Annotated in this window: 210 protein-coding genes and 1 pseudogene (2 of these 211 cut by a window edge); 87 read left to right on the top strand and 124 right to left on the bottom strand. The window is 72.7% G+C overall.

Annotation, left to right across the window (positions count from 1 at the left end; translation table 11 throughout):
• Together NYO98_RS19315 and NYO98_RS19310 are read left to right on the top strand one after the other, a co-directional pair.
• Positions 1-160 carry the 3' portion of a hypothetical protein gene (locus NYO98_RS19315; RefSeq protein WP_268113438.1) on the top strand. Its footprint begins 953 nt before the window's first position, so only the last 160 of its 1113 coding nucleotides appear in the window; its start codon lies beyond the left edge, outside the window; it ends in the stop codon at positions 158-160.
• Position 161: 1 nt separating this feature from the next.
• Positions 162-800 (top strand): DUF2461 domain-containing protein, encoded by a 639-nt coding sequence (locus tag NYO98_RS19310; RefSeq protein WP_268113437.1) that lies wholly within the window; start codon positions 162-164, stop codon positions 798-800.
• Between the two features lie 9 nt (positions 801-809).
• On the opposite strand, the gene NYO98_RS19305 is transcribed toward NYO98_RS19310, so the two are convergent.
• A complete protein-coding gene (locus NYO98_RS19305) occupies positions 810-1586 on the bottom strand; it encodes a hypothetical protein (RefSeq protein ID WP_268113436.1) in 777 nt (258 codons plus the stop codon).
• Between the two features lie 8 nt (positions 1587-1594).
• A complete protein-coding gene (locus NYO98_RS19300) occupies positions 1595-2101 on the bottom strand; it encodes a SigE family RNA polymerase sigma factor (protein ID WP_268113435.1) in 507 nt (168 codons plus the stop codon).
• A 155-nt stretch (positions 2102-2256) separates the two neighbouring features.
• Here NYO98_RS19300 and NYO98_RS19295 point away from each other — a divergent pair, with 155 nt between their 5' ends.
• The gene (locus NYO98_RS19295) at positions 2257-2790 is read left to right on the top strand and encodes a hypothetical protein (RefSeq protein ID WP_268113434.1); all 534 of its coding nucleotides are present in this window, start codon (positions 2257-2259) and stop codon (positions 2788-2790) included.
• 10 nt (positions 2791-2800) lie between these two features.
• Here NYO98_RS19295 and NYO98_RS19290 read toward each other — a convergent pair whose 3' ends face one another.
• Positions 2801-3259 (bottom strand): RrF2 family transcriptional regulator, encoded by a 459-nt coding sequence (locus NYO98_RS19290; RefSeq protein WP_268113433.1) that lies wholly within the window; start codon positions 3257-3259, stop codon positions 2801-2803.
• Between the two features lie 121 nt (positions 3260-3380).
• Positions 3381-4283: a sulfite exporter TauE/SafE family protein gene (locus tag NYO98_RS19285; protein WP_268113432.1), complete on the bottom strand. Its 903-nt coding sequence runs from the start codon at positions 4281-4283 to the stop codon at positions 3381-3383.
• A gap of 259 nt (positions 4284-4542) precedes the next feature.
• Here NYO98_RS19285 and NYO98_RS19280 point away from each other — a divergent pair, with 259 nt between their 5' ends.
• From NYO98_RS19280 to NYO98_RS19260, 5 genes are all read left to right on the top strand, one after another.
• On the top strand, positions 4543-6417 hold the full coding sequence (locus tag NYO98_RS19280) for an acyl-CoA dehydrogenase (protein ID WP_268113431.1): 1875 nt from the start codon (positions 4543-4545) through the stop codon (positions 6415-6417).
• Between the two features lie 186 nt (positions 6418-6603).
• Entirely contained in the window at positions 6604-7482 is an 879-nt protein-coding gene (locus NYO98_RS19275; RefSeq protein ID WP_268113429.1) for an ABC transporter ATP-binding protein, read from the top strand.
• Positions 7479-8300, top strand: a complete 822-nt coding sequence (locus NYO98_RS19270) for an ABC transporter permease (protein ID WP_268113428.1) — start codon at positions 7479-7481, stop codon at positions 8298-8300. Before NYO98_RS19275 ends, NYO98_RS19270 begins: the two co-directional genes overlap by 4 nt.
• Positions 8237-9355 carry a sensor histidine kinase gene (locus NYO98_RS19265; protein ID WP_268113427.1) on the top strand — a complete coding sequence of 373 codons (1119 nt, stop codon included), beginning with the start codon at positions 8237-8239 and terminating at the stop codon, positions 9353-9355. The genes NYO98_RS19270 and NYO98_RS19265 overlap by 64 nt, the downstream gene beginning before the upstream one ends.
• The gene (locus tag NYO98_RS19260; protein ID WP_268113426.1) at positions 9352-9957 is read left to right on the top strand and encodes a response regulator transcription factor; all 606 of its coding nucleotides are present in this window, start codon (positions 9352-9354) and stop codon (positions 9955-9957) included. Before NYO98_RS19265 ends, NYO98_RS19260 begins: the two co-directional genes overlap by 4 nt.
• Positions 9958-10005: 48 nt before the next feature.
• Here NYO98_RS19260 and NYO98_RS19255 read toward each other — a convergent pair whose 3' ends face one another.
• Positions 10006-10218 carry a DUF6458 family protein gene (locus NYO98_RS19255; RefSeq protein WP_268113424.1) on the bottom strand — a complete coding sequence of 71 codons (213 nt, stop codon included), beginning with the start codon at positions 10216-10218 and terminating at the stop codon, positions 10006-10008.
• A 128-nt stretch (positions 10219-10346) separates the two neighbouring features.
• Here NYO98_RS19255 and NYO98_RS19250 point away from each other — a divergent pair, with 128 nt between their 5' ends.
• Both NYO98_RS19250 and NYO98_RS19245 read left to right on the top strand, forming a co-directional pair.
• On the top strand, positions 10347-11210 hold the full coding sequence (locus NYO98_RS19250) for a maleylpyruvate isomerase family mycothiol-dependent enzyme (RefSeq protein WP_268113422.1): 864 nt from the start codon (positions 10347-10349) through the stop codon (positions 11208-11210).
• Complete coding sequence (locus tag NYO98_RS19245) at positions 11207-12142, top strand: oxidoreductase (protein WP_268113420.1); 936 nt, start codon at positions 11207-11209, stop codon at positions 12140-12142. The genes NYO98_RS19250 and NYO98_RS19245 overlap by 4 nt, the downstream gene beginning before the upstream one ends.
• Here the strand turns inward: NYO98_RS19245 and NYO98_RS19240 are convergent.
• From NYO98_RS19240 to NYO98_RS19220, 5 genes are all read right to left on the bottom strand, one after another.
• Positions 12139-13635 (bottom strand): hypothetical protein, encoded by a 1497-nt coding sequence (locus tag NYO98_RS19240; protein WP_268113419.1) that lies wholly within the window; start codon positions 13633-13635, stop codon positions 12139-12141. The genes NYO98_RS19245 and NYO98_RS19240 overlap by 4 nt on opposite strands.
• 75 nt (positions 13636-13710) lie before the next feature.
• Positions 13711-13974, bottom strand: coding sequence for a hypothetical protein (locus NYO98_RS19235; RefSeq protein WP_268113418.1), 264 nt, complete (start codon positions 13972-13974; stop codon positions 13711-13713).
• Between the two features lie 706 nt (positions 13975-14680).
• Positions 14681-16792: a carboxypeptidase-like regulatory domain-containing protein gene (locus tag NYO98_RS19230; protein ID WP_268113417.1), complete on the bottom strand. Its 2112-nt coding sequence runs from the start codon at positions 16790-16792 to the stop codon at positions 14681-14683.
• 279 nt (positions 16793-17071) lie between these two features.
• Positions 17072-18304, bottom strand: a complete 1233-nt coding sequence (locus tag NYO98_RS19225) for a fatty acid desaturase family protein (RefSeq protein WP_268113416.1) — start codon at positions 18302-18304, stop codon at positions 17072-17074.
• A 72-nt stretch (positions 18305-18376) separates the two neighbouring features.
• Positions 18377-19507: a ferredoxin reductase gene (locus NYO98_RS19220; protein WP_268113415.1), complete on the bottom strand. Its 1131-nt coding sequence runs from the start codon at positions 19505-19507 to the stop codon at positions 18377-18379.
• 104 nt (positions 19508-19611) lie between these two features.
• Between NYO98_RS19220 and NYO98_RS19215 the strand changes: the two genes are divergently transcribed.
• On the top strand, positions 19612-20796 hold the full coding sequence (locus NYO98_RS19215) for a helix-turn-helix domain-containing protein (protein WP_268113414.1): 1185 nt from the start codon (positions 19612-19614) through the stop codon (positions 20794-20796).
• 116 nt (positions 20797-20912) lie between these two features.
• On the opposite strand, the gene NYO98_RS19210 is transcribed toward NYO98_RS19215, so the two are convergent.
• Together NYO98_RS19210 and NYO98_RS19205 are read right to left on the bottom strand one after the other, a co-directional pair.
• Positions 20913-22397, bottom strand: a complete 1485-nt coding sequence (locus NYO98_RS19210; protein WP_268113413.1) for an amidohydrolase — start codon at positions 22395-22397, stop codon at positions 20913-20915.
• Positions 22398-22420: 23 nt separating this feature from the next.
• Positions 22421-23650 (bottom strand): amidohydrolase family protein, encoded by a 1230-nt coding sequence (locus NYO98_RS19205; protein ID WP_268113412.1) that lies wholly within the window; start codon positions 23648-23650, stop codon positions 22421-22423.
• A gap of 85 nt (positions 23651-23735) precedes the next feature.
• Between NYO98_RS19205 and NYO98_RS19200 the strand changes: the two genes are divergently transcribed.
• A complete protein-coding gene (locus NYO98_RS19200) occupies positions 23736-24389 on the top strand; it encodes a hypothetical protein (protein WP_268113411.1) in 654 nt (217 codons plus the stop codon).
• A gap of 29 nt (positions 24390-24418) precedes the next feature.
• A complete protein-coding gene (locus NYO98_RS19195; RefSeq protein ID WP_268113410.1) occupies positions 24419-25048 on the top strand; it encodes a hypothetical protein in 630 nt (209 codons plus the stop codon).
• Positions 25049-25069: 21 nt separating this feature from the next.
• Here NYO98_RS19195 and NYO98_RS19190 read toward each other — a convergent pair whose 3' ends face one another.
• Complete coding sequence (locus NYO98_RS19190; RefSeq protein WP_268113409.1) at positions 25070-26557, bottom strand: serine/threonine-protein kinase; 1488 nt, start codon at positions 26555-26557, stop codon at positions 25070-25072.
• 20 nt (positions 26558-26577) lie between these two features.
• Here NYO98_RS19190 and NYO98_RS19185 point away from each other — a divergent pair, with 20 nt between their 5' ends.
• Both NYO98_RS19185 and NYO98_RS19180 read left to right on the top strand, forming a co-directional pair.
• Positions 26578-27156 (top strand): RNA polymerase sigma factor, encoded by a 579-nt coding sequence (locus NYO98_RS19185; RefSeq protein ID WP_268113408.1) that lies wholly within the window; start codon positions 26578-26580, stop codon positions 27154-27156.
• A complete protein-coding gene (locus NYO98_RS19180) occupies positions 27153-28706 on the top strand; it encodes a M1 family metallopeptidase (RefSeq protein ID WP_268113407.1) in 1554 nt (517 codons plus the stop codon). Before NYO98_RS19185 ends, NYO98_RS19180 begins: the two co-directional genes overlap by 4 nt.
• Before the next feature lie 12 nt (positions 28707-28718).
• Here NYO98_RS19180 and NYO98_RS19175 read toward each other — a convergent pair whose 3' ends face one another.
• The gene (locus tag NYO98_RS19175; protein WP_268113406.1) at positions 28719-34799 is read right to left on the bottom strand and encodes a carboxypeptidase regulatory-like domain-containing protein; all 6081 of its coding nucleotides are present in this window, start codon (positions 34797-34799) and stop codon (positions 28719-28721) included.
• Positions 34800-34979: 180 nt separating this feature from the next.
• Here NYO98_RS19175 and NYO98_RS19170 point away from each other — a divergent pair, with 180 nt between their 5' ends.
• Positions 34980-36455 (top strand): carboxyl transferase domain-containing protein, encoded by a 1476-nt coding sequence (locus NYO98_RS19170; RefSeq protein ID WP_268113405.1) that lies wholly within the window; start codon positions 34980-34982, stop codon positions 36453-36455.
• A gap of 61 nt (positions 36456-36516) precedes the next feature.
• On the opposite strand, the gene NYO98_RS19165 is transcribed toward NYO98_RS19170, so the two are convergent.
• The gene (locus tag NYO98_RS19165; protein ID WP_268113404.1) at positions 36517-37554 is read right to left on the bottom strand and encodes a hypothetical protein; all 1038 of its coding nucleotides are present in this window, start codon (positions 37552-37554) and stop codon (positions 36517-36519) included.
• On the bottom strand, positions 37547-39013 hold the full coding sequence (locus NYO98_RS19160; protein WP_268113403.1) for a hypothetical protein: 1467 nt from the start codon (positions 39011-39013) through the stop codon (positions 37547-37549). The genes NYO98_RS19165 and NYO98_RS19160 overlap by 8 nt, the downstream gene beginning before the upstream one ends.
• Positions 39014-39150: 137 nt before the next feature.
• Here NYO98_RS19160 and NYO98_RS19155 point away from each other — a divergent pair, with 137 nt between their 5' ends.
• Positions 39151-40101, top strand: coding sequence for an NAD-dependent epimerase/dehydratase family protein (locus NYO98_RS19155; RefSeq protein WP_268113402.1), 951 nt, complete (start codon positions 39151-39153; stop codon positions 40099-40101).
• A gap of 117 nt (positions 40102-40218) precedes the next feature.
• Here the strand turns inward: NYO98_RS19155 and NYO98_RS19150 are convergent, their stop codons facing one another.
• From NYO98_RS19150 to NYO98_RS19130, 5 genes are all read right to left on the bottom strand, one after another.
• A complete protein-coding gene (locus NYO98_RS19150) occupies positions 40219-41775 on the bottom strand; it encodes a dihydrolipoamide acetyltransferase family protein (RefSeq protein WP_268113400.1) in 1557 nt (518 codons plus the stop codon).
• Positions 41776-41841: 66 nt separating this feature from the next.
• Complete coding sequence (locus tag NYO98_RS19145; RefSeq protein WP_268113399.1) at positions 41842-42825, bottom strand: alpha-ketoacid dehydrogenase subunit beta; 984 nt, start codon at positions 42823-42825, stop codon at positions 41842-41844.
• The gene (gene pdhA, locus NYO98_RS19140; RefSeq protein ID WP_268113398.1) at positions 42825-43982 is read right to left on the bottom strand and encodes a pyruvate dehydrogenase (acetyl-transferring) E1 component subunit alpha; all 1158 of its coding nucleotides are present in this window, start codon (positions 43980-43982) and stop codon (positions 42825-42827) included. The genes NYO98_RS19145 and pdhA overlap by 1 nt, the downstream gene beginning before the upstream one ends.
• 290 nt (positions 43983-44272) lie before the next feature.
• Positions 44273-48670, bottom strand: coding sequence for a prealbumin-like fold domain-containing protein (locus NYO98_RS19135; protein WP_268113397.1), 4398 nt, complete (start codon positions 48668-48670; stop codon positions 44273-44275).
• A 337-nt stretch (positions 48671-49007) separates the two neighbouring features.
• On the bottom strand, positions 49008-49997 hold the full coding sequence (locus tag NYO98_RS19130; RefSeq protein ID WP_268113396.1) for a glutathione S-transferase family protein: 990 nt from the start codon (positions 49995-49997) through the stop codon (positions 49008-49010).
• A gap of 44 nt (positions 49998-50041) precedes the next feature.
• Between NYO98_RS19130 and NYO98_RS19125 the strand changes: the two genes are divergently transcribed.
• Positions 50042-50827 carry a metallophosphoesterase gene (locus NYO98_RS19125; protein ID WP_268113395.1) on the top strand — a complete coding sequence of 262 codons (786 nt, stop codon included), beginning with the start codon at positions 50042-50044 and terminating at the stop codon, positions 50825-50827.
• A 47-nt stretch (positions 50828-50874) separates the two neighbouring features.
• Here the strand turns inward: NYO98_RS19125 and hisC are convergent, their stop codons facing one another.
• Complete coding sequence (gene hisC / locus NYO98_RS19120; protein ID WP_268113393.1) at positions 50875-51963, bottom strand: histidinol-phosphate transaminase; 1089 nt, start codon at positions 51961-51963, stop codon at positions 50875-50877.
• 9 nt (positions 51964-51972) lie between these two features.
• On the bottom strand, positions 51973-52548 hold the full coding sequence (locus NYO98_RS19115; RefSeq protein WP_268113391.1) for a VanZ family protein: 576 nt from the start codon (positions 52546-52548) through the stop codon (positions 51973-51975).
• Between the two features lie 58 nt (positions 52549-52606).
• On the opposite strand from NYO98_RS19115, the gene NYO98_RS19110 reads away from it, so the two are divergent.
• Genes NYO98_RS19110 through NYO98_RS19100 form a run of 3 tightly spaced genes read left to right on the top strand, consistent with a single transcriptional unit; the run spans position 52607 to position 54398 of the window.
• Positions 52607-52996: a phage holin family protein gene (locus NYO98_RS19110; protein WP_268113390.1), complete on the top strand. Its 390-nt coding sequence runs from the start codon at positions 52607-52609 to the stop codon at positions 52994-52996.
• On the top strand, positions 52996-53535 hold the full coding sequence (locus tag NYO98_RS19105) for a low molecular weight protein-tyrosine-phosphatase (RefSeq protein WP_268113389.1): 540 nt from the start codon (positions 52996-52998) through the stop codon (positions 53533-53535). Before NYO98_RS19110 ends, NYO98_RS19105 begins: the two co-directional genes overlap by 1 nt.
• Positions 53535-54398 carry a fructosamine kinase family protein gene (locus NYO98_RS19100; protein ID WP_268113388.1) on the top strand — a complete coding sequence of 288 codons (864 nt, stop codon included), beginning with the start codon at positions 53535-53537 and terminating at the stop codon, positions 54396-54398. The genes NYO98_RS19105 and NYO98_RS19100 overlap by 1 nt, the downstream gene beginning before the upstream one ends.
• A gap of 7 nt (positions 54399-54405) precedes the next feature.
• On the opposite strand, the gene NYO98_RS19095 is transcribed toward NYO98_RS19100, so the two are convergent.
• The 3 genes from NYO98_RS19095 to NYO98_RS19085 all read right to left on the bottom strand — a co-directional run bounded on the left by NYO98_RS19095 (position 54406) and on the right by NYO98_RS19085 (position 56727).
• Entirely contained in the window at positions 54406-55122 is a 717-nt protein-coding gene (locus NYO98_RS19095; RefSeq protein WP_268113387.1) for a hypothetical protein, read from the bottom strand.
• A 314-nt stretch (positions 55123-55436) separates the two neighbouring features.
• Positions 55437-56564, bottom strand: coding sequence for a hypothetical protein (locus NYO98_RS19090; RefSeq protein WP_268113386.1), 1128 nt, complete (start codon positions 56562-56564; stop codon positions 55437-55439).
• Positions 56565-56571: 7 nt separating this feature from the next.
• Entirely contained in the window at positions 56572-56727 is a 156-nt protein-coding gene (locus NYO98_RS19085; RefSeq protein ID WP_268113385.1) for a hypothetical protein, read from the bottom strand.
• Between the two features lie 95 nt (positions 56728-56822).
• Between NYO98_RS19085 and NYO98_RS19080 the strand changes: the two genes are divergently transcribed.
• Positions 56823-57518, top strand: a complete 696-nt coding sequence (locus tag NYO98_RS19080) for a response regulator transcription factor (RefSeq protein WP_268113384.1) — start codon at positions 56823-56825, stop codon at positions 57516-57518.
• 7 nt (positions 57519-57525) lie between these two features.
• Complete coding sequence (locus tag NYO98_RS19075; protein ID WP_268113382.1) at positions 57526-58932, top strand: HAMP domain-containing sensor histidine kinase; 1407 nt, start codon at positions 57526-57528, stop codon at positions 58930-58932.
• A gap of 58 nt (positions 58933-58990) precedes the next feature.
• On the opposite strand, the gene pabB is transcribed toward NYO98_RS19075, so the two are convergent.
• The 5 genes from pabB to NYO98_RS19050 form a co-directional block, all read right to left on the bottom strand.
• Positions 58991-60250, bottom strand: coding sequence for an aminodeoxychorismate synthase component I (gene pabB / locus NYO98_RS19070; RefSeq protein WP_268113381.1), 1260 nt, complete (start codon positions 60248-60250; stop codon positions 58991-58993).
• On the bottom strand, positions 60247-60807 hold the full coding sequence (locus tag NYO98_RS19065; protein ID WP_268113380.1) for an anthranilate synthase component II: 561 nt from the start codon (positions 60805-60807) through the stop codon (positions 60247-60249). The genes pabB and NYO98_RS19065 overlap by 4 nt, the downstream gene beginning before the upstream one ends.
• A gap of 25 nt (positions 60808-60832) precedes the next feature.
• Entirely contained in the window at positions 60833-62536 is a 1704-nt protein-coding gene (locus NYO98_RS19060; protein WP_268113379.1) for a sulfatase-like hydrolase/transferase, read from the bottom strand.
• Between the two features lie 112 nt (positions 62537-62648).
• Positions 62649-64541, bottom strand: coding sequence for an anthranilate synthase family protein (locus NYO98_RS19055; RefSeq protein ID WP_268113378.1), 1893 nt, complete (start codon positions 64539-64541; stop codon positions 62649-62651).
• Between the two features lie 44 nt (positions 64542-64585).
• Positions 64586-65662, bottom strand: coding sequence for an NAD-dependent epimerase/dehydratase family protein (locus tag NYO98_RS19050; protein ID WP_268113377.1), 1077 nt, complete (start codon positions 65660-65662; stop codon positions 64586-64588).
• A 317-nt stretch (positions 65663-65979) separates the two neighbouring features.
• Between NYO98_RS19050 and NYO98_RS19045 the strand changes: the two genes are divergently transcribed.
• Together NYO98_RS19045 and NYO98_RS19040 are read left to right on the top strand one after the other, a co-directional pair.
• The gene (locus NYO98_RS19045; RefSeq protein WP_268113375.1) at positions 65980-66543 is read left to right on the top strand and encodes a class I SAM-dependent methyltransferase; all 564 of its coding nucleotides are present in this window, start codon (positions 65980-65982) and stop codon (positions 66541-66543) included.
• Between the two features lie 44 nt (positions 66544-66587).
• Positions 66588-67709 carry a glycosyltransferase family 2 protein gene (locus tag NYO98_RS19040; RefSeq protein WP_268113374.1) on the top strand — a complete coding sequence of 374 codons (1122 nt, stop codon included), beginning with the start codon at positions 66588-66590 and terminating at the stop codon, positions 67707-67709.
• Here the strand turns inward: NYO98_RS19040 and NYO98_RS19035 are convergent.
• Both NYO98_RS19035 and NYO98_RS19030 read right to left on the bottom strand, forming a co-directional pair.
• Complete coding sequence (locus tag NYO98_RS19035) at positions 67672-68466, bottom strand: hypothetical protein (protein WP_268113373.1); 795 nt, start codon at positions 68464-68466, stop codon at positions 67672-67674. The two genes, NYO98_RS19040 and NYO98_RS19035, sit on opposite strands and share 38 nt — an antisense overlap.
• A 298-nt stretch (positions 68467-68764) precedes the next feature.
• Complete coding sequence (locus tag NYO98_RS19030) at positions 68765-70942, bottom strand: HelD family protein (RefSeq protein WP_268113372.1); 2178 nt, start codon at positions 70940-70942, stop codon at positions 68765-68767.
• Between the two features lie 155 nt (positions 70943-71097).
• Here NYO98_RS19030 and NYO98_RS19025 point away from each other — a divergent pair, with 155 nt between their 5' ends.
• A complete protein-coding gene (locus tag NYO98_RS19025) occupies positions 71098-72069 on the top strand; it encodes a hypothetical protein (RefSeq protein WP_268113371.1) in 972 nt (323 codons plus the stop codon).
• Positions 72070-72071: 2 nt separating this feature from the next.
• On the opposite strand, the gene NYO98_RS19020 is transcribed toward NYO98_RS19025, so the two are convergent.
• From NYO98_RS19020 to NYO98_RS19005, 4 genes are all read right to left on the bottom strand, one after another.
• The gene (locus NYO98_RS19020) at positions 72072-72494 is read right to left on the bottom strand and encodes a DUF1772 domain-containing protein (protein WP_268113370.1); all 423 of its coding nucleotides are present in this window, start codon (positions 72492-72494) and stop codon (positions 72072-72074) included.
• Entirely contained in the window at positions 72491-73189 is a 699-nt protein-coding gene (locus NYO98_RS19015; protein WP_268113369.1) for an SDR family NAD(P)-dependent oxidoreductase, read from the bottom strand. The genes NYO98_RS19020 and NYO98_RS19015 overlap by 4 nt, the downstream gene beginning before the upstream one ends.
• Entirely contained in the window at positions 73186-73902 is a 717-nt protein-coding gene (locus tag NYO98_RS19010; RefSeq protein WP_268113368.1) for an SDR family NAD(P)-dependent oxidoreductase, read from the bottom strand. Before NYO98_RS19010 ends, NYO98_RS19015 begins: the two co-directional genes overlap by 4 nt.
• A 68-nt stretch (positions 73903-73970) precedes the next feature.
• On the bottom strand, positions 73971-74729 hold the full coding sequence (locus tag NYO98_RS19005) for an enoyl-CoA hydratase-related protein (RefSeq protein ID WP_268113367.1): 759 nt from the start codon (positions 74727-74729) through the stop codon (positions 73971-73973).
• Positions 74730-74795: 66 nt separating this feature from the next.
• Between NYO98_RS19005 and NYO98_RS19000 the strand changes: the two genes are divergently transcribed.
• The 14 genes from NYO98_RS19000 (at position 74796) to NYO98_RS18935 (ending at position 87955) form a co-directional block, all read left to right on the top strand.
• Complete coding sequence (locus NYO98_RS19000; protein ID WP_268113366.1) at positions 74796-76337, top strand: molybdopterin-dependent oxidoreductase; 1542 nt, start codon at positions 74796-74798, stop codon at positions 76335-76337.
• 137 nt (positions 76338-76474) lie between these two features.
• On the top strand, positions 76475-77137 hold the full coding sequence (locus NYO98_RS18995) for a fasciclin domain-containing protein (RefSeq protein ID WP_268113365.1): 663 nt from the start codon (positions 76475-76477) through the stop codon (positions 77135-77137).
• A 35-nt stretch (positions 77138-77172) separates the two neighbouring features.
• Entirely contained in the window at positions 77173-77778 is a 606-nt protein-coding gene (gene sigK / locus NYO98_RS18990; protein WP_268113364.1) for an ECF RNA polymerase sigma factor SigK, read from the top strand.
• The gene (locus NYO98_RS18985) at positions 77775-78512 is read left to right on the top strand and encodes an anti-sigma factor (RefSeq protein ID WP_268113363.1); all 738 of its coding nucleotides are present in this window, start codon (positions 77775-77777) and stop codon (positions 78510-78512) included. The genes sigK and NYO98_RS18985 overlap by 4 nt, the downstream gene beginning before the upstream one ends.
• Positions 78509-80542, top strand: coding sequence for an FAD-dependent oxidoreductase (locus NYO98_RS18980; protein ID WP_268113362.1), 2034 nt, complete (start codon positions 78509-78511; stop codon positions 80540-80542). Before NYO98_RS18985 ends, NYO98_RS18980 begins: the two co-directional genes overlap by 4 nt.
• Positions 80539-81888, top strand: coding sequence for a class I SAM-dependent methyltransferase (locus NYO98_RS18975; protein WP_268113361.1), 1350 nt, complete (start codon positions 80539-80541; stop codon positions 81886-81888). The genes NYO98_RS18980 and NYO98_RS18975 overlap by 4 nt, the downstream gene beginning before the upstream one ends.
• 5 nt (positions 81889-81893) lie before the next feature.
• Complete coding sequence (locus NYO98_RS18970) at positions 81894-83210, top strand: SAM-dependent methyltransferase (protein ID WP_268113360.1); 1317 nt, start codon at positions 81894-81896, stop codon at positions 83208-83210.
• The gene (locus tag NYO98_RS18965; protein WP_268113359.1) at positions 83207-83980 is read left to right on the top strand and encodes a DUF1295 domain-containing protein; all 774 of its coding nucleotides are present in this window, start codon (positions 83207-83209) and stop codon (positions 83978-83980) included. The genes NYO98_RS18970 and NYO98_RS18965 overlap by 4 nt, the downstream gene beginning before the upstream one ends.
• Before the next feature lie 73 nt (positions 83981-84053).
• Entirely contained in the window at positions 84054-84605 is a 552-nt protein-coding gene (locus NYO98_RS18960; protein ID WP_268113358.1) for an RNA polymerase sigma factor, read from the top strand.
• 34 nt (positions 84606-84639) lie between these two features.
• Positions 84640-85728, top strand: coding sequence for a hypothetical protein (locus NYO98_RS18955; protein ID WP_268113357.1), 1089 nt, complete (start codon positions 84640-84642; stop codon positions 85726-85728).
• Between the two features lie 202 nt (positions 85729-85930).
• Positions 85931-86398, top strand: a complete 468-nt coding sequence (locus NYO98_RS18950; RefSeq protein ID WP_268113356.1) for a helix-turn-helix domain-containing protein — start codon at positions 85931-85933, stop codon at positions 86396-86398.
• Positions 86399-86408: 10 nt separating this feature from the next.
• Positions 86409-86873 (top strand): VOC family protein, encoded by a 465-nt coding sequence (locus NYO98_RS18945; protein ID WP_268113355.1) that lies wholly within the window; start codon positions 86409-86411, stop codon positions 86871-86873.
• A 40-nt stretch (positions 86874-86913) separates the two neighbouring features.
• Positions 86914-87393 (top strand): cupin domain-containing protein, encoded by a 480-nt coding sequence (locus NYO98_RS18940; RefSeq protein ID WP_268113354.1) that lies wholly within the window; start codon positions 86914-86916, stop codon positions 87391-87393.
• A gap of 10 nt (positions 87394-87403) precedes the next feature.
• Positions 87404-87955 carry a protein-L-isoaspartate O-methyltransferase family protein gene (locus tag NYO98_RS18935; protein ID WP_268113353.1) on the top strand — a complete coding sequence of 184 codons (552 nt, stop codon included), beginning with the start codon at positions 87404-87406 and terminating at the stop codon, positions 87953-87955.
• Here the strand turns inward: NYO98_RS18935 and NYO98_RS18930 are convergent.
• The 13 genes from NYO98_RS18930 to NYO98_RS18870 form a co-directional block, all read right to left on the bottom strand.
• Entirely contained in the window at positions 87931-89061 is a 1131-nt protein-coding gene (locus NYO98_RS18930; RefSeq protein ID WP_268113351.1) for a heparan-alpha-glucosaminide N-acetyltransferase domain-containing protein, read from the bottom strand. The two genes, NYO98_RS18935 and NYO98_RS18930, sit on opposite strands and share 25 nt — an antisense overlap.
• A gap of 41 nt (positions 89062-89102) precedes the next feature.
• Positions 89103-89480: an MmcQ/YjbR family DNA-binding protein gene (locus NYO98_RS18925; RefSeq protein WP_268113350.1), complete on the bottom strand. Its 378-nt coding sequence runs from the start codon at positions 89478-89480 to the stop codon at positions 89103-89105.
• A gap of 133 nt (positions 89481-89613) precedes the next feature.
• Positions 89614-90129, bottom strand: coding sequence for a hypothetical protein (locus NYO98_RS18920; protein WP_268113349.1), 516 nt, complete (start codon positions 90127-90129; stop codon positions 89614-89616).
• Between the two features lie 40 nt (positions 90130-90169).
• On the bottom strand, positions 90170-91345 hold the full coding sequence (locus NYO98_RS18915; protein WP_268113348.1) for an acyl-CoA dehydrogenase family protein: 1176 nt from the start codon (positions 91343-91345) through the stop codon (positions 90170-90172).
• Complete coding sequence (locus NYO98_RS18910; RefSeq protein ID WP_268113347.1) at positions 91342-93294, bottom strand: acetyl/propionyl/methylcrotonyl-CoA carboxylase subunit alpha; 1953 nt, start codon at positions 93292-93294, stop codon at positions 91342-91344. Before NYO98_RS18910 ends, NYO98_RS18915 begins: the two co-directional genes overlap by 4 nt.
• 86 nt (positions 93295-93380) lie before the next feature.
• Complete coding sequence (locus tag NYO98_RS18905; RefSeq protein WP_268113345.1) at positions 93381-95024, bottom strand: acyl-CoA carboxylase subunit beta; 1644 nt, start codon at positions 95022-95024, stop codon at positions 93381-93383.
• Positions 95025-95088: 64 nt separating this feature from the next.
• Entirely contained in the window at positions 95089-95583 is a 495-nt protein-coding gene (locus tag NYO98_RS18900) for an SRPBCC family protein (RefSeq protein ID WP_268113343.1), read from the bottom strand.
• Positions 95580-96725 carry an acyl-CoA dehydrogenase family protein gene (locus tag NYO98_RS18895; protein WP_268113342.1) on the bottom strand — a complete coding sequence of 382 codons (1146 nt, stop codon included), beginning with the start codon at positions 96723-96725 and terminating at the stop codon, positions 95580-95582. Before NYO98_RS18895 ends, NYO98_RS18900 begins: the two co-directional genes overlap by 4 nt.
• Positions 96722-98473 carry an acyclic terpene utilization AtuA family protein gene (locus NYO98_RS18890; protein WP_268113341.1) on the bottom strand — a complete coding sequence of 584 codons (1752 nt, stop codon included), beginning with the start codon at positions 98471-98473 and terminating at the stop codon, positions 96722-96724. The genes NYO98_RS18895 and NYO98_RS18890 overlap by 4 nt, the downstream gene beginning before the upstream one ends.
• Positions 98470-99249, bottom strand: a complete 780-nt coding sequence (locus NYO98_RS18885) for a TIGR03084 family metal-binding protein (protein WP_268113340.1) — start codon at positions 99247-99249, stop codon at positions 98470-98472. The genes NYO98_RS18890 and NYO98_RS18885 overlap by 4 nt, the downstream gene beginning before the upstream one ends.
• A complete protein-coding gene (locus NYO98_RS18880; protein WP_326494463.1) occupies positions 99246-99881 on the bottom strand; it encodes a TetR/AcrR family transcriptional regulator in 636 nt (211 codons plus the stop codon). The genes NYO98_RS18885 and NYO98_RS18880 overlap by 4 nt, the downstream gene beginning before the upstream one ends.
• 64 nt (positions 99882-99945) lie before the next feature.
• Positions 99946-101493 carry an Ig-like domain-containing protein gene (locus tag NYO98_RS18875; protein WP_268113339.1) on the bottom strand — a complete coding sequence of 516 codons (1548 nt, stop codon included), beginning with the start codon at positions 101491-101493 and terminating at the stop codon, positions 99946-99948.
• 11 nt (positions 101494-101504) lie between these two features.
• Entirely contained in the window at positions 101505-103247 is a 1743-nt protein-coding gene (locus NYO98_RS18870) for an AfsR/SARP family transcriptional regulator (protein WP_268113338.1), read from the bottom strand.
• A 264-nt stretch (positions 103248-103511) separates the two neighbouring features.
• On the opposite strand from NYO98_RS18870, the gene NYO98_RS18865 reads away from it, so the two are divergent.
• The 4 genes from NYO98_RS18865 to NYO98_RS18850 all read left to right on the top strand — a co-directional run bounded on the left by NYO98_RS18865 (position 103512) and on the right by NYO98_RS18850 (position 107108).
• Positions 103512-103706, top strand: a complete 195-nt coding sequence (locus tag NYO98_RS18865; protein ID WP_268113337.1) for a hypothetical protein — start codon at positions 103512-103514, stop codon at positions 103704-103706.
• Between the two features lie 96 nt (positions 103707-103802).
• Positions 103803-104018, top strand: a complete 216-nt coding sequence (locus tag NYO98_RS18860; protein ID WP_268113336.1) for a hypothetical protein — start codon at positions 103803-103805, stop codon at positions 104016-104018.
• 118 nt (positions 104019-104136) lie between these two features.
• Positions 104137-106416 (top strand): MinD/ParA family ATP-binding protein, encoded by a 2280-nt coding sequence (locus tag NYO98_RS18855; protein ID WP_268113335.1) that lies wholly within the window; start codon positions 104137-104139, stop codon positions 106414-106416.
• A complete protein-coding gene (locus tag NYO98_RS18850) occupies positions 106413-107108 on the top strand; it encodes a hypothetical protein (protein ID WP_268113334.1) in 696 nt (231 codons plus the stop codon). The genes NYO98_RS18855 and NYO98_RS18850 overlap by 4 nt, the downstream gene beginning before the upstream one ends.
• Here NYO98_RS18850 and NYO98_RS18845 read toward each other — a convergent pair whose 3' ends face one another.
• The 7 genes from NYO98_RS18845 to NYO98_RS18815 form a co-directional block, all read right to left on the bottom strand.
• Positions 107109-109766: an ABC transporter permease gene (locus tag NYO98_RS18845; RefSeq protein WP_268113333.1), complete on the bottom strand. Its 2658-nt coding sequence runs from the start codon at positions 109764-109766 to the stop codon at positions 107109-107111.
• Positions 109763-110479 carry an ABC transporter ATP-binding protein gene (locus NYO98_RS18840; protein WP_268113331.1) on the bottom strand — a complete coding sequence of 239 codons (717 nt, stop codon included), beginning with the start codon at positions 110477-110479 and terminating at the stop codon, positions 109763-109765. Before NYO98_RS18840 ends, NYO98_RS18845 begins: the two co-directional genes overlap by 4 nt.
• Entirely contained in the window at positions 110476-111108 is a 633-nt protein-coding gene (locus NYO98_RS18835; RefSeq protein ID WP_268113330.1) for a PadR family transcriptional regulator, read from the bottom strand. The genes NYO98_RS18840 and NYO98_RS18835 overlap by 4 nt, the downstream gene beginning before the upstream one ends.
• 196 nt (positions 111109-111304) lie before the next feature.
• Positions 111305-112861, bottom strand: coding sequence for a hypothetical protein (locus NYO98_RS18830; RefSeq protein ID WP_268113329.1), 1557 nt, complete (start codon positions 112859-112861; stop codon positions 111305-111307).
• The gene (locus NYO98_RS18825; RefSeq protein WP_268113328.1) at positions 112845-113543 is read right to left on the bottom strand and encodes an ABC transporter ATP-binding protein; all 699 of its coding nucleotides are present in this window, start codon (positions 113541-113543) and stop codon (positions 112845-112847) included. Before NYO98_RS18825 ends, NYO98_RS18830 begins: the two co-directional genes overlap by 17 nt.
• A 144-nt stretch (positions 113544-113687) precedes the next feature.
• Positions 113688-115910 carry a 3-hydroxyacyl-CoA dehydrogenase NAD-binding domain-containing protein gene (locus NYO98_RS18820; protein WP_268113327.1) on the bottom strand — a complete coding sequence of 741 codons (2223 nt, stop codon included), beginning with the start codon at positions 115908-115910 and terminating at the stop codon, positions 113688-113690.
• Between the two features lie 179 nt (positions 115911-116089).
• Positions 116090-117301 (bottom strand): acetyl-CoA C-acetyltransferase, encoded by a 1212-nt coding sequence (locus NYO98_RS18815; RefSeq protein ID WP_268113326.1) that lies wholly within the window; start codon positions 117299-117301, stop codon positions 116090-116092.
• Between the two features lie 106 nt (positions 117302-117407).
• On the opposite strand from NYO98_RS18815, the gene NYO98_RS18810 reads away from it, so the two are divergent.
• From NYO98_RS18810 to NYO98_RS18800, 3 genes are read left to right on the top strand one after another with little or no spacing between them, the layout of a single operon-like run.
• Entirely contained in the window at positions 117408-118016 is a 609-nt protein-coding gene (locus NYO98_RS18810) for a helix-turn-helix domain-containing protein (RefSeq protein ID WP_268113325.1), read from the top strand.
• Complete coding sequence (locus NYO98_RS18805) at positions 118013-119347, top strand: cation:proton antiporter domain-containing protein (RefSeq protein WP_268113324.1); 1335 nt, start codon at positions 118013-118015, stop codon at positions 119345-119347. The genes NYO98_RS18810 and NYO98_RS18805 overlap by 4 nt, the downstream gene beginning before the upstream one ends.
• Positions 119348-119382: 35 nt before the next feature.
• Positions 119383-120279 (top strand): NAD(P)H-binding protein, encoded by an 897-nt coding sequence (locus tag NYO98_RS18800; RefSeq protein WP_268113323.1) that lies wholly within the window; start codon positions 119383-119385, stop codon positions 120277-120279.
• Between the two features lie 2 nt (positions 120280-120281).
• Here the strand turns inward: NYO98_RS18800 and NYO98_RS18795 are convergent, their stop codons facing one another.
• The 4 genes from NYO98_RS18795 to NYO98_RS18780 form a co-directional block, all read right to left on the bottom strand.
• On the bottom strand, positions 120282-120971 hold the full coding sequence (locus NYO98_RS18795) for a CPBP family intramembrane glutamic endopeptidase (protein WP_268113322.1): 690 nt from the start codon (positions 120969-120971) through the stop codon (positions 120282-120284).
• Between the two features lie 38 nt (positions 120972-121009).
• A complete protein-coding gene (locus NYO98_RS18790) occupies positions 121010-122071 on the bottom strand; it encodes an LLM class flavin-dependent oxidoreductase (RefSeq protein ID WP_268113321.1) in 1062 nt (353 codons plus the stop codon).
• Positions 122072-122249: 178 nt separating this feature from the next.
• Complete coding sequence (locus NYO98_RS18785; RefSeq protein WP_268113320.1) at positions 122250-123752, bottom strand: DEAD/DEAH box helicase; 1503 nt, start codon at positions 123750-123752, stop codon at positions 122250-122252.
• 245 nt (positions 123753-123997) lie between these two features.
• Positions 123998-124429, bottom strand: a complete 432-nt coding sequence (locus tag NYO98_RS18780) for an ArsI/CadI family heavy metal resistance metalloenzyme (RefSeq protein ID WP_268113319.1) — start codon at positions 124427-124429, stop codon at positions 123998-124000.
• Positions 124430-124506: 77 nt separating this feature from the next.
• On the opposite strand from NYO98_RS18780, the gene NYO98_RS18775 reads away from it, so the two are divergent.
• From NYO98_RS18775 to NYO98_RS18765, 3 genes are read left to right on the top strand one after another with little or no spacing between them, the layout of a single operon-like run.
• Positions 124507-124863: an ArsR/SmtB family transcription factor gene (locus NYO98_RS18775; RefSeq protein WP_268113318.1), complete on the top strand. Its 357-nt coding sequence runs from the start codon at positions 124507-124509 to the stop codon at positions 124861-124863.
• Positions 124860-125951, top strand: coding sequence for an ACR3 family arsenite efflux transporter (gene arsB, locus NYO98_RS18770; protein WP_268113317.1), 1092 nt, complete (start codon positions 124860-124862; stop codon positions 125949-125951). The genes NYO98_RS18775 and arsB overlap by 4 nt, the downstream gene beginning before the upstream one ends.
• Positions 125948-126352 (top strand): arsenate reductase ArsC, encoded by a 405-nt coding sequence (locus tag NYO98_RS18765; RefSeq protein ID WP_268113316.1) that lies wholly within the window; start codon positions 125948-125950, stop codon positions 126350-126352. The genes arsB and NYO98_RS18765 overlap by 4 nt, the downstream gene beginning before the upstream one ends.
• Positions 126353-126386: 34 nt before the next feature.
• Here the strand turns inward: NYO98_RS18765 and NYO98_RS18760 are convergent, their stop codons facing one another.
• The 8 genes from NYO98_RS18760 to NYO98_RS18725 all read right to left on the bottom strand — a co-directional run bounded on the left by NYO98_RS18760 (position 126387) and on the right by NYO98_RS18725 (position 135603).
• Entirely contained in the window at positions 126387-127418 is a 1032-nt protein-coding gene (locus tag NYO98_RS18760) for a LacI family DNA-binding transcriptional regulator (RefSeq protein ID WP_268113315.1), read from the bottom strand.
• Between the two features lie 10 nt (positions 127419-127428).
• A complete protein-coding gene (locus NYO98_RS18755) occupies positions 127429-128895 on the bottom strand; it encodes a GH1 family beta-glucosidase (RefSeq protein WP_268113314.1) in 1467 nt (488 codons plus the stop codon).
• Positions 128892-129710: a carbohydrate ABC transporter permease gene (locus NYO98_RS18750; RefSeq protein WP_268113313.1), complete on the bottom strand. Its 819-nt coding sequence runs from the start codon at positions 129708-129710 to the stop codon at positions 128892-128894. The genes NYO98_RS18755 and NYO98_RS18750 overlap by 4 nt, the downstream gene beginning before the upstream one ends.
• The gene (locus NYO98_RS18745; protein ID WP_268113312.1) at positions 129707-130726 is read right to left on the bottom strand and encodes a carbohydrate ABC transporter permease; all 1020 of its coding nucleotides are present in this window, start codon (positions 130724-130726) and stop codon (positions 129707-129709) included. The genes NYO98_RS18750 and NYO98_RS18745 overlap by 4 nt, the downstream gene beginning before the upstream one ends.
• A 19-nt stretch (positions 130727-130745) precedes the next feature.
• Positions 130746-132032, bottom strand: coding sequence for an ABC transporter substrate-binding protein (locus tag NYO98_RS18740; RefSeq protein WP_268113311.1), 1287 nt, complete (start codon positions 132030-132032; stop codon positions 130746-130748).
• A 178-nt stretch (positions 132033-132210) separates the two neighbouring features.
• Positions 132211-133662: a flavin-containing monooxygenase gene (locus NYO98_RS18735; protein ID WP_268113310.1), complete on the bottom strand. Its 1452-nt coding sequence runs from the start codon at positions 133660-133662 to the stop codon at positions 132211-132213.
• Between the two features lie 53 nt (positions 133663-133715).
• Positions 133716-134450: a glutamine amidotransferase gene (locus NYO98_RS18730; protein ID WP_268113309.1), complete on the bottom strand. Its 735-nt coding sequence runs from the start codon at positions 134448-134450 to the stop codon at positions 133716-133718.
• Positions 134451-134454: 4 nt separating this feature from the next.
• Entirely contained in the window at positions 134455-135603 is a 1149-nt protein-coding gene (locus NYO98_RS18725) for a CaiB/BaiF CoA transferase family protein (protein WP_268113308.1), read from the bottom strand.
• Between the two features lie 199 nt (positions 135604-135802).
• On the opposite strand from NYO98_RS18725, the gene NYO98_RS18720 reads away from it, so the two are divergent.
• Together NYO98_RS18720 and NYO98_RS18715 are read left to right on the top strand one after the other, a co-directional pair.
• Positions 135803-136339, top strand: a complete 537-nt coding sequence (locus NYO98_RS18720) for a PadR family transcriptional regulator (RefSeq protein WP_268113307.1) — start codon at positions 135803-135805, stop codon at positions 136337-136339.
• Position 136340: 1 nt separating this feature from the next.
• Positions 136341-138353, top strand: coding sequence for an NADPH-dependent 2,4-dienoyl-CoA reductase (locus NYO98_RS18715; RefSeq protein WP_268113306.1), 2013 nt, complete (start codon positions 136341-136343; stop codon positions 138351-138353).
• A 9-nt stretch (positions 138354-138362) separates the two neighbouring features.
• Here NYO98_RS18715 and NYO98_RS18710 read toward each other — a convergent pair whose 3' ends face one another.
• On the bottom strand, positions 138363-138809 hold the full coding sequence (locus NYO98_RS18710) for a CBS domain-containing protein (RefSeq protein ID WP_268113304.1): 447 nt from the start codon (positions 138807-138809) through the stop codon (positions 138363-138365).
• A 195-nt stretch (positions 138810-139004) separates the two neighbouring features.
• Between NYO98_RS18710 and NYO98_RS18705 the strand changes: the two genes are divergently transcribed.
• The 3 genes from NYO98_RS18705 (at position 139005) to NYO98_RS18695 (ending at position 142113) form a co-directional block, all read left to right on the top strand.
• The gene (locus NYO98_RS18705; protein ID WP_268113303.1) at positions 139005-140702 is read left to right on the top strand and encodes a long-chain-fatty-acid--CoA ligase; all 1698 of its coding nucleotides are present in this window, start codon (positions 139005-139007) and stop codon (positions 140700-140702) included.
• 37 nt (positions 140703-140739) lie between these two features.
• A complete protein-coding gene (ddaH, locus tag NYO98_RS18700) occupies positions 140740-141504 on the top strand; it encodes a dimethylargininase (RefSeq protein ID WP_268113302.1) in 765 nt (254 codons plus the stop codon).
• 87 nt (positions 141505-141591) lie between these two features.
• Positions 141592-142113, top strand: a complete 522-nt coding sequence (locus NYO98_RS18695; RefSeq protein ID WP_268113301.1) for a nucleotidyltransferase domain-containing protein — start codon at positions 141592-141594, stop codon at positions 142111-142113.
• A 191-nt stretch (positions 142114-142304) separates the two neighbouring features.
• Here the strand turns inward: NYO98_RS18695 and NYO98_RS18690 are convergent, their stop codons facing one another.
• The 5 genes from NYO98_RS18690 to NYO98_RS18670 form a co-directional block, all read right to left on the bottom strand.
• Positions 142305-142829: an SOUL family heme-binding protein gene (locus tag NYO98_RS18690; protein WP_268113299.1), complete on the bottom strand. Its 525-nt coding sequence runs from the start codon at positions 142827-142829 to the stop codon at positions 142305-142307.
• A 99-nt stretch (positions 142830-142928) separates the two neighbouring features.
• Complete coding sequence (locus NYO98_RS18685; RefSeq protein WP_268113297.1) at positions 142929-144191, bottom strand: HNH endonuclease signature motif containing protein; 1263 nt, start codon at positions 144189-144191, stop codon at positions 142929-142931.
• Positions 144192-144360: 169 nt separating this feature from the next.
• On the bottom strand, positions 144361-144756 hold the full coding sequence (locus NYO98_RS18680) for a hypothetical protein (protein ID WP_268113296.1): 396 nt from the start codon (positions 144754-144756) through the stop codon (positions 144361-144363).
• Between the two features lie 257 nt (positions 144757-145013).
• A complete protein-coding gene (locus NYO98_RS18675) occupies positions 145014-145631 on the bottom strand; it encodes a hypothetical protein (protein WP_268113295.1) in 618 nt (205 codons plus the stop codon).
• 421 nt (positions 145632-146052) lie between these two features.
• Entirely contained in the window at positions 146053-147144 is a 1092-nt protein-coding gene (locus NYO98_RS18670) for a hypothetical protein (protein ID WP_268113294.1), read from the bottom strand.
• 389 nt (positions 147145-147533) lie between these two features.
• Between NYO98_RS18670 and NYO98_RS18665 the strand changes: the two genes are divergently transcribed.
• Both NYO98_RS18665 and NYO98_RS18660 read left to right on the top strand, forming a co-directional pair.
• Positions 147534-148028, top strand: coding sequence for a hypothetical protein (locus tag NYO98_RS18665; protein ID WP_268113293.1), 495 nt, complete (start codon positions 147534-147536; stop codon positions 148026-148028).
• A gap of 280 nt (positions 148029-148308) precedes the next feature.
• Entirely contained in the window at positions 148309-148587 is a 279-nt protein-coding gene (locus tag NYO98_RS18660; protein WP_268113292.1) for a hypothetical protein, read from the top strand.
• Positions 148588-148700: 113 nt separating this feature from the next.
• On the opposite strand, the gene NYO98_RS18655 is transcribed toward NYO98_RS18660, so the two are convergent.
• The 3 genes from NYO98_RS18655 to NYO98_RS18645 all read right to left on the bottom strand — a co-directional run bounded on the left by NYO98_RS18655 (position 148701) and on the right by NYO98_RS18645 (position 151535).
• On the bottom strand, positions 148701-149411 hold the full coding sequence (locus NYO98_RS18655; RefSeq protein WP_268113291.1) for a DinB family protein: 711 nt from the start codon (positions 149409-149411) through the stop codon (positions 148701-148703).
• A gap of 510 nt (positions 149412-149921) precedes the next feature.
• On the bottom strand, positions 149922-150491 hold the full coding sequence (locus NYO98_RS18650; RefSeq protein WP_268113290.1) for a hypothetical protein: 570 nt from the start codon (positions 150489-150491) through the stop codon (positions 149922-149924).
• 60 nt (positions 150492-150551) lie between these two features.
• The gene (locus tag NYO98_RS18645) at positions 150552-151535 is read right to left on the bottom strand and encodes a hypothetical protein (protein WP_268113288.1); all 984 of its coding nucleotides are present in this window, start codon (positions 151533-151535) and stop codon (positions 150552-150554) included.
• A gap of 193 nt (positions 151536-151728) precedes the next feature.
• Between NYO98_RS18645 and NYO98_RS18640 the strand changes: the two genes are divergently transcribed.
• Positions 151729-152397, top strand: a complete 669-nt coding sequence (locus tag NYO98_RS18640) for a hemerythrin domain-containing protein (RefSeq protein ID WP_268113287.1) — start codon at positions 151729-151731, stop codon at positions 152395-152397.
• Here NYO98_RS18640 and NYO98_RS18635 read toward each other — a convergent pair.
• The gene (locus tag NYO98_RS18635) at positions 152375-154618 is read right to left on the bottom strand and encodes an ATP-binding protein (RefSeq protein WP_268113286.1); all 2244 of its coding nucleotides are present in this window, start codon (positions 154616-154618) and stop codon (positions 152375-152377) included. The two genes, NYO98_RS18640 and NYO98_RS18635, sit on opposite strands and share 23 nt — an antisense overlap.
• Positions 154619-154721: 103 nt before the next feature.
• Here NYO98_RS18635 and NYO98_RS18630 point away from each other — a divergent pair, with 103 nt between their 5' ends.
• Together NYO98_RS18630 and NYO98_RS18625 are read left to right on the top strand one after the other, a co-directional pair.
• A complete protein-coding gene (locus tag NYO98_RS18630; protein ID WP_268113285.1) occupies positions 154722-155159 on the top strand; it encodes a hypothetical protein in 438 nt (145 codons plus the stop codon).
• Positions 155160-155193: 34 nt separating this feature from the next.
• The gene (locus NYO98_RS18625; protein ID WP_268113284.1) at positions 155194-156021 is read left to right on the top strand and encodes an alpha/beta fold hydrolase; all 828 of its coding nucleotides are present in this window, start codon (positions 155194-155196) and stop codon (positions 156019-156021) included.
• On the opposite strand, the gene NYO98_RS18620 is transcribed toward NYO98_RS18625, so the two are convergent.
• The 5 genes from NYO98_RS18620 to NYO98_RS18600 form a co-directional block, all read right to left on the bottom strand.
• Complete coding sequence (locus NYO98_RS18620) at positions 155999-157006, bottom strand: beta-ketoacyl-ACP synthase III (RefSeq protein ID WP_268113283.1); 1008 nt, start codon at positions 157004-157006, stop codon at positions 155999-156001. The genes NYO98_RS18625 and NYO98_RS18620 overlap by 23 nt on opposite strands.
• Positions 157007-157037: 31 nt before the next feature.
• Positions 157038-157172 (bottom strand): hypothetical protein, encoded by a 135-nt coding sequence (locus NYO98_RS18615; RefSeq protein WP_268113282.1) that lies wholly within the window; start codon positions 157170-157172, stop codon positions 157038-157040.
• Between the two features lie 91 nt (positions 157173-157263).
• Positions 157264-157680: a DUF1810 domain-containing protein gene (locus tag NYO98_RS18610; protein WP_268113281.1), complete on the bottom strand. Its 417-nt coding sequence runs from the start codon at positions 157678-157680 to the stop codon at positions 157264-157266.
• A gap of 67 nt (positions 157681-157747) precedes the next feature.
• On the bottom strand, positions 157748-158401 hold the full coding sequence (locus NYO98_RS18605) for a hypothetical protein (RefSeq protein WP_268113280.1): 654 nt from the start codon (positions 158399-158401) through the stop codon (positions 157748-157750).
• 121 nt (positions 158402-158522) lie between these two features.
• The gene (locus NYO98_RS18600; protein ID WP_268113279.1) at positions 158523-158660 is read right to left on the bottom strand and encodes a hypothetical protein; all 138 of its coding nucleotides are present in this window, start codon (positions 158658-158660) and stop codon (positions 158523-158525) included.
• A gap of 150 nt (positions 158661-158810) precedes the next feature.
• Here NYO98_RS18600 and NYO98_RS18595 point away from each other — a divergent pair, with 150 nt between their 5' ends.
• Genes NYO98_RS18595 through NYO98_RS18585 form a run of 3 tightly spaced genes read left to right on the top strand, consistent with a single transcriptional unit; the run spans position 158811 to position 161423 of the window.
• Entirely contained in the window at positions 158811-159500 is a 690-nt protein-coding gene (locus NYO98_RS18595; RefSeq protein WP_268113278.1) for a hypothetical protein, read from the top strand.
• Positions 159501-159532: 32 nt separating this feature from the next.
• Positions 159533-160246, top strand: coding sequence for a hypothetical protein (locus tag NYO98_RS18590; protein WP_268113277.1), 714 nt, complete (start codon positions 159533-159535; stop codon positions 160244-160246).
• Between the two features lie 46 nt (positions 160247-160292).
• Entirely contained in the window at positions 160293-161423 is a 1131-nt protein-coding gene (locus tag NYO98_RS18585) for a nucleotide sugar dehydrogenase (protein ID WP_407673958.1), read from the top strand.
• 142 nt (positions 161424-161565) lie between these two features.
• On the opposite strand, the gene NYO98_RS18580 is transcribed toward NYO98_RS18585, so the two are convergent.
• The 12 genes from NYO98_RS18580 to NYO98_RS18525 all read right to left on the bottom strand — a co-directional run bounded on the left by NYO98_RS18580 (position 161566) and on the right by NYO98_RS18525 (position 175318).
• Positions 161566-162801, bottom strand: a complete 1236-nt coding sequence (locus tag NYO98_RS18580; protein WP_268113274.1) for a M20/M25/M40 family metallo-hydrolase — start codon at positions 162799-162801, stop codon at positions 161566-161568.
• Positions 162801-163592 (bottom strand): amino acid ABC transporter ATP-binding protein, encoded by a 792-nt coding sequence (locus NYO98_RS18575; RefSeq protein WP_326494462.1) that lies wholly within the window; start codon positions 163590-163592, stop codon positions 162801-162803. Before NYO98_RS18575 ends, NYO98_RS18580 begins: the two co-directional genes overlap by 1 nt.
• Positions 163589-164521, bottom strand: coding sequence for an amino acid ABC transporter permease (locus NYO98_RS18570; RefSeq protein WP_268113272.1), 933 nt, complete (start codon positions 164519-164521; stop codon positions 163589-163591). The genes NYO98_RS18575 and NYO98_RS18570 overlap by 4 nt, the downstream gene beginning before the upstream one ends.
• A gap of 56 nt (positions 164522-164577) precedes the next feature.
• A complete protein-coding gene (locus tag NYO98_RS18565; RefSeq protein ID WP_268113271.1) occupies positions 164578-165549 on the bottom strand; it encodes an ABC transporter substrate-binding protein in 972 nt (323 codons plus the stop codon).
• A gap of 118 nt (positions 165550-165667) precedes the next feature.
• The gene (locus NYO98_RS18560; protein WP_268113269.1) at positions 165668-166516 is read right to left on the bottom strand and encodes a MurR/RpiR family transcriptional regulator; all 849 of its coding nucleotides are present in this window, start codon (positions 166514-166516) and stop codon (positions 165668-165670) included.
• A gap of 79 nt (positions 166517-166595) precedes the next feature.
• Positions 166596-167903 carry a cyanophycinase gene (locus NYO98_RS18555; RefSeq protein ID WP_268113268.1) on the bottom strand — a complete coding sequence of 436 codons (1308 nt, stop codon included), beginning with the start codon at positions 167901-167903 and terminating at the stop codon, positions 166596-166598.
• Positions 167904-168048: 145 nt separating this feature from the next.
• On the bottom strand, positions 168049-169623 hold the full coding sequence (locus NYO98_RS18550; RefSeq protein WP_268113266.1) for a glycosyltransferase family 2 protein: 1575 nt from the start codon (positions 169621-169623) through the stop codon (positions 168049-168051).
• A gap of 3 nt (positions 169624-169626) precedes the next feature.
• Positions 169627-171393, bottom strand: coding sequence for a glycosyltransferase family A protein (locus NYO98_RS18545; RefSeq protein WP_268113265.1), 1767 nt, complete (start codon positions 171391-171393; stop codon positions 169627-169629).
• Positions 171390-172328, bottom strand: coding sequence for a glycosyltransferase family 2 protein (locus NYO98_RS18540; RefSeq protein WP_268113264.1), 939 nt, complete (start codon positions 172326-172328; stop codon positions 171390-171392). Before NYO98_RS18540 ends, NYO98_RS18545 begins: the two co-directional genes overlap by 4 nt.
• Entirely contained in the window at positions 172328-173380 is a 1053-nt protein-coding gene (locus NYO98_RS18535; RefSeq protein WP_268113262.1) for a sulfotransferase family protein, read from the bottom strand. The genes NYO98_RS18540 and NYO98_RS18535 overlap by 1 nt, the downstream gene beginning before the upstream one ends.
• 9 nt (positions 173381-173389) lie before the next feature.
• Entirely contained in the window at positions 173390-173884 is a 495-nt protein-coding gene (locus NYO98_RS18530; RefSeq protein ID WP_268113261.1) for a hypothetical protein, read from the bottom strand.
• A 69-nt stretch (positions 173885-173953) separates the two neighbouring features.
• Positions 173954-175318, bottom strand: coding sequence for a GH1 family beta-glucosidase (locus tag NYO98_RS18525; protein ID WP_268113260.1), 1365 nt, complete (start codon positions 175316-175318; stop codon positions 173954-173956).
• An 18-nt stretch (positions 175319-175336) separates the two neighbouring features.
• Between NYO98_RS18525 and NYO98_RS18520 the strand changes: the two genes are divergently transcribed.
• Positions 175337-176029: a pirin family protein gene (locus NYO98_RS18520; protein ID WP_268113259.1), complete on the top strand. Its 693-nt coding sequence runs from the start codon at positions 175337-175339 to the stop codon at positions 176027-176029.
• Positions 176030-176161: 132 nt separating this feature from the next.
• Here the strand turns inward: NYO98_RS18520 and NYO98_RS18515 are convergent, their stop codons facing one another.
• Positions 176162-177745, bottom strand: a complete 1584-nt coding sequence (locus NYO98_RS18515) for an FAD-binding oxidoreductase (RefSeq protein WP_268113258.1) — start codon at positions 177743-177745, stop codon at positions 176162-176164.
• A 17-nt stretch (positions 177746-177762) separates the two neighbouring features.
• Between NYO98_RS18515 and NYO98_RS18510 the strand changes: the two genes are divergently transcribed.
• Positions 177763-178365, top strand: a complete 603-nt coding sequence (locus NYO98_RS18510; protein WP_268113257.1) for a TetR/AcrR family transcriptional regulator — start codon at positions 177763-177765, stop codon at positions 178363-178365.
• Complete coding sequence (locus NYO98_RS18505) at positions 178365-179912, top strand: glycerol-3-phosphate dehydrogenase/oxidase (RefSeq protein ID WP_268113256.1); 1548 nt, start codon at positions 178365-178367, stop codon at positions 179910-179912. Before NYO98_RS18510 ends, NYO98_RS18505 begins: the two co-directional genes overlap by 1 nt.
• Positions 179913-180092: 180 nt before the next feature.
• Here the strand turns inward: NYO98_RS18505 and glmS are convergent, their stop codons facing one another.
• A complete protein-coding gene (gene glmS, locus NYO98_RS18500; RefSeq protein ID WP_268113254.1) occupies positions 180093-181916 on the bottom strand; it encodes a glutamine--fructose-6-phosphate transaminase (isomerizing) in 1824 nt (607 codons plus the stop codon).
• A gap of 11 nt (positions 181917-181927) precedes the next feature.
• Positions 181928-182188, bottom strand: a complete 261-nt coding sequence (locus tag NYO98_RS18495) for a hypothetical protein (RefSeq protein ID WP_268113253.1) — start codon at positions 182186-182188, stop codon at positions 181928-181930.
• Positions 182189-182435: 247 nt separating this feature from the next.
• On the opposite strand from NYO98_RS18495, the gene NYO98_RS18490 reads away from it, so the two are divergent.
• Positions 182436-182561, top strand: coding sequence for a hypothetical protein (locus tag NYO98_RS18490; protein ID WP_268113252.1), 126 nt, complete (start codon positions 182436-182438; stop codon positions 182559-182561).
• Positions 182562-182722: 161 nt separating this feature from the next.
• Positions 182723-183292 (top strand): YceI family protein, encoded by a 570-nt coding sequence (locus NYO98_RS18485; RefSeq protein ID WP_268113250.1) that lies wholly within the window; start codon positions 182723-182725, stop codon positions 183290-183292.
• A gap of 276 nt (positions 183293-183568) precedes the next feature.
• On the opposite strand, the gene NYO98_RS18480 is transcribed toward NYO98_RS18485, so the two are convergent.
• Positions 183569-185308 carry a DEAD/DEAH box helicase gene (locus NYO98_RS18480; RefSeq protein ID WP_268113249.1) on the bottom strand — a complete coding sequence of 580 codons (1740 nt, stop codon included), beginning with the start codon at positions 185306-185308 and terminating at the stop codon, positions 183569-183571.
• A 94-nt stretch (positions 185309-185402) separates the two neighbouring features.
• Here NYO98_RS18480 and NYO98_RS18475 point away from each other — a divergent pair, with 94 nt between their 5' ends.
• From NYO98_RS18475 to NYO98_RS18450, 6 genes are all read left to right on the top strand, one after another.
• Positions 185403-186320 (top strand): GNAT family N-acetyltransferase, encoded by a 918-nt coding sequence (locus NYO98_RS18475; protein WP_268113248.1) that lies wholly within the window; start codon positions 185403-185405, stop codon positions 186318-186320.
• Positions 186321-186512: 192 nt separating this feature from the next.
• Positions 186513-187346, top strand: a complete 834-nt coding sequence (locus tag NYO98_RS18470; protein ID WP_268113246.1) for a response regulator transcription factor — start codon at positions 186513-186515, stop codon at positions 187344-187346.
• 162 nt (positions 187347-187508) lie between these two features.
• Positions 187509-188258 carry a response regulator transcription factor gene (locus tag NYO98_RS18465; protein WP_268113244.1) on the top strand — a complete coding sequence of 250 codons (750 nt, stop codon included), beginning with the start codon at positions 187509-187511 and terminating at the stop codon, positions 188256-188258.
• A gap of 121 nt (positions 188259-188379) precedes the next feature.
• Entirely contained in the window at positions 188380-189030 is a 651-nt protein-coding gene (locus tag NYO98_RS18460; RefSeq protein WP_268113242.1) for a response regulator transcription factor, read from the top strand.
• A gap of 129 nt (positions 189031-189159) precedes the next feature.
• Positions 189160-190701: an SDR family NAD(P)-dependent oxidoreductase gene (locus NYO98_RS18455; RefSeq protein WP_268113240.1), complete on the top strand. Its 1542-nt coding sequence runs from the start codon at positions 189160-189162 to the stop codon at positions 190699-190701.
• A 19-nt stretch (positions 190702-190720) separates the two neighbouring features.
• Positions 190721-191368 carry a hypothetical protein gene (locus tag NYO98_RS18450; protein WP_268113239.1) on the top strand — a complete coding sequence of 216 codons (648 nt, stop codon included), beginning with the start codon at positions 190721-190723 and terminating at the stop codon, positions 191366-191368.
• A gap of 158 nt (positions 191369-191526) precedes the next feature.
• On the opposite strand, the gene NYO98_RS18445 is transcribed toward NYO98_RS18450, so the two are convergent.
• From NYO98_RS18445 to NYO98_RS18405, 9 genes are all read right to left on the bottom strand, one after another.
• Positions 191527-191784, bottom strand: a complete 258-nt coding sequence (locus NYO98_RS18445) for a hypothetical protein (RefSeq protein ID WP_268113238.1) — start codon at positions 191782-191784, stop codon at positions 191527-191529.
• 124 nt (positions 191785-191908) lie between these two features.
• Complete coding sequence (locus NYO98_RS18440; protein ID WP_268113236.1) at positions 191909-193099, bottom strand: VWA domain-containing protein; 1191 nt, start codon at positions 193097-193099, stop codon at positions 191909-191911.
• Positions 193083-195398: a DUF5682 family protein gene (locus tag NYO98_RS18435; protein ID WP_268113235.1), complete on the bottom strand. Its 2316-nt coding sequence runs from the start codon at positions 195396-195398 to the stop codon at positions 193083-193085. Before NYO98_RS18435 ends, NYO98_RS18440 begins: the two co-directional genes overlap by 17 nt.
• Positions 195399-195408: 10 nt before the next feature.
• Positions 195409-196506: an ATP-binding protein gene (locus tag NYO98_RS18430; protein WP_268113234.1), complete on the bottom strand. Its 1098-nt coding sequence runs from the start codon at positions 196504-196506 to the stop codon at positions 195409-195411.
• On the bottom strand, positions 196503-197996 hold the full coding sequence (locus tag NYO98_RS18425; RefSeq protein WP_268113233.1) for a DUF5691 domain-containing protein: 1494 nt from the start codon (positions 197994-197996) through the stop codon (positions 196503-196505). The genes NYO98_RS18430 and NYO98_RS18425 overlap by 4 nt, the downstream gene beginning before the upstream one ends.
• Positions 197993-199291 (bottom strand): SWIM zinc finger family protein, encoded by a 1299-nt coding sequence (locus tag NYO98_RS18420; RefSeq protein WP_268113232.1) that lies wholly within the window; start codon positions 199289-199291, stop codon positions 197993-197995. The genes NYO98_RS18425 and NYO98_RS18420 overlap by 4 nt, the downstream gene beginning before the upstream one ends.
• A 129-nt stretch (positions 199292-199420) precedes the next feature.
• Positions 199421-199780, bottom strand: a complete 360-nt coding sequence (locus NYO98_RS18415; protein WP_268113231.1) for a ribosome maturation factor RimM — start codon at positions 199778-199780, stop codon at positions 199421-199423.
• A gap of 84 nt (positions 199781-199864) precedes the next feature.
• Positions 199865-200527, bottom strand: coding sequence for an FMN reductase (locus NYO98_RS18410; RefSeq protein WP_268113230.1), 663 nt, complete (start codon positions 200525-200527; stop codon positions 199865-199867).
• Positions 200524-201687, bottom strand: coding sequence for an LLM class flavin-dependent oxidoreductase (locus NYO98_RS18405; protein ID WP_268113229.1), 1164 nt, complete (start codon positions 201685-201687; stop codon positions 200524-200526). The genes NYO98_RS18410 and NYO98_RS18405 overlap by 4 nt, the downstream gene beginning before the upstream one ends.
• A 203-nt stretch (positions 201688-201890) precedes the next feature.
• On the opposite strand from NYO98_RS18405, the gene NYO98_RS18400 reads away from it, so the two are divergent.
• On the top strand, positions 201891-202277 hold the full coding sequence (locus tag NYO98_RS18400; RefSeq protein ID WP_268113228.1) for a tetratricopeptide repeat protein: 387 nt from the start codon (positions 201891-201893) through the stop codon (positions 202275-202277).
• A 134-nt stretch (positions 202278-202411) separates the two neighbouring features.
• Positions 202412-203248 (top strand): glycerophosphodiester phosphodiesterase family protein, encoded by an 837-nt coding sequence (locus NYO98_RS18395; RefSeq protein WP_268113227.1) that lies wholly within the window; start codon positions 202412-202414, stop codon positions 203246-203248.
• A gap of 18 nt (positions 203249-203266) precedes the next feature.
• On the opposite strand, the gene NYO98_RS18390 is transcribed toward NYO98_RS18395, so the two are convergent.
• Positions 203267-203893, bottom strand: a complete 627-nt coding sequence (locus NYO98_RS18390; protein WP_268113226.1) for a helix-turn-helix transcriptional regulator — start codon at positions 203891-203893, stop codon at positions 203267-203269.
• Between the two features lie 188 nt (positions 203894-204081).
• On the opposite strand from NYO98_RS18390, the gene NYO98_RS18385 reads away from it, so the two are divergent.
• Genes NYO98_RS18385 through NYO98_RS18365 form a run of 5 tightly spaced genes read left to right on the top strand, consistent with a single transcriptional unit; the run spans position 204082 to position 208579 of the window.
• Positions 204082-204384 (top strand): metal-sensitive transcriptional regulator, encoded by a 303-nt coding sequence (locus tag NYO98_RS18385; RefSeq protein ID WP_268113225.1) that lies wholly within the window; start codon positions 204082-204084, stop codon positions 204382-204384.
• A 34-nt stretch (positions 204385-204418) separates the two neighbouring features.
• Positions 204419-204625 (top strand): heavy-metal-associated domain-containing protein, encoded by a 207-nt coding sequence (locus tag NYO98_RS18380; RefSeq protein ID WP_268113224.1) that lies wholly within the window; start codon positions 204419-204421, stop codon positions 204623-204625.
• A 31-nt stretch (positions 204626-204656) separates the two neighbouring features.
• Positions 204657-205601, top strand: coding sequence for a hypothetical protein (locus NYO98_RS18375; protein WP_268113223.1), 945 nt, complete (start codon positions 204657-204659; stop codon positions 205599-205601).
• Positions 205591-207834 carry a heavy metal translocating P-type ATPase gene (locus tag NYO98_RS18370; RefSeq protein ID WP_268113222.1) on the top strand — a complete coding sequence of 748 codons (2244 nt, stop codon included), beginning with the start codon at positions 205591-205593 and terminating at the stop codon, positions 207832-207834. Before NYO98_RS18375 ends, NYO98_RS18370 begins: the two co-directional genes overlap by 11 nt.
• Positions 207835-207877: 43 nt before the next feature.
• Entirely contained in the window at positions 207878-208579 is a 702-nt protein-coding gene (locus tag NYO98_RS18365; protein ID WP_268113221.1) for an EcsC family protein, read from the top strand.
• Here the strand turns inward: NYO98_RS18365 and NYO98_RS18360 are convergent.
• The 4 genes and pseudogenes from NYO98_RS18360 to NYO98_RS18345 all read right to left on the bottom strand — a co-directional run bounded on the left by NYO98_RS18360 (position 208527) and on the right by NYO98_RS18345 (position 212519).
• Positions 208527-209455 (bottom strand): annotated as a pseudogene (locus NYO98_RS18360) (glycosyltransferase 87 family protein). The gene NYO98_RS18365 and the pseudogene NYO98_RS18360 sit on opposite strands and share 53 nt — an antisense overlap.
• A 396-nt stretch (positions 209456-209851) precedes the next feature.
• Positions 209852-211156 carry a CotH kinase family protein gene (locus NYO98_RS18355; RefSeq protein WP_268113220.1) on the bottom strand — a complete coding sequence of 435 codons (1305 nt, stop codon included), beginning with the start codon at positions 211154-211156 and terminating at the stop codon, positions 209852-209854.
• On the bottom strand, positions 211153-211923 hold the full coding sequence (locus NYO98_RS18350) for a VTC domain-containing protein (RefSeq protein ID WP_268113219.1): 771 nt from the start codon (positions 211921-211923) through the stop codon (positions 211153-211155). Before NYO98_RS18350 ends, NYO98_RS18355 begins: the two co-directional genes overlap by 4 nt.
• Positions 211920-212519 (bottom strand): DUF4956 domain-containing protein, encoded by a 600-nt coding sequence (locus NYO98_RS18345; RefSeq protein ID WP_268113218.1) that lies wholly within the window; start codon positions 212517-212519, stop codon positions 211920-211922. Before NYO98_RS18345 ends, NYO98_RS18350 begins: the two co-directional genes overlap by 4 nt.
• 139 nt (positions 212520-212658) lie before the next feature.
• Here NYO98_RS18345 and NYO98_RS18340 point away from each other — a divergent pair, with 139 nt between their 5' ends.
• Positions 212659-213018, top strand: a complete 360-nt coding sequence (locus NYO98_RS18340; protein WP_268113217.1) for a hypothetical protein — start codon at positions 212659-212661, stop codon at positions 213016-213018.
• Positions 213015-213419 (top strand): hypothetical protein, encoded by a 405-nt coding sequence (locus NYO98_RS18335; RefSeq protein ID WP_268113215.1) that lies wholly within the window; start codon positions 213015-213017, stop codon positions 213417-213419. The genes NYO98_RS18340 and NYO98_RS18335 overlap by 4 nt, the downstream gene beginning before the upstream one ends.
• A gap of 16 nt (positions 213420-213435) precedes the next feature.
• Here NYO98_RS18335 and NYO98_RS18330 read toward each other — a convergent pair whose 3' ends face one another.
• The 7 genes from NYO98_RS18330 to NYO98_RS18300 all read right to left on the bottom strand — a co-directional run bounded on the left by NYO98_RS18330 (position 213436) and on the right by NYO98_RS18300 (position 219346).
• Positions 213436-213795 (bottom strand): hypothetical protein, encoded by a 360-nt coding sequence (locus NYO98_RS18330; protein WP_268113213.1) that lies wholly within the window; start codon positions 213793-213795, stop codon positions 213436-213438.
• 18 nt (positions 213796-213813) lie between these two features.
• On the bottom strand, positions 213814-215136 hold the full coding sequence (locus tag NYO98_RS18325) for a wax ester/triacylglycerol synthase domain-containing protein (RefSeq protein ID WP_268113212.1): 1323 nt from the start codon (positions 215134-215136) through the stop codon (positions 213814-213816).
• A 289-nt stretch (positions 215137-215425) separates the two neighbouring features.
• Positions 215426-216619, bottom strand: a complete 1194-nt coding sequence (gene serA, locus NYO98_RS18320; protein ID WP_268113211.1) for a phosphoglycerate dehydrogenase — start codon at positions 216617-216619, stop codon at positions 215426-215428.
• 259 nt (positions 216620-216878) lie between these two features.
• Positions 216879-217871 (bottom strand): DUF389 domain-containing protein, encoded by a 993-nt coding sequence (locus tag NYO98_RS18315; protein WP_268113210.1) that lies wholly within the window; start codon positions 217869-217871, stop codon positions 216879-216881.
• Positions 217872-217974: 103 nt separating this feature from the next.
• Positions 217975-218295 carry a hypothetical protein gene (locus NYO98_RS18310; protein WP_268113203.1) on the bottom strand — a complete coding sequence of 107 codons (321 nt, stop codon included), beginning with the start codon at positions 218293-218295 and terminating at the stop codon, positions 217975-217977.
• A gap of 13 nt (positions 218296-218308) precedes the next feature.
• Entirely contained in the window at positions 218309-218533 is a 225-nt protein-coding gene (locus NYO98_RS18305) for a hypothetical protein (RefSeq protein ID WP_268113202.1), read from the bottom strand.
• 156 nt (positions 218534-218689) lie between these two features.
• Positions 218690-219346: a DUF4386 domain-containing protein gene (locus tag NYO98_RS18300; protein WP_268113200.1), complete on the bottom strand. Its 657-nt coding sequence runs from the start codon at positions 219344-219346 to the stop codon at positions 218690-218692.
• Positions 219347-219496: 150 nt separating this feature from the next.
• Here NYO98_RS18300 and NYO98_RS18295 point away from each other — a divergent pair, with 150 nt between their 5' ends.
• On the top strand, positions 219497-220120 hold the full coding sequence (locus NYO98_RS18295) for a TetR/AcrR family transcriptional regulator (RefSeq protein WP_268113199.1): 624 nt from the start codon (positions 219497-219499) through the stop codon (positions 220118-220120).
• Between the two features lie 6 nt (positions 220121-220126).
• Here the strand turns inward: NYO98_RS18295 and NYO98_RS18290 are convergent, their stop codons facing one another.
• Positions 220127-220480 carry an iron chaperone gene (locus NYO98_RS18290; protein ID WP_268113197.1) on the bottom strand — a complete coding sequence of 118 codons (354 nt, stop codon included), beginning with the start codon at positions 220478-220480 and terminating at the stop codon, positions 220127-220129.
• A 381-nt stretch (positions 220481-220861) separates the two neighbouring features.
• Between NYO98_RS18290 and NYO98_RS18285 the strand changes: the two genes are divergently transcribed.
• Positions 220862-222166 carry a hypothetical protein gene (locus tag NYO98_RS18285; RefSeq protein ID WP_268113196.1) on the top strand — a complete coding sequence of 435 codons (1305 nt, stop codon included), beginning with the start codon at positions 220862-220864 and terminating at the stop codon, positions 222164-222166.
• 421 nt (positions 222167-222587) lie between these two features.
• Here NYO98_RS18285 and NYO98_RS18280 read toward each other — a convergent pair whose 3' ends face one another.
• Together NYO98_RS18280 and NYO98_RS18275 are read right to left on the bottom strand one after the other, a co-directional pair.
• Complete coding sequence (locus tag NYO98_RS18280; RefSeq protein WP_268113195.1) at positions 222588-223772, bottom strand: hypothetical protein; 1185 nt, start codon at positions 223770-223772, stop codon at positions 222588-222590.
• A 530-nt stretch (positions 223773-224302) separates the two neighbouring features.
• Complete coding sequence (locus NYO98_RS18275) at positions 224303-224731, bottom strand: nuclear transport factor 2 family protein (RefSeq protein WP_268113194.1); 429 nt, start codon at positions 224729-224731, stop codon at positions 224303-224305.
• A gap of 240 nt (positions 224732-224971) precedes the next feature.
• On the opposite strand from NYO98_RS18275, the gene NYO98_RS18270 reads away from it, so the two are divergent.
• Together NYO98_RS18270 and NYO98_RS18265 are read left to right on the top strand one after the other, a co-directional pair.
• Positions 224972-226000, top strand: coding sequence for a PASTA domain-containing protein (locus NYO98_RS18270; protein ID WP_268113193.1), 1029 nt, complete (start codon positions 224972-224974; stop codon positions 225998-226000).
• A gap of 150 nt (positions 226001-226150) precedes the next feature.
• A protein-coding gene (locus NYO98_RS18265; protein ID WP_268113192.1) for a hypothetical protein crosses the window boundary here: on the top strand, positions 226151-226761 show its 5' portion. Its footprint extends 649 nt past the window's final position; the window shows 611 of its 1260 coding nt (coding positions 1-611); its start codon is at positions 226151-226153; its stop codon lies beyond the right edge, outside the window.

Genomic DNA, 226761 nt, shown 5'->3' with positions numbered 1-226761 from the left:
GCTGTTGCGCTGGACGTCCGAGCGCAGGCTGGAGGTCGCCTACGAGTCCTCCTCGACTGGCAACGCCTTCCTCGGCGAGCCGGTCTGCGGAGGGGGCGTGCTCACGCTCGCGTCGTACGGCGAGAAGGGCGACGAGCACGTCTGGGCTAGCGTCTCCTGACGTGAGCTTCACCGGATTCCCCGTCGCCGCGCTCGACTTCTACGACGACCTCGAGATGGACAACACGAAGTCGTTCTGGGAGGCCCACAAGCACGTCTGGAAGGAGTCGGTCGAGGCGCCGATGAAGGCGCTGATGGCCGAGCTCGAGCCGGAGTTCGGGACGGCCAAGGTGTTCCGGCCCTACCGCGACGTCCGCTTCGCCAAGGACAAGACGCCCTACAAGACCCACCAGGGGGCGTTCGTCGCCGCGGGTCCCCGCACCGGCTGGTACTTCGAGATCTCGCCGCGCGGCACGCGGGTCGGGGCCGGCTTCTACGACGCCGACGGGCCCACCCTCGCCGCGATCCGCGACGCGATGGCCGACGACACGACCGGCGCCGCCCTCGACCGGCTCCTGAAGCGGCTCGAGAAGGACGGCTTCGAGGTCGGCGGCGAGCAGCTGAAGACGTCCCCGCGCGGGTACGACACCGACCACCCGCGCATCCACCTGCTGCGGCGCAAGCAGCTCTTCGTCGGCCGGTCGTACGGCTTCGAGGCCGATGCGATCGACGCCGGCCTCGTGGACCGGGTGCGCGCCGACTGGAAGGCGCTGCGGCCCCTGGTCAGCTGGCTGCGCGCCGTCCCGGTCGAGGCCTCCTGACGGACCGGCTCACTCGAACCACACGTCACTCAGGACGATCCTCTCGAGCAGCCCGATCTCGATCGGAGGCTCGGCGGCGAGGGCCGGTGAGTCCTTGGCCTCGACCGCGTTGCAGGACGTCGCCCACACGACGTACCCGTGGCGGTACGCGCTCGCACCCTGGCAGGTGACGCCGTCGGCGAGGGTCGGGCCCCACACCTGCTCGACCGTCCCATCGGTGAGCCGGACGCACGCCCCGTCGATCCCCGCGGCCTCCTCCTGGCACCCGGCCAGGCTGGGCTCGAGCACGCTGTTCATCCCCACGCTCGTGTTCATCCCGTCGTAGAGGAAGACCGCGAACTTCTCGTCCGGCTCGTCCACGACCGGGTCGGTCGACCGGACCCCTGCTGCTCGCGCCGTGGCGAGGACCTCGTCGACGATCGCCGGGATCCGGTCCGCGCGGAACGGCGCGAGGTCGCGCGGGACCGAGGCGTCGGGCGTCGGCGTCTCGGTCGGCGTCTCCGTCGGCGTCTCCGTCGGCGTCTCGACGGCTGTGGCGCTCGGGCCGTCGCTGGCGACGCCGAGGTCGCGCGCGCTGTCGCCCCCGCCGGCGCGGGGTACGACGGCCGCCAGCCCGCCGACGACGCCGATCACGGCGAGCGTGGCGACCGTCGTACCGATCCGGGCGCGGCGCCGGCGCCGGCGTCCGCGGGCGATGCCGCCGCTGACGAGGCGGTCGACGTCGGGGGTGAGGTCGTCACTGGCACGGCGGAGGAGCTCGGTGACGCCGGTGTCGTCGGTGGACATGGGTTCTCCTAGATCTCGAGCAGGTCGCGGAGGGACGGACCCAGCACGGCACGGAGACGGTAGAGGGCGCGGAGCGTGCGGTTGCGCACGGCACCCGGACTGACCCCGAGGGCGTCCGCGGTGTCGGCGACCGACACGTCCTCGAGGAAGCGCATCACCAGGACCGCGCGGTCCAGTGGTGCCAGCTGGGCGAGGGCGGCTCGGAGGGTGAGCGTGGTGGCGGCGTCCCCACCCTGCTCGACCCGCTCGGGCAGGTCGTCGACCGGCGTCTCGTGGGTGCTGCGACGGCGCTGGGCGCTGATGTAGGTGCGCGTCAACGTCGTGTGTGCGTAGGCGACCGGGTGCTCGATCGGTCCGCCCAGGCGGCGGTGCCACCGGACGTAGACCTTGGCCAGCGTCTCCTGGACGAGGTCCTCGGCCCGGTGGGCGTCACCACACATCAGCCACGCGGCTCGGTAGAGCTGGGGGGTCCGCGCGACCGCGAACTCCTCGAACTCCTCCTGCGTGCGGGGCATGTCTCTCCTTGGGTTGTTCGGCGTCACCCCTTCAGACGCACGGGAGCCCCGTCGCGTCACACCACCGTAGGCACCGATTCGGGCGACGTGCGGAGTTCGGGCGCCCGTGGCGCGCTGTTCACACGGGTGACGGGTACGCCGACGAGGCTGGCGCCATGGCCAAGAGACTGTTCCTGCTCCACCTCGGCCCCGACGCGGTCGACGTGTCGGCGATGGCCGAGGCGCTCGCGGTCGGCGGCGTCGGGGTTCCTGCCGTCGACGCCGACGTGACCACCCGCGCCGAGGTCGAGATCCTGCGCTCGCACCGCGCGGCCGGGTTCCGCCGCAAGGAGGTCGAGGGCGCGTGGGCCCGCGTGTGCCGCCGGGCCCGGAAGACCGGCACGGACTGCTTCGTCAGCATGCCGGGGTGGTCCGCGGCGACGCCGGAGCAGGCCGCGCTGGCGCTCGACGGGCTCGCCGACTTCCGCGTCGTGCTGGTGGCGACGAGCGGGTTCGCGGAGCCGCCCCGCGCGTGGCTGTCCCGTGTGAAGGAGGGCCGGTCGCACGTGCTGCCAGCCCACCTCGGCGAGGAGCAGCTCGCCGCCCAGGTCGCCCGGATCGCGCTGATGGAGGAGGAGGCCCGCCTCGACCGGCGCCTCGCCAGGGTGTCCCGGCGACGACGGCTGCTCGACCGCAGGACGGCCGCCTGACGCGTCCGCGTCAGTGGGGCTGCCAGGCGTCGTCGTCCTCGGTGAGGGCGGCGACCGCCTGCGGCAGGGTGCCGTCGGCGAGCTGCTGGATGGTGACCTGCTCGAAGACCATGCGGAGCGAGTGGCGTGCGGCGATCCAGACGTGCTGCAGCACCTGCGCGCTGTCGTCGTACTCGACCGCCTCGGGACGCAGGCCGTAGACCGACACGAGCGGCCCGTCGACCGCGCGGATCACGTCGGCGACCGTGACGGACTCGGGCTTGCGCGCGAAGCGCCAGCCGCCGGACTGGCCGCGCTGCGACACCACGATGTCGGCGCGTCGCAGGTCGGCGAGGATCGCCTGGAGGAAGCCGTGCGGGATGCCCTGCGCCTTGCCGAGCTGCTCGGCGCTGACCGCGGTCCCGTCGGTGCGCACCGCGATCTCGATCAGGGCCCGCAGGGCGTAGTCGGCTTTGGCGGAGACGCGCATATGGCCAGTTTGTCAGATATGTCGGCAGAGACAGTGCTCTTGGTCGACACGGACCCGCGCACGGCCGTACGCCGACGCCCGCGGGTGCGGTGCGTCGGCGTACGTCGAAGGGGTCCGGGCGTCAGGCGGTGGCGGTCTCCAGCTCGGGCTCGTCGGCGCGCGAGGCCTTGGACAGGCGCTCCTGCTTGACCGCCCACACGATGGCGGAGATCCAGAGGACGAAGACGACCGCCGCGGTGACGGCGACACCGACGCCCGGGACGCCGACGGCCTCGAGCAGCGTCTTGGAGTTGGTGAGGATGATCAGGCCGCCGGCCGCGGTGCCGAGGACGCGGGCCGCGAGGTGCTTGACCAGCCAGGCGGCGATCGGGGCGGCGATCACGCCGCCGGCGAGCAGCGCACCGGCGTAGCCCCAGTTGATGCCGGCCGCACCGAGGCCGAAGAGGAAGCCGAGCGAGCCACCGACGGCGACGACGAACTCGGAGGTGTCGATCGAGCCGACGACCTTGCGGGGCTCGAGGCGACCGCTCGACAGGAGCGAGGTGGTGCCCACGGGGCCCCAGCCACCGCCGCCGACGGCGTCGAGCGTGCCGGCGACGAGGCCCATCGGGGCGAGGAAGGCGGCGGAGGGGTGGCCCTTGAAGGTCGGGCGGGCGCCGCCGAGGCGCAGGAAGCGGTAGACGACGTAGAAGCCGAGGCTCAGCAGGATGACCGCCACCACCGGCTTGGCGACCGCGGCGTCCATGTTGGAGAGCAGGGTGGCGCCGAGGAAGGCGCCGACGAAGCCCGGCAGCGCCAGGATCGACACGGTGCGCCAGTCGACATTGCCGAGCTTGTGGTGGGAGGCACCGGAGACGAGCGAGGTGCCGATCTCGGAGAAGTGGACCGCAGCCGAGGCGGCTGCGGGGGCGACACCTGCAGCCAGCAGGAGCGTCGAGGAGGTCACGCCGTAGGCCATGCCCAGGGAACCGTCGATCAGCTGGGCGATGAGGCCCACCACGCCGAGAACGATGAGCTTGCGCATGGTGCGGGGTCCTTCCGGGACGAAGAGGGAGCGGTAGTCGTTCGACTTGCGTATGTCAGGTGAAAGAGTAGACATACTTTGGGTGATAGACAAAACCGATCTACCCCACGGCGTGTCCGTGCACCGCGGTCGCGGGCCGATGTGGGCGTTCGTGTTGCGCGAGCGCCGATCGCGAGGCATCCTTTAGTTACCGGCGAGTAGAACTGTTCGGTAACGCTCGCCCGAGACCGCAGACCCGCACACGGAACAGGTGGAAGCTGTGAGCCACTACAAGACCAACCTCCGCGACATCGAGTTCAACCTCTTCGAGGTGCTGGGCCGCGACGCCGTGCTCGGCACCGGGCCCTTCGGCGAGGTCGACGGCGAGAGCGCGCGCGAGATCCTCCGCGAGGTCGAGCGCCTCTCCCGCGAGGGCCTGGCCGCCTCCTACGAGGACAGCGACCGCAACCCGCCCGTCTTCGACCCGGCCACCCACACCGCCCCGGTGCCGGAGTCGTTCAAGCAGAGCTACCAGGCTTGGATGGACGCCGAGTTCTGGCGCCTCCAGGTCTTCGAGGAGATGGGCGGCACCCCCGCCCCGTCCTCGCTGATCTGGGCGATCGGGGAGATGGTGCTCGGCGCCAACGCCCCCGTGTGGATGTACGCCGCCGGCCCGGCCTTCGCCAACGTGGTCCACCGCAACGGCAACGAGCGCGACAAGGCCGTCGCCCAACACATGGTCGACCGCCAGTGGGGCTGCACCATGGTCCTCACCGAGCCCGACGCCGGCTCCGACGTCGGCGCCGGCCGCGCGAAGGCCGTCCCCAACGAGGACGGCTCGTGGAACATCACCGGCGTCAAGCGCTTCATCACCAGCGCGACGCACGACATGAGCGAGAACATCATGCACCTCGTCCTCGCGCGCCCCGAGGGCGTCGAGGGTGCCGGCGGCCCGGGCACCAAGGGCCTCTCGCTCTTCTGGATGCCCGAGCACCACTTCGACCTCGAGACCGGCGAGCTGACCGGCGAGCGCAACGGCGTCTACGTCACCAACGTCGAGCACAAGATGGGCATCAAGGTCTCCAACACCTGCGAGCTCACCTTCGGCGACCCGCAGGTCGGCGGCGGCGAGCCCGCCAAGGGCTGGCTGCTCGGCGAGGTGCACAACGGCATCGCCCAGATGTTCCAGGTCATCGAGAACGCCCGCATGATGGTCGGCACCAAGGCCATCGCCACCCTCTCGACCGGCTACCTCAACGCGCTCGACTACGCCAAGGAGCGGGTCCAGGGCGCCGACCTCACGCAGGCCGCCGACAAGACCGCGCCCCGAGTGACGATCACGCACCACCCCGACGTCCGTCGCTCGCTGATGACCCAGAAGGCCTTCGCCGAGGCGATGCGCGCGCTGGTGCTCTACACCGCCACCTGGCAGGACCAGGTGATGATCGCCGAGCACGAGGGCACCGCCGACTCCGACGAGGCCCGCCTCGCCGCTGCCGTCAACGACCTGCTGCTCCCGATCGTCAAGGGCTACGGCTCGGAGCGCTCCTGGGTGCTGCTGGGCACCGAGTCGCTGCAGACCTTCGGCGGCTCCGGCTTCCTGCAGGAGTACCCGATCGAGCAGTACGTCCGCGACGCCAAGATCGACACCCTCTACGAGGGCACCACCGCGATCCAGGGCCAGGACTTCTTCTTCCGCAAGATCGTCAAGGACCAGGGCCGCGCGCTCGGCCACCTCGCCAAAGAGATCGAGGGCTTCATCGCCTCCGAGGCCGGCAACGGTCGCCTGAAGAACGAGCGCGCGCTGCTCGCCACCGCCCTCGAGGACGCCAACGCCGTCGTCGGCCACATGATCAACGACCTCATGTCGTCGGCCGAGGAGCTCCGCAACATCTACAAGGTGGGCCTCAACACCTCCCGCCTGCTGATGGTGCTCGGTGACGTCGTGTGCGCCTGGCTGCTCCTGCGCCAGGCCGAGGTCGCGCTCGACAAGCTGGCCGGCGACGTGTCGGAGAAGGACAAGGCGTTCTACGAGGGCAAGGTCCTCGCCGCCCAGTTCTTCGCCCAGACCAACCTGCCGAAGATCAGCGCCGAGCGCGCCATCGCCGAGGCGACCACCCTCGACCTGATGGACCTCGACGAGACGTCCTTCTGACGCCTCGATCTGGTCGGCGTGCAGCTGTAACGCCGGGTTAGTACGACTACCCACCCTGATATATCCCAGTGGGTACAGCACCTAACCCGGCGTTACAGCGTGTCCGGCCGGCGGATGACAGGTGTCACGGGGAGGTCGTGACAGTTCGGTCAGGACCGCGACGGCGTACGACGACACGCTGGGGGCATGACACCAGCTGACGTGCCCGCGATCCGGGCCACCGGGCTCCGCAAGGCCTTCCGATCCACCGACGGCAGCCCCGTGGTCGCCGTCGACGACGTCGACCTGACCGTGCACCCGGGCGAGATCGTCGCGTTCCTCGGCCCGAACGGCGCCGGCAAGACCACGACGGTCGACATGCTGCTGGGCCTCACGACGCCCGACGCGGGGACGATCGAGGTCTACGGCACCTCGCCGGCGCAGGCCGTAGGGCAGGGGAGGGTGTCCGCCGTCATGCAGACCGGCGGCCTGCTCAACGACTTCACCGTCGGCGAGACCGTGCGTGCGATCGCCGCCCTGCACGGCCGCTCCGACCGCGTCGAGGTGGTGCTCGACCGGGCCCGCCTCACCGACCTGGCGGGTCGCCGGGTCGAGGCCTGCTCGGGCGGCGAGCAGCAGCGGCTGAAGTTCGCGCTGGCCCTGCTGCCGGACCCCGACCTGGTCGTCCTCGACGAGCCGACGACCGGCATGGACGTCGGTGCGCGGCAGGAGTTCTGGCGGGCGATGCGCGAGGACGCCGCCCTCGGCCGCACCATCGTCTTCGCCACCCACTACCTCGCCGAGGCCGATGAGTTCGCCGAGCGCACCGTCCTGATGAACCACGGCCGCATCGTCCACGACGCGGCGACGACCGACGTGCGGGCGGCGTACGGCGGCCGCACCCTCACCTTCCGGCCACCCGCCGAGGTGGTCGACGCGGACGGCATCGACGCCGACTGGCTCGCGCGCGTGCGGGGTGCCCTCGAGCCCCTCGGCGTCAGCGACGTCGACGTCTCCGCCGCGAGCCTCGAGGCCGCCTTCCTCGCCCTCACCGCTGACACCGAACCGATCGGAGCCGCACGATGACCGCCACCGCCGGGACCACCGCGGGGACCACCGCCACGACCGCCCGTCCCTCGACTCGCGCGCGCACCTCGCCCCGACCGGACATGCCCGCCTACGCGCGCCTCGACCTGCGGCGCCAGCTGCGCGACCGCATCGGGATGTTCTTCGTCGTCGGCCTGCCGACCTTCATGTACCTCGTGTTCGGCATCGGCTCCGACGACCCGGTCGGCACCGGCAACGTCGCGATGTACGTGATGATCTCGATGGCCGCGTACGGCGCCGTCACCGCGACCACGAGCGTCGCCGGGAGCGCCGCGACCGAGCAGGTGATGGGCTGGGGCCGCCAGCTGGGGCTCACGCCGATGCGACCGGTCGCCTTCGTGGCGACCAAGGCGGCCGTCGCGATGTCCGTGGCGGCGGTGCCCGTCGTGGCTATCTTCGCCATCGGTGCCGCCACCGGCGCCCGGGGCGACTGGTCGGACTGGGTGCTGTCCGGCGCCCTGGTGTGGCTGGGCTCCGCGCTCTTCGCGGTCTACGGCCTCGCGGTCTGCCTGGTCCTCCGCGGCAGCAACGCCGCCGGCATCGCCTCGGGGATGATCGTGGTGCTGGCGTTCCTCGGCAACGTGTTCACGCCGATGAGCGGCTTCATGCTCGACCTCGGCCGGTTCACGCCCCTGTACGGCTACGTCGCGCTCGCCCGCTTCCCGCTCACCGACGGGTGGCTTCCCGTGGGTGGCCGCGACCCGCTCTGGCTGCCGATCGCTAACGTGCTCGCGTGGACGGTGATCTTCGGGCTGGTGGCGCTGTGGGGCGTACGCCGGAGCCGGGCGCGCACGTGACGGCCGCCGGGGGCCGTCAGCCCCTGCCCGACAACCCCTGGGAGAAGTGGGGGTGGGCCTTCGCCGCCATCTGGCTGGTCTTCCTCGCCTTCCCCGTCATCGCGGTGGCCGACTCCGACGCGGGTGCGCCGGCGAAGGTGCTCGCGCTGCTCTGCATCGCCGGCTTCGCCGTGGCCAACGTGCTGGGCTACTCCTCCCGCCTCAGCCCGTGGTGGGCGCTCGGCGCCATGCTCGTCCTGGCCCTGGCCACCGTGCCGATGATCGGGATCGGGGTCATCTCCTTCACGCCGTACCTCGCGATCCTCTCGGCCCTCGAGCTGCCCGCGCCGTGGTGGAAGTGGGCCGTGGGTGTGTGGGCGGCCTTCCCGCTGCTGTCGCTGCTCGACGTCGACGGCTTCCCGACCTTCTTCTTCCTCATGCTCTGGCCGGTGATGATCGGCGGCGTGATGCTGCGGCTCTTCGGCGAGCGCGAGTACCTCGCCAACGCCGCGCTCCGCGAGCACGCGGTGGTCATCGAGCGCGAGCGGGTGGCCCGCGACGTGCACGACGTCCTCGGGCACTCGCTCACCGCGCTGTCGGTCAAGGCCGAGCTGGCGGCGCGGCTCATCGACATCGACCCCGCCCGGGCCAAGGAGGAGCTGGAGTCCATCCAGGCCACGGCGCGCCAGGCACTGGCCGAGGTGCGGGCGACGGTCGGTGGCCTGCGGGCCGGCAACCTCGAGGCCGAGCTCGCCGCCGCGCCGCGCGTGCTGGCGGACGCCGGCATCACCACGAGGGTCGAGGGCTCCGTCGCCGACACCGACCCGCGGCACCGGGCGCTGCTGGCCTGGGTGCTGCGCGAGTCGGTCACCAACGTCGTACGCCACGCGCGGGCGCGGTCGGTCGTCATCGCGCTCGGCCCCGGTGGCATCGTCGTGACCGACGACGGCACGGGCTGCGACGGCGCCGAGGGCAACGGACTGCGCGGCATGCGTGAGCGCGTCGCCGGCGCCGGCGGCACCCTCAGCGTCGGCCCGGCCGCCCCCGGCACCCGGGTGGAGGTGGTGCTGCCGTGATCAGGTTGCTGCTCGCCGACGACCAGGCACTCGTGCGGGGTGCGCTCGCCGCGCTGCTCGACCTCGAGTCCGACCTCGAGGTCGTCGCGCAGGTCGGTCGTGGCGACGAGGTGGTCGAGGCCGCCCGCGCGTCGGGGGCCGAGGTGTGCCTGCTCGACATCGAGATGCCCGGGATGAACGGCATCGACGCCGCCGCGGCCGTGCGCCGAGAGCTCCCGGGCGTGCGGTCGCTGGTCGTCACGACCTTCGGCCGTCCCGGCTACGTCCGCCGCGCGATCGAGGCCGGGGCCTCGGGGTTCGTCGTGAAGGACACCCCCGCGCGCCAGCTCGCCGACGCCGTACGACGCGTCCACGCCGGCCTCCGCGTCATCGACCCCGACCTCGCCGCGGAGTCCCTGATCGACGGGCCTAGCCCGCTCACCGGGCGCGAGCGTGAGCTGCTGACCCACGCCCTCGACGGCTCACCGGTGTCCGCCATCGCCGCGCGGGTGCACCTGTCGGAGGGCACGGTGCGCAACCACCTGTCGGCCGCGATCGGCAAGACCGGTGCCGCCACCCGCAGCGAGGCGGCGCGCATCGCGCAGGAGCGCGGCTGGCTGTAGGTCGGTCTCGCGTGGGCGGGAGGGGCTCCTACCCGGGGTCCGTCCGGGTCAGACGTCGCGCCGCTCCTCCACGTGGGTGGTCCTCGACCGCTGGTTGTTCATCACGAGGCCGAGCACCAGCGCGAGGACGCCGGCGATCACGAGGATCCAGCCCACGGTGGTCGGGTCGACGACCTCCTGGAGGGAGTCGGGGAACTCCTTGACCGCGAACAGGAGGATCAAGCCGATGACGAGCAGGAGGATGCCGAGTCCGATTCCCATGACGACTCCTTCGTGAGGGGGCGGCCGCCGGTTCCCGACGTCCTCCCGCAGCGTAGGGCCGGACGGCGTCGTGCACGGGGACCCCGCTCCCCCGGGGTGCGTCAGACCGGTCCCCTACCCTCTCCCCCATGACCGATCCCGCGGCTGGCGCTGCGCCAGCACCCGCCACCGGTGCGGCGGACGACCAGGAGCGGCTCGCCGCCCTCATCGCGCTCTGGTGGGGTGCCGTCGACTCCTTCACGCGCGTGCTCGAGCACGTCGCCGACGACCAGTGGTCGGCCCCGACCGACCTGCCCGGCTGGGACGTCCGGGCCGTCGCCGCCCACACCGCCCACCTCGAGGCGCTGCTGGCCGGACGCCCGCACGAGGACGTCGAGATCGGTGACGCGCCCCACGCGCGCGGGACGATGGGCCGGTTCACCGAGCAGGGCGTGCTCGCCCGCCGCGACGAGACCCCCGACGACCTCATCACCGAGATCCGCGAGTCGACGACCGCCCGCCACACCCAGCTGCTGGCCGACCCGCCCACCGACGCCTCGGCGCCCGCACCCGGCGCCTTCGGGGCGATCGGGTGGACGACCGGGCTGCTGCTGCGCAACCGGCCGCTCGACGTGTGGATGCACGAGCAGGACGTGCGCCGCGCGCTCGCGATGCCCGGCAACCTCGACTCGGCGGCCGCGGTCCACACCGCCGACTACCTCATGGAGAGCCTGCCCTACGTCGTCGGCAAGCGGGCGCAGGCGCCCGTCGGCTCCGTCGTACGCCTCGAGGTGGCCGGCCACGCGCCGGTGACCGTCGCCGTCGGCGAGGACGGGCGTGGCCGTCGCGCGACGTCGGACGACGGCGAGCCGACCGTCACCCTCGCCATGGAGCGCGAGACGTTCGTGCTGCTGGCCGGCGGTCGCCGCGCGGCCGCCGCGGACGACGTACGCATCACGGGCGACGCCGCGCTCGGCGAGCGCGTGGTCGCCTCCCTCGGTGTGACGCCGTGAGCCCGACCTGGTCGACCGCCGACATCGGCGACCTCACCGGTCGCACCGCCGTCGTCACCGGACCGACGCTCGGCGGGCTGGGCTTCCACACCGCGCTCGAGCTGGCGCGCCACGGCGCCCGCGTGGTGCTCGCCGGGCGGACACCCGACAAGATCGCGGCTGCGGCCGAGGCGATCGCCGCCGAGGTGCCGGCCGCCTCGACCGAGGCGCTGGTGGTCGACCTGTCCGACCTGGCGTCGGTCCGGGCCGCCGGGGCGGCTGCCGCGGCGATCGGGCCGCTGCACCTGCTCGTCAACAACGCCGGCATCATGGCGCCGCCGCTGCGCCGCACGGCCGACGGGCTGGAGTCGCAGATGGCGACGAACCACTTCGGCCCGTTCCTCCTCACCGGGCTGCTGCTCGACCAGCTGGCCGCGTCGGGTGACGGCCGCGTCGTGACGCTGTCGTCGCAGATGCACCGCGTCGCGCGGTCCGCGCCCGTGGGCGACCCGCGGGTCCGGCGCCGCTACAGCCGGTGGCACGTCTACGGCCAGACCAAGCTGGCCAACCTGCTCTTCACCTTCGAGCTCGACCGCCGGCTGCGGCGGGCCGGGGCGCCGGTGCGCGCGCTCGCCGCGCACCCCGGGCTCGCCGGCACGCACCTGGCCGTCAACGGACACCTCGGGACCACGCGCGGGCGGCGGGCGGCGATCCTCGACGGCGCGGTCAAGCTGGTCTCGCAGTCCGCCGCGGCGGGCGCGCTGCCGACGCTGATGGCGGCCACCGCCGACCTCCCGGGTGCGACCTACGTCGGGCCGAGCGGCCCCGGCGAGGCATCCGGTCCGCCGCAGGTCGTCGGCACCGCGCGACTCGCCCGGGACGAGGTGGCGCAGCGACGGCTGTGGGAGACCAGCGAGGCGACGGTCGGGCTCGCCTGGCCGACGGTGCCCTAGCGGCGGTCGCGCACCCGGACCAGCCCGGACCTGGTGCCGACGTACGCCGCGCCGTCGCGGCCGAGCACGACCGTCGACCCGCCGCTCCCGGCGAGCAGCCCGGTGCCGGTGCGCACCTCCCAGCGCCGGCGACCGGAGTCGGCATCGATCGCGGTGAGGTACCACGCGCTGACGCCGGTCAGCGACGGGCGCTTGGTCCAGGCGTAGAGGAGGCCGTTGGGCCGGCTGACGACCGCACCGGACGCCGGCGAGACGGACTCGGTGCTCCACGTGACCCCGCACCCGTCGTCGGTGAGGTCGACCCGCGCGACTCCCGAGCCGGCGGTGAAGCCCAGCAGCGCGAGGCGCGACGACGCGTAGCCACCGTCGTTGGACACGACCACCCCGGCACCGAGGTCGGCGAGGGTGCTGCGGGTCGCCCCCTGCTCGAAGACGGACTGCCGGCAGACCGTCCGGCCGTCGTCGCGCGCGAGGAACCGCACGCCCATCCGGTCCTCGACCTCGTCGGTGATGGCGACGGTCCCCCGGTCGACCAGCACCGGCGCGGAGCCGCTGACGCCTTCGTACTCGCTCCGCCAGGTCTCCTGCGGGGTGCCGTCGCCGCCGACGACCAGGCGGTGCACGGCCTCGTCGGTCACGACGTACGCGGCAGCGGCGTCGACGGCGACGTCGTGCCGGACGTCCTCACCGAGGTCGACGACGCCCACCTGGCCGGTGGCCGGGTCGACCGTCCCGACGAGCCCGGCATGGGAGGCCCACCAGATGCGGCCCGACCAGTCCGGCGCGACGGAGACCAGGCAGTCGCCGTACGGCACGTAGGGCTTGAGGTCCCAGGTGGCGTCGGTCGCGAGGCCGGGCTCACCCTCGCTGGACGTGCGTACGGCGATGACCTGGCGTTCGCCCGTGCCGAGGACGGCCCGCTCGGCGTCGTCGAGGTAGAAGGACTCGCCGTCGCAGGGCGCGCCCTCCGGCAGGGCGGGCAGGTCCTGCGACGCCACCGGCCGCAGGGTCTGGGGGTCGACGACGCGGAGGGCGCGGTCGTCGCCCGCCGCGCAGAGGGCGACGAGGAGGCCGTTCGCGGTCTGCTCGAGCCGGCCGCACCGCTGGAGGCCGAACCACGCCGTGTCGACCTCGGGCTGGTGGCCGAGCGGCCCCGGCCTGTCGGCCGGCTCACCGGCGAGGCGATGGGGGTTCGGCGGGACCTCCTCGGCCGGCACCGGGTGGGGCGAGGCCGGGCGGCCGACGTACGACGGACCGGCCCAGGCGCCCGGGGCCGGCGGGATCGGCAGCCAGCCGTCCGGGACGACCACGACCCCGAGGCCGACGATCGCGGCGGAAGCTGCGGTCCAGGTCACGACGCGGCGACTGATGCGGGCTCGGTCCTGGACCCACCAGCGGACCCGCGGGACGGCGAGCAGCGCGGCGGCGAGGACCAGCACGACAGGTCCCTGCACGACCCACAGCAGCAGCAGCGCGCCGACCAGCCAGACCACCGGGCGACTCTAGGTGAGTCCCACCCGTCACACCGGGAGGCGCATCGGCGACGCCCCGACGCGTGCGTCACACGGTCAGTCGGCGGACCCGCGCGGCAGGGGCGCGGTCACGGTGAGGTCGGCGAACGAGCCATGGCCGCTCCCGCTGCGGAGGAAGACGCGCGATCGTCGGGGCAGCGGCACGCGCGAGCGCGGCGCCTCGTGGATCGGGATGACGTCGGCGTCGGGGCCGTCGGTCGGTCCGGCCTGTGGCCGGGCGACCAGCGAGCCGGTGAACTGCTCGAGCGACTTGATGCGGCCGGTGAGATCGATCCCCTGGGTGTCTCGGTCGTGCTTCATCGGCGGACTCCTTCTTTCTCCACCTGACGGCCCCCCACGGACCGTCTGCCGAGGACACTAGGAGCGGCGCCGTCGGACTTCCTTTACTCGTGGAAGTCTGGGAGAACCCTTCGGGAGACGGTCCAGACCAGGCGGGCCGAGACCCGTGGAACCTTGACCGCCGCTCCGGTCCGGTCGATATCGAGCACCCTGCAGGCAGTTCGCGCGTCGATCTACGGACTCCACGCTCGGCCGCGCGCCTCGGCGCGCGAACTGCCTGCATGGTGTCGGCGCCTGCCCGCTCCCTGGACGCACGAAGGCCGGAGATCCCACGACTCTCGTCGTGCGACCTCCGGCCCTGACCGGCAATCCCCTGTGCTGTCGGTCTCGCGTTGTCAGGCGACCGGCTGGCGAACCGTGGATCCCCCGTCCACGGTGGCTCGCGGCCGCGGCACCGACGGCCGCGCCTCAGCGCTGACGTCGGACCCGGGCTCCCCCACGGAGCCGATGCGGATCATCGGGCCACGCCCGACGTGCTGGTCACCCTGGTGGTGCTCGTGGTCATCTCGTTCTCCCCGTTTCGAGTGCTCACGACAAGAAGGATGCTCCTGAGGCCGTTCTGATACATCAGTGTTTCTACCGAGGTCCAGACCAGGTTGACCGGCACGCGAAAGGGGTGGCCCCGCGGCAGCCCCGCCGCGCGACCACCCCTCCTCGTGTTGGGACGTCAGACGACCTTGCCGACCTTCAGCGTGACGACCTTCGTCGCACCGCTCGCCGACAGGGTGACCTTCACCTTGAGGACCTTGCCCTTCAACGCCTTGGTCACCTTGAGCTTGGACGTCGTCGCCTTCTTGATCTTCGCGCTGCCGGCGTACCACTGGAACCGGTAGGCGATCGTCGTCCGCATCTGGGAGAGGAGGTTGGCGACCTTGATCGTCCTGCCCACCTTCGGCTTGCCCGCGACCTCGAGGTCCTCGGCCACCTGCGTCAGCTGCGACGCGACGCTCGGAGCGGGGGCCGGGGCCGGGGCCGGGGCGGGGGCCGGGGCCGGGGCCGGGGCGGGGGTCGGCGTGGGCGTGGGCGTCGGGGCAGGCGCCGCTTCGACCTCGCCCACGTAGACGTAGTAGGAGTAGCCGGGCGCAGCCTCGCCCACGGCCGTCACCCACACGCCGACGTCCTTGCCCACGTCGCCCACGCGCGGCGTGAAGGTGTCGCCCGTGACGTCCTGGAGCGTCCCGCTCCCGACCTCCCAGAGGTACTCGAACGACGCTCCGGAAGGCGTCCACACGCCGGGCGACACGGTCAGCGGCTTGCCCACCTGGGGCGTCCCGCTCACCGTCGGAGCCACCACGTTCTTGTAGCGCTCGGTCGGAAGCACAGCATCGATGTCCGACACGGTCGTGTCGACCGGAACCAAGATGTCATTCGCCTGTTCGACGCGCGGCTTGTCTGTCCAGCACTCGTCTACGTTGAACTCCGGCTTGCGGTATGAGAAGCACACTCGGTACGTGTTGGCACGAAGCTCACGCAGGGCGTACTGGCCCTGGGAGTTGGTGGCCTCTCCCCTTGCGTACGTCCAATTCCCAGTAGCCGCGTCCTTGGTATACGCGGTTACGTAAGCACTCGCCAGAGGCGTCCCGGCCTTGTCAGTCACAGTCCCGGTGATCGCCGAGTACCGAGCAATGACCGCGTTCCGGCCGGACACGTTGGCACCGTCAGCGACGACGATGTCATCCGCGAGGTCGACCGTGGGCTTGTCGTTCCAGCACTCTCCCACGTACGCGAGGTTGTACTGCGTGAAGCAGATCCGGTAGATGCCCGGAAGCAGGCCGCGGAACTCGTAGGTACCCTCGGTGTCGGTGCCGGTACTGCCGGCGTAGACCCAGGCGGGAGACCCGGCACCCTTGCGGTGCAACGTGACGTTCAGCGCTGCGAGCCGGAGCCCGTCCTTGTCGGTGAGCGTGCCGGAGATCCGCCCCGAACGAGCGAGCACAGCATCCTTATCCGCAACCCGGACACCTTCGGTCACGACTATGTTCACGGCGTCGTTGACCGTCGCTGCGTCGTCCCAGCACTCCGAGAGGAACTGCATCGATTGGTCTTGGAAGCACACGCGGTAGGTTCCGGCTGCCAAGCCTCCAATGTCGTAGCGGCCCGAGGAATCTGTCTGTCCGCTGCGCGGGATGCTCCACGAACTGCCGCCACTCGTCCTCTGATAGACGTGCACCGCGAGGTTCGCTACGCCAGCACCTGCGATGTCGACCGCCCGCCCAGCGATGCGACCCTCCTTCGCCATCACGCCATCGATGGCCTCGGTCGTTTGCCCCTCCTGGACGGTGACGTCGCTGGCTTGCTCGACCGTGGGCGCATCATCCCAGCACTCCGACACGTACGTCGACCCATAGTCGGAGTAGCAGACCCGGTAGATGCCCGGCTTGAGACCCGCCACCTCGAAGTACCCGTCCTGGACGGTCCGCGCGGAGCCGGCGTAGTCAAAGTAGCTGCCGTTGGGAGCCTTGCGCCGCACCGTGACGTCCATGTAAGCGAGTCCCGTACCAGCAGAGTTCGTCACGCGTCCCGCGATCCGGCCAGCCACCGTGAGAGTTGCACTGACCATCGACACAGCCTGACCGTTCGACACCTCGATGTCCGCAGACTCCGTCACCGACGAACGGTCGTCCCAACACTCGTAGAGGTGGTCATTGGAGGGATCCCGGAAGCAGACCCTGTAGCGCGCGTCCGCGAGCCCGCCGAACTCGTAGACACCGCCGCCCGAAGTGGTCACTGACGTCCGCGCCTGCCAGCCGTACGGGACCTCGTACGCGTACAGGGTCACCTCGATCCCGACTAGGCCGGCGCCACCCTGCCCGGTCACCAAACCGCTGATCGCACCTGCTCCACTGGCGTGGGCGGGCATCAGAGAGGTGCCAGAAGTGACGACCAGCAACATACCGACAGACATCAGCAGCGACCGGCATAGAGCGCGCAAGAATGACCCCCAGATAGGCAGCCCCCACGGCTGCGTCAAGGCATACCTTACGAACGAACGACGTCATGGGAGGTCGCAAATCGGAAAGACCCCCCGTACGGGGGGTCTTCCGAGCGATCGAGTGGGTCAGGCGGCTGCCCGCGCCTCGCTCTCGAGCTTGCGGCCGAGCAGGCGGCGGGTGCGGCGGTCGCCGGTGGCCATCTTGTAGAGGACGGCGAGCTGCTGGGGCGCGTTCTTCGTGTTCGTCGTCGCGAGCCAGCCGTTGGGCAGCGACAGACGGATGACCTTGTGCCAGGCCGACGCGACCTGGGGGACCATCGGGCGCGCGCAGTAGGTGAGGTCGTACTTGTCGAAGAGGGCCTTCACCTTGGGCGCGATCTCGGCGTAGCGGTTGGACGGCAGGTCCGGGAAGAGGTGGTGCTCGATCTGGTGCGACAGGTTGCCGGTCATCAGGTGGAGGAACTTCGAGCCGGAGATGTTGGCGCTGCCGAGCATCTGCCGGACGTACCACTCGCCCTTGGTCTCACCCTCGATCGAGCGCTTCTCGAAGGTCTCGACGCCCTCGGGGAAGTGGCCGCAGAGGATCACGGAGTTGGACCAGAGGTTGCGCACGACGTTGGCGGTGAAGTTGGCCGCGAGGGTCGGGAGGAAGGAGCCGGTCGGGATCGACAGCGCCGGGTGGACGACGTAGTCCTTGGTGGCCTGCTTGCGGATCTTGCCCAGCACCTGCTTGGCACGACGGCGGAAGTCGGGGTCCTTGGTCTGCTTCTTCTTGATCACCGAGCCGAGCTCGAGGTCGTAGGCGGCGATGCCGTACTCGAAGAAGACCGCGTTGATGAAGCAGAAGAGCGGCTGCGCGAGGGAGGCCGGGGTCCAGGTCTGGTCCTCGTCGACGCGCATGATGCCGTAGCCGAGGTCGTTGTCCTTGCCGATGACGTTGGTGTAGGTGTGGTGGAGCTCGTTGTGGCTGTGCTTCCACTGCTCGGCGGGCGAGGCCATGTCCCACTCCCAGGTCGAGGAGTGGATCTTGGGGTCACGCATCCAGTCCCACTGGCCGTGGAGGATGTTGTGGCCGATCTCCATGTTGTCGAGGATCTTGGAGATGCTCAGGCCGGCGGTGCCGAGGATCCACGCCGGCGGGAACGCGCTGAACAGCAGCACCGCGCGCGAGCCGAGCTCGATCTTGCGCTGGGTGTCGATGACCCGTCGGATGTACGCCGCGTCGCTGGCGCCGCGGTCGTCGAGGACGTCCTGGCGGATGGCATCGAGCTCGATGCCGATCTGCTCGATGTCGGCATCGGTGAGGTGGGCGATCGGGCTGGTCTGGCCGAGGACGGCCTTCTTCTGGATCGTGGTCATCGGGGTTCCTTCCGTTGCGCTGGTCGAGGAGGTCGCTCTGCGACCGTCACGAGACCGGGTCGGGGGTGGGCGTCAGTGGTCGATGTGGCAGGGGCCGGCTGCGGCGTTGATGCAGGTCTGCACCTTGATGTCGCCGGTCTCACCGGGGACGGCGGTGGTGATCGCGCCGTTGCGGAGGTCGCGCACGCTGCCTTCACGCAGCGGGATGACGCAGCCCATGCAGATCCCCATCCGGCAGCCGCTCGGCATCAGCATCCCGGCGTCCTCGGCGGCGTCGAGGATGGGCGTCGCACCGTCGAGGTCGAGCGTGGTGCCGGAGCTGAAGGTGACGGTGCCGCCGTCGCCGGGCTCGACGCGGGCGGTGCGGAACTGCTCGGTGGTCAGGCTCAGGCCCGCTGCGTCGTGGTGCGCGGCCAAGGCGTCGAGGAGGCCGGCCGGTCCGCAGGCGAGGGTCTGGCGCTCGGCGAGGTCGGGGACGAGGTCGGTCAGGTGGTCCACGTCGAGGACGCCGTGCTCGTCGTCGTAGCGAGCGACGAGGCGGATCACACCGGCGGCGTCGAGCGCCTCGAGGTCGCGGATGAAGATCGAGTGGGGGTGGCTCGGCGCGACGTGGACGACCACGATGTCGTGGTCGGCGCTGCGGGTCGGCCGGAGGACGCCCTCGTCGGTGCTCGGGAAGAGGTTGCGGAGCATCCCGATCACCGGCGTGATGCCCGATCCGGCGGTGACCATCAGGAACTTGCCGCCCGCGGGCGGGAGCACGAACTCGCCGGCGGCCTGCTCGAGGTGGACCAGGGTGCCCGGTCGCGCCTCGTGGACGAGGTGGTTGCTGACCAGGCCGTCGGGGACGGCCTTGACCGTGATGGAGATGCGCCCGTCGCGGCGCGGGCCGTGCGTGAGCGAGTAGGCGCGCCACTGGCGTACGCCGTCGACGTCGATGCCGATACGGAGGTACTGGCCGGGCACGTGGCCGGCCCAGTCGGCGCCGGGGCGGATGACGATGGTCGCGGCGTCCGCGGTCTCGGGGTGCACCGACTCGATGCGTCCGCGCAGGTCGGCGCCGGAGCGCAGGGGCGCGAAGAGGTCCATGAAGTCGGACGGCAGGTAGGGCGTGGTGGCCGCCTCGGCGACGCGCACGAGCTGGTCGGCCAGTCGACGGCTCCGGGCGCTGCCGCTGGTGGGCGGCTCGAGAGTCGTGGTCATGACACTCAATCTCCCCGATCAGCGGCGGATCTTCCTGCTCTGGGCACGTGAATCGGGACTAGACTCTTGTTCGTCGCGAACAAAACAACCCCCCAGGAGCCGCGATGTCTGGCCGAGACGTGCGCCCCGCCACACAAATGGAGACCGTGGTCGGTCTCGACCCGACCGTGGCCGAGGCGCTGCGCTCGCGGCTCGCCGAGGTCGCGGACCGGGTCGTCCTCACCATCATCGACGAGGTCCCCAGCTATGCCGGCGCGTTCAGCGGGCGGATGGGCGAGGTGATCCGCAACGCGGTCCAGCTCGCGCTCGGCGGCTTCCTGACCCTGGCGACCCGGGAGGTCGGCAAGGCGCCCCCGAAGGCCCCCGCGATCGAGGGCGCCTACCAGCTCGGCCGGGGCGAGGCCCGCAGCGGACGCACGGTCGAGGCGCTGCTCGCGGCCTACCGCGTCGGCGCCCGCACCTCCTGGCGCGACATGGCCGACGCGGCGGTGGAGGCCGGGATCGAGGCCGAGCAGCTCGCCCGCTTCGCGGAGCTGGTCTTCGCCTACATCGACGAGCTGTCGGCCGCCTCGGTCGCCGGGCACACCGACGAGCTCGAGAGCAGCGGCCGCGTCCGCCAGCGCAACCTCGAGCGCCTCGCCCGCGCCCTGCTCACCGGCGCCCCGGCCGACGCCGTCAGCGCCGCGGCCGAGCGCGCCGACTGGGAGCCGCCCGCCGTGCTGACGGCGGTGGTGCTGCCCGAGTCGCAGGTCTCGCACGCCCTGACCGCGCTCGACCCGCGCACGCTCCAGCCCACCGACGACGTGGCCGGCCTGCCCGAGGGCCACGCCCTCCTTCTCTTCCCCAGCACCGGGTCGGCGACCGCGCGGCGCACGCTGCTGCAGTCCCTGCGCGGCACGGACGCCGTCGTCGGCCCCGGCGTGACCTGGCTGGAGGCGCTGGCGTCGTACCGCCGGGCGCTGCGCTGTGCCGCCCTGGGTGTCGAGGGCCTCGTCGACTCCGAGGAGCACCTCGCCGCGCTCGTGCTGGCCGCCGACCCCTCCGCCCGCGACGACCTGCGCGCACGCGTGCTCGCCCCGCTCGCCGAGCTGCGTCCGTCGACCGCCGAGAAGCTGACCGACACGCTCCGCAGCTGGCTCCTCAACCACGGCCGCCGCGACGCGGTCGCCGAGGAGCTGTTCGTCCACGCCCAGACCGTGCGCTACCGCGTGGGCCAGCTCCGGGAGATCTACGGCGACCGGCTCGAGGACCCGGCCTTCGTGCTCGACGCGACGCTCGCGCTCGCCTGAAGCTCCGCCCGCGGCCCTTGTAACGCCGGGTTACGGGTGGTACCCACGGTGGAGCACCCCCGTGGGTACCCGCAGTAACCCGGCGTTACCGCCGGACAGCCGGGCAGCCCGGGCATTCAGGAGCGGGAGTACGCCGTCGCGCCGGCGACCCAGGTCTCGACCACGTGGTCGGCGAAGGACCTCAGGCGCGTGGCGTGCTCGCGGTCCGACGCCCCGTCGAGGGGGTCGGCGTCGAGGAGCACCAGGTCGGCCGGGTGCCCGGCCGCGACGGTGCCCCAGCCGTCGGTCGAGGCCACGAGGGCCTCCCGGGCGGTGATCGACTGCTCAGGGTGCCACGGCTCGCGGTCGTCGCCGGAGCGGTGGACCGCGCTGGCGATGGCCAGCCACGGGTCCAGCGGCGAGACCGGGGCGTCGGAGCCGAGGACGACGTCGACACCGTCGTCGAGCATCCACCGCAGGGGGAAGCAGCGCTCCGCGCGGCCGGGCCAGAGCCGCTCGGTGACGTCGCGGTCGTCGAGCAGGTGCGCGGGCTGCACGCTCGCGCGGACGCCGAGGCGCGCCATGCGGCGTACGTCGTCGCGGGTCGTGAGCTGCACGTGCTCGATGCCGCCGCGGGCGCCGGTGTCCTCGAAGGCGGCGAGCGCCTCGGTGACCGCGCGGTCGCCGATGGCGTGCACCGCGACCTCGAGCCCACCGGCCGCGGCGCGGGCCAGCAGCCCCCGGAGCTCGTCCGGGCTCTGGTTGGGCTGCCCCTCCTCGAAGCCGGGGACGGCCTTCTCCGCGTAGGGCTCGCAGCACCAGGCGGTGCGGGTGTTGAGCGAGCCGTCGCTGATGATCTTGAGCGGCCCCATCGTCAGGCGCGGGTCGTCGGCGAGCGGGTCACCGGAGCGCAGGCCGCGGGCCAGGACGTCGTCCAGACCGTCGGCGTAGCACGCGTGCCGGATCCGCAGCAGGTCGGCGCCGCCGCCCCACCGCTCGACCCAGTCGGCGACGCCGCCGCTGAACTCGAGGTCGACGAGCCCCACCACGCCCTGCGCGGCCGCGGCCTCCATCGAGCGCCGGTAGGCGTCGGGGCCGGTGCCGTCCTGGCCGAGCACGGACGCCAGCCGGCCGTAGGCCATGAACCACTCGGCCTCGCTGACCACGCTGTCGCGGATCGGCAGGGCGAGCGCGTGGAGCGCGACGGTGTTGAGCCAGCCGTGGTGCCCGTCGCCGGCGATCAGGACGATCGGCTGGTCGGAGCCGATGGCGTCGAGGTCCGAGACCGTGGGATTGTCCGGCCACGCGGTCGGGCGGTGCCCCCACCCGATGACGGGCAGGTCGGGCCACTCCTCGAGCCTCTGCCGCACGAGCGCGACGGCCTCGGCGCTGGACCGGGCGGGGCCGAGGTCGAGGCGCGCGGACGCGAGCGTCCACTGGCCGAGGTGGACGTGCTGGTCCCAGAGCCCGGGCGCCAGCCAGCGCCCGCCGGCGTCGTACGACGTCTCCTCGCCGCGCAGGGACGCACCGACCTCGACCACGCGACCGCCGTCGAGGCGTACGTCGACGAGTCCCGGGACGGCCTCAGTGACGGCGACGAGGCGGGCGTTGCGGATGAGCACGAGGCCACCGTAGGAGGTGGGGCTCACCGCTCGGCGGCGACCCCGCCCACCCACACCGCCGTGGGCCGCGAGAGCGCGGTGACGTCGGCGGAGACGTCGCCGTCGACGACGAGCAGGTCGGCGAGCCGACCGGTCGCGAGGCGGCCGGCGTCGACGCCGCAGTCCTCGGCGGCGACGGAGGTGGCGGTCGCCAGGGCCTCGTCGACCGGCCAGCCCCCGACCACGAGCTCGCCGATCGAGCGCCACAGGTGCCCGTGCGGCTTGGCGGGCATCGCTCCTGCGTCGAGCCCGGAGACGACGCGGATGCCGTGGGCGCGCAGCACACCGGCGTTGCGCGCCACCTGCGCGAAGTGCTCGTCGCGATCGGTGATGCCGAGGCGCGCGAGCATCTCGAGGATGTGCGGCGGCATCGCCGACACCGGCGGGAACCGGGAGGGGTCGTTGCCCAGGGTCGGGCACACGGTGGCCCCGGCGGCCGCGACCCGGGCCAGGAGCTCGGGCGACGCCCCGGCCCCGCCCTCGTCGAGGCAGGTGAAGTGCTCGATCCCGTCGGCGCCGGCCGCGAGCGCGACCTCCGCACCGGCGACGGAGTGGGTGTGGGCGACGACCCGGAGCCCGGCTGCGTGGGCGGCGTCGACCATCGTGCGCAGCGGCGCGACGTCGAACTGGGCGCCGAGCTGGTCGCTACCCGGCGTCAGGAAGCCCCCGCTCGCCATCACCTTCACCAGGTCGACACCCCGCTCGACCCGCTGCGCGATCGCGCCGTGCAGCGCCGCGGGGTCGTCGGTGTCGATGTCGCCGCCGAGGAAGTGGCAGTGCCCCAGCGGGATCGTGATCGGCGGGCCCGCGGCCACCACCCGCGGCAGCCCCTCACCCTCCCGGCCCCGGTGGTGGAGCACGCGGTAGTCGACGTCGCCGAGGTCGCGGACGGTGGTCACCCCCGCCGCGACCTGCGCGCGCAGGCTGGCCGTCACCACCCCGTCCACCGCCTCGGGCGCGGCCGTGCCAGCCCACTCCAGGCTCCCGGGTGTCCCGGGGAAGGCCCCCGACGCGACGAGGTGGACGTGGCAGTCGACGAGGCCGGGCAGGAGGGTGCCGTCGACGTCGGTGACCGGTACGTCGTCCGGCGGGCGGAAGCCGCCCGGCTCCACGCCGACGATGCGGTCACCCTCCACGAGCACCGTCGCGCCGCCCGGCAGGAACCGCTCCCCGTCGAACGCCCGTCCTGCCCGCAACGCCCACCGCGTGACCATCTCCCGATGGTGCGCCCGGGCGGCCGACGGCGCACCGGCGCGGCTCGCTGGACCAGACCACCCGCCCGGCTGACATGATGAGGGGGTGGAGTGGCGGGGGCCTGCGGTACTGGTCGTGCTCCTGGCGATCGGAGCCGGGGGCGGCTACGCCGCGTCCGCGCAGAGCCGCGAGGGCTCCATCGGCTCGGGCGTGGCCGCGCCGGTGCCCGCTCGGGCACCGGAGATGCCGGTCGAGGCACCCAAGCCGCCCGTCCCCGACCCGACCGACCCGCCCCTCGAGCCCGGCATCGCGATGGCGCCGCAGAAGGTCGGCACCGGCAAGTTCGAGATCACCTTCCCCGCGCCCGCCGGGTGGAGCACCAACGCCAACGCCAGCAACGAGTGGAAGTGGAAGCGGCCCGGCACGTCCAACAACACCTACGTGATGCGGATCGAGCAGATCAACAGCCAGGACATCACCATCGAGGACGCCATCAACATCCGCATCGAGCGGCTGCGCGACGAGCAGGACGACGTCGTGATCGTCGACCGCGGCGCCGAGACGCTCGAGTACACCTACCGCAGCAACGAGGGCAACGCCCGGCACAGCTTCATGCGCTGGCTCGACCTCGACGCCAGCGGCCAGGCCGACGTCGAGATCGTGGTCCACGGCCGCGAGCGCGACGTCCCGGGGACGCGCGACCTGATCCGCAGGGTGGCCGAGGGGATGCAGGGCTCGGGCGGCGGGCCCGTCGGTTGAGCCCACCTCCCCCGGGCTAGGTTGTCGCCGTGAACTGGCGGGGGACGGCAGTGCTCGCGCTGCTGCTCGCCATCGGGGTCGCGGCGGGGTTCGGCGCGTCCTGGGTGCTCGGCGAGAACCCGACCGGCGACGGCACGGCCGTGCCGGTGCCCGCCTCGCCCAGCCTGCCCGTCGACCCCGTTCCCGAGCTGCTGCCCGATCCCCGCACCCCGGCGCTCGCGGAGGGGATACCCCTGGAGCCGCAGACGGTCGGTGCGGGCGACTTCCGCATGACGCTGCCGGTGCCGAAGGGCTGGTCGTTCTCCGAGAACTCGCTCAACGAGTGGCAGTGGCGACCGCCCGACCAGCCCGACTTCGGCTACGTCCTGCGGGTCGAGCAGGTGCTGAGCAACCGCCGCTCGATCGAGTGGACGCTCGACCGCCGCGTGGACGAGCTCCGTGAGGACGAGAGCAACGTCGAGGTGCTCGGGCAGACCAGGGACAGCCTGCACTTCTCCTTCGTCACCTCCAACCACCTGCGCCACGGCCACCTGCGGTGGCTCGACCTGACCGGCGGCGACAACGCCCAGGTCGAGATCGCGGTCACCGGCCGCGAGGCCGACGACCCGGGCATGGCCAGCCTCATCGCCCGGGTGGGGTCGGGCATCCGGCTCGGCTGACCGGACTGGTTGCGGCGCGCCTCAGAGGCCCGAGGCCCGCACGGAGTCGAGCACCCGCCTGGCGGTGGGGCTGTCATCGGCGCGGATCTGGATCCAGAGCAGCTGGTTCTGGTTGACCCGGACGATGCGCTCGACCATGAAGTCGACGCCGGGGCAGCCGCTGAAGAAGACGGTCATGAACTGGTCGCCCTCCTTCTCGTCGAAGTAGGGCCCGCGCTGGATCGGGCACGCGGCGTGGCCCGGCACGCGCGAGGGCAGCTTGTCGCCCGGGAGGACGCCGACGAAGACGCCCTCGCCGGGCTCGTCGTCGGAGTTCCAGCCCGACCGGGTGCCGGCCGCGATGGACGCCTGCTCGGGCCGGTCCTCGAAGGGGACCCACTGCTCGGGGTCGACCTGCCTGGTCCAGGAATCGGGCACGGTCACGAAGATCGCGCCGGTCACGTCCTTGACCGTGCGCTCGGAGGTCCCGGTGCGCTCGAGCGCCCACCCGGCGCCGGTCCCCGTGAGCAGGGCCAGGACGGCCGCCGCGACCCACGGCCACCGGCGATGGCGCCGCTGCGACCGGACCGGGCCACCGGCCGTCCCGGTCCTCGCGCCGGTCGACGGGCCGGTCGACGGGCCCAGCGTCTCGGTGCCGGCGGCCGCGCGCGTCAGCTCGGGGTCGGGCGGGATCCAGGCCGGCGGCGCCGCGTCCGCGGGCTCGCCGACGGCCTCCACGAGGGCCGCCGTGAACGCCGCGACGTCGGGGAACCGGTCGTCGCGGTCCTTGGCGAGGCCGCGGAGGACGACCTCCTCGACGGCGGGATCGTCGATCTCCATCGGCGGGGGCGGAGCAGGGTCCTCGGCGGCCGCGAGGCTGGCGTGGGCGTAGGGCTGCCGCCCGGTCAGCAGGTGGTAGCTCAGGGCGGCGAGCGAGAACTGGTCGGCGCGCGCGTCCAGCCCCTCGCCGAGGGCCTGCTCGGGCGCGACGTAGGAGGGCGTGCCGCCAGCCATCGTGAGCCGTGAGGACATGTCCATCGCCTTGCCCAGGCCGAGGTCGCCGAGCATCGCCACGATGTGCGCGCCCCGCCCGTTCTCCACGGTGCGGAACAGCACGTTGGCGGGCTTGACGTCGCGGTGCAGCACCCCGCGGTCGTGGAGGGCGGTCAGCCCGCGACCGACCTGGGTGATCACCGACACCGCCTGCGGGCGCGTCAGGGGCGAGAGCTCGATGAGGTCGGCCAGCGTGCCCTGGTCGGCGTACGCCATCACGAGGTAGGGGCGCTCGTCCTCCAGCTCGCCTGCGTCGTAGACGGTCACGACGTGCGGCGACTCGACCTTGCGGAGGAAGCGGCCCTCCTCCAGGAAGCGCTGGCGGATGTGGTGGTCGCCGCTCCAGTTGTCCGCCAGGACCTTGATCGCGACGGCGCTGTCGAGGTGCTCGTCGTAGGCCAGCCACACGGTCGCGAACGCTCCCGAGCCGATGCGGCGGCGCACCGGGTAACGACCGAGGCGGGAGGGAGCGGACACCCGGGCATTATCGTGCAGGCGTGGACTATTCGGGGGACCCGGGCGACGCGTTGGCGCCGGACGACATCGACGACCTCGCGCGACGCGCCCAGGACGGCGACCGTGACGCGCTCGAGCTGCTGCTCGCCGCGGTGCGGCCGCGGGTGCTCAACATCTGCCGCGGGGTGCTCCCGTACTCCGGGGACGCCGAGGACGCCTGCCAGGAGGCGCTGCTCAACGTCGCCACCAAGATCGCCTCGTGGGGCGGCCGCGGCCGGTTCACCACCTGGCTGCACATCGTGTCGGTCAACAGCGCCCGCACGACGTACCGCCGGCTGAAGAACCTCGCCACCCCGACCGACTTCGAGGACGGCACGCACGACCGTCCCGACCCGCGCACCACCAGCGTCATCGCCGGCACGCGGCTCGACCTGCTCGAGGCGATGGACACCATCGAGAAGGACCACCCGCAGTACGTCGAGCCGCTGCTGCTGCGCGACGTCTACGGCCTGCCCTACGACGAGATCGCCGTGCTGGTCGACGCACCGCTCGGCACCGTCAAGGCCCAGATCCACCACGGCCGCAAGCTCGCCCGGCCGCTGCTGCGCGGTGAGCCGTGACGCCCCGCCGCCTGCGCGGCGCGGTGGCGACGGTCCTGTCGCTCTCCGTCCTGGCCGGGTGCTCGGACGGGGCTGCTCCCGACGAGCCCGCGGACACGCCGTCCGCGGCCGCGTCGTCGGACGGGACGGCACCGGAGAGCCCGGCTCCCGGCAGCGAGTCACCCGCCGCAGGAGGCCCCGACGACCCGTCCGGTCCGGTGGTGGGCGAGCCGGTCGAGCCCGACCTCGATCTCGCCGTGTCGACCCCGCGGGAGGACAGCGTCTACCCCGCGGTCGGCGACCCCCGGGTGGACGCGCTCCACTACGGACTCGACCTCACCTGGGACCCCGACGCCGAGCGGCTGCGGGGCGAGGCGGTCGTCACCTTCCGTGCGGCCCGCACCGCGCGGCGCTTCCAGCTCGACCTCGGGGCGCCCCTCACCGTCGGCAGGGTCGCGCTCGACGGCGAGCCGATCCGCTTCGCCAGGGTCGGCAAGGACCTCGTGCTGAGGGCACCGATCGAGGAGGACCAGCGCTACGAGCTCAGCCTCGACTACGTCGGCACGCCCGAGCCCGCTCCGGCCCCGACCACGCGCGCCGACTTCAGCACGACCGGCTTCACCGTGACCCCGGACGGGGAGGTGTGGACGATGCAGGAGCCCTACGGCGCCTACACCTGGTACCCCGTCAACGACCAGCCGTCCGACAAGGCGCTCTACGACATCACCGTCCACGCCCCGCGGCGGTGGACCGGCATCTCCAACGGCGAGCTCACGGAGCTCACGAGCGACGCGCGGGGCACGACGACCTCCTGGCAGCTCGACGAGCCGGCGTCGTCGTACCTCGTCACGCTCGCGATCGGCCGCTACGAGCACAGCAGCAACACCTCCGACAGCGGCCTGCGGGTGGACTACTGGACGCCGCGCGATCTCAGGCGACCGCTCGACTCGATCCGGACCGCCGCCGCCAGCGTGGACTGGATCGAGGCACGGCTCGGCGACTACCCGTTCGACTCCCTGGGCCTGGTCGTCACCGACTCGCAGAGCGCGATGGAGACCCAGGCGATGGTCACGCTCGGCACCAACGACTACGTCTTCTCGCCGCAGGTGGTCGCCCACGAGCTCGTGCACCAGTGGTACGGCGACCAGGTCTCGCCGTCCGACTGGCGCGACGTGTGGCTCAACGAGGGCATGACGATGCTGCTGCAGTGGGTCTACGAGGACGAGCACGACATCCGGCCGCTCCGCCAGAGCCTGCGCAGCGCCCGCGCCGTCGACCAGCAGCTCCGCGACGCGTACGGGCCGCCCGGCGCCTACGACCCGCGCCAGTTCGGCAGCTCGAACATCTACTACACGCCGGCGCTCATGTGGAACGAGCTGCGCGAGGACCTCGGCGACGACGAGTTCTACGCCCTCGCCCGCTCCTGGCTGGCCGACAACGACAACACCTCGGTCTCCCGCGAGCAGATCTACGACCACTGGGAGGCGGAGACCGGGCGCGAGCTCTCGGCGTTCTTCGACCGGTGGATCATGGGCCGACGCACGCCCGCGCCCGGGGTGCCGCAGGGCTGAGGCCTCCGCGGGTCAGGTCACCTTCTTCCCCGCCGAGGTCTTGACCACCGTCGCCAGCCCCGCCTTCGCGTAGGTCACCTTCACGCTGACCTTCCTGCCCTTGTCGGCCGCCGTGAGCTTGTACGTCGCCTTGGTCGCGGCCTTGATCTTCTTGCCGTTGCGCAGCCACTGGTACGTCACCGTGACGCCTGCCGGCGAGACGGTGCCGATGACGGCCTTGAGCTTCTTGCCGACCTTGAAGGTGCCGCTCGCCTTGGGCGTCGGGCACGTGATCACCGCAGGCGCAGGTGCCGGCGGGGGCGGCGGGACCGGCGTCGGCGTCGGGGTGGGGGTCGGCGTCGGCGTCGGCGTCGGGGTGGGCGTCGGGGTAGGCGTCGGCGTCGGCGTCGGCGTCGGCGTCGGGACCACAGCAGCCACGGCGGACGTCTGTGCCGAGGTCGCAGCGGCACTCGTCCACCCGGACTTCGAGGCCATGACCCGCACCGACAGCTTCTTGCCCACGTCGCCGGCCACCGGCGTGTAGCCACTGGACGTCGCCCCCGCGATCGCGGTGCCGTCGGCCAGCCACTGGAACGCGAACGTGGCGTCCGAGGGGTTCCACGTGCCACTGGTCGCGGTCAGCGCCTGGCCCACGTCGGGTGTGGTGTCGCTGATGGCCGGCAGGGCGGTGTTGAAGATCGACGGCAGCACCACCGCAGACGTCTGCGCCGAGGTCACACTGGCACTCGTCCACCCGGACTTCGACGCCGTGACCCGCACCGAGAGCTTCTTCCCCACGTCACCGGCCGCCGGCGTGTAGCCGCTGGTCGTCGCACCCGCGATCGCGGTGCCGTCGGCCAGCCACTGGTAGGTGAACGTGGCGTCGGCCGGCGTCCAGGCGCCGGACGTGGCCGTCAGTGGCTCGCCCACCGTCGGCGTGGGGTCGCTGATGGATGGGGCGACGGTGTTGTAGATCGTCGTGGTCTCCACCACCGCAGCGGTCTCGGCCGAGGTCGCGGAGCCGGGCAGGTGCTCGGCCTTCGACCCGGTGACCCGGACGGACAGCTTCTTGCCGAGCTGCCCCGCCGGGACCTGGTAGGTCTTCGAGGTGGCCCCCGCGATGTCGGTCCCGTCCGAGCGCCACTGGTAGGCGAAGGTGAGGCCGTCGGGGGTCCAGGTGCCGTCGGTGGCCGTGAGCACCTGGCCGACCTCGGGGGTCGGGTTGCTGATCGTCGGCAGCGCGGTGTTGGTCACCTGTGGTTGCGGTCCGACGGCCGACGTGGCGGCCGAGGTGGCGCTCGCGGTCACGAAGCCGGCCTTCGAGGCCGTCACCCGCACCGCCAGCACCTTGCCGAGGTCTCCGGCAGCGACCGTGTACGCCGCCGTGGTGGCGCCCGCGATGGGCGTGCCGTCGGCGAGCCACTGGTAGGCGTAGCTGCCGTCGGAGGGGTTCCACGTGCCCGGGGTCGCGGTGAGCGACTGCGCCACTGCGGGCGTGGTGTCACTGATGGTCGGCGGTGCCGTGCTCGTCATGGTGGGCGGCACAGGCACTGCCGCGGTGGCCGCCGACGTGGCGCTCGCGCTGGTGAAGCCGGCCCTGGACGCGGTCACCCGCACCGCGATCGTCTTCCCGACGTCGCCTGCGACCACGGTGTAGCTGCTCGTCGTCGCGCCAGGGACGGGGCTGCCACCGGCGAGCCACTGGTAGGCGTAGCTGCCGTCGGACGGCGTCCAGGTGCCGGCGGTGGCGGTGAGCGTCTGGCCCACGTCGGGGGTGGCGTCGCTGATCGTCGGCAGCGTGTTGTTGACCATCGGCGGCGCGTCGGGCGGGCCGACGACGAGGTCGTTGGGCACGGCCGTGCTCGTCGCGCGGGTCGCCGACACCCCGACGGCGCTCCCCGCCGACGGCGAGAGCGTGCCTGCGCCGTCGTACCACGACGTGGTGTCGCCGCAGCCGCCCCCGACGACCCGGAGCAGGTAGCTGCCCGTGGTGAGGCCGGGGACGACGAAGGTGCCATCGGCGCCGGAGGGGCGCGAGTCGCGCGTGACCCGGGACCCGTCGCTGCTGTAGGCCGTCACGACGCAGCCGGCGACGGGGTTCAACGACGTGTCCCGCACCCGGCCGGTGAACCGCCCGCCCTCGACCAGGACGGCGCTGACGCCCGGCTGGGTGGCGGCGGCCGCGAGGGTGAACGTCTGCGAGGTGCCCACGCCAAGGTGCTCCGCCTTGCCGTTGTAGAACTGCGCCTCCGCGACGTCGTAGCCCGGGTCGCGGGCGAACTCGGCACGGTAGGTGCCGGGGACCAGGTTGCTGACCGAGTAGGCGTTGGTGTGGGCGTTCACCGCGGCGCTGCCCGCGAACGCGCCGGTCGTGGCGTCGCGGACGACGACCCGGCTGTCCCAGCCGGAGAGCCGCTGCGGGAAGGTCACCGTGCCCGTGACGGTGGCGCCGTCGTCGAGGACGGCGTCTATCCCCGTCACGTCGGTGGCGGTGCCGAGGACGACCGTGCCGGCTGCTGCCTGCGTGGCCGCGTTGTTCCACCACTCCGAGACGCGGTTGTCGTACGCCGAGATGCTCACCTTGTAGGTGCCGGAGGGCAGGTGGGCTCGGTAGACCCCGTCGGCGTCGGTGCTGTCGGAGTCGACGAAGGCGTAGCCACCGCCCAGCTGCAGCTGGTAGAAGGACACGCTCGCGGTGTCGATGGCTCCACCCACGCCGGTGACCGTGCCCGTGATCGCCCGGCCCCTCGCCAGGGTCGCGTCCACCGTCAGGGGCGCGGCGTTCGACAGCGTGACCGGGGTGGCGGACGCCAGGTCGGGCTTGTCGAGGTGGAACTCCGGGATCAGTCGGTACGACTCGAAGCGGACCTTGTAGCTGCCCGCGGGCAGGGTGTCGATGACGTAGTCACCGTCGGAGCCGGTGAAGTCGCTGGCCAGGACCTGCGCCGACGCGAGGTCGGTGGCAGCCGCCGGGTAGACACGCACCTGTGCCGAGACAGGTCCGTCCGGTCCGGACACCCGTCCCCTGAGGACCGCGGCGGCAGCCAGCTGGGCGTTGATCGATCCCACGTCGGAGGCGGAGACCACCACGGCCTGGGCGGCGCCGGCGGTGGCGGCGTCGTTCCACCACTCCGCGAGGTACCCGCTGTGCTGGAACTCGATCCGGTAGGTGCCGGGACGGACGTAGGCCGTCCACGTGCCCGTGGCGGTGGTGGTCGCGTCGGTGTAGTAGTCCCAGTAGAAGCCGCCTTCGCCGTCGTCGTACCTGGCCTCGACGGTGACGTCGGCGCCGGACAGGGGCGAGCCGGTAGGTCCGGTGACCGCGCCGGAGATCGTCCGGGCCGCGGCCAGGGTGGCGTCGGCGGTCACCGTGCTGCCGGTCCCGACGACGATGCGGTCCGCGGTCGCGAGGGAGGGCTTGTCGTTCCAGTACTCCGTCACGAACCGGTCGGCGCCGATCTCGACGACGTAGGTGCCGGGCAGCAGGGAGTCGACGGACCACGCGCCGGTCGGGCTCGAGGAGGCGTAGTCCACGTCCTCGAAGTCGCCGGGGGCGACCTCGCGGTAGACGGTGACGTAGGCGTCGTCGAGGGGTCCCGACGGCCCGCTGACCGTGCCGCTGATCGTGCCGGCCCGCACCAGCGCGGCGTTCAGGCCCGTGCGGTTGCTGCCGTTCACGACCACAGGCGTGGCCGCAGCCTCGGTCGTGGCGCCCGAGTACCACTGGCCGAGGTAGCCGCTCCGTGAGAAGCGGACCCGGTAGGTGCCGTCGGGCACGCTGGCGCTCCACGTCCCGTCGGCCGGCGTGGTCAGGTCGGCCACGGAGCGCCACCTGACGTCGTCCTGCGTCTGCACCCGGCGCTCCACCTCGACGTCGACGCCACCGAGCGCCGCACCGCCGGCCGCGGCGGTGACGGTGCCGGACATCGTGCGCTGGTTGGAGGCGAGGGTGGCGTTGACGGTGGCGGTGCCGTTCAGCGCCACCGCGACGTCGTCGGCGAGCTCGACGTCGGCCTTGTCGAGGTTGAACTCCGGCGTCGTCCCGGTGGCCGTGAAGCCGGCGCGATAGTTGCCGGGGTTGAGGCCGGTGAGCGTGTACGCACCGCCGGCGGTCGTCAGCACCGAGCCGACTGGGACGAAGCTCGGGTTGGACCAGCGGTAGAGCCGGACGGTGGCCCCGGTGATGGCTCCCGAAGGTCCGCTCACGGTGCCGCTCACCCGGCCGTACCGGTCCAGGGCGATGTCCTTGCCGGTCTGGTCGGCACCGGCAGCGACGACGATCCTGGCCGGCCGGGTCGGGTTCGCCGGATCCGTGAACCAGCCGGACCGGTGCTCGTTGGCGGTGGCGGACACCCGGTAGGTGCCGGGTGCCACGTCCACCGAGTACGCACCGCCCGCCCCAGGTGTCGCGGAGCTGGAGAACGACCAGAAGGCACCGTCCGGACCGGTGAGCTTGCGGTAGACCGACACCGACGGACTGGCGAGGACGGCACCGGCGCGCGAGCTCACCGTGCCGGTGATCTTGCGTGCCGCCGCCAGCGCGAAGCTCGCGGTCGTGGTGCTGTTCTTCGCCGCCGTGATCGTGTCGGCCAGGAACACCTCGGGCTTGTCGTTCCAGCACTCCGGTGCGAGACCCGCAGCCGAGTCCACGCACACCCGGTACGGGCCGGGGGCCAGGCCGTCGAAGGCGTAGGCGCCACCGGCCGTGGTGCTCGTCGAGTCGTTCCAGCCCCAGCCCGAGGACGAGAAGCGGCTCGGCGTGTAGAGGACGACGCTCGCGCCGACGACGGCGCCCGAGGGCCCCGTGACGTTGCCGGAGATCTTGCCGCCGAGGTCGAGGGTCGCGTTGGCCGTGGCCGTCGCGCCCTGGGTGACGGCGATGTCGGTGGCGGTCTCGAGGGTGTCCTTGTCCTGGTAGTACTCGGGGAGGTAGCCACCGTTGCCGGAGGTCGAGAACTGCAGCCGGTAGGTGCCGGTGCGCAGCCCGTCGACGGCGTACGCGCCGGAGCTGTCGGAGAAGCCGCTCCCGGACATCTGCCAGGTGCCACCCACGAGGCGGTACGCCGTCACCGACACGCTGGGGATCCCGGTGCTGCCGGCGTTGCGGACGAGTCCGGAGATCTTGCCGCCCGTGGTGAGCGCGGCGTTGATGTTCGTGACCGCGGACTGCGCGACCTGGAGCTGCTGCGCGTTGTCGGCGTCGAGGGCGTCGTTGTAGTACTCGGTGAGGTAGCCCGTCGCCGCGAAGCGAATGCGGGTCAGGCCGGCCGGCACGCGGAGCGTGTACGTGCCGTCCGCTGCGGTGGAGGCGAAGTCGACCTCGTCCCAGAAGGTGTCACCGAACTGGGTGACCTGCTGCTCGGCGGTCACGCTGGCGTTGGCGAGGTTGGCGCCGCCGGTGCCCGTCACGCGGCCTGAGACGGGTGTCAGCGCGGCGAGCGTGGCGTCGACCTGCTGGACGGCCCCGGCGACCACGGTGACGTCGTCCGCGGTCGAGACCGAGGTCTTGTTGTTCCAGAACTCCGCCGTGTGGCCGACCGCGCTGAAGCGCAGGCGGTAGGCCTTCGGCGCGAGACCGGCGAACGTGTAGTGACCGGTCGCGTCCGTGCTGGCGAAGGCCGTCGAGAACCAGAAGTCGTCCTCCGCGTCGTACTCGTAGGCGGTGACGTCGGCGCCCTCGAGCGGTCCTCCCGGGCCGCTCACCGTGCCGGCGATGACGGGTGGCGCCACCAGCTGGAGGTCGGCGAACTCCCCGAAGTCCGGGTCGACCACGATCGCGTCGGCGGCGGAGAGGCTGGTCGCGCCGTCGTAGAACACCGTGCCCACGCCGGCCTTGGTGGCGCCCACGTAGTACGTGCCGTCGAGGCCGTCGAACTCGTAGGTCCCGTCGGCACCGGTGACCTGCGGGCTGCCCACCGCGACCTTCGACGCGTTGTAGAGCGTGACCGTCGCACCGGAGGCCTCGACGAAGTCGGGGTCGAAGACGGTGCCGGTGATGGTCCCCGCATCCCCGGGCGCCGCATGGGCCGCGGAGAGCGGCGACACCACGACCGCCAGGACGAGGAGGACGAGGCCGACGAGGCCTCCTGCACGGTGTGACTCTCGAGCGACCACAGCGATCTCCGAACAGGCGTGGCCCGAGCCTGGTGGACAGCGGATTGAACCGTGGACCAGCGCAGGCGCCGTCAGGAATCCCTTGATGGGGAATTACCCACCGTGGTGTACCCGCTTCCTACCCCTGCCGGTGACCTGCGCGCGACCCGACCGTCGCAACGCATGGCCTAACCTCGCTCAATGAGCGAACGGTTGAGTGCCCACGACCTCATCGACCTCGTCCTCGACGAGGGCTCGTGGTCCTCCTGGGACACCCCGCCGTCGCGTGACGGCGTCAGCGAGGAGTACGCCGCCGAGCTGGCCGCCGCGGCCGAGAAGTCCGGCGTCGACGAGTCGGTCCTGACCGGCGAGGCGCAGATGCACGGGCGACGCATCGCCGTGCTGGTGGGCGAGTTCGGCTTCCTGGCCGGGTCGATCGGGCGGGCTGCGGCCGACCGGATCGTTGCGGGCATCGAGCGCGCGACCCGCGAGGGCCTGCCGCTCGTCGCCGCACCCGTGAGCGGCGGCACCCGCATGCAGGAAGGCACGCCGGCGTTCGTGCAGATGGTGCGGATCTCGGCCGCCGTCGCCGCCCACCGCACCGCCGGCCTGCCCTACCTCGTCTACCTCCGCCACCCCACCACCGGCGGCGTGATGGCGTCGTGGGGCTCGCTCGGCCACGTCACCGTCGCCGAGCCGGGCGCGCTCGTCGGCTTCCTCGGCCCTCGGGTCTACGAGGCGCTCTACGAGCGTCCCTTCCCCGAGGGCGTGCAGACCTCGGAGAACCTCTACGCCCGCGGCATCATCGACGCCGTCCTGCCGCCCGAGGAGATCAAGGAGATCCTCGACCGCGCGCTCAGCATCCTCATGGCCGCCCGCGAGGGGGTGGCCCCGGTCGCCGACCCGGGACAGGAGGACGTGCCGGACGTCGACACGTGGGACTGCGTGACCCGGTCGCGGCGCCCGGACCGGCCGGGCGTACGACGGCTGCTGCGCTACGCCGCCAGCGACGTCGTACCCCTCAACGGGACCGGGCAGGGCGAGCGCGACCCGGGGCTGCTGATCGCGCTCGCGCGCTTCGGCGAGGCGCCGTGCGTCTTCCTCGGCCAGGACCGCCGCGGCCAGACGACCGACCACCCGATGGGGCCGGAGGCGCTCCGCGAGGCGAGGCGCGGGATGCGGCTGGCCTCCGAGCTCGGGCTGCCGCTCGTGACCGTCATCGACACCCAGGGCGCGGCCCTGTCCGCCGACGCCGAGAACGGCGGGCTCGCCGGGGAGATCGCGCGCTCCCTGGCCGACCTCGTCACGCTCGACGCACCCACGCTGTGCCTGATGCTCGGCGAGGGCAACGGCGGCGGGGCACTCGCGCTTCTGCCCGCCGACCGGGTCGTGGCGGCGCAGCACGCGTGGCTGTCACCGCTGCCGCCCGAGGGCGCCTCCGCGATCGTGCACCGCGACCTCGACCACGCCGCCGAGATGGCGCGGGCCCAGCAGGTGCGGGCCATCGACCTCCACCGCCTGGGCGTGGTCGACCGGATCGTCACCGAGCACCCCGACGCGGCGGACGAGCCCGAGGACTTCTGCCGGCGCGTCGGCGCGGTGCTCGAGCACGAGCTCACCGCGCTCCTGGCCTCCGGCCCCGGCTCGGCCGAGGACCGGGCGCGGCGCTACGCCTGAGGCGTCGTCGTCCGCTGGGCGGTGTGTGAGCCACCTTCCGCGCGTGCGGAACGTGGCTGGCTCACCGCTCCTCGGCGTCCTCCGGCGTGTCGTCCGGCGCGTCGTCCTGCTGCTCCTCCGAGGCCTCGGCCGGCGTGTGCGACTCCGCGCGCGCGGCGTCCGCGACGGGGTCGCCGTGCGGGGAGGTGGCCGAGGCGTCCGGCGCGTCGGGCAGGGCCACGCCCGGCACGGTGCCGGTGAGCGTCGCGAGCATCTGCCGGACGTTGGACAGCTGGGCGTTGATGCTGTCGCGGCGCTGGGCCGCGGCGGCGAGCTCGCGCTCGGACTCGGCGCGCACGCGGTCGGCGGAGGCCCGGGCCTCCGAGACCATCGTCGTCGAGCGCTCCTCGGCGTCGGCCAGCATCCGGGCGATGCGCTCCTCGGCCTCGACGCGGTTGCGCTCGAGGGTGGCCTCGGTGTCCTTGTTGCGCGCGGCCATCGCGTCGAGCTCGGCCTGGATGGCGGCCTGCTGGGCCTGGAACTCGGCCGTGGCCTTCTGGCGGCGCTCGGCCAGCGTGGTCTCGAAGTCGGCGGCGGCCTGCGCGGCCTTGGCGCGCTGGTCCTCGTAGAGGGCCTCGGCCTCGGCACGGCGCGCGGACGCGTCGCGCTCGGCTGCGTCACGCTCCCCGTCGGCGGCCTTGCGGGCGTCGGCGAGCACGCGGGCGCCCTCGGCGTCGGCGTCGCGGCGGGTGTCCTCGGCGTAGCGGTCGGCGTCGGCCCGGAGCGCACCGACCTCCTGCTCGGCCTCCTTGCGCATCGTCTCGACCTCCCCGAGGACCCGGTCGCGGATCTCGGCGGCCTCGGCCTCGGCGAGGGCGAGGATCTGCCCGACGCGCTCACCGAGGTGTGCGTACGTCGGCGCCTCCGGCTGCTGCGACTCCCGGGCGACGAGCGCCTCGCGGGACGCCGCGGCCTCGTTGCGTGCCTTCTCGGCAGCCGCCTCGGCCGCCTCGAGCCGGCTGCGGAGGTCGGCGACCTCCGCCTGCGCCTGGCCCACGGCGCGCTCGACCTCGGCGGGGTCGTAGCCGCGGCGAACGGTCGTGAACATCTCTTCAGGCATCGGGGGTCTCCTGGCTGGGCGGGGTTGAGTGGGGTGGCGTGGGGTCGTGCGGGGCATCGGTGCCCGCGGGGTCGGCCTGCCCGCGCTCGGGCACGGAGAGTGCCGCGATGACGCCGGACAGCTGGCCGAGCTCGGCCGCGATGGTGTCGCGCTGCTCCTTGAGCTGGGCGATCTCGGCCCGGGCGCGCTCGAGCGCGCGGCGGGCGCTCTCCCGCAGCTGGTCGGCCTCGGCGCGGCCCTCGGCGACGAGCGCGACGGACTCCTCGCGCGCACGCCGGCGATCCTCGGCCGCATCGGCCCTGCTGCGGGTGACCTCCTCGGCGACGAGCGCACGGAGGCTGGCGGCACCGGTCTCGGCCTCGGCCCGGCGGCGCTCGAGGCGCTCGACCGCCCGCTCGGACTCGTCGGTGGCGTCGGCGACGATGCGGGCGGCCTCGGCCTCGGCCCGCTCGAGCGCGGCCCGGGCCTCGGCCTTGCGTTCGGCCGCCATCGTGCTGGCGTCCTGGGTGATCTCGTCAGCCCGTTGCTTGGCCTCCGCGAGCTCGAGCGCCATCCGGCCGTTGACCGCGGCGATGACGCCGTGGGCGCGCTGCCGGGCGAGCCGCGCGTGGTCGCCGGCCTCGGCGTGGGCGGCCTTCCGGATCGAGTCGGCCTCGGTGGCCGCACCGGCGAGCACCGACTCCACGGTCTGCGTGGCCCAAGCGGTCTGCTCCGCGGCGTGGCGCAGCTTCTCCTCGCTCTCGGCACGCGCGGCAGCCAGCACCTCCTCCGCTGCCCGCCGCATCTGGTCGACCTCCGCGCCCGTCGTACGGCGCAGCTCCTCGACGTGCAGCGCGGCCTCGTCGCGCATCCGGGCGGACTCCGTGGACGCACTGGCACGCAGCGACTCGGCCTCAGCGGTGGCGGAGTCGAGGTGCTGCTGGCCGGTGGTGCGCGCCTCCTCGACGAGACGGGCGGCCGCTTCCTGCGCACCGGCGAGCGTGGCCTCGGCCTCCGCCCGCGCGGCTTCCAGCAGCTCGGCCTTCTCGCCGGCCGCGGTGTCGCGCAGCTCCTGCGCCTCGGCCCGCAGCGCGGCCGCGTCGTCCCTGGCCTGCGCGCGGAGCTTGGCGCTCTCGGTCCTGGCGGCCTCGACCTGCTGGTCGCGGGCACCCTCGGCGGACCTCATCAGGAGCGCGGACTGCTCGTTGGCGTCCACGACGATGGTGGCGGCCTCCTGGGACGCGCCGGCGAGCACCTCCTCGGCCTGCTTGCGGGCCCGGCCGGCCTCCGCACGGTCGCGCTCGGCCTCGACCTTGAGCAGGCGGGCCTGCTCGCGCAGGGTGGCGAGGTCGCCCGTGAGGCGCTCGGCCTCCTCCCGCGCCTCCCGCACCAGCTGGTCGGCCACCTGCTGCGCGCGTGCCAGGAGGGCAGCAGTGGTGGGGGGCTCGCCGGAAGCAGCCGTGGCGGCGTCCTGAGCCATCCGCACACTCCTCTTCTCACCCTTACGGAGGGGCCAGTGTCTCAGCCCGCACCTCGTGGTGACAAAGGGAGGCCCCCGTTTGCGCCCACAGCGAACCGCCCTTGTCGCACGCTGCACCGAGGCGGTGGAGTGCACGCATGAAGCTCCTCGTGCTCGGCGGCACCCGGTTCCTGTCCCGCGAGGTCGCGACGCAGGCGGTGGCACGCGGCTGGGACGTCACCTGCGCCTGCCGCGGCGCGTCCGGACCCGTGCCGGAGGGCGCCACCCACCTGCCGTGGGACCGCGCCGATGCGCCGCCGGCCGCGGTGGCCGACGGCGGGTGGGACGCCGTGGTCGACGTGACGCGACTGCCGTCCCAGGCCCGCAGCGCGGTCGCCGCGACGTCGTACGCCCACTGGGTCTTCGTGTCCACCGTCAGCGTCTACGCCGACAACTCCTCGCCCGCGATGGAGCCGCTGCTCGAGCCGATCACGGACGACGTGGACCTGGCGGTGGACCCCGAGGCGTACGGCGGGATGAAGGTGGCCTGCGAGCAGGCCGTGCGGTCGGGGGCGTCCTCGTCGGTGGTCGCGCGTCCCGGCCTCATCGTGGGCCCCGGTGATCCCACCGGCCGCTTCGCCTACTGGCCGCAGCGCCTGGCCCGGGGCGGCGAGGTGCTCGCGCCCGGACGCCCCGAGGACGTCGTGCAGGTCATCGACGTGCGCGACCTCGCCGCGTGGCTGCTCGTGCTGGCCGAGTCGCGGACGACGGGGACGTACGACGCCGTGGGCGAGCCCATGGCGCTCGGCGACCTGCTGGCGCAGGTGGCGGCCGGTGTCGGCGATGCGGACCCGCGGCTGACCTGGGTCGACAGCGCCTTCCTGGAGGGCCAGGGGGTGGCGCCCTGGGCCGGCGAGGACTCGCTGCCCCTGTGGCTGCCGCGACCGGAGTACGACGGCATGCTCGCGCACGACCCCGGTCCGGCCGTCTCGGCCGGGCTGCGGCTCCGGCCCGTGGCGGAGACCGCCCCGGGGTGCCTCGACTCCCCCGTCACCGCGCTCACGCCCGAGCGTGAGGCCGAGGTGCTGGCGGCCTGGCACGCCCGCTGACCACGCGCCGACCGGGCACTTCCTCGCGCTGACACGCGCCGACCGGGCACTTCCTCGCGCTGTACCGCGAGGAAGTGCCCGGTCGGCGTTGTCTACCGCGAGGAAGTGCCCGGTCGGTCAGAAGAGCAGGGCCGTGCCCGGGTCCTGCAGCATCCCGGCCACGTCGGCGAGGAAGCGCGAGCCCTTCTCGCCATCGATGTGGCGGTGGTCGAACGACAGCGCCAGCGTGGTGACGTCGCGGACGACGATCTCGCCGGTCTCCTCGTCGACCCACGGACGCTTGTTGATCGCGCCGAAGCAGAGGATCGCGGACTCGCCCGGGTTGATGATCGGCGTGCCGGCGTCGACGCCGAAGACGCCGACGTTGGTGATCGTGAAGGTGCCGCCCGCCATCTCCGCCGGCTGCGTCTTGCCGTCGCGCGCGGTGGCGGTGAGCTCGCCGAGCGCCTGCGCGAGCTCGGTCATCGAGAGCGAGTCGGCGTCCTTGACGTTGGGCACCACCAGGCCGCGCGGCGTGGCGGCCGCGATGCCGAGGTTGACGTAGTGCTTGTAGACGACCTCCTGCGCCTGCTCGTCCCAGTAGGAGTTGATCTCCGGGGTGCGCTTCATCGCCAGGATGACGGCGCGGGCGAGGACGAGCAGCGGGCTGACCCGGGTGTCGCGGAACTCGGGGCGCTTCTTCAGCCGCGCGACGAGCTGCATCGCTGCGGTGACGTCGACGGTGATCCACTCGGTGACGTGCGGGCTGGTGAACGCCGACTGGCTCATCGCCGTCGCCATCATCTTGCGCACGCCCTTGATCGGCTCGCGGGTCTCGCGCTCGCGCGGTGCGTCATACGAAGGCGCACCAGTGGGTGCGGGAACGGATGACGCAGCGGCGGCCGCCGAGCCGGACGCCGAGCCGTTGGCCGCGGACTGGACGTCGTCCCGCGTGATCGAGCCCGACGGGCCGGAGCCGGTGAGGGTCGTCAGGTCGACGCCGAGGTCCTTGGCGAGCTTGCGCACCGGCGGCTTCGCCAGGGCGCGTACGACACCGGGCTCCTGCGCCGCGGCCGGGACGAGCGCCTCAGCCGGCGCGGGCTGCGCCGCCCGCTGGTCGGTGGCCGGCACGGGGGGCTCGTCGGCGGGCATGACCTCGTCGGACTGGGCGCCGCCGGGGGCGAAGGCCCCCTGCACCTGCATCTGGGTCTGCGCACCGGCGACCGTGCTCGGCGAGGCAGAGCCGCGGCGGGCGCGGCGCATCGGCCCACGCTCGGCCTTGATCCGGCCGACGAGGGACGCGCCCTCCATCGATCCGGACGCGGCCGGGTTGGACAGGTCGATCTCGGCCGGGTCGACCTGGGCGGCCGCCTCGGCGGCACCGGCCTTCTCGGCCATGCCGAGGTAGGGGTCGGACTCGGTCTGCTCGGTCGGCGCGGTCGGAGCCGACGGCTCCTCACCGGGAGCGCCGATCGAGATGATCGGGGTGCCGACGGGGACGGTCTCGCCCTCGGGGACGAGCAGCGCGAGGACGGTGCCCTCGAAGGGTGACGGCAGCTCGACGAGCGACTTGGCGGTCTCGATCTCGACGATCACGTCGTTGATCTCGATCGTGTCGCCGACCTTGACCTTCCAGGCGACGATCTCGGCCTCGGTCAGGCCCTCGCCGACGTCGGGAAGAAGGAACTCAGACATCAGGATCCTTTCGGAGCCGGGTCTCGTGACGGTCGCTGCGCGACGTCCTCGACCGACGGCGGTGTGTCAGTAGGCGAAGGTGCGGTCGACGGCGTCCAGGACCCGGTCGAGGTCGGGGAGGTACTCCTCCTCGATCCGCGAGGGCGGGTAGGGCGTGTCGAACGCGCCGACGCGCAGGACCGGGGCCTCGAGGGAGTAGAAGCACTCCTCGGTGACCCGGGCGGCGAGCTCGGCACCCATGCCGAGGTTGACGTGGGCCTCGTGGGTCACGACGCAGCGGCCGGTGCGGCGTACGGACTCGTAGACCGGGGCCATGTCGAGCGGCGAGAGGGTGCGCAGGTCGATGACCTCGAGGCTGCGGCCCTCGGACTCGGCGGCCTCGGCGCACTTGAGCGCGGTCTTCACGGTCGGGCCGTAGGCCAGCACGGTGGCGTCGCTGCCGGCGCGCACCACGCGCGAGGTGAAGAGCGGCTCGGGCGTGGCCGTCTCGTCGAGCTCGGCCTTGTCGGCGTGGTACTGCCGCTTGGGCTCGAGGAAGATGACCGGGTCGTCGTGGGCGATCGCCTGCTGGATCATCCAGTAGCCGTCGACCGGGTTGGAGCAGGCCACCACCTTGAGGCCCGGCGTGTGCGCGAACTGCGCCTCCGGGCTCTCGGAGTGGTGCTCGACCGCGCCGATGCCACCGCCGAAGGGGATGCGGATGACGATCGGCATCTTCACCTTGCCCTGCGAGCGGTAGGTGTACTTCGCGACCTGGCACACGATCTGGTCGTAGGCGGGGTAGACGAAGCCGTCGAACTGGATCTCCACGACGGGGCGGTAGCCGCGCAGCGCCATGCCGACCGCGGTGCCGACGATGCCGGACTCCGCGAGCGGGCTGTCGATGACGCGGTCCTCGCCGAAGTCCTTCTGCAGGCCGTCGGTGATGCGGAAGACGCCGCCGAGCTTGCCGACGTCCTCGCCCATGAGCAGGACCTTGTCGTCGTCCTCCATCGCCTTGCGCAGGCCCATGTTGAGGCCCTTGGCGAGGGTGATCTTCTGCGTGCTCATCAGGAGTGGCTCCCCTCGAACGAAGCGAGGTAGGCGGCGAACTCGTCGCGCTGGGCGGCGATCTCGTCGGTCATCTCGCTGAAGACGTAGCCGAACTGGTCGAGCGGCTTGGGGTCGGGCAGCGCCTTGCAGCCCTCGCGGAGGTGGTGGCCCAGCTCCTTGGCCTCGGCGTCGAGGTCGTCGAAGAACTCCTGGTCGACGAGGCCGTTGCGGCGCAGGTAGACCTTGAGCCGCTCGATCGGGTCCTTGAGCTTCCAGTGCTCGAGCTCGTCGTTGAGGCGGTAGCGGGTCGGGTCGTCGGTCGTGGTGTGCGCGCCCATCCGGTAGGTGTAGGCCTCGACGAACGACGGACCGTTGCCCTCGCGCGCCCGCTGCAGCGCAGCCTTGGTGACGGCGTACGTCGCCAGCACGTCGTTGCCGTCGACGCGGATGCCCGGGAAGCCGAAGCCCAGCGCGCGCTGGTAGAGCGGGATGCGGGTCTGGCGCTCGATCGGCTCGGAGATGGCCCACTGGTTGTTCTGGCAGAAGAACACGACGGGGGCGTTGTAGGAGGCGGCGAAGATGAACGCCTCGTTGACGTCGCCCTGCGAGGACGCGCCGTCGCCGAAGTGGGCGATCACGGCCGCGTCGCGCTCCGGGTCGCCGGTCCCGACGACGCCGTCACGCTGCATGCCCATGGCGTAGCCGGTGGCGTGGAGGGTCTGCGCCCCGATGACGATCGTGTAGAGGCCGAAGTTGTTCTCGTTGGGGTCCCAGCCGCCCTGGTCGACGCCGCGGAACAGGCCGAGCAGCCGCAGCGGGTCGACGCCCTTGCAGTAGGCGACCCCGTGCTCGCGGTAGGTCGGGAAGACGTAGTCCTGGGGACGCAGGGCGCGGCCGGCGCCGATCTGCGCGGCCTCCTGGCCGAGCAGCTGGGCCCAGATGCCGAGCTCGCCGTGGCGCTGGAGCGCCGTGGCCTCGACGTCGATGCGCCGGGTGAGGACCATGTCGCGGTAGAGCCCGCGCAGCTCCTCGGCCGAGAAGTCGTGGTCGAACTCGGGGTGGTGCACGCGCTCGCCCTCGGGCGTGAGCAGCTGGACGAGGTCGGGTCCACCGTCGGACTGGGACGGTCCGAAGACGTCCGCCAGGTCGGGGCCGAAACTCACAGGATCGGACAACGCACTCTCCTCACAATCAGGCAGCGGCAGTCACGGGATCGCCGGACGCCGAGGCTTGCACACGTGGTCGTCGGCGTGTGTGACCCCGACCACAGGATGAGGCTCAAGGTATCGGCCGGAGCCTGACAGCACCAATCTGGGTGGGGTCCTCCGGCTCCGCCCGTACGGCGCCCCGGAGCACGCAGATGGGCCGGCGCCGACAGGCTCGTGGGCGACCTGTCGACGCCGGCCCGCCTCCATGGGGGCTGGAGGCGCGGGCAGCAGCTGCTACCCCGTGATGAAGGCGGGCTTCACCCGCTCGTGGCCCGCAGGCCGGTGTCGGGCAGGACCTCGGGGGCCGCGCACAACGCCGGGATGCGGAGCTTGTCGAGCCGGGTGGAGCCGACCTTCAACGTGACCCTCGCGCGGGGACGTCCGTGGGTCACGAACTTCCTCGACGTCTGGGACTTGACCGAGATCCGGTGGACCTTCGTGCCCACGCGGAGCGTGTAGACGACCTTCTCACCGCTGCGGTTGGCCAGCCGGGCGCGCACCGTGCCCTGGCAGCTCGCCTTGACCGAGCCCACGGCCTTGCCGAACGCCTGCTCCGGCAGCACCTCGGGCGGCGGGACCACGACCGGCGGGGGCGGGGTCGCCGGGGTGCAGACCAGCACGGCAGCGCTCGCCGTCGGGTCCGTCCCGACGGGCTGGTCGACCGTCGCGGTGTTGGTCCAGCTGCGGCAGGCGCCCGGGGCGCCACCGGCCAGGGTGAGCGCGTACGTGTAGCTCCTCACCAGTCCGGCCTCCCAGGTCAGCGCCGGGTCGAGGACGACGCGCTGGCCGGTGACCGTCTTGTCGTCGACGACCTGGACCGTCTTGTTGGTCTCCGACCGGACACCGAAGGTGATCGGCTGCGTCGTCGCGGTGACCGACGTCGAGGTCGCCGGACCCGGCGGGTCCCACGTCGCGGTCACGCTGAGCGTGCCCGAGGCCGCCGGCCGCGAGGCGAAGGTGCAGGCCACCGGCAGGGTGGTCGTGCTGTCCTCGGCGACGGCGACGTCCGAGCCGCCGGTCACGGTGCAGACCGCACCGCCACCGAGGTCGGTCGAGGCCGTGACGTCGGCGACGACGTCACCCGCGGCGTACTGGTTGGGGTTGGTGATCGCCACCTCGCCCTGCAGCCGCCACCCGGACTCGGTCCTCGCGCCGGCCCGGGCCGTCACCGTGTAGGTGAACGTCGCGTTGCCGTTGGCGTCGGCCGTGCGCTGGGTGGCGTCGGCGACCTTGCTGATCGACCAGGCGTGGTCGACCGCGAGGTCGGCCCTGCCCGTGGGCGCGAGCTCCAGCGGCTTCTCCACGCACACCTCCACCGTCTCGGTGTCGGAGTCGGCGTCCTTCGAGTCCGTGGCGACGACCTTCGCGGTGTTGTCGTACGTCGTGCACTCGCCCGGCACCCCGTCGAAGGCCTTGGTGTAGGTGAACGTCCTCGGACCGTCGACCGCCTTGACCACCACGCCGTCCGGCGCGGTGCCGTCGAGGTCGACCTGCGTGTCGGTCACCGTCGCGGTCGCGTCGGTCACCGTCGGCTTCGCGTCGGCGAAGTCGAACCCGGCCGTGCCCGAGGCCGTGCCGCTCGTGCCGTAGTAGGCGGCCTTGTCCCACGACACGGTCGCGGTGTTCGTGCCCGTCGTGGCGGCCGTCGCGTTCGGCAGGACGCACGAGTAGTCGTACGTCGACGTGCCCTTCGGCACCGACACCGCACCCGCCGGCTTGTCGATCGTGCAGGTCCCACCCGGCAGCGAGTCGGCCAGCTGCACCCCGGAGATCGTCGTCTGGTTGGGGTTCGTGACCGAGATCTTGCCCGTCACCACGAACTGCCCGTCACCACTGACCGACGGCGTCACCACCACGTCGTAGTCGAACGACGCCGGCGTGCCCTCCTCGACCGTCTGCGACGAGGCGCCCTTCACCGACTTCTCGATCGTCCAGTCGTAGTCCCGAGCGAAGGCCGGCTTCGCCGTCTTCGTGACCACCAGGTCGTCGAGGTCGACGCACACCTCCACCGTCTCGGTGTCGGTGTCGGAGTCCTTCGAGTCCGTCGCCACCACCTTCGCGGTGTTGTCGTACGTCGTGCACTTCCCCGGCACCCCGTCGAAGGACTTCGTGTAGGTGAACGTCCGCGGCCCGTCGACCGCCTTGACCACCACGCCGTCCGGCGCGGTGCCGTCGAGGTCGACCTGCGTGTCGGTGACCGTCGCGGTCGCGTCGGTCACCGTCGGCTTCGCGTCCGCGAAGTCGAAGCCGGCCGTGCCCGAGGCCGTGCCGCTGGTGCCGTAGTAGGCGGCCTTGTCCCACGACACGGTCGCGGTGTTGGTGCCCGTCGTGGCCGCGGTAGCGTTCGGCAGGACGCACGAGTAGTCGTACGTCGACGTGCCCTTCGGCACCGACACCGCACCCGCCGGCTTGTCGATCGTGCAGGTCCCACCCGGCAGCGAGTCGGCCAGCTGCACCCCGGAGATCGTCGTCTGGTTGGGGTTCGTGACCGAGATCTTGCCCGTCACCACGAACTGCCCGTCACCACTGACCGACGGCGTCACCACCACGACGTAGTCGAACGACGCCGGCGTGCCCTCCTCGACCGTCTGCGACGAGGCGCCCTTCACCGACTTCTCGATCGTCCAGTCGTAGTCCCGAGCGAAGGCCGGCTTCGCGGTCTTCGTGACGACGAGGTCGTCGAGGTCGACGCACACCTCCACCGTCTGTCCGGAGGTGTCGAAGTCGTCGGTGTCGCTCTCGTCGACCCGCGCCACGTTGTCGTAGTCGCGGCAGGCGCCCGGGGTCCCGCCCACGGCGGGGCTGGAGTAGGTGGCCACGACGACGCGGTGGTCCGGCGCGTTCCAGACGTCGGTCCACGCGTACGCCGGCAGGCCGATCTGCACCGGGGCGCCGCCGCCGAACGAGTCGGTCACCGTGGCGTGCTCGTCGATCCTGGGCTGCACCGTGATGGCGTACGCCGCCTGGGCCTGCGCGGTGCCCGGGTGCGCGTCCTTCTGCGGGTAGGTCCCCTGGTCCCAGCTGACGGTCGCGGTCGTCGTACCGCCGACGAGCGCGCCCGCGCCCGGGTCGCACGCGTAGTCGTAGGACGTGGTGCCGGCGGCGACGTCGACCTGGACCCCCGTGGTGCCCGGGTCGACGTCGACGGCGGCGTTGCTCGGCAGGAAGTGGCACGCGAGGTCGCCCGCGATGCCGATCGTGGCGCGCATGCTCGGGTGCGTGGCTGCCGGGTTCGGGTTGGTGACGGTGACCTTGCCGTGGACCTCCTTGCCCGTGGGCGGTCCCTCGGGCAGGGCCTCGAGCTCGACCTGGTAGCCGAAGGTGGTGGTCGTGCCCTCCTCGATCGTCTTCGACGCGTCGCCGACGACGGTCTTGTGGACGCGCCAGTCGTAGGCGACGCCGTAGGACCCGGACGCCTGGTTGGCCACGGCGAGGGGCTTGAAGAACAGCTTGTTGGTGAACTCCACGGTGGCGACGCTCGTCCCGGAGCTCCCGACGACCACCCCGGTGTGGACGGTCGTGTCGGGCGCGTAGCCGGCCGGGGTGGCGATCTCCTCGACCGTGTAGGTGCCGGGCTTGGCCGGGTCGATGGTCACGATGCCGTCGGCGACGGTGTCGATCCCGGGGGCCGCGCCGTCCTTGACGACGAGCTCGGCGGCCGCTCCACCCGTGGAGCCGGGGATCGCGTTGGGAGTGATGCGGAAGGTCGCGCCGGGGACGAGACGCTGGAACTGGTCGCGCTTCTCGATGACGAGCTTGCCGCAGGTGGGCGGCACGGAGATGCCGATGCCGCCGACGAAGTCGAGCAGCGACGAGCTCTCGGAGTCACCCGCGAACGAGCGGACGTTCATCACGCCGTAGGCGCCGCGGCAGTCGGCGACGTTGTCGAAGGAGCTGAGGTTGACCGCGCCCTCGGCGAAGAGCTTGCCCTCGCCGGTCGCGCCGTCGAAGCCGGCACCGGTGGTCGCGGTCGGGCAGTACGCCGACGGCGTCGCGTAGCCGGGGACGGGGAAGCAGCCCGTGGCGAAGGTGCCGCTCGCCGACTGGGTCCACTTGTAGGCGTCGGTGAGCGCGAAGGCGCCGTTGCCGTCCTGCTCGAACCGCAGGAGGAGGTCGTTGACGCTGCGGTCGGGGCGGAACTGCACCGAGTCGCCGACCTCCTTGGGGAGGTTGGCCTTCTGGTTGAACTCCACCATGAACGTCATCGTGCCGCTCTCCGCGATGCGCCTGAAGCCGAGGAACGCCCACGTCGAGGACCCGGTGACGAAGTGCGAGTAGACGTCGGAGATGTCGCCCTGGTTGGTCGACGTGCCGGTGCCCTCCTTCCAGTCGCTCGGGTTCTGGAACTCCTTCGAGCCACCGGTGAAGTTGCTGTCGTCGGCCGTCTTCACGGGGTCCTGCGTCGGCGCCGGGATGCCCGGGCTCGTCCAGTCGATCCCGCCGCCGTCCACGGAGGTGTTGCCGTCGACCTCGAAGCCGGCGGTGACACCCGCCCCCGCGGACGTCGTGGTCGCGGCCTGCACCGCGACGGTCGGGACGAGGAGGAGGAGGGCGACCAGCCTCCGCAGTCGTCCGAGGCTGCCCTGTCGCTCGGCGGCGTGGGCCCCCCTGGCCCGCCGTCCCCGGTGTGTGTTCGTCGTTCGTGCGCGTTGCATTGCCGCCCCCTGGCGCGAGTAGTCCCCACTGAAGCTCTTCGGTGACCGACGCCCCCCAGCGCTGCCGACCGTGGTGGCCGCGCAGCCCCAAGTGGCACGGCCCGTGTGTCAGGGCAGAAGACTGGCGTCAGGGGAGCACGACGGGAATCCACCGCGAGGAGGCACCGGACTACCTGCGGAGGCGCTTGACCCGATGTTGGTAAAGCGGTCGGGATAGGGGCCCGTCCGGACCAGACCACGTACCCACTTCAGGACAGGTCCGGGGACGACGAACCGGCGCCGACGGGACCCGGGGGGTACCCGCCGACGCCGGCTCGGTGTCGTACGTCGTGCGGCGTCAGCCGCGGCCGTGCGGGGTCTGCCAGCCGGACTCGTCGGGGCCGACCGGGACGATCTGCGTCGGGTTGATGTCGGTGTGGACGACGTAGTAGTGCTTCTTGATCTGGTCGAAGTCCACCTCGTCGGCGAAGCCCGGGGTCTGGAAGAGGTCGCGCGCGTAGCCCCAGAGGTTCGGCATCTCGGTGAGCTTGTTGCGGTTGCACTTGAAGTGCCCGTGGTAAACCGCGTCGAAGCGCACCAGCGTGGTGAAGAGCCGGACGTCGGCCTCGGTGATCGCGTCGCCCATCAGGTAGCGGCGGTCCGCGAGCCGGTCCTCGAGCCAGTCGAGCGTCGTGAACAGCCGGTCGTACGCGTCCTCGTAGGCCTCCTGCGAGCCGGCGAAGCCGCAGCGGTAGACGCCGTTGTTGACCTCGGTGAAGACGCGCTTCATCACCGACTCCATCTCCTCGCGGACGTCGGCCGGCCACAGGTCCGGGGCGTCGGGGCGCTGGTGCGCGCGCCACTCGAAGGAGAGGTCGTGGGTGATCTGCGGGAAGTCGTTGGTCACGACCTTGCCCGAGGCGACCTCGACGATCGCCGGCACCGTGATGCCGCGCGGGTAGTCGGGCTGGCGGGCGAAGTAGGCCTCCTGCAGCCGCTCGATGCCGAGCACCGGGTCGCGACCGCCCTCGTCGAGGTCGAAGGTCCAGCTGCGGGCGTCGTGCGTCGGGCCGGGCGCGCCCCACGAGATGACGTCCTCGAGGCCGAGGAGCGTGCGGACGATGATGGAGCGGTGCGCCCACGGGCAGGCACGGGCGGCGACCAGGCGGTAGCGGCCCGGCTCGGCCCTCCACACCGGCACGTCGCGCGGGCTGTCCTTCGACCCGCTCGGGAACCGGTCGTCCAGCGGGTCCGCGGACCGCTCGCCCGCCAGGACCCGGTCGGGGATGTAGGACATGTCGCGCTCGAAGGGCTTGCCCTTGGTCGTGTACGTCGCCGTGTCGTTCACACTTCAACCATACCCGCGTGGGCACGAGGACATACCTTCGTGACGTGAGCGCCACCTTCGCGACCAGCGACCCCCACGGCCACCTGTCCGAGCTGACCGGCGCGCTGCAGGAGGCCGGCCTCGTGGACGAGGACTCCCACTGGTGCGGCGGCGGCGCGCGGCTGTGGGTCCTCGGCGACCTCCTCGACCGGGGCCCGGACGGGCTCGGCGTGATCGCGCTCGTACGCCGCCTCGTCGACGAGGCCGCGGCAGCCGGCGGCTCGGTCGAGCCGCTGCTGGGCAACCACGAGGTCATCGCGCTGGGCACCCGGCTGTTCGGCGACTCCGAGGTGGTGCACCGCGGGGTGGTGCGGACCTTCGCGTCGATCTGGGCCCGCAACGGCGGGCTCACCTCCGACCAGGACGGCCTCGACGAGGAGCTCTTCGCCTGGCTGGCGGGGCTGCCGGCGGTCGGTCGCGACGGCGACCACCTCCTCATGCACTCCGACACCCTCGCCTACCTCGAGTGGGGCGACACCGTCGACGACGTCAACCGCGCCGTGCGCGAGGTCCTCGCCGGGGACGACCCGGTGGCGTGGTTCGACCTGCTGCTCGCCCTCGGCCGGCGCCACGACTACGCCGGGTCGTCCGGTCCCGCGGCCGCACGGACGCTCCTCGACGCCCTCGGAGGAGAGCGCATCGTCCACGGCCACAGCATCATCGGCGACCTGTTCGGCGAACCCGTCGACTCCTACTCCGAGCCGCGCCTCTACGCCGATGGCCTCGCGCTCGACGTCGACGGCGGGATCTACGAGGGCGGTCCGTGCCTGGTCGCCCGCCTGTCCGAGTAGGCCGCGCGGGTGGGTGGCGTACATCGGCCGTCCACGTGCAGGGGTTGTCAGGCTCTCCCTGAGCTTGTCGGCCCGAAGCGGGCAGCCACCTCGACGACGCGGTCGAAGGCCTCGGTCTCGCCGATGCTCACGCGCACGCCGTCGCCGGCGAACGGGCGCACCGAGATCCCCACCTCGCCGCAGGCGGCGGCGAAGTCGAGCGCGCGGTCGCCGAGCGGGAACCACACGAAGTTGCCCTGCGCGTCGGGCAGTTCCCAGCCGACCTCGCGCAGCCGCGCGACCAGGTCGGCGCGGCGGGTGACGAGGTCCTCGACCCGGACGAACAGCTCGGCCTGCGCCTCGAGGGAGGCGATGGCCGCGGCCTGGGCGACGTGGCTGACGCCGAACGGCAGCGAGACGGCGCGCAGGGCGGCCGCGAGCGGGGCGGGAGCGACGGCGTACCCGACACGGAAGCCGGCGAGGCCGTAGGCCTTGGAGAAGGTGCGCGTCAGCACGACGTTGTCGTGGCGCCGGTAGGTGGCGATCCCGTCGATGGCGTCGTCCATCCGCACGAACTCGAGGTAGGCCTCGTCGACGACGACCACCACGTGCGGGGGCACCTTCGCGATGAACGCGTCGAGCTCGGCCTGCGTGACGGCCGGGCCGGTCGGGTTGTTGGGCGTGCAGACGATGACCACCTTGGTGCGGTCGGTGACCGCCGCGGCCATCGCGTCGAGGTCGTGGCGCCCGTCCGCCGTGACCGGGACCTGCACGCTGCGCGCGCCGCCCGCGGTGACCGCGATCGGGTAGGCCTCGAAGGAGCGCCAGGCGTAGACGACCTCGTCGCCCGGCTCGCAGAAGGCGTTGACGAGCTGGTAGATCAGCGCCACCGACCCCGTCGCGGCGGCGAGGTCCTCGACCGGGACGCCCATCGCCTCGGCGAGGGCGGCGTAGAGCGCGGCGCTGCCCATGTCGGGGTAGCGGTTCATCTCCGCCGCGGCCTCGCGCGCGGCCTCGAGCACGCCCGGCAGCGGCGGGTAGGGGTTCTCGTTGGACGAGAGCTTGTACGACGTCAGCCCGGGTCGGGCGACGGGCGGCTTGCCGGCGACGTACGCAGGGATGGCGAGCACGTTGGGCCGGGGCTGGGGAGAGCTCATGCCCGCACCCTAGTGAGCGACCAGCTGCTCCGGCTTCCGCCGGCCCCGCCAGGGCCGCACGACCGGGAGCAGGACCACGCCGATCACGAAGCCGAGGCCGGCACCGAGGATGTTGTCGACCATGTCGGTGACGTCGCAGGCACGGTCGATGCGCGCGAGCTGGAGCTGCGTGAGCTCGATCGCGAGGCTGTACGCCGCCAGCCCGAGGAGGCCGAGGGGCGCCAGCACGAGGCCCGACCACCAGCGTCCGACCGCCAGGACGAGGAACATGCCCGCCGGCACGAAGAGCAGCACGTTGAGGGTCCGCTGGTCGAAGCCGAGCACCTCGAACGCCGCGCCCGACGGGCCGCCGTAGTCCCAGGAGCACGCCTCGCTGCGGCTCTCGGCCGGCACGATCCCGACGTCCGACCGGGTGGGCACGAGGGTGACGAGCGCGATCGCGACGAGCGACCACAGGAGCCCGGCGACCGAGACCGCGGACGCCGTGCCGAGCCGGGGACGCAGGGCCGTGACGAGGAGCGCGGCGACGCCGGCAGCCACGAGGCCGCCGAGCACCATCACGCCCGTCCCGCCGATCGACACCATCCGGGGAGGGTAGTCGCCGCCCCGGAACGACTTCGTCGCGCCCGGCTAGGGTCACGGCATGAGGTTCCTGATGTGGCTGCTGACCTACGCCGCCGGCCTGTCGGTCGCGGCCTGGCTGCTGGACGGCATCTGGTTCGAGGGGGCGAAGAACGGGCAGGCGGAGCTGCAGGACAAGATCGTGCCGCTTCTGGTCGTCGCGCTGATCCTGGGCCTGGTGTCGACCTTCGTCGAGCCGGTGATCAAGCTGATCTCGTTGCCGTTCATCATCCTCACGCTGGGCTTCCTGCTGCTGGTGATCAACGCGCTGATGCTGCTGCTGACCGCCCGGCTGGCGGACGCCTTCGACCTCGGCTTCCACGTCGACGGCTTCTGGAACGCGCTCCTGGGCTCGATCATCGTCACGATCGTCGGCTGGGGCGTCCGCGTCGCCATCCCCTACCGCGGCTGATGCCGGCCGTCCCCGCACAGCACACCGCGGGTCCCTACCGGATCGCGCTCGTCTGCCTGGGCAACATCTGCCGCTCGCCCACGGCCCACGTCGTCCTGGAGAGCCGCCTCGCCGACGCCGGCCTCGCCGGCCGCGTGGAGGTCGCCTCCGCCGGCACCGGCGGCTGGCACCTCGGCAATCCGATGGACCCGCGTGCCGCGGCCACGCTGACCGCCGCCGGCTACGACGCCAGCCGGCACCGCGCCCAGCAGTACGACGCGAGCTGGCCCGAGGCGTACGACCTGGTGCTCGTGATGGACGAGGCCAACCTGGCCGACGTCGGCGGGCGACAGCCGCGCGTCGGCATGTTCCGCGACTTCGATCCGGTGGATCCGGGCGGCGCGGTCCCGGACCCGTACTACGGTGGGGACGACGGCTTCGAGGAGGTGCTGGCGATGGTCGAGCGCACGAGCGACGCGCTCGTGGTGGCCCTGACGGCCTCGCTGGGGGCCGACGTGGGCGACCGCACGAGCGACCGGACGGGCGGGGGCCGGGCCTGATGGCTCGCCAGCCACTGGTCGCCAAGCGTGCCGAGGAGCTCCTCGGCACGGCCGTCGTGGCGACCTCGCCCGTGGCCGGCGGTGACATCGCCACGGCCACCCGGCTGCGGCTCTCGAGCGGGCAGACCGCGCTGATGAAGACGTTGCCCCACGCACCCGACGGCTTCTTCGAGGCGGAGGCCGCCGGCCTGCGCTGGCTCGCCGAGGTCGACGGTGGCGTCCCCGTGCCCGAGGTGCTCGCCGCCGCCAGCGACTGCGTCGTCCTGGCCTGGGTCGAGCAGAGCCCGAAGACGCCGGTCGAGGCCGCCGTCACGTTCGGCCACCAGCTCGCCACCACCCACGCCGCCGGCGCGGACGGGTGGGGGCTCGACCACGACGGCTTCATCGGGCGGCTGCCGCTGCCCAACAAGCCCGCCGACTCGTGGCCGGAGTTCTACGCCGTGCGCCGCGTCCTGCCCTACCTCAAGCTGGCCCGCGACCGCGGTGCGATCTCCGAGTCCGACGCGGCGGCGGTCGAGGCGGTGGTCGGCAAGCTGACCGGCCTGCTCCCCGACGAGGCGCCCGCCCGGCTCCACGGCGACCTCTGGAACGGCAACTGCCTCTGGGGCCAGGACCTCGCCATCCACGTCATCGACCCGGCCGCCCACGGCGGACACCGCGAGCTCGACCTGGCGATGCTCCACCTGTTCGGCCTCACGCACCTGCCGCGGGTGATGGCGGCGTACGACGAGGCGCAGCCGCTCGCCGAGGGCTGGGAGGACCGGCTCGGCGTCCACCAGCTCTTCCCGCTCCTGGTGCACGCGTGCATGTTCGGCGGCGGCTACGGCGACCGCGCGGGGACCGTCGCGGCGCGCTACGCCTGAGCCGGGCTCAGCGCGGCAGCACCCGCAGGTCCACCAGCAGCGCGACCGGGAGCGGTCCCCGGCCGCGACCGAGCAGCACCTCGTAGCCGCCCGGCCCGTCGCCGGGATCGAAGAGCACGGCGGCCACCCGGCCGTCGACGTGCACCGGCACGAGCCCGTCGGTGCTCGTCGTCGGAGCCAGGTCGGGCGCGACGTCGGCCACCCGCGACAGGTCGTTGCGCACGACGAAGGCGCCACAGCCCTGGTCGACCTGGACGCGGGTGCCCGGCATCGGGAAGTCGATCCACGACGTCACCGCCGACGGGTCCCCGACGACCGCCGCCGCACCCTGCAGGACGTCGCCCCGCGGCGTCGTACGCCGGAGGACGGCGAGCTCGACCGGCAGCAGGTCGCCCTTGAGGTCGAGCTCGAGCGGCTGCCCGAGCCACTCCAGGGACACCGGGTCGCAGACCGCGATCCCACCGCCGGAGGCCTCGAGCGGACCGGCGGTCAGCCGCTCCACCTGGAGGTCCTGGCCGTCCGCGGTGCGCACGACCCGGCCGTAGGGCAGGAGCTCGGCCGTGGACATCCCGGCGCGCAGCCGGGGCGGCCTGGGGGCGTCCTCCGCCTCCTCCTCCGGGCTCAGCGGGCTGGGTGTCGTGCCCCAGCCCGACGGCAGCCCGGCGGCCTCCTTGGAGTGCCGCATGACCTCCCTCAGGAAGGCGAGGTTGTCGTCGTCGGTCATGGCGTCGTTCCTACCACGGGACGTTGAGGCTGCTGATCGCTCCGGCCGGCCCGCCGTACTTGGAAGAACAGGGACATCTCGCGCGAGACGCCGCTGGCCCCCGGGTTGGCCCTCGGCTCGGCCAGCCGACGGGGTCCACCCACTGCTCGGTACCGCCTGCGGTGTTGCGGTCTTCAGACAGGCCTCCGCCCCGGTCGCCCGACCAGGCCGTCGAGGGGTCAGTAGTAGTGGGCTCCCTCTGCCCACGCCGCGCCGTAGAGGCGCCCGCGCGGGGACCGTCGCCGCGCGCTACGCCTGAGCCGGGGGGCGCGACCTCACCCGAAGTCGCCTCGCAGGCCCTTGCTCCGGATGTCGAGGAGCGCCTCGAGGTCGACGTAGTCGTCATGCACGTCGAGGAGCCACGCGAGGAGGGCGAGCTCCTCGGCCAGCGGCAGGTGCACCCCGTCCTCCGCCTGACCGACGACGACGTTGAGGTGCGCGCCCACGGGCTCGGTGCCCTCGCCCCGGTCGAGCATCTCGACGACGCTCTTGACGTACTCGTCGATCCGCCCGAGGCGCAGCGGCCCGACCGGCACCCCGCGGTCGACCAGCCACCGGAGCGCGCGTCCCGACATCACCCACGGCCGCTCACCGGCCTCACCGGCCGCGAGGGGGTCGAGCAGGCCGCGGCGCCGGGCGGACCACCCCGCCGACGTGCGCGAGAGCGCCTCGGCGGACTGGACGAGCTGGTCGAGGGACAACGGCGGGTCCACGACGGCGTCGTCTGGCCCCTCGAAGGGCAGGAGGTCGGAGACGGGCACCTCGCACAGCCGGGCGGCGGCCGCGCCGACCCGCTCGTCCCGCAGGCTCAGCCGCAGCTCCCGTCGGTCGAGGACCTCGGCGAGGAAGGCGGCCGGCAACGGACCGCCGAGCACCTCACCGAGCCAGTCGAAAAGACCCACCTCGACATCGAGGTCCCACGTCTCCGGAACCCCGAAGCCGGCGGCCGTGCGCTCGGCCACCAGCGCCGCCAGGGCGTGGAGGTCGACGGGCCGATCAGCTCCGAGGGCCGCCCGCACGTCGGGTCGGGCCAGCACGGCGACGTACGTCGACCGCAGCTCGCCCTGGAGGCCGACGGCCGGGACCGCGGCCTCCGCGGAGCCCAGCAGCGCCGCCATGAGGTCGTCGGCATCCCCATCCCCCCAGTGCGTGGCAGGTGCGGTTGCGAGCACCATGCTCCGTCCCGAGAACACCGCATCCGGACCGGGCTCGGGGCGGTCACGGGCACCGACGCGGGTCAGCCCCGCCAGCGCGAGCCGGAGCAGCGAGTCACACCCGATCCGCACCCCGAGGTCCCGGCCGAGCTCCTGCGCCTCGGCGACGAACTGGTCCTCGCCGCCGCGCGTGTCCCGGATCGACCGTAGTCGCGCGTCGAGCTCGGCCGCCGTGCTGATGGTCACCACGCCGCGATCATCTCAGCGTTCCTGCCCGGTAGGCGTTGCCCGCCCGCATCGCCGCCTCCATCTCCAGCCTCTTCTCCTGGCGCTTGATGGACTCCCTGACGCACTTCTCGACGATCTCGAGGGGTTCCTTGAGCGCCGTCGACCCGGTGACCGGCCCGTACATGATGGCGGGCGCGGCATGGTGGCTGGATGAGCCCGCACCGCTGAGGCCCAGCGAATGCTCAGGATCACCTCAGGAGGCGATGGCATCCTTTCCCTGTGAATGACTCCAGGCCCCGCGTCCTGGTCGTCGACGACGACCGAGCCGTGCGCGACTCCCTGCGCCGGTCGCTGGAGTTCAACGGCTACGAGGTCGTCCTGGCCGCCGACGGCGCCGAGGGACTCGTGGCGGTGGGCGCGCAGCACCCCGACGTCGTCGTGGTCGACGTGATGATGCCGCGGCTCGACGGGATCGAGACGACGCGCGCGCTGCGGGCGGCGGGCAACGACGTACCCATCCTGGTCCTGACCGCGCGCGACGCGGTGGGCGACCGGGTCGAGGGGCTCGACGCCGGGGCCGACGACTACCTCACCAAGCCCTTCGCGCTCGAGGAGCTTCTGGCTCGGCTGCGCGCGCTGCTGCGTCGCGTCGTGCCGGACGGCGACGCCGAGAGCGAGGTGCTGACCTTCTCCGACCTCACCATGGACGTCGCGAGCCGCGACGTGTCCCGCGGCGGCCGGCCGATCGAGCTGACCCGCACCGAGTTCACCCTGCTGGAGATGTTCCTGCGCCGCCCGCGCCGGGTGCTCGACCGCTCGTTCATCCTCGAGGAGGTCTGGGGCTACGACTTCCCGACCAGCGCCAACTCGCTCGAGGTCTACGTCGGCTACCTGCGTCGCAAGACCGAGGCCGAGGGCGAGCCGCGGCTGATCCAGACCGTGCGCGGCGTCGGATACGTCCTGAAGGAAGCATGAGGACCCCGTGAGCACCGCCGCCGCCTGGCCGGACGGGCGCTGGCACTACCGCAGGTCGCTCGCGTCGCGCGTCGCCGTCCTCACCACGGTGGCAGTGGGCCTCTCGATCGCCGTCATGGCCTTCACCGCGTTCGTGGTGATGCGCCAGCAGATGATGAGCTCGCTCGACCAGTCGCTGCTCAACCGGGCACACAAGGCCACCGCCTTCACCACCCTGTCGGAGGTCACCGCCCGGGGCGCCCCCGCCTGGATGCTCGGGGCGGCCGACGTGCGCATCATCTTCATCACCGCCCAGGGACGCACCATCACCGGTGACGACGTCCCCGACTTCACGCTCGGCCGTCCGGAGTACGAGGTGGCGACCGGCCAGCGGGAGTCCGCGGTCCGCACCCTCGTCACGCGAGAGGGCGAACGGTTCCGGGTCGCCACCGTGCACGCCGGCAGCGGCGAGGCGCTGATCCTCGCCCAACCACTGGCCCCCAACGACCGGACCCTCGAGAAGCTCGGCGGGGTGCTGTTCGTCTTCGGCGCGCTCGGGGTGCTGGCCGCACTGCTCGCCGGCTGGCTGGTGGCCCGCAACGGGCTGAGGCCACTGCGGCGGCTCACCTCCGCGGTCGAGCACATCGCGATGACCGAGGACCTCAGGCCGCTGCGCGTGGAGGGCGACGACGAGGTCGCGCGGCTCGCCACGGCGTTCAACCAGATGCTGCTCGCCCTGGGGGCCTCCCGCGACCGCCAGCGCCGCCTCGTCGCCGACGCCAGCCACGAGCTGCGCACGCCGCTCACCTCGCTCCGCACCAACCTCGACCTGCTCCGCCAGGCCGAGGGCAACTCCGCGCTCCCGGCGGCGGCCCGGCTCGAGCTGCTCGACGACGTCCGCGGCCAGATCGAGGAGCTCAGCGCGCTCGTCGGCGACCTGGTCGAGCTCGCCCGCGACGAGCCCACGAGCCGCGTGGTCGCCGAGGTGGACCTCGCCGACGTCGTCGAGCGAGCCGTGACGCGCGTACGCCGTCGCGCCCAGGGCATCTCCTTCGACGTCGCCCTCGACCCGTGGCGGGTCGTCGGCGACGCCAACAGCCTCGAGCGGGCGGTCACCAACCTGCTCGACAACGCGGCCAAGTGGAGCCCGTCCGAGGGCACCGTCACCGTCCGGTTGGCCGACGGCGTGCTCACGGTCGACGACCAGGGCACCGGCGTGGCCGAGGCCGACCGGCCGCACGTGTTCGAGCGCTTCTACCGCGCCGAGGAGTCCCGTGCCATGCCCGGCTCGGGCCTCGGCCTGGCCATCGTGCGCCAGGTCATCGACCGCCACGGCGGCCAGATCCAGGTCACCGACGCCCCTGGTGGTGGAGCGCGCTTCGCGCTCTGGCTGCCGGGTGTCGCTGCCGCCCTGGAGTCACCGGATATCCGGTGACCGCCCTGCTTAGAGGTAGAGATCTGTACCGCTAAGCACGGAACTCGGGTGCGAAGTCTCAGTCGAAGACACGCAGCAGCCGCTCGGCCTTCCACTCCGACTCGGCCCACTCCTCGGCGACGTCGGACTTCACGGTGATGCCGCCGCCGGTCCCGAGGGTCCACGTGCCGCTCCCGTCGGTCGTCAGCGAGCGGATCACGACGCCGAGGTCGGCCGGACCGTCGCCGCTGATCCAGCCGAACGCGCCGGCGTACACCCCACGCGGGGTCGCCTCGACCTCCTCGATGATCTCCATGGTGCGCAGCTTGGGCGCGCCCGTCATGGACCCGGCGGGGAAGAGCGCCCGCAGCGCGGCGACCGTCGAGACATCGTCGCGCAGCCGCCCGCGGACCGTCGAGACGAGCTGGTGGACCGACTCGTAGGACTCGACCTGCATCAGCTCGGGCACCTCGACCGACCCGACCTCGCAGACCATCGACAGGTCGTTGCGCAGCAGGTCGACGATCATCAGGTTCTCCGCGCGGGTCTTCGGGTCGCGCGCCAGCCGCTCGCGGTGGTGCTTGTCCTCCTCCGGCGTCGCACCGCGCGGGGTCGTGCCCTTGATCGGCTTCGTCTCCAAGTGGCGGTCGGCGGTGACGAGGGCGTACCTCTCCGGCGAGCTCGACAGCAGCCACGCGCGCGCACCGTCGACGTCGTGCTGGAGGAAGCCGCTGTACGGCGCCGGGTTGAGCTCGCGCAGCCGGAGGTACGCCGTCACCGGGTCGAGGTCGGAGGTGCGGGTCAGCCGGTGGGTCAGGTTGACCTCGTAGGAGTTGCCTGCGTGCAGGTGCTCCTGGACGCGCGCGAAGGCGGCGGCGTACGGACCTGGAGGGAGATCCTGACTCCTGGAGACCTGTACAACCCCCTCTAAGAGTCGGTCTCCCCGCTCGAGCGGGGACTCCGACAACGAGCCCACCTCGTGCTCGAACACCCGCACCGCGTGCGGGCGCATCCAGACCGCGTCGGGGAGGGCCGGGTCGGCGGCGGCGGGGAGGTCGGTGCGCGAGGCGTAGCCGAGGTAGCCGAACCACTGCTCCCCCGCCGCGAGCCGTTGCTCGAGCACGGCGAAGACGTCGTCGCCGACGACCGTCGACGCTCCGCCGGCGTGCAGCGTGACCTCGCGGCGGGCGGCGGACCACGACAGCGACGGGTCGTCCTCCTCGAGCCAGCCGATGATCGAGCGCCGGCCCGACCACTCGTGCGCCCCGCCCCCGTCGAGCCAGAAGCAGCGCGGGTGCTCCGCAGCGACGGAACGGAAGAACGCGACGGGGTCGCTCACGAGAGGAAGTTCCTGACGAGGTCCTCGCCGTGCGAGGACAGGACCGACTCCGGGTGGAACTGCACGCCCTCGAGCGGCAGCGTGGCGTGGCGCACGCCCATCACCACGCCGTCCTCGCTCCACGCCGTGGCCACGAGGGAGGACGGCAGCGAGACGGCGCCGAGCGAGTGGTAGCGGACGGCGTCGAACCCCTGCGGCACCCCGGCGAAGACGCCGGCGCCGTCGTGCTCGATCGTCGCGACCTCGCCGTGCGCCGGGGGCAGCCGCCGCACCGTGCCGCCGTACGTCGTCACCAGTCCTTGCATGCCCAGGCAGACGCCGAGCACGGGGCGGGTGCCGGCCCGCAGCACCTCGGGGCCGACGGCGAAGTCGGCAGGCGACGACGGGTGGCCGGGGCCGGGCGACAGGACGACGTGCGAGTGGCGCAGCACGTCGTCGGGCTCGACCTCGTCGTGCTGGACCACGCGCGGGAGCACGCCGGTCACCCGGGCCAACAGGTGCACCAGGTTCCACGTGTAGGAGTCGTGGTGGTCGACCACGATCACGTCCGGGTGCACGCAGCGACAGTAGTGCCAGCCGCCCCTACTGGCGTACGACGCGGCACGCCTCCGAGACCGGCTGGTCGCCCACCTCCTGGCAGCCGTCGAAGGCGGTGAGCTTCGCCATCAGCGCCGCGACCTCAGGGGCGTGCTTCCTGCTCGCGACGGTGTTGCGCTTCTCGAAGCCGTGGCGCTTGTAGCTGTAGTACTCGTAGCCCCACGTGACCTTGCCCGGGCGAGGGTCCAGGTCGAACCTGGCGAGGAGCGCCGTGCGGGACCGCACCGCGGTGTAAGACGGGATCCGGTCGAGCTCGGAGCCGCTGAACGCCGCGTCCGGGTCGTTGCCGGTCAGCGTCTGCTGCGTGTGCTCGAGGAAGGCGTGGGACTGCCGGACCACCGTGGGGTCCGCCAGGGTCGGGACGAGCGAGAGCCCGCTGCGGTAGGGCGCGGGTGCGAGCCCCGCCAGCTCCTCGAAGGTCGGGGCGAGGTCGATGTTGCTGGTGACCTCCCGGCGCGCGCCCGGCACGACACCCGGGCCGGTGACGAGCAGCGGGACGCGGACGTCGGTGTCGTACGGCGTCCCCTTGCCGCGGCCCAGGCCGTTCTGGCCGAGGTGGAAGCCGTTGTCGGAGGTGAGGACGACGTAGGTGTTCGGGCCCACTGCGTCGAGGATGCGCTTCACGAGCCGGTCGGCCGACTGCGCCATCCGTGCGCGGTCGCGGAGGTCGCGCACGGCGGCCGCGGCAGGCAGGGTGCGGGTGGTGTTCCACGCCCGGGCCCGCTTGCCGTTGGCCAACCGCGGGCGGTTGTCCTGACGTGGGTCGGCGAAGCCGGGCAGGTCGTCCACGGTCAGCTTGCCGCAGGCGACGCGGCCGCAGCTGCGCTTGCCGGTGCGGTCGCGGAACATCGGCGGGAAGAGCGGATCGCCGGCGTAGTGGCCCTGCGGGTTCGTGCGGTTGTGCGGCGCGTAGAGCGCAACCTCGAGGAAGTACGGCGCGCCCGCGACCTCGTTGGTGGTGATCAGGTCCATCGCCAGGTCACCGATCACCGCGCCGGCGTACGCCTTGTCCTTGGTCGCGTTGCTCGCGCTCGCCGGGGGCGCCGGGTGCTGCACGAGGCGCAGCCGGTCGTCGACGACCGAGGTGCTGGCGAAGTCCCAGCCGTCGTAGGCGGAGCCGAAGACCGTGTGGAACGTCGTCCACCCCGGCACGACCGGCGGCAGCGCCCGGCCGGGCGACCACTCGTACTCGTTGAGGAACTTGCCGACGAAGCCGGTGCGGTAGCCGGCCTCCTGCAGGCGCACGTTGAACGCGCGCTCGGGGTTGCCGTGGACGTCGTAGGCAGGCCAACCGCCGAGCTTCGACCTGCCCTTGTTCGACGTGTTGGTGCGGACGCCGGTCTGGTGCGGGTACTGGCCCGTGAAGAAGCTGGAGCGCGACACGCAGCACAGCGAGTCGGTGACGAACGAGTGCGGATAGCTCGCGCCGGCCTTCCGCATCCTCTGCACCGAGCGCATGGTCTGGACGAGGTCCATCGAGAAGTCGTCGAGCATCACCACGACGATGTTGGGCTGCGTCGCGCGTGCCGCGGCCGGCGCCAGCTCGGCCGCCGCCGTCGCGTCGCTCGTCACGCGCTGCGGCGCCGCGCCCTCGGACGGGCGCGCGCCGTCGCTCGGCCCCACGGTCGTGCCGCATGCCATCAGCGCGAGCAGGCACACGCCTGCCCACGCTCCCTTGAAGTACCCCACTGCTCCCCCGTCGTGTCCCGAGCCGGCTACAAGGGTGACGTCGTCCGTCCCCGAATCGTTGCCTGCCACGCCGAATTAATGTCTACACGTTCGCTCGACTTTAGCGGACGGGTCAGGCGAGGAGGTCGCGCACCGCCGCGTGGAGCAGGTCGTAGCCGTTCTCGGTGAGGATCGACTCGGCGTGGAACTGGATGCCGCGGTAGTGCGGCCCGACGATCGCGTGGATGTCGCCGGTCGTCACGTCGGCCTCGACGCGTACGCCGTCCGGCAGCTCAGCGCCCTCGGGGACCCGGCCGACGAAGGTGTTGTAGAAGCCCACCCGCTCGGTGCGGCCGTCGAGGCGGACCGGGGACTGGGTGCCTTGGAAGACCACGTCCTTGTAGCCGAGGTCGAGGCCGAGGCGCTGGCAGAGCGTCTGGTGGCCCAGGCACACGGCGAGGAACGGCTGCCGCGAGGCGAGCAGGTCGTCGACCGCGCGCCGGAACGCCGCGATCTTGGGGTGGTCGCCCTCGCGCGGGTCACCCGGCCCGGGACCGACGATGACGAGGTCGGCGCCGTCGAAGGCACCGGTGGCGTAGTCCTCGTGCCGGACCACGCGCGCGCTCATCCCGAAGACCCCGAGCACGTGGACGAGCATGTTCACGAAGTCGTCCTCGCCGTGCAGGATCACTACCGACTTCCCCGCCAACCCCGGGTCGGCCGGCTCGCCGGCCTGGTCGGTCAGCCAGAAGCGGGAGAGCCGCTGGTTGCGGGTGCCGAGGGCCAGTACGACGTCCTCGTCCCGCGCCAGCTCGGCGATGTCGGTGCCGTCGGAGGTCGCCGCGGGCGCCAGCCCGAAGGCGCTGAGGATGCCGCCGGCCTTGGCGCGCGTCTCGGCCACCTCGTAGGCCGCGTCGGAGTCGCGCACCAGCGTCGCGCCCGCCGTCACCTTGAGCTCGCCGGCCGGCGAGACGTCGGCGGTACGGATGAGGATCGGGCTGTCCATCGTCGGGGTGCCGTCGGGCGAGCGGCCGAAGAGGGCGAGGGCGGCGCCGTAGTAGCCACGGCCCTCGGGCTCGTAGTCGGCGATCAGCCGGCAGGCGTTCTCGACGGGCGCGCCCGTCACCGTCGCGGCGTACATCGTGTCGCGCAGGATCTCGCGGTGGTCGCGGTCGGAGCGGCCGGCGAGGAGGTACTCCGTGTGGATCAGGTGCGTCATCGGCTTGAGGAACGGCCCGAGCACCTGGCCACCCTCGTGGCAGATGTCGCACATCATCTTGAGCTCCTCGTCGACCACCATGAAGAGCTCGAAGACCTCCTTCTCGTCGGCGAGGAAGTCAAGCAGCCGCTCCTTGAGCTGGTCGCCGTGACCGGCGACCCGGAACGTCCCGGAGATGGGGTTCATCCGCACGTCGCCCTTGCGCACCGAGACGTGCCGCTCGGGGCTGGCGCCGATGAGGAAGCGCTCGCCGGTGAAGAAGCAGAAGGTCCAGTAGGCGCCGCGCTCGCGCTCCATCAGCCGCCGCAGCACCGTGAGCGCCTTCGCGGCGTCCCACTCGGCGACGACGGCGCGGTAGTGGCGGCCGATGACGAGGTTGGCCCCCTCGCCCTGCCCGATCTCGTCGCGGATGATCGCCTCGACGACCTCGCCGTAGTCCTCGTCGCTGGTCGCGAAGCCCCCGCGGTCGGCGAACTCGACCGGCACGTCGGGCAGCGCGTCGAGCAGGTCGTCGACCGCCACCTCGTGCTCGGCCTCGATGTCGACGACCGTCAGCGGGGTGTCGTCGTCGATCGCGGCGAACCCGCGCTCGCGCACCTGCCGGAACGGCACGGCGACCAGCCGGTCCGCGCTCCGCCCCGGCTCCGGGGCACCGCTCTCGAGCGGGATGTCGAGCAGGCTCGCCACCTCGTGCGGCGCGCCGCCGATCAGCCCGGCCGTGGGTGAGGCCTTGCGCCGGATGACCGCCCACGCGCCGTACCCCTGGATCTGCTCCAAGAGGTCTCGGACGGCGGGGGTCTCGGTCATGGTCGGAACCCTACGGCGAGCGCACCGAGTCGCAGGGAGACGTCTCAGTCCAGCTGCGTCGCGATCCATTCCTGGAGGCCGGCGACACCATCCCGCAGGCTGACCTGCGGCTTCCAGTCGAGCTTGCGAATCGTGGCTTCCACGTCGCAGGAGGCGTGACGCACATCGCCGTCGCGGTACTGCCCAGTGACGTGTGGTTCGGGCGCGCCGTGGTAGCGCGCGATCTCGCGGGCGAGGTCTCCGATGGTCGTGCGCACACCGCTGCCGATGTCGACGGTGCGCACGTGGTCGGCAGGCTTGTGCGCGATGGTTGCCACCATGGCGCTGACGACGTCGTCGATGTGGACGAAGTCCCGGGTGATCTCGCCGTCCTCGTAGAGCGGGATCGACTGGCCCTCGCGGGCAAGGCGCGAGAAGAGGGACACGATTCCGGTGTAGGGATTGGACAGTGACTGGCGTGGCCCGTAGACGTTCTGGAGGCGCAACACAGACAGGCGAGTGTCGTGCGAGCCGGTCCAGGCCGAGAGGATCTGCTCCTGGGCCAGCTTGGTGGCGCCGTAGACGTTGATCGGGTTGGGCTGCGTCCCGTCGACCGTGTTGGGAACGTGGGCAGCCCCGTCGCCGTGATCCCACCTCCCTGCCTCGAGCTGGGCGTGGGTGCGCAGTCCCGGCTGGAAGGTCGACCCGTCGAGGTTGCGCCACACGCCCTCGCCGTAGACCGCGCGGGAGCTGGTCAGCACGATGTGGCTCGGCACGTGGCCGGCGCGGGTGAGGGTGTCCAGAAGCTGCGTGGTGCCGACCACGTTGACCATGCCGTGGCGCGTGCTCTCCGAGAGCGACTGCGCCGTACCGGTCTCGGCAGCGAGGTGCACGATTGTGTCGGGCCGCAGGTCAGCGACGACTGCGTCGAGGTGATTCGCGACGGTGACGTCGCCGACGCGGAGGTCGACGGCGTCCGGGAGGTCCGCCGGGGGCTGGGAGGCCGGGTGAACCTGCGGATGCAGGTTGTCGAGCGCGACCCACTGCTCGGCGGACTCGGCGAGCGCGAGCGCCAGCGTGGTGCCGATGAAGCCAGCGCCACCAGTGACGAGGACGCGACCTCCTGCCTGCTGTGAGGACATGGGAAGACCCTATGACCCGCGCGCCGTCGCCGCGCGGACACCAGCGGTTCCGCCTGTTCCCGGGGAGGTCCCACCCGGTCCCACCCGCGTCGGCGGCGGGTCAGCCCCGGACACATGTGCGACACTCCGTCGCCATGGAGGAAACGGGGGCGCCCCGGCCGGGGCCAGGGCGGGGGTCACGGCCCACAGCCGAGCAGCTGGTCGACGCCTATTACCGACGCAACTACGAGGCCGTGCACGGAGCTGGGTGCCTCGGTGGCGCGGCGTCCGTCATGCACCAGAGGCTGGAGCGCGGTCGAACCGATCGTTCTTTCCCAATGACCGTCGAGGTGGGGGCTGGACGGTTCGAGCACTTCCCGTTCGTCCTTCATCCCCGACACCACTACGTGGCCACCGATATCCGGGTGCCGAGGGACAATGTCATCTACCGCTCACTCGTCGCCGGCACTGGTCCAGCCGGCCTCGAGTTCCGGCAGTCCGACGCCATGGCCCTCGACTTCGACGACCATTCGGTGGACCGGGTGGTTGCGACGTGCCTCTTGATTCACCTGCCCGACCCGTACGGCGCGGCGCAGGAGTGGCAGCGTGTGTGCCGACCCGACGGAGTGATCGACATGCTCGTACCGTGTGACCCGGGCGTCGTCTCTCGCGGGTTTCGACGCGTCGTCTCACAGCGCGTCGCGCGCAGCCAGGGCGTGCCGCCCGAGGAGTACGCGTTGGTGAACGCCATCGAGCATCTCAGCCCTTTCAACCGTGTCCTCAAGCTGACCCGCGCGGCTGTTGAGCCCGGTCGGCGGCTGGAGGTGGACTACTTCCCGTTTACGAAGGTTCCCTCGTGGAACCTGAATGCCTTCGCGATCCTGCGAATCGAGCCCGCATGAGGGGCGGTCCTGGTCAGCCGCACTGCTGTGAGAGACTCCCGAGCATGCAGGAGGGCGCCACCACCTCGGGCACGAACGCCCAGCAGCAGGCTCCCGGCACGACAGATCGACCGGTCAGGTCCGCCGTGCACCTGCTCCTGCCGTGCTTCAACGAGGAGCAGTCCATTCAGCCGATGGTCCAGACGCTGGCGCGTGTCTTCGCCGATGACAAGACCTGGGACGTCACGGCGGTGTTCATCGACGACGGCAGCACCGACGCCACTTGGCAGAGGATCACTCAACTTCGGGCCCTCAACCTGCCGATAACGATCGGCGGCATTCGGCTGGAGCACAACCAGGGCAAGGCAGCGGCTCAGGCGATCGGGATCAGGGAGGTCGCGTCCGCGGGCGGCCTAGTCGTGTTGATGGATGCCGACGGCCAGCACGACCCCACCCAGCTCCCCGACGTGCTTCGTAGCTGCGCCGAGACGCGGCTGCCACAGATCGCTCGCCGTACCCAGTACCGTCGCGGCGCCACCAGCATGGCCGGTACGCTGGGTCTCGGCGTGGTGGCCGGTCTGACCGGCGTGCGGTTCGACCCCACATTGGGCGAGTACCTCGTGCTGCCAGAGGGGACAGTGCGACTGCTCGCTCGCAACCCGCAACTCGGCGTCGTTCCGATCGTTCCTCTCGTGCAGGGCATCACGTCCGACATGGGGACCTTCTCCTCACCGGTGCTCGGCCGTGCGGACGGATCCACCTCCACCCGTTGGACTCGCTCACAGCTGTGGCACAAGGCGCTCCTGCTGCTTCTTGCCAATCCCTGGGCTCTGCTCCCCCGCATGGCGATCATCGTCGTGCTGACGGTCCTCGCGCTGGGGTCTTACGGCATGGCAGTTGGGATCGGCTCGATCGTCCACGGAACATTCTTGGGCGTCGGCTCTGTTCTGGTTGCAATCGTCATGATTTTCGGCGTCCTCGCTGGTCTGCAGCTTGTCACCCTCGGGCTTGTCGTCATGCTCTTCCGCACCATCTCTCAGACGCCCGTGACCACCAGCTCGGACGTCGAGCTCTTGGACTGGCGCAGCGACCGGCGGCGACCGCTCGTGGGTGGCGACTTTGCACCTGACCCCGCGCCGGGGCAGGACGTCAGCTTGTCGCCGTCGGGTACTGCACCTCCACCGTGACCCAGTCGACGTACATGCTGGACCGCGATCCCCCGCGGAGCGCGTGCTGGGGATCGACGTCCTTGTTGGAAAGCCTGAGGTGAAACGGGACCGCATTACTTGGCACCCGGCGGGGGTCGGGGTTGGAGGTCACGGAGTAAGCCTGGTTGCCGGAGCCGTCCGCAGCCTGGAACAGAACCCGGTCGCCGCCGACGGTGAACTCGGCGTGGTATTCCCAGTAGGAGTCCCACGGCTTTGCGCCGTCGGCGAAGTCCTGCGCCACGGGCCACAGCTCGGGGGCGAGGCCGGCGGCCCCGCACTCGTCGACGGCGTTGTCTAGCGTCTCGTCGTAGCAGAGGTGCGAGCCGAGTTGTGCCCCGCCGGTCTTCTTCGGCCCGTAGCTCTCGATGACGTCTATCTCGCGCGGGTCGGCGGGGTTTGGGTGCTGGACCCAGATCGCGGCATAGTTTCTGCTGGTGTCAGGCATGACCAGGCTGGCCGAGACCCGGACGCGCGTGCCGGCGGGCAGGACCCAGCCGGAGGTGGAACGGATCTGGGCGAGGCGGCTGACCTCGAGGCGCCCTTCCCCGTCGAGGACGGCGTCGTTCCACCCGGTCATCGTGTGCCACTGGCCGGCGGGGGTGCCGACGGGTCCCTCAAAGTGGTCGACGAAGAGGTTCTGCCAGACGAGCGGGGCCGCGGGCCCGGGCGTCGGCGCCGACTCGACCATGGGCGGCGCGGTCGTGACCGGCGCGGTCGCCACGGGCGCGGTCGCCACGGGCGATGTCGGGTCCGCCGCCACCGGCGCGGTCACTGCTGGCTGCGGGACCTCGGGCGCGGCCGAGTCCGAGGCGGGGGCGTCGGACGCGGTCTGGCATGCCGTCAGCCCCACCAGCAAGGCCGCAGCCAGGACGCCTGCGGACCGGCGGTCGCTTCGCCGCGCGTGGCGCTGCCTGAGCCAGTTCATGAGCCTCCCGATGTCGTGACGGCTTGGCCGTCTCGTGCTGGTGGTCAGTGTCGGCCCGTAGTGCCCGGCCGACGATACGTCCTCGCGCCAACGACGGGGGAGCCGGTCGTCAGCCGACGGTCGTCAGCAGCTGCGTCGCACGGGTGAGCACGACGTAGAGGGTCGCCCGTCCGGTGGCCGACTCGTCCTCGATCTCCTGCGGCGCGACCACCACGATGCCGTCGAACTCCAGGCCCTTGGTGTCGAGCCCGGTCAGCACGACGACGCGGTCCTCGCCGCTCGGCGTGACCCTCGAGTCGACGGCGGCGCGGGCCGCCGGGGCGTCGTCGGCCAGCTCGGGCCACGACGCCAGCCAGGCGTTGACCTCCGAGCGGCGCGCGACGGGCACGACGATGCCGACGGTGCCCTCGACGCGACCGGCGATCGACGTGACGGCCTCGCGCACGGCGGCCTCCAGCTCGTCGACGGGGCCGACGACCTGCGGCTCCTCGCCCGTGCGGCGTACGGCGTCGGGGAGGTCGGCGTCGAGCCCCACCCGGCGGGCGTAGTCGGCGGCGAAGGCGTAGATCTCGGCGGAGTTGCGGTAGTTGGTGGACAGGTGGAACTCGTGGAGCTCCTTGCCCTCGAGGGCCTCGGCCCGCGCGGCGGCGGCCTCCGGGGCGTCGGGCCACGACGACTGGGCCGGGTCGCCGACGATCGTCCAGCTCGCGGTGCGGCCGCGGCGACCGACCATGCGCCACTGCATCGGGGTGAGGTCCTGCGCCTCGTCGATCAGGACGTGGGCGTAGCCGTCGTCCTCGATGCGGTGGGTCGGTGCAGACCAGGCCAGCCCGCCGGGGGCGTACTCGCGCTCGGAGATGGTGGTGAGCTCCTGCAGGTCGACGCCACCCTCGAGCAGGCCGGTCTCGTCGAGGTCGCGCTCGTCGTCGGTGCGCTGCGGGACGTCGCCGAGGGCGTAGCGGAGCTCGTCGATGAGGGGGATGTCTTCGATCGACAGGTCGCCGGACGCCCACGACTTCAGGAGCAGCAGCTGCTCCTCGCGGCTGATCACGCCCTCGCCCACCCGGGCGAGGAAGTCGGGCTCGCGGAGCCAGCCGAACACCGCCTGGGCGTCGAGCGGCGGCCACCAGGCCGACGCGAACTCGACGAAGCCCTCGTGGCCCAGCATGTCGTCCTCGAACGCCTCGCGACCACGCTCGCGACCGCGCTCGCCGCTCACCTGGCGCCACATGGCGTCGAGGAGCGTCTTGGCCACCCGGGGCAGCTGGCGGTTGCGACGGCCCTGCGACATCAGCTGGCGGCGCAGGCGACCCAGGAGACCGGGGTCGAGCACGAGCGTCTCGTCGCGCCAGTAGATCCGGAAGCTCGTCGGCGCGCCGGGGGCGTGCTGGCGGGCGGCGCGCCGCAGCAGCTCGGCCATCCGGGTCGCGCCCTTGACGTCGGCAACCGCGGGCTCGTCGTGGCGCGTGGCGCGGATGCCGCCGACGACCTCGCCGAGCGACCGCAGCGCGACCGCGGTCTCGCCGAGGCTCGGCAGGACGCGCTCGATGTAGCGCATGAAGACGCCGCTGGGGCCGACGACGAGCACGCCGCCGCCCTCGTAGCGCCGGCGGTCGGAGTAGAGCAGGAACGCCGCGCGGTGCAGGGCGACGACCGTCTTGCCCGTGCCGGGGCCGCCGGAGATCGACACGACGCCCTTGCCGGGCGCGCGGATCGCCTTGTCCTGCTCCGCCTGGATCGTGGCGACGATCGAGTGCATCGACCGGTCGCGGGCGCGCGAGAGCTGCGCCATCAGCGCGCCCTCGCCGACGATCGGGAGGTCGGTGTCGGCCTCCTGGTCGAGCAGCTCGTCCTCGACGCCGATGACCGTGCGGTGCAGCGAGCGCAGGACGCGACGGCGCACGACGCCCGACGGCGTCGCGGCGGTGGCCTGGTAGAACACGCCGGCGGCCGGGGCGCGCCAGTCGATGAGCAGCACGTCGCGGTCGGCGTTGCGCACGCCGATGCGCCCGATGTAGCGCGGCTCGGCGTCGATCGACGGGTCGAGGTCGAGACGACCGAAGACCAGGCCCTCGTGGGCGGCGTCGAGCTGGGCGATGCGCTTGGCGGCCTGGAAGACCATGGCGTCACGCTCGACGAGGCCGCCCTCGTGCTCCAGCTTGCCGCGGCTGTGCCCCTCGGCGGCCAGCGCCCGCGCGCTGCGCGTCGACGCCTCGAGCTGGACGTAGACCTCGTCGACGTACGCCTGCTCCGCCGCGATCTCCCGCGCCTCGAGCTCCTCGCTCAAATCCCGCTCCTCATCCCCCCGGTGGATCACTGCCCAACGGTCCCGGGCAGGCGGACAAGAGTACCGGCGAGCACCGACGACCACCGACTTCTCGCGGATCGTGGACCCGCGCAGACGACGCGACCACCCCCGCCGGCGTCGGGTTGGATGGGCTCGTGGCACCCCGACGCGTACGCCAGCTCGTGGCCGCGGCCTGCGTCGCAACCCTCCTGGTCGTGGTCGCGGCCGTCGCCCTGCCGAGGGTGCTCCGCGACGAGCCGGCGCCGGCCGCGCGGACCGGCACCGGGTGCGTCGCCGAGGCCGACGCCCCGGTCGAGGCGCTGGAGGAGCAGGAGGCGAGGTGGGTGCGCTTCTGCCCGCTCGCCGACGAGGGCGCGACCCAGCGGCTGCGCCACCCGCAGGGCGTCGTGGTCGGGGACCTGGCGGCGTCGGTGGGCACCAGCCTGTGGCAGACGCAGCTCGACCGCCCGGCCTGCACGCCCGGCGACCCGCCCACCGCCCGCCCGGCCGGGCTGTTCCGGATCGAGGTCGGCCTGGCCGACGGCAGCGTGGCGGAGATCCCCGGTGACACCGGGTGCAGCACGCGGGACCTGGCGCTGTTCACCCAGCTCGAGACCACGCTCCTCATGGACGCCGCCGGTGCGGCCGGCCCGGCCACCGCGGCCACCGCGCCGGTCACCTGTCCCCGCCGCCTCACCACCGGGCGCACGAACCGCGACGGTCCCTCGGCCGCCCTGCTCGTGGACAGCGCCGACGACCCGCGCCGCTCCACGGTCCCGCTGCTCCCGCTGCCGGCGACCACCGTCGACGTCTGCGCCTACACCGGGCGCGGACGGCGGTTCGTGCTGGTCGACCAGTGGCAGGCCGGCCCACCGGTGTCGGAGTCCGTGCGTGCCGCCGCCACCCTCGACGTGGTGCGCGGGGCGGTGGCCGACTGCGACCTCGACCCGGGGCGGCCGTCGTACGTCGTCGTGCTGAGCGACCAGACCGGGACGGCCCGCACGCTCGCTGTCGACGGCGCGGCATGCGGCACCGTCTCGGCGGCGATCGGCACTCCGCACCAGGACACCGCGCTCGGCCTCGCCACGCGGAGGCTGCTGCGGCAGGTCGCCCACAGCAGGCCCTAGCGTCACGCGACGAGCAGGACGGCGCCCATCAGGCACACCGCCGCGCCGACCGTGCGGATCACGTCCGCCTGTCCGAGGGCGCGCAGCAGCTCGGTGCGCTCCGCCGCCGTGCCCAGCCGCCCGTGCAGGGGTGCGGCGATCGCGGCCGTGGTCACCACCGACACCGCCCCGCCGACCAGGGCGAGCCACGTGCCCGACGCGTCGGGCTGCGCCACCGCGGCCGCGGCCAGGACGAGCACCAGCGGGACGTAGAGCGCACCGACGAGCGGGGCGATCCGGCGGGAGTGTCGCTCGTGCGCCACCGGCCACGCGTCGGCGTCGACCTCCCGCAGCGCGGGGTAGACCACGAGCGACACCGTCAGCTGGAAGCCGAGGTGCGCCGCGGCGACGAGCAGCAGCCAGGTGCTCGGGTCGGTGAGGCTCACCCGAACCCCCCGGGGCCGAGGTCGTGCTCGCGAGCCTCGATCGCCTCGACGATCCGCCGCGCGACGGCCGCGGGATCCTTGCCGGCGGGCAGCCGCGGCGGCTCCCCCGACAGGGGCCGGGACGCGAGGCCGGTCTCGGTGTGCGGCGGGCGGACGTCGTACACCTCGACGCGGCTGCGGCGCAGCTCCGCGCGGAGTGCGGTCGCCGCAGCGCTGAGCGCCGCCTTGCTGGCGGAGTACGCCGCCATCCGCGGCAGCGGCTGCTCGGCCACCACCGCGCTGAGCTGGACCACGAAGCCCTCGGACTCCTCGAGCAGGGGCAGCACGCGGCGCAGCAGGAAGAGCGGTCCGACCACGTTGGTGAGGAACAGCTCCTCGACCACCTCGTCCGGGGTGTCGACGAGCGCGCCGAAGGCCACGACGCCGGCGGCGTTGACCAGGCCGTCGAGCCCGCCGAGGTGCTCGCGTGCGGCGGCCGCGACGGCGTCTCCCGCCGTCGCGTCTCCCAGGTCGGCCACGACCCGGACCGGCGCGTCGAGGGCGTCCAGTCGCCCGGCGTCCCGTCCGGCGACCAGCAGCCGGGCACCGCGCCCCGCCAGCTCGGTGACCAGCAGCGACCCGAGCGCCCCGGTGGCACCGACGACCGCGATGCGCGCGTCGGCGAGCTCCCGGCGCGGGCCCGTCCCGGACGTCACCACGGGAGCGTCTCGCCGTCGCGCGTGAAGGTCCCGGCCGGTGCGTGGAGGGCCGCGAGGACGCTCGCCGCGCCCTCGGGCACCGGGCGCGCACCCATGTCTGCCATCCCCGGCGCCGTCGCGGTGAGGCCGGGGTCAGCGGCGTTGACCACGATGCCCTGGTCGCGCAGCTCGACGGCGGGCTTGACCGTCAGGGCGTGCAGGGCGGCCTTGGAGACGGCGTAGGTGGTCGACACCGGGTTGGTGGGCAGGCCGAACTCCGGGTCGCCGTGCGAGCCCGAGCCGCTCCCGACGTTGACCACGCGGGCGGGCGCGCCGGCCCGCAGGTTCGGGAGCAGCGCCTGCACCGTGCGCCAGGGTCCGAGGAGGTTGGTGTCCAGGACGGCCCGCGCGGCCTCGAGGTCGGCGCTCGTCGCGGTCTCCGTCCAGTCGGCGAAGGCGGCAGCGTTGTTGACCAGCACCCGCAGCGGCCGCCCGCCGAGCTCCCGCGCGAGGGCGGCCACGCTGGCCGGGTCGGCGACGTCGAGCGCGACGCCCGCGGCCGCATGGCCCTCCGCGACCAGCGCGTCGGCGTGGGCCACGGCCGCCGCCGCGTCCCGCGCGGTCACCAGGACGGCGTGTCCCCCCTCGGCGAGCTGGCGCGCGACCTCGGCGCCGATGCCCCGGGCAGCTCCCGTGACAAGCGCGAGCGGTCGGTCCTCGGTGACGTCCACGGCGGCCTCCTTCGAAGTGGTCCTCTCACTTCTCCGGCCGGGGGCCGACCGTGGATGCAGTCTGGCGGCTACTTCTTGCGGGAGAGGAAGGCGGTCATCGCCTCGCGGGCCTCGTCGGAGGCGAACAGCCGGGTGCTGGTCTCGGCCATCTCCTCGCCGAGCGCGTCGATGCGCGCGACGAGGTCGCGGTTGAGGATGCGCTTGGACTCGCGGAGGCCCTGGGCGGCCCCGGTCGCGAGGCTGGCGCACACGGCGGCGACCTCGGCGTCGAGGTCGGCGGCCGGCACCGCCTTCGTCACGAGCCCGTACGACGCCGCCTCGGCGCCGGTGAACACCTCCCCGCCGAGCGTGGTCAGGGACGCGGCCCGCGGGGTCATCCGGTGGTGGACGGTGAGGCTGATGATCGCGGCCGCCAGCCCGAGCTTGACCTCGGTCAGGGCGAAGGTGGCGTCGTCGGCGCTGATGGCGATGTCGGCCGCGGCGACGATGCCGATGCCCCCCGCGCGGACGGCACCGAGGTTCTTGGTCACGACCGGCTTGTCGAGGGTGGTGATCAGCCGCTGCAGGTCGACGATCCGGCGGGTGCCGGCCTCCATGCCCTGGCTCGACGCCTCGCTGAGGTCGGCGCCGGAGCAGAAGACCTTGCCGGAGCTCTCGATGAGCACTACCCGCACCTCGCGATCGGCGCCGGCGCGCTCGAGGTGCGCGAAGAGCTCGGTCACCAGCTGCCGGCTCAGCGCGTTGCGGTTGGCGGGGCTGTCGAGCGTGATCGTGGCGACGGCGTCGGCCACGGCGTAATGCACCAGCTCTGCGGGGGCGTCGGTCATGGCGAGCATCCTGCCCCACCCGCCTCCACGAGACATCCGCGTGGCCGTCGGCTCCGAACACCGTCCATGCCCTCCCTCGACCAGCGGTCCCGGCCCCGCACCCTGCGCCACGCGGCGTACGGCGTGCTCGCCACCGTCGTCGGTCTCGCCGCGGCCCACCTGGTCGCGGCACTGACCGTCCCGGCGGCCTCCCCGGTGCTCGCCGTCGGCTCGACCGTCATCGACCTCACGCCCACCCCGCTCAAGGAGTGGGCCATCCGCCAGTTCGGCAGCGCCGACAAGCTGGTCCTGGTCGGCTCGGTGACCGTGGTCGTGCTGGTGCTGGCCGCCGTTGCCGGCATCGTCACGTCCCGTCGCGAGACGCCGGGACTGCTCGTGCTGGTGGGCCTGGCCGGCGTGGCGGGCGTGCTGGCCGTCCTGCGCCCGGGCTCCGGGCCGCTGGACCTCCTACCTGCCCTGGTCGCCGCTGCGGTCGGAGCCACCTCGCTGTGGTGGCTCCACCGTGTCGACGACCGGGGTCACACGGAACCGTCGCCGGGGGGCGACGGTCCCACTCGACGCGGGGTCGTGCTGGCCTCCGGCGCACTCGCTGCGGCTGCGGTGGCCATGGGGGGCCTCGGTCGCTGGGTGACGTCCTACCGCCTCGGCGGGACGGACGTCGCCCTGCCGGTCGCCACCGACCCCGCGTCGTCCTTCCCCACCGGCCTGGAGCAGACGTACGACGGCATCACCCCGTTGCGCACCCCCACCGGGGACTTCTACCGGGTCGACACCCGCCTCACGCTCCCCGCCGTGGACGTCGAGTCGTGGACCCTCACCATCGACGGCGACGTCGACCGGGAGGTCACGCTGACGTTCGGCGACCTCGCCGCGATGAACACCGTCGAGCGCGACATCACGCTCACCTGCGTCTCCAACGAGGTCGGCGGGCCCTACGTCGGCGGCGCGCGCTGGCTCGGCGTACCGCTCGCCGCAGTGCTGGCGCGGGCCGGCATCGACTCGACGAAGGCCGACCAGATCCTGTCCACCGACGTCGACGGGATGACGATCTCCACGCCCCTCGACGTGGCCCTCGACGGGCGCGACGCGATGATCGCCATCGGCATGAACGGCGGGCCGCTGCCGCGCACCCACGGCTTCCCCGCGCGGATGGTCGTGCCCGGCCTCTACGGCTTCGTCAGCGCCTGCAAGTGGATCACCCGCATGACCCTGACGACGTACGACGCCGAGCAGGCGTACTGGACCGAGCGCGACTGGGTCGTCGACGCGCCGATCAAGATCTCGAGCCGCATCGACACGCCCAAGCCCCTGTCGGAGACCGACGCCGGCACCGTGGTCGTCGGCGGCATCGCCTGGGCCCAGGGCGTCGGCATCGACAAGGTGGAGGTGCGCATCGACGGTGGCGCCTGGCAGCCCGCGAAGCTCGGGCCCGAGGTCAACGACGACTACTGGCGCCAGTGGTACCTCGAGTGGGACGCCGAGCCGGGCCGGCACCTCATCGCCTCCCGCGCCACCAACAAGGACGGCGACGTGCAGACCGACGTCCGGATGCGGCCCTTCCCGGAGGGGTCGAGCGGGCTGCAGGAGATCTCGGTCCTCATCGCCTGATCGCCCGCACCGGCCTGTCCAAGGATTGTCCAAAGTTTTTTCCAAGATCACCCATCCGCCCACGACGCGGCCCCGAACACCTCCTGACAGCGGGCCCCCCACGGCCCACCGCAGAGCTCCAACCGAAAGGCAGTGCCATGAACACCAAGATCCGCACCCGCTCCATGGGCCTCGCCGCCCTCGCGCTGACCGCGTCCATGTCCCTGGCCGCCTGTGGCAACGAGAGCGACAGCGACAGCGCCTCCGAGCCCACCACGTCCGAGTCCAGCTCCGAGACCCCCATGGAGGAGTCGGAGTCGCCGATGGAGTCCGAGGAGCCGATGGCCGCTGACGCGCCGTTCGGTCCCGGCTGCGCCGGCGTCCCGACGACCGGTGAGGGCTCGGTCGAGGGCATGGCCGACGACCCGGTCGCGACCGCCGCGTCGAACAACCCGCTCCTCAAGACGCTGGTCGCCGCCGTCACCGAGGCCGACCTCGTCGACACGCTGAACTCCGCCGAGAACATCACGGTCTTCGCGCCGACCGACGACGCGTTCGCCGCGATCCCGAAGAAGGACCTCAACGCCCTCCTGAAGGACAAGGAGCAGCTCACCACGGTCCTGACCCACCACGTGGTCGGCGAGAGCCTCAGCCCGGAGGACCTCGCGGGCGAGCACGAGACCCTGGCCGGCGACATGCTCACCGTCGAGGGCGAGGGCGAGGACTTCACCATCGGTGAGGCCAGCGTCGTGTGCGGCAACGTGCCGACCGCCAACGCGACCGTCTACGTGGTCGACCAGGTCCTGATGCCCCAGATGTGATCGTCGGCCGACGACCACTAAGCAAGGATGACGACGTGGACCACGTGAGGCCCGTTCCGGACGGGGCGCCCGAGGGCGCCCCGTCCGGGGGCGACCCGGCCCGGCTGGCCGACCTGCTCCGTCAGGCGGCGCTGGGCGATGAAGCTGCCTTCGCCGCGTTCTACGACGCGACCTCGGCCCGGGCCTACGGCCTGGCGCTGCGCGTCGTCCGCAACCCGGCGCACGCCGAGGAGGTCGCCCAGGAGGCCTACCTCGACGCCTGGCGCTCCAGCACGAGGTTCGACGCCGAGCGGGGCAGCGCCGTCGGGTGGCTCCTCACCATCGTCCACCGCAAGGCCGTCGACCGGGTCCGGTCGGTCGAGGCCGCCACGTCCCGCGACGAGACGTGGAACCGCGAGACCGCACCCGTCGACCACGACCAGACCGCGGAAGCCGCTCACGCGTCGCTCGACGCAGCCCGGGTCCGCGGCGCGGTCGCCACGCTGACCGACGTCCAGCGCCGCGCCGTCGAGCTCACCTACTTCGGCGGCTACACGCACACCGAGGTCGCCACCCTCCTCGACGTCCCGCTCGGGACCGCGAAGACACGAATACGCGACGGCCTGATCCGCCTGCGAGACCTGATGGGAGTTGCCTCATGAGTGAGATGGACATCCACAAGCTCACGGGCGCCTACGCCATGGACGCGCTCGACGAGCTCGAGCGTGCGCGCTTCGAGCAGCACCTCGCCACGTGCGAGGACTGCCGCGCCGAGGTCGGCGAGCTCCGCGAGACGGCGGCGCTGCTGTCCGAGACCGTCGCGGTCCCGCCGCCGGCGTCACTGCGCGACTCGGTCCTCGCCGGCATCTCCCAGGTCCGCCCGCTCGCCCCTGAGGTGACGTCCCACCCGTCGCGCCACGCCGACCGCCCGGCAGCACGGGGGCGGGGCTGGGTGCCCTTTCTGGTCGCGGCGGCGATCGCGCTCATCGTCGGCGTCGGTGCCGTGGTGACCCAGCCCTGGGCACCGTCCGACGACGTCGAGCGCCTCACCGCCGCCGAGCAGGTCCTGCAGGCCCCCGACGCCCAGGAGGTCTTCGTCGACCTCGGCGAGGCCGGACGCGCGACCCTCACCCGCTCGAAGTCCCAGGACCGAGCGGTGATCACCACCGAGGACATGGTCTCCGCCCCCTCGGGCAAGGACTACGAGCTGTGGTTCATCGACGGTGACGAGTTCGTCTCCGCCGGGCTGATGCCCGACGACCCCGACCAGACCGTCGTCCTCGACGGGTCGGCCGGCGCGGCCGCGGCCGTCGGGATCACGGTCGAGCCGGAGGGAGGCTCCACGCAGCCCACCAGCGACCCGATCGCCGTCTTCGACCTGACCGAGGCGACATGACCATCCCCCTGCGGGAGGTCGCCGTCGTCGGCTCCGGGGTCGCCGGGCTCACCGCGGCGTGGGTCGCCTCGCGCACCGCGCACGTGACCCTCTACGAGGCCGACGACCGGCTCGGTGGCCACGCCGACACCCACCGCGTCGCGACCCCCGACGGCGAGCTGGCCATCGACACCGGCTTCATCGTCCACAACCGCCGGACCTACCCGACCCTGCTGCGGCTCTTCGCCGAGCTCGGCGTCGAGACCCAGCCCTCGGAGATGTCCCTGTCGGTCAGCGACGCGGGCACCGGCGTCGAGTACGCCGGTGCGCTCGGCGCGCGCGGCCTGTTCGCCCAGCGGTCCTCGCTGCGCTCGCGCGAACACTGGCGGATGCTGCTGGAGATCCCCCGGTTTCACCGTCGGGCGAAGGCGCTGCTCGCCTCGGGCGCCACGTCATCCGGATCGGCACCCATGGGTGCGCCTCCGCATGACGCAGGGGCGGACCGGACGCTGCGCGACTTCCTGCGCGACGGCGGCTTCTCCCCCGGCTTCGTCCGGCACTTCATGGAGCCGCTGGTGGCGGCCGTCTGGTCGTGCGACCCGGCGTCGGCCCTCGACTACCCCGCCCGCTACCTCTTCACCTTCCTCGAGCACCACGGGATGCTCGGCGTCTTCGGCTCGCCGGAGTGGCGCACCGTCACGGGCGGCTCGGCGACGTACGTCGCCGCGGTGGCCGCCGGCCTCCAGGAGGTCCGGCTCGAGACCAAGGTGACGTCGGTGCGCGAGCTCGCGGACGGCGTCGAGGTCACCGACGGCAGCGGCACGACCACCCGCTTCGACGCGGTCGTCGTCGCCACGCACCCCTCCCACGCCCTCGCGATGCTCGAGTCGCCCACCGACCTGCAGCGCGAGGTCCTCTCCGCGCTGCCCTACAGCAGCAACACCGCGCTCCTCCACACCGACACCTCGCTGCTGCCGACGGCACCCGGCGCCCGGGCGTCCTGGAACTTCCACCGCCCGGCGGACGACCTGACCGGCGGAGTCACCGTCACCTACGACCTCACCCGCCTGCAGCGACTGCCCACCGACACCCACTACCTCGTCACCCTGGGCGGCGAGGACCTCGTCGACCCGGCGAGCGTCATCGACCGGATGGAGTACGAGCACCCGCTCTACACCCCGGCGTCGGTGGCCGCGTCCAGGCGCCTGCCGGAGATCCACACCGCGCGGATCGCCTTCGCCGGGGCCTACCACGGGTGGGGCTTCCACGAGGACGGCGCACGGTCGGGCCTGGCGGCCGCCACCCACCTCGCCCTGCCCTGGGAGCGCACGACCGCGACGCTGCCGCGGCCGGGTCGCTTCGAGACCACCATCCGCCACACCCGCCGCAGCCCGTTCCGGCGCAGCTTCGAGCACCGGTCCACGTTCTGGCTCGTCGACCTCGACGACCTGCCCGACCACGGCGCGCTGGCGCGCTTCGAGGCGCGCGACCACCTCGGCCGGCCGGGCACCACGCTGCGCGACAACGTCGAGTCGTTCCTCGCCGACAACGGCGTCTCGCTCGGCGACGGGGAGCGTCCCGGGACCATCCTGATGGCCGCCCACCCCCGCTCGCTCGGCCACTGCTTCAACCCGATCAGCGTGTTCTGGTGCTTCGACGACCGGGCCCGCCCGGCGGGCGTGGTCGTCGAGGTGCACAACACCTACGGCGACCGGCACGCCTACCTCGTCCACCCCGACGCGCAGGGCCGGGCCCGCACCGACAAGGCGATGTACGTCTCGCCCTTCCACGGCGTCGACGGCACGTACGACGTCGCCGTGCCGGTCCCCACCGACCGCCTCGACATCGCGGTCACGCTCCGTGGCCAGGACGGCGGGGCCGCGCCCTTCAGCGCGAGCCTCACCGGCACCCGGAGCGACGTACCCGTCCTCCGGACGATCGGAGCGACGCTGCGCGGCAGCGCGCTCATCCGCGCGCACGGCACCTGGCTTTGGGCCCGCCGGCTCGCGGTCCGTCCCCGTCCCACCCATCGACAGGAGGGCGTCCAGTGACCCTCGAGAAGAACCACGACCAGCAGGAGCGCACGCAGGGCATGCCCGCCCTCGAGCAGCTCCCGCCCGGGCCCCGCACCGCGGTCTCGGCGGCCGTCGCGCGCCGTCTCTTCCGCGCCGCCGTCGCCCGACTCGACGTCACCGTCGTCGAGGAGCCGTCCGGACGCTGCTACGGACGGGGCGGACCGCTGATGCGCCTGCACCGGCCGGAGGAGTTCTACGCCCGGGTGGGCCGCGACGGCCTGATCGGCTTCGGCGAGGCCTACCTGACCGGCGCGTGGGACGCCGAGGACCTGGCCGGCTTCCTCACCGTGCCGGCGGCCCGGATGGCGACCCTGGTCCCCGAGCCGCTGCAGCGGCTCCGCGCCCTCGTCACCCCTCGGCTGCCCAGCCACCAGCGCAGCACCGAGGCCAACAGCCAGGCCAACGTCGCGCACCACTACGACCTGTCCAACGACCTCTTCGCGCTCTTCCTCGACGAGACGCTGGCCTACTCGTCCGCGCTGTTCGACACCTCCGTCCGCCCGGCCGCGCAGGGCCCCGGCTCCGTCGCAGACCACCTGGTCGCCACCCCGCCCGAGCCCTCTGACGACCCCGACCCCACGCTGCACCACCCGGACCTCGCCGAGGCCCAGGGCCGCAAGTTCGAGCGGCTCCTCGACGAGGCCGGCGTCACCGCCGGCACCCGGGTCCTCGAGATCGGCACCGGATGGGGCGAGCTCGCGATCCGGGCCGCCCGTCGCGGCGCGACGGTCCACACGATCACGCTGTCGGTCGAGCAGCTCGAGCTGGCCGAGGAGCGGATCGCCGCCGCCGGGTTCGCCGACCGCGTCCGCGTCGAGCTGATGGACTACCGCGCGCTCGCGGCCACCGGGGCGACGTACGACGCCGTGCTGTCGGTGGAGATGGTCGAGGCCGTCGGCCACGAGTTCTGGGGCACCTACTTCGGGACCATCGACCGCGTGCTGGCGCCCGGCGGCCGCGTCGCCATCCAGGCGATCACCATGCCGCACGACCGGATGCTCGCCACCCGCGGCGGCCACACCTGGATCAACAAGTACATCTTCCCCGGCGGCTTCCTGCCCAGCGTCGAGGCGATCGACCAGGTCACCCGCGGCGAGACCACGCTCCGGTTGACCGGGCAGCTCGCGATGGGCAGCCACTACGCCGAGACGCTGCGGCGCTGGGACCGGCGGTTCCTCGCCCAGCGCGACGCCGTCCTCGCGCTCGGCTTCGACGACCTGTTCGTCCGGGTGTGGCACTTCTACCTCGCCTACTCGCAGGCCGGCTTCGCCAGCGGCTACCTCGACGTCTCCCAGCTCACCTTCGGCCGCGAGGACGGGTGAGACCCGTGACCCAGACCGCGCCCACCACCACCCGCCCGACGTCCGCCGGCGTCGCCGACCGCCTTGCCGCGGCCGTCCGCCCGTTCATCGGAGGCGACCTGCCGGTGCGCCTGCAGGCGTGGGACGGCTCGGTCGCCGGACCTGCGGGCGCCCCGATCGTCGTGCTGCGCTCCCCCGACGCGCTGCGCCGGCTGCTGTGGCACCCGGGCGAGCTCGGCGCCGCGCAGGCCTACGTGACCGGTGAGCTCGACGTCCCCGAGCAGGACGGGTGGGACCTCGGCTCCGCCCTCACCCACGCCTTCGCGGTGGGCGCCGAGCGCGGGCTGTCGGGCGTACGCCTCTCGCCCCGCGCCCTGGTCGACGCGGTCCGCACCGCCGCGGGTCTCGGCGCGCTCGGCCGTCCCCCGACGCCCCCGGTCTCGCAGGCGCGGGTCACGGGCCGGCTGCACAGCCTCGCCCGCGACCGCTCGTCGATCAGCCACCACTACGACCTCTCCAACGAGTTCTACTCCCTCGTCCTCGAGCCGCAGATGGCCTACAGCTGCGGCTACCACGCCACCCCGGACGTCTCCCTCGAGGAGGCGCAGCGCGCCAAGCTCGACCTTGTCTGCACCAAGCTCGGGCTCCAGCCGGGCATGCGGATGCTCGACGTCGGGTGCGGGTGGGGCTCCCTGTCACTGCACGCCGCCGAGCACTTCGGCGCACGGGTCACCGGGGTGACGATCTCGGCGGAGCAGAAGAGGTTCATCGACGCCCGGATCGCCGAGCGCGGGTTGCAGGACCGGGTCGAGATCCGGCTGCAGGACTACCGCGAGGTCCCCGAGCGCGACCACTTCGACGCGGTCGGCTCCCTGGAGATGGGCGAGCACGTCGGCGCGCGCAACTACCCGACCTACGTGGAGGTGCTGCGCCGCTCGGTCCGCCCGGGCGGGCGCGTGCTGGTCCAGCAGATGTCGCGCCAGGGAGCCGGCGGTGGCAGGCACCCGGGCGGCGGCCCGTTCATCGAGTCGTTCATCGCGCCCGACATGACGATGCGGCCGGTGGGCGAGACCGTCGGGCTGATCGAGGCGGGCGGGCTCGAGGTGCGCGACGTGCACGCGATGCGCGAGCACTACGTCCTCACGGTCGCGGGCTGGACGGCCAACTTCGAGGCCCACCTCCCCCGGCTCCGCGAGCTGGTCGGGGAGGAGGTCGTCCGCGTCTGGCGGCTCTACCTCGTCGGTGGGGCACTCGCCTTCCGCGACGGCCGGATGGGCGTCGACCAGGTCCTGGCCGTGCGCCCCGGGGCCCCGCACGACCTGCCGGCGGTGCGCAGGTGGTGAGCGCCGCGCTGGTGGCGTTCCTCGCCGCCGCCGTCGTCATGGGGTCGACGGCGGCGATCAGCCGCCGCCAGGACCGGGTGGCCGTGGTCGACGTGGCATGGGGACTCGCCTTCGTCGCGATCGCCCTCATCCTGGCCCTCCTGTGGCCCGACCCCCACTCCTGGCTCCTCGCCGCCCTCGTCGTCGCGTGGGGCGGTCGCCTCGCGTGGCACATCGCACGCCGCTCCCGCGGACACGGCGAGGACCCGCGCTACGAGAAGATGCTCGGCGGTCCCGGCTGGTCCAGCGGCGCGGGCCGCGTCATCACGCGGGTCTTCCTGACGCAGGCCGTCGTCGCGTTCCTCGTCTCCGCGCCCATCCAGGTCGCAGCGGCGTACGACGTCCGCTGGTGGCCCGTCGTGTGGATCGGCGTGGCCGTCTGGGCGGTGGGCGTCTTCTTCGAGGTCGTCGGCGACGCGCAGCTCGAGGCCTACAAGGCCCAGCCGCGCGAGACCCGCCCGAAGATCCTGGACACGGGCCTCTGGGGCTGGAGCCGGCACCCCAACTACTTCGGTGACGCCAGCGTGTGGTGGGGCCTGTGGATCGCCGGTGCGCTAGCCCTGGGCTGGCTCCCGGGTCTGCTCACCGTGTGGGCGCCCGCGGCGATGACGTACTTCGTGCGCAACGTGACCGGCGCCCGGCTGCTGGAGCGGACGATGTCGCAGCGCGAGGGGTGGGACGCGTACGCCGCCCGCGTGCCGCTGTTCGTCCCGCGTCCCCCGCGCGCCTGAGCCGCCGGAGATCCCGGGCACCGGCTGGGGGGTTCTGCACGCCCGGCGACCGACCTCGGGTGACAATGCGGCGGTGGGTGAGCAGGAGGGGCTCGACTGCGCCGTCGAGGCGATGCAGGCGGGGGACGAGGCGGCGTTCCGCGTCGTCTACCGCCACGTCCAGCCACCGCTCCTGCGCTACCTCACCGTCCTGGTCGGGCCCGCCGAGGCCGAGGACGTCGCGAGCGAGGCCTGGTCCCAGGCCTTCCGCGACCTCGACCGGTTCAGCGGCGACGCCGACGGCTTCCGCGGGTGGATCACCACGATCGGCCGCAACCGCGCCCTCGACCACCTGCGCCACGCCCGGCGCCGGCCGGTCGCCGACGAGTCGGTCGACGACCTCGCGGACCTGCCGGACGACGTCGACGTCGAGGCCGAGGCCGTCGGGCGGATCGACTCCGAGGCCGTCATCCGGCTGATCGGCAGCCTGCCCCGCGACCAGGCCGAGGCGATCATGCTGCGGACGGTGCTCGGCTTCGACGCCCCCACCGCCGCCCGCATCCTCGGCAAGCGACCCGGCGCCGTGCGCGCCGCGGCCCACCGCGGCCTCAAGCAGCTGGCCAAGCGAATCGCCGAGGAGCCGTAACACCTGTGACTGCCGTGACGCTGAAGGGAGTGAGATGAGCACCCCGGACCCCCGCCTGTCCCGCCGCGACGCCGAGCGCCTGCTCGACGCGCCCGCGGAGCACGACGACGTCCTCGGCTGGGCCCTCACCGCCGCCGGCGCGCCGGCGCACCCCAGCGAGCTGCGCCGCGAGGACCAGGCCGCGGCCGCCTTCCAGGCCGCGCGGCTCGCGCCGCCGCCGTCGTCCCGCAGCGGCTACGTCTCACCCTCGCGCCTCGGGAGCCGAGCCGCCGTACGGGCCGTCGTCGCGACCGGTGCCGTGGTGGCCCTCACCTCGGGTGGCTTCGCGCTCGCCAGCTCCACCGACCTGCCGGGCCTGCCGGACCTCCCCGGGCTCCCGGGCCTGCCCGCCCTCCCCGGCCAGGCGTCCGACCGTGCCAGCGAGTCCGCGGGCGACGCTCCGGGCAGCGCGGCCGGCTCCGCGAGCGCCGGCGAAAGCGGCAGCTCCGCGACCGACGGCAGCGACTCGTCCACCGCCTCGGGGTCGACCGGCTCGTCCACCTCACCCGGATCCCCGTCCTCGCCGTCGTCCGCGAGCACGTCCCAGGCGCCGTCCGGGTCCCCCTCGGCCACTCCCTCCGAGACGTCCGACGGACCGGCCGGCCCCACGCCGAACTTCGAGGGGCTGTGCCGCGCCTTCCAGGCCACCGACCGCTCCGACCCCGGCTCGTCGCTCGACAGCGCCGCGTTCCTCGCGCTCGCGGCCCAGGCCGGCGGCGTCGACCGCATCGCCACCTACTGCGTCGACCTCATCGGCCCGCCGAAGGAGACCGGCAAGCCCACCGACCGGCCCACGCCCACCACGCAGCCGAGCCCGACGAAGCCCACGCCGACGAAGCCGAGCCCGACGAAGCCCAGCCCGACGAAGCCCCCGCCGACCCCGCACTCGAGCCCCACCAAGCCCACCCCGACCGGACCGACGCCCACCGAGACCACGGCCTCACCGGGGAAGCCGACCGGCACGCCGACCCCGACCCCGGGCAAGCCGTCCGACCTCCCGACGCCCGACGGCTCGGGCGGAGCGGGCAGCTCCGCCGGCTCCGGCAACCCCGGCAAGGGAGGCGGCAACCAGACGTCCGGGTGATCCCGGCGGCGGCCGCGTTCCGCAGGACCGGCTCTCGTGCCCCGTACGCCGACCTCCCGCCGACGTACGGGATCCCCCCAGAACTGCGAGATCCACGTCCTGAAAACGCACAGACCACGGCGTGGCCCTCCCCCGGGGCCACGCCGTTGTCGTGTCCGGCGCCCGGTCCGCGCCGTCCCCGGCACGCGTTAGGTTCCTCCACATGGGCCGGCCGCTCTCCGCGCAGGAGGACACCAACCGACGGATGCTGCGCGCCCGCGACGAGATGGACCGGCGCTACGCCGAGCCCCTCGACGTGCCGACCCTCGCCGCGATCGCCCACCTGTCGGCGTCGCAGTTCGGCCGGGTCTTCAAGGAGGTCTACGGCGAGACGCCCCACCGCTACCTCCAGCGGCGCCGGGTCGAGCGCGCGATGACCCTGCTGCGACAGACCGACCGGCCGGTGACCGACGTCGCGTGGGACGTCGGGTTCGCCAGCCTCGGCACCTTCAGCCGCACCTTCAGCAACGTCGTCGGGTGCTCGCCCACCGAGTTCCGCGCCCGCCACGCGCCGGTGGCGGTGCCGTCGTGCTTCATCGCCGCGTGGACCCGACCGCGCGAGCGGGCCGGACCGGCGGGTGCCGCCGGGACAGCGTTTTCGGAGAAGCAGGAGGGGGTGGACGCTGACTAGCGTCGTCGTCATGAACACCAACCACATCACCAGCCTCCATATCCGCAGCGTGCCGGTCCTCGACCAGGACGAGGCGCTCGACTTCTACACCAGCCACCTCGGCTTCGAGGTGCGCGACGACATCGACCTCGGCTTCATGCGCTGGCTCACCGTCGGCGTCCCCGGCCAGGACACCTCGATCCTGCTCGAGCTGGTCGGCGGCCCCCAGCACGACGAGACCACCGCCGCCCAGGTCCGCGAGCTCGTCACCAAGGGCGCCCTCGGGGGCCTGTTCCTCACCAGCAGCGACGTGCACGCGACCTACGCCGCGCTCCGCGACGCCGGCGTCGAGATCACCCAGGAGCCGGTCACCCAGCCCTACGGCACCGACTTCGGCATCCGCGACCCGTTCGGCAACCAGATCCGGATCAACCAGTTCAACGACGCCTCCCCCGGCGAGGTCCAGGAGGCCTACGAAGGGACCACCGCTCCATGACCACCCGCCGACCTTCTCCGCGCCGAGGGGACCCCGTTCGATGAGCTATCCCCCGCCGATCTACCACGGTGACTCCGGCGAGGTCTCCGCCCACGTCAAGCGGGCGGGGATCGAGCCGGCGGTGGTCTACCCCAACGGCAACAAGGTGTTCTACCTCGCGCAGGGCACCGAGACCACCGGCACGTTCGGCCTCTACCGGTGGGAGTTCGCCGGCCCCGAGAGCGGCCCCGGTGCCCACTTCCACCGCACGATCACCGAGTCGTTCTACGTCCTCGAGGGCACCGTCACGATCTACGACGGCACCGACTGGGTGAAGTGCCACGCCGGCGACTTCGCCCACGTCCCGGCCGGCGGGATCCACGGCTTCCGCAACGAGGACGGCGCCGCCAAGATGCTGCTCCACTTCGCCCCCGGCGCACCGCGCGAGGCCTACTTCGAGGGCCTGGCGGCCGGGATGGGCGCCCTCGACGGCGACGCGTACGACCGTTTCATGCGGGAGCACGACAACACATGGGTGTGAGCGAGCCCTGATGGACCCGGTCACGGCGGCCTTCGACGCCACCCCGCGGCGGGACTTCCTCCCGCGCGGGGTGCGGCGGCGGGCGTCGTACGACGGACCGCTGGCGATCGCCGCGGGGCAGACCAACTCCCAGCCCCGCACCGTCGACGACATGCTGCGGCTGCTCGACGTCCGCGCCGGGCAGCGGGTGCTCGACGTCGGGTCGGGGAGCGGCTGGACGACCGCGCTGCTCGCGCACCTGGTCGGGCCGGCCGGGTCGGTGCTGGGCTTCGAGCTGGAGCCGGAGCTGGTGTCCTTCGGGTCCGCCAACCTGGCCCGCACCGACCGGCCGTGGGCGACGATCCGGCAGGCCGTGGCCGGGGTTCTCGGCGACCCCGACGGGGCGCCGTACGACCGCATCCTCGTCTCCGCGATGGCCGACACCCTGCCCGCCAGCTTGGTCGACCAGCTCGCCACCGACGGCGTCCTGGTGGTGCCGGTGGACGGCACGATGCTGCGGGTGACCAACCCGGGGGCGGTGGTCACCCGGCACGGGCGCTACCGGTTCGTGCCGCTGCGCTGAGGCTCCGGGCGGCTGGAGCGCCGGGCCAGCCGGACGGGCAGGCCCGCCGCCGCCTCGAGGGGCCCGCGCCGCCGGAGCAGGCGGAGCGCCGCCCCGATCGCCAGGAGGACCACGACGTGGCTGACGTAGGTCGACGGGTCCTCCTCCGGCCACACCGCCTCGGTGCGCATCACCACGTGCAGGGAGTAGAGGGTGAGCGTGGCCGCGCCCGCACCGAACACGACGGCGAGCACGGCGGTCGCCGGCCGGGGCAGCAGCTGCTCGACGAGGAGGCAGAGCGCGATCACGAGGACGGCGCTGCCGATCGTCTGGGCGAGGTCGAACGGCGTCGCCGAGTGGGGCGCGACGAGCAGCAGCCAGGTCCAGTCGCCGTCGGCGGGCGTCGTGCCGTACATGCCGGTCGCGTTGTCCGACGCCACCGCCGGGTCGGCCAGCGTCCGCGACACCTGCGTCGCGAGCACCGCCAGGGAGAGCCCACCCACGGCCAGGCCGCCGAGCAGCGAGGTGTCGCGCAGGTCGAGGCGTCCCAGCACGAGGCCGGCGAGGAGGTAGGCCAGCCACGGGACGGCCGGGTAGTAGCCGGTGAGGAGCAGCTCGCTCGCCAGCCGGCCCGGGTCGGCCAGCTGCTCGAAGGTCGGGCTGTCGAACCCCCGACCGGGCAGGTGGGGCCGCACCAGGTGCGACACCACCGGCGCGAGCACCACCCAGACGACGGCGAGCGGCAGGAGCCGACGCAGGCGCAGGAGCGTGAACGGCAGTCCCAGCACGAACAGCACGCCGTAGTAGGTGAGGATGACCGCGATCCCGGTGTCCAGTCCGCCGAGCACGAGGCCGAGGAGCCCGATCAGCAGCGCCCGGGCGGCGATGCCGAGGGTGCGCAGCGCGAGCGGCCGACCCCGGAGGGGCTCGCGGGTCATCAGCGCGAGGCTCACCCCGGCCAGCACCGCGAACAGCGCCGACGCCCGGCCACCGGCCAGCCACTGGGCGGTGGTGAGGTCGCCGGACGGGGTGCGTTCGTCGAGCACGTGGGTGGCGACCATGCCGAGCAGCGCGAGGCACCGGGCCACGTCCAGCCCGACGAGGCGGCCGTGCGACGTCCCGGTCATGGCGTCCATCCTGCCGGGCGGACGGCGACGTGCGGGTGCGCTCAGGCGCCGGGCCGGGCGACCTGCGCGGCGAGGCGCGCTGGCGCCTGGATGCAGTAGGAGTCGGTCAGCAGCTCCGCGAGCTCCTCCCAGTCGGTGTCGTCGTCGAGGAGCATCCCGATGTAGTTGCCGCCCCAGCCGGCCCGGAAGTAGGGGTCGCCCATGTGCTCGAACGCGGCGACCTCGTCGGGCTCGCCGCGGAAGGTGATCCGGAAGAGCTGGTCCTCCCCGCCGAAGACGTGGGCCACGGTGGCGCTGCCCACGCGCCAGCGTGTCCCGGTCCACGCCGACTCCTGCCGGCAGCGCGGGAGCACGCCGAGCACCGCATCGATGCGCAGCACCCACTCCTCGGGCACGAGGGGACGGTCGGCGAGGGCCACGGCGCGATCATCGCACCGCGGTCCGACACCATGAAGGCAGTTCGAGGCTGATGGCCGCGCGGCCACGCTCAGCAGTCGCGCGGCGCCCGTGAACTGCCTGCACGGTGCACGCGCCGGGGCCGACCGAGCGGCGTCAGCGGAGAGGACGCAGCACGTAGCGGACCAGCGCGGTCCCGCCCCACCGGGGTGCGGCCCCGACGAAACCGAGCTCGACCTTGACCCGCAGGCCGCGCCCGTACGCGCGGATCGTGTACTCCTCGCGCAGCTCCGGCGGGGCGTCGGGGCCCATGTCGACCTCGACCGTGCGGCTGTCGGAGGTGACGCCGCGGAACCCCTTCGCCCGCAGCCGGCGGACGAGGTGGCGCTCCTCCGGCCCGAGGTCCTCGGTGTCCATCGCCAGGTCCAGGAACTGGCGGCAGTCGGCCCGGATGAAGCCGCGGACGGTGTACGCGCCCTGGGGCAGCGGCACCGCTCGCGGGAAGTCGGCCGGGTCGGTGCTCACGTCGGCGCACGGGCCGGGCAGGCCCGCGAGGCGGTCGTGCGGCCCCGGCTCGGCGGCCGCCCGGGCCACAGTGGTGCTCCCCAGGACGACGAGGACTCCAGCAAGGACGTGACCCAGGCGGACCGGGACCGTCGGCGGCTTCGGCATGGGTGCAGTGAAGCGCACCGCGTGCGCCGCCGCACCGCTTTCAGTAGGACTTGGGCAGCCCCAGGCTGTGCATCGCGACGAAGTTGAGGATCATCTCCCGGCTGACCGGGGCGATGCGGCCGGCGCGGGCGGCGACCAGCAGGCCGGCCATGCCGTACTCCTGCGTGATGCCGTTGCCCCCGTGGGTCTGCACCGCTGCGTCGACGGCGTGCACGGCGGCCTCCGCGGCGGCGTACTTCGCCATGTTGGCCGCCTCGCCGGCGGCCATCTCGTCACCGGCGTCGACGAGGGCCGACGCCTTCTGCGTCATCAGCCGGGCGAGCTCGTTCTCGATGTGCGCCATGGCGAGCGGGTGGGCGATGGCCTGGTGGGAGCCGATCGGCGCCCGGAAGACCGTGCGCTCCTTGGCGTACGCCGACGCCTTGGCGATCGCGTGGCGGGCGAGGCCGGTCGAGAAGGAGGCCGCCATGATCCGCTCGGGGTTGAGGCCCGCGAACAGCTGCACCAGCCCGCCGTCCTCGTCGCCGACGAGCGCCTCGCGCGGGAGCCGGACGTCGTCGATGAAGACCTGGAACTGCTTCTCGGGGCTGACGATCTCCATCGGGATCGCGGTGTAGTCGAAGCCGGCCGCGTCCGTCGGCACGACGAACAGGCACGGCTTGAGCTTGCCCGTCCTCGCGTCCTCGGTGCGCGCCACGACGAGCACGTTGGCGGCCTCGTCGACGCCGGAGATGTAGATCTTCTGGCCCTTGAGCACCCACTCGTCGCCGTCGCGCCGGGCAGTGGTCGTGATGTTGTGCGAGTTGGTGCCGGCGTCGGGCTCGGTGATCGCGAAGGCCATCGTGGCGGTGCCGTCGCAGATCCCCGGCAGCCACTGCTGCTTCTGCTCCTCGGTGCCGTAGCGGGCGATGACCGTGCCGCAGATCGCCGGGCTGACGACCATCATGAGCAGCGGGCAGCCCTGCGCGGCGAGCTCCTCGCAGACCGCGGCCACGTCGCCGATGCCGCCGCCCCCGCCGCCGTACTCCTCCGGGATGTTGATGCCGAGGTAGCCCGCCTTGGCGATCTCGAGCCACAGCTCCGTGGTCTTCTCGCCCGAGCGCGCCCGCTCGACGAACCAGTCGCGTCCGTAGCCCTTCGCGAGCTTCGCGACCTGGCGGCGCAACTCCTGGCGCTCCTCGGACTCGGTGAAGGTGGACTCGGTGAAGTCGGTCATGCTTCTCCCTCGGCTTCCTCGGCCACGACGGCCAGGACCTCCCCGGACGCGACCTGCGACCCGGGCTCGACGTTGATCTCGGTGACCGTGCCGTCGTGCGGCGCGGTCACGGTGTGCTGCATCTTCATCGCCTCGAGCACGAGGACGACGTCACCCGCCGCCACCGCGTCACCGACGGCCACCTTGACCGCGACGACGGTCCCGGGCATCGGCGCGAGCAGCGAGCCGCTCGCCACCGCGTCGGCGGGGTCGGTGAAGCGCGGGACCTCGCGCAGCCGGACGGACCGATCGGGCCCGTCGACGTAAATCTCACGCGTGGCCGAGCGGCGATCGACGGCGATCAGTCCGTCCCACCGCCGCGCGACCCCGTCGACCTCGAGGCGGGCGTGGGTCGGCGACACCTCGAGGACCGCCACGCCGTCGACCACGAACCCGTCGCGCGTGCCCCACCACTCGACCGGGTCGTGCCCCTCGAACGTCGTGCGCTGCGGCTGGCTGACGACGTTGCGCCAGGCGGCGGGCACGCCCTGCTGGACCGTGCGCCGGGCCGCGTCGTCGGCGGCGAGCATCAGCGCTCCCGCGACGAGTGTGGCGCGGTCGCTGGACGGTGAGTCTCCAGGAGACTCAGCGGGAATCGGACGTGACTCGAGCCAGGTCGTCGTCATCTCGCCGGCCACGAAGACCGGGTCGGTGAGGATGTCGACGAGCTGGTCGCGGTTGGTGGTCACGCCGTGGATCCGGGCCCGGCGCAGCGCCGCGACGAGCATCCGGATCGCCTGCTCACGCGTCGGCGCCCAGGCCACCACCTTGGCGAGCATCGCGTCGTAGAAGGTGGACACCTCGTCGCCGCTCGCGAAGCCGCTGTCGACGCGGACCCCGAAGCCGGCCATCGGCAGGAATGCGCCGTCCGACGGCAGGTCGAAGGTGACCAGCCGACCGCTCTGGGGGACGTACGCCGCGTCCTCGGCGTAGAGGCGGACCTCGATCGCGTGCCCGGTCCTCGGCCTCGGCGTGAGGTCGAGGTCCGGGACCTCGGCCACCGCGAGCTGGCTCTCGACGAGCTCGCCGTCGTGCGTCAGCTCGGTGACCGGGTGCTCGACCTGGAGCCGGGTGTTCATCTCGAGGAAGAACCAGCGGTCGGTGGCCGGGTCGTAGAGGAACTCGACCGTGCCTGCGCCGCGGTAGCCGATGTCGCGCGCGAGCCGCTCGGCCGCCTCGCACATGGCCGCCTCCGTGGCCGCCGGAAGCCCGGGTGCCGGCGCCTCCTCGACCACCTTCTGGTGCCGACGCTGGACCGAGCAGTCGCGGGTGCCGATCGAGATGGTGCGCGCCCCGCTCGAGACGACCTGCACCTCGACGTGACGACCGGCCTCGACGTAGGGCTCGACGAAGACCGTGCCGTCACCGAAGGCCGACTCGGCCTCCGCCCGCGCCGCCTCGATCTCGGCCTCGAGCCGGTCCAGGGTGCGTACGACGCGCATGCCGCGCCCGCCGCCGCCGGCCGACGCCTTCACGAGCAGCGGGAGGTCGGCCTCCGTCGGAGACGTCGGGGCCGACAGCACCGGGACGCCGGCCTTCTCGGCGATCTCCTTGGCCCGGACCTTGTCGCCCATGGCCTCGATCGCCTCGGGCGGCGGACCGACCCAGGTCAGGCCGGCGTCGATCACGGCGCGGGCGAAGTCCGCGTTCTCGGACAGGAAGCCGTAGCCGGGATGGATCGCGTCGGCGCCGGAGGTCCGCGCCGCGTCCAGGATCAGGTCGATGCGGAGGTACGTGTCCGCGGGCGCGTTGCCCGGCAGGCGTACGGCCCGGTCGGCCTCGGCCACGAAGGGCAGGCCCGCGTCGGCGTCCGAGTGGACGGCGACGGTCTCGATGCCGAGCCGGCGGCAGGTGGCGAAGACCCGCCGGGCGATCTCGCCACGGTTGGCGACCAGCAACCTCTGGATCATGCGGGGACCTTCGAGAGGCTCGGGGTCCCCGAGGCGTTGCTCGCGGGGGAGCGAAGCGGAGGAGCGAGGAACGTCTTGGGGTGAGATCATGGGCGGAACACCCCGAATCCCTCGGCACCCTTGATCGGTGCGTTCTCGATGACGCTGAGGCAGATGGCCAGCACGGTGCGGGTGTCCCGGGGGTCGATGACGCCGTCGTCGTAGAGCATCCCGGACAGCACGTAGGGCAGCGACTGCTCCTCGACCATCTGCTCGACCATCGCGCGCATGCCGGCGTCGCCCTCCTCGTCGTACGCCTGTCCCTTGGCCTCGGCCGCCGCCCGGGCGACGATCGACAGCACGCCGGCGAGCTGGGCGGGGCCCATCACGGCCGACTTCGCGCTGGGCCAGGTGAAGAGGAAGCGCGGGTCGTAGGCGCGGCCGTTCATGCCGTAGTTGCCGGCCCCGTAGGACGCGCCCATGATCACCGACAGGTGGGGGACGGTGCTGTTGGAGACGGCGTTGATCATCATCGCGCCGTGCTTGATGATGCCGCCCTGCTCGTAGTCCTTGCCGACCATGTAGCCGGTCGTGTTGTGCAGGAAGAGCAGCGGCGTGTCCGACTGGTTGGCGAGCTGGATGAACTGCGTCGCCTTCTGCGCCTCCTCGGAGAACAGCACGCCCTGGGCGTTGGCGAGGATGCCGATCGGCCGGCCGTGCAGCTGCGCCCACCCGGTGACGAGGGACGTGCCGTAGAGCGGCTTGAACTCGTCGAACGGCCGGCCGTTGCGCTCGCTCGTGCCGTCGACGACCCGCACGATCACCTCGCGCGGGTCGAACGGCTCCTTGAGGTCGGTCGGGACGAGGTCGAGCAGGCCCTCGGGGTCGGCGTCGGGCTCGGCGAAGGCGGCACTGGAGTCACCGGATATCCGGTGACCGCCCTGCTTCGAGGTAGAGATCCCGGGTGCAAAGCACGCATCTCGGGTGCGAAGCTCGGGCTTGCGGCGGTTCAACCTCGCCACGATCCGGCGCCCGATGCGGATGGCGTCGTGCTCGTCCTCGGCGAGGTAGTCGGCCAGCCCGGAGACGCGGGCGTGCATCTCGGCGCCACCGAGCGACTCGTCGTCGGACTCCTCGCCGGTCGCCATCTTCACCAGCGGCGGGCCGCCGAGGAACACCTTGGCGCCGCCCCGCACGAACACCGTGTAGTCGCTCATCCCGGGGACGTACGCCCCGCCGGCGGTCGAGTTGCCGAAGACCAGCGCGATCGTCGGCTGCCGCCGCGCGGAGGCTCGCGTCAGGTCGCGGAAGAGGCGACCGCCGGGGATGAAGATCTCCTTCTGGGTGGGCAGGTCGGCCCCGCCCGACTCGACCAGGGAGATGGTCGGGAGGTTGTTCTCCTCGGCGACCTGGGACGCGCGGAAGATCTTCTTCACCGTCCACGGGTTCGAGGCGCCGCCCTTGACGGTGGGGTCGTTGGCGCTGATGAGGCACTCCACGCCCTCGACGACACCGATCCCGGTGACGACGGAGGCGCCGACCGTGAAGTCCGAGCCCCACCCGGCCAGCGGCGACAGCTCGAGGAACGCCGACCCGGGGTCTAGGAGCAGCTCGATCCGCTCGCGCGCGGTCAGCTTGCCGCGGGCGTGGTGGCGCTCGACGTACTTCTCGCCACCACCGGCCACCGCCACCGCGTGCTGCGCGTCGAGGTCGGCGAGCTTCTCGAGCATCGCGGCCCGGTTGGTGCTCATCTCGGGGTCCCCGCGGCGTTGTTCGGGGGAGCGCAGCGGAGGAGAAGAAGGTCGTGGGGTGAATTCATGACTCGACCACCGCCTTCATCCGCTCGAGCGTCGTGCGCATGCCGTTGCGGTTGGTCCGCCGGCGGAGCGGACCCAGGACGAGCCAATAGAGGCGGGTCGGCAGGTTGGGGTCGAGGCGGAAGTACTCCGTGACCAGGGTCCCGCCGTCCTTCGGCTCGAGGCGGTAGCCCCAGTTGTTGACGGTGACCGCGTCGGTGCCGACCGAGAACTCGAAGACGCGCTCGGGCTCGCAGACCGTGACCCGACACGGCGACCAGTACGTCGGACCGACCCCGTTGCGCTTCACGTGACCGGCGAAGAAGGCGCCCACCTCGGGCCCGGTCGAGCCGCGCGTCCACTTCGCCTCGAACGTCTCGGGGCTGAACTCCCCGATCCGCGTCACGTCGCTGACGAGGTCCCAGACCTCCGCGGGCGGGGCGCCCATCCAGAGCGACACCTCGTCGCCCAGCGACGGCAGCTTGATCATGGCTCTCCTCAGTTCCTCGGTCATGACGCGTAACCCATCAGCTTCGCCGTCAGGTCGCGCAGCACCTCGTCGGCGCCACCCCCGATCGGCAGGATCCGGGCGTCGCGGTAGTGCCGCTCCACCTCGGTGCCGTGCATGTAGCCGGTGCCGCCGAAGAGCTGCACCGCCCGGTCGCAGACGTACGCCGCGCAGTCCACCGCGGTCTGCTTGGCCAGGCACGCCTCCGCGACGACGAGGTCGCCGGCGACGTGCCGCGCGGCCACGTCACGGGTGTAGGTGCGCGCCACCTCGACCTGGCGCCGCATCTCGACCAGCGTGTGCTGGACGGACTGGTTGGCCGCCAGGGGCCGGCCGAACGTCTCGCGCTCGCGGGCGTGGGCCGCGGCGAGGTCGAGCGAGCGGGCGGCGATGCCGTAGCCGTGGACCGCCAGCGCGATCCGCTCCACCACGAACTGCTCCGCGATCTGGGCGAACCCCGAGCCCTCCGCACCGACCAGGTTCGCGGCCGGCACCCGGGCGTCGACGAACGCCAGCTCGGCGGTGTCGGAGCAGTGCCACCCCATCTTGCGCAGCGACCGGGAGACGGTGAACCCGGGCGTCCCCTTCTCGACGACCAGCAGCGAGATGCCGCCGTGGCCGGGGCCGCCCGTGCGGACCGCGGTGGTCACGAAGTCGGCGCGGACGCCGGAGGTGATGAAGGTCTTCGCGCCGTTGACGACGTAGTGGTCGCCGTCGCTCCCCCGGACCAGCTCCGCCCGCGTCGTGAGGCGCGCGACGTCGGAGCCGCCGCCGGGCTCGGTGATCGCGAGCGCGCCGATCGTGTCGCCCGCCAGGGTCGGCCGGACGAACCGGTCGACGAGGTCGGCGTCGCCGCTGGCGGCGATGTGGGGCAGCGCGATGCCGGCGGTGAAGAGGGCCGCCATCAGGCCGCTCGAAGCGCCCGCGTCGAACATCGCCTCCTGCAGCACGACGCTGTCCACCAGGTCGCCGCCGCCGCCTCCGACCTCCTCCGGGAAGGCCGCGCCGATCAGGCCGAGGTCGCCCGCGGTGCGGTGCAGCGCGCGCGGGACCTCACCTGCGTCCTCCCACTCCTGCAGGTGCGGCGCGACCTCGCGACGGACGAAGTCCGCGGCGGTCGCGCGCAGCGCGTCGTGCTCGGTGCTCATACGAGGCTCTCCTCGATCGAGACCAGCCGCGAGCGCAACCACTCGCCCAGCGCCTTGGCCTGCGGGTCGAACCGGGTGGAGGCGGCCACGCCCTGACCGAGCAGGCCGTGGACGACGAGGTTGACCGCGCCGAGGTGCGGCAGCAGCCAGACGTCGACGTCCAGGTCGGCCGCCTCCGGCAGGAGCGCGGGGATGCCGCGCGGCGACATCAGCTTGAACAGCCACTGCACCCGGGCGTCGTACGTCGCCGGGTCGGCGCCGTCGTGCGCGACCCAGAGGCCGATGTTGGCGTCGCCGCCCTTGTCGCCCGAGCGGGCGTGCACGAAGGTGCCCAGCGGCAGGCGCCTGGTGAGCGTGTCGGGACTGCCCGGGTAGGGCGACGGGCGCCGGCCCGGCGCCTCGACCGGGGAGGTGTACGCCGTCGGGTCGGCGACGACCTCACGGCGGCCGTCGGCGTGGACGACGGTGTGCGTGACGTCGGCGCGGTCGACGTACTCGGGGCGGTAGACGCCGTACGGCGTGGCGGGCGCGGGGGGTGCCGTCATCGTGAAGCCCGGGTAGGAGCCGAGGGCGAGCTCGACGGCGGCGGCGGTGAAGGCGCGCCCGACCGGGTCGGGCGAGGGGTCCTTCACCGTGCAGCGCAGCAGGGTGGAGGCGGCCTCCTCGGAGTAGGCGTCGGGCGTCGGTGCGCTGGCCTCCGACCACGTCACCTCGGCCGCGGTGAGCCGCGGTCCGAGCTGCTCGCGCGCCCAGGCCGCCTTCGCGTCGACGTCGAGGCCGGTGAGGACGAGCTCCACCTGGTTGCGCCAGCCCCCGAGCTCGTTGACGCACACCTTGAGCCGCTCCGGGGGCGCCTCGCCCGTGACGCCGACGATCGCGACGCGGTCCTCCCCCTCCTGCTCGAGGCGGACCGACTCGAGGTGGACGGTGACGTCGGGCCCGAGGTAGCGCGTCGACTGGATCTCGTAGACGAGCTGCGCGGTGACGGTGTCGACGGTGACCGCGCCGCCGGTGCCGGCGTGCTTGGTGATCACGCTCGACCCGTCGGCCGCGACCTCGGCGACGGGGAAGCCCAGCGGCCGGTCGCGGTGGGGCAGGTCGAGGAAGCCGCTGAAGTTGCCCCCGGTCGCCTGGGTGCCGCACTCGATGACGTGGCCGGCGACGACCGCGCCCGCCAGCTCGTCGTACGACGTCGGGGTCCAGCCGTGGTGCGCGACGGCGGGCCCGACGACGAGCGAGGCGTCGGTCACCCGGCCGGTGACGACCACGTCGGCCCCCGCGGTCAGCGCGGCCGCGATGCCGAAGCCGCCGAGGTAGGCGTTGGCGGTGAGGGCGCCCTCCCACCCGTTCTGGCCGGAGAGGTGCCGGACGTCGTCGCCCTCGACGTGGGCGACCTGGGGGTCGAGGCCGAGGCCCTTCGCGACCTCGCGGACCCTGTCGGCGAGGTTGGCGGGGTTGAGGCCGCCGGCGTTGGCGACGACCTTCACGCCGCGCTCCAGCGCGAGGCCGAGGCAGTCCTCGAGCTGGCGGACGAAGGTGCGGGCGTAGCCGAGCGAGGGGTCCTTGAGCTGGTCCTTGCCGAGGATGAGCATCGTCAGCTCGGCGAGGTAGTCGCCGGTCAGCACGTCGAGGCCGTGCCCGTCCGGGGAGACGCCCTGCAGCATCTCGCGCATCGCGCTGAGCCGGTCGCCGTAGAAGCCGGAGCAGTTGCCGATCCGCAGGGCTCGTCCCTCGGGGCGGCCGCTCACCGCGGGCTCCGTCCCTCGCCCGGCTGGCCCGCGAAGGCCTGGGCGATGTCGAGCCACCGGTCGACGTCGGCACCGGTGGCGACGAGGTCGGTGTCGGCGCGGTGGACCCGCTGGGTCACCAGCCGGCAGAAGTCCCCCGCGCCGCCGGTGAGCGTCTGCACGGCGTCCTCCGGTCCCCACGACCAGACGTCGCCGGACGGCGCGGTCAGGTCGATGCGGAACTCCTCGACGGGCGCGTCGAGGCCGTGGACGGCGAAGGCGAAGTCACGGGTGCGGACGCCGAGGTGGGCGACGTGGCGGATGCGGTCGGTGTCGGCGACCGGGGCGCCGAGGGCCTCGTGCACGTCGAGGCCGTGGGCCCAGGTCTCCATCAGCCGCGCGGTCGCCATCGAGGTCGGCGACATCGGCGGGCCGAACCACGGCATCCTCTCGCCCTGCGGCATCGCGACCAGCGTGGCGCGCAGGTCGGCCCGCGCGCGTCGCCAGCGGTCGAGGAGGCCGGGCTCGCGGGCGATGGCGACCGCTTGCGCGTCGACGTAGCCCTCGGGGTCGGCGATCGCCCCGAGGACGACCTCGTCCCACGCCTCCTTGTCCGTCGCGGCCTTGACCGCCACCTCGTCGGTCCACGCGAGGTGGGCGACCTGGGTGGCGACGTCCCAGCCGGGGGCCGGCGTCGGCGTGCGCCAGCCGACCTCGTCGAGGCCGGCCACCAGCTGCTCGAGCCGGTCGCCCTCGGCCTCGAGGTCGGCGAGCACCTGCGTGAGCACGTCGGTCATGCGTCCAGCTCCTTCTCCAGCTCGCGGTCGAGCACGTCGGCCCACTCCCGCAGGATGCGGCGGCGGCGCGCCGAGTCGTCGGTGATCGTGGAGGCCAGGCCGAGGCCGCGGACGAGGTCGAGGGTGGCCTGCACCAGCTCGCGCACGCCGGGGCGCGACTCGTCGACGCCCAGCGCGGCGACCGTCATGCGGTGCGCCTCGCGACCGACCCGCTGCTCGAGCGGTCCCACGGCGGCGAGCAACGCCTCGTCGGTGCGGGCGGCCACCCACAGCTCCAGCGCGGCGGCGAAGACCGGTGAGCTGAAGTGGTCGCCGAGCATCTCGACGACCGCACGCGTACGCCGGCCACCCGCGGGCAGGTGGGCCACCGCCTCCGCCAGCTCGGCGCCGCGCCGCTCGGTGAGGTGCTCGACGGCAGCGACGACGAGGTCGTTCTTGGTCGGGAAGTGGTGCAGCTGGGCGCCGCGGCTCACCCCCGCCCGGTCCGAGACGAGGGTCGTCGACGTGCCGGCGAAGCCGCGCTCCACCAGCAGCTCGACCGTCGCCTCCAGCAACCGGGCCCGCATCGCCCGGGTCCGGTCGGCCTGCGGCACGCGGGTCGCGGCCGTCGCCGACGGTGAGGGGGAGGTCACGGCGCCAGCCTGCCGCCGTACAAACAAACAGTCAAGCCTGACTTTTATTACCGGCCGTTCGGGGTCAGGGGGAGACCTGGGTCCGCGAACCCGGTGCGCCGCACACCGACTCGGCGCCCTGCCACAGGTCGCCGGGATCGGCCTCCACCTTCCAGGAGTAGACGCCGGCCGACTCGAGCAGCACGGAGCCCGAGACGACCTGGCCGTTGCCCAGCCGGCTCATCGACGAGGTGCTGATCGCGTTGCTGCACGACGTGTCGCCGGGCCCGTAGAGCTTGAGCCGCACGTCCACCCTCATCGGGAAGGGCATGCCGCTGATCGTGACGGGGACCTGGACGCTGCTGCCGACGGCGGCGGTCGCCGGCGCGGACGCGGACACGGTCGGCCTGCCGCGCACCTTGACCACGGCCCCGCACGACCCGGCCGGGATGACCGTGCCGGTCCCGTCGACGTCGACCTGCCAGGCGTAGTAGCCGCCCGCGCCCGGTTGCACGGCCGGGAGCGTGTACGCCGCGTCGCTGGGGAGGGTGCCGGTGGTCGTCGCGACGGCCTGGCCCGTGCACGTGGCCGTGGCGGCGGTCGCGAACGGTCCGTGCAGCGCCGCCCTCGCTGCCCGCGGCGTCGCGTCGCCCTGGGCCGTGACCGACACGGCGGCCTGGCCGCCCAGCACGAGCGAGCTCGGCACCGGCGCCAGCGTCACCGACTGCGGGCCGCGGACCGCGACGCGCGTGCTGGCGACGATCGTGCGGCGGACACCGCCCTCCGCCACGGAGGCCTGCCGCTTGCGGTCGGCGCGGCGCAGCCGCAGCCAGTGCAGGGGCACCTGGCCGACCTCGGCCACGACCGTCCGCCACCCGGAGAGCGGTGCAGCCAGTCGTACGAGCGCCCGGCCGTCGTCACCGGTGACGGTGTCGAGGGGACCGGCGGCCGGCTGGGACGGCCCGCCGTCGGGCGAGGTCACCCGCACCGGCAGGCCCGACACCGGTCCTCCGTGACCGTCGGTCACGCTGACGGTCACGCCCGTCACCCCGCCGACGTCGGCGGTGGTGGCGGCCACGGTGGCCGCGTAGGGGCCGGCGCTCGCCCGGGAGCCGCGCAGCATCAGCCGGACGTAGCGGCGCACCGTGGCCGGGTCCCCCGAGGCCTTGATCCGGGCGGCGCCCCGTCGTGCACCGAACCGCCAGCCGCGTCCTCCGAGCAGGTGGAGCACCGCGGCGTCGACGGCCGCGGCCTGCACGGCGTCCTTGTGGCCGCCGTACCTCGACAGGATCCAGGCCGCTCGCTCGGTCGCGGCCTCGGACGGGCCCTTCGGGCCGCGGAGGTCCGCGGTGGCACGCGACGGCTTGAAGCCCGCCCGGTTGGGACGGCGGCCCGGGGTGACCACGAAGACCGGCGCGTCGTCCAGGCGGTAGCCGCCGATCCAGCCACCCGCCGCGTGGCCGGTCCGCGGGATGCGGAACCCGGCCCAGTGCCTCGCCCGGTCGTCGGCGCCGGCCGCCCGTGGCGCCGGCAACGCCACCAGGCCCGCGGCTGCCGCCAGCAGGAGCGCGACCAGCGCGGCGGTCGCGCGGCGTCGTACGTCCGGCGCGGTGGGTGTCGTGGTGGTGGACATGTGTTGGCTCCTCACCCCAGGGGGCCGGGGTCCTGGGTCCCCGGGTCGGTGGGTTGGCCGGACGGGCTCGGGTGGCGCGTCGGGCTGGGCTGGGGGGTCGGGCTGGGGGTCGGGCTGGGCTGGTGGGTCGGCGTCGGACTGGGCTGGTGGGTCGGAGTGGGGGTGGGTGCCGGGGCCGGCGTGCTGGTCGCGGTGGCTGTCGGTGTGGGAGTGGGAGTGGGGGTGGGGGTGGGGGTGGGCGTGGGCGTGGGCGTGGGCGTGGACGCCGTGACGGGGCTCGGTTCGGGGGTGGCGGTCGGGCCGCGACCCGGCTCCGCGGCCGCGGCGAGGGCGGGAGCCTCGACCTCCTCGACGTGGACCTGGCCGGCGACGGGGGCTGCGGTCGGCGAGGTCGCCGACCACTCGTAGGTGCCGCCGTCGAGGCCGTCGAGGACGAGCCGGTTGCCGTCGTGGCTGCGGACCACGACGTTGCGCACGACACTGCGGCCGGACGGGCCGGCCATCTCGAGCCGCACCCGGGCCGGGCGCCGGGTCGCGCGCACGACGAAGGCTGCGGCTCCGTCCCCGGCGGCGACGGGGCGCACCAGCACCTCGCGAGCGGCCACCGCGGCACTCCGTCCGCGGGGGTCGGTGGCGGACGAGCCGGCCGACTGCTCCGAGGTGCGGTCGCCCGCCGGTGTCGGTTCGGGCCGGGCGCGGTCGGGGCCGAGGTTGGCGATCGACACCGAGACCGCCAGGACGAGGGCCGCCCCCACCGCCAGCCGGGCGGCGGTTGCCCGCCAGGACGAGCCGGCCGGTCCTGTGGGGGACAGGGGTATCGGTGGGGGCGGCGGTTCGAGGGGCGCGGCGGCCGGTACAGCGCGGCGCGGGGCGGGCACGGCGACGGGGGCGCCGCGGGTCGACCTGGTCACAGCAGCGACCGGAGCTGCGACAGAAACGTCGACCGGAACAGTGACCGGAGCCGGGACGGGAGCGGGGACCGGAGCAGTGGCCGGGGCGGGGACCGGGGCTCGCGCCGGAGCGGCAAGGGCCCCGACCGGAGCGGGAGTGGGCCCAGGCGCGGGTGCGGCGGCCTCGACGAGCGCGACGAGCGCCGGCGACGGCACGACGCCGAGCTCGGTCCGGACGACCTCGCGGTAGCGCTCCAGCTCGCGCACGGCCCCGGCGCGGTCGTCGCGGCCGAGGAGGGCGCGGACGACGAGCTCGCTCGCCGACTCCCGCAGCGGCTCGAGACGCGCGACCGCCCGGGCGGCGTCCTCGGCGAGGACGGTGTCGCCGTGCTCGAGGGCCCGGACGGCGAGCCGCTCGAGGGCGCCGACCCGCTGGCGCTCGAGGTCCTCGCGCTGGTCCTCGACCCACTCGTCGTACCAGCCCGGGAGCAGCGGGCCGCCGGACAGCGCGTCGAGCAGCGACCGGTCGACGGCCCCGTCGGCCAGGGCCGCCCGGAGGGCGTGGACGTCGACCGTGACGTCGGCGGCGAGACCGATGCTCGTCCGGTCGGCGGCGAGGAGGCCGGGGCACCGCTGGTGGGCCTGCGCCACCGCCCGCCGGAGGCTGGCCAGCGCGCGCGTGTCGGTGCTGTCGGGCCACAGGATCCCGGCGACCTGGGCGCGGGCGCGGGTGCCGGTGAGGGCGAGCAGGGCGCACAGGCGCTGCTCACGTCCTCCGAGCGCGACCGTGTCGCCGTCCACGACGAGCGTCCACCCGCCGAGGAGGGCCAGGTCACGGCTGGTGGTGCGACTGGTCTCCCGCATGGTCGATCACCGAGACATCCCTCTCCCACACCGCCCCTCGCGGTCCGAGGCGCGGTCATCCCATGCTCAGCAGCCTGACGCGGGACCCCACCCGTAGGGAGGGTCACCGACGGGTTATCCCCACGATTGGGGTCGACGTCTGGACCGGTCACGGTCCACGGCCTCGGTGCCTTGCGGTGGCGCGGCGGGATCACGCAGGAGTCACGCACGGTCGTGTCCGATGTGCCCGCCAGACCAACCGCACGAAGGGGGGAGGTGAACATCATGCGGGAACTGTCATTCGCCGAGCTCGACACCGAGCGCACGGAGCTTCTTCCGACCCGGGAGACGCTGACCTTCGGCAACACCAACTGGGCCAACATCTTCGCGAACAACTCGTCCATGGCCCTCAACGCCGCGTCCGTGTACGCCGTCGCGAACAGCGCCGCCGGGCAGACGATCAACGTCTACCAGGGCTGACGACCTCGCGTGGCCTCCCTGCGGAGGGGGAGGCCACGCAGGGGTCATCGCCCTCCGCCCGAAGCACGAGACCAGTACGAGAGGAGGTGAACCGGCATGGTCCGACCCGTACTCGCCATGGCCGAGCTCGACGCCGAGACGGCCACGCCGCTGCCCCGACGCGAGACGCTGAGCTGCTACGTGGGCTGCGTCAACGTCACGAACGTCGTGGGCGTCAACCTCGCCCTCGCCGTCAACGCGGCCACGATCGGTTCCCAGGCCAATGCACTGGCGTTGCAGTACCTCGCCTCGGTGCAGATGCACATGCCGTGAGACCCGGCGGCGGGTGCGTTAGCTCTGGCGCACCCGCCGCCGTCACCCGACCACCTCCAGGGCACAGAGCAACCACAGAACAGACAGAGCAGACAGAGCAGACAGAGCACCCAGAGCGATGGACCTGACGACCGCAGAGCACCCGATCACCACCTCACCACCCGCCCCCGGGCAGCGGTGGCGGCAGGCGAGCGGCCTGGAGTTCCTGGGACGGGCCCAGGGCTCGGGCCTCAAGGACCCGGCGTTCCTCGTCAAGCGCAACGACGACCAGGTGGTGCAGCTGTCCGAGCTGCTCCATCTGGTGGCGCGTGCCGTCGAGCCGCCGCGGCCCGCCGAGGAGGTGGCCGCCGACGTGAGCGCGGCGTACGGACGCACCCTGACCGTCGACGGCCTGGCCCACCTGGTCACCACGCGGCTCGAGCCGCTCGGGCTGGTCGTCCCGGACGAGTCTCCCGAGCCGACCCGGTCGGCGCGGGCGCGCCCGCTCCTGGTGCTGACCGCGAAGGGCACGCTGGTGCCGGCCCGGATCGTCGACCCGCTGGCCCGCGTCCTGGCACCGATCTTCTGGCCGCCGCTGGTGGCCCTCGGGCTCGTCTCGCTCGTCGTCGCGGACGTCGCCCTGGTCACGCGGGGGGACTTGTGGGCCGCGGTCAACGAGCTCTTCGCGACCCCCACCATCGCCCTGCTCATCTACGGCCTCCTCACGGCCGCGGCCCTCGTCCACGAGTGCGGCCACGCGGCCGCCTGCCGCTACGGCGGCGCGACGCCGGGCGAGATCGGCTTCGGGCTCTACCTCGTCTTCCCCGCCTTCTACACCGACGTCACCGACTCCTACCGGCTCGGCCGGGCCGGCCGGGTGCGCACCGACCTCGGCGGGCTGCACTTCAACGCGCTCACCGTGGTCGTGCTGGCGGCGGCGTACGTCTCCACCGGCAGCGGTGTGCTGCTCCTGACCGCGCTCGTCCTGCAGATCCAGATGCTCCAGCAGCTCCTCCCGGTGGTGCGCTTCGACGGCTACTACGTGCTCTCCGACCTCGCCGGCGTGCCCGACCTGTTCGCCCGCGTCGGCCCCGTGCTGCGCAGCCTGCGGCCCGGGCACCCGGTCGACCCCCGCGTCACCGAGCTGCGTCCCCGCTCGCGGCGGTTCGTGACCGGGTGGGTGGTGGTCGTGGTGCCGCTGCTGGTCGGCGCCCTTGCCTGGGCGGTCTGGCACATGCCGGAGTTCCTCGAGCGGGGCCGCGCCGGCGTCCAGCTGCAGCAGCTGGTCTTCGACCTCGCCTGGGAGCGCCGCGACTGGGCGGCCATGGCGCTGGCCGTGGTCTCGATCGCCCTGCTGCTGCTGCCGATCCTGGGCGCGTTCCTGGCCCTGTGGCGGGTCGCGACGAGCCTGTTCCTGCTGGCCCGGACGAGGCTCGCGGCGAGCACGTCGGCATCGTACGAACCGAGCGTCCCGCCCGACCCGCCGCGGGTCGTCTCGGCCGCCGACTTCACCGACGAGGTGATGTACGCCGCCCCGGCTCCGGTCCCGACGCAGGGCTGGCGCGGCGCGGTCTACCGCGGCAGCGGCCACGTGCTGAACCCCGGTCCGAGCGCACCCGAGCAGCGTCGGCGCGAGCTCGAGCGGCGGCTGCGGACGCCGATCGACGGCTCGCGGCGGGTGGTGGTGATGAGCCGCAAGGGGGGCGTCGGCAAGACCACGATCACGCTCGCGCTCGGCAGCACCTTCGCCCTGCTGCGCGGCGACCGCGTGATCGCGGTGGACGCCAACCCCGACGCGGGCAACCTCGCCCACCGGGTGGCGCCGCCGCACGACCGCACCGTGACGGACGTGCTGCGCGACCTCGACCGGATCACGACGTACGCCGCGTTGCGTCGCTACACCTCGCAGGGCCGTCAGTCGCGGCTCGAGGTGCTCGCCTCCGACGACGACCCGCGCATCGGCATGGCGCTCGCGCGCGACGACTACCACCGGCTGATCGGGCTGCTGGACCGCTTCTACAACCTGATCCTGCTCGACACCGGCACGGGCATCCTCGACAGCGCCAACCAGGGCCTGCTCACGGAGGCCGACCAGGTGGTGCTGGTGGTGCGGGCCGGGCTGGACGGCGGGCGGGCCGGTGCGCTGACGCTGGACTGGATGGACCAGCACGGGTTCGACGACCTCGTCGCGCGGACCGTGGTCGTGGTGAACGCCGAACGGCGCGGGAGCGAGCCGCCGGAGCCGATGCGGCGGCACTTCGAGAAGCGGTGCGCCCGGGTGGTGACCGTCCCCTGGGACGACGCCCTCGAGCCGGGCGCCCTCACCGACATGTCCGCGCTGCACCGTCGTACGCGCGACGCCCTGGTCGAGATCGCGGCGGCGGTGGCGGACAACTTCGTCGTCGAGGACCAGGCGTGACCGCGCGCGTGGTGGCCGCGCACGCCGTCGTGGCGACCCTCCTGCTGGCCGGGGCGGCCCAGGCGACCTCGCGCGGACCGGCCGACGAGCGGCGCTACGTCGACGTCGTCGCGAGCGCGCAGCCGAGCGAGCAGCGCCGCGACGACAGCGACACCGTCGTGGACGAGGTCGTGGTCCGCGAGTCCGACGTCAAGGCCGACGCCGTCTCGACCAGCGTGACGACGTGCGACGGGTGCCGCGGGCAGAGCGCGGTGCTGCAAGTGGTCTACGTGACGCGGCCGGCGTCGGCGCGCTTCGACAACGTCGCCTCCGCCTGGACCCAGGACTGCTGGGACTGCCGGGCCACGGCGCTCTCGGTGCAGCTCGTCGTGATCGGTCCGGGGACCCGCGCGAGGCCGACCAACCGGGCGCTGTCCGCCGGTGATGCGTGCGCCACCTGCGTCACCGCGACCGCGGCGTTCCAGGTCGTCGCGCAGGTCGACACGGTCGGCCCGCTCCCCGACGCGGCCCTGGCCGAGGTCACGGCGTGGTTCGAGGCGCAGGCGGCCGCCCTCGAGGCGGCGGTGGTCGCCCCGCCGGCTCCGCGACGCGCCGAGCGGGCGGCGGACCGCTCGCTCGGCGAGCTGCGGCGCCTCGTCGTGCACGCCTTCGACGGCCGCACCCGTTCCGCCCGCGTGGCCCTCACCCGCTGATCAGTCGAGGCGGGCGACCAGCGGCAGCCGCGAGCGGGCGGTCAGCCCGACCACCGCTGCGGTCAGCAGCGGCAGCGCGATCACGACGGCGGCGATGAGCAGCCACGGGACGTCGAGGAAGGGGCCGTGCTCACCCGTCCCCCAGTTCGCCGAGGTGAGCGGGCGCGAGATGGCGACGCCGGGGATGAATCCCACCGCCGCCCCCAGGACGGCGCCGACGGAGCCGATGACGAGGGCGTACGCCGCCGCGACCCGGCGTCTCGTGCGCGGCGCCGCGCCGACCGCGGACAGCGTGGCCAGGTCGGGACGCGCGTCGGAGAGCGCGAGGAACGTCGCGGTGAGGGTGCCGCCCAGCATGAGCACGCCGCCCAGCACGCCGAGGACGAGCAGGACGATCGTGGCCTCCACCGGACGCTGGTAGCCGCGCTCGACGTAGACCCAGCTCTCCGGCGCGACCCCGGCGACGGCCTCCTCGATGCGCGTCTCGGTGGCCCGGTCGAGGTCACCGGTCAGGCGGAGCTCGTAGGGCACGACCGGGAGGTCGAGCTCCTCGACCACGCTGGTGGGGGCGATCGCGACCGCGGGCGCGACCGGTTGGCCCCACACGACGTAGGTCGCGGACAGCCGGTGCGTCGTCACGTCATCGGGCTGATGGGCGTCGCCGCTGGCCCACCGCTCCTCGCGCACCTCGACGGAGGTCGCGTCGACGTCGTCGTCCACGAGGACCACCAGGCCGCCCGCGGCGAGCGCCTCGTCGACGGCGGACGCCTCCGGGCCAACGATCCCCGCGTCGGCCGCGGTGTCGGCGACCAGCAGCTGGGGTCCGGAGTAGGCGAGGCCGGGGCCCTGCCAGACCTCCTCCGCCGGCACGACGTTGATCGAGGTGTAGCCGTCGGTCGAGTAGGGCTCCTCGACGCTCACGACCCGCCTGGTCGAGACGTCGCCCGCCGTGTCGCGGACGACCTGCTCCACCCGGTCGTACAGGGGTCCCGGATCGGGCGCGTCCTCGCCCAGCAGCATGGTGCCGGACCCGACGCTGACCCGGCCCTCCCCCATCGCGAGCTCGGGGGTGTAGGTGCGCTGGTTCTCGAGCTCGTCGCTGGCGTTGGCGATGCCGAGCGCCACGACGCCGGCCACCGTGGCCGCGACCGCCGCCACGGCCGGCACCGTGCGGGTGCGGTGGCGCGCGGCGTCGCGGGCGGCGTACCGCGCGGGCAGGGGCAGGCGGCCGGCCAGCCGGCCGACCAGCGCCACGACGACCGGGACCACCAGGATCATCCCGAGCACCGAGACCACGGCCGAGGCCGCCATCCAGACGGCGCCGTTGCCGCTGTCGGAGGTGACGGCGCCGTAGGACGACCCCGCGATGCCGGCTCCGAGAAGGACCAGGCCCAGGAAGGGCGTGGCGGCACGCGGCTTGCGGTCGCCGCGTCGCCCGGCGAGGACGGCGACGACGTCCTGTCGGCTCGCCAGCCACGCCGGGACGACCGAGGCGAGGAGCGCCGCGGCCAGGCCGAAGAGCGCGATCGCGGCCAACCAGCCCAGCGGCGCCTCGAACGGGCCGAACCACGATCCGTCGAAACGCTGCACCAGCGGCAGCAGCGCCCACCCGGTCAGCACGCCGAGCACCAGCCCGGCTCCGGACGCGACGGCGCCCAGGACGACGCCGCTGGCCAGGATCACGCGGCGCGACTGGGCCGGGGTGCCGCCGCAGGCAGCCATCAGCGCCAGCGACCGGGCGTGCCGGCGGGCACCCACGGCGAAGGCCGGCCCGGCGAGGAGGACGACCTCGAGCAGCGCCATGACCACGATGAGCGCAGCGACGGCGTAGACCTCGTCCTGCCCGGTGTCGTAGCCCATCTGCTCGGCCACGTCGGCGACGTCGGGCGGGTCGGTGAGGACGGCCCGCGACGCCACGATGCCGCCGAGGGCGTTGAGGGCCCGGACGTCCGACCAGGTGACCGGGTCGGGCCCGACCAGCCACTCGACGCGCGAGCCCTCGTCCTCGGGGAGAGCCGAGCCGATCGGCCCGAGCACGCTCGGCATCGTCCGGTTCTGGGCGTGCCGGCCGACCCCGACGACGGTGGCCGTGCGCACGCCGAGGTCGAGCTCGTCGCCGAGGGCGACGCCCTTGTCGAGCAGGGCCTGGTTGGCGACGACCTCGTCGGCGGCGCGCGGGAGCCGCCCCTCGGAGAGCTCGAAGAGACCGGCCGCCATCGGGTCGTCGAGGTCGACCTCGGTGACGTCGAGGTCGACCACGCGCGCGCCGATCCGGACGCCACCCCACCCCGAGCGGATGGGCAGCAGCCGGGTGTCCGGCCCGAGGACGCCGACGACGGCTGCGGCGTCGAGCGGCGCAGGATCCTCGTCCGCCGTCTCCTCCGCCTTGTCCCCCGCGCTCCCGGTCGTGTAGCCCTGCTGGGGGTCGGGCGCCTGGAGGACCGGGCCGGTGCCCTCGGTCCACACGCGGGCCGCTGCCGCACCCATCCGGCGGTCGACGCCCTCGGCGCCGCGCACCTGGGAGGTCTTGATCACGACCGCCGCGGCGCTGACGGCCAGCACCGGCAGCGCGACCATGACGAGCACCAGGATGCTGCGCCCGCGGTGCCGCAGTGCGTCGCGCCAGGCGATCCGGAAGGCGGGCTGCCAGCCGCTCACCGGGCGGACTCGAGCAGCTCGTCGGGCTCGTCGACGCCGGTCTCGTCGACCACGACCCCGTCACGGAGGAAGACGACCCGGTCGGCCCAGGCAGCGTGCCGGGCCTCGTGGGTCACCATCACCCCCGCCGCGCCGGCGTCGCACCGCGCGCGCAGCAGGCGGAGGATCTCCTCCCCGGTGTCGGTGTCCAGCGCGCCGGTGGGCTCGTCGGCGAGGATCAGCCGGCGGTCGCCGACGATCGCGCGGGCGATGGCGACGCGCTGCTGCTGGCCGCCGGACATCTCGTCGGGGAAGCGGTCCGCGAGGTCGACGATCCCGACCTCCTCCAGCGCGGCCAGCGCCAGGCGGCGGGCGACGCGGCCCTTCTCGCCGTCGAGCTCGCGCGGGAGGGCGACGTTCTCGGCGGCGGTGAGCGCGGGGATGAGGTTGAAGTCCTGGAAGACGTAGCCCACTGACGTACGTCGCATCCGGGCGCGGCCGGCGTTGTCCAGCGAGGCGAGGTCGGTGCCCTCGATCCACACCGAGCCGGAGGTCGGGGCGTCGAGCCCGCCGGCCAGGGTCAGCAGCGTCGACTTGCCCGAGCCCGACGGGCCCATCACGGCGACGAGCTCGCCGGGGTGCGCGCGGAAGGTCACCCCGCGCAACGCGTGGACCTCGGCGGCGCCCTCGCCGTGGACGCGCGTGACGGCGGCAAGGTGGAGGACGGCGTTCATCGAGCGGCCCCCTCGGTGGTCGACGCGGCAGGGGCGTCACGGCGTACGTCCGTGCGCTCGGTCGCCGCCCGCCGCAGCCTCGCCTCGCAGTGGTCGAGCCAGCGCACCTCGGCCTCGGCGTCGAAGACGAGCGCGTCGAGGACCAGGCTCCAGGCGAGGTCGGCCGGCTCCTCCGGCCGGGCGGCGCGGCCCGAGCGCTTGAGGCGCGTGTAGTCCTGCAGGGAGGCCATCGTGGCGGTGCGCTGGCGCTGGATGATCGTGCCGACGTCGACCCCCGGCAGCGTGACCGCGAGGGCCAGCTTGATCGCGAGCTCGTCGCGCGGGGGCTGGGTGCGAGGCACCGGGGTGGCGAACCACTCCGACACCTCGCCCCGTCCCGCCTCGGTGGCGCGGTAGCTGACGTGCTGGCGGTCGCTGCCCGCGTCCGCGGCCTCGTCGGTCTCGTCGGCACCCCCGTGTCCGACGACCTCGACCAGTCCGTCGCGCTCGAGCCGGGTCAGGGTCGTGTAGACCTGCCCGATGTTGAGCGGCCAGGTCTCCCCCGTCCGCTGCTCGAACTCCGCCCGCAGCTGGTAGCCGTACATCGGCCCCTGCTCCAGGATCGCCAGCATCGCCTGCCGGATCGACATCCACGCCTCCGTGACTCGTCCACCGTCCCCCGTCGGCCGATGGATACCGGGTATGTATACCACGTATGCATGGGGCCGACGTCCCCTGTCGGGGTAGTCCGACACCTAGAGGGGGTTGTGCGCCCCTTCCAGTGACGGACTCCCCGCTCGAGCGGGGACTCTGCGGGGACTCTGCGGGGGGAGGGAGCCAGGCATCTCAGACGGCGGCGACCGTCAGCACGACCCGGGCGCGCTCGTCGCCGGCGATCCAGCGCCGGCGGGCGCGGAGCAGGCGGCGGGTCGACCAGGCGAGGAAGGGCAGGGCGGCCACGGCGGGGGCCCAGGCCCACGGCAGCGCGGCGAGCGCGGTGAAGAGCATCGCGGTGAGGGTGGTGACCAGCGAGAGCCTCCCGGCGTACCCGGCCATCGCCGCGTGGGGCGCCGGTGTGGCGCGCGGGGAGGACAGGTCGACGCCGAAGGGCGAGCGGATCGACCAGGTCATCACGATCGCGAGGACCTGCACGACCACGACGAGCCAGCACGACGCCACGGCGACGCCGGTCCCGAGCGGCGGCAGGCCGTTGCGCAGCAGCGCGAGCACGACGGTCACCCCCGACACGGCTGCCATGCACTCGGCGACGACGAGGGCGCGTACGTCGAACACGTCGCGGGCCGAGACCGGCAGCGTCTCGCGCCAGACCATGCCCTTGCCGTCGAGGCACCAGGCGTTCACGCCGAAGAGCAGTGCCGCGCCGCTGGCGGCGAGACCGGGGAGCAGCAGCACCGTCCCCCACTCGAGGCCGGCGAGGAGCGCGACGAGGCCGGGGCCCATCCCGAGGACGATGAGGCCGCGACGCATGCCGACCGACCTCCAGACCGACCCGCGGTCGAGGCGCCGCAGGAGCGCGCGGTCGCCCGAGCCCCACCGCGGCTCGGGCAGGGGGCGCGCCTCGTGCACGCCGGACTGCACCCGCAGCTCCTCGCGCGGCGGCAGCCCGAGGGCCCAGGCCGCGGGGGCTCCGCCCACCACCACGGCGAGCACGGCGAGCGCCACCAGGCCCAGCGCCGCGACCGGCCACCGGTCGTCCTGCATCGCACCGGCGACCCAGGTCGTCGGCAGCCCCTCGACGACCGGGCGCAGCCGTCCCGTGAGGTGCAGGGCACCCGCGACGAGCGCGAGCGAGATGCCGGCGACCCGGACGACGAGGACGCCGTGCGGCGTGCGTCGTACGCCCTCGACGGCCCAGCCCACGACCTGCCCGAGTGCGGTCGCGGCGAGCACCCACGCCACGACCACGGCCTGCGCACCCAGGCGCGCCTCGGCCGGCGTGACCAGCGCGACGACGGCGAGCAACCCCCAGACCTGGATGAGCCAGGCGAGGTTGAGCGGGGCGAGGGCGAGCGCACCGAGGTGCTCCGTGCGCGGGCCGAGCGGATGGATCGAAGCCTCGCCGCGCGAGAGCAGCTCGCGGCCGCCGCCCGAGCTCGTCGCCGACACCACCGACAGCACCAGCGTCCCGGCGAGGGCCGCGCCGACGTTGCCGCTGAGGGCGTCGACGAGGGTGTCGAGGATGTCACCGACCGCCCCGTCCGCATCGACGTCCGCGGGGCCGACGGCGGAGAGGATCGTCAGCAGCAGCACGGCGCCGGCACCCGCCGCCGCGGCACCGCGACGGCGTACGGTCCGGGCACGGAACGCCACCAGGTGACCGGCGTCGCGCAGCGCGTCCCCCCAGCCGTCGGGCGCGCGGGTGGGCTCAGTCGAGGAGCGCACGGTAGGCCTCGCCGGTGAGGTCGGCGGCCTGCATCGCGGCGACCCGGTTGCCGCCGCGCAGCACGACGGCCTCGCCGCAGGCCTCGAGCGCGAGGTCGCGCAGGTGGGTGGAGAGCAGGACGCAGGCGCCGCGGGCGCGCGCGTCGGCGACGACCTCCAGCGTCGCCTCGACGCCGAGCGGGTCGACGCCGTCGAAGGGCTCGTCGAGGAGCAGCACGGCCGGCTCGTGGAGCGCCGCCAGCACCACGCTGAGGCGGCGGCTCATGCCGTGGCTGAAGCCGCCGACCACCCGGTGCGCGACGTCGCCGAGCTCGAAGCGCTCGAGGAGGTCGCGCCCACGCTCCTCCCAGTCGCCCATCCGGCGCAGGCGGGCACTGAGCTGCAGGTGCTCCCACGGGGTCGCCCGCGGGACAAGCCCGCCGACGTCGGGGCAGTAGCCGACCGCGCGCTTCACGCCGAGCGCGTCGGTGGCCGCGTCGTGGCCGGCGACGGTGACCGTGCCGGAGGTGGGCGGGACGACACCGGCGAGGACCTTCATGGTCGTCGACTTGCCGGCGCCGTTGCGGCCCAGCAGGGCCGTCGCGCGGCCGCTCTCGGCGACCAGGTCCACCCCCGAGACCGCCTCGACGTCGCCGAAGCGGACGTGCAGGTCGCGGACGACGACGGCGGGGGTCTGGCTCACCCCCCAATCCTCGCCGACCTCCCTCTTCCTCGCGGCAGAATGCGCCGACCGGGCACCTCCAGCGCGAGGAAGTGCCCGGTCGGCGGTCTGCAGCGCGAGGAAGTGCCCGGTCGGCGGTCTGCAGCGCGAGGAAGTGCCCGGTGGTCAGGCGGGGAAGGTCTCGCCCTGCTCCGCCATCTCGCGCAGGCGTGCCGTGGGCCGGAAGCGCTCGCCGTAGGCCTCGGCCAGCTCGTCGGCGCGGGCCACGAAGGCCGCCAGGCCGATCGGCCCGACGCCGTGGCCGGTCTCGTCGAGCGCCTGCCAGCCGGTCATGAACTGCGCCGCGCCGCCGGTCAGCGCCGGGAAGCCGATGCCCATGATCGAGCCGATGTTGGCCGCGGCGGCCGAGGTGATCACGCCCTCCTCGAAGCACTTCGCGGTCTCGAGCGCCTCGATGAAGAGCATCCGGTCGCGCACGTCGCGGATCGGGGGCTGCTGCTCCGCGACGGGGAAGTGCTCGGCGAGCCCGGGCCACAGCGTCGTACGACGTCCGGACTCGTCGTAGTCGTAGAAGCCCGCACCCTTGAGGCGCGACGGGCGGCCGAGGCCGATCATCGTCGTGATCACGTCGCCGGCGGGGTCGGGCCCGAGGTCGATGCCCTCGCGCTCGGCCGCGTCGGCGGTGGCCTTGCGGATCTTGGCCATCAGCTCCATGTTGAGCTCGTCGCTGATCTGCAGCGGGCCGACCGGGAAGCCGGCCGAGGTGGCGGCGCGCTCCAGCGAGACCGGGTGGACGCCCTCGGCGAGCATCGCGAGACCCTCGTTGATCTGCGTGCCGATGACGCGCGAGGTGTAGAAGCCGCGCGAGTCGTTGACGACGATCGGCGTCTTGCGGATCTGATGAACGACGTCGTAGGCCTTCGCCAGCGCGACGTCGGAGGTCTCCCTGCCGCGGATGATCTCGACCAGCGGCATCTTGTCGACGGGGCTGAAGAAGTGCAGCCCGATGAAGTCGGCGGGGCGGTCGACGCCGGTCGCGAGCTCGGTGATCGGCAGGGTCGAGGTGTTGGAGCACAGCAGCGCGTCGTCGTCGACGTACGGCGCGACCTCGGCGAAGACCTTGGCCTTGAGCGACGGGTCCTCGAAGACGGCCTCGATCACCAGGTCGCAGCCGGCCAGGTCGGCGGCGTCGGCGGTGGGCGTGATGCGGCCCAGGAGCTCGTCGGCCTTGTCCTGGCTGATCTTGCCGCGCTCGACGCCCTTGGCGTTGAGCTTCGCGGTGTAGGCCCTGCCCTTCTCGGCCGCCTCGAGCGAGACGTCCTTGAGCACGACCTGCATGCCGGCGCGGGCGCAGGAGTAGGCGATGCCGGCGCCCATCATCCCGGCGCCGAGGACGGCCACCTTCGTCGCCTGCCAGCGCTCGATGCCCTGCGGGCGCAGCGAGCCGGAGTTGATGGCCTGAAGGTCGAAGAAGAAGGCCTGGATCATGTTCTTGGCCTGCTGGTTGACGACCAGGTTCGTGAAGTAGCGGCTCTCGATGCGCGAGGCGGTGTCGAAGTCCACCTGCGCGCCCTCGACGGCGGCGCTCATGATCGCCCGCGGCGCGGGGTAGACCGCACCCTTCGTCTGCTTGCGCAGCAGGGCGGGGAAGGCCGGCAGGAACTGCGCGAGCGCCGGGGTCCGCGGGGTTCCACCGGGCATCTTGTAGCCGGGGCGGTCCCACGGGTTCGACGCTGCGTCCTCGTCGTCGCGGTGCGCGAGGATCCATGCCTTCGCGGCCGGCACGAGCTCCTCGCGGGTCGGCACGACCGCGTCGATGAGGCCCTTGGCGAGCGCGCCCTGCGGGTCGAACTGGGTGCCGGGCATGAGGACGTCCATCAGTGCGGACTGGAGCCCCAGCATGCGTACGACGCGGGTGACGCCGCCGCCGCCCGGGAGCAGGCCGAGCGTGGCCTCGGGCAGCCCGATCTTGACCGAGCGGTCGTCGACGGCGATGCGGCGGTTGGCGGCCAGCGCGATCTCCAGGCCGCCGCCCAGCGCCGCGCCGTTGATGGCGGCCACGACCGGGCGCGGGAACCTCTCGAGGCGACGGAGGCTGGCCTTGACGGCCTCGCCCATCGCGAAGATCTCCTCGGCGTCGGCGGGCGTCGCCTTCATCATGCTCTTGAGGTTGCCGCCGGCGAAGAAGGTCTTCTTCGCGCTGGCGAGGACGACGCCGGTGACGTCGTCCTGCTCCTCGTGCAGGCGCTGGACGGCGGCCTCCATCGACGACTGGTACAGCTCGTTCATCGTGTTGGCGCTGGCCGTCGGGTCGTCGAGGGTCAGGGTGACGATGCCGTCGGCGTCCCTGTCGTAGCGGACGGCGGTCTGGGTCTCAGTGGATGTCATGTGGGGTTCTCTCACTCGCTGGTCGAGTAGGGCCGAGGAACGAGGTCCGTATCGAGACCTGGCTCGCGGCTGGGGTGGTCTGTCGTCTGATCGGGTCTCGATACAGCGCGGTCACGACCTCGTTCCTCGGCCGTGCGCGCCACTCGACCACCGTCAGCTGGCCTGAGCTCGTCCCTCGCTCAGACCAGCTCGACGATCGTGGCGATGCCCATGCCGCCGCCGACGCAGAGCGTGGCGAGGCCGCGCTTCTGGTCGCGGCGGGCGAGCTCGTCGACGAGGGTGCCGAGGATCATCGCGCCGGTGGCGCCGAGCGGGTGGCCCATCGCGATCGCGCCACCGTTGACGTTGGTGACGTCGTGGCTGATGCCCATGTCGCGCATGAAGCGCATCGCGACGGCGGCGAACGCCTCGTTGATCTCCCACAGGTCGATGTCGTCGACCTCGAGGCCGGCGCGGGCGAGGGCCTTGCGCGCAGCGGGGGCGGGGCCGGTCAGCATGATCGTCGGGTCGGCGCCCGAGACGGCGGTCGAGATGATCCGCGCCCGCGGCGTCAGGCCCAGCGACGTACCGACCTCCTCGGTGCCGATCGCCATCACGGCCGCGCCGTCGACGATGCCGGAGGAGTTGCCGGCGTGGTGGACGTGGTCGATCGCGGGGATCCAGTGGTATTTCTCCAGCGCGACGTCGTCGAAGCCGGCGTCGCGGCCGATCTGGGCGAACGACGGCTTGAGGCCGGCGAGGCCCTCGACGGAGGTGTCCGGGCGGACGGTCTCGTCGCGGTCCAGCACGGTCACGCCGCTGAGGTCCCTGACCGGGATGACGGCGTCGTCGAAGTAGCCGTTGGCCCATGCCTTGGCGGCGCGGTGGTGGGACTCGGCGGCGTAGGCGTCGACGTCCTCGCGGCTCCAGCCCTCGATCGTGGCGATGAGGTCGGCGCCGATGCCCTGCGGCACGAAGCCGGTCTGCAGCGCGGTGGCGGGGTCCATGGCCCAGGCGCCGCCGTCGCTGCCCATCGGGACGCGGCTCATCGACTCGACGCCGCCGGCGATGAGGAGGTCCTCGAAGCCCGAGCGCACCCGCTGGGCGGCCTGGTTGACGGCCTCGAGGCCCGAGGCGCAGAAGCGGTTGAGCTGCACGCCGGCGACGGTCTCGGGGTAGCCGGCCTTGAGCGCGGCGGTCTTGGCGATGTCGCCGCCCTGGTCGCCGATGGGGGTCACGACCCCGAGCACGACGTCGTCGACGCGGGCCGGGTCGAGCGTGGGGTTGCGGGTCTTGAGCTCGTCGAGGAGTCCGACGACCAGGTCCACCGGCTTCACCTCGTGCAGCGAGCCGACGGCCTTGCCGCGGCCGCGAGGTGTGCGGATGTGGTCGTAAACGAATGCTTCTGCCATGTGGGCGATTGTGACACCATTACTGTCACAGTCCAACAGGTGTGGCGCGCGTCACCCACCCGACGGGGTCTCCAGTCGGGAGGGCTGCTGAGGAGAGGATGGTCCGGTGGAGACCGAGCTGCATGCCGACCTGCCGGACGGGCAGGACGCCGAGCTGCTGACCCTGGACGAGCTGACCGAGCGCACCGGCGTCAGCGCGCGCAACGTCCGCTTCTACGCCTCCCGCGGCCTGGTGCCGCCGCCCGTGCGACGCGGCCGCTCGGGCTACTACGGACCCGACCACGTCGCCCGCCTCGAGCTGGTCCGCGAGCTGCAGGGCCACGGCTTCACGCTGTCGGCGATCGAGAAGTACGTCGAGCAGATCCCGGCCACCGCCACGCCGTCCGACATCGCCCGCCACCTCTCCCTGCTCGCGCCCGTCACCGGCGACCGCGACGTCGACGTGCACGGTGGCCTCTCGGGCATGGGCATCTCCCCCGAGGCCGCCGAGGCGGTCGCTGAGGTCTACGCCGCGCACGGTCGCCAGGTGGCCGAGGAGCTCTCGGAGATCGTCCGCACGAAGGTGTGGCCGCAGTTCCGCGAGGCCGGCTACACGGCCGAGCAGCTGCGCGAGTTCATCCACCGCCTCAAGCCGCTCACCATCGCCGGCCTCGTCACGGCCTACGAGCAGGCGATCGACGAGAGCCACGCGTCGTACGACAGCAGGCGGCGATGACCGGGGCGGTGGTCTACCTCCTCTTCGGACTGTCCCTGCTCCTGGCCATCAGCCTGCCCCAGCTCACGCACCGCATCCCCGTCTCGCCGCCGATGGTGCTCGTCGGCGTCGGACTGCTGATCGGCCTGCTGCCGTTCGACGACGCGGTGAGCCTCGACCCGCAGGACCACCGCGACGTCGTCACGCACGTCACCGAGTTCACCGTGCTGGTCTCGCTGATGGGCGTCGGGCTGGCGATCGACCGCACCCTCGACCCGAGGTCGTGGCGCTCGTGGCGCACCTGGTCCCCCGTGTGGCGGCTGCTGCTCGTCGCGATGCCGCTGACGATCCTCGGCGTCGCGCTCGTCGGGTGGTGGGTGGCGGGGCTGGCGCCGGCGGTCGCGCTGCTCCTCGGCGCCGCGCTCGCGCCCACCGACCCCGTGCTGGCCTCGGACGTGCAGGTGGGCGAGCCGCTCACCGACGGCGTCGAGGGCGGCCCCGGGGAGGAGGGCGAGGTGGATCCCCGCGAGGCGGACGACGACATCCGGTTCGCACTCACGGCGGAGGCCGGCCTCAACGACGGCCTCGCCTTCCCCTTCGTGCACCTGGCCCTCCTGCTGCTGGCCGGCGGGTTCGGCCTGGCCGACGCCGGGGTCTGGGTGGGGTGGTACCTCGTCGGCAAGGTCGTGGTGGGCGTGCTTGTGGGACTGGCCGGCGGCTGGCTGCTGGGTCGCCAGGCCTTCCGCGCCCGCAGCGACAAGCTGCGGCTGGCCGACCACGGGGAGCCGATGCTGGCCCTCGCCGCGCTCCTGGCGGCGTACGGCGCGGCGGAGCTGGTCGGCGGCTACGGCTTCCTGGCCGTCTTCACCTGCGCGATGAGCCTCCGCGCCTCGCACCACGGCCACTCCTACCAGCGCGCCATGCACGGGGTGGTCGAGCGGCTCGAGCGGTTGATGACGCTGCTCGTGCTGCTGGTCCTCGGGATGGCGATGACCCGCGGGCTCCTCGAGCACCTCGACTGGCGCGGCGTCACCGTGGCGCTGTCCCTCGTGCTGGTCGTGCGTCCGCTCGCCGGTTGGGTCGCCGTGGGCGTCAAGCCTCGGGAGGAGCGCCTGGACGGCGGCCTCGACCGCGGCGAGATGGCGGCCGTCGCGTTCTTCGGTGTCCGGGGCGTCGGGTCGCTCTACTACCTGGCCTACGCCGTGAGCCACGAGGACGTCCCGGGCGAGGCGTGGCTGTGGTCGACGGTGACCTTCACCGTCGTGGTCTCGGTGCTCCTCCACGGGGCGACGGCCACCCCCACGATGGCCCGCCTCGACGAGCGCCGGAAGGCCGCGTCCCGGGCTTCGTGAGGCGCGCATGCGGACCGTGCTGAGAGAGTGGCCGCATGTCGACAGTTCTCGTCACCGGCGCCACGGGCTTCATCGGCCGCCGCCTCGTCCCCGCCCTGCTCGACGCCGGCCACGACGTCCGGGCCATGACCCGGCGCCCGGAGTCGTACGACGGCCCCGGACAGCCGGTCGGCGCCGACGTGTCGGACCGGTCCTCGCTCGACGAGGCGCTGCGCGACGTGGACGTCGCGATCTACCTCGTCCACTCCCTCGACGACCCCGACTTCGAGCGGAAGGACGCCGAGGCGGCGCGCACCTTCAGCGCCGCGGCGGCCGCGGCCGGGGTCAAGCAGATCGTCTACATGGGCGGGCTCGGCGACGACGACCAGCAGCTGTCGGCGCACCTCCGGTCGCGACGCGAGGTCGAGGAGCTGCTCGGCGGTGACGGCGTGCCCGTCACCGTGCTGCGGGCGGCGATCGTCGTCGGCCACGGCGGCATCTCGTGGGAGCTCACCCGGCAGCTGGTCAAGAACCTGCCCGCGATGGTCGTGCCCAAGTGGGTCGGCACCCGCACCCAGCCCATCTCGATCGACGACGTCGTGCGCTACCTCGCAGGAGTCGTCGACCACCCCGACGCGATCGGCCGGGTCTTCGAGATCGGCGGGCCCGACCAGCTCACCTACAAGGAGATGCTGCTGGTCGCCAACGAGGAGAGCGACGGGCGGCGGATCCCCATCGTGGTCCTGCCGCTGCTGACGCCGCGGCTGTCGTCGTACTGGCTGGCGCTGGTCACCGACGTCGACGTCACGACCGGGCGCAACCTCATCGACTCGATGTCGACCGAGGTCGTCGTGCGCGACACCTCGATCCGTGACGTGGTGCCGGGCGAGCCGCTGTCCTACCGCGAGTCGGTGCGCCGCGCGCTGGCGGAGCGTGCCGCAGCGGATCGCTGAGCTCAGGAGAAGAGCAACGGCAGCAGGAACAGCATCGACAGCGACCACGTGATGTGGGTCAGGATCGGGGCCAGCACACCACCGCTGGCGCGCCTCTCCAGGCCGCAGACGGCGCCGAGCACGATGGCGGCGAAGCCGAGCATCACGTTGCCGGTGGCCAGGGTCGCCACCACGTAGGCGAGGGTGGTCCAGAGGACCGGGTGCCGGGGGATCGCGGCGTACATCGCACCGCGGAAGAACAGCTCCTCGGCGATGCCGTTGACGAAGGTGATGACCGCCAGGATCGCCAGGGAGCCCTCGTCGGCGTACGCCAGGACCGAGCTGACGTAGTCGGCGAGGGGGTCGATCTCGCGGACGACGAGCGAGCCGAGGACGAAGATCCCGACCAGCAGCAGGCCGAGCAGGATCGGGGCGAGGATCGGCCGGACGAAGACCTCGCCCTCGCCGGCGATGCGGCCGAGGTGGAGCCGGCCGGACAGGAAGGCCCCCGCCGCCCAGACACCGGCGAGCACGACCGCCGCGACGTAGAAGGCGTTGCCGCCGGGCTCGAGGCGCAGCGACCAGCCGAGGACGACCGCACCGACGAGCACCACGACCGCCGCCACCAGCTGGCGGCGCCGGAACGCCTCCGCGGTGTCGCGCTGGTCGCGCGGGACCACGTCCCACAGCGATCGCCGGATGAAGGTGCGCATGACCTGCAGCCTAGGAGGGCGCTGCTAGGGCCGGCCGCTCAGGAGGCGAGGAGCTCGCGGACCCGCGGGACGACCTCCTCGCCGTAGAGGCGCACCGACTCCATCCGCTGCTCGTGCGGCAGCGAGCCGACGGAGTACTTCAGCTGGAAGCGGCTCAGACCCAACGTCCGGGCGGCCCACGCGATCTTCTGCGCGACGGTCTCCGGGGAGCCGACGAAGAGCGCACCCTGCGGGGAGGCCGCCTGCTCGAACTGGATGCGGGAGTACGGCGGCCAGCCGCGCTCGCGTCCGATCCGGGTGTAGAGCTCGGCCTGGTTCGGGTAGAGCTGCTCGCGGGCCTCCTCGTCCGTGGCGGCGACGTGGCCCGGGGAGTGCATGCCGATCGGCAGCTCCGGCAGCTCCATCCGGCCGAGGGCCTCGCGGTAGAGGTCGGCGAGCTGGACGAAGCCCGCCGGCGAGCTCCCGATGACCGCCAGCATCAGCGGCATGCCGTACTGCGCCGCACGCACCACCGACTGCGGGGTGCCGCCCACGCCGATCCACGCCGGGAGGCGGCCGGCGGCGGTGGTCGGGTAGACGCGCTGGTCGACCAGCGGCGGGCGGACGGTGCCCTCCCACGACACGGGACCCTCGGCCTGGAGGGCGGCGAAGAGGTCGAGCTTCTCCGCGAACAGCCGGTCGTAGTCGGACAGCTCGAGGCCGAAGAGGCCGAAGGACTCGATGAACGAGCCGCGACCCAGCTGCACCTCGGCACGTCCGTTGCTCACCGCGTCGAGCGTGGCGAAGCGCTGGTAGACCCGGATCGGGTCGTCGGACGACAGCACGGTGACGCCCGTGCCCAGCCGGATCCGCTCGGTCTGTCCGGCGATCGCGGCGAGCACCACGTCGGGCGCCGAGATCGCGTAGTCGGGGCGGTGGTGCTCGCCCAGGCCGATGTAGTCGACGCCGACGCGGTCCGCGAGCACCGCCTCGGCGACGACCTCGCGCAGCGTCTGCGGGTGGTTGCCGGGCGCGCCGTCGAGAGGCGCGTCACCGAAGGTGTCGAGGCCCAGCGTGGGGTGCTCGCGCGTGCCGAGCACCGAGAAGTCGAAGTCAGGCATCCGTCCCGCCCTCCTGGTTGGTTGAAGGGTGAACGACTATGGCCGGTCGGGCATTCCGCTCCCCGTGGGTCCCCTCAGCGATCCCCGGCTGACCGGGGATCGCTGACGAAGGGAGATGGGCGCGACACGCCCGGGATGCACGTTGAGTCTCTCGGAGACTCAGGGGCCAGTGGGCCGGTCAGCGCCTGCCGCTGAACGACGCGGCGCTGTGGCCGCCGCCGCGGGACTGGCCACCCTGACCGCCGGAGCCGCCCTGGCCGCCGCGACGACGACGGTTGCCGCCGCCACCCTGGCCGCCGGAACCACCCTGACCGCCGCCCTGGCCGCCGCCGGAGCGACGACGCTGGCCGCCGCCGGACGGCGCGGAGCCCGCGCCCGGGCCGGAGCCGGTCGGGTTGCCCCGTCGCGACTGACCGTTGGTCTGACCCTGCGACCGGGCTCGCTTGCGCTGGGCGTTCGCACCGGTCGAGCGGCCGCCGCCACCCGAGGCGGGCGCCTCGATGACGAGGCCGCCGGGGGTGCTGCGCTCGCCGGGGGCGAGCTGCACGAGCACCGGGTGACCGGGCCCGTTGACCTTGGTGGTGGTCGGCTTGATGCCGGCCAGACGGGTCAGGTCGCGCACGTCGCGGACCTGCTCGTCGGTCATGAGGGTGATGACGGTGCCCTCGGCGCCGGCGCGGGCCGTACGTCCGGAGCGGTGCAGGTAGGCCTTGTGCTCGACCGGCGGGTCGGCATGCACGACGAGCGCGACGTCGTCGACGTGGATGCCGCGCGCCGCGATGTCGGTGGCGACCAGCGTGGTGGCGGTGCCCGAGTGGAAGGCCTCCATGTTGCGGGTGCGCGCGTTCTGGCTGAGGTTGCCGTGCAGGTCGACCGTCGGCACGCCGCTCTTGTTGAGCTGGCGGGCCAGCGCCTTGGCGCCGTGCTTGGTGCGGGTGAACACCACCGTGCGGCCCGGGGCGCTCGTCAGGTCCACCAGCACCGGCACCCGCTGGTCGCGGGTCAGGTGCAGCACGTGGTGGTGCATCGTGGCGACCGGCGACTGCGCCGAGTCGGCCTCGTGGGTGACCGGGTTGGTGAGGAACCGCTTCACCAGGACGTCGATCGCCTTGTCGAGCGTGGCCGAGAACAGCAGGCGCTGGCCCGACTGCGGGGTCTTGTCCATGATGCGGCGCACGCCCGGCAGGAAGCCGAGGTCGGCCATGTGGTCGGCCTCGTCGAGGACGGTGATCTCGACCGCCGAGAGGTCGGCGTAGCCCTGGCCCATGAGGTCCTCGAGGCGACCGGGGCAGGCGATGACGATGTCGACGCCCTTCTTGAGCGCGGTGACCTGCGGGTTCTGGCCGACACCGCCGAAGACGGTGCGGGTCGTCAGGCCGCTGGCCTTGGCGAGCGGGGCGAGGGAGGCCTCGATCTGGCCGACGAGCTCGCGCGTCGGCGCGAGGATCAGCGCGCGCGGCTTGCGCGGCATCGCCGGCAGCTTGGACGCGTCGAGGCGGGCGACCAGCGGCAGGAGGAAGGCGTACGTCTTGCCGGAGCCGGTGCGGCCACGGCCGAGGACGTCGCGGCCGGCGAGGCTGTCGGGCAGCGTCGCGGCCTGGATCGGAGTGGGAGTGGTGATGCCCTGCTGGTCCAGGATCCGGACGAGCGAGGACGGTACGCCGAGGTCGGCGAAGGTCATGTGACTGCTTTCGGTTGGCGTCTCGCCACCGTGAGCCGCGCTGGTCGTCGTGCGATGCGCGGCGTACGTGCCTCAGTTGTGAGGGAGGGTCCCCGCGAGGGAACCTGCGTCCGGGGCAAGACCGGCCGGACGTCTGTGGACCCAACGCTAGTGGGACTGGTGGTGTTCCCGCGAATCGTTTGCCGTGTGAGTCGGGACTCAGGGGCGAGATCACCACCAGGACGGCCAGGCCAGCAGTCAGGACGTCAGGCGCAGCAGGCGTCCGCGCGGCTCTCCTCGTCCGCCGCGTCGCCCGTCGCGTTCGTCGCAGGCGCGTCATCGGTGATCGTGTAGACCTCCCACCGCTCGCCGTCGGGGGTCCCCTGGACCCAGAACTTGTCCTGCTTGGCGTAGCAGCAGGTCGTGTCGCGCTCCTCCGTGGTCGCGAACCCGGCGGCCGCGAGCCGGGTCAGCTCGGCGTCGACCGTGTCGACGTCCTCGACCTCGACGCCGAGGTGGTTGATGCTCCCGCCCCGACCCGGGGTCTCGATCAGGACGAGCTTGAGGGGCGGCTGCGCGACGGCGAAGTTGGCGTAGCCCGGACGCACCTTGTGGGGCTCGGTGCCGAAGAGCGCGGAGTAGAAGCCGATCGACGTCTCGAGGTCGTCGACGTTGAGGGCGAGCTGCAGGCGGGACATGGTGTCCTCCTCTTCATATTGATGGATGTCGATATGTTGAGATTGCCCCACACATCGACATCTGTCAATATTGATCTGTGTCGAAGTCTCAGCTGACCCTCACCCCCGTCGAGACCGTGGCGTGCTGCTCGCCCCTCGTCCGCGAGCCCCTCGCGGCCGACCGGGCCGAGAGCGTCGCGCCGCTGCTCAAGGCGCTCGCCGACCCGGTCCGCCTCCGGCTGGTCTCGATCGTCGCGGCGAGCGAGGGTGGCGAGGCCTGCGTCTGCGACCTGAACGACGCCTTCGACCTGTCGCAGCCGACGATCAGCCACCACCTCAAGGTCCTGCACGAGGCGGGCCTGCTCGACCGCAGCAAGCGCGGCGTGTGGGTCTACTACGCCGTGCGCCGCGAGGTGCTCGCCGACCTCGCCGCGCTGATCGGTGGAGGAGCGTGAGCCGCCGCGAGGGCGGGCCCGTGGTCCAGCGGCTCTCGACGCTCGACCGGTTCCTGCCCGTCTGGATCGGGCTGGCGATGGTCGGCGGGCTCCTGCTCGGCCGCTTGGTGCCCGGCATCGACGACGCGCTCTCGGCCGTCGAGGTGGACGGCATCTCGCTGCCGATCGCGGTCGGCCTGCTCGTGATGATGTACCCGGTCCTCGCCAAGGTGCGCTACGACCGGCTCGACACCGTGACCGCAGACCGTCGGATGCTGGGCGCGTCGCTGGTGCTCAACTGGGTCGTCGGACCGGCGCTGATGTTCACGCTGGCGTGGCTGCTGCTCCCCGACCTCCCGGAGTACCGCACCGGCCTGGTCATCGTCGGCCTCGCACGCTGCATCGCGATGGTCATCATCTGGAACGACCTCGCCTGCGGCGACCGCGAGGCGGCTGCCGTCCTCGTGGCCCTGAACTCCGTCTTCCAGGTCGTCGCCTTCGCCGGCCTCGGGTGGTTCTACCTCGAGGCCCTCCCCTCCTGGCTCGGCCTGCCGGGCGCCGCCCTCGACGTCTCCGCCTGGCAGATCGCGACGTCCGTGCTGGTCTTCCTCGGGATCCCGCTGCTGCTCGGCTGGCTCTCGCGCACCTACGGCGAGCGCGCCCGCGGTCGCGAGTGGTACGAGTCGGTCTTCCTGCCGCGCGTCGGGCCGTGGGCGCTGATCGGACTGCTCTTCACGATCGTGGTCCTGTTCGCCCTGCAGGGCGAGCAGGTCACCAGCAACCCGGTGGACGTCGTCCGCATCGCGCTGCCGCTGCTGGCGTACTTCGCACTGATGTGGGGCGGCGGCTTCCTGCTCGGCCGCGCCCTCGGCATGACGTACGAGCGCACCACGACGCTCGCCTTCACCGCGGCCGGCAACAACTTCGAGCTCGCCATCGCGGTGGCGATCGCGACCTTCGGCGTCACGTCCGGCCAGGCGCTCGCCGGGGTCGTCGGCCCCCTCATCGAGGTCCCGGTGCTCGTCGCCCTCGTCTACGTCAGCCTCGCGCTGCGCGACCGCTTCCCCCACCCGGCACCCGACCCCACCTTCGAGGAGTCCTCCCGATGACCGCTCCCACCGTCCTGTTCGTGTGCGTCCACAACGCCGGGCGCTCGCAGATGGCGGCCGGCTGGCTCCGGCACCTCGCGGGCGACCGCGTCGAGGTGCTCTCGGCCGGCTCGGCACCCGCCGGCAGCGTCAACCCGGTCGCCGTCGAGGCGATGGCCGAGGTCGGCATCGACATCGCCGGGCAGCAGCCGAAGCTGCTCAGCGACGCGGCCGTGCAGGAGTCCGACGTCGTGATCACGATGGGCTGCGGGGACGCCTGCCCCTTCTACCCCGGCAAGCGCTACGAGGACTGGGCGCTGGACGACCCCGCCGGGCAGGGGATCGAGGCGGTGCGGCCGATCCGTGACGAGATCCGTCGTCGCGTGGAGGAGCTCGTCGCGTCGCTCGCACTCCGCCGGTGATCGGGTAGCCCGAGGGACGAGGGCGTCGCGAGGTTCAGGCGCTCGCCCGCCGCACCAGCGTCGGCGGGATGATCACCCGCATCGGCCTCGAGTCGGGCTCGTCGACGCGCTCGAGGAGCAGGCGTGTCGCCCGCTCGGCCATCTCGTCGACCGGCTGCCGGACGGTGGTCAGGGCCGGGGAGGTGCGCTCGGCGACGCCGAGGTCGTCGAAGCCGACGACGGCGATGTCGTCGGGGACGCGACGGCCGAGCTCGGCCAGCACCCGCAGGGCGCCGGCGGCCATCAGGTCCGAGGCGACGACGAGCCCGTCGAGGTCGGGGTGGCGCTCCATCAGCGCCCGGGCCGCGGCCTCGCCGCTGGCCTCGGTGAAGTCCCCGTGCTCGACCGCATCCGCGGCCAGGCCGGCGCTCGACATCGCCTGGCGCCAGCCTGCGAGCCGGTCCTCGGCGGCGGTCATGTCGGCGGGGCCGGCGATGGTCCCGATCCGCGTGCAACCGCGGGCGACGAGGGCCTCGGTCGCCTCGCGCTCACCGGCCACGTTGTCCACGTCGACGTACGCCACCCGGTCGCCGCCGGTCCACGGACGACCGCCGAAGACGCAGGGCAGGCCGATATCGGCGAGGTGCTCGGCGAGCCGGTCGTCGCGGTGGTGGGAGACGACCAGTGCGCCGTCGACGTGCCGGTTGGTGAGGTAGCGCAGGGTCCGCGCGGTCGACGCCCCGGGACGGGCGAGCAGCAGCACCAGCTGGATGTCGCGCTCGCCCAGCACCCGGGTCACGCCGCGCAGGGTGCCGGCGAAGAAGGGGTCGGAGAAGACGCGGTCGTCGGGCTCGGGCACGACCACCGCGATCGAGTCCGTGCGGCGCGTCACCAGGCTGCGCGCCGCCGGGTTGGGGACGTAGCCCAGCGTGCGCACCGCCGTGTCGACGGCCGACTGCGCGCGGGCGCTGACGCGCTGGCCGCCGTTGATCGCCCGGGACGCCGTGGCGCGCGAGACGCCCGCGACCCGGGCCACCTCGTCCAGGGTGGGCTGGCCCACGCTGGCAGGGGGGCGCTGGCTCGTCACTCGCGCCACGCTAGTCGTCCGCGGCCGGCGGCGCGGGCAGGGTCCCGGTGCGGGCGAGCCCGGCGTACCAGTGGGCGCTCGACTTCGGCGTACGACGCTGGGTCGCGTAGTCGACGTGGACGAGCCCGAAGCGCTTGGCGTAGCCGAAGGCCCACTCGAAGTTGTCGCAGAACGACCACTGGAAGAACCCGCGGACGTCGACGCCCTCCTCGATCGCGTCGTGCACCGCCCGCAGGTAGGCGTCGAGGAACGCGATGCGGTCGGGGTCGTGCACCCGCCCGTCGTCGTCGAGCCGGTCGTCGAAGGCGGCGCCGGTCTCCGTCAGGTAGATCGGCAGGTGCGGGTAGTCGTCGTGGAGGCGGCGCAGCAGCCGGTGCAGGCCCTCGGGCTGGATCTCCCAGCCCATGGCGGTCAACGGCAGCCCGCGGCTGGGGAAGGTGACGTGCTCGGAGCCGGGGAACGGCGAGTGCGCGACCCGCGCGGGGTGGTCGGCGCCGACGCCGACGACGTCCGTGCGCGGGTGACCCGAGACCTCGTTGCCGTGGTAGTAGTTCACGCCCAGCACGTCGATCGGGGCCGCGATGGCGTCGAGGTCGCCGTCGCGCACCACGTCGAGCCAGGGCCGGTCCTGCCACGTCCGCCCGGCGGTGTCCTCGAGCACGTCCGCCGGGTAGGAGCCCCGGAAGATCGGGTCGAGGAAGAAGCGGTTGTGCAGGCCGTCGATCCGGCGAGCCGCGTCGACGTCGGCCGGGTCGTCCGGGTCGCTGGGGTCGGGCACCGTCAGGTTGAGGCTCAGCCCGAGCCGGTCGGCGCCGCGGCTGCGCAGCTCCTGGGTGGCCAGGCCGTGGGCGAGCAGCAGGTGGTGGCCGGCGACGAGACCGGCCGCCCCCTCCTGCCGACCCGGTGCGTGGTGGCCGGCGGTGTAGCCGAGGAACGCCGAGCACCACGGCTCGTTGAGGGTGGTCCACGTCGGCACCCGGTCGCCGAGCGCTTCGTGCACCGAGACGGCGTACTCAACGAACCGGTGGGCGGTGTCGCGGTTGGTCCAGCCGCCCGCGTCCTCCAGCACCTGCGGCAGGTCCCAGTGGTAGAGCGTCAGCCAGGGCGCGATCCCGTGGGAGAGCAGCTGGTCGACCAGCCGGTCGTAGAACGCGAGCCCGGCGGCGTTGACCGGCCCGGCGTCGGGGCGCACGCGCGGCCACGCCACGGAGAAGCGGTACGACGTCGCGCCGAGGTCGGCGAGCAGGGCCACGTCGGAGGGCATCCGGTGGTAGTGCTCGCAGGCCACGTCGCCGGTGTCGTCGTTCAGCACGGCGCCGGGGAGGTGGGAGAACGTGTCCCAGATGGAGGGCGTGCGTCCGTCCTCGGCGACGGCGCCCTCGATCTGGTAGGACGCGGTCGCCATCCCCCACACGAAGTCGTGCGGGAAGCGGACGGGCGCCGGGCTGGTCCGGGTCGTGCTGGTCTGGGCGGTCATCCCTTGACGGCTCCTTGCATGATGCCGGACACGAGCTGGCGGCCGGCGAGGACGAACAGGACGAGGAGCGGGATGGTGGCCAGCGTGGTGCCGGCCAGGACGAGGCTGTAGTCCTTGAAGAACCCGCTCTGGAGCTGGTTGAGCGCCACCTGGATGGTGGGGTTGCTGTTCGGCAGGGCGATGAGCGGCCAGAAGAAGTCCGTCCACACCTGCATGAAGGTGAAGAGCCAGAGGATGGCGGCGGCAGGTCGGGCGGCGGGCGCGGCGACGTGCCAGAAGATGCGGATCTGGGAGCAGCCGTCCATGCGGGCGGCCTCGACCAGCTCGTCCGGCACCGCGTCGACCAGGTACTGCCGCATGAAGAAGACACCGAAGGCGGTGACCAGCCACGGGATGATCACCGACGTGAGGGTGCCGGTCCAGCCGAACTCCGACATCAGGATGAAGAGCGGCACGACGCCGAGCTGGGTGGGCACCGCCATGGTGGCGATCACGAAGACCAGGAGCGGACCGCGGCCGCGGAAGCGCAGCTTGGCGAAGGCGTAGCCCGCCAGGGTGCAGAAGAACACGACCGAGCAGGCCGTCACCGTCGACACCAGCAGGCTGTTGCCGAGGGCCTTCCAGAAGGGGATCGTCGCGATCGCCCGCTCGGCGTTGGACCAGAAGTGACCGCCCGGCAGCAGCGGCGGGACGCCCTGGGCGGCGATCTCCTTCGTGTGCGACCCGAGCAGGAACGACCAGTAGAGCGGAGCGGCCGACCCGATCAGGAAGGCGGTCAGGAGGCCGTAGACGAGGAACCCCGGACGGCGCGTCATCGCTCTCCTCCCAGGGCCCCGACCCTGCGGATGAGCAGGAAGTTGGCGATGCCGAAGACGCAGATCACGACGAAGAGCAGCCAGGCCGTGGCCGAGGCCCGCCCGAGGTCGCGCAGCTGCCAGCCGAAGTCGTAGATCAGCATGGTGATGGTCCCGAACTGGCGGTCGCTGCCGCCGTTGCGTGCGTTGGTCTCGTCGAAGAGCCGGGGCTCGGCGAAGATCTGGAGGCCGCCGATCGTGGAGGTGATGACGACGAAGATCATCGTCGGGCGGATCATCGGCAGCGTGATGCTGGCGAACTGCCGCACCCGGCCGGCGCCGTCGATCGCCGCCGACTCGTAGAGCTCGCGCGGCACCGCCTGCATGGCGGCGAGCAGGATGAGGGCGTTGTAGCCGGTCCAGCGCCAGTTCACCATGGTCGCGACGGCGACGTGGCTGGCGAACCGCTCGGTGTGCCAGCCGATGGGGTCGATGCCGACGTGCCCGAGCAGCTCGTTGATGAGGCCGTAGCGGTCGCCGTACAGGCTGCCGAAGATGATCGCGATGGCCACGGGGGACACGACGAACGGCAGCAGGATGCTCATCCGCCAGAACGTGCGGCCGCGGAGCTGGTTGTCCAGCAGCGCCGCCAGCACCACGGCGATGACGATCTGCGGCACGGAGGAGAGCAGGAAGATGCTGATCGTGTTGACCAGCTGCTTGGTGAAGTAGGGGTTGCCGAGGACCTCGCGGAAGTTGTCGAGGCCGACGAACTCGCCCTTGCCGCCGATCAGGCTCCACTCGTGCACCGACACCCACGCCGTGTAGGCGAGCGGGAACATGCCGACCACCAGGAACAGCAGGAAGAACGGCGAGATGTAGAGGTACGGCGAGAGCCGGACGTCGAGCCGGGTCAGTCGCTGGCGCCACTCGGGCCGGGGCGCTCGTCCGGCGGGTCCGGACGCGGTGGGGGAGCCCTCCCGGGTCGGGGGCACCGTCTGGGTGCCCCCGCCCCGGGAGGCGGTGGAGTTGCTCACGAGGAGTCCGTCGGTCCGATCAGCCCAGCGCTTCGACGTCGGTCAGGAACTGGTCCCACGACTCGGCAGCGTCCTGGGATCCGTCGTCGACGCGAAGGACCGCAGCCTGGAAGGCCTGGAGGATGTCGGAGTACTTCGGGCCCTTGTAGGGCTGCACCGTCACCGCCTGGGCGCGCTCGGCGAGGATCTCACCGGTGGGCGCGTCGTTGAAGAAGGCGTTGGTCGCGCTGGTCACCTCGTCGGACTCCAAGGCCTCGACCTGGCTGGGGAAGGTGCCCTTGGCGGCGAACGCCTTGACCTGCTGCTCCGGCGCGGTCAGCCAGGCAGCGACCTCCTTGGCCTCCTCGATGTTGTCGCCCTGGGACGGGACGGTGAGGAACGAGCCTCCCCAGTTGCCGCCGCCGCCGGGGAAGACGTTGGCGATGTCCCAGCCCTCGACGCCCTCGGCGTTGCCCTCGACGACGCCGAGCATCCACCCGGGGCACGCCATGGTGGCGAAGCCGTCGTTCTGGAACGAGGCGGTCCAGTCGTCGCTCCACTGCGGGAGCGTGGTGGACAGGCCCTTGTCGATGTTGCCGGTGACGTCGGCCCAGACGGCCTCGAGCTCGGCGTTCTCGACCTCGACGGTGTTGTCGTCGGACTCGAAGGGGTTCTCGACCTGGTTGAGCATCGCCTGGGCGAGCCCGCCGGAGGAGTCGTACCACGCGGTGTCGGGGACCTTCTTGACGAACTCCTCACCGAGGGCGAAGTAGTCGTCCCAGGTTTCCATGAGCCCCGCGACCTCCTCGCGGTCGGTGGGGAGGCCGGCCTTCTTGAAGAGGTCGGCGCGATAGCAGATGCCCTCCGGGCCGATGTCGGTGGCGTAGCCGATCATCTGGCCGTCGGCGTTGAGGGTCTTCTCCTCGACCCACGGCAGCCAGCGGCCGTCGAGCTCCTCGTCGGTGAGGTCCTCGAAGGCCCCTTCCTCGGCGAGGATCGCGGGCATCGCGTCACCCTCGATCGCCTCGATGTCCGACAGGCCCGAGCCTGCGGCGAGCTTGGTGTAGAGGTTGGCCTTCGCGTCGTCCCAGGTGCCGACCTTCACCTGCTCGACCTTGATGTCGTCGTGGGACTCGTTCCACTCGTCGATGAGTCCTTCGTAGCCGAACTCGTTGAACGTCGCCACGGTGATCGTGGTGACGCCGTCCGCGCTGGAGCCGGACGAGTCGTCGTCACCGCCGCCGCACGCGGCCGCGGTCGTTGCGAGGGTGAGCGCCAGCAACGCGCTCGAGGCGAGTCGGAATCGCCTGGTCTTCGGTGTCTGCACCACTGCACTCCTGCCGTCCTGGGGCGCCGGGCGGTCGCCCGGCTGGAAGGTGGACGTGAGCGGGTGTGAGAGCGCTTCCACTTCCGTCCGTCAGCAACTATGACGCGCGTCACACCGGCCTGTCAACGACCGCGGTTCTGGACGTGTCCGGTTCGTGGGAGCGCTTCCACGCAACGGGTCATCGAGACCAGCGCAGCACCCCGTCGTCGAGGCGCGCCCGGCGGATGGTCCGGGCGTCGTGCAGGTAGCTCTGCCGGAGCGACCACGGCGCCCGAGTGCCCTGCCGCGGCAGCGTGTGCACCACCCGCTGGACGTAGCCGGCGTCGAAGTCCATCAGCGGCACCTCCTCCACGTCCGGGTCGCGCACCGGCACGACCGACCGCGTGCCGGTGGACCGCAGCCGCTCGAGCAGCCGGACGACGTACTCCCCGACGAGGTCGGCCTTGAGCGTCCACGAGGCGTTGGTGTAGCCGATGGTGAAGGCGAAGTTGGGCACGCCGGAGAGCATCATCGCGCGGTAGGCCATGGTCCGGCTCGGCTCGACCCGCTCCCCGTCCACGGACAGCTCGGCGCCGCCGAAGACCTGCAGGTTGAGGCCGGTGGCGGTGACCACGACGTCGGCCTCGAGCCGCTCCCCCGACTCGAGCTCGAGGCCGGTCTCGGTGAAGGCGGCGATGCGCCCGGTGACCACGTCGGCCAGGCCCGCCTTGATCGCCCGGAACAGGTCACCGTCCGGCACCAGGCACATCCGCTGGTCCCACGGGTCGTAGGTCGGGTTGAAGTGGGTGTCGACGGCGTAGCCGGGCGGGAGCTGGGCGACGTTGGTCCTGCGGACGAACCGGCGCACGAGGTCGGGCCGCCGGCGGCTGACGCGGTAGAGCGCGGCCTGCAGCGCGATGTTCTTCCACCGCGTGGCGACGAACGACCGGTCCTCACCGACGAGCCGCGTCAGCCGGCTCTTCACCGCATCCCTGGCCGGCACCGAGAGGACGTACGTCGGCGAGCGCTGCAGCATCGTGACGTGCGCGGCCCCGCCCAGGGCGAGCGCGGGCACGAGGGTGACGGCGGTCGCGCCCGAGCCGATGACGACGACGCGCTGGCCGGTGTGGTCGAGGTCGTCGGGCCAGTGCTGCGGGTGGACGACCTGGCCGCGGAAGCGCTCCTGGCCCTCGAAGTGGGGCGTGTAGCCGGCGTCGTAGTCGTAGTAGCCGCTGCAGGCCCACAGGAAGTCGGCGGTCATGGTCCGCGCCTCCCTACCGACCTCCGCGGTCACCGTCCACCGGGCGGTCGTGGAGCCCCAGTCGGCCGCGACGACGCGGTGGCCGTAGCGGATGTGGCGGTCGACGTCGTACTCACGGGCCGTGTCGCGCAGGTAGTCGAGGATCGAGGCGCCGTCGGCCAGCGCCGTGTCACCGCGCCACGGCCGGAACCGGTAGCCGAGGGTGTGCATGTCGGAGTCCGAGCGCACGCCCGGGTAGCGGAACAGGTCCCACGTGCCGCCGCTGGCCTCGCGCCGCTCCAGCACGGCGTACGACGTCCCCGGCAGGTCCTTGGCGAGGTGGGCGGCCGCGCCGATGCCCGACAGGCCGGCGCCGATGATCAGCACGTCCACGTGCTCGACAGTCGTCACGTCGTCCAGCCTAGGTCGGCCGGCACCTCGGGTGTCACTGCGAGTTGCACGTCTCACCCCCGCGCGTGCAGCTCGACGAACCGCGCCAGCAGCCGCACCGGCTCGGTGACCATCGCCTCGCGGGCGGCGGCCTTGAGGCCCTCCTGCTCGTGCGGCTGGTAGTAGCCGTGGGCGCTGTAGGCGTCGATGCGGTCGCAGATGGCCACAGCGTCGAGCTCCGGGTGGAACTGGGTGGCGTGGACGTTGCGGCCGATGCGGAACGCGTGGACGGGGCAGGTGTCCGTGGAGGCGAGCAGCACCGCGCCGTCGGGCAGCCGCGCAACCGCCTCCTTGTGACCGAGGTAGGCCGTGAACTCGGGCGGCAGCACGCCGAAGAGCGGGTCGTCGCGGCCCGCGTCGGTGAGCCGGACGGGCAGCGCGCCGATGGGCTCGCCGTAGGTCCGGTCGACGACTCCCCCGCGCAGCGTGCCGAGCACCCCGATGCCGTAGCAGGCGCCCAGGAAGGGGAAGTCCGCGGCGACCACCCGCACCGCCAGCTCCCGGAGCTCGGCCTCGGCCCGTCGCTGCGCCGGCGACTTCGCGTCTTCGGCATCCGACATGTTGTAGGGACCGCCGCCCAGGATGATCCCGGACCAGTCGTCGAGGTCGACCTGCCCGAGCGGGTCGGCCTCGAGGCGGTGGCGCACCAGCTCCTCGGGCCGCAGGCCGCAGCCGGCGAGCACGGCGTCGTACTCCTGCTGGGCGACGTCGTCCTCCGCTCGGGTGCCGAGGAACAGGAAGGGCTTCACGGCCTCACGCCTGCACCGCAGCCCCGCCGGCGACCAGTCCGTCGACGTCCTCGATGCCCCAGGCGGTGAGCGCCTCGCGGGTGTGCTGCCCCGGCCGCGCGGGTGCGCTGCGGATCGTCGACGCGGTCCGCGAGAAGCGCGGCGCCGGGGCCGGCTGGAGGGTCCCGTCGTGCTTGACGAAGGTGCCGCGGGCGGCGAGGTGCGGGTGGGCCGGCGCGTCGGCGAGGGGTACGACGGGCGCGACGCAGGCGTCCGTGCCGTCGAAGACCTCGGCCCACTCGGCCTGCGTCCGCTCCTTGAAGCGGCGGATCAGGGCCCCGCGGATCGTCGCGTGGTTGACGGGGTCGTCGCGGTCGGGCAGGTCGACGCCGATGCGCTCGACGAGCGCGGCCCAGAACTGCGGCTCGAGCGCGCCGACGCTCATGTGCCGGCCGTCGGCGGTCTCGTAGACGTCGTACCAGGGGGTGCCGCCGTCGAGCAGCCCCGAGCGACGGATGCCGGTGTCGAGGCCGAGCGCGGCGAAGGTGGACGCCATCGCGTTGAGGTGCGCCGTGCCGTCGACGATCGCGGCGTCGACGACCTGCCCGCGACCGCTCGCGCGCGCCTCGAGGAGCGCGGCGAGGATGCCGATGACGAGGTAGGTCGAGCCGCCGCCGAAGTCGCCGAGGAGGTTGCTCGGGAAGTGCGGCCGGTCGCGGTCCTGGCCGAGGCCGTGGAGGGCGCCGGTGATCGCGATGTAGTTCAGGTCGTGGCCGGCCGCCTGGCTCCACGGCCCGTCCTGTCCCCACCCGGTCATCCGCCCGATGACCAGCCGCTCGTTGCGGGCGTGGCAGGCGTCGGGCCCCAGGCCGAGCCGTTCCATCGCACCCGGGCGCATCCCCTCGACCAGCACGTCGGCCCGCTCGACGAGGTCGAGCACGGTGGCGATCGCCTCCGGCCGCTTGAGGTCCAGCGCGACGCTCGGCCGCCCGCGGTTGAGCACGTCCTCGGCCCCCATGCCGAACATCCCGCCGCCCGGCCGGTCGATGCGCAGCACGTCGGCGCCGAGGTCGGCCAGCAGCATGCACGCGTGCGGCCCGGGTCCGATCCCGGCCACCTCGACCACCCGCACGCCCCGCAGCGGCCCGCTCCCCTGCCCCAGCTCGTACGTCATGCGCCGATCATGACACCGGCGCTGTCAGGGTCGCGACGGTCAGTGCCCCTGTGGTGGAGTCCCCGCCCGAGCGGGGAGTCCGCCACTTCGAGGGGGTCACAACCCCCGCCAGGTGTCGGACTTCCCCTCCCAGTCACTGCTCCCGCGTGGTGACCGTCACGCTTGCAACTCGTTGCATAGGTCCGGCACCATGGTCGTCATGGCCCTCGAGCACGCCCTCCTCGTCGCGCTGAGCGAGCGCCCGGCGAGCGGGCTCGAGCTGACCCGACGGTTCGAGAAGTCCCTGGGCTTCTTCTGGCACGCCACCCACCAGCAGATCTACCGCGTGCTGGGGCGGATGGAGGCCGACGGCTGGGTGGACGTCGAGGTCGTCGAGCAGGACGGCCGGCCCGACAAGCGGGTCCACACGCCGTCCGCCGAGGGCCGTCGCGTGCTCGCCGAGTGGCTCGCCGCCCCGATGCCGATGGAGACCTTCCGCAGCGAGCTGGCCGTCAAGCTCCGCGGGGCGTCGTACGGCGACCGCGCCGCGCTGACCGCCCACCTCCTCGACGCCCGGGCCGACCACGCCGCCCGGCTGGCGCACTACGAACAGCTCGAGCGCGAGCAGTTCCCCGACCCCGACGGCCTCGACGGCGCCGGCCTCGACCAGTGGCTGGTGCTGCGCGGCGGCATCCGGCTCGAGCGGTTCTGGATCGACTGGATCACCGACTACCTGCACGCCCACGCGAAGGACTGAGATGACGCACCCCCGCTACCCCCACCTGCTCGAGCCGATCACCCTCGGCGCCGGTCCGGACGCGCTGACGCTGCGCAACCGCATCGTCATGGGCTCGATGCACACCGGGCTCGAGGACCACCCGTGGGACATCGACAAGCTCGCGGCGTTCTTCGAGGAGCGGGCGCGCGGCGGCGTCGGCCTGATCATCACCGGCGGCTACGCGCCGACCAAGCGCGGCTGGCTCAAGCCGTTCGCGTCCGAGATGACCAACCGCCTCCACGCCATGCGGCACGAGCGGGTGACCGGCGCGGTGCACGACGCCGGCGGCTCGATCGCCCTGCAGGTGCTGCACGCCGGGCGCTACGGCTACCACCCGCTGTCGCAGAGCGCGTCGGACAAGAAGTCGCCGATCACGCCCTTCAAGCCGAGCGCCATGTCGAGCAAGGACGTCGACCACACCGCGACCGCCTTCGCCAAGAGCGTCGCGCTCGCCCGCAAGGCCGGCTACGACGCGGTCGAGATCATGGGCTCCGAGGGCTACCTCATCAACCAGTTCCTCGCCGCGCGCACCAACGACCGCGACGACCAGTGGGGCGGCTCGCCCGCGCGTCGCATGCACTTCGCCGTCGAGGTCGTACGCCGGTCGCGGGAGCTGGTCGGCCCGGACTTCCCCATCGTCTACCGGATCTCCCTGCTCGACCTCGTCGAGGGCGGGCAGACCTGGGAGGAGACCGCCGAGCTGGCCCTGCACCTGCAGGCCGCCGGCGTCACCGTCTTCAACACCGGCATCGGCTGGCACGAGGCGCGGGTGCCGACGATCATCACGCAGGTCCCGCGCGGCGCCTGGCGCTCGCACACCGCGCGCCTCAAGCAGGTCGTCGACGTCCCGGTCTGCGCGTCGAACCGGATCAACACCCCGGAGCTCGCCGAGGAGATCCTGGCCGCCGGCGAGGCCGACCTCGTCTCGATGGCGCGACCGCTGCTCGCCGACCCCGCCTTCGTCGCCAAGGCGATGGACGAGCGCGCCGACGAGATCAACACCTGCATCGCCTGCAACCAGGCCTGCCTCGACCACGTCTTCAGCAACGAGCGCGCCTCGTGCCTGGTCAACCCGCGCGCCTGCCACGAGACCGAGCTCGTGCTCATGCCGACGCTCCGGAAGCAGACCGTCGCGGTGGTCGGCGCCGGCCCGGCGGGTCTCGCCGCCGCCACGTCCGCTGCCGAGCGCGGCTTCGCGGTGACGCTCTTCGAGAAGGCGCCCGAGCTCGGCGGCCAGTTCCGCCTCGCGATGGCGGTCCCCGGCAAGGAGGACTTCGCCGACACCCTGCGCTACTTCACCCGCCGGCTCGAGGTCCTCAGCGTCGACGTACGCCTCTCGACCGCCGCCACCGCCGCCGACCTCGCCGGCTTCGACCACGTGGTCGTCGCGACCGGCGTGGAGCCTCGCATCCCGGAGATCCCCGGCATCGACCACCCGAGCGTGGCGTCGTACGCCGACGTGCTGAGCGGTGCGGTCGTGCCGGGCAGGAGGGTCGCGGTGATCGGCGCCGGCGGCATCGGCGTCGACGTCAGTGTCTTCCTCACCCACGAGGAGGAGGACCTCGACGACTGGATGGCCCACTGGGGCGTCGGCGACCCCGCGCTCAGCCCCGGCGGCCTGACGGAGGCCAAGCCGCGGACGCCCGCGCGCGAGGTGACGCTCGTGCAGCGCAAGACCACGCCCATCGGCATCGGGCTCGGCAAGACGTCCGGCTGGGCCCATCGCGCGGTGCTGAAGCAGTCGCGGGTGACCCAGGTCAGCGGGGCGACGTACGACCGCATCGACGACGAGGGCCTGCACGTCACCGTCGACGGGGTCTCCCGGGTGATCGAGGCCGACACCATCGTGGTGTGCGCCGGCCAGGACTCCGTGCGCGACCTCTACGACGGCATCGGTCGCGACGCGCACCTCATCGGCGGTGCCGACGTGGCCGCCGAGCTCGACGCCAAGCGCGCGATCAAGCAGGGCACCGAGGTCGTCGCGGCGCTCTGAGCAGGCGTCTCACTCCTGGCGCACCACGACCCGCGTCCCGCTGGGGACCACGACCACGTCCTCCTCGTGGGCGGCGACGTCGACGAGCACCTCGAAGAGGTCGCGCATGGAGACGAAGCCCGCGACGTCCCCGTCGTCGATGACGGGCAGGTGCCGGACCTGCGCCTCCACCATCCGCCGGGCGGTGTCGAGGATCCGGTCGTCCGGGTGGGCGGTGACGAGGTCGGTGGCCATCACGTCGGCCGCCGTCACGTGGTCGGGGTTCGCGCCCTGCGCCAGGTGGTGCACGACGTCGCGCTCGGACACGACACCGACGAGCTGACCGCTCTCGACCACGCCGAGGGCGCCCACGCCGTCGGCCGCCAACGACTCCGCGACCTCGAGCAGGGAGGCCTCGCCGGGCACGGTCGCCACCGGCCACACCATGACCCGAACGACCACGTCGGTGGGGTGCATGCTGCGTCTGCTGCTGGTGATCACGGTGTCCTCCGCTCGTTCTGCTGATGAGCCGAGCCTGCTCCGACGTCCTCGCCTGCGGCAGGGGCGTTGGTCCCCCGTCGGGGGACCGAACTGCTCCTGCGGCCCGGGCGACACCGGGCCCGTCGCGAGCGATACGTTGGGAGGGTCGCGGGTCCCTGCCGCGAGGAGGACGTGAGGAAGACCGTGCCCGCTCAGCAGCCCCCGTGGGCAGACTCCTACGCGCCGGGCGTGCCCCTGCACCTCGACTACGGCGACACCACGGTGCTCGACCTGTGGGACGACGCAGCACGCCACCACCCCGACCGGCCCGCGGTGGACTTCCTGGGACGCGTCTCGACCTACGCCGAGGTCGACGAGGAGGTACGCCGCGTCGCGGGCGGCCTGCACGCCCTCGGCGTACGTCCCGGCGACAACGTCGCCCTCGTGATGCCCAACTGCCCGCAGAACGTCATCGCCTTCTTCGCGGTACTGCGGCTCGGCGCCACCGTCGTCGAGCACAACCCGCTCTACACGGCCTCCGAGCTGCGGCGACCGTTCGTCGACCACGGCGCCCGCGTCGCGATCGTGTGGGACAAGGTGGTGCCGGTCGTCGAGGCTCTCGTCGCCGACTCGGCGCTCGAGCACGTGGTCGCGGTCGACCTGACCACCCGCCTCCCCTGGACGAAGCGCCTCGCCTTGCGCCTGCCGATCCCGAAGGCGCGCGCCGCGCGCGAGCAGCTGACCTCGCCGGCACCCCGGGCGATGCAGTGGGACGAGCTCGCCGCAGCCGCGCCGCTGGACGAGTCGCACCCGCGTCCGGACCGCGACGACGTCGCGCTGCTGCTCTACACCTCCGGCACGACCGGCGTGCCGAAGGGCGTGCCGCTGCTGCACCGCAACCTCGTCGCCAACGTGATGCAGGGTCGCGCATGGGTGCCGGGGCTGAAGGAGGGTCAGGAGTCCTTCCTGGTGGCGCTGCCACTGTTCCACGCCTACGGCGTGACGGTGAGCGTGCTGCTCGGCGTGGCCCTGGCGGCCAAGCTCGTGCTGCTGCCCAAGCCCGAGATCGGCCTCATCATGGACGCCGTCGCACGGGAGGTGCCGAGCTTCGTGCCGGCCGTGCCGCCGCTCTACCAGCGCATCGTCGACGAGGCGGAGCGCCGCGGCGTCTCGATCAGGGGCATCCGCTACGCCCTCTCGGGGGCGATGCCCCTGCCCGCCCCGCTCGTCGAGCGCTGGGAGGCCGCCACGGCCGGGCTGCTCGTGGAGGGCTACGGACTCACCGAGACGTCACCGGTGATCGTCGGCAACCCGATGACCGGCGCGCGTCGGCCCGGTGCGATCGGGGTGCCCTTCCCGGACGTGCAGATCCGGGTCGCGGACCCGGACGACCTCGACCGCGAGGTCCCCCAGGGAGAGCGGGGCGAGCTGCTGGTCCGGGGTCCGCAGGTCTTCGCGGGCTACCGCGGACTGCCGCAGGAGACAGCGGCCGCGTTCCACGACGGGTGGTTCCGCACCGGGGACGTGGTGACCATGTCGCCCGATGGGTTCCTGACGATCGTGGACCGCATCAAGGAAGTCATCATCACCGGCGGGTTCAACGTCTACCCCTCCGAGGTGGAGGCCGTGCTCCGCACGCATGCCGGCGTGGTGGACGTGGCGGTCGTCGGCCTGCCGCACGAGGACGGCGGCGAGGAGGTCGTCGCGGCGGTCGTGCTCGTGGAGGGCGTGCCGGTGCAGCCCGACGAGCTGCGCGCGCACACGCGGCAGGGCCTCACGCCCTACAAGGTGCCGCGCCGGGTGGTGTTCGTCGACGACCTGCCGACCAACCCGATGGGCAAGGTCCTGCGTCGCGAGGTCGTGGCTCGGCTGCGGGATCCCCACGACTGATGACCGGGGTGGGACGCCGGGCTGGGAGGATCGGCAGGTGAACCGTCGCGCCCTCGTCCGCCGCCCCAGCCCCCGCCTCGCCGAGGGCCTGCTGACCCACATCGACCGCGTCCCGGTCGACCTCGCGCTCGCGGAGCGCCAGTGGGAGGCGTACGTCGCCGCGCTGCAGGCCGAGGGCTGGGAGACCATCGAGGTCCCGCCGGCCCCGGACTGCCCCGACTCGGTCTTCGTCGAGGACACCGTGGTGATGTACGACGACCTGGCCGTCCTCACGCGTCCCGGCGCCGACGAGCGCAAGCCCGAGGTCGCCGGCACCGAGCAGGTGCTGCGCGACCTCGGCTACCGCATCGCCCGCATCGAGGCACCCGGCACGCTCGACGGCGGCGACGTCCTCAAGCACGACGGCACCGTGTGGGTCGGCCTCGGCGGCCGCACCAACCGGGCCGGCATCGACCAGCTCGCCGCGCACCTCGCGCCCCTCGGTGCCTCCGTCGTGGCGGTCCCGCTGACGAAGGCGCTGCACCTCAAGTCGGCGGTCACCGCCCTGCCCGACGGCACCGTCGTGGGCTGGGACGAGGTCGTCGACGACCCCGCGGTGTGGTCGTCGTACCTGCCCGTCCCGGAGGAGCCCGGGTCGCACGTCGTGCTGCTCGACGACTCGACGGTGCTGATGTCGTCCGCCGCGCCCCGGACCCGCGCGCTCTACGAGGAGCGCGGGCTGCGGGTCGTCGCCGTCGACGTCACGGAGTACGAGAAGCTCGAGGGCTGCGTCACCTGCCTGTCCGTGCGCCTGCGCGGCTGAGCCGGTCCGGACCGCTGCGCGCACGGCTTGCCACCGGGCGTGCCGCCCGAGGACGCTGGGCGGAGGACCGACGAGACGGGGCACCCGATGGACGATCCGTCGCTGGAGCTGACGCCGCGCACCGCCGCGCTGGCGAGCGCAGCCGACGCGCTCGAGTCAGCGGGGCTCGACCACTGGTTCTTCGGCGGGTGGGCCGTCGACCTGTGGGTCGGCCGCCTGACCCGACCCCACGACGACATCGACGTCCTGGTCCGGCGCGTCGACGAGGCGAGGGTGCACGACGCGCTCACCGCGGCCGGCTGGGTCCACACGCCGCACGACGACGACCTCCTCGGGACCACCTACGCCGGGGACGGGGACGACCTCCAGCTCACGTTCGTCGAGACCGACGGCGCGGGCCGGGTCGTCGTACCGGTGCCGGGGCAGCCCGTCGTGCTGTCGGACGGCCCGCTCGCCCACGTCCGTCGACCGCTCGGGCACCTCGGGGTCCGCGTCGTGGCGTTGGAGATGCTCATCGAGGGCAAGGCCTCGGCCCGCCCGGACGACGAGGGCGGCGCGAAGGACCGAGCCGACCTCGCCGCGCTCCGCGAGGCACACGGCCGGGGCTGAGGGCACCGACGGGCCGGGTCCGGAGACCCGGCCGCCGGGCAACCCCTGCCGATGTGGTCGGACCACTGTTCACGGATCACGGTCGCCGCGCAGGTCGAGCCTGCGGAGCCCGTCCGCCCCAGGGGTGAGGCGAGGCCTCGAGGCTAGCCCGCCGGACGGGCGACGTGCACAGGCATTGCGCTGCACTCGGCTCAACCCGGATCCGCCACCGGTACGACGACCTCGTTGCGCCGCAGGAACCACGGCGTCCACGGTGGGTCGAACCGGGCGAACCGCGGCGGTCCCACGACCTCGAAACCCGCCTCCTCCAGGGCCGCGAGGAGGCGGCGGGCGTGCGCGTCGTACCGTTCGCGGGTCCACCGCCCCGAGAACCTCAACGCCGCGGCTGTCTGTGCCGGCACCTCCCGCAGCCGCACGTCCGGGTCCGTCGGGTCCGGAGCGCTGTCGAGGTCGAGGCCGGCGGGCATCACGAAGCCGACGATGAAGCGGCCTGCCGTGTCGCCCTCGGACTCCTGGACGACCGGAGCTGTCATCGCCACCTTGCGCGACTCGGTGTTGCGCCCGCCGATGTAGCCGACGAGCCGCCGGAAGGACGTGTTGCCGGCGCCCTCGAACGAGGCGGTCACCTGCGTCTCGGCGACCACGTGGTCGGGATAGCGCCGCAGCTGGAAGTCGGGGTAGTCCCGCACCACCTCATAGGGCTGCTGCTCGGTCATGACTCCACTGTCCCGCTGCGCAGGTGGCGCAGGAAGAGCCGGAAGGCCCCGGTCGCCGACGGCGATGGGGCGTACGTCGACGCGCCGCGCGTGTGACCCTCACGTCCGCCGGGTGAAGCGGACCTTGCCGTGCTTGTCGAGCATGTGCTGGAACGCCGGGTCGTGGATGCGCCGGTGGTGGGGCGGGCAGAGCAGCCGACCCTTCTCCACGCTGGTCCCACCTCCCTTGCCCCACGGCACCTCGTCGTGGTGGGCCTCGGTCATCGCAGGCGGTGCGTCGCAACCTGCGGCCGTGCAGCCTCCGTCGCGGATGCCCATCGCGATCCGTTGCACCTCGGTGTGGAAGCGCCGCTTGCGGCCAACGTCGAGCGGCACGCTCGGCCCACCGAGCACGACCGGGATGATGCCGGCGCGGCAGGCGATCCGTCTCGCCTCGCCGGCACTGATGCGGCTGCCGGTGTCGAGGGACGCGGCCTTCGCGCCACCGAGCAAGGTCTCGAGCTGCATGGTCACCACGACCGTCGCCGCCACTCCGCCTGCCCGAGGCGCGGACGCCGCCGGTCGGGTCTCGATGTAGTCCATGAACGCCCGGCCCATCCGGTGCCGGGTCAGTGTCGACGGCCGCTCCTCGCCCTCCCCAACGTCGACACGGCCGTTCCGGCACTCGCGTGCGACGCGAGCCTTGAGGTCCTTCGCCAGCATCGCCCCGTGGAGTGAGGGGATGGTGAAGCGACCGTGGCACGTGCCGTGACCGTCGTCGACCATGGAGAACGAGGCTCTCGCCACAGCATCGGCCTCCTCGGCCTCGAGGCGTCGCGCCTCGTCGGCATCCGCAGCCTCAGGATCTACCGCCTCCAGCACCCGGCGACCCAACGTGCGGAGGTCCTTGGCGTCGTGCTCGCGTGCCTTTTCCAGCAGGAACCGCGTCGCAGCAGCCGGCAGCCAGTCCTCGACCGCGTCGGGCAGGTCGTCCACCGCAGCGGCGATCACCCGCGCCTGGTCGGTGCGCAGGTCGCCCGACGCCAACGCGTGGGCGAGGTCGTCGTGGTCCTCCAGCGTCTTCGCCAGCCGTGCCGTCCTGTGCGCCTCGGCCCGGGTGGTGCGGGTCGCGTGCGACCACCAGTTGGTCGTCGACGTGGCCCCGGTGTCCATCCCGGCGCCCACCGCCTCCGCCTGCCGCAGGACGCGCATCAACAGCGCGTCGAGCTGGCCCCGGACCCGGGTCAGCGACAGCAACGCCTCTTCGGCCTCCTGGGTCGACATCGACCACAGCGGCCGCTCCGTCACCGCCGCGAGGTCGGCCTCCAGCCACCGCGCGAACGCCACCACCTCGTTGTCGTCGAAGTGTGCGATCGCTGTCATGCAGGCACTCTTCCAGCAGGCACCGACAGTCAGGTCGGCCTCGGAGACGGACTTGTGGAGAGGCCGTCGCTCCACCGGGAGGTCTTGTCGCGAGGTTGTTCGGCTCGCTTGGTGAGGGTGCTGCGCAGCGCCGCGTGGGCAGTACGACAGGGGCGGGAGCACTGACCCGTCAGCCGTGTCGCACGCGACCAGGAAGCGCAACCGCGCCAACGCGCGCAGCGTCGAGATTTCCATTCCGAGCGACGATGTTGGCCCCCCGCCCGACAGCCCAGTGAAATCGTGGACCGAAGCCCAACGTGGCGGCGCCATTCCATTCAGCCTGCTGCCCGGGACCTCTGAACGTGATGATGTTGACGCGCCGCCCCTTGAGCCAGCAGACGCCGGAACCGATGTTGAACTGGCCAGACCCGTGTCCAGTGAAGTTTCGACATTCGAGGTGCTCCGCGACAGTCATTGCGCTCATGCCGTAGTAGGGCTGGTGATGCGCTTGCGCCGTCGGCGCCACCGCGAGTGACGCGAAGACGGCGAAGGCAGCTGCAAGACCAGCTTTGAGTCCCAAGAACATGGGGGCACCGTAAGCGAACCGGCTACTCAGCGCTGCGTTAATCAATGACTCGCCACATCATGGGGCGTTCCTTCTCGAGCGTGAGTGCGTCACACCGCCGCGCACCGTCCGGGGCGCGACATTGCGCCGCGAGTCAGTGCGCCAGCCCCGCAGGCCCGGCCCGCCCGGTGGACCCGGAGACGTGCGACTTGCCCGCCGGGCGCACACGCGGCCGGAGGACCGCGCGACGCAGTGGTTCCAAGAATCCGGGACTGCGGTCAGTCCTTGCGGTCCGTCGGATCAAATCGTTGGGTTCCCATTCCGGCTGGAGGCCCTGGGCATGCGTCCACGTCCCCACCCGTTGCATCCGTGAATTCACTCAGCGCGTTTGTCCAGGCGCCCCACCGCCAACTGTCTCCTAGGTCGTCCACCGCAGAGATAGGGAACCTCATGGTCACCCTCCTGCCGTTGTCATGAATTCCTGATAGTGGAAGATCGTCTCGACTGTCGGGGGGCACCTTGTTGACGTAGTGCTCGGTTGCGCGCCCGTTCACCCACGTCCCAACCAACAGCGAAACGTCGTAGTCCCGGCTCTGAGCCAGCACGCCGACGCTCACGGTGTCGTTGCGTGGAAGGGGCGCAGCAAGCTCGGCGGTAACCAGCACGCTGTCGCTCATGCGGATGCTTGCCGATACGAGATCCATCGGACCGCCGTCGCCCCTCTTGTCCTTGCACTCGGACGTCGTCGCCGACACCACTTTCGAAGGTGTCGCGGCGGAGACTGGTGGGGCGGTCTCCGCGTGACCTGTTGGCTCCGCCTTTCGGTCCGGCTCGCCGCAACCCGTTATCAGGACCGCGACAACGGTCAGCATCGAGAAACCGCTGAAAGGCTTCATGGTCGGCACGCTAATGCTGTTCTGGGCGCCTCGGGAGACTGCGTCGGTGTGCTGTTGCGAGCTGGGGTGTGCCCACGCGAGGCTTGGCCCGCCGAGCTGCGAACCGGTCATTGCCAGCCACGATCGCGCCGTACGCCGAGGACCCACTCGCTGGTCTCGACTAGCCTGCTCGGGTCGGGTCGGGTCGGGCTCAGGTGTTCGGGGTCGGCGACCAGCGCGGTGATGGCGACGAACTGGGCGCGGAGCTCGACGGTTCGGCGCCCGACTGAACGCGTCATTCCGCCTGTCGGGGATGCTGTCGACATCCAGATCAGCCCATGAGCGTGGCGTCTCGGCATGATGACGGGGGCTGGCTTTTCGGCACGACCTCGACCATTCGCCTCCGCAGTAGCCCGGTTTGCATAAAGCGCTCGCGGCCGACCTACCCGGGTGTGACCGGCGTCCAGTGATATCCGTCGGAGGAGACGGAGATCGTTCGCACTCCGGTCCTGGCGATGATGACGCCGCCAGAAGTGTCGATCCCCCCGGACCAAAACGGACCGAGCAGGCTAGGGGCGCCGGCGAGGGGCTCGGGCACGCGGCTCCCCGGGGCGTAGCGCCAGATTTCGCCGGGCGGCCCGCAGATCGGTTTGGTGCACGGGATGTCGGAAACGAAGAGTCGGCCGAAGAGCAGAGCTCCATCGTCGGCGTACGCGATGCCGCCGAAGTAGGGTCGGTCCCAGGGCAGCGGGACTTGGTGGAATCGTTGCTCGTCATCGGTCTGCCACAACTCGTTCACGTACGACGGCAGGTCTTGCAACCACTGCGTCGACACCGTCGCCTGCAGGTGTCCGGGCCCCACGGCGACCCCCGCTTGGCCGTACCCGAATCCTGGGCCGCCGGTGGACCTGCCTCCCGGCAGGTCGGCTTCGGTAGTGGTCCATGTGCGTCCGCGGTCGCTACTGGTCTCGAAGCGCCACTGCTGACCGCGACGCTTGAAGCCCTGGACGCTCACGATCGCTCCGCGGCGACCCGCTACGTGCTGCCACACCTCACCGAACCGGGTGCCCTCGACCGGATAGATTTCCGCGGCATCGACATCGGCAGCCCACAACTGCCGTGTCTGGACGTCGCCGAGACCGTAAATGATGCTGCCAAAGCGGTCGAGGTCGAGGAGCACGTCCCCGCCTCTACGTGCTTGCGGCTCGAGGACTCGCAGAGGTTTCGTCTTTCCGTTCGCGTAGAAGACGAACGCCGGGTAGTTGATGAAGGGGTCCTGTTGCTGGGCCCTGACGGCCACCGCCCCACCGCCGAGTGGGCTGTATGACACCGAGTAAGCGAGAGCGTCGCTGATGTAGAGCCGAGTGGCGTGAGCCCAGTTGTCGTCGGTGGTAGCGATGACCGTGCCTTCGTTCCCCTCGCGTGGTTCGAGGAACATCGCCACGGCGTCGGTCCGGGAGGTGTACTCGATCTCGCGAAGCTCCAGGTCTGGGCCGACGCGGTCGAGGAACTGGACGCGGTCGAGGAACTCCACGAGCTTCTCTTGTCGCTTCGGCGAGATCGGTCCCTTTGTAGCCGGAGTCACCGGAGCAGCCGATGGACTCTCGTCGGCACTCTTGCTGTCCGTGCTCTCGGGGGCAGATCTCCCACTGGGCTGGCCCGGGGAGCGTGACTCACTGCGCTGGCGGGTTTCCTCGCTGCACCCGGCGAAAAGGGCGACGATCGCCACCAGTGCGACGTAAGAGCCAACTGCGCGCATGCCCCTCCGACAGGTACGCGGTGCTTGTCCACCTCACCTCAGAGTGCCCACAGACCCCCGGTCTCGCAAGCGTTCGACATCCAGCTCGACCACGCGACGTGCGTCTTATCGCCGCGAGTTGGGGGAGCGCCTCCAACGAAACCGGGCCGACGTAGCTTGTGGTGATGGCGGCTGGCGAGCCGGTGGCCTCAGGCCAATCGGGCGTCGCCACGCAGTCATCATGGTTCGGCGGCGCCATCTCCATGCCCAACGCGACCGCTCTCAGCCGCACCCTTGAAGGCCTCCGTGCGCAAAAACATCGGCGTTCGACCGACCTGGGTGATTCGTTGCTCTACCTTCACCCGGTGCGGGACTTACAAAAGGTCTGTCTGATCCTCAGCGGCGCCCTGGTGGCACTTGGGCTTGGTCTCGGGCTTTTCCGGTCCGTCTACGACATTCAAGGGGTCAAGTGCGGAACGGCCTTCGTGAAGGAACCGCCATCGGCGTACCAGTTCGCCGACCGGCCGGCCGGTCCGTGGCCGTCGTGCCAGTCGCCGCTGTCAGATGCTCGAGTGCTCCCGATCGTGTTGATCGGTCTGGGCATGGCTGGCTCCGGGGCGGCCTTCGTCATCCGCCAGTCCCGTATCGAAGACAGGGGCGCTGCCAGCGCGTCGATGTAGCGTCGCCGCCAGTGGCTTGGCTTGGGGACACGGCAGCGTGTCTTTCCGTCGGCACGCGGCGCGCAACGCCCACGCGTACTGCTGAGCCCACGCGAGGCGCGGATGTCGCAGGCTGCGCGACGCCGTCGCGGATGACCGTCCGGGATCTCGATCGTCGCGCCCTCTGGGGTTGCCGGGTGGCGGCGTGCCCAAGATCATGACGCCGCCTATTTGATCGATCCCGTTGCCGTCCGAGACTGGGGTCACCGTTAGGCCACATCGCGACTCCAAGGGGTTGTCCATGACCGACCAGACCCGACTTATCGACGAGCTCAACACCCTCTACGCCAGCTACGTGCAGTCCATCAACGATGCTGTCGCGGCCTACGACCTGGTCCTTGCCGCCGAACTCGCTGACTCCTACGACCGGGACGCGATCTTGCTGATGGCCGAGCGAGAGGGGCGCCAGGACCTGTTGTCCCACTTCGGTCTGACGCAGGATGGTGGCCGCATCAGCGTGCAGCGCGATACGCCGCTGCGTCGTCTCGTGACGAGTGTCGCTGCACTGCGCGCCACCTGAGCGACCGGCGCCGAGCCGCTCGACAGCGCTCCTACAGTTCGAGCGGTGCATCCATCTCGACGTGCCCGCGGGGCGGTTCCCGTGCTGACGCTCGGGCAACCGAGGGTGCGCAGTCACCCCTCCAGCAGGTCGAGGTCGCGCACGCAGAACCTGTGATGCTCCCACTCCTCGTTGAGGACCACGCGCAGACACTCGAGCACGGTCTTCCCCGCTGCGTACGGCGGCCAGCCCGGTCCGGCAGGCACCGGCGCGACCGACGACAGCTCGTCGGCCGTCACGCTCGCCAACCAACGCTCCAGCTCGTCGGCCTGCTCATTGCGGACCGTGAGCACCTGATCGAGGTCAGGTGCCGCCGCTCGATCCAAACCCTGCGCTTCCTGGTCAGGCACGAAGTCCGACGCCAACCCGATTGCGGTGAACGGCTGGGGTGATCCCAGGCAGCAGCGACGGAACCACGAGTCGTGCACGAAGACCAGGTGGCGCAGGGTCTCGACCGCCGACCACTCGCCGCCGACGCGCTGGTGCTCCAACCCCTGAGCCGTGCCGCGGAGGCGCGCGATCGTTCCTGCCCAGCTGGCCCGCAGCTGGCGCTCGGCTTCCCGCAGGTCAGCCGGGTCGCTCGATCGCATCAGCGGCCGCACCGGATGCCGCCGGTCCAGCTCGGCCTCGACGTACGACGTCACTTCGACACCGTTGACCACCAGGTTGCTGACCAACCCGTCGATGACGGCGTCCTGCATCACCACGCCGATCAGGCGGGCCCGAGTCATGTCGCACTCGCGGAACTCAGCGTCCGTCAGGTCTTGGTCCTCAAATCTCGCCATGCCGGACAGTCTGCATCGGCGTGCGGACATGCCCCCGGCCATGACCCAACGGGCCGTGGCGACCAGTGGACGATCCCTTTCTGGCAACAGTGCGGGCCTGCGTGAGTCTTTCCACCGCGAACGACACGACCCCTCGCGCCCAGGCATCGGTCATCTCCCGCAGGACCCGCCTCGTCTCCTCGAGCTACCGCATCCGCGAGGCCCCCGGTTGCACCTCCTGCTCCGCCAGCCCGCGGACGACCTCAGCATCTAACTGCGTCGGCGACCCTGCGGGCGCGCTCGGTGGGGGCGGAACCGCTTGGCGCGGCCGTCGGTGGGGTCGGGGCGCGGCGAAGCCGGCACGTCCGAGCTGGTCGACGAATCGACGGTGCTGATGTCGTCCGCCGCGCCGCGGACCCGTGCGCTCGACGAGGACGCAGGCTGCGGGTCGTCGCAGTCGACGTCACGGAGTACGAGAAGCAGAAGGGCTGCGTCCGCGCGCCTGCGCGGCTGAGCCCGGCACGAGGCCCGTCACAGCTCGTCGTCGTCGGCTCCCATCGCGAGGTCGGACCAGAACGGGACATGGGTCCGGTGGGGCGACTCGTGCCGGGGCGGCACATGGTGCTCACGGGCGACGTAGTCGAGAAGGTCGTCACCGAAGACGATGACGTCCGACCCGTAGACGGAGAAAACCGGGCTGGGCACGTAGGCGGCATCTGCGACGAGGTAGCGGTGGCCGTAGACGGGCACGAGCGACGGCAGCAGTGCCAGCCGACCTCGCGCCACACGCTCGGCCTGCGCGACCTCGACGGGGCGTGACCCCCAAGAATCGGGCCAGAAGTGACCTGCGCGCACGTGCCCCACGATCCCCTCCACGGGCCAGTCGAGCCGTCTGCGCAGGTCGGTGTCGTCGTCTCGTCTCCAGTCGGGCCAGCCGTCCCCGACGGGTAACGCCTCCTGCAGGAGGTCACGGTGCTCCGGGCCGAAGACGAAGCCGAGGCGGTGCTGCACCGCATCGATCTCGGCGTCCGTCAGACCGTCGTCCAGCTCGATCCTACGCTCGCGCAGGCGTTGGACGGCGATCATCACGACGGCGGACACTCGCCGATCCTCTCCGACGGTCGGGCCCCCGTCCGCGAAACCGCGGGACGCGCAGGCCGGTCAGGCAGCCGCGGGCACGGCGACCCGACGCCCGGCGCGACGCGGGAGCCAGCGCACGGCGCGGAAGGTCTCCTCGGACGACCCGTAGACGAGCAGCGCGAGGAACACCCCGTAGACGGGCAGGTGGCCGACCATCTCCGTCTGGCCGAAGAGCAGCAGCGTCGCGTTGAAGGGCACCATCGCGACCAGCACCGCCACCTGCGGGAACGCACCGGAGATCACCAGCAGCCCGAACAGCAGCTCGGTCGCGCCGGCGATGGCGACGAACGTCTCCGGCGAGACGTGGACGCCGACGAGCGCGAAGACGTCGAGGGCCGGGTAGTGCTCGAGGGTGTCGATCGCCATCGCCGGGTTGGTGAGCTTCTCGGAGAACGCGAGCACGATCAGTGCCACCCCGACGCCGAGCCGGAGCCAGAGCAGTGCCCAGCGCAGCTGCGCCTGCGGCGGGTGGGCAGTGCCGTACGCGTCCGGACCGGGAGGTACGACGACCAGGAAGGCCGCGACGGCAGCGAGGTTCGCGCACTCGCCGAGTGCCGTGACGCCGGCGACCAGCGCGAGCGCCGGGGCGAGGCCGAGCACGAGCGTGGCCGCCGAGCGGAGCTGCCAGCCGGTGACCAGCCAGATGCCCAGCGCGGCCTCGACGAGCAGCAGCGCGGTGCCGCCCGCGCCGGAGAGGTGGTCGTTGGACGGCGTGATGAACGCGCCCGTCGCCGCCAGCGCGAGCAGCGCGACGCCCAGGTGGATCCCCAGCAGGCGCGGCACCCAGGGCACCAGCCGGGCGAGCGGGCGCAGGACCGGCAGCTCCGGACGGTCGACGCGGAGCGCGACCACGCGCCATGCCACCGTCACCGCGACCACTGCGGCGGTCAGCACGAGCGGGAGCGGCGAGAGGAAGAACGACCAGTCCCCCGCCTGCTGGGACTCGACGAACCACCGCTCGTGGGCGGGCAGGGAGGGCACGAGCACGGCAAGGGGGAGGGTCATGGCTCAACCCTCGGCGGACGCGCCGGGTGCGCGTGAGCGGCGAAGGTCCGGAGCCGGACGGGACCTTCGGCACCTGTCGGCCACCCACGACCAGCGTCGCACTGTGGGGGAGGCGTGGGGTCGGTGTGGGTGTGCCCGGCCCGGGCGCGTGGCGAGGCTGGACACAGCCGACCAACCGATCACGGAGGACCCCATGACCGCCACCACCGATCCGACCACCGCTCGACCGCCGATCGAGGAGATGTACGTCGTCCACCGCGTGTTCCGCCGTGAGTTCGCGCTGCTGCCCAGGCTCGTGCGCGCCGTGCGCGAGGGCGACGCGGACCGGGCGTCCCTGGTGGGTGGCCACCTCAGGCTCGTCCTCGACGGCCTGCACATGCACCACACCGGCGAGGACGAGATCCTCTGGCCGCGCCTGAGCGAGCGCGCGGAGCCTTCCGCGGAGCTCGTCCGCACCATGCAGGCGCAGCACGACCTGGTCGACCAGCACCTGGACCGCCTCGGCCCGCTGCTCGAGCAGTGGATGCGAACCGGCGCGGTGCTCCGCGGCGAGCAGGTCGCCCGCGTCACCGACGAGCTCCGGGAGTCGCTGCTGGAGCACCTCGACCTCGAGGAGCGCGAGATCCTCCCCCTGGTCGCCCAGCACGTCACCGCCGCGGAGTGGGCCCTCCTGGGTGAGCACGGGCGCGGGTCGATGTCGTTCGGGCAGCTGCCGCTGCTCTTCGGCAGCCTGCTCGAGGACGCCGACCCGCACGAGCGGGCCATGATGCTGGACCCGCTGCCCGCCCCCGTCCGGCTGCTCATGCTCACGTGGGGAGCGCGCCGCTACACCCGCTACATCAGGCGCGTGCGCGGCGAGTGACCTCACGCGCCAGCTCGCCGACCTCGGCGATGGTCGCCGCGCGGCCCGCGTCCCACTCCCGCCGGAAGGCGGGCTCGCCCAGCCTGTTCCGGGCGTCGGCGAGGTCGCGCGCCGCCAGGTCCTGGCTCGCCTGGAAGGTCGTCGCGATGCCGTGCTGGGCGGCGTACGACGCCGAGGCGCCGAACAGCCGGGCCCCGGCGGCGACCTCGCCGACGCGGACGGCGACGCCGGCCAGCGCCGGGAGCGAGTAGGCCAGCGACCAGCTCAGCGACGCGTCGGCGGAGATCTCGGTGGCCTCGCCGAGGCGCAGCGCGGACGTCGCGTGGTCCTCCCGCAGCTCGGAGACGGTGGCCAGCACGTTGAGCACCACCGCGAGGGTGAACGGGTTGCCGAGCCGGCGCGCCATCGCCTCGGCCTCGAGCAGCCGGTGCTCGGCTCCGGGGAGGTCCCCGGAGAGCAGGGCGAGCTGGCCGTCGACGATGCCGAAGTGGGTGCGGACGTAGCCGTCGCCGCTCGACTCGAGCAGCCCGGCGTGGTCCCGGACGAGGGCGGCGGCCGCGTCGTGGTCACCGGCGAAGACCGCGCCGAAGCCGCCGAGCACGGCCGCCTCGAGCAGCAGGAGGTCGTCGCCCGCGAGACGGGCCAGGTCGCGAGCCGCCTCACTGGTGCGGCGCAGCTCGTCGGTGTCGCCGGCGAGGTGGCACAGCCCCGCGTGCGCCACCATCCAGCTCGCCCGACCCCGGTCGGACATCGGCAGGCCGCGCGCCCTTCCCAGCCAGGCCTGGCCGTCGCGCGCGTGCCCGCGCAGGGCCAGGTGGAGCCAGCCGTGCCTCAGCAGGTCGGCGGCGTCGTCGTTGCGGCCGAGCTCGACCAGGCTGTCGAGCCCGGCCGCCTGGTTGGCCAGCTCGGCGTCCAGGACGTCGAGCGCCGCGGCCTGCTCGTCGGCGCGCAGCTGCTGGCCCCGCACCAGCGCGGTCTCCCACGCGTGCGCGCCGAGACCCCGGCGCGCGGCGGCAGACCCGTCCTGCGGCCACCGGTGGACGGCGTACTGGCGGACGGGCTCCAGCAGGCGGTAGCGGGGCACGCCGTCCACGTCGTCGACGCGGGTCAGCAGCGAGTGCTCGAGGAGGGTGTGGACCCCGGACAGCGCCCCCTCCCCGCCGACCGCCTCGGCCGCGGCGGGGGTGAAGCTCGCGGGAACGACGGCGAGCGCGCCCAGCAGAGCCCGGGCGGCCGGCGGCAGCAGCTCGACGCTCCAGTCCAGCGTGGCCTCGATCGACCGCTGGCGCGGGGGCAGGTCTCGGGGGCCCTCTGTCACCAGTGAACCCAGTCGCTCGAGCAACGCGGCCGGCCCGAGCGACGAGGCGGCCGACGCGGAGAGCTCGATGGCGAGCGGCAGCCCCTCGGTCTCCTGGCACAGCGCGGCGACCGTCCCGGCCTGGTCGGGGGTCCCCAGGTCGGCCCCCGCGGCGTCCGCCCGCTCGAGGAACAGGCGTAGGGCGTCGTGCTGGTCCAGGGGTGCCACCCGGTACTCCCGCTCGGGGCGGACCCGCAGCGGGGCCCGGCTGGTGGCGAGGACGGACAGGTCGGGGCAGGACGTGACGAGCTCGGTGACCTGCGGCGCGCAGTCGAGGACCTGCTCGAGGTTGTCCAGGACGAGGAGCACGTGGCGGTGCTCCAGGTACGGCGCGAGGCTGGCGGCCGTCCCGGCGTACCCGCCCTCGGGCACGCCGAGGGCCGTGGCCACGGCGGGGAGCACGGCGTCCGGGTCGCGGAGGGCAGCCACGTCGACAAGGGTCACCCCGCCGGTGAACCGGTCGGCCACGCGCGCGGCCACCACCAGCGCCAGGGTGGTCTTGCCGACCCCGCCGGGGCCGGTGAGCGTGACGAGTCGGCGTACCCGCTCCGCCACCAGCCCGGCGACCGCGTCGACGTCCGCGTCGCGGCCGAGCACCGGGCCCTGCGGCGCGGGCAGCACCGCGACGGTCCTGCCGGTGGTGGCACGACCCGGCACCGAGCCGACGAGGCGGTCCCGCTCGGCGTCCTCCAACCCGAGCCCGTCGGCGAGCGAGCGGACCGTGTGGGGATAGGGACGTCGCCGGTCACCGCGCTCGAGGGCGCTGACGGCCTTGGCCGTGATCCCGGCCCGCTCGGCGAGCTCCTCCTGGGTCAGGGACCGGGCCGTCCGGAGCTCCCGGAGGACGTCGGCGAAGGAGCTCACGAGCGAACGCTAGCCGCGCTTCGTCCCGCGGTCACCCACTGTGGGAGTGGTGTGGGAGCGGATGTGGGTGGGCCGTCCCACCACCCGCGGCCAGGCTCGGGACATGACCTCCTCGACTGCCCCGCACCCCCTCCAGCCCACCCGCCCCGCTGGCCTCCGGCGCTCCATCCGCTACGGCGACGCCGTGTCGTGGACGCTCGTCGCTGCCTTCATCCTGTCGGTCGTGCACACGATCTACGCGTGGCGCACCGGACTGGAGGACCCGGACTTCACTGTCGACACGCCCCTGACCTGGCTGTTCTACGGCGTCGCCTTCGCGGTGGCGGCCCTCGCCCGCCGCACGTCGGTCCTCGCGCAGGGTGTCGTCCTGGCCTTCCTGGTCGTGGTGCTGGCGATCTCGGTCTTCTACTACCCCACGACCTTCACGGAGGAGAAGCAGACCACCTTCGGCTGGTTCGAGAACGACGTCTACGTCGGGCTGCTCGTCGTGGCGTCCTTCCTGTCCGTCGCCCGCGCCCTGCGGCGCCCCCTCGTCCCCTGACCGGTGTGGGTGCCGCCGACGTACAGTCGCGCGCATGCTCCCCCGCACCCGACGGACCGGCGAGGCTGTTCTCTCCGCTACGGGCCTGAGGTCCCGCGCCCGCGCCCGCGTCGACGTCCGTGACCTGGCCCGCCCCGACGGCCCGCCGACACCGTGGACGACGCTCGGCGAGCTCGCCTCCCCGCTCGACGCGGTCCGCCTGGGCGCCGCGCTCCCGCGGCTGGCGGCGGCGCCGCGCGGCGACGGCCACCTCGTGGTGGACATCCCCGGGTGGAGGGCGCCCGAGCTCTCCGGCGCGCCGCTGCGGGCGTACCTCTCGCGGCTCGGGTACGACGCCCGCGGCTGGGGCTTCGGCACCAACACCGGCGACCCGCGCCGCGACGTCGAGCGCCTGTCGGCGCGGGTCCTGGAGCTCGTCGACGAGCGGGGCGCCCCGGCCTCGCTGGTGGGTTGGAGCCTCGGTGGCGTCATCGCCCGCGAGGTCGCGCGCCGCCACCCCGACGCCGTACGACGGGTGGTCACCTATGGCACCCCGGTGCGCGGCGGTGCCCGCCACACGAGCGTCGCGCGGGCGTCCCGGGCGTCGGTCGACGCCGACGTCGACCGCGTCGCCCGCCGTCTCGATGCCGCCTCGCCGATCCGCGTCCCGCTCACCGTGCTGTTCTCCCGCCGCGACGGCGTCGTCGCGTGGCAGGCGTGCATCGACCGCGCGACGCCGTCGGCCGAGCACGTCGAGGTGTCCTCGACGCACCTCGGGATGGGCTTCGACCCGGACGTGTGGACGGTCGTGGCCGACCGGCTGGCGCGCCCGTGGGCCGACACCGGTCCTGCCGAGGCGCCTAGCCCAGCGGCGGGATCGTGACGACCTGGCCGGCGTAGCTCAGCCCGGCACCGAAGGCGATCAGGAGCGCGGTGTCACCGGCGGCCGCCTCGTCCTTGCGCAGCATCGCCTCCATGGCGAGCGGCACCGACGCGGCCGAGGTGTTGCCGGAGTCGACCACGTCGGTGGCGATGGCGACGGACTCGGGCAGCTGGATGTTCTTGGCGAGGGTCTGCGTGATCCGCAGGTTGGCCTGGTGCGGGATGAAGGCGTCGAGGTCGTCGACCGAGACGCCCGCCAGGTCGAGCGCCTCGTGCGCGACCTTCGCCATCGCGAACGGCGCCCAGCGGAACACCGCGGTGCCCTCCATCTGGACCACCGGGTGGTCGAACCCCTCGCCCGCCGAGTGGCCGTCGAGGCAGCTCGGCGTCTGCGTGATGACGTGGGCCTGCGACCCGTCGGACCCCCAGGCCGTGGGACCGATGCCGGGGGTCTCGGACGGACCCACCACGACCGCGCCGGCGCCGTCGGCGAAGATGAACGCGGTGCCCCGGTCGGTCGGGTCCATGAAGCGGCTCAGCTGCTCGACGCCGATGACCAGCACGTGGCTCTCCGCGCCGGAGCGCACCATCGAGGCGGCCAGGTTGAGCGCGTGGCAGAAGCCCGCGCACCCGGCGGAGATGTCGAACGCCGCCGCCGTGATGCCGAGCGCCGAGGCGACCTGCGGCGCCGAGGCGGGCGTGTGCTCGGGGTGGGTCGAGGTCGCGACGATCACGCACCCGACCTGCTCGGCGCCCACGCCGGCGGCCTGCAGCGCCTTCTCGGCGGCCGAGATCGACATGCCGATGAGGGTCTCGCCCTCGCCGGCGAACCGACGCGTGCGGATGCCCGACCGGGTCTGGATCCACTCGTCGGTGGAGTCGAGGACCTCGCAGACCTCGTCGTTGGTCACGACCCGCTCGGGGCGGTGGACACCGAGACCCAGCATCGCGGCGTGGGTGAGGTCGGTGGACTGCTGGATCGTCATGACGCGAGCATAGGCACGACCGGGCCGGACGCTACTGCTCGCCGTCGGGCCGGGTCTCGGGGATGGGCGAGCCAGGCACCTCGCCGGGGTCGATCGGGTCGATGCCGGGGTCGCCGGACGGCACGATGTCGGGGTCGGACTCGGGCTCGACTGGTGTGGTGGTCATCCTCCAGTCCTACGCCGCCCACGCCGACGTCACAACGCTTCACCACCCCGAGTGATGGGACTGGTCGGGTCGCCACCATCCGGGCGGCGACTCAGCCGAGCAGCTCGATCGTCCGCTCGTCGGGCGTTCCGTCGAAGAAGCGGTCCAGCACGTCGGTGAAGGCTGGCTCGTCGGGGTCGGCCCGGGCGAAGAGCGTCATCGACGAGCGGAGCTTGACCGCGTCGACCGACCCGAGGACCTGCTCGGCGCTCGTCGACCCCAGACCGAGGAGCGCGCGACAGCACTCCAGCAGCCGCGGACCGAGCACCGCGTGGTCGAGGTAGGCGCGCGCCTCGTGGAGACCGGCGATCGCGTAGTGCTGCGCGGTGGGGCTGTGCCCCAGGCCCGCCACCTGCGGGAAGACGAACCACATCCAGTGGCTCGTCTTCCGACCGGCCCGCAGCTCTCCCAGCGCCCGGTCGTAGGTGCCGTGGTCGTCCTGTGCGAGGACGAAGCGCTCGAGGTCCATGCGACCAGTGTGGCGCGACCCCGCCCCTGACAGGGACGGGGTCGCACGTCGTACGGTCAGCCGTGGGTCAGCGCAGGACGCCGCACAGGGCGGGGTCGGTGGCCTCGGCCGGCAGGCCCGGGTCGAGCTCGCTGGCGCCCGCGCCGTCGAAGTCGTACTCACCGTTGCCGTTGTGGTCGACACCGTGGATCACGACGACGCCCTTGCCGCTCTTGATCGCGCGCAGCACTGCGCCCGGTGCGAAGTTGACGACCCGCTCGTACTTCTCGACACCCTTCGGCGTGGTCGGGAAGCGGTCGACGGCGAGACCGCTCTTCGGGCTCGTGTCGCCCGACGTCGTGAGGGACTTGAGGATCGGGCCGTAGGCCGGCACGCCCTCCGCCACGTTGAGGCGCAGGTCGTTGTTGGCGTCGTCGTAGACGCTGGGGCACTCGTTGCGCGCGTCGGCGCCGAAGTGCAGGTGCTGCGCGTGCGGGAGGTTCTTGGCGAGACCACGAGCGTTGATGCGCACGTCGGCCTTGCGGCCCTTGAACTCGGCGTGCACGTGCCCCGATGCGCCGGAGTCGTTCAGCGAGTCCAGGTCCGCCTGGAGGTGCACCCGGCTCGGAGCGGCCGCAGGCTTCTCGGACTCGGTGGCGCTGCTGGCCTGGATGCCGGCGACGGCGACGGTGCCGGCGAGGACCATCCCGCCGAGGCCTGCGTAGAGCTTGCGATGCTGCATGGGAACTCCTTGGTGTCGAACGACGGCCGAGTCTCGGCCTTCCCACGTCGTTCGCCACCACCGTGGGGGACGGATTGACCCGCCCCACCCGTGGGGAGGGGTCGCCTCGTGCAGGAGGGCCTCAGTATCGCTTGGCGCCGCGGCGCTCCTGCAGCTTGCGCGCCGCCTCCTTGATCTTGGCCTGGTTGTGGGGCTTGCGCGCCTCGTCGAAGACCTTCTTGGCGATGCCGAAGGCCGCGATCTTCTTTGCCATACCCATGCGTGGACCGTACCCAGCAGCGGCAAGGCGATCCGTCCCCATCCGTGACCCCGCTCACTCCGAACCCCCGGGGAGCCGCCGGTCCCGGCGGCCCCACCGACGAAGCGTTCCGTCATGCGCCTCCCCTCACTCCGCCGCCCCTCCCCCTCCATGGCTGTCTCCGTCATGGCGCTGGTCGTCGCGTCCACCGGCACGTCGTACGCGACCGGGCTGATCGGCTCCGACGACATCCGCAACAACTCGGTCCAGTCGAAGGACATCAAGGACCGCACCATCAAGGGTCGTGACGTCAAGGACGACGTGATCGGGTCCAACAAGGTCCGCAACGGCTCGCTGAAGGCGCGCGACTTCAAGGCTGGCCAGCTGCCCGCCGGCGCGCAGGGTCCGGCCGGTGTCGGTCGCTGGGCGCTCGTCGACGCGACGGGGGCGATCGTGGCGCAGTCCGGCGGCTTCTCGGTCACCGCCGCCTACCCGACGCTCGCGCCGATGGGCACCGACACGGCCGGGCTGCGCGCCAACGGCAACGTCTACATCGACGCCGGCGAGAACCTCGCGAACAACGGCGTCCTCGCCGTCGTCGCCCTGCAGAACACCGTCGACCAGAACGGCGACGCCGTCACCAACGGCCGTGCCCCCGGCGCTGACGCCAACCCGGAGTTCTCCGGCGAGATCTCGGCCGCCATGTGCCAGCCGGGCGTGGTCAACTGCGCGCCCCCCGGCACGGGCAACACCAACCACCTGGTGGTCAGCCCGCGCAACAGCGACGGCACCGTCACCGGCGACGGCACCCGCAAGCGGTTCTACGTGGTCGTCACCGGCGACTCCTCCGAACGCGGCTGACCGGGCGCGGGCGGGCGCGGTAGACATGGGACATGCGCCTGCTCGAGCACCTCTGGGTCCTTGCAGTCGACCTGGTGCGTGCCGCCGTCGCCCGGCGGCCCCACCAGGCCGGGGTGCCTGCGCCGCTGGCCGCCCCGCGCCTCGAGCTGCCCGCCGGGCTCGTCCAGCCCGACCGCACCACGTGCGGGTCGGCGTGCCTGGTCGTGGCGCGGATGATCGGCGACCGCGACTACGCGACGTGGCTGGAGTCCGGCGAGGTCGCCGGTCGCACGCGTGACCCGCGGCCGCGCCGGCGCCGCTTCGCCGACGAGGTCCTCGCGACGCACGTGCGGACCAACCGCTGGTACGCCGCCTCCGGCGCGCCGCAGGTCGGGTGGCCGCGGGCGCTCGGCACGGCCCCGTGGGCCCTGGCGCACGAGCTGACCGCCACCGGCGGCACGTCCGCCCCGGGCACCCGCCACCGCGTGCGGACCGTCTCACCGCGCCGCCGCGGTGAGGCGTACGACGCCGTGGCGTGCGCCGCCGCGCTCGGCCACGTCGTGCCGCTCTACGTCGGCAACCGCCTACTGCCGCGCCACGTCGTCCTGGTCGTGGGCGGCGACGACGCGGCGTTGACGGCGTACGACCCTGCGAGCGGGGGCCATGTGACGATCACCCGCGACTCCTTCGAGCGCGGCGGGCTCCGGGTCGCGGGCTGGTCGGAGCCGTGGTTGGCGGTCCTGCCGGCCGGACGTACGGCACACTGACCGCGTGACCACGAAGATCTCCGTCGCGGGCCTCGGCTACGTCGGCCTGTCCATGGCCGTGCTACTCGCCCGGCACAACACCGTCGTCGGCCTCGACCTCGACGCCCCGCGGATCGACCGGCTGCGCCGGGGCGAGAGCCCGATCCACGACGACGACATCTCGCGGTTCCTGGCCGAGGAGCAGCTCGACCTCACCTTCACGACCGACGCCGAGGAGTCGCACGCGGGCGCCGACTTCGTGGTCATCGCGACGCCGACCAACTACGACCCGGTCACCAACTACTTCGACACCAGCTCGATCGAGGCCGTCATGCGCGACGTGCACCGCATCGCGCCCGACGCCACCATGGTCGTGAAGTCGACCGTGCCGGTGGGCTACATCGAGGACGTGCGCGAGCGCCTGGGCATCCCCGACGTGATCTTCTCCCCGGAGTTCCTGCGCGAGGGGCGCGCGCTGCACGACAACCTGTACCCCGCGCGCATCGTCGTCGGCGAGGACTCCGAGCGGGCCCGCGCGTTCGCCGAGCTGCTCGTCAAGGGCGCCAACGCCGACGACGTACCCGTGCTCTTCACCGAGCCCACCGAGGCCGAGGCGATCAAGCTCTTCGCCAACACCTACCTCGCGATGCGGGTCGCCTACTTCAACGAGCTCGACTCCTTCGCGATCTCCCGCGGCCTCGACAGCCGGCAGATCATCGACGGCGTCGGGCTCGACCCGCGCATCGGCACCCACTACAACAACCCGTCCTTCGGCTACGGCGGCTACTGCCTGCCCAAGGACACCAAGCAGCTGCTGGCCAACTACTCCGACGTCCCGCAGACCCTGATCTCCGCGATCGTCGACGCCAACACGACCCGCAAGGACTTCATCGCCTTCGACATCCTCGACCGCGCCCCGCGGGTGGTCGGCATCCACCGCCTGATCATGAAGGCCGGGTCGGACAACTTCCGCGAGTCGTCGGTGCAGGGGATCATGAAGCGGCTCAAGGGCAAGGGCGTCGAGGTCGTCGTCTACGAGCCCGAGCTCGACGTCGACGTGTGGTTCGGGTCCGAGGTCACCCACGACCTCGCCACGTTCAAGGAGCGCGCCGACCTCATCGTCGCCAACCGGATGGTCGACGAGCTGCGCGACGTCGCCGACAAGGTCTACACGCGCGACCTCTTCGGCGGCGACTGACCGCCTCCCCGCGACCGGGCAGTTCCTCGCGCTGCAGGCCGCCGACCGGGCAGTTCCTCGCGCCACGCTCGCACGCCAGCGCAAGGAAGTGCCCGCTCGACACGTCCCAGCGCGAGGAAGTGCCCGCTCGGCGTGGGGCGGGTCAGGAGTGCCGCGACGCGTCCTGGCGTGAGGCGGAGGCGCCGGACATCACCGACGTGACGCGATCCGCCGCCCCCAGCTCGACCATGAGCCCGGCGAGCAGGGTGACACGCGGTACGACGCTGCCGAGGTCGAGCCACTCCGAGAGCGAGTGGTCGTCGCCGCCGACCGGCCCGAGGCCGTCGAGCACGGCGAGACCATCCGCCGCCAGCAGGTTGGCGTCGGCCGCCCCGCCGGTCAGCGCGAAGCCGGCGTCGAGCCCGAGCCGCGCCGCCACGTCGCCCGCCGCGGCGGCCACCCGGCGCGACGCCTCCGACGGGGCCCACGGCGGCGCCGGCGCGCGCAGCTCCACCGTCACCGTCGCGCCCCCGGTGGAGGAGCGCTCGGCGAGCCCATGGACGGCAGCCACCGCCTCGTCGTAGGACGCGGGCGACGCCGCCCGGACGTCGGCGACCAGGCACGCCCGCGCCGGTACGACGTTGGGGCGCTCGCCGCCGCGCAGCACGCCGACGTTGACCGTGACGTCCGGCCAGCGGCCGTTGAGGGCGGCGAGGTCGACGGCCAGCCCGGCCGCGACCACCGCCGCGTTGACGCCGCGCTCCGGCTCGACGCCGGCGTGGGCGGAGCGACCGCGGACCTCGAGCACCACGTCGACGACGCCCTTGCGCCCGATGACGACGCTGCCGTCCTCGCGCGCGCACTCCAGGCACAGCGCGACGTCGTGCTCGGCCGCCAGGCGGGCGAGCAGCTCGCGGGAGCCGGGCGACCCGACCTCCTCGTCGGGGACCCCGACGAACGTCACGGCGGCGAAGTCGTCCCACCCGAGGTGGCGCAGCGCGTCCAGCGCGAAGACGCCGGCGAGCAGGCCGCCCTTGTCGTCGGACACGCCCGGGCCGGTCGCCCGGCCGTCGCGCTCGGCGTAGGGGCGGGCGGCCGCCGTGCCGGCGGCGAACACCGTGTCGAGGTGTCCCACCAGCAGCACCCGGAGCCGGCCGGTGCCGCGCCAGCGCCCGACGACCGCCGGCACGCCGTCAGCGGCACCGGCGGCCACGCAGAGGGGGCGGGACACGGTCATGCCGAGCCCGGACAGGAGCGTCGCGACGCGGTCGCCGACCGCCTCCACCCCCGCACGGTCGCCCGAGCCGGAGTCGATCGCGACCAGCGCGGCCAGCTCCGCGACGTACGAGGGGTACCGCTCCTCCACCCGGCGGTGGAGGAGCTCGAGGGTGTCCCGCATCAGAGGACCTTGGACAGGAAGGCCCTGGTCCGCTCGTGGCGCGGGTCGTCCAGCAGGTCGGCCGGCCTGCCCGACTCGACGACCGCGCCGTCGTCCATGAAGTAGACGGAGTCGGCCACCTCCTTGGCGAAGCCCATCTCATGGGTCACCACCACCATGGTCATCCCCTCGGCGGCCAGTCCCTTCATCACGTCGAGGACCTCGCCCACCAGCTCGGGGTCGAGCGCCGAGGTGGGCTCGTCGAACAGCATGAGCGGGGGCTGCATCGCCAGCGCGCGAGCGATCGCGACCCGCTGCTGCTGACCGCCGGACAGCTGGGCGGGGTAGTGGTGCCCGCGCCCGGCGAGGCCGACGCGCTCGAGCAGGTCGGCGGCGCGTGCCCGGGCCGCCTTCTTCGACTCCCCGCGCACCAGCATGGGCGCGTGCATGATGTTCTGCTCCGCCGTCAGGTGCGGGAAGAGGTTGAACCGCTGGAAGACCATCCCGATCTCGCGGCGCTTCGCGGCCACCTCCCTGGGCTTGAGCTCGTAGAGCCGGTCGCCCTTCTGGCGGTAGCCCACCAGGTGGCCGTTGACCGACAGCCGGCCGCCGTCGATGGTCTCGAGGTGGTTGATGCAGCGCAGGAAGGTCGACTTGCCCGAGCCGGAGGGCCCGATCAGGCAGGTGACCTCACCCGGGCGGACGGTCAGGTCGATGCCCTTGAGCACCTCGGTGCGGCCGAAGGACTTGCGCACGCCGACCGCCTCCACCATCGGGGTGGCGGCCAGGTCCTGCTGGGTCTGAGCGGTCATCGGGTCACTCCCAGTCCGAGCCAGCGGCGACTCATCGACGCGTTGCCGTAGCCCTTGCCGTAGCGGCGCTCCACGAAGTACTGGCCGACGCTCAGCACGCTGGTGAGCGCGAGGTACCAGATCACCGCGACCACGAGCAGCGGGATCACCTGGTAGTTCTGCGCGTAGACGCTCTGGACGGCCGTGAGCAGGTCCTTGCCCCCGATCACCGACACCAGCGCGGTGGACTTCAGCATCGTCACGGTCTCGTTGCCCATCGGCGGCACGATGACCCGCATCGCCTGCGGCAGCGTGATGGTCCGCATCGCCTGGCTCCGGGTCATCCCGAGCGCGGACGCGGCGTCGTCCTGGCCGTCGTCGACCGACGCGATGCCGCCGCGGACGATCTCGGCGGCGTACGCCACCTCGTTGAGGCTGAGCGCCAGGATAGCGGCCGTCATCGGCCCGACGACGGCGTTGGTGTCGAAGCTCGCGAACGTCACGCCCGTGAACGGGATCCCGATCTCGATCTGCTGGTAGAGCGCGGCGAGGAAGCCCCAGAAGATGATCTGGACGAGCAGGGGCGTGCCGCGGAAGAACCACGTGTAGAACCACGACAGTCCACGCAGCACCGGGTTGCTCGACAGCCGCATCACCGCGACGACGATCCCGCCGACGGTGCCGATGACCATCGCCACGACGGTGAGCATCAGCGTGATGCCGACGCCGCGGATGACGAAGTCCTCGAAGAGGTAGTCGCCGACGACCTCCCACTCGAGGTTGGGGTTGCGGGCCAGCGACCAGAGGAACGCCGCGGTGACGTACAGGACGACGGCTGCCGCGGCCCAGCGACCCCAGTGCCGCAGGGGCACGGCCTCGAGGTCGGCCGGGTCGCTCCGACCGTTGGTGGGGTCGGACGCCTCGGTCCGGGGGGATGTGGTGCTGCTCAACGTCGTCGCCTCCATGGCGCCTGGGTGGTGCCGTCAGTCAGGGGACCTGCGGGCGGTCAGTCGATCGCCGCGTCGGTCGTGGCCTCGTCGATGCCGATGGCCTCCTGACCGTACTTCGCGAGGACCTTGTCGTAGGTGCCGTCGTCCATGAGCGACTGCAGCGCCGCCCGGAAGGCCTCGGCCAGCTCGGCGTCCGCCTTGACGAAGCCGATGCCGTTGGGGCTGGCCTGGTAGCCGTTGGGGGCCTCGGGGTCGTCGATCACCTCGACCTTGCCGGTCAGCTTCTCGGCGTCCTCGAGCAGGTTGACCCGGGTCGCGGCGATCGCGTCGGCCTTGCCGGCGAGGAGCGCCTGCACCGCGTCGGTGTTCTGGGGGTACTCCGTGACCTCGATGTCGTCACCCGAGCACTCATCGGCGCTGAAGTCCTCGAGCAGGCCGACCTGCTTCGACGCCTTCTGGGCCGCGACGCTGGTGCCGCACAGGTCCGCGAGCGTGGCGATGCCGTCGGGGTTGCCCGCCGGGACGGCGATGCCGGTGCCGGAGGCGGTGTAGTCGACGAACGTCGCGGTCTCCTGGCGCTCGAAGTTGTCGGTGATGCCGCCGACGATCGCGTCGTACTTGCCAGCCTGGAGTCCGGGGACGAGACCGTCGAACGGCTGCTGCTGGAACTCGGCGGCGATGCCGAGCCTCGCGGCGATCGCGACCACCAGGTCGTGGTCGAGGCCGGTGAAGTCCTCGGTGTTGCCCTCCTCGACGAAGTCGATGAACGGCGGGTACGGCGCGTTGGTGGCCACGGTGACCGACTCGGCGTCAGCCACCTCGGCGGGCAGCAGGTCCGAGAGCTCGTCGTCCGGGCTGACGCTGCCGACGTCGGCGATCTCGACCGGCTCACCGGCCGTCGGGGCAGGGGTCTCGCCGGAGGAGGCGTCTCCCCCGCAGGCAGTCAGTCCGGTCGCCAGGGCGGCGAGGGCGGCGCCTGCTACGAGGCTCTTGAACGTGGGGCGCGACAGGGAACGGGATGCGTACATCTCAGGGAACCTTTCCGGGGCGGCTGCCTCACCATGTGAGCGAGGTCACCCGATTCGGAACGGACGTTACAAGGTCAGACCGGATCTGGGAAGACCGGAACGCAAGATCCGGAATTGCTCACAGCAGTCCGTGCCGCCGGGACGCCTCCTCGAAGCGGGTCATCCGCCGCTCGGCGTCGTCGCCGGAGGCCGACAGCACCCCCGCGACCAGCACCTCGACCACGGCCAGCGCGGGCACCAGGCTGTCGTAGGCCGCGGCCACCGCGTCGACCTGCACGGGCAGCACCACGTCGGCGATGCCGGAGATCGGCGACAGCCACCGGTCGGTGACCAGGACGATCTTGGCCCCGGCCTCGGCGCACTCCTCCGCGAGCGCGCGGGAGTCGGGCTCGTAGCGGCGGAAGTCGAAGAGCACCAGCACGTCGCGCCGGCCGATGTCGAGCAGGACGTCGGTGCGGCTGAGCGGCTGGGTGGGCAGCAGCCGGGAGTCGCCGCGGACCTGCATCAGGTGGAGCACCAAGTACTCCGCCAGCAGCCGGGTGAACCGCCCGCCGTCGGCGCTGACGCGGTAGCGCCGGTCGGCCAGCAGGCGGACCGCGGTCTCCACCTCGTCGGGCGGCAGCGTCTCCAGCGTCCGCGCGGTGGCCGCCGGCAGGACGGAGTGGGCGCGGCCCAGCAGGGAGTCGTCGGCCGAGCCGGCGGGTTCGGCGGTGAGCAGCGACAGCGGTGACGCCGTGCGCTCCGCGATCTCGCCGCGCAGCGCCTCCTGGAGGTCGCCGAACCCGTCGAAGCCCAGCCGGGACAGGAAGCGCAGCACCGTCGGCCCGCTGGTCTCCGCACGCTCGGCCAGGCGCGCGACGGTGTCGAGGCCGGCCGCGGGGTAGTCGGCGAGCAGGAGCCTGCCGACCCGTCTCTCGGCCGGGCTGCACCTGCCCAGCCCTTCGCGGATGCGTTCGGCCACGGTCATGTCGGCGGTCCTCCTCTCGGGCGTTGCGCGGAGGCTACCCGGCCGGGCGGCACGTGGGGCACGCCGCCCGGCCGGTCCCTCACCGGGGGGCGATGGTGAGGGTGAGGTGAGCGAACGAGACGCCCCCGGTGGTCCGCCACGCGGAGGTGCCGGGACCCACGGTCAGGGTGGTGACGAACTGCGGGTCCGTCTCCAGGGTGGCGCCGGTGGCGGTGGTGGCGGCCGAGGTCACCAGGGCGGTCGCCTGGTCGACCAGGCCGTAGACGCCCGGGTCGTCGCCGGCGATGGAGTCCCAGGCGTCCGGGCGCTCGGCGGGCCCCTCGCCCTCGCGCGCCAGGTCCGTGGCGCCGGCGGCGCGGGTGACCTCGCCGCTGGTGAGGTCGACGCGGTCGCCGCGGGTGAGGTAGCTCCACGAGGTGGCGTCCGGCTCCACCTCGAGCACCGAGACCCCGTTGCGGCCGATGACCTCGCCCGTCGCGGTGGCGCGGTCGACCACCAGGGCGGTGGTCTCGTCGACGCCGACCACCTGACGGTGCCCGGTGTCGCGGGCCAGCCGGATCATCCGTGCCTGCCGCCCCCAGGTGCCGAAGTGGCTGTCGAGCAGGCCCTGGCGGAAGAAGCCGAACCCGCCGTGGGGCAGGTAGCCGAGCCGGGTGCCGTCCTCGAGGTAGCCGGGCGTGGCGCCGTCGCGCCAGGCCTCGTAGGACTCGCCGCCGGTCACCATGTCGGCGCCCTGCTGGATGGTCGTGCCGGCGCTCACCCCGGCGACCACCCCGTCGGCGCGGAGGACGGAGGCGACGGCGGTCAGCACGCGCGTGGGCCGGCAGCTGCGGTAGGCCTCGTCCGCGGCGGGCCGGCAGCGCATCAGCGAACGCACGTAGTCGGTCTGGTCGCCGCCGCCGAAGAACACCCCCGTCGAGCGGCGTACGGCCTCCGCGACCGCACCGCTGTCGGCGTTGTCCGGTCCGTAGGCGTCACCCGCGAAGGCGTCCTGCGAGGTGTCGACGGGCACGGCGTAGGTGTCGGCGCCGAAGCGGTGGAAGAGCTCCGTGTAGTACAGGCCGTTGGCCGCCGCGTTGTTGAGGTCGGGGTCCGAGGCCTCGGCCGCGTTCTCGGCGGGCGCCGCCGCGGCCGTCACCACGGCGATGCGCGCCCGCTCGGGTCCGGCCCCGTCCGGGTCGGCGAGGTCCACGATGCGCTGCACGATCTCGGCGTTCTCCCCGAGGGCGCCGCCGACGAGGACCAGCGAGCCCCTGTCGCCGTGGTGGCGCTGCGACTGCGAGCCGTCGCCCGCAGCGGCGCCCACCGGCGGGACCGCGACGGCCGACGCCAGCAGGACCGAGGAGGCAGCAAGGGCGGGACCGAGGATGTGTCGGGACGGGAGCATGGGACCTCCAGTTGTGTCGTGCGTTACGGATGAACGCACTCTGTGTGCGAATGTAACGTTCGACACTCCCGTCGTCCAGCCCCTCCGTCGGCGGCGTCCGGGCGCTCAGCCTGCGCCCGGGAGGGCTCGCGTCGGACCCGGGCGCTCAGCGACGTCGGCCGAAGAGCCCGCGCCTGTGCTCGACGTCCACGGCGGCCGCGACGGTCCGGTCGTCCGACGCCTCGACGGACCCGCTGCCCCGGGCGAGCGTCTTGCGCAGCCGCTTCTCGGACTTGTCGGGGTCCATCGGCGGGCGGGCGCCGAGGACGAAGCGCTCGACCACGCGCTCGCCGACCGGCACCCAGCCGACGGACGTGGCGGCATAGGTCTTGACGCCGAACGACGCGTCGAGCAGCGCCTCGCGGTCGTCACCGGGTCCGGCGAGGCGCCCGACGCGGGCCAGCGCCGAGGTGCGCTCGAGGCGGGCGGCGGCACCGGAGTCGTACGACAGCACGCGGGCGCCGTGGTGGGTGCGCTCGAGGTCGTCGAGGAGGGCCGCGAGGGCGGCCGGCTGCGGGGCGAGCGACGCGTCGGGCAGGGTCAGCACGAACTCCGCGTCGGTGCGCGTCGGCGCCTCCTCGACCAGTCGCACCCGCGGCTCGTGGAGGAAGGACCGGTGCACCAGTCGGGTCTCGAGCACGGGGTCCTCGACCGGCTGGACGCGCTCGTCGTGGACGCTCGACCACGGCCCGACGACCGTGACCCGGAGGTCGGGGACGTCGCCGTCGAGGAGCGAGTCGACGAGGTGGATCGTCTCGTCGGCGGGACCGGCCTCGAGGACGACCTCGAGGTAGGGCACCTGGTAGGTGCGGCCGTGGCGGTTGCGCTTGGGGCGCATCGTCGGCACGAGGTCGGCGAGGTAGGGGTCGTTGAAGCGGTTGACCTGCTCGGCTCGGCGCAGCACCTGCGAGCGACCGAGGTGCCAGCTGCGTGCCTCGCGGTCGACCACGAAGACGCCGCCGGCCTGGGCGAGCGAGTGCCCGAGGTGCATGTCCTCGCCGAGGCGCAGCGTGCGGTCGAAGCCGTCGGAGTCGTCGTAGAGCGCCTTGGTCACCGACCCCGTCATGCCGATGTGGAAGCGCTGGGCGCGGGGCCCGGCCTCGCGCAGGTCGTCGGTCTTGGCCCAGTAGTCCTCGACCCACTGGTGGGGCTCGTGCTCCTGGCCGGGGAACAGGTCGCCCGCCTCGCCGGCGGCCACGCGCTCGCGCACGGCGGCGGGGTCGAGCTCCAGCAGCGAGGCCGGGTCGACGAACAGCTTGTGCCCACCCGGGACCGCGTAGTCGACGAGGTGGTGCCAGCGCGCGTGGGCCTCGACCTCCTCGCGGTGGGCGAGCATGTCGGCGTCGTACCAGTGCAGGACGTCGCCGTCGGCGGCCAGCGCCCCGAGGTGGCAGGCGTTGGCGCGTCCCCACCCCTCCTCGACGCGGATCAGCCGGGTGTTGTCGGGGCGGACCTCGGGCAGCTCCTGCGGGGGCGAGCTCTGGTCGTCGACGACGACCACCTCGAGCAGGTGCGAGGGGTAGGACTGCGCGGCGAGCCCGGCGAGGACGTAGGGGAGGGTGCGCTGGTAGTTGTACGTCGGCACGACGACCGTCACCGACAGCGTCGGCTCCCACCCGCCGAGGGCCGGCGGGGTCAGCGACCCCCAGTCGTTGTGGCGCACCACCGGCTGCCGTGCCATGTCCTACCTCCCCCCGTCAGGCCGGTCGAGCGGGTCGACCTCCAGCGCCAGGCTGGGCCGGAACCCGTCCCACTCGGAGGCCACGATGTCAGGTCGGCGGAACTCCTCGTCGTCACGCTGCCAGGTGTGTCCCGCGCCGGTGCGCCGCAGGACGTAGCCGAGCCCGTGGGTGCGGTAGATCCGGCCGCCGGCCGCCTCGACGCCCGCGAGCAGCTGGGCGTCGACGTACTTCCGCACCCGGCGGAAGTCGCCGAGCGAGCGCAGCAGCCCGCGGTCGAGCAGCAGCGTGCCGCCGGCGACGAACCGGGCGAAGATCTCCGAGGGGTGGTTGCGCCGGACGGTGAGGTCGTCGCGGTCGTCGTTGGCGTGGAGGTAGACGAACTCCGACGGCATCCCGACCACGTCGGCGCCGGAGAAGCGACGCGCCATCAGCAGGTCGTGGACCGCGTCGGGTGAGTACCAGTCGTCGTCGTCGACCTTGAGCAGCACCTCGCTCGACGCGGCCCGCGCCGCGGCGGTGAGGACGTCGCCGAAGAACTCCGAGCCGTCGAAGCTCAGGACCTGGTGCGGCCGGTCGCCGAGCGCACGGCGTACGGCGTCGCGGTCGGGCTCGAAGCCGTGCGCGGCCAGCACCAGCTCGACCTCCGCGCCCCGCTGCCGCGCGACCTGCCGCAGCGCGAAGTCGAGCATCTCGGGCCGCTTGGTCGACAGCAGCGCGCTGACCGGCGGCAGCCCGACATGGCGCACGCCGGCGCGCGACGCCAGCGCCGAGCGCCAGGCCAGCGTCGAGTGGTGGTCGAAGGCGGCGCGGCGCACAGCGAGGCTGTGCTCCTCGCGGCGCAACGGGTCGTCGAGGTCGACGTCGGCGTCGAGCGCGGCCGCGAGCGGCGGGGCGACGTCGAGCACGCCCTCGGTGACCACCGGCACGCCGGAGATCGCGAGCGCCAGCAGGTCGGCGGTCCGGGTGTCGGCCGGCAGGCGCACGCCCTGGAAGGCGCGGGCCGCGGCGACGACGCCCTCGGTGACCGGGCCGCGGGCGATGCGCGCCAGGTCGACCACCGGGTGGTCCCAGTCCTTGCGGAACCCGATCGGGTTGAAGACCCGCTCGTCGACCGGCTCCGGACCCGGGTCGGTGACCACGGTCGGGGCGCGGTCGATGACGTGGTGCGGTGCGACGCTGCCGCCGCGGCGGGCGACGACCACGTCGGGCGGCACGTCGCGCTCGGGGTCGCCGGCGCCCGAGACGTCGGGCAGCAGCACCGCCCGGGCGTCGAGCCCGGGAGCCGCGGGACGACCGGCGTACGCCACGACGAGGCCGCCGTGGGTGGTGTCGCCGGGACCAGCGGCCTGGCGGGCCATCTCCATCACGACGAGCTGGGCGCGGGCGCCCGAGGCGAACCGGGCGACGGTGAGCACCCCGCGGTCACCGGCCTCGCGCGCGGCGAGGTGGACCAGCCGCGGCCACTCCGGTCGCGGCACGAGCACCCACGGGACGGGCGAGTCGGTGAGCCAGCAGGCGACGGCCTTGCACTGGCCGAGGAGAGGTACGGCGCTGGCCATCCGCCGCAGCCGCGCGCGGTCGGCGGCCACGACGAGCACCGAGCCCCAGCCCTTGCGGGGCCCGTCGAGCGTGGACAGCGGCACGATGGTCGCCTCGATGCCGGGCAGGTCCTCGATGCCGTGCAGGGCATCGAGCGCGAGGCCGTCGGAGTCGTCGACCAGCACCAGCGTGGGGCCGGGGAGCCGGACGTCGTGGAGGGGATGCGTCACGGTCGTACGCGCTCCTTGAGGGAGGAGGGCAGCGAGTGCTGCACGAGTGGTCGGGGCTGGCGCCAGAGCCAGTCGCGGCTGACGTGGTCGATGATGTGGACGCCCTCGGGCGCGGTCACCCGGACCAGCCCGCCGAGCGCCTCGGGGTCGCCGTTGCGGATCGCCTCGTCGACCTCGAACTCCCGCAGCTTGCGGTAGAGCCGGGTGTTGGTGAAGTCGACGCCCTCGCGCCGCCAGTGGGCGTACTCGTCGGCGTCGAGCCACTTCACCTCGAGGACCAGGCCCTGCTGGAGCACGATGCGCTCGACGCCGGGCGGGAACTCGCGCAGCTCCCAGTCGAAGGCCTTCACGAACGTGAAGTCCGGACCCATGGGGTAGATCCACGGCTCGAGGAACCGCAGCGAGAGGTCGAGCCACCCGGTCGACTCGTCGACGACGGTGAGCGGGTGGCGCGGCATCGCGACGATGGCGCGCGTCGCCTGCAGCTGCCACGACAGGTCGCGCAGGATGCCCGAGCCCTCGGGCGTCAGCACCATGTCGCCGTCCCACTTCATCGAGTAGGTCGTGCGGACGTGGGAGAAGCACCAGTTGTAGAAGTGGGTGAGCGAGTGGACGCTCGTCGCGGGCGTCGCGAGGTGCTCGCCGCCGGCGCGCGCGACGCGGTGCGGGTAGTCGAGGACGGTCAGCCGGTCGGCGGCCCCGCACTCCTCGGCCACCGCTCGGGCGACGTCGGCGGTGCCGTCGTCGGAGCCGTTGTCGACGAGGAGCACGTGCTGGACGGCGGCGAAGACCGGCGGCAGCACCCACGGCAGGTTGCGGGCCTCGTTGCGCACCCGGAAGACGCACGTCAGCCCGGGGACCAGCGCCTCGCCGGACGTCCAGGGCCACGTGACGTCGTAGGCCGGGTCCCCCTCGAGGGAGGCGATGTCGGGCATCAGGTGGGTCGCTCCCGGCCGATCACCTTGCGCAGCTTCTGCCGGGCGCCGGGCGGCACCATCGCGCGCACGGCGTGGGGCACGCGGTCGGCCCCGCTGCGGGCGGCCGGGCCGGCGTCCCGCCTGGCCTCCGCGGCGGCCGCCCGCCGCTGGGCGACGACGGTCGAGTGGGCGAACGCCTCGGCCTCGGCGTACTGCTCGGCGTAGGCGGAGCGCAGCTGGTCGCACCGCTCGTGGTTGGCTGCGGAGTCGTCACCGGCGACCGCGTCGAGCGCCTGCCAGGTCTCGTCGGCCAGCTCGCGGAGCCGGGTGGGCACGCCGATGTCGTCCCACGTCATCGTCACCCGGCGCAGCGACGGGTCGATGAAGCGGTGCACCTCGGCGATGTCGACGGCCATCGCGGTCTTCACCGCGGCGAGGTCGAACGCCTCGCCGAGCGCGAACACCGGCTGGGTCCAGTCGTCGAGCAGGTCGCCGTAGTGGACGAACGCCCGCTGCTGGCCGCGCGTGGCGCGCTCGGTGTGGAGCATCATGTTGATCCACGCGGCGGTGCGGGTGACCGCACCCTGGTCGGAGCCGGCGCCCATGCGGCCGTAGTAGGTCTGCTTGGAGCCGACGACCTCGGTCACCGGGCGCAGCATGGTGACGTACGACGACGTGGCGCCGCAGCGGTCGGCCGCGGCGCGCCAGAGGCCGAGGAACCAGGCGGCGCGGGGGTCCTTGACGACGAGCTCGTCGCCGGCGGCGAACTGCTCCTCGAGCCACTCGGCGACCCGCGTGCGGGTGGCGTGGTCGCCGCCGGTGGTGCCGGTGTCGAGCCACGCCCGCGGGCGGGCGTCGGAGACCTGGACGTTGCTGCGGGCGAGCAGCTGGGTGTGGAGGTCGACGACCCAGCGCGGCTCGCCGAAGCCCTTGGGGTTGGTCGCGTCGGCGACCACCTCCGGCTGGGGGACGTGCAGCCCCAGCGTGCGCAGGGTGCCGGCCATCGTGCTCGTGCCGCTGCGGCCCGAGCCGACGACGAACACGACGCGGCGGCGGGTGGGCTCGGTCATGCTCGGAGCCTATCGGGGGCGTCGGGCCCGCTTCGCCCTCGCCCGGACCCGGAACCAGCCGACGACCATCGCGAGCAGCGCGACGAACCCGACGGCCCACGCGAGCGTCGACCCCCACGCCCGCTCCCCCGTCGTACGCCACTCGCCGCCCTGCTGGTAGACGGTGATCTCGTCACCCTTCTCGACGTCGCCGAGGCGGCGCAGCTCGTAGAGGGCAGAGGCCTGCTCGCCGTCGGGGAGGTCGAAGACGACCGAGGTGTACTCCGTCGACCTCTGGCCGGCGCGGCTGGGCCCGAGCTCCTCGAAGCCGACGACCGTCGCCTGCTGCGTCTCGACCCCGGACGGCGGCTGGCGGCTGTCCCAGAAGTCGAGGAGTCGCCACCCGACCACGACCAGCATCACCAGCAGCAGGACGAGCGCCACCCAGGTCATGCCGTGGTCGCCCGACGTGCCGCCGGCCTCGGCAGCCCCCGGTCGGTCGGGGACGGGTCGCTCGTCGGCCATGCCGGAAGTGTGCCCGAGGGGGTCTCGTGACACGACTCCGTCGTTCCCCGCCCAGCGGTCCTGCGGCGGTCAGAGGTGCTGGGGCTGGGCCTTGATCAGCTCGGCGTACCAGTGGAACGACTTCTTGGGCGTCCGCTCGAGGGTCTCGTAGTCGACGTGCACGAGGCCGAAGCGCTGGCTGTAGCCCTCGGCCCACTCGAAGTTGTCGAGCAGCGACCAGCAGTAGTAGCCGCGGACGTCGACGCCACGCTGGATCGCCTCGGAGACGGCGTTGACGTGGGCGCGGAGGTAGTCGATGCGCGCCTGGTCGTCGACGACGCCGTCCTCGTCGGGGCCGACGTTGTAGCTGCAGCCGGACTCGGTGATGACGATCGGGGGCAGCGCGGCGCGGAACCGGGCCCGGAACATGACCAGCCACTCGCGCAGCGCGTCGGGCACGATCGGCCAGCCGAAGTCGGTGGTCGGGTAGCCCACGACCTCGCGCAGGTCGAAGGGGATCTCGGAGTCCTCGTCGCCCGCGGCGACCTTGAGCGGGTTGTAGTAGTTGACGCCGTAGAAGTCGAGCGGCTGGCGGATCGTGGCGAGGTCGCCGTCCGACATGACGCCCTCGAACAGCGGCATCAGGTCGGCCGGGTAGCGCCCGAGCAGCATCGGCTCGAGGAAGGTGCCGTTCCACAGGGCGTCGAAGATCTTGCTCATCCCGACGTCGGCGTCGTCGTCGCTGGCGGGCCAGATCGGGGCGTGGTTGTTGGCGCACCCGATCGACGTCGCGCCGGCGTTGCGCAGCTCGATCGCCGCGCGGCCGTGCGCCAGGAGCAGGTGGTGGGCGGCGGGCAGGCAGTCGAACAGCATCGCCTTCCCGGGGGCGTGCGTGCCGAGCCCGTAGCCCAGGATCGAGGCGACGTTGGGCTCGTTGACCGGGATCCAGTGCGCGACGCGGTCGGCGAACCGCTCGCCCACGATCGCGGCGTACTCGGCGAAGCGGTCCACCGTGTCGCGGTTGAGCCAGCCGCCGTCGTCCTCCAGCGCCTGCGGGAGGTCCCAGTGGTAGAGCGTGACCATCGGCTCCTGGTCGTTGGCGAGCAGGGTGTCGATGAGCCGGTCGTAGAACGCCAGCCCCTTCTCGTTGGCCGGCCCGCGACCGGTGGGCTGGATGCGGGGCCAGGCGATCGAGAAGCGGTAGCCGCCCGTGCCCAGCGCCTTCATCAGCGCGACGTCCTCGTCGACGCGGTGGTAGTGGTCGCACGCGACCTCGCCCGTGTCGCCGCCGAGGACGCGGCCGGGCTCGGCGGCGAAGGTGTCCCAGATGCTCGGGCCGCGCCCGTCCTCGGCCACCGCGCCCTCGATCTGGTAGCTCGCCGTGCTGGTGCCGAAGCGGAAGCCGGGAGGGAGCAGGGGGAAGTCGTGCGGGACGGCTGCATGCGGGGGTGGCACATCCGCGAAGATATCGGCATGAGCAGGGCCCTGTACGCCGGTTCGGACAGGTCGTCGGAGACCGTCAAGGGCCGCTGGACCAGCCATTCCTTCTCCTTCGGACCCCACTACGACCCCGCGAACCTCGGCTTCGGGCCGCTCGTGTGCCACAACGACGACCTGCTCGACCCCTCGGCGTCGGTGGTCGCGGGCTACCCCGAGCACCCGCACACCGAGCTCGAGATCGTGACGTGGGTGCTGGAGGGGGCGCTCGTGCACACCGACTCGTCCGGCCACCGCCACGTCGTCGAGGCCGGGCGCGCCCAGGTGCTCTCCGCCGGCACCGGCGTCCGCCACAGCGAGGTGGCCGACGCCCGGTCGGGGCGCTGCCGGTTCGTCCAGGCCTGGCTGACCCCGTCGGCGCCGGGGGCGGTGCCGTCGTACGTCCTGGGCGAGGCGCCGCCGCCGTCGTCGGGGCTGGTGGCGGTGGCCGGCGGCGACGGCCTGCCGATCGGCACCAGCGGTGCCCGGCTCCTGGTCGCCCGCATCACTCCCGGCGCGTCGACCACGCTCCCCGACGACCCGCGCCAGCACGTCTTCGCCGCGACCGGGGCGGTCTCCCTCGACGGCCTCGACCTCCGCGCCGGCGACGCCGTACGCCTCACCGACGAGCCCGGCCACGTCGTCACCGCCACCGAGCCGACCGAGCTGCTCGTCTGGTCCTTCGCCTGACCGCCGCCCCCCAGCGTCATACGAACCTGCACCCATACGTCCCGATCCGTGTGACGCAGCGACGGGTCAGGGGACCGAGCGTCATACGAACCCGCACCCATACGTCCCGATCCGTATGACGCAGCGACGGGGCTAGGGGATCAGCACCCCGGGGTTCAGGATCCCCGTCGGGTCGAGCTCGGCCTTGACGGCGCGGAGCACGCGCACGCCGACGTCCCCGATCTCACGGGCGAGCCACGGCTTGTGGTCGGTGCCGATCGCGTGGTGATGGGTGATCGTCGCGCCCGCCGCGACGATGGCCTCGCTCGCCGCGTCCTTCGCCGCCCGCCACTGGGCGAGGGGGTCCTCGTCCTGCCGGGCGGCGACGGTGAAGTAGAGCGAGCAGCCGGTCTCGTAGACGTGGGAGACGTGGCACAGCACGAGCGACCCCTCGCCGAGCGACCCGGTGAGCGCGGCCCGGACGTCGGCGTACAAGCGCTCGCGGTTCGACCAGAAGGTGGCTGTCTCGAGGGTCTCGACGAGCACGCCGTGGTCGAGGAGCGCGTCGCGGAGGTAGGGACCGTCGAAGCGGCCGTGCGCCCACCTCTCGCCCGGCTCGGTGCCGAGCGGGGTCCCGCCGAGCCCGGCCAGGACGGCCGTCACCGCCGCGCGGCGGGCCGCGACCTGCTCCTCGGTGCCCTCGTAGCCGGTGACCATCAGGCAGCCGGGGTCGTCGGTGCCGCCGATGGAGGAGGGGTCGGCGAGGTTGATCGCCGTCTCGGACTCGTCGGACAGCCGCAGCACGGTCGGCAGCAGCACGGCCTGCGCCAGGGTGCGCATCGCGTCGGAGCCCGCGTCGAAGGACGGCCACCGCCACCCCTCGTACGACGTCACGGCGGGCGCACGTCGTACCCGCACCGTGACGGAGGTGATGACGCCGAAGGCGCCCTCCGAGCCCAGCAGCAGCTGGCGGAGGTCGGGCCCGGCGGCGTTCGCGGGCGAGGAGCCGAGGTGCAGCGTCCCGGTCGGTGTGGCCGCGGTCAGGCCCACCACCATCGCGTCGAAGCGTCCGTAGCCGGCGCTCGACTGCCCGCTCGAGCGCGTGGCCGCGAAGCCGCCGATCGACGCGTGCCGGAAGGACTGGGGGTAGTGGCCGAGCGTCAGTCCGTGCCCGGCGAGGACGGCCTCGGCCTCGGGGCCGCGCAGCCCCGGCTCGAGGGTCGCGGTCATGGAGACCTCGTCGACGTCGAGCAGCCGCTTCATCCGCACCAGGTCGAGGCTGACCACGCCCGCGAACCCGTCACGACGCGCGGCCAGGCCCCCGGTGACCGAGGTCCCGCCGCCGAAGGGGACGACCGCCACCCGGTGCTCGACCGCCCACGCGAGGACGGCCGCCACCTCGTCGTGCCCCTCCGGGCGGACGACCGCGTCGGGTGCGTCGTCGAGGTCGCCGGCACGGGCGCGGAGCAGGTCCGGGGTGGACTTGCCGCGGGTGCGGAGCGTCCGGGTCGCGTCGTCGGTCAGCACGTGCTGGTCGCCGACGATCGCCCGGAGCCCGTCGAGCACCGCGTCGTCCAGTGCCGCCGGAGGCGGCGTCGCGCCCGTGACCGGCGGGCGGTCCTGGAGCCCGAAGGCGAGCTCGACCAGGCCGAGGGCCGAGTCCGGCAGGACGGTGGCGGTCGCGGGGTCGCCCCAGCGCTGCGGGTGCATCTCGGGCGAGGGGGTCTCGGTCGACATGCGTTACAGTGTGACACATGTCGTCACTTCGTCACACCGAACGGCCGGCGGCCGACCCCCGGCTCGACGGCTACCTCGACGCCGCCCGCGCCTGCATCCTCGACGTCGGCTGGCGGCGTACGACGCTCACCGAGGTCGCGAGGCGCGCCGGTGTCTCCCGAATGACGATCTACCGCGCCTGGCCCGACATGGGCTCGCTGCTCGGCGACCTGATGACGCGCGAGTGGGTCGGCATCGCCGCCGCGACCCAGGTCGCCGCCGTCGACACGACGACCCCCGCGGGCATCGCCGAGGCCGCGCTCGCCACGGTCCGGGCACTTCGCGACAACGAGCTCTTCGTCCGCATCGTCGAGCTCGACCCCGACCTGATGCTGCCCTACCTGCTTGACCGTCGCGGGCGCTCGCAGGAGGCGCTCGTCGAGATCCTCGCGGCCGAGATCGCCAGCGGCCAGGCCTCGGGCGCGATCCGCGCGGGCGACCCGGTGCTGATGGCGCGGTCGCTGACCCTGGCCGGACACGGGTTCGTCTTCTCCGCACGCACGATGACCGACGACCGGATCGGGCTCGACGACCTCGACGCGGAGTACGCCCGCGCCGTCGCCCGCACCCTGGAGCCCTGATGCAGCCGGCCCGCCGCATCGTCCCCGGCCTCGTCGGCATCCCCGACGAGGTGGACGTCGTGGTGGTCGGCCTCGGCATCACCGGCGCCGGTGCCGCCCTCGACGCCGTGACCCGCGGGCTGACGGTGCTCGCCGTCGACGCGCACGACCTGGCGTTCGGCACGTCGCGCTGGTCGTCGAAGCTCGTGCACGGCGGCCTGCGCTACCTCGCGCAGGGCCAGCTCGCCATCGCCCGCGAGAGCGCCGTCGAGCGCGGCATCCTCATGGAGGTCACCGCGCCGCACCTCGTCCACCCGCTGCCGATGCTGACCCCGGTCAACGACGCGATGCCGCGCAGCCGCACGGCGTTCACGTGGGGCGGCCTCCAGGCCGGCGACGCCCTGCGACGCAGCGCCCGCACCACCACCCGCACGCTCCCGCGACCCCGCCGGCTCAACGCCACCGAGACCCTCGGCCTCGCACCCGCCCTGCGCGCCGACACCCTGCGCGGCGGGCTGCTCGCGTGGGACGGCCAGCTTGAGGACGACGCCCGGCTCGTCGTCACCGTGGCCCGCACCGCGGCGTCGTACGGCGCCCACGTCCGCACCCGTGCCCGCGTCACCTCCGCGACCGGCACCGCCGTCGCCGTGCGCGACGAGCTCACCGGGGCGACGTACGACGTCCGCGCGAAGGCGGTCGTCAACGCGACCGGCGTCTGGGCCGGCGGCCTCGACGAGCAGGTGCGGCTGCGGCCGAGCCGCGGCACCCACCTCGTCCTGCGCGGCTCCGCCCTGCCGCACACCCGGGTCGCGGTGATGGTGCCCATCCCCGGCACGAGCGCGCGCTTCGCGATGGTCCTCCCCCAGCCCGACGGCACCATCTACGTCGGCCTCACCGACGAGCCCGTGTCCGGACCCGTGCCCGACGTGCCCACCCCGAGCGAGGCCGAGATCGACTTCCTGCTCGACGTCGTGGCCTCGGCCTTCACCACGCCCCCGACCCGCAGCGACGTCGTCGGCGCGTTCGCCGGCCTCCGGCCGCTGCTCGAGGTCGCCGGCACGGACGCGACGTCCGACCTGTCGCGCCGCCACGCCATCCTCACGTCCACCACCGGCGTGACCACCGTGGTCGGCGGCAAGCTGACGACCTACCGGCGGATGGCGCAGGACACCCTCGACTCACTGGTCGCCGCCGGGCGCCTCGACGCGGGACCGTGCCGCACGGCCTCGCTCCCCCTCCTCGGCGCCGCCGGGCCCGACGAGCTGCGCCGCTCCACCGCCCCCGCCCGGCTCGTACGACGCTTCGGCACCGACGCCGCGCTGGTGCTCGCCAGCGCGCGCGAGGTCACCGGGCTGACCGACGACGAGCTGCTCGCCCCGGCCTCCGAGGTCGTCCCGGTCACGCTCGCCGAGCTGGTCTTCGCGGTGACCCACGAGGGTGCCCACGACGCCGACGACCTCCTCGACCGGCGTACCCGCGTGGGCCTCGTCACCGCCGACCGCGCGGTCGCGGAACCCCTCGCCCGCCGGGCCCTGCGGCTCGCCGCGGCCGCCGCCGGCACGACGTGATCCAGACGACAGCAAAATCCCTCCGGAGTTGCCGCGAACCCCGGACAGGACGCAGGCCCGATGGGAGGGTTCTCCACGGCGCGCCCCTTGCCGACCCCATGCGGCAAGGGGCGGCCAGTCCCATTTCATGGGCTCGCTCCGCTTCGCCTGTGTCCGCTCGCTCGTGACCGGCTCGTTCTCCTACTCCACGGTGACCGACTTCGCGAGGTTGCGGGGCTTGTCGATGTCGTGACCGAGGTGCTGGGCCGCGTGGTAGGCCAGCAGCTGGAGCGGGACGTTGAGCAGGATCGGGTCGAGCTCGGGCTCGTTGCGGGGTACGACGATGCGGCGGGCGGTGACCTCGCCGAGGTCGACCCCCTCGTGGGTGATGACCACGAGCGGTCCCTTGCGCGCCTCGATCTCGTGCAGCGCACCGACGTTGCGCTCGGCCAGCTCGTCGTGCGGGACGAGCGCGACGGTCGGCACCTCGGGGTCGATGAGGGCGAGCGGGCCGTGCTTGAGCTCGGAGGTCTGGTAGGCCTCCGCGTGCCGGTAGCTGATCTCCTTGAACTTCTGGGCGCCCTCGCGCGCCACCGGGAAGCCGCGCACCCTGCCGATGAAGAACAGGCTGCGGGCCTCGGCGAGGTCCCGGGCGACCTCGACCAGGTCGGCCTCGCCGGCCAGGACCTCCTCGATCTGACCCGGCAGCCTCTCCAGCCCGGCGACGAGCCGCTTGCCGTCGGCGATGGACAGGTCGCGCACCCGGCCGAGCTGGAGGGCGAGCAGCGCGAAGGCGAGGAACATGTTGGTCAGCGCCTTGGTGCTGGCCACGGCGACCTCGGGCCCGGCGTGCAGGTAGATCCCGCCGTCGCACTCGCGGGCGATCGCCGACCCGACGACGTTGACGAGACCCACGCAGCGCCCGCCCTTGCGGCGTACCTCCTGCACCGCCAGCAGGGTGTCGATGGTCTCGCCGGACTGGCTGACCGCCACGTAGAGGGTGTCGGGCTCGATCACCGGGTCGCGGTAGCGGAACTCGCTGGCCGCCTCGGCGTCGGCCGGGATGCGGGCCAGCTCCTCGATCAGCGCGGCACCCATCTGGCCGACGTAGTAGGCCGAGCCGCAGCCCAGGATCTTGACGCGGCGCACGGCCCGCAGCTCGCGCGCGTCCATGTCGAGGCCGCCGAGGTGGGCGGTGCCGAAGCGCTCGTCGAGGCGGCCGCGCAGCACGGCCTGCGCCGTGGTCGGCTGCTCGAGGATCTCCTTGCGCATGAACGACTCGTGCTCACCGGCCTCGTACGCCGCCGCGTCCACGTCGACCTCCGCCGCCGTCTTGCCGGTCGCGACCAGGTCGCTGTGGCGCATCGTGCTGAAGCCGGCCGCGGTGACGGTGGCCATCTCCCCGTCGTCGAGGACCGCGACGGTCGTCGTGTGCCGCACGATCGCGGCGAGGTCGGAGGCGACGTACATCTCCTTGTCGCCCACGCCCACCACCAGCGGACTGCCGTTGCGTGCGACGACGATCCGGTCGGGGAAGTCGGCGTGGAGCACGGCGAGGCCGTACGTCCCGACCACCGCGCCGAGCGCGTCGCGGACCTTGCCCTCGAGCGTGTCCGCGTCGCTGCGGGCGACCAGGTGGGCGAGCACCTCGGTGTCGGTGTCGCTGGCGAGCGTGACGCCGGCGTCGGCGAGCTCGGAGCGCAGCGCGGCCGAGTTGTCGATGATCCCGTTGTGGACGACCGCCACCCGACCGGCCTCGTCGGTGTGCGGGTGGGCGTTGGCGTGCGTCGCGGGTCCGTGCGTCGCCCAGCGCGTGTGGCCGATGCCGGTGGCGCCGGCGAACCGCTTGGGGAGGGCGTCGCCCAGGTCGCGCACCCGCCCGGCCTGCTTGGCCACCCGGATGCCCCGGCCCCCCAGGACCGCGACACCGGCCGAGTCGTAGCCGCGGTGCTCGAGCCGGGTCAGGCCCTCCAGGACGACCGGAGCCGCCTCCTGACGGCCGATGTAGCCGACGATTCCACACATGTGTCGTGTTCCTATCCGTAGACGATGCGTCGCAGCTGCCGCTCGGACAGGTCCGGGGCGGCGACGACACGGTGGGCGAGCTCCTCGGCGATCCGCGCGAAGATCTCGGGGTTCTTGGCGCCGTACGTCTTGAGGCTCGCGTGGCGGGCCCGGACGTAGTCCTCCACCTGCTGGGCGTGGAAGGCGATGACGTCCTCGACGACCCGGGCGGCCTCGCCGGGCGTCAGCGACGTGGTGGCGACGACGTGGGCGACGAGGGCGGGGTCCGGCACCGGACGATGATGCGCCGCGTCGCGGTCGAGTGACAACTTCCTGCCCGAAATCGGGCAGGAATCCCCAATGTCGCCTTGCGGCGCTCGGTCCTGACGGATCCCTTCCGTCACAAGTGGGGCAGCGAAGCCGATCCCGGTCGGCTCGTGGGAGCCAGGTGGAGGAGGTGCGGCGAGCTGGAGCGAAACGATGGTGTGCCGGTGGGGACGTGCTAACCTAGGTGAACACAAGGTGAACGGGAGGTGTCACATGAGCAAGCAGTCGATGACCGGCCGGCCGGCCTGCACCTGGGTCGCCGTCACGGACGCGTCGGGTCGGACCCACATGGAGGCACGCTGGTCGACCGTCGGGACGGTCGAGACCCGGGCCGCCTGACCCAGCCCACACGCACGAGCCACGCCCCATCGGGGGCGTGGCTCGTCGTCATTTCCACGGCGGACGGAAATTGCTCGCGCCGCCCGGGAATGAACTCCGGGGGTGGCCCGTTATGATGGTTGAAAGTTCTACCAACCAACCGTTCTTCCCAGGAGCACCCCATGACCACCGGTTTCGACGCCCCCACCACCGCCATCGACGACACCACCGGCGACTACACCCTCGACACGAGCCACAGCCGCCTCGGCTTCGTCGCCCGCCACGCCATGGTGACCAAGGTCCGCGGCCAGTTCGGCGCCTTCGAGGGCACCGCCCGCATCGACGAGGCGAACCCGTCCGCGTCCAAGGTCGACCTCACCATCCAGGTCGCCTCCGTCGACACCGGCAGCGCGGACCGCGACGGCCACCTCAAGTCCGGCGACTTCTTCGACGTCGAGACCTACCCGACCATGACCTTCACCTCCACCGACGTGAAGCGCGACGGCAGCGACTGGACCATCACCGGCGACCTGACCATCAAGGACGTCACCAAGCCGGTCACCATCGAGTTCGAGCAGACCGGCTCCGCCGTCGACCCGTTCGGCAACACCCGCGTCGGCTTCGAGGGCGAGACCACCATCAACCGCAAGGACTGGGGCCTCACCTGGAACGCCGCGCTCGAGACCGGCGGCGTCCTCGTCTCCGAGAAGATCAAGCTCGAGTTCGACGTCTCGGCGATCCGCAACGCCTGAGCGGGCACGTCCTCGCGCTGAGGACCCCCCACCGGGCACTTCCTCGCGCTGAGGACGCCCCACCGGGCACTTCCTCGCGCTGAGGACCACCCACCGGGCACTTCCTCGCGCTGGCACCGACGACCGGGCGCACCCTCCAGGGTGCGCCCGGTCGCTGCATGTCGGCCGCCAGCAAGTGCCCGGTCAGCGCGTTGCAGCGCGAGCAAGTGCCCGGTCAGCGCATCCCAGCGCGAGGAAGTGCCCGGTCAGCACATCCCAGCGCGAGGAAGTGCACGGTCAGCGGGGGTTCTTGCCCTTGTAGCCGCCGGCCTTGCGGGCGCCAGCGCTGTGGCCGCCGCCGGTGCGGCCGCGGAACGGGCCGTTGTCCGGCTTGATCTCGATGAGCTTGCCGGAGATGCGCGTGCTCGCGAGCCGGTCGAGGGTGCCGGGCGGGAGCGACGCCGGCAGCTCGACGACGGAGAAGTCCGGCTTGATCGAGATGTAGCCGAAGTCGCCGCGCGAGAGGCCGCCCTCGTTGGCCAGGGCGCCCACGATCTGCCGGGGCTCGACCTTGTGCCGCTTGCCCACCTCGATGCGGTACGCCGCCATCGGCTGGCCGGTGCGCGACTCGCGGGGCCCACGGTCGGCCTTGCCGCCGTGGCTCGAGCGCTCCTCGAAGGAGCGGGACCGCGGCTCGGGCTCCGGGTCCAGGAGCAGCGGCTGCTCGCCGTGCATCACCGCGGCGAGGGCGGCGGCCACGTCGACCTCGGCCACGTCGTGCTCGCTGACGTAGTGGGAGACGACGTCGCGGAAGAAGTCGATGCGCTCGGGCTGCGTCAGCGCCTGGGTGATCTGGTCGTCGAAGCGCGAGAGCCGCGTGGCGTTGACGTCGTCGACGGTCGGCAGCTGCATCTGGGTGAGCGGCTGGCGGGTGGCCTTCTCGATGGCGCGCAGCAGGTGGCGCTCGCGCGGCGTCACGAAGGCGATCGAGTCGCCGGAGCGGCCGGCGCGCCCGGTGCGGCCGATGCGGTGGACGTAGGACTCGGTGTCGGTGGGGATGTCGTAGTTGACGACGTGGCTGATCCGCTCGACGTCGAGGCCGCGCGCGGCGACGTCGGTGGCGACGAGGATGTCGAGCTTGCCGGCCTTGAGCTGGTTGACCGTCCGCTCGCGCTGCACCTGCGCCACGTCACCGTTGATGGCCATCGCGGAGTAGCCGCGGGCGCGCAGCTTCTCGGCGAGCGTCTCGGTCTCGTTCTTGGTCCGGACGAAGACGATCATGCCCTCGAAGTTCTCGACCTCGAGGATGCGCGTGAGGGCGTCGACCTTCTGGGGGTACGACACGATCAGGTAGCGCTGGGTGATCGTGGACGAGGTCGTGGTCTTGTTCTTGACGGTGATCTCGACCGGGTCGGCGAGGTACTTCTTCGAGATCCGCCGGATCTGCGCCGGCATCGTCGCGGAGAACAGCGCCACGTGCTTGTCGTCGGGGGTGTCGGCGAGGATCGTCTCGACGTCCTCGGCGAAGCCCATCTTGAGCATCTCGTCGGCCTCGTCGAGGACCAGGAAGCGCAGCTCCGAGAGGTCGAGCGTGCCCTTCTCGAGGTGGTCCATGATGCGACCCGGGGTGCCGACCACGACGTGCACGCCGCGCCGCAGCGCCGACAGCTGGACGCCGTAGCCCTGGCCGCCGTAGATCGGCAGCACGCGCACGCCCTTCTTGTGGGCGGCGTACTTCTCGAAGGCCTCGGACACCTGGAGCGCGAGCTCGCGGGTCGGGGCCAGGACGAGGGCCTGCGGCGTCTTCTGCGACATGTCGAGCTGCGACAGGATCGGCAGGGCGAACGCGGCCGTCTTGCCGGTGCCGGTCTGGGCCAGGCCGACGACGTGTCGGCCCTCGAGGAGGGGCGGGATGGTCAGGGCCTGGATCTGCGACGGGGTCTCGTAGCCGACGTCCGCCAGCGCCTTGAGGACCTCCGGCGCGAGGCCGAGGTCGGAGAAGGTCTGCTCGGGTGCTACGGGCTGCTCGTCACTCACCCCCCAACGGTAGGGCCTCACGCGTGAACGCGACATTCCACGGACCCGGATAAGGGCGCGACAGCGCCCCTAGTGAGCAAGCACACTCCTTCCCATGCCGACACGTCCCGCCGCCCTGCCCGAGGGCCTCACCACCCGACCCCTCGAGAAGGCCGATGCCCCGGCCGTCTTCCGGCTCATGGCGGCCCAGGAGCAGGAGGACATCGGGCACGTCGCGATCGAGGAGGCCGACATCGTCAGCGACTGGGCCAGGCCGAGCCACGACCTCGGCGCCCGCTCGGTCGGGGTGTGGGACGGCGAGACCCTCGTCGCGTACGCCGAGCTGATGGGCGCCGACCGCGCCGACACCTCCGTGCTCCCCTCCCACCGCGGTCGCGGCATCGGCACGTGGCTGGCCCACTGGCTGCTCGACCTCGGCCGCAGCCTCGGCTCGTCGGTCGTCGGGATGCCGGTCCCGCAGGGCTCGCCGGGCGACCGGCTGCTGGAGGAGCTCGGCTTCCGGGTCCGCTGGACGAGCTGGGTGCTCAAGCTCCCCGAGGGCGCCGCCATCCCCGAGCGCACGCTGCCGGAGGGCTACGTCGTACGGACTGCGGGTCCCGACGAGCTGCGAGCCGCCCACGACGTCCTCGAGGACGCGTTCCTCGAGTGGTCGGTGCGAGACCGCGAGCCGTTCGAGGACTTCGCCGCCGCGACGACCGGCCGGCCCGGTTTCGAGCCCTGGAACCTGCGCGTCGCGGTGGACCCCGACGGCGCCGTGGTCGGCGTCTCGCTGGTGCTCGTGTCCGACGACGGCGCCACGGCGTACGTCGACCGGCTCGCGGTGCGCCGCGACCAGCGCAACCGCGGGATCGCGCAGGCGCTCCTCGTCGACTCCTTCGCCCGCGGCCGCGAGCACGGCACCCGCACCTCCGAGCTCAGCACCGACTCGCGCACCGGAGCGCTGCCGATGTACGAGCGGGTGGGCATGGTCGTGGACCACGTGTGGGTCAACCGCGCCATGGACCTCACCTGACCCACCGAATGCGCAGAATGGCGGGTGAAGCACCAAAGATTCCTTCAAACCCGACCCGGTCTAGACAAGCCGTTCGAGCGTCAGACCTCCCCTATGTCTGGGCCGTTCGTGGCATTAGCATCGAGCGACACCACTCGGGGGTGTCACGGCGAGGGCGTGGGGCCCTTGCCTTCGCATATGTGGGGGTTTCACGTGCAAGAACTACATGCATTGGTCGTCGAGGACGATCCGGACATCTCGTCAGCGCTGGTGGAGACCCTCGAGGGGGCGGGTTTCCGTGTCACCTCGGCGCTCGACGGACGACAGGCGGTCAGCGCGGCAGCAGCCGACCCGCCCGACCTGGTCACGCTCGACCTGACGCTGCCACACATGGACGGCATCGAGGTGTGCCGCCGCATCCGCGAGACCAGCGACTGCTACATCGTGATCGTGTCGGCGCGCTCCGACGAGGTGGACAAGCTGATCGGGCTCGAGGTCGGGGCGGACGACTTCGTCCTCAAGCCGTTCTCACCGCGTGAGCTGCGCGCCCGGGTGGCGGCGCTGTTCCGCCGGCCACGGACCGCGACCGGCGTCGAGGAGCCCGTCAACGGGCGCAGCCCGCAGGTCCCGAGCCCGGCGCAGCCCGTCGACGAGCCGACGACGATCTCCGCGGGTGCGGGTCTCGTCATCAACTCCGCCCGTCGCGAGGTGCAGGTCAACGGCACGATCGTCGACCTGACCCGCATCGAGTACGACGTCCTGGAGTACCTCGCGACCCACCTGTCGCGGGTGTGCACGCGCGAGGAGATGGTGCTGGCGATCTGGAGCAGCGCGCTGACCCACGACCACCACCTGGTCGACGTGCACGTCGCCAACCTGCGCGGCAAGCTGCGCCGTCACTCCGACGCCACCTGGATCCACACCATCCGCGGCATCGGCTACCGGATGGACCGTGAGGGCGACGAGCAGGACCGCCGCGCCGGCGGCGGCCCCTACCTCGTGGCCCGGATCGACTCGGAGGACTGGGCGCGAGGCCTGGACTTCTGAGCCGAGCACCCCCCGACGGGGGGTGCTGCACCCCGATCGACCACGCTCCCCACCCGCTGCCGCCTAGCATCGACAGCGGGCGGGGGCGCCGAGCGCCCCGACCCGGTTTCCGACCGGGTGCGGCTGGGTAGGTGAACGGTCAACTGGGGAGCTGACGAGATGATGAACGCACGGACAGCCGTGGTCGTCGAGGACGACCACGACGTCGGCGACGCCATCTCCCAGCTGCTCGACCAGGCCGGCTTCGACGTCACCGTGGCGCGCACCGGCGCCGAGGCCCTCACGCTCGTGAGCGAGGGGCGTCCCGACCTGGTCACGCTCGACCTGACGCTGCCCGACATCGACGGGGTGGAGGTCTGCCGGCAGATCCGCACCGTGACCGACTGCTACGTGATCGTCGTCAGCGGCCGCGCTGCCGAGGTCGACCGGCTCGTCGGGCTCGAGGTCGGCGCCGACGACTACCTGGTCAAGCCGTTCTCGATGCGCGAGCTGCAGGCGCGGGTCGCTGCCCTCTTCCGGCGCCCGCGCAGCGGCGACGCCCCGGCCGAGGCCGCCACCGCGCGGCCGGAGCCCGCCCCGTCCGTCGACGTCGACCCGACCGACTCCGAGGGATGCAGCGACCTCACGCTCAACCGCGGGGCGCGGGAGGTGCGGGTGTCGGGCCGGGAGATCGACCTGACCCGCACCGAGTTCGACCTGCTCGCCCACCTCGTCGGCAACCCCGGCGTCGTGGTCCCGCGCGACGAGCTCGTGCGCGCGGTCTGGGCCAGCGACTTCGTCCCGGAGAGCACCCACGTCGTCGACGTCCACCTCGCGAACCTGCGCCGCAAGCTGCGCAGCGCGCGCAACGGCAACCAGTGGATCCGCACGATCCGCGGCGTCGGGTTCCGCTTCGACCCCTGCTGCCCCTGACGACCTCCCCCGGGACACGACCGGCCACAGGGGTGGGATCGCCACCCGGCGCTGAGCGTGCGATCCGCAGACTCGCCGGATCCGGGGGTGAACCACAGGCAAACAGCAGTACCTTGGCCCCATGGTCATTCGAGTCGCGCTGGTCAACGACGACGAGGTCGTCGTCCGCGGCCTCGACGCGATGATGCGCAGCTACGGCCACCGCGTCGAGGTGGTCGAGCTGGTGGCGGGCAAGCCCGTCGCCCAACCGGTCGACGTCGCCCTCTACGACACGTTCGGGATGGGCCAGGGCAACGGTCCCGCCGTACGCCACCTCGTCGAGAGCACGCAGGTCCGCGCGGTCGCGGTCTACACGTGGAACTTCCAGCCCTGGCTGACCCGCGACACCCTCAGCCAAGGCGTGCGCGGCTACCTCTCCAAGAGCCTGCCGGCGGCCCGCCTCGTCGACGCCCTCGGCGCCATCTCGTCGGGACAGCTCGTGGTCTCCCCCTCGCGCGGGCGCTCGCCGCTCGTCGGCGGCGACTGGCCGGGGCGCGAGGAGGGTCTCACGGCGCGCGAGGCCGAGGTGCTGTCGCTGATCACCATGGGCCTCAGCAACCAGGAGATCGCCGAGCGCACCCTGCTGTCGCTCAACTCGATCAAGTCCTACATCCGCTCGGCCTACCGCAAGATCGACGTCGACTCCCGCTCGCGGGCGGTGCTGTGGGGCGTCGAGCACGGCATGCGCGCCGACCGGGTGCGGATCAACGGCTCGCCGGCCCGCGAGGCCTGAGGCGTCGTACGCCGTGCGCGATCCCCGGTCGACCGGGGATCGCTGAGCTTGTCAGGCCGTGCACGGGCCGACAACGTACGGGATTCCCGGATGACCGGGGATCGCTGGAGTCGCCGTACCCTCCTGCCCGTGACACCGCAGCTGGACACCCCCGTCGCCACCCCCGTCGCCACCGGCATCGACCCCGAGAAGCTGGCCATCGCGCTCGAGGTCCTGCAGGACGTCGCGACGCTGCCGCCGGAGCACGACGACGTGCGCGCGATGAAGCGCGCCGCGTCCCACATGTACAAGCTGATCAAGAAGCAGCGACGTGCCGAGATCCGGATGGAGCGCCAGCAGCACGACCTCGACATCATCGCGCGCACCGCGACCGGGTCGCCGATGCGGATCGACGACGAGACGGCGGGCATCCCGCTCGTGTCCACCGCCGCGGGCGCCTTCGCCGGCGAGCTGATCACCGCGCGCGGCTGCTACATCTGCAAGCAGGACTTCACGCTCGTCGACGCGTTCTACCACTGGCTGTGCCCGAGCTGCGCGGCGATGAGCCACGCCAAGCGCGACCAGCGCACCGACCTCACCGGCAAGCGGGCGCTGCTGACCGGCGGGCGCGCCAAGATCGGGATGTACATCGCGCTCCGCCTGCTCCGCGACGGCGCGCACACCACGATCACCACGCGCTTCCCCAAGGACGCCGTACGCCGGTTCGCGGCGATGGAGGACTCGGCCGACTGGCTGCACCGGCTGAAGATCGTCGGGATCGACCTGCGCGACCCCACCCAGGTCATCTCCCTGACCGACGACGTCGCTGCCGACGGGCCGCTGGACATCATCGTCAACAACGCCTGCCAGACCGTACGCCGACTGCCGGGCGCGTACGCGCACCTCATCGACGGCGAGGCCGCGCCGCTGCCGACCGCCGAGGCCCTCGGCGTGGCGGAGCTGCCGGAGATGGCCACCTTCGACCGGATCTCCGAGGCGCACCCGGCCGCGATCGCGGGCGCGCTGTCCACGACCGCGGTCGCCCACCACGACGGCGAGTCGGCCGACCACGCGCTCGCCGTGCACAACGCCGCGTCACTGACCGCCCTCGCGCTCCGGGCCGGGGGCGCGTCGCTGGACGCGCACCTGGCCGGCACGGCGATCGACGCGGGCGGGCTGATCCCCGACATCCAGGACAACAACTCGTGGACCCAGGTGCTCGACGAGGTCGACCCGCTGGAGCTGCTCGAGGTGCAGTTCTGCAACTCGATCGCGCCCTTCCTGATCAACTCCCGGCTGCGGCCCTCGCTGCGGGCGGCCGTGCAGAACGGCGCCCGCCGCGCCTACATCGTCAACGTCTCGGCGATGGAGGGGCAGTTCGGTGGTCGTCGCTACAAGGGCGCCGGCCACCCGCACACCAACATGGCCAAGGCCGCGCTGAACATGATGACCCGCACGTCGTCGGGCGAGATGTTCGAGACCGACCGGATCCTGATGACCGCCGTCGACACCGGCTGGATCACCGACGAGCGGCCCCACCACGAGAAGCTCCGGATCGCCGCCGAGGGCTGGCACGCGCCGCTCGACCTGGTCGACGGAGCCGCGAGGGTCTACGACCCGATCGTGCTCGGCGAGCGGGGCGAGGACGTCTACGGCTGCTTCCTCAAGGACTACCAGCCGGCCGCCTGGTGAGCATGGGAGGCTCCTCGGCATGAGCCGACTCGAGACCGCCGAGGAGTTCCACGCCCGCGTCGCCGCGGCGACCGACGCCGAGGGGCGACTGCCCGTGGCCATCGAGGAGATGCCCGGGTGGGACATCTTCCCGTTCGAGCTCGACGGGCTGCGGATCAAGCCGCTCGAGCCGCTGCAGGACGTCGAGCCGCCCCGCGAGGGCGAGGACCCGGCGGACTGCTCCTGCCGGCAGCCGATGCCGCCCGAGCGGGCGGCGCAAGTGGCGTGGCGCAACGAGCGGTGGCTGCTCGTCGCGCTCGACATGAAGCTGCCCGTCTCCCTCATCCTGCGCCCGGTCGAGCACTTCGACATCGCCGACCTGCCCGACGACATGGCCGCCGAGATGGGGCTGCTGATGGCGCGGGTCACCGCCGCTGTCGAGGAGCTGCCGAGCGTCGGCCGCTGCCACATCGGCCGCTACGGCGACGGCGGCGCCCACGCCCACCCCTTCTTCTTCGGCCGCCCGGCCCGGATGGGCCAGCTGCGCGGGTCCTGCCTCCTCGACTGGGAGGAGAACCTCCCCGCGGTCCCGGAGGACGTACGCCGCGCCAACGCCTGCCACGTCGGTCGCCGCCTCGTCGAGCGGCTCGGCGGCGAGGGTCCGGCCTGGGAGACCCACCCCGCCTGACGTCAGGGTGGCGGCACATCGCACGCCCGGGCCGGGCCCAGACGCAATCTGCCGCCACCCTCCACGACGTACGACGAAAGGTGGCGGCACATCGCAGACCCGGGCCGGGCGCACACGCAATCTGCCGCCACCCTCGAGGCGCGCGACCTGGGGTCGGCTCAGCAGGAGCCTGCGCCGTCACCGTGGCTGCCGTGTCCACCGACGTGCCCGCCGTGCCCACCGCCGTTGAAGGCACCGGTCCACCCGGCTGCGTGCCCGGCCTGACGCCGTACGTCGGGGTTGAACGGCACCAGGATCGCATCGAGGCAGGCACCCAGGACGACGACCAGCACGAACCAGGTGGAGGCGGTCGCGACGACCACCAGCCGGCCACCGCCGTTGAGCAGCACCACTGCCATCGCGAGCGTCAACGCCACCGCCGCCGCTGCGCCGAAGGTGAGCCACGACGTGCGGGGGTGGGGGGCGAGGCGACGCGTCAGGGTGCGCCTGCGGTCAGTGTGCTCTGCGTGGTCGGTGCTGCCAGCACATCGCCGTACGAGCTCAGACGGGCTTGGTCGTCTCGTGGGTGGTGACCACGTCGTTGGCGGCCGCCCACTCCCCGATGTCGCGCTTCTCGATGGCGGCGGCCATGAGGTCGGGGAAGAGGTCGGGGGTGCACGCGAAGGACGGCACGCCGATCTCGGCGAGGGCCGCGGCGTGGTCGGCGTCGAAGGACGGCTGGCCGGAGTCGCTCAGCGCGAGCAGGGCGATCATCGTGGCCCCCGAGCCGACCACGTCGCTCGCGCGCCGGATCATCTCCTCGGCGATGCCGCCCTCGTAGAGGTCGCTGATGAGGACCAGCACGGTGTCCTCGGGCCGGGTGATCCGGCCCTGGCAGTAGGCCAGCGCGCGGTTGATGTCGGTGCCGCCGCCGAGCTGGACCCCGAAGAGCACGTCGACCGGGTCGTCGATCTCGTCGGTCAGGTCGACCACCTCGGTGTCGAAGACGACCATCCGGGTGCTCACCGACCTGATCGAGGCCAGCACGGCGCCGAAGACCGAGCTGTGGACGATCGACTCCGCCATCGAGCCGGACTGGTCGATGCAGAGGATGATCTCGCGCTCGACCTGCGTGGACCTGCGGGCGTAGCCGACGAGCCGCTCGGGCACGACGGTGCGGTGCTCGGGGAGGTAGTGCTTGAGGTTGGCGGCGACCGTGCGCCGCCAGTCGACGTCGCGCATCCGGGGGCGGCGGGTCCGGGCCGACCGGTCCAGGGCTCCCGAGACGGCCTGGACGGTGCGCTGCCGCAGCCGCTCCTCGAGCTCGTCGGTGACCTGGCGGACGACGGCGCGGGCCGTCTCGCGCGAGTGCTCGGGGATCACCCGGCCGAGCCCGATCAGGGTGCTGACCAGGCCGACGTCGGGCTGGACGGCGCGCATCATCTCGGGCTCGAGCAGCATCTGCCGCAGCCCGAGCCGCTCCATCGCGTCACCCTGCATGACCTGCACGACCGAGGACGGGAAGTAGGTGCGGATGTCGCCGAGCCAGCGCGCGACCCGCGGCGAGGACCCGCCGAGGCCGGCCCGGCGCTGGCCGTCGTACAGCGCGGACAGGGCGTCGTCACGACGGCCGTCCTCCTCGGTCAGAGCGATGCCCTGCCCGTCGTCACCGGTGAGGCCGTCGGCCTCCTTCCCGCCGAGGATCAGCCGCCAGCGGGTGAGCCGGTCGCGGCTCTCAGGCTGCTCCGTCACGGGCCACCACCTTCCAGCCGACGAACCGGGCCACGGCCTGCACGGCCGGTCGGGCCTGCTCGAGGTCGATGCCGCTGTCCACGGGCGCCGCGGCGGTGCCCGGCCGACCGAGCCGGGAGAGCTGCTCGCCGATGGTGCGGCGCTCGGCGGCGCTGAACTCGGCGAACGTGCGCCGCACGAGCGGGAGGAGGTCCTCGAACTCGCCCTCGTCGAGCCCGCTCACCCACGTGTCGACCAGCCCGAGGAGCGTCGCGTCGTGGACGAGCAGCACCGCGTCGCCCGCGAGGAACCCCGCGAGCCAGGCAGCGGCCTGCGGCGCCGACGCGGCGAGGGACAGGCGGCGACCCATCCGGTGGGCGGTGGTGTCGGCGTCGATCCGTCCGGCGTCGAGCAGGATGCGGGTCGCTCGCCCGGCGACGCCGCCGGCCACGTGGTCGGGCGCGGACACCGCCTCGAGCGCCTCCGTCCAAGCGGCGTCGAGCTCCTCGTCGGCGAGCAGGGCGAGGCCGCGCTGGGCGGAGGCGATCGCGGTCACCATCTCGTCCGCGGCCTCCTCGTCGAGGCTCGCGCACGCCATCGGGAGGCCGACGCAGGCGCGGACGACGGTGGCGCCCAGCACCGTGCGCACCCGCCCGGTGTCGACGCCCCGCACGTCGCCGTAGCGGCACGTGCGAGCGAGCGGCTCGACCGTGGCGAGGAGGGCGGGTACGTCGTGCTGGACCGCCGCGCGGGCGTCGAGGGCGTCGAGGACCGACTCGATGCCGTCGGGCAGGTCGGCGGTGAGGCAGGTGCTGACCAGCGCGGCGAGCTCGGCCAGGTCGGCGGACCGCGCGGCGCGGTCCGCGGCCCGGGCAGCCGCCGCGGCGGCGACGGTGGTGCCCCAGATGCTCGCCTCGACGAGGTCGACCGCCAGCTCGGGGCGCCACTCCAGCGTCCAGCTCTCCTTGAACGTGCCGGTCGTGCGTCCGGCGTCCGCCTCCTCCCCCCACGGCACCCCGAGGAGCTGGAGGCGGTGGAGCAGCACCGACCGGGCGAGCTGGCCCTCGCGTCGCAGGTCGAGGTCGACCTGCTGGGCGGACGCCGTCGGCCTGAACCGGAGCGAGCGCTGCTGACGGGTGAGGTCGGCGGCGAGCGGGACCACCGGGGCCGACGCGGGCACCGAGCCGAGCTCCTCGCCCACCACGAGGCGCCGGTGGACCAGGTCGAGCGGCAGCCGGGACCCCTCGCAGAGCACCGTCTCGGCGGCGTCGTCGAGCTCGCTGAGGCCGACCGACGGCCGGCCGCGGACGGTGGCGAGGGTCTCGGCGAGGCGCGCGGCCTCCACCACGGACGCCGTCGAGGCGTCGAGGCGCTCCTCGCGCAGGGTGCGGGCGACCCGGACCAGCCACGACGCGGCGAGGTCGCGCGGGTCGGGGTCGGGGAGGCTCAGGTGGTCGAAGAGGTGCTGGTACCACCCCGGGGCGCTGACTCCGGCGCCGTAGCCGGACGCGTAGCTGAGCCGGGCGGCCGTCCAGGGCGTCCACGCCGCCGCGACCTTGGTCTTCGGCAGCTTGGTGATCAGGTCCGTGTCGCGGCTGGCCGGCGGGAAGTCGGCGGGCACCAGTGCCGGGGCGTGCCAGGCGCCGCACACCACCGCGATGCGCGCCTCGGGCGCCGCCTTGACCTCCGCCCGCAGCACCCGGCGCATCCACTGCTCGCGGCGGGCGTTGCTGCGCACCTCCGGGTCGTCCGCGGGACGGGCGTCGGCGGACCGGACGGCGGCCATCGCCTCCCGGATCGCGGCGAAGCGTTCGGCCGGCGACCCGTGCCGCTGCTCGACGGCGTCCTCCCACCAGCGCTCCGCGTCGTTGTAGCCGGCCGTCGCGGCGAGGGTGCCGATCGGGTCGAGGCGCTCGACCGGGACCGGTGGCTCGGGCGCGGGGTCGGGGTCGTCACCGTCGTCGGGCTCGCCGGGCCGGGGGGCCTCCGCCTCCTGCTGCGCCAGGGCGAAGGAGTGGGTCGCGGGGAGGTCGAGGAAGCGGACGGGCACGCCGTGGGCGAGCGCCCAGCGCGCCGCGACCCACTCCGGCGAGAAGTGGGCGAGCGGGTAGAACGTCGCCTGCCGGGGCTCCTCGACGGCGTAGACCAGGCCGGCGACCGGGGGCACCATGTCGACCTCGCCCAGCAGGTCGACGATGGTGTCGAGCTCCGGGCAGCCCTCGACCAGCACGAGGTCGGGCGGCTGCTCCTCGAGCGCGGCCCGCACGGCCCGGGCGGAACCGGGGCCGTGGTGGCGTACGCCGTAGACGTCGACTGGCATGGGCGGCGGCTCAGCCCAGGTCCCGGCACGCGCGATAGAGGTCGCTCCACTCCTTGCGGTTGCGCATGACCGTCTCGAGGTACTCCTGCCACACGAGCCGGTCCTGCACGGGGTCCTTGACGACGGCGCCGACCAGGCCGCCGGCGACGTCCTCGGCCCGCACCGTGCCGTCGCCGAAGTGTGCCGCGAGCGCGAGCCCGTTGGTCATCACCGAGATCGCCTCGGCGGTGGACAGCGTCGCGCTCGGCGACTTGATGGTCGTGCGCTGGTCGGTGGTGACGCCGCTGCGGAGCTCGCGCATCACGGTGACGACCCGCTGGATCTCGGAGAGGGAGGCCGGGTCGGCCGGGAGCTCCAGGGAGGCGCCGAGCGCAGTCACCCGGCTGCGGACGATCTCGACCTCCTGCTCCAGCGAATCGGGCAGCGGCAGCACCACGGTGTTGAAGCGTCGGCGCAGCGCCGACGACAGGTCGTTGACGCCCTTGTCGCGGCTGTTCGCGGTCGCGATGAGGTTGAACCCCGGCCTCGCCTGGACCTCCTCGTCGAGCTCGGGCACCGGCAGCGTCTTCTCGGAGAGGATGCTGATCAGCGAGTCCTGCACGTCGGAGGGGATGCGGGTGAGCTCCTCGACCCGCGCGATCGCGCCGGTCTCCATGGCGCGCATGACCGGGCCGGCGACGAGCGCGTCGCGGGACGGGCCCTCGGCGAGCAGCCGCGCGTAGTTCCAGCCGTAGCGCAGCGCCTCCTCCTGCGTGCCGGCCGTGCCCTGCACGACCAGCGTCGAGCGCCCGCTGATCGCGGCGGCCAGGTGCTCCCCGAGCCACGACTTGGCGGTGCCGGGCACGCCGAGGAGCAGCAGGGCCCGGTCGGTGGCCAGCGACGAGATCGCCACCTCGACCAGGCGCCGCTGGCCGAGGTACTTCGGCGTGATCCGGGTGCCGTCGGGCAGCTCGCCACCGAGGACGTACGTCGACACCGCCCAGGGCGAGAGGTGCCACGAGGGCGGCCGCGGCCGGTCGTCGACGGCGGCCAGCGCCGCCAGCTCGTCTGCGTAGGCGTCCTCGGCGTGCTGGCGGAGCACGTCGGGCAGTGGCTGCGTGGTGGTCATCGGAAGGCCTCCGTCAGGGATGTGCGGAACGCGTGGAGCTGCAGGGTCTCGGTGAGGGCCCGGCGCAGGTGGCCGGCGTCCTCGGGCAGCCGGGAGAGGGCGGCGTTGATCTCGGGCGCGAGCCGCGGGCCCAGCGCGACCGGGAGGAGCGGGGCGGCCGCGTGGCCGAGTGACGCGTCGGCCTTCTCCCCCTGGATGCGCGTGAGCACGGCGCGGCCGAGGTCGTCGGGCCAGGGCCGCGGAGCCTGCGTCAGCAGGCCGCGCAGGTCGCGGCCCGCCGTGGAGCCCGTGACCCAGTCGGTCAGCAGCCGGGCCCGCCGCTCCTCGGGCAGCAGCCACAGGAGCCGCTGGTCGGGGATGCCGTGGTCGACGCACGCCACGGCCCAGTCGGTGTCGCGGCGGTCGAGGACGGCCTCGGTGATCCACCCCAGCACGTCGGCGTCGCGCACCATCTTGAGCGTCGCGGCGGGGCTGCGGCCGGTGATGTCGGTCCACGTGGAGAGCGGGGCCGCGCGCACCACCTGCGACAGCCACACGGTGGGCGCGAGGGCCACGCCCCTGGCCGGTGCGGTCAGCCCGTCGCGCACCGCCGCCTCGTCGGGGGTGTCGGGCACGTCGACCTCGAGGTGGCGCACGAGCGTCCCCCTGACCTGCACCAGCCGCCGCAGCCGGTCGGCCATCCGGGCGGCGCGTGCGCTCCCCGGCAGGCGGTCGAGCATCGCGGCGGCCGCCTCCCGGACGGACTTGGCCCGGTCGTCGAGGGCCCGCTCGAGCAGCGGCTCGTCGGCTGCCGAGAGGCCCGGGCCGAGGGCCCGGACCGCGTCGGCCCGCAGCTTGGCCGACACGGTCGACCACTGGGCCTCGAGGAGGTCGCGGGCCGCGGCCGGGTCGGCCCGCCGGCCGAGGGCGAACGCCGTCACGGCCTCGGCGCTCGACATCGTCGGCCACGCCTCGACCCAGTCGAGCTCGACCGCGCTCCCCGGCTCGGCGGCGTCGTCGCCGAGGAGGTCCGACCAGGCCTCGTTGAGGCCGACCAGCCAGCGTCCTCGCTCGCCGAGCTGGGCGCCGAGCGCCTCGGCCACCGCCCGCCGGCCGGCAGCGAAGTCGAGCAGCACGGGCAGCAGGTGCCACGGCACGCGCAGGCCTGCCTCGTCGGCGAGCCGGAGCCACTCCACGACCAGCTCGTCGCGTGCCTGGCGGGAGACGGGTGACTGCGTCAGCAGCAGGGTGAGCAGCTGGGTGGCCCGGTCGCCCGTCGGAGGGCGGACCTCCGCGGCCGCGGCCAGGACCGCGTCGCTGGGCGGCGGGAGCGTCGCGCCGGCCCGGGTGAGGGCGTCCGCGACCGCGGCGCTGGCGAGCAGCCGGTGCTCGGCGGGCTCGTCGGCCGCGTCGAGGGCGAGGACGTCAGGAGCGGGCGGCGGCTCGCGCCGGGCGCTGCCCACGAGGGCGGAGGTGGCGACGTCCGCCAGCCACTGGTCGACGCTGCTCACAGGCCCACCACCTGGTCGTCCAGCCACACCGCGAGCGGTCGGAACGTGCCGGCCTCCACCTCGCCGAAGACGTCCACGGGCTCCCCGCCGCTGACCGCGAGCAGGGTCCAGACCGGCGACCCGTCCGCCAGCGGCAGCGACCCCGTGGCGTCGCTGACCCGCCACTGGCTCCCGTCGGGGACGAGGCGCACGTCCGCCAGCGGGGCCGGGAGGCGCTCGCGCCACGGCGTCCGGCCCAGCAGCCGCGCGGCCTCGGCGTGCACCTCGGCCAGGCTGGTGCGGCCCGGGAGGGCGGTGACCGGCTCGGCACCGGTGGGCGGGTCGCGGAACAGGGCCCGCCGCGGTGCGGCCCCGGGGTAGCGGGCGACGTCGACGTCGAGCCGCGCGCCGCTGAGCTGGGGGACGGCGAGCGCCTGGCCGTAGCCGGCGAAGTCGAGCACGGCGACGACCTCGCCGTCGTCGTGCGCCAGCCACGTGCGCTGCTGCTGGAGCTTCCCGTCGTCGGTGCGGACGGCACCGAGGACGGTCCACGGCCCGGGACGCACGTCGTCGTCGCGCACCTCCTCGCTGGACTGGGCCCACCCCACGGCGACGCGGACCTCGGCGAGGTCGACGTCGTCGAGGCGCTCCCGCGCCTGCCACACGCTGGAGATGGTCCACCAGCGCCCCACCTCCGAGAGCAGGTACGCCGCCCACTCGCGGCGCGCGTGGACCTGCGACCCGGCCTCCCGGACCCGCTCGGCCAGCGCGGGCAGCTGCGCGTCGACGAGACGCGCGGCCGCGGTGTCCCAGTAGGAGTAGGGCTGGGTGCGGGCGGCGGCGAGACCGCCGCGGACGAGGTCGGCGAGCCAGAGCCGGAAGTCCTCGACACCGGCGTCCATCCGGGCCAGCCGCTGCTCGAGGCGCTTGGCCCGGGCGGCCGGGTCCGGGGCCCTGCCGGTGGCCCCGCGGGCGGGCGTCGCTGCCCGCTCGGCGCGCTGGGTGGCCCACTCGTCGGCGAACGCCGCGATCCGGCCGGACTCGTCGATGACGCCCTCGGACCACAGCACCAGCAGGGCGAGGGCGTGCTTGCAAGGGAACTTCCGGCTCGGGCACGAGCACCGGTAGGCCGGACCGACGAGGTCGACGCTCACCTGGTAGGGCGTCTTGCCGCTGCCCTGGCACTGGCCCCACACGAGCACGTCGCTGCAGCCGGTCTCGCGCCACGGCCCGGGCACCGCGAGCTTGCGCGCGGCCGCCATCGAGGACGCGTCAGGCGCGACCTCGGTCACCTGGCTGGCGCTCCATCGGGTCATGGCGCGGCCATCAAACCACCCGGGAGCGACACGGGAGCCGGGAACGGGACGACGACGCGGTCCGCGCCCGGGCGGCGTCCCAGAGCCGCGTGGACCCGACGTGGAGAGGGGCGCCCCGCGCCGGAGGGCTCAGGCCGGGCGGTCCCGGTCGGCGTACTGCGCGTAGTACTCCGCGTGCTTGACCCGCGCGTCCTCGCTCGCCCACGCGGCGTCGTCGTAGTCGGGCGCGGCCTTCACCTGGTCCTGGCTCATGCTGATGATGACCCGGCGACCCTCGTGGTCGATGCCGTCGACCACGCCGGCGGGGATCACCCTCTTTTTACCGAAGATCCAGAAGCCGGTGTCCACCACGAGCCACTGGGCGGCCGCCTCGGTGCTGGCCTCGTGGACCTTGCCGATGCTGCCGCCCCGGGCCTCCACGTCGTAGCCGACGAGGTCGTGGTCCTCGCTCCACGTGCTGTCGCGGTAGCTCCACACGATGTCGTTCACGGTTGCCTCCTGGTCGGGCGAGACGGTCGTCCCGACGCAACCACGCCCGCGCCCTCCCCAGCACACCCGCCGGGGCGGGCCGGGTCAGTCGGTGCCGCTGTGCCCGCGCAGCAGGTCGCCGAACGGCGTCACGTCGGCCTCGACCTGCGTGCCGGACGTACGCCGCGGGCGCGCCGCGAGGTCGGGCGCGAACCCGCCGACGCCGTAGCCGCCCTGGCTGAGCACGAGCGTGGCCAGCTCCGCGGCGGCGCGGGTGATCCGGTCGGACAGGCCGTGGCTGCCGAAGTCCTCGGTGGCGGCGAAGATCCCGGTGGGCACGACGACCGCGCGCAGGTAGGCGAACAGCGGGCGCAGGGCGTGGTCGAGCACCAGGGAGTGCCGGGCGCTGCCGGCCGCGGCGGCGATCAGCACGGGCGTGCCGGCCAGCGAGTCCTTGTCGAGGGCGTCGAAGAACATCTTGAACAGCCCGCTGTAGCTGCCGTTGAAGACCGGCGTCACGACGATGAGCCCGTCGGCGGCCGCGACCTGCTCGCGGAGCTCGGTGAGCCGCGGCGTCGGGATGCCGCCTGTGACCATGAAGGTCGCCAGCTCACCGGCGACCTCGCGCAGCTCGATGAACTCGATGTCGACGGTCTCGCCGCGGGCGGTGACCTGCGCGGTGGTGGTCTCGGCGAGCTGGTCGGCCAGCAGCCGGGTGGACGACGGGACGGTCAGTCCCGCCGTCACCACCACGATCTGACGACTCATGCGGTCACCTGCGAGTCCTTCTCGGCCTGGGCCGCGAGCTCCTCGGCGCGGGCCCGGGCGGGCTCGACGAGGTGGTGCGGGGCGTCGGGTCCCGCCGCGACGAGGGACGCGTGGGTGGGCGGGTCACTGGGCACGTGGGCCGGGCGACGGCGCTCGAACTCCGTGCGGAGCACCGGCACGACCTCGGTGCCGAGCATCTCGATCTGCTCGAGCACCAGCGAGGTGGGCAGGCCGGCGTGGTCCATGAGGAACAGCTGGCGCTGGTAGTCGCCCACGTAGTCGGCGAAGCCGAGGGTGCGCTCGATGACCTGCTCCGGGGTGCCCACCGTCAGCGGCGTCATCTCGGAGAAGTCCTCCAGCGACGGGCCGTGGCCGTAGACCGGGGCGTTGTCGAAGTAGGGCCGGAAGACGCGCTTGGCCTCGGCCTCGGTGGAGGCCATGAAGGCCTGGCCACCCAGGCCGACGTAGGCCTGGTCGGCCGCGCCGTGGCCGTAGTGCTCGAAGCGGCGGCGGTAGAGCGTCACCATCTGCTCGGTGTGCTCCTTGCTCCAGAAGATGTGGTTGTGGAAGAAGCCGTCACCGTAGTAGGCCGCCTGCTCGGCGATCTCCGTGCTGCGGATCGACCCGTGCCACACGAACGGCGGGGTGCCGTCGAGGGGGGCGGGCGTCGAGGTGTAGCCCTGCAGCGGCGTGCGGAACTGGCCCTGCCAGTTGACGACCGGCTCGCGCCAGAGCTTGCGCAGGAGGTGGTAGTTCTCGACCGCGAGCTTGATGCCGTCGCGGATGTCCTTGCCGAACCACGGGTAGACGGGGCCGGTGTTGCCGCGGCCCATCATCAGGTCGACGCGGCCGCCGGACAGGTGCTGCAGGAACGCGTAGTCCTCGGCGATCTTCACCGGGTCGTTGGTGGTGATCAGGGTGGTGCTGGTCGAGAGCAGCAGCTTCTCGGTCTGCGCGGCGATGAAGCCGAGGTGCGTGGTCGGGGACGACACGACGAACGGCGGGTTGTGGTGCTCGCCGGTCGCGAAGACGTCGAGGCCGACCTCCTCGGCCTTGAGCGCGTACTGCGTCATCGCCGAGATGCGCTCGGCCTCGGACGGGGTCCGTCCGTCGGTCGGGTCCGTCGTGACGTCACCGACGCTGAAGATGCCGAACTGCATGGGGTCCTCCTGCGATTGGTTGAAGTTTGTACCACCTCCAACGGGACTGCCTTGCCCAGTATTCCGCGCGCCCCGCCGGTCCGGCCCACCCCTCGGTCGACCCGGGTCGGCGCCGCGCCCACGGAATGCCTCCCACGTCCGCGGCGTTGGGCGGGGCACCATCGATGTCACGCGCTGACATCTGGCACGCGAGAGGAGCGATGATGACCGACTTCACGCCCTTCGAGGACATGCTGCGCGGACACGCGGGCCTGCTCGAGGACACCACGCACGATCGCTGGCTGCGTGCCCAGGCACTCTTCGAGGAGCGCGCCTACCGCGAGGCCGCCGTCATGCTGACCGAGCTGCTCGACGACCCCGGTGACGTCGGGCACGAGCTCACCGACGTACGCCTTCTTCTGGCGCGCGCGCTGTTCCACTCGGCCCAGCTCGACGGCACGATCCGGGTCGCCACCGAGCTGCTGGAGCACGACCCGAACGAGCCCTACGCCCACCTGCTGCTCGGCCGCGCCCTGCAGCGCAAGGGCCGCACGCACGAGGCCCAGCCGCACCTGCGGCTCGCCGAGCTGCTGGGTGGCTACCGCAGCTGACGCCCGCTGGTCCGGCGCGTCCGGGGGACGTCGTACGACGCCCTCCGGGCGTGCATGCGAAGCCTCGGTGAACACTCGCCCGGACGCCGCCTCGCGGCGCGACAGCAGCCCGGGCGGCGCCACATGCTGGGCGCGTGACCAGCTACGGCGACCACACCGGACCGCTCGCCATCGCCCACCGGGGCGGCATGGCCCTGGCCCCCGAGAACACGCTGGCGGCCTTCGGTCGGGCCACCGCGCTCGGCCTGACCCACCTCGAGACCGACGTCCGCACCACCCGTGACGGGCACGTGGTCTGCTTCCACGACCCGACGCTGCGCCGGGTCACCGGCCACCCCGGGCGGGTCGCCGACCTCGACCTGGCCGACCTGCGCCGCCTGCGGGTCGCGGGGACCGACCGGATCCCGACCCTGACCGAGGCGATGGCGTCCTTCCCGCACGCGAGGTTCGCGATCGACCTCAAGGACGAGGCGTCGATCGGCGCGATGGCGCGGATGCTGCGCGCCAACCCGGGCTGGGCGGAGCGGGTCCTCGTCGCGGGCGCGTGGAGCCGCTGGCTCGACCGGCTCCGCGCCGAGGCGCCCGGGGTGACGACGGCGCTCGGCTGGCGCTCGCTCACCACGCTCATCGCCTGCTCCCGCGGCGGCGTACGCCCTCCCGGGCTGCGGACCGACGTCCTCGCGGGCGGGGCGTTCGCGCACGTGCCGATCCGGCTGGGCCGACTGCCCGTGCACTCTGAGCGGGTGATCCGGCGCGCCCACGAGCTCGGCATCCGGGTGGTCGTGTGGACCGTCGACGACCCGGCCACGATGCGGGCGCTGCTCGACATGGGCGTCGACGGCATCATCACCGACCGCCCCGACGTGCTGCGGGAGGTGCTAATCAGCCGCAGCGAGTGGACGCGCCCGTCCGTCGTACGTCCCGCTGCACCAGGGACGGAGCCGGCGACGGCGCCGGCGAGCGCCGGCTAGCCGGCCGGCTCCGGGGCGTCAGACGCGCTCGAGGGCCTCGGCTGCCAGGCCGTGCGAGACGGCCCAGAGCACGGCCTGGCTGCGGCTCTGCACGCCGGTCTTGCGGTAGGCGCTGCGGATGTAGGACTTCACCGAGTTGAGCGAGATCTGCATCTGCCGGGCGATCTCGTCGTTGCTCTTGCCGGTCGCGATGTGGGCGAGCGTCTCGCGCTCCCGCGCGGTGAGGAAGTCGACCTGCGTGGTCGAGCGGAGGTCCTTGGTCGGCAGCACCGGCAGGAGCGGGGCGACGACGGTCTCGCCGAGGTGGATCGAGCGCAGCGCGCGACCGAGCTGCTGGGCGTTGAGGCTCTTGGCGAGGTAGCCGGTGACCCCGTCGCCGAGGTACTCGTGGGCGAGGCCCGGCTGGTGGTTCCACGTGTAGACGGCGACCCGGCGGATGTGCGGGTCGGAGACCGCGCGCTGCAGCGTGGTGTCGCCGCGCGCCGTCCCGAACGTCTCGACCAGGGTGATGTCGACGGGCAGCCGGGAGCGGTCCTTGATGGTTCCGAGCTCGAAGCCGCCGAGCGTCTTGAGCATGCTGTCGAGGCCTCGCCTCACGAGCTCGTCGCCGCCGAGCAGCGCGACACGGATGTCCATGCTGGTCATCTGGGGGTCCTCAGGGTCGTCCAGGAGAGATGGCTCGTCCATCCCTCGACGACCCCCCGACCGTCGACTGCGACAGTAGCCCGGGGCCGTGCCGGGCATTCGTTTCGGGTGCGCCAGCCCGGCGTTTTCCACCCCCTCGGGTGGACCTCGCCTTGATCCAGATACCCCCTAGGGGTATTGTTTCCGGCATGAGCGAACAGCACGGCCACCTCGAGGGCAACGACGAGACCGTCCAGGCCCACCTCAAGCGCCTGCGGCGGATCGAGGGGCAGGTCCGCGGCATCCAGCGGATGGTCGAGGAGGAGAAGTACTGCATCGACATCCTGACCCAGGTCTCCGCGGCGACGAAGGCTCTCCAGGCCCTCGCGCTCAACCTGCTCGACGACCACATGGCGCACTGCCTCGTCGACGCCGCCCGCCAGGGCGGGGCCGAGCAGGAGCAGAAGCTCAAGGAGGCCTCCGAGGCGATCGCCCGCCTCGTGAAGTCCTGACCTGCACCCCCCCACGACCCCACAGGAGCACCCCATGAGCGAGACCACCACCTACACCGTCACCGGCATGACCTGCGGCCACTGCGCCGCGTCGGTCACCGAGGAGATCTCCGAGATCGCGGGCGTCGAAGGCGTCGACGTCGTCGTCGAGACCGGAGCTGTGACCGTCACCAGCGCCACCCCCCTCGACGAGTCGGCCGTCCGCGCCGCCGTCGAGGAGGCCGGCTACGCCCTCGTCTGACCGTCCACCCCACCAGCCACAGGAGTCACCCATGAGCACGCCCCTGCGCGTCGTCGCCTTCGTGTCGGCCCTGGCCGCCGCGTTCGCGCTGGCATGGGCCGGCGGTCGGCTCGTCGGGCCGCTCGACACCGAACCCGTCGCGGCCCACGAGGGCATGAGCGAGGAGCACGGTGACGACACAGGTCACGACGACCACTCCTCCGCGGTCGCGGAGGCGACCGGGCTCACCGCCCGCGCCGACGGCTTCACGCTCGCGCTCGCCGACCGCACGCTGCCCGCGGGGCGCACCCGCCTCGACTTCCAGGTGCTCACCTCGAGCGGGCGCCCCCTGCTCGACTACACGCGCGAGCACGAGAAGGACCTGCACCTCATCGTCGTACGCCGTGACCTGACGGGGTTCCAGCACGTGCACCCGCGGCTCGACCGCGCCACCGGCACGTGGTCGGTGGACGTGCGGCTGACGCCGGGCGTGTGGCGCGTCGTGGCGGACCTCGTGCCCGAGGGGTGGGAGGGCATCACGCTGGCCGACGACGTGTCGGTCGCCGGCGACTTCACGCCCGCCGCGCTGCCCGACGACGACCGCACCGCGGAGGTCGCGACCGACGCCGGCACCTACACCGTCACCCTCGAGGGCGACACCGCACCGGGTGCGTCCACCGTGCTCACGACGCGCGTCGAGCTCGACGGCGAGCCGGTCACCGACCTCGAGCCCTACCTCGGCGCCTACGGCCACCTCGTCGCGATGCGCGCGGGCGACCTCGGCTACCTCCACGTCCACCCGGAGGAGGGCCCGGCCGGCCCGGGCATCGAGTTCGCGACGGCCTTCCCCGAGCCGGCGGCGTACCGCCTGTTCCTGGACTTCCAGCACCGCGGCCAGGTGCACACCGCGGCGTTCACGGTCGAGTCCGGCGGCGCGCCTGCGGGCGACGGCGCCGGCGGATCCGATCACGCGGAGGGGGACGACCATGGCCACTGAGTCGAGCACCGAGGCCCCGCGCCTGAGCGACGTCGAGCTGGCGATCACCGGCATGACCTGCGCGTCGTGCGCCAACCGCATCGAGCGCAAGCTCAACAAGCTCGACGGGGTCACCGCCACCGTCAACTACGCGACCGAGAAGGCGAAGGTGTCCTTCCCCGGCTCCGTGTCCACCGACGACCTGCTGCGCACCGTCGAGGCCGCCGGCTACGCCGCCGCGCTGCCGACGCCCCCCGACGAGGCCGCCCCCGCCGAGCCAGAGCGCGACCCGCTGCTGCAGCGCCTGGTGATCAGCGCCGTGCTGAGCGTCCCGGTCGTCGCGATGGCGATGGTCCCGGCCTGGCAGTTCACCTACTGGCAGTGGGCCTCGCTCACGCTCGCCGCCCCCGTCGTGGTGTGGGGCGCATGGCCGTTCCACCGGGCGGCGTGGACCAACCTGCGCCATGGCGCGACGACGATGGACACGCTGGTCTCGGTCGGCGTGCTGGCGGCGTTCGGCTGGTCGCTGTGGGCGCTCTTCCTCGGCACGGCCGGCGAGCCCGGCATGACGCACCCGTTCCGGATCTCGATCGACCGCACCGACGGCGCGGGCAACATCTACCTCGAGGCCGCGGCCGGGGTGACGACGTTCCTCCTCGCCGGACGCTGGCTGGAGCACCGCTCCAAGCGGCGTGCCGGCGCGGCGCTGCGGGCGCTGCTCGAGCTCGGCGTGCGCGACGTCGCGGTGCTGCGCGACGGGCACGAGACCCGGATCCCCGTCGACCAGCTCGCGGTGGGCGACCTCTTCGTCGCCCGCCCCGGGGAGAAGGTCGCCACCGACGGCGACGTCGTCGAGGGCAGCTCGGCGGTCGACGCCTCGATGCTCACCGGCGAGTCGGTGCCGGTGGAGGTGAAGCCCGGCGACGCCGTCGTGGGCGCCACCGTCAACGCCGGCGGCCGGCTCGTCGTCCGCGCCACCCGCGTCGGCGCCGACACCCAGCTCGCGCAGATGGCGCGGATGGTCGAGGACGCCCAGAACGGCAAGGCCGAGGTGCAGCGCCTCGCCGACCGGGTGTCCGGCGTCTTCGTGCCGATCGTGATCGGCCTGTCGGTCGCGACGCTGGGCTTCTGGCTCGGCGCCGGGTCGGGGGCCACCGCCGCCTTCACCGCGGCCGTGGCCGTCCTGATCATCGCCTGCCCGTGCGCCCTCGGCCTGGCCACACCCACCGCGCTCATGGTCGGCACCGGCCGCGGCGCGCAGCTCGGGATCCTCATCAAGGGCCCGGAGGTGCTCGAGTCGACCCGCCGCGTGGACACCATCGTGCTCGACAAGACCGGCACCGTGACCACCGGCGAGATGACCGTCCACGACGTGGTGGTCGCCGAGGGCGAGTCCGTGGACGACGTACGACGCCTCGCCGCGGCGCTCGAGTCGGCGTCCGAGCACCCGATCGGCCGGGCGATCGCCGCCCAGGCCGACCCGGCCGGCCCGCTGCCGGTGGTCGAGGAGTTCGCCAGCCGCGAGGGGCTCGGCGTGCAAGGCGTCGTCGAGGGCCACGCGGTCGTCGTCGGCCGGCCGAGCCTGCTCGCCGACTGGGCGCAGCACCTGCCGCCGTCGCTGGTCGCCGCCGTCGAGCGAGCGCAGAGCGAGGGACGCACCGCCGTCGCGGTCGGCTGGGACGGCCGGGCGCGGGGCGTCATCGTCGTCGGCGACACCGTCAAGCCGACGTCCGCGCAGGCCGTCGCCGCCCTGCGCGGCCTGGGCCTGACCCCGATCCTGCTCACCGGCGACAATGAGGCCGCGGCCCGCCACGTCGCGCACGAGGTCGGCATCGAGACGGTCGTCGCCGACGTACTGCCGGCCGACAAGGTCGCCGAGGTGCAGCGGCTCCAGGCCGCCGGCAAGGTCGTGGCGATGGTGGGCGACGGCGTGAACGACGCCGCCGCCCTCGCCCAGGCCGACCTCGGGCTCTCGATGGGGACCGGCACCGACGTGGCGATCGAGGCCGGCGACCTGACCCTCGTGCGCGGGGACCTGCTGGTCGCGGTCGACGCCATCCGGCTCTCCCGCCGCACGCTCGGCACGATCAAGGGCAACCTGTTCTGGGCCTTCGCCTACAACGTCGCCGCGCTGCCCCTCGCCGCCGCCGGGCTGCTCAACCCGATGCTCGCCGGTGCCGCGATGGCGTTCTCCAGCGTCTTCGTCGTGACCAACAGCCTGCGGCTGCGGGGGTTCCGCTCCTCCGTCGCCTGAGGTATCGGTCTGCCGCCGACCGCTGGGTTCGTAGTGTTGCCGCATGGGACTCAAGGACCTCGTCACCCGCGACCGCTCCGAGCCGACGTCCAGGTCGGCCCTGGAGGCCGCGGGCGACGCGCACCCCGACCACGGGGCCATCGACCGGATGGTCACCATGCTGCTCGACGTCGGCCTCGACGGTCGCGGTCCGCTCGACCCGGTCCGCGAGGTGGCCGCGGAGGCGCTGCGCAAGGCCGGCGGCGACCGCGATAAGGCGATCGCCGCCGTGGCCCGGCGCACCACCTTCACCGGCGGTGTCGGCGGCTTCGTCACGGGTGTCGGCGGCTACGTCACCATGCCGGTCGCGCTGCCGGTCAACGTCGCGGAGTTCTACCTCCAGGCGGTCCGGATGGTCGGCGCCGTCGCGGTGCTGCGCGGCTACGACGTCGACGACCCGCGGGTCCGGAGCGCGATCCTGCTGGTGCTGGTCGGCGCGGAGGCCGACGAGGTGCTCACAAAGCTCGGCATGTCGAGCGTCAGCAGCCGCGCGACGACGTACGCGCTCGGTGGCCTGCCCCCGGCGGCGCTGATGATGATCAACAAGGCCGTCGGCTTCCGCCTCATGCGCGGGGTCGGCGAGAAGACGCTCGCCGGCTTCGGCCGCGGCATCCCGATCGCCGGCGGTCTCGTCGGCGCCGGGCTCGACGGCTTCATGATGAAGAAGATCGCCGACCACGCCATGGCGGAGCTCCCGGCGACCTGAGTGCCAGCCACGCGGCGACCCCGAGCGCCGCGAGCACATAGGCGTTGCCGGGCAGGTGCTCCCACCAGCGCCAGTCGAGCTCCCTGCCCTGCCCCCAGGGCAGCCACAGCATCGGCCGGGCGACGAACACCGCCGTCCAGAGCACCGCCGCGACCCGGCTGCGCTGCCACAGCGCCAGCGCCGTCGGCACCGCCCAGACCCAGTGGTGCGACCACGAGACCGGCGAGGCCAGCAGCATCGCCAGCGCCGCGAGGCAGGCCGCGAGCACGCGGTCACCGCGGCGCCACCACGCCCTCGCCACCACCAGGACGCCCGCGGCGAGCGGAAGGGCGACGGCCACCCACAGGACCGTCGAGGGTGGTGCGCCGAGCACCCGGGTCAGCGCACCGGCCACGGACTGGTTGTGGGCCAGGGCCGGCGGGCCGACGCGGGTCGGGTCGAGCAGACCGTCCGTCCAGTACGACGGTGCGCCGGGGAAGGCGACCAGCCCGACGACGACCGTCGCGGCGAAGGTCGCCCCGGCGCGGGCGGCGGCCGCGCGCTGCCCGACCAGCAGGAGGAGCACGACGAACACCAGCGGCGTGAGCTTCACCCCGGCGGCGACGCCGACGAGCACCCCGGACCACCGCCGCTCCGGGTGCAGCACGTCGACGAGGACGAGGAGCATGAGGATCGCGTTGACCTGCCCGAACACGTGGTCCTGCCACACGGGCTCCAGGGCGAGCGCGGCGACCGACGCAGCGAGCACCCAGGCCCAGGTGACGCGGTGACCCGACCCACGTCGTACGAGCACGACGACGGCTGCCAGGCAGCCCCCGACAGCCCGGTCCACAGCCCGGCCGCCGCCCAGCCCGGCAGCAGCGCCAGCGGCACCATCAGGATCGCGGCGAAGGGAGGGTAGGTCAGCGGGTAGCCGGTGACGGGGTCGTCGTGCCGGTAGGCCGGCCACTGGTCGAGCACGGCGCGACCGGCGTACCGGTAGACGTGCAGGTCGGGGAACCCGCCGACCAGCGCGCCCACGACCGCCGCGACGACGACGACCGCCGCGACGGAGGCCACGAGCTGTCTCCCGGGCGGCGACGCCACCGCGTCAGGCTATCGCCGGGACCCGCTGGTCGAGGAGGTCGCGCGGCGACCGTCACGAGGCCCCTGCGCGTCTGGTCCGACGTCATGGGGGCTGGTCGTCGGGACGACCGGGTGGCATGACGTCCGCGTACGACGTCATGGCGAGTGGCTGCCCGCGCGACCACCCCCCATGACGTCTGGAGCCGGTCAGCCGGTGATCGTCTCCCGGATCGCGTCGGCCTCCTGCTCGACGGTGTCCGCGTCGACGAGGTCACCCGCCTGCTCGGTGAGCACGCCGGCCCACTGGTCGAGGACGTCCTCGGCGTAGCCGCTGGCGTACAGCTCCTCGGTCAGGTCGGCCTTCTCCTGCTCGACGAGGTCGGACCACTCCTCCACCGCCGTGAAACGCTCGACGAGGACGTTCTCCCGGCCGTCGGGCCCGCCCATGCCCCCGCTCGGCATGTCGGTCGGCATGTCGGTCGGCATGTCGGTCGGCATGCCCTCGGGGCGCTCGGGCCGCTCGCCGTCCTGCGCCGGGAAGCCGCCACCGCCGGGTGACGCACCGAAGGCGAGGTTGTGGTCCCACGCCACGACGGTGAAGGCACCGGACTCCGCGTCCCAGCGCAGGTAGGAGTTGTTGCCCGGCCCGTCGATGTCGTCGAAGTTGTCGACGAGCTCCTCGAAGGCCAGGTAGCGGGCGAACGCCTGCACGTCGAGCCGCTCCGGCAGCTCGGTGGCGAAGTCCTCGTCGCTGCTGTTGTTGATGAAGTCGAGGAAGTCGATCAGCGGGGTCAGGTCCTCCTCGCCGGTCTCCTGGTCGAAGACGTCGGTGTAGGCGTCCGGGTCGTCGCCGCGCCACGACCAGTCCCCCTCGGCCTCGGCCTTGTAGAGCAGGCCGTCGGTGGAGAAGTTCTCCGCCTCCCACTCCTCGTCGAGGCCCTGCACGACCAGCCGCAGCCGGGCGTCGGCGCCGTTGACGCTGAACGACGATGCGACCGCGTGCTCGCTCGCCAGTCCGGCCTCGGCGAGCAGGTCGAGCGCGACCGCCTCGTTGAGCGCGGTCGCCGAGCTGTTGGAGCGCACGACGAGCTCGCTCCACCCGTCGACCGACGCGTCGTCGACGAGCTCGTCGAGCCGGACCAGCCACGGCAGGTCGGTGGGGTCGGCGTCCTCGCTGACGCTGCGCAGCGACGAGTTGCCCTTGAGCCGGATGCCGGCGCGCTCGAAGACCTCCCCGTCGATGGTGACGGTCGCCTCGAGCCACTCCTTCTCGCCGGTCTCGCAGTAGGTGTCGACCATCGTGGCGACGGCGTCCTCGTCGACCTCCACCTCGATCGCGTGCACCTCGGTCGCGTCCCAGACACCCGTGCCGTCGGCGACGTCGCGGGCGGCGGTGGTGACGCCGGTCGTGGCCGGAGCCCGCTCCTCGGTGTCGTCGGACGCGCAGCCGCCGAGGGTGAGGGAGGCGGCGACGGTGGCGACCGCCAGCCGGCGGCGTACGGCGTGCTTCATGCGAGTGCTCCTTCGCGGAGGGTGAGGTGGCCGGCGAGGTGGCGGCTGGTGACGCGGTGCCAGCGGTTGCCGGGGAGGTCGGGGGTGAGCAGCGCCAGCCCGGTGCCGTACTTGGAGATCCGGACCGGCCGGTGGCCGAGCTCCCACAGCCGTCGGTCCAGCGGGCCGGGGCGGGGGGTGCCCGACTTGGTCTCGACGACCAACGCCTCGCCGACCTGGGCCGTGCCGTGGCCGGACACCCAGCGCAGCTCGCGGTCCACGGTGGCGCGCCCGGCGCCGCCGGGGAGGAGCAGCGTCGTACGCCGGTAGCTGGTGTGCAGCGTCGCGACGAGGCCGGACGGGTCGACGCCGTCGACGTCGGCGGCGCCGAGCCGGTCGACCACCCACGCGCCCGCGTCGCCGGAGACGTCCGGTCCGTCGTGCGGCAGCCGCTCCTTGACGGTCGTGCCGCGCGGGCCGCGGGTCTTCACCTCCAGCCACCGCTCGCCCGTGTCGGCGTAGACGCGGCGGCGGACCTTCCAGCGGCGTCGCCGGCTCGTCGCGGCGCCGGTCCAGCTGGCGAGGTCGACGGTGTCGAGGTACGTCGACTCGTAGCGCGAGCCGCGACGGCCGTCGACCTCGAGCACCCGCAGGCCGGGGATGCCGGTGACCACGGCGTCGAGCTCGCGCGCCGGGACGACGTACTTGCGGTCGGTGCGGGTCAGCAGCTGCGCGACGTCGTTGAGCTCGTCGAGGGAGACAGCGGGCAGGCGGTCGACGGCGCTCACCGGGTGACCGCCGCGGCCTCGTGGCGCTCCGCCACCGGCACCGCAGGACGCGGTGCGGCGGCGTAGTGCACCTCGACGGTCGTGGTGTCGTCGACGAGGTCGACGCGGACCGGCGTCACCCGGGTGACCCGGGCGTCGAGGAGCATCTCGAGCCGAGCGACGAGGTCGCGCTCGTCGGTGACGGCGCTGTCCAGCACGACGACCTGCCGCAGCCCGGTGGCGTGCAGCAGCCGGCTGTCGGCGAGCGCGAGGACGAGGACCAGGCCGGCCATCAGGGAGATCGAGAGCGCGACGTCACCGGTGCCGAGCCCGCCGATCAGCCCGATGGCGAGCGCGGCGAAGTAGTAGGCGATCTCGTGCTGGCCCAGCTCGTCGGAGCGCAACCGGATGATCGAGAGGACCCCGAACAGGCCCAGGCCGAGGCCGATCGTCGCGGCGCTGCTGGCGAGGACGATCGTCACGGCGAGCACGCCGACGTTGACCGCGACGAAGGCGGTGACGAGGTCGGCGCGGCGGTGGCGCGGGTAGTAGACGGCCAGGGCGAGCACCAGCACGGCGACGAGGTCGACGGCGGCGAGCAGGTAGGTGGAGTTCATGGGAGAGGACGCTCGCCCGCGGACCTGTCGCTCACCTGCCACCTGCCTGTGACGGGTCTGTGAGGTGCTTCACCGCTGGTCTAGGAAGGCGCGCAGCGCCTGTCACGAGACCAGGGCCCCTCTGGGAGGATCAGGACTCGTGGACGGACCCCTGCCCCTCGTGCTGCTCGCCGCGTCGCTGCTCTTCGCGGCGGTGGTGCTGGTCTACGTCGTGCTCGACCGCACGCCCGACTGGGGCCTGCTCGGCTTCGCCGCCGTGATCGAGGCCCTCACGCTCGTCCTGCTCGTGGTCGCCGCGGTCCAGGTCGGCGACGTCGACCTGTCCGGCGGTGGCCTCGTCACCCTGTTCGGCTACCTCGTCGCGGGGCTCGTGCTGCTGCCGATCGGCTTCGTGTGGTCGCTGGCCGAGCGCAGCCGCGGCGCCACCGCGGTGCTGATGGTGGCGGGCCTGGCCCAGGCCTTCGTCGTCGTCCGCGTCATGCAGGTGTGGCCGTCGTGAGCCGCCCGTCCACCTCCACCTCCGCGGGCCTCGGGCGGGCGCTCGTCGCGGTGTACGGCGTCTTCGCGCTCGCCGCGACCGCGCGCTCGCTCGTGCAGCTGGCCACCAAGGCCGGGGAGGCGCCGCTGGCGTACGCCCTCTCGGCCGTCGCCGCCCTCGTCTACGTCGCCGCCACCCTCGGCCTCGCCGAGGTCGGCCCCGACCCCCGCCGGCTGGCGTGGGCCGCCGTCGGCTTCGAGCTCGTCGGTGTCCTCACCGTCGGCACGCTGACCGTGCTCGACCCCGAGCTGTTCCCGGACGCCACCGTCTGGTCGGACTACGGCGCCGGCTACGGGTGGCTGCCGCTGGTGCTCCCGTTCGTCGGGATCGCGTGGCTCTGGCACACGCGGGCACGCGACTGAGCCGGGGACGGGAGTCCTACGTCGCGGCCGTCCGCGCGTGGTGCTCGCGGTAGGGCCGGTAGAGCCGCACCAGGAACGACTCGAGCTGCGCGGCGAGGTCGTCGTCGAGGGAGGGGAACGAGAAGGTCGCCTTCCCGGTCCGGCGCTTCCTGAGCTCCTCGGACGAGCCCTCGAGGGCCTCGGGCCAGGTGTCCACGGCGATCGCGTAGAGGGACACCTTCTGGGCACTGCGCTTGACGGCCGCGAAGTAGTCGTGGGCGCCGGAGCCGGGCCAGCGCAGCGAGGGCATCCCGTAGATGGTGGCGTCCTCGAGCTCGTCCCGGTAGGGCTCGAGGAGCTCCCAGATCCGGGCTTCGACCGCGTCGAGGTCTGCCATCCGACGAGTGTAGGAGCCCTACTGCTCGAGGCCGGCGAGCATGTCCAGCTCGTCGCCCAGCCCGGCCAGGAGCACGTCGAGGTCGGGCACGTGGTCGGGGTCGACGATGGCGGTGATGGTCACCGTGCCGGCGTAGGAGAGCACCTCGAAGTACGCCGTGATGTTGCCGCTCTCCGACAGGGCGACCGGGACGGCGGCCCGGACCCGGTGACCGGCGAGGCGGACCGGCTCCTCCGGTCCGCGGACGTGGCTGACCAGGGTGTGCAGCCGCTGCTGGTGCCGCATGTACCAGCGGAAGCCACCCAGCGCGGCCAGCGGTCGGAACAGTCCGCCGAGCAGGGCGATGGGGGGCGGGCCGCTCGCGTCGGAGCGGTGCCGCCGCACCTGGCCGGCGACGGCGAGCAGGCGACTGCGGGCGTCGCCGGCGGTGGGGACGGTGACGAGCATCGGGCTGACCAGGTTGCCGAGGGAGGCGTCGTCGTCGCTCCGGCGCCCGGAGACCGGGACCGCGATGACCACCGCGTCGACGGCCTCGCCCCGCCCCCGCAGGACACGGTGCAGGGCACCGGCGACCGCGGCGAGCACCGCGTCGTTGCCGGTGGCGCCGAAGCGGTGGGCGGCCTCGCGCAGGGCTCGGCCGTCGACGGCCACCACCCCGATCGCGCGACCGGGCCCGGTCGGCTGCAGGAGCGAGCACGGTGCCGCACGCGGCGGTGCGAGCCCGCCGGCGGCGGCGAAGGAACGGCGTACCTGCCGCAGCCACCACGCCCCGCGGCCCAGCGACCGCAGGTGCGTGCGCCCGGCGTCGAGGGCGAGCTCGCGGGCCGCCGGACGCTCGCGCGGGAACGGCTGAGCGGGAGCGGACCCGCCGGGGTCGACGAGGGCCGCGAGCACGGCGAGGCCGCCGACACCGTCGGCGAGGACGTGGTGGAGCACCACCACCAGGCTCGTCGCACCGTCCGCTCGACCGGTGACGACTGCGGCCGACCACAGCGGCGCCTCTGCCGGCACGGGCTCGGCCACCACGGACACGACGGTGTCGAGGAAGGCTCGCTCGTCGCCCGGCGGCGGGCACGCCACGTGGCGCACGTGTCGGCGTACGTCGAAGCGGGCGTCGTCGACCCAGATCGGCCCGCCACAGCCCCACGGCGTGGGCACCAGGCGCTGCCGCAGCCGTGGGACCGCCGTCAGCCGCTCACCGACCAGGCGGGTCAGGGTCGCGACGTCGGGGCCGTGCGGGCCCGGTTCGAGCACCAGCGCCACGCCGATCTGCTCCGCGCGACCACCGCCCTCCATGGCGAGGAAGGCACGGTCCGCGGTGCTGGCGCGCTCGATCGGCACGTCGTCCTCCCTACCGGGTCAGGCGGCCGGGGTCGCCACGTCCCGGGGCTCGAGCACCACCACCGCGGTCTCGGAGGGACGGCGGGCGGCGTAGGCGTCGAGGTCCTTGCGCGACGACGAACCAGCGCGGCGGGAGCGTCGCCCTACCGCGACCCGGCGTACGAGTGGATGTCATGGCGGTCTTCCTCGCCCCCCACCTCCGGGTCTAGCACCCGCGCGTGCCGGGCCTCAAGGGCCGTTGGTCCTCCGCGCCGGACGCCCCATCAGCGCGACGCCGTGGGCCTCGATGTCACCAGGTGCGGACCCACACGCAGTGCTCCGAGCTCCGCAGCTCCTCGACGGCCGCGGCCGACAGGGGCTCCGACGCGTCGGTGACGACGTAGCCGAGGTGGTCCCTGGTCGACAGGTGCTGGCCGATCACGTTGTCACCGGCCTCGGCGAACACCGCGTTGAGCCGGGCGAGGACGCCGGGGACGTTGTGGTGGAGGAAGCCCAGCCGGTGCTCGCCGTCCAGCGGGGGCGTGAGGACCTGCGGGAGGTTGACAGACAACGCCGTGCTCCCCTGGAGGGCGTAGCCGGCGAGCTTCTCCGCCACGAACCGGCCGATCTCCTCCTGCGCCTCCTGGGTGGACCCACCGACGTGAGGCGTCAGGATGACGTTGTCGAGGCCGCGCAGCACGGACTCGAACGCGTCACCCTGCGCCTTCGGCTCGACCGGGAACACGTCGACCGCCGCACCCGCGATGTGCCCGGACAGGACGTGGCTGCGCAGCGAGTCGTAGTCGACCACCATGCCGCGCGAGGCGTTGATGAACAGGGCTCGCGGCTTCATCGCCGCGAACTCGGCCGCGCCGAAGAGGCCGGCGTTGCCGGGCCGGCCGTCGACGTGGAGGCTGACCACGTCGGCGGTCTCGAGCAGCTCGCCGAGCGACGCCATGCGGCGGGCGTTGCCGTGGGCCGGGCGGTCCGCCTTGTCGTAGAAGACCACCCGCATCCCGAGCGCCTCGGCGACGTTGGACAGCTGCGTGCCGATGTTGCCGTAGCCGACGATGCCCAGCGTCCGGCCGCGCACCTCGTGGCTGCCGCGTGCCGACTTGTCCCACACGCCGTCGTGCATCCGCTGCGTCTTCTCCGGGAGCCTCCGGGCCAGCGCGATGATCTCGCCGATCACCAGCTCGACGACGCTCCGCGTGTTGGAGTACGGCGCGTTGAAGACACCGACGCCCCGCTCGGCGGCCGCGCCGAGGTCGACCTGGTTCGTGCCGATGCAGAAGCAGCCGATCGCCTCCAGGCCGGGCGCTGCCTCCAGGACCCGCTCGGTCACCGTCGTGTTGGACCGGATCCCCAGCAGCTGCACGCCGTCGAGCGACTCGACCAGCTCGTCCTCGCGCAGGGCGCCCGCGCGCAGCTCCACCTCGTAGCCGCGGGACCGCAGGAGGTCCACGGCCGTCGGGTGGATGTTCTCCAGGACCAAAGCCTTCATGCCGCAACGTTATGGCAGCGCGACCGGGGCGCCGGCGCCGGTCCAGCATGGGTGCCGGGCGCGGCCCGTCCCGGCGGGATCGGCCATGGCCCTCGGTCGAAGGACGGTGGCCCGACGTTTTCGGGGGTTCCGTCGGACCACCGCCGAAGAGGACTACATCAAGCCCCCCTGAGCGACCGATGAGGGATTCACCTCGCGCATCCTGAGAAGTCGTTTCGTTGCGGTTCCGTGACCTGGGACGGCGGATCGGGTGGCTCGTTCAGCCGGCGCCCACGTCGCCGACCTCGGTCTCGGAGCCGACCGACGCATCGACGTGGACGGCGATGCCGTCGGGGATGACGCCGCGGAGGCGCTCGAGCAGGTCGGCGTACGACGGCAGGTCGCCGGTGTGGCGGACGTTGATCCGTACGTCGCCGGGGGAGGTGAAGTCGACGCTGGTGACGGTGGCGCCGGGGGTCGAGGCGAGCCACTGGGCGGCTGTGGTCCGGACCCCGACGCTGTAGCGGTCGACTGCGTAGACGGCGGCGGTGTTGGCGCCGAGCGGGACCGCGATGACGACGGCGAGACCGGCGATGACGAGGCCGGGGCGGCGGCGGGCGCGGCGCTCGGCCGACGGGTCGAGCGTGGCGAACGTGAGGAGCCCGGCGGCGACCATCGCGAGCAGGTTGGAGAAGAAGAGCAGGAAGGCGCCGGCGGCGAGGCCGGGGGCGCCCTGGCCGAGGCAGACGCCGACCACCGCGAGGGGTGGCACGAGGGAGATCGCGATCGCGACGCCGGGCAGGACGGCGGCGACGTCGCGGCGGCACAGCGCGATGGCGCCCGCGAAGCCCGTGGCGATCGCAGCGACGAGGTCGGTGAGCCCGGGAGACGTGCGGCTCGCGACCTGGCTGTCGCTGAGCAGGTCGATGTCCTGGGGCACCGCCAGTGAGAACACGATGCCGATGGCGACGACGGTGATCGTCCCGAGGGTCACGTAGACGAGCGAGCCGTTGCGGCGGCCGAGCGCGAGGCCCAGCGCGATCCCCATGATGGGCGTGGACAGCGGGGCGATGATCATCGCGCCGATGACCGTGGCGGTGGAGTCCGTGATGACGCCCGCGCTCGCGATGATCGCGGAGAGCACGAGCATCGCCCAGAACGCCGACTGCTTGGCCCGGGCATCGCCCGAACGGAGGTTCAGGTCGTCGTCGAGCTCGTCAGCGGTGCGGCGCTGGGTGTCAGGGAGCAGTCGATCTCGCAGGGTGTCGAACATGCCTGAGTATGGCGCCCGACGGACTCCTCGATCGGAGGAGAAGTGACGTCTCGGGAGTCGTCAGCAGGGATCAGTGCGCTCGGGAGGTGGTCGGCGGGGCCGGCTATTGCTGCTCTGAGGGCTGCCCGCGGCGCTGTCCTAGCCGAAAGCCCGCGCCCGCCGCGATGATCATCAGCCCGAGGATCGCGGCCAGCGAGCCCGCGAGCTGCCATCGCGACACGATCAACGCCGACCCGCTGCTCATCGGGTCGCTCCAGCTCATGTGCCAGTCGGAACCGGCGGTCGCCGGCGAGTAGGCAAACCAACCGAAGTCGTCCGGACCGACCCTCGCGGACAGTGCGACCGCAAGGCCGGTGCACACCAGCACGAGGCCCACGACCCACCACAGATGACGACGCACAGCCCGATTGTCGCGGCTCGTCATGCGACCAGAGTCACTAGAGGACCGCGCCGCGGGGAGCCACTTCCACCGCGGCAACCCCCCGTGCGTACAGCACCAACAGCCGGTCGCCATGTCCACAGCGGAGCACGCCAGAGTCCTGCGAGAGGGTGTCGACGACGTGGTCGATGACCTCGTCCTCACTCCCTGCACTGGGGTGCTCGTACGTGACATCCATGCTGTCCCCGCTGATCAGCCGGACACGAAGCACAAGACCCTTCATGTCTCGCACACTAGACGCGCACGACGCCACCCACCATGGATCTCCGAGGTCGAGGCACGAAGCCTTCGGAGTTCCGTGATCGCCCGCAGGCTGATCCGACCTCCACCTCGACGTGCGGCGCATGACGCGGGGCCTCGAGCTCGCCGGTAGGCAGGCTCAGGCGGTCTGTGAACTGGGCGCGGCCGATGCCTGCGTGGTCCGGAATCCCTTGCCGATGAGCCAAGCCGGGAGGAACAAGGCTTCGAACAGGCCACCGGGGACCAGGAGGAGCAGCCCGGCGCCCGCGCCCATGTCGAGGACCCCGAGGAGGTCGAGCGGCACTCCGATGGTGAGCGAGACGTATCCGACCAGACCGAGCACCGCGATGGCTCGGGGGACCAACCGCCCGATCAGGAGGAGGTACGTCAAGATGATGCCGCCAATTCCGGTGGGCACGTAGACCCACAGCAGGTGGTTCGGGACTACGTGCGACTGCGTCGCGAGGTAGATCCCGCACGTGGCCGAGACGAGGCACTCGGTGATCCTCAGCCCCGGATACCAGCCGGCGAGGCTGGGGCTGACGTCCCTGAGGACCGGATACATCAGGAGGCCGATGCCGACGACCGCGAGACCGGAACACATCATCAAGGCGACGCCGAGGATCAGCGGGGCTCGGTCGGGGTCGCCGTCGACGAACGTCTGGATCAGGTTCGTCCCGAACATGGCGGTCACCATCTGGAGGATGAAGAGAGTGCCCACAGCGATGGCGGTCGGCCTCCTGTTCGAGGTGTAACTGCTGGATCCTGTCACTGTTGGGATGCTCAGGGTGGTCATGGCTCGCCTTCCGTCGGCGTCAAGGCCCGAATCCCTAACGGTGTTAGATTAGATTCGAACGTACCCCTAACGGTGTTAGATTGTCTAGGCGGATGAAGGGATAGGACTGGCGTGGGACGTCGATCGGCTGAAGCTACGAGCAGGGCGCCCGTGGACCGGGAGCGCACGCTGGCAGTTGCCCTGGCGGTGGCAGACGCCGAGGGGATCGGAGCCGTGACCATGCGACGGCTCGGGCGCGAGCTGGGTGTGGAAGCCGCTTCCCTCTACCACCATGTCAACGGGAAGGATCAGATCCTCGACGGGCTGGTCGACGTCGTCGCCGCTGAGATCGAGCTTCCCGACCGGTCGACGGAGTGGCGCGAGGCGATCAGCCAACGGGCTCACCGGACTCGTACGGTCCTGCTCCGCCACCCGTGGGCCGTCAGCTTGATGGCTTCGAGGAACACCCCGGGACCGGCCACCCTGGGACTCCTGGAGTCGGGGATCCGATCATTTCGCGAAGGAGGATTCTCGATCCCTGCGGCTGCTCACGCGATCTCGACGCTCGACAGCTATGTGCACGGATTCGTGCTGCAGGAAGCCAACCTGCCTTTCCGCGACGCGTCGCAGCTGGCGACCATGACCACGGCCATCATGGAAGCGTTCCCCGCTGCGGCCTTCCCCTACCTCTTCGAGCTGACCGTCGAGCACGTCCTGCAGCCCGGCTACGACTACGGCAAGGAGTTCGAGTCCGGGCTCACGCTCGTGCTCGACGGTGTCGCCACGCTGCGATAGACGTGCCTAGTCCGAAGGGCGAGTCTCGAGCAGCCGTCGCACGACCCGTTCGATCAAGGTGTAGTCGACCTCGAGGTACGGCAGCTTGAGCGTGCCTTTCGCTCCGGCGTACGGCGCGAGGTCGGCGTCCAGATCAGGATCGCCCGCTGGTGGCACGGGGTAGAGGGAGACGTGCTGCTTCCACGCCGCCACGTGGACGAGGGAAGCGCCGTCAACCTGCCAGGTCGGCATGTCGTAGCGGATCACGCGTTCTGCGCCGGGCACCACCCGCAGCACCCGCCGTTCGATCTCCTCCACCACCTCGCGTTGCTCAGCGGGCAGCGATGAGAGGTAGTCGTCGACCGACGCGAACTTCGGCATGAGGGCAGTATGGCTCGACGGCAACGCGGGCGACCGTCCAGGTGAAACAGCCGATCCCTCGGTGAATCCGATGCGCTATCGATCGCGGGGGATCGACGCACCCTGGACAATAGATCCGCGCGTCGTGGATGCCCGAGCAGAACGCGTGCCGGTCGTACCCCTTCGGGAGCGAGTGAGTCCCGGCGTCCAAGTTGGGGTAACCGATCCGGCGCGGGAGCCGAGACGACCAGCCCCGGCGGGAGCTAGCGTGCCCGGCTCACACAACTCTGGTCGTCACACCATCGCCAGGCGTACCGTCCATTTGGGAGGACATCCGCCATGAGGGTGAGGAACACGTCTCGAGGACCGCTGAGCAGGGCCGGTTGGAGGCGTGCTCCACGCATGGCCGTCGTCGGCTTGATGATCGGAGCGTTTACGGTGCCCGCTGCGGCACTTGCCAGCGCGCCGGCCGAGGACGCGGCGCCCAACTGCCGCGGGCTGAAGGCCACGATCGCCGGAACGAGCGCCACGCTTGACTTCGACTCGCCGCTGCGAGGGACGTCCGGAGACGACGTTGTCGTCACGAATGGTGCGAGCCTGGTGATGACCGGAGCAGGGAACGACACCATCTGCGTGACCACTGCACACCCTGATGAGGTCTCAGGACGTTGGGCAGTCTTCCCGGGCACCGGCGACGACGTCGTCGACTCGAGCACTCTGCCGCGCGAGGCGTACCTGTCGACGGATGTCGGCGAAGGCAGTGACGTGGTAGCCGGCGGCCCAGGGACCGAGCATGTCGACGCATGCCGCGGGTGGGCACCAGACACGGTCTCCACGGCCGGCGGAAACGACTGGGTACGCGTTTGCGAGAAGCGATCGCCGGACACCGTCGACACCGGTGAGGGCGACGACACACTCCTCATCCTCGAACCTCAGGCACCGCATGGGCACCTCACGGCCGGCTCCGGCGCCAACACGCTCATCCTCTCCGGTCCCTGGCTCCTACGCACAGACATGTGGGCGATCGACCTTGCTGCCAAGGCCAGCACGTTCAACACGGCAAACGTCTTCACGTGGGACGACGCCAGTGAAGTGATCGTCTTGGGCACGTCCGCGACGCTCACCGTGCGAGGCACTAACGGGCGCGACGACGTACGCCTGTTCGGAGACCTGCTCGAGGGCCAGCCCGCTTCACGGGTCACCGTTGATCTTGTTGGCGGTGACGACCGGCTGCGCGTCGATGTCGCGGCTCTAGCGGCCGGGAGCAGGATGGACGCCGGGATGGGCCGGGACCTCCTTGGCGCGTCCTCGTCCGGGAGGCTCGAGATCGACCTGCATGACGAGACGATCGCCGGCGGACGTCGGACGCTTCCGCGATCCGTCGCCGGTTTCGAGGACGTCCGCGGCCAAGCCACACGTCTCACCCTTACGGGCAACGAGCTCAACAACACCTTACGAGCCGACGCGTGTGTCGCGGTGGCCCGTGGTCGTGGCGGAGACGACGACGTGACCATGGGCGACCGCCCATGGCGCCGCTCCTGGTGCCCGGAAGGACCCCGACGAGCCGAAGGCGGCCTCGGGAACGACCGACTTGCTGGCGGGCCCGACCGAGAGCACCTGACCGGCGGGCCGGGCATCGACCAAGTCAACGGCGGCGGCGGTGTCGACGTGTGCTTAGGCGAGCGTCGCATCCACTGCGAAGCGTGACCACCTCGGTGGTGACCGCCTCACCGTCCGTAACGACCGCGGCGGACTCCCGAACCACAAGGGGTAGACATGGTCGCCTCTGGCGAGGACCTGACCGGCGTTCAGTTCGACGTCGCGCGAGGGCGAGTCTCGAGCAGTGGCGCAACCAGCAGCACCCGTCGTTCGATCTCCACCACCTCCTTCTGTTCAGGGGCCCGGGATGCGACGTAGACGTCGACCGCCGCGGACTCGGCATGAAACAACATGGCTCGGCGACGACGGGAACATGAGCCGCGTCTGCGTGGGCCCGGCACAACCGTCTGTGGATCGGACGCGCTCGCGGCGGATTGACGCTCCTATTGCGACAGTGCGGACAGTCGGCAGCCACGTGCTGGACGGTGCGGGCTTTCGGTAGGTGGCAGCAAGGGGAAACCGAGGTGCATTACGGACGAGGCGAAGCGCGGAGGACGCGTAGTTGTGTGTCCCGGCTTGTCTCCCAGACGAACGCCACATGCCCGCACTCTCCGATCGCGGCGCGGAACAGTTTCGTGGCGTCGTCGGTATGGGTCATTCGGACCTGCCGAGTCCATGATTTCTGTCCGGAGGGCTTGTATCGGGCCCAGACCTGCGAGACCCGCCCTTGGGCGCCCCAACCGACGACCGCCGCACCTCGCCGGTTCACCGCAACCGCCACCGCCAGTCCCCACTTAGTGGTCCTGGAGACGTCGCTGGCAAGGACGAACGGGGGACGCCACCGACCGTCAGGCGTGCTCCATCGCCCCATCAGATCAGCTCCGTTCCACGCTGCTATGAGCGCGCGTCCTTTTCCGTCCATGCCGACCGCCTCGTCGAAGGCGACACGGTTCCACTGCCGCACCGGCGGACGCCAGTGACCGGCCGGCGACATCCGGGAGGCGAACAGCGACCCGGAAGCCGGGCCATCGAAGTCGAGAGGGCCATGGAGTGCTACCGCGGCGCCTCCAGCACCGACCGTCATTGTGTAGAACTCCGTGCCGGGGCCGCTCAGTTGCTGCGCCTTCCCCCACTTGCCCGCTGAACTGCGTCGGATGGCCCGTACGCCGTGCTCGCCGCCATACCTGCCGACCACCACAACCCGGCCTGCGTCGTCGATGCCTACTTCGAAGGTGGGGGATATTCCAGCAGAAGCTGGCACGAGCTGGGGCGCGGTCCATGAAGCCCCTGCGCTGTCGCGATAAACAGCAAGCAGGTTGTAGGCCGAGTCGAGCCACATCAGAACAGCGGCGCCTGACGCGTTTACCGCCAGGTGCGCTTCGTACAGCAACTCCTGCTCGGCCACCTCCGCAGGAGAGCTCGACCACCCCCGGCCAGGGACCCGATCGGGGATCTGCAGGTCGACGATCTCGTTCGAGGACCCGCTGTTGTCCACCAGGCGCACGAACTCCTCGACCATCATCGTCTGCACGTCCGATGCGTCGATGCCGATCTGAACACCGCCCATCGGCGAGTGCGGATCCTGCTCACCGTGCGCCGGGTCCTGAGGGTCATCTAAAGCCGGCGGATCATCAGCAGTGCGGACGACCTCGTCGACCGACGCGAAGGCGACGGTCGCGGTACCCGCCCGGCTGACCACGACGTCGGGAGTCATCCACGGAAGATCGTTGACGCTCGCGGGGAGCGTGGTCGGCTGGTGAAGCACCCACGAACTCATTGGCCCCGAAGGACACGGCATCGGGTCCTCATGCTTGGGTTCCACAGCCGTCTCGCCCGAAGCGTCGTGCTTGGGCGCGGCGACGTCCCCACTTCGCTTCGCCGGCTGACGCGAAGGGCCACCCGCGTCACAACTCACGAGGAACACAAGGAGCATGCCGACCAGGAGCCCAATCGAAGGGCCGGGCCGCGTAGCCATTCTCGTCCCCCTATCGCGTACCGAGGGCGTCATGAGTGCTCATTCGAAGCAATCGAACTCGCGGGTCAGAGACTCATGGTCGGCCTGTGGCGCGTCGCTGTCTAGCGACCCCCGACGTAAGCCCGCCGTCTTCTCCTCTAGTGACGTCCCGTCATGGACTGAAAGTGCGATAGAGCGACAAGTGGCGGATTGAGGCAAGTTGCTCCGGCACGCGCAGCAGTCGGTAGCCGACCTTTCGCGAACTCGTCCCGAGAGTCATCGTGACCAGCTCAGTCCTCGACCCGCGGGCGGTGGCCCGAGGACGCCTCGACGGCGTCGTTGATGTCGGCGCCTCCCTGCTCGACCATCTCCGCGAAGAGCCGGCCGCTGACCACGAGCCCGTCGCGCACCGTGAACTGGGTGATCGCGCGCATCTCGAAAGGCTCACGCTTCTCGGTCGTGCCCCACCAGTGCCACTCGCTCCACACCACGTCTCCGTCCTGCACCGACGCCGGGACCTCGGCGCGCAGGTCGGGGACCCCGGTCAGGATGGCGCCCCAGTTCGCCTTCATCTGCGCACGGCCGCCGAAGCCGCGGGCGGGGTGGAAGGGCTGCTCGCTCCGGTAGTCCGGGTGGATCAACGCCGCCATGCCGTCGAGGTCGTGGGCGTTGGTCCGCGCGACCAGCTCTCGGATGACCTCCACACCAGTTGCTGCCATGGTCCCTCCCGATCGCTCCGACCCCGCTCGACAAGAGTCCCACGGCACGCACTCGATGCGGCAGGTCCGGTCATTCGACGGTGGCGTGGCAGGTCCCACCGGGATCCGGTCAGGACGGCACCTGGGCGCCGACAGATGTTCTGCGAAACTCAGTGGATGGCGCCCACTGATGACGAGAAGTGGCTCGTTGTCGACGGGCGCCTCGACGCGCTCGACGACTCCGGGCGCCAGGAGCGGTAGATGGACCTCCAGGACTACCGAGCTGCGCGCCACCGCCGCCTCGTCGAGATGGCGACAGAGCTCGGCGTGCCGGCGGACCGCGCCGCGGCGGTGGTCGATCGCGTGATCGAGGACCAGCGGCGCCGCATCGTTCGGTCTGCAGACCCTGATCAGGTCGTCGTACCCGCGCTGCGTGAGGAGGTGCTCGGCGGGCGGTCTCGCGGCCCCTCGCTCGCCGTGCTCGCGCTCGTCGCCGTCGTCGCGGCGGCGTTCGCGGTCGCGATCGTGGCCGGTCCGCCCGATCGCGAGAAGGTCGAGCGGAGGGCCGCGACGGTGCCCTCCCTGGTGGGCCTCACCTCCGCCGAGGCCGTCAGCGCGCTGGGCCGCGCCGGCATCGCGACGCGGATCGACCCGGTGCCCCAGTGTGATCCGGCCGGGCAGGTGCTGGGGTCGGTGCCGCCCTCCGGCGACACGGTCCGGCCCGACGAGGTCGTGGTCGTCATTGCGACGGCGACCCCGTCGTGGAGCTGCCCTGCCGACGCCGCCGGCCACGCCCAGGCGTGGGCGTTCCTGCGCTTCCTCGTCTCCGGCTCGGCCCGCCCGCACCTCGCGCCCGAGGTGCGGCTCTACGTCGACGGTGAGGCGGCCGGGACGGCCGACGGGACGCAGTCGGCCACCTCGCCCGACTGGCGGTGGCGCGTGCGCGACCCCGTCGTGGCGTACGCGGTGCGCCCCGTGGCCAACGACCTGGGCCAGCCGGTCGTCTCGATCACGCGCGGATCGCCACCGCCCACCACGTGCGGCGTCCCGACGCCGAGCCCGTCCGGTGTCGCCGGGGCTCCTACCCGAGTAGTGCTGACAGCCAGCGGCGCACGACCCGGCGACGAACCGGGCGACGGAACTGCGCTCGATTGTCAGCTCACGATCGACCTGTTCGAGGACGACCACGGAGCCATCGCGGTCGTCTCCGTGACCCTTCCGGGCGGCCGTGGTCTCGGACCCCCGCCCTGGGTGCGGACCCGCGACGACCAGGACGCACTCGACGACTGACTGCTGGTGCGCTCTCCGGGTGTCACCGAGTTCCTCCCCATCCGCCATCGGTCCCCGATGCCGGGTCTCGGTGGACCGTGACCCTTGATCTCGGGGATCTCGTGCGACGGCTGTGCCCGTGCCTATCAGGATCGGACTAGGGTCGCCAAGGTGTCCACCACGTCGTCGGCCGCTTTCGCAGCCTCGATCGGAGCGGTCGCGGGAGCGTCGCTGGCGGCGCACCGCGGAGTCAGGACCGCCGCGGCCGCCGCGTTGGTCGGGTCCATCGGGCTGGGTGCATCTGAGGCGGTGGCCCGTGCCCGACAACAGGAGGGCGAGATCCCGCCGCTGTGGCAGCGCATCGCGGTGAGTGCAGCCCTCGCCGCGCCGTTGGGCTGGCTCTCGGGGAGGGTGACCGGCGCAGGTCCTCGAACGGTCGGCGCGACGACGGGCGCCGCGGTCGGGGTGATGGGGCTGCGCCCCCAGAAGGTCGCGATGGGCCCGGTCGTCGGCTTCTGTGTCGGGGAGGTGCTCGCGCGCCGGCACGCCTCGGGCGCGGCGGTCGCCAGCAGCTCGGTGCTCGTCTACCGCATCCTGTCCGCACTGGTCTTCCGCGACGCCCAGGTCAGCCTGCTCGCCGAACGCGTCCGCGCAGCCGACCTGCCGTTCGTGGTGCCCCGGCCCGCGCGCTCCAGGTACGTCGGCACCACCTACGTCAGGGACCTCGCCGAGGAGCTGGGCGGGGAGTACGTCGCCGACGCTCCGGACGCCGGGATCGTCGC

Origin of the sequence: Nocardioides pini, from assembly GCF_026712185.1 — a bacterium.
GTDB classification, from domain to species: Bacteria; Actinomycetota; Actinomycetes; order Propionibacteriales; family Nocardioidaceae; genus Nocardioides; species Nocardioides pini.
The sequence above is the reverse complement of the archived record's forward strand: the minus strand, read 5'-3'. Positions and strand labels throughout refer to the sequence as shown.

Coding starts and splice junctions, on each gene's coding strand:
- NYO98_RS19305 (WP_268113436.1), bottom strand. CDS start 1,586: ATGTCCACCGACGACACCGGCGTCACCGAGCTCCTCCGCCGTGCCAGT.
- NYO98_RS19300 (WP_268113435.1), bottom strand. CDS start 2,101: ATGCCCCGCACGCAGGAGGAGTTCGAGGAGTTCGCGGTCGCGCGGACC.
- NYO98_RS19295 (WP_268113434.1), top strand. CDS start 2,257: ATGGCCAAGAGACTGTTCCTGCTCCACCTCGGCCCCGACGCGGTCGAC.
- NYO98_RS19290 (WP_268113433.1), bottom strand. CDS start 3,259: ATGCGCGTCTCCGCCAAAGCCGACTACGCCCTGCGGGCCCTGATCGAG.
- NYO98_RS19285 (WP_268113432.1), bottom strand. CDS start 4,283: ATGCGCAAGCTCATCGTTCTCGGCGTGGTGGGCCTCATCGCCCAGCTG.
- NYO98_RS19275 (WP_268113429.1), top strand. CDS start 6,604: ATGACACCAGCTGACGTGCCCGCGATCCGGGCCACCGGGCTCCGCAAG.
- NYO98_RS19270 (WP_268113428.1), top strand. CDS start 7,479: ATGACCGCCACCGCCGGGACCACCGCGGGGACCACCGCCACGACCGCC.
- NYO98_RS19255 (WP_268113424.1), bottom strand. CDS start 10,218: ATGGGAATCGGACTCGGCATCCTCCTGCTCGTCATCGGCTTGATCCTC.
- NYO98_RS19250 (WP_268113422.1), top strand. CDS start 10,347: ATGACCGATCCCGCGGCTGGCGCTGCGCCAGCACCCGCCACCGGTGCG.
- NYO98_RS19235 (WP_268113418.1), bottom strand. CDS start 13,974: ATGAAGCACGACCGAGACACCCAGGGGATCGATCTCACCGGCCGCATC.
- NYO98_RS19225 (WP_268113416.1), bottom strand. CDS start 18,304: ATGACCACGATCCAGAAGAAGGCCGTCCTCGGCCAGACCAGCCCGATC.
- NYO98_RS19220 (WP_268113415.1), bottom strand. CDS start 19,507: ATGACCACGACTCTCGAGCCGCCCACCAGCGGCAGCGCCCGGAGCCGT.
- NYO98_RS19215 (WP_268113414.1), top strand. CDS start 19,612: ATGTCTGGCCGAGACGTGCGCCCCGCCACACAAATGGAGACCGTGGTC.
- NYO98_RS19205 (WP_268113412.1), bottom strand. CDS start 23,650: ATGGTCACGCGGTGGGCGTTGCGGGCAGGACGGGCGTTCGACGGGGAG.
- NYO98_RS19170 (WP_268113405.1), top strand. CDS start 34,980: ATGAGCGAACGGTTGAGTGCCCACGACCTCATCGACCTCGTCCTCGAC.
- NYO98_RS19165 (WP_268113404.1), bottom strand. CDS start 37,554: ATGCCTGAAGAGATGTTCACGACCGTTCGCCGCGGCTACGACCCCGCC.
- NYO98_RS19160 (WP_268113403.1), bottom strand. CDS start 39,013: ATGGCTCAGGACGCCGCCACGGCTGCTTCCGGCGAGCCCCCCACCACT.
- NYO98_RS19155 (WP_268113402.1), top strand. CDS start 39,151: ATGAAGCTCCTCGTGCTCGGCGGCACCCGGTTCCTGTCCCGCGAGGTC.
- NYO98_RS19150 (WP_268113400.1), bottom strand. CDS start 41,775: ATGTCTGAGTTCCTTCTTCCCGACGTCGGCGAGGGCCTGACCGAGGCC.
- NYO98_RS19145 (WP_268113399.1), bottom strand. CDS start 42,825: ATGAGCACGCAGAAGATCACCCTCGCCAAGGGCCTCAACATGGGCCTG.
- NYO98_RS19135 (WP_268113397.1), bottom strand. CDS start 48,670: ATGCAACGCGCACGAACGACGAACACACACCGGGGACGGCGGGCCAGG.
- hisC (WP_268113393.1), bottom strand. CDS start 51,963: ATGAGCTCTCCCCAGCCCCGGCCCAACGTGCTCGCCATCCCTGCGTAC.
- NYO98_RS19115 (WP_268113391.1), bottom strand. CDS start 52,548: ATGGTGTCGATCGGCGGGACGGGCGTGATGGTGCTCGGCGGCCTCGTG.
- NYO98_RS19110 (WP_268113390.1), top strand. CDS start 52,607: ATGAGGTTCCTGATGTGGCTGCTGACCTACGCCGCCGGCCTGTCGGTC.
- NYO98_RS19105 (WP_268113389.1), top strand. CDS start 52,996: ATGCCGGCCGTCCCCGCACAGCACACCGCGGGTCCCTACCGGATCGCG.
- NYO98_RS19100 (WP_268113388.1), top strand. CDS start 53,535: ATGGCTCGCCAGCCACTGGTCGCCAAGCGTGCCGAGGAGCTCCTCGGC.
- NYO98_RS19095 (WP_268113387.1), bottom strand. CDS start 55,122: ATGACCGACGACGACAACCTCGCCTTCCTGAGGGAGGTCATGCGGCAC.
- NYO98_RS19085 (WP_268113385.1), bottom strand. CDS start 56,727: ATGTACGGGCCGGTCACCGGGTCGACGGCGCTCAAGGAACCCCTCGAG.
- NYO98_RS19055 (WP_268113378.1), bottom strand. CDS start 64,541: ATGACCGAGACCCCCGCCGTCCGAGACCTCTTGGAGCAGATCCAGGGG.
- NYO98_RS19050 (WP_268113377.1), bottom strand. CDS start 65,662: ATGTCCTCACAGCAGGCAGGAGGTCGCGTCCTCGTCACTGGTGGCGCT.
- NYO98_RS19045 (WP_268113375.1), top strand. CDS start 65,980: ATGACCGTCGAGGTGGGGGCTGGACGGTTCGAGCACTTCCCGTTCGTC.
- NYO98_RS19040 (WP_268113374.1), top strand. CDS start 66,588: ATGCAGGAGGGCGCCACCACCTCGGGCACGAACGCCCAGCAGCAGGCT.
- NYO98_RS19005 (WP_268113367.1), bottom strand. CDS start 74,729: ATGACCGACGCCCCCGCAGAGCTGGTGCATTACGCCGTGGCCGACGCC.
- NYO98_RS19000 (WP_268113366.1), top strand. CDS start 74,796: ATGCCCTCCCTCGACCAGCGGTCCCGGCCCCGCACCCTGCGCCACGCG.
- NYO98_RS18995 (WP_268113365.1), top strand. CDS start 76,475: ATGAACACCAAGATCCGCACCCGCTCCATGGGCCTCGCCGCCCTCGCG.
- NYO98_RS18985 (WP_268113363.1), top strand. CDS start 77,775: ATGAGTGAGATGGACATCCACAAGCTCACGGGCGCCTACGCCATGGAC.
- NYO98_RS18980 (WP_268113362.1), top strand. CDS start 78,509: ATGACCATCCCCCTGCGGGAGGTCGCCGTCGTCGGCTCCGGGGTCGCC.
- NYO98_RS18955 (WP_268113357.1), top strand. CDS start 84,640: ATGAGCACCCCGGACCCCCGCCTGTCCCGCCGCGACGCCGAGCGCCTG.
- NYO98_RS18950 (WP_268113356.1), top strand. CDS start 85,931: ATGGGCCGGCCGCTCTCCGCGCAGGAGGACACCAACCGACGGATGCTG.
- NYO98_RS18945 (WP_268113355.1), top strand. CDS start 86,409: ATGAACACCAACCACATCACCAGCCTCCATATCCGCAGCGTGCCGGTC.
- NYO98_RS18940 (WP_268113354.1), top strand. CDS start 86,914: ATGAGCTATCCCCCGCCGATCTACCACGGTGACTCCGGCGAGGTCTCC.
- NYO98_RS18935 (WP_268113353.1), top strand. CDS start 87,404: ATGGACCCGGTCACGGCGGCCTTCGACGCCACCCCGCGGCGGGACTTC.
- NYO98_RS18930 (WP_268113351.1), bottom strand. CDS start 89,061: ATGACCGGGACGTCGCACGGCCGCCTCGTCGGGCTGGACGTGGCCCGG.
- NYO98_RS18920 (WP_268113349.1), bottom strand. CDS start 90,129: ATGCCGAAGCCGCCGACGGTCCCGGTCCGCCTGGGTCACGTCCTTGCT.
- NYO98_RS18915 (WP_268113348.1), bottom strand. CDS start 91,345: ATGACCGACTTCACCGAGTCCACCTTCACCGAGTCCGAGGAGCGCCAG.
- NYO98_RS18910 (WP_268113347.1), bottom strand. CDS start 93,294: ATGATCCAGAGGTTGCTGGTCGCCAACCGTGGCGAGATCGCCCGGCGG.
- NYO98_RS18905 (WP_268113345.1), bottom strand. CDS start 95,024: ATGAGCACCAACCGGGCCGCGATGCTCGAGAAGCTCGCCGACCTCGAC.
- NYO98_RS18900 (WP_268113343.1), bottom strand. CDS start 95,583: ATGACCGAGGAACTGAGGAGAGCCATGATCAAGCTGCCGTCGCTGGGC.
- NYO98_RS18895 (WP_268113342.1), bottom strand. CDS start 96,725: ATGAGCACCGAGCACGACGCGCTGCGCGCGACCGCCGCGGACTTCGTC.
- NYO98_RS18885 (WP_268113340.1), bottom strand. CDS start 99,249: ATGACCGACGTGCTCACGCAGGTGCTCGCCGACCTCGAGGCCGAGGGC.
- NYO98_RS18875 (WP_268113339.1), bottom strand. CDS start 101,493: ATGTCCACCACCACGACACCCACCGCGCCGGACGTACGACGCCGCGCG.
- NYO98_RS18870 (WP_268113338.1), bottom strand. CDS start 103,247: ATGCGGGAGACCAGTCGCACCACCAGCCGTGACCTGGCCCTCCTCGGC.
- NYO98_RS18865 (WP_268113337.1), top strand. CDS start 103,512: ATGCGGGAACTGTCATTCGCCGAGCTCGACACCGAGCGCACGGAGCTT.
- NYO98_RS18860 (WP_268113336.1), top strand. CDS start 103,803: ATGGTCCGACCCGTACTCGCCATGGCCGAGCTCGACGCCGAGACGGCC.
- NYO98_RS18855 (WP_268113335.1), top strand. CDS start 104,137: ATGGACCTGACGACCGCAGAGCACCCGATCACCACCTCACCACCCGCC.
- NYO98_RS18840 (WP_268113331.1), bottom strand. CDS start 110,479: ATGAACGCCGTCCTCCACCTTGCCGCCGTCACGCGCGTCCACGGCGAG.
- NYO98_RS18835 (WP_268113330.1), bottom strand. CDS start 111,108: ATGTCGATCCGGCAGGCGATGCTGGCGATCCTGGAGCAGGGGCCGATG.
- NYO98_RS18820 (WP_268113327.1), bottom strand. CDS start 115,910: ATGACATCCACTGAGACCCAGACCGCCGTCCGCTACGACAGGGACGCC.
- NYO98_RS18815 (WP_268113326.1), bottom strand. CDS start 117,301: ATGGCAGAAGCATTCGTTTACGACCACATCCGCACACCTCGCGGCCGC.
- NYO98_RS18805 (WP_268113324.1), top strand. CDS start 118,013: ATGACCGGGGCGGTGGTCTACCTCCTCTTCGGACTGTCCCTGCTCCTG.
- NYO98_RS18800 (WP_268113323.1), top strand. CDS start 119,383: ATGTCGACAGTTCTCGTCACCGGCGCCACGGGCTTCATCGGCCGCCGC.
- NYO98_RS18795 (WP_268113322.1), bottom strand. CDS start 120,971: ATGCGCACCTTCATCCGGCGATCGCTGTGGGACGTGGTCCCGCGCGAC.
- NYO98_RS18790 (WP_268113321.1), bottom strand. CDS start 122,071: ATGCCTGACTTCGACTTCTCGGTGCTCGGCACGCGCGAGCACCCCACG.
- NYO98_RS18785 (WP_268113320.1), bottom strand. CDS start 123,752: ATGACCTTCGCCGACCTCGGCGTACCGTCCTCGCTCGTCCGGATCCTG.
- NYO98_RS18780 (WP_268113319.1), bottom strand. CDS start 124,429: ATGTCCCGCCTGCAGCTCGCCCTCAACGTCGACGACCTCGAGACGTCG.
- NYO98_RS18765 (WP_268113316.1), top strand. CDS start 125,948: ATGACCGCTCCCACCGTCCTGTTCGTGTGCGTCCACAACGCCGGGCGC.
- NYO98_RS18755 (WP_268113314.1), bottom strand. CDS start 128,895: ATGACCGCCCAGACCAGCACGACCCGGACCAGCCCGGCGCCCGTCCGC.
- NYO98_RS18750 (WP_268113313.1), bottom strand. CDS start 129,710: ATGACGCGCCGTCCGGGGTTCCTCGTCTACGGCCTCCTGACCGCCTTC.
- NYO98_RS18725 (WP_268113308.1), bottom strand. CDS start 135,603: ATGACGTACGAGCTGGGGCAGGGGAGCGGGCCGCTGCGGGGCGTGCGG.
- NYO98_RS18720 (WP_268113307.1), top strand. CDS start 135,803: ATGGCCCTCGAGCACGCCCTCCTCGTCGCGCTGAGCGAGCGCCCGGCG.
- NYO98_RS18715 (WP_268113306.1), top strand. CDS start 136,341: ATGACGCACCCCCGCTACCCCCACCTGCTCGAGCCGATCACCCTCGGC.
- NYO98_RS18710 (WP_268113304.1), bottom strand. CDS start 138,809: ATGCACCCCACCGACGTGGTCGTTCGGGTCATGGTGTGGCCGGTGGCG.
- NYO98_RS18695 (WP_268113301.1), top strand. CDS start 141,592: ATGGACGATCCGTCGCTGGAGCTGACGCCGCGCACCGCCGCGCTGGCG.
- NYO98_RS18690 (WP_268113299.1), bottom strand. CDS start 142,829: ATGACCGAGCAGCAGCCCTATGAGGTGGTGCGGGACTACCCCGACTTC.
- NYO98_RS18685 (WP_268113297.1), bottom strand. CDS start 144,191: ATGACAGCGATCGCACACTTCGACGACAACGAGGTGGTGGCGTTCGCG.
- NYO98_RS18680 (WP_268113296.1), bottom strand. CDS start 144,756: ATGTTCTTGGGACTCAAAGCTGGTCTTGCAGCTGCCTTCGCCGTCTTC.
- NYO98_RS18675 (WP_268113295.1), bottom strand. CDS start 145,631: ATGAAGCCTTTCAGCGGTTTCTCGATGCTGACCGTTGTCGCGGTCCTG.
- NYO98_RS18665 (WP_268113293.1), top strand. CDS start 147,534: ATGGCGGCTGGCGAGCCGGTGGCCTCAGGCCAATCGGGCGTCGCCACG.
- NYO98_RS18660 (WP_268113292.1), top strand. CDS start 148,309: ATGACCGACCAGACCCGACTTATCGACGAGCTCAACACCCTCTACGCC.
- NYO98_RS18655 (WP_268113291.1), bottom strand. CDS start 149,411: ATGGCGAGATTTGAGGACCAAGACCTGACGGACGCTGAGTTCCGCGAG.
- NYO98_RS18645 (WP_268113288.1), bottom strand. CDS start 151,535: ATGACCCTCCCCCTTGCCGTGCTCGTGCCCTCCCTGCCCGCCCACGAG.
- NYO98_RS18640 (WP_268113287.1), top strand. CDS start 151,729: ATGACCGCCACCACCGATCCGACCACCGCTCGACCGCCGATCGAGGAG.
- NYO98_RS18630 (WP_268113285.1), top strand. CDS start 154,722: ATGACCTCCTCGACTGCCCCGCACCCCCTCCAGCCCACCCGCCCCGCT.
- NYO98_RS18625 (WP_268113284.1), top strand. CDS start 155,194: ATGCTCCCCCGCACCCGACGGACCGGCGAGGCTGTTCTCTCCGCTACG.
- NYO98_RS18620 (WP_268113283.1), bottom strand. CDS start 157,006: ATGACGATCCAGCAGTCCACCGACCTCACCCACGCCGCGATGCTGGGT.
- NYO98_RS18615 (WP_268113282.1), bottom strand. CDS start 157,172: ATGACCACCACACCAGTCGAGCCCGAGTCCGACCCCGACATCGTGCCG.
- NYO98_RS18610 (WP_268113281.1), bottom strand. CDS start 157,680: ATGGACCTCGAGCGCTTCGTCCTCGCACAGGACGACCACGGCACCTAC.
- NYO98_RS18605 (WP_268113280.1), bottom strand. CDS start 158,401: ATGCAGCATCGCAAGCTCTACGCAGGCCTCGGCGGGATGGTCCTCGCC.
- NYO98_RS18600 (WP_268113279.1), bottom strand. CDS start 158,660: ATGGGTATGGCAAAGAAGATCGCGGCCTTCGGCATCGCCAAGAAGGTC.
- NYO98_RS18595 (WP_268113278.1), top strand. CDS start 158,811: ATGGCTGTCTCCGTCATGGCGCTGGTCGTCGCGTCCACCGGCACGTCG.
- NYO98_RS18590 (WP_268113277.1), top strand. CDS start 159,533: ATGCGCCTGCTCGAGCACCTCTGGGTCCTTGCAGTCGACCTGGTGCGT.
- NYO98_RS18580 (WP_268113274.1), bottom strand. CDS start 162,801: ATGCGGGACACCCTCGAGCTCCTCCACCGCCGGGTGGAGGAGCGGTAC.
- NYO98_RS18575 (WP_326494462.1), bottom strand. CDS start 163,592: ATGACCGCTCAGACCCAGCAGGACCTGGCCGCCACCCCGATGGTGGAG.
- NYO98_RS18565 (WP_268113271.1), bottom strand. CDS start 165,549: ATGTACGCATCCCGTTCCCTGTCGCGCCCCACGTTCAAGAGCCTCGTA.
- NYO98_RS18560 (WP_268113269.1), bottom strand. CDS start 166,516: ATGACCGTGGCCGAACGCATCCGCGAAGGGCTGGGCAGGTGCAGCCCG.
- NYO98_RS18555 (WP_268113268.1), bottom strand. CDS start 167,903: ATGCTCCCGTCCCGACACATCCTCGGTCCCGCCCTTGCTGCCTCCTCG.
- NYO98_RS18550 (WP_268113266.1), bottom strand. CDS start 169,623: ATGGCACGGCAGCCGGTGGTGCGCCACAACGACTGGGGGTCGCTGACC.
- NYO98_RS18540 (WP_268113264.1), bottom strand. CDS start 172,328: ATGCCCGACATCGCCTCCCTCGAGGGGGACCCGGCCTACGACGTCACG.
- NYO98_RS18535 (WP_268113262.1), bottom strand. CDS start 173,380: ATGACCGAGCCCACCCGCCGCCGCGTCGTGTTCGTCGTCGGCTCGGGC.
- NYO98_RS18530 (WP_268113261.1), bottom strand. CDS start 173,884: ATGGCCGACGAGCGACCCGTCCCCGACCGACCGGGGGCTGCCGAGGCC.
- NYO98_RS18520 (WP_268113259.1), top strand. CDS start 175,337: ATGAGCAGGGCCCTGTACGCCGGTTCGGACAGGTCGTCGGAGACCGTC.
- NYO98_RS18515 (WP_268113258.1), bottom strand. CDS start 177,745: ATGTCGACCGAGACCCCCTCGCCCGAGATGCACCCGCAGCGCTGGGGC.
- NYO98_RS18510 (WP_268113257.1), top strand. CDS start 177,763: ATGTCGTCACTTCGTCACACCGAACGGCCGGCGGCCGACCCCCGGCTC.
- NYO98_RS18505 (WP_268113256.1), top strand. CDS start 178,365: ATGCAGCCGGCCCGCCGCATCGTCCCCGGCCTCGTCGGCATCCCCGAC.
- glmS (WP_268113254.1), bottom strand. CDS start 181,916: ATGTGTGGAATCGTCGGCTACATCGGCCGTCAGGAGGCGGCTCCGGTC.
- NYO98_RS18490 (WP_268113252.1), top strand. CDS start 182,436: ATGAGCAAGCAGTCGATGACCGGCCGGCCGGCCTGCACCTGGGTCGCC.
- NYO98_RS18485 (WP_268113250.1), top strand. CDS start 182,723: ATGACCACCGGTTTCGACGCCCCCACCACCGCCATCGACGACACCACC.
- NYO98_RS18475 (WP_268113248.1), top strand. CDS start 185,403: ATGCCGACACGTCCCGCCGCCCTGCCCGAGGGCCTCACCACCCGACCC.
- NYO98_RS18465 (WP_268113244.1), top strand. CDS start 187,509: ATGAACGCACGGACAGCCGTGGTCGTCGAGGACGACCACGACGTCGGC.
- NYO98_RS18460 (WP_268113242.1), top strand. CDS start 188,380: ATGGTCATTCGAGTCGCGCTGGTCAACGACGACGAGGTCGTCGTCCGC.
- NYO98_RS18450 (WP_268113239.1), top strand. CDS start 190,721: ATGAGCCGACTCGAGACCGCCGAGGAGTTCCACGCCCGCGTCGCCGCG.
- NYO98_RS18435 (WP_268113235.1), bottom strand. CDS start 195,398: ATGCCAGTCGACGTCTACGGCGTACGCCACCACGGCCCCGGTTCCGCC.
- NYO98_RS18430 (WP_268113234.1), bottom strand. CDS start 196,506: ATGACCACCACGCAGCCACTGCCCGACGTGCTCCGCCAGCACGCCGAG.
- NYO98_RS18420 (WP_268113232.1), bottom strand. CDS start 199,291: ATGACCCGATGGAGCGCCAGCCAGGTGACCGAGGTCGCGCCTGACGCG.
- NYO98_RS18410 (WP_268113230.1), bottom strand. CDS start 200,527: ATGAGTCGTCAGATCGTGGTGGTGACGGCGGGACTGACCGTCCCGTCG.
- NYO98_RS18405 (WP_268113229.1), bottom strand. CDS start 201,687: ATGCAGTTCGGCATCTTCAGCGTCGGTGACGTCACGACGGACCCGACC.
- NYO98_RS18400 (WP_268113228.1), top strand. CDS start 201,891: ATGACCGACTTCACGCCCTTCGAGGACATGCTGCGCGGACACGCGGGC.
- NYO98_RS18390 (WP_268113226.1), bottom strand. CDS start 203,893: ATGACCAGCATGGACATCCGTGTCGCGCTGCTCGGCGGCGACGAGCTC.
- NYO98_RS18385 (WP_268113225.1), top strand. CDS start 204,082: ATGAGCGAACAGCACGGCCACCTCGAGGGCAACGACGAGACCGTCCAG.
- NYO98_RS18380 (WP_268113224.1), top strand. CDS start 204,419: ATGAGCGAGACCACCACCTACACCGTCACCGGCATGACCTGCGGCCAC.
- NYO98_RS18375 (WP_268113223.1), top strand. CDS start 204,657: ATGAGCACGCCCCTGCGCGTCGTCGCCTTCGTGTCGGCCCTGGCCGCC.
- NYO98_RS18370 (WP_268113222.1), top strand. CDS start 205,591: ATGGCCACTGAGTCGAGCACCGAGGCCCCGCGCCTGAGCGACGTCGAG.
- NYO98_RS18365 (WP_268113221.1), top strand. CDS start 207,878: ATGGGACTCAAGGACCTCGTCACCCGCGACCGCTCCGAGCCGACGTCC.
- NYO98_RS18355 (WP_268113220.1), bottom strand. CDS start 211,156: ATGAAGCACGCCGTACGCCGCCGGCTGGCGGTCGCCACCGTCGCCGCC.
- NYO98_RS18345 (WP_268113218.1), bottom strand. CDS start 212,519: ATGAACTCCACCTACCTGCTCGCCGCCGTCGACCTCGTCGCCGTGCTG.
- NYO98_RS18330 (WP_268113213.1), bottom strand. CDS start 213,795: ATGGCAGACCTCGACGCGGTCGAAGCCCGGATCTGGGAGCTCCTCGAG.
- serA (WP_268113211.1), bottom strand. CDS start 216,619: ATGAAGGCTTTGGTCCTGGAGAACATCCACCCGACGGCCGTGGACCTC.
- NYO98_RS18315 (WP_268113210.1), bottom strand. CDS start 217,871: ATGTTCGACACCCTGCGAGATCGACTGCTCCCTGACACCCAGCGCCGC.
- NYO98_RS18310 (WP_268113203.1), bottom strand. CDS start 218,295: ATGACGAGCCGCGACAATCGGGCTGTGCGTCGTCATCTGTGGTGGGTC.
- NYO98_RS18305 (WP_268113202.1), bottom strand. CDS start 218,533: ATGAAGGGTCTTGTGCTTCGTGTCCGGCTGATCAGCGGGGACAGCATG.
- NYO98_RS18300 (WP_268113200.1), bottom strand. CDS start 219,346: ATGACCACCCTGAGCATCCCAACAGTGACAGGATCCAGCAGTTACACC.
- NYO98_RS18290 (WP_268113197.1), bottom strand. CDS start 220,480: ATGCCGAAGTTCGCGTCGGTCGACGACTACCTCTCATCGCTGCCCGCT.
- NYO98_RS18285 (WP_268113196.1), top strand. CDS start 220,862: ATGGCCGTCGTCGGCTTGATGATCGGAGCGTTTACGGTGCCCGCTGCG.
- NYO98_RS18280 (WP_268113195.1), bottom strand. CDS start 223,772: ATGACTCCCGACGTCGTGGTCAGCCGGGCGGGTACCGCGACCGTCGCC.
- NYO98_RS18275 (WP_268113194.1), bottom strand. CDS start 224,731: ATGGCAGCAACTGGTGTGGAGGTCATCCGAGAGCTGGTCGCGCGGACC.
- NYO98_RS18270 (WP_268113193.1), top strand. CDS start 224,972: ATGGACCTCCAGGACTACCGAGCTGCGCGCCACCGCCGCCTCGTCGAG.